General features: G+C 58.1%; 211 protein-coding genes, 1 tRNA gene and 1 pseudogene (2 of these 213 only partly in view). 111 read left to right on the top strand and 102 right to left on the bottom strand.

What is annotated here, in order from left to right; genetic code table 11:
* Positions 1-779: the 3' portion of a lysophospholipid acyltransferase family protein gene (locus C0039_RS01745; protein WP_101517068.1), read on the top strand. The gene continues 115 nt to the left of window position 1, outside the view; the window shows 779 of its 894 coding nt (coding positions 116-894); its start codon lies off the left edge, out of view; it ends in the stop codon at positions 777-779.
* Between the two features lie 90 nt (positions 780-869).
* Entirely contained in the window at positions 870-1,658 is a 789-nt protein-coding gene (gene djlA / locus C0039_RS01740; protein ID WP_076002192.1) for a co-chaperone DjlA, read from the top strand.
* 174 nt (positions 1,659-1,832) lie between these two features.
* Here the strand turns inward: djlA and C0039_RS01735 are convergent, their stop codons facing one another.
* The 5 genes from C0039_RS01735 to def all read right to left on the bottom strand — a co-directional run bounded on the left by C0039_RS01735 (position 1,833) and on the right by def (position 7,547).
* Positions 1,833-3,281 (bottom strand): TrkH family potassium uptake protein, encoded by a 1,449-nt coding sequence (locus tag C0039_RS01735; RefSeq protein WP_075999726.1) that lies wholly within the window; start codon positions 3,279-3,281, stop codon positions 1,833-1,835.
* Positions 3,282-3,284: 3 nt separating this feature from the next.
* Positions 3,285-4,658 (bottom strand): Trk system potassium transporter TrkA, encoded by a 1,374-nt coding sequence (trkA, locus tag C0039_RS01730; RefSeq protein WP_075999725.1) that lies wholly within the window; start codon positions 4,656-4,658, stop codon positions 3,285-3,287.
* 127 nt (positions 4,659-4,785) lie between these two features.
* Positions 4,786-6,075 carry a 16S rRNA (cytosine(967)-C(5))-methyltransferase RsmB gene (gene rsmB, locus C0039_RS01725; protein ID WP_101517067.1) on the bottom strand — a complete coding sequence of 430 codons (1,290 nt, stop codon included), beginning with the start codon at positions 6,073-6,075 and terminating at the stop codon, positions 4,786-4,788.
* Entirely contained in the window at positions 6,075-7,028 is a 954-nt protein-coding gene (gene fmt / locus C0039_RS01720) for a methionyl-tRNA formyltransferase (protein WP_341476641.1), read from the bottom strand. The genes rsmB and fmt overlap by 1 nt, the downstream gene beginning before the upstream one ends.
* A 12-nt stretch (positions 7,029-7,040) precedes the next feature.
* The gene (def, locus tag C0039_RS01715) at positions 7,041-7,547 is read right to left on the bottom strand and encodes a peptide deformylase (RefSeq protein ID WP_101517066.1); all 507 of its coding nucleotides are present in this window, start codon (positions 7,545-7,547) and stop codon (positions 7,041-7,043) included.
* A 273-nt stretch (positions 7,548-7,820) separates the two neighbouring features.
* Here def and C0039_RS01710 point away from each other — a divergent pair, with 273 nt between their 5' ends.
* The 5 genes from C0039_RS01710 (at position 7,821) to aroE (ending at position 12,355) form a co-directional block, all read left to right on the top strand.
* Positions 7,821-8,852, top strand: a complete 1,032-nt coding sequence (locus C0039_RS01710) for a LysM peptidoglycan-binding domain-containing protein (protein WP_076002191.1) — start codon at positions 7,821-7,823, stop codon at positions 8,850-8,852.
* An 87-nt stretch (positions 8,853-8,939) separates the two neighbouring features.
* Positions 8,940-9,851 carry a DNA-processing protein DprA gene (gene dprA / locus C0039_RS01705; protein ID WP_101517065.1) on the top strand — a complete coding sequence of 304 codons (912 nt, stop codon included), beginning with the start codon at positions 8,940-8,942 and terminating at the stop codon, positions 9,849-9,851.
* A 113-nt stretch (positions 9,852-9,964) separates the two neighbouring features.
* Positions 9,965-10,531 (top strand): L-threonylcarbamoyladenylate synthase type 1 TsaC, encoded by a 567-nt coding sequence (gene tsaC, locus C0039_RS01700; RefSeq protein ID WP_076002190.1) that lies wholly within the window; start codon positions 9,965-9,967, stop codon positions 10,529-10,531.
* 76 nt (positions 10,532-10,607) lie between these two features.
* On the top strand, positions 10,608-11,516 hold the full coding sequence (gene hemF / locus C0039_RS01695; RefSeq protein WP_101517064.1) for an oxygen-dependent coproporphyrinogen oxidase: 909 nt from the start codon (positions 10,608-10,610) through the stop codon (positions 11,514-11,516).
* 2 nt (positions 11,517-11,518) lie between these two features.
* Entirely contained in the window at positions 11,519-12,355 is an 837-nt protein-coding gene (aroE, locus tag C0039_RS01690) for a shikimate dehydrogenase (RefSeq protein ID WP_075999719.1), read from the top strand.
* A 118-nt stretch (positions 12,356-12,473) separates the two neighbouring features.
* Here the strand turns inward: aroE and C0039_RS01685 are convergent, their stop codons facing one another.
* Positions 12,474-13,034 carry a gamma carbonic anhydrase family protein gene (locus C0039_RS01685; RefSeq protein ID WP_075999718.1) on the bottom strand — a complete coding sequence of 187 codons (561 nt, stop codon included), beginning with the start codon at positions 13,032-13,034 and terminating at the stop codon, positions 12,474-12,476.
* Positions 13,035-13,096: 62 nt separating this feature from the next.
* Between C0039_RS01685 and C0039_RS01680 the strand changes: the two genes are divergently transcribed.
* A complete protein-coding gene (locus tag C0039_RS01680) occupies positions 13,097-13,354 on the top strand; it encodes a YheV family putative zinc ribbon protein (protein ID WP_198171862.1) in 258 nt (85 codons plus the stop codon).
* On the opposite strand, the gene C0039_RS01675 is transcribed toward C0039_RS01680, so the two are convergent.
* Both C0039_RS01675 and C0039_RS01670 read right to left on the bottom strand, forming a co-directional pair.
* Positions 13,351-13,983 carry a hypothetical protein gene (locus C0039_RS01675; RefSeq protein ID WP_101517063.1) on the bottom strand — a complete coding sequence of 211 codons (633 nt, stop codon included), beginning with the start codon at positions 13,981-13,983 and terminating at the stop codon, positions 13,351-13,353. The two genes, C0039_RS01680 and C0039_RS01675, sit on opposite strands and share 4 nt — an antisense overlap.
* Before the next feature lie 67 nt (positions 13,984-14,050).
* Positions 14,051-15,385 (bottom strand): MATE family efflux transporter, encoded by a 1,335-nt coding sequence (locus C0039_RS01670; protein ID WP_101517062.1) that lies wholly within the window; start codon positions 15,383-15,385, stop codon positions 14,051-14,053.
* Positions 15,386-15,709: 324 nt separating this feature from the next.
* Between C0039_RS01670 and coxB the strand changes: the two genes are divergently transcribed.
* Genes coxB through C0039_RS01650 form a run of 4 tightly spaced genes read left to right on the top strand, consistent with a single transcriptional unit; the run spans position 15,710 to position 20,035 of the window.
* Positions 15,710-16,855 carry a cytochrome c oxidase subunit II gene (gene coxB, locus C0039_RS01665; RefSeq protein WP_101517061.1) on the top strand — a complete coding sequence of 382 codons (1,146 nt, stop codon included), beginning with the start codon at positions 15,710-15,712 and terminating at the stop codon, positions 16,853-16,855.
* A gap of 15 nt (positions 16,856-16,870) precedes the next feature.
* Entirely contained in the window at positions 16,871-18,451 is a 1,581-nt protein-coding gene (gene ctaD / locus C0039_RS01660) for a cytochrome c oxidase subunit I (protein WP_075999714.1), read from the top strand.
* Positions 18,452-18,465: 14 nt separating this feature from the next.
* On the top strand, positions 18,466-19,023 hold the full coding sequence (locus tag C0039_RS01655) for a cytochrome c oxidase assembly protein (protein WP_075999713.1): 558 nt from the start codon (positions 18,466-18,468) through the stop codon (positions 19,021-19,023).
* 40 nt (positions 19,024-19,063) lie between these two features.
* Positions 19,064-20,035, top strand: coding sequence for a cytochrome c oxidase subunit 3 (locus C0039_RS01650; protein ID WP_075999712.1), 972 nt, complete (start codon positions 19,064-19,066; stop codon positions 20,033-20,035).
* 178 nt (positions 20,036-20,213) lie between these two features.
* Here C0039_RS01650 and C0039_RS01645 read toward each other — a convergent pair whose 3' ends face one another.
* On the bottom strand, positions 20,214-20,468 hold the full coding sequence (locus tag C0039_RS01645; RefSeq protein ID WP_075999711.1) for a DUF2909 domain-containing protein: 255 nt from the start codon (positions 20,466-20,468) through the stop codon (positions 20,214-20,216).
* Between the two features lie 73 nt (positions 20,469-20,541).
* On the opposite strand from C0039_RS01645, the gene C0039_RS01640 reads away from it, so the two are divergent.
* From C0039_RS01640 to C0039_RS01625, 4 genes are read left to right on the top strand one after another with little or no spacing between them, the layout of a single operon-like run.
* Positions 20,542-21,297 carry an SURF1 family protein gene (locus C0039_RS01640; protein WP_075999710.1) on the top strand — a complete coding sequence of 252 codons (756 nt, stop codon included), beginning with the start codon at positions 20,542-20,544 and terminating at the stop codon, positions 21,295-21,297.
* Between the two features lie 3 nt (positions 21,298-21,300).
* A complete protein-coding gene (locus tag C0039_RS01635; RefSeq protein ID WP_075999709.1) occupies positions 21,301-21,960 on the top strand; it encodes a hypothetical protein in 660 nt (219 codons plus the stop codon).
* A 7-nt stretch (positions 21,961-21,967) separates the two neighbouring features.
* Positions 21,968-22,867: a heme o synthase gene (gene cyoE / locus C0039_RS01630; protein WP_075999708.1), complete on the top strand. Its 900-nt coding sequence runs from the start codon at positions 21,968-21,970 to the stop codon at positions 22,865-22,867.
* Entirely contained in the window at positions 22,864-23,538 is a 675-nt protein-coding gene (locus tag C0039_RS01625; RefSeq protein WP_075999707.1) for an SCO family protein, read from the top strand. The genes cyoE and C0039_RS01625 overlap by 4 nt, the downstream gene beginning before the upstream one ends.
* Positions 23,539-23,553: 15 nt before the next feature.
* Here C0039_RS01625 and C0039_RS01620 read toward each other — a convergent pair whose 3' ends face one another.
* Positions 23,554-23,862, bottom strand: a complete 309-nt coding sequence (locus tag C0039_RS01620) for a hypothetical protein (protein ID WP_075999706.1) — start codon at positions 23,860-23,862, stop codon at positions 23,554-23,556.
* Between the two features lie 366 nt (positions 23,863-24,228).
* On the opposite strand from C0039_RS01620, the gene polA reads away from it, so the two are divergent.
* A complete protein-coding gene (gene polA, locus C0039_RS01615; protein WP_075999705.1) occupies positions 24,229-26,946 on the top strand; it encodes a DNA polymerase I in 2,718 nt (905 codons plus the stop codon).
* Here the strand turns inward: polA and C0039_RS01610 are convergent.
* Together C0039_RS01610 and yihA are read right to left on the bottom strand one after the other, a co-directional pair.
* Positions 26,943-27,764, bottom strand: coding sequence for a M90 family metallopeptidase (locus C0039_RS01610; RefSeq protein ID WP_075999704.1), 822 nt, complete (start codon positions 27,762-27,764; stop codon positions 26,943-26,945). The genes polA and C0039_RS01610 overlap by 4 nt on opposite strands.
* A 291-nt stretch (positions 27,765-28,055) precedes the next feature.
* Entirely contained in the window at positions 28,056-28,718 is a 663-nt protein-coding gene (yihA, locus tag C0039_RS01605; RefSeq protein WP_232334915.1) for a ribosome biogenesis GTP-binding protein YihA/YsxC, read from the bottom strand.
* Between the two features lie 116 nt (positions 28,719-28,834).
* Here yihA and C0039_RS01600 point away from each other — a divergent pair, with 116 nt between their 5' ends.
* The 3 genes from C0039_RS01600 (at position 28,835) to C0039_RS01590 (ending at position 30,533) form a co-directional block, all read left to right on the top strand.
* Positions 28,835-29,128 carry a c-type cytochrome gene (locus C0039_RS01600; protein ID WP_075999703.1) on the top strand — a complete coding sequence of 98 codons (294 nt, stop codon included), beginning with the start codon at positions 28,835-28,837 and terminating at the stop codon, positions 29,126-29,128.
* A 35-nt stretch (positions 29,129-29,163) separates the two neighbouring features.
* Positions 29,164-29,787, top strand: coding sequence for a c-type cytochrome (locus C0039_RS01595; protein WP_075999702.1), 624 nt, complete (start codon positions 29,164-29,166; stop codon positions 29,785-29,787).
* Between the two features lie 113 nt (positions 29,788-29,900).
* The gene (locus tag C0039_RS01590; protein ID WP_075999701.1) at positions 29,901-30,533 is read left to right on the top strand and encodes a thiol:disulfide interchange protein DsbA/DsbL; all 633 of its coding nucleotides are present in this window, start codon (positions 29,901-29,903) and stop codon (positions 30,531-30,533) included.
* 89 nt (positions 30,534-30,622) lie between these two features.
* Here C0039_RS01590 and C0039_RS01585 read toward each other — a convergent pair whose 3' ends face one another.
* The 3 genes from C0039_RS01585 to C0039_RS01575 all read right to left on the bottom strand — a co-directional run bounded on the left by C0039_RS01585 (position 30,623) and on the right by C0039_RS01575 (position 33,447).
* Positions 30,623-31,630, bottom strand: a complete 1,008-nt coding sequence (locus tag C0039_RS01585) for a cysteine synthase A (RefSeq protein ID WP_076002187.1) — start codon at positions 31,628-31,630, stop codon at positions 30,623-30,625.
* 55 nt (positions 31,631-31,685) lie between these two features.
* Positions 31,686-32,876, bottom strand: coding sequence for a multidrug effflux MFS transporter (locus C0039_RS01580; protein WP_101517060.1), 1,191 nt, complete (start codon positions 32,874-32,876; stop codon positions 31,686-31,688).
* 76 nt (positions 32,877-32,952) lie between these two features.
* On the bottom strand, positions 32,953-33,447 hold the full coding sequence (locus C0039_RS01575) for an Lrp/AsnC family transcriptional regulator (protein WP_101517059.1): 495 nt from the start codon (positions 33,445-33,447) through the stop codon (positions 32,953-32,955).
* A gap of 306 nt (positions 33,448-33,753) precedes the next feature.
* Between C0039_RS01575 and leuA the strand changes: the two genes are divergently transcribed.
* From leuA to C0039_RS01555, 4 genes are all read left to right on the top strand, one after another.
* Positions 33,754-35,427 (top strand): 2-isopropylmalate synthase, encoded by a 1,674-nt coding sequence (gene leuA, locus C0039_RS01570; protein WP_101517058.1) that lies wholly within the window; start codon positions 33,754-33,756, stop codon positions 35,425-35,427.
* 99 nt (positions 35,428-35,526) lie between these two features.
* Entirely contained in the window at positions 35,527-36,213 is a 687-nt protein-coding gene (locus C0039_RS01565; protein WP_075999697.1) for a Frag1/DRAM/Sfk1 family protein, read from the top strand.
* A 1-nt stretch (position 36,214) separates the two neighbouring features.
* The gene (locus tag C0039_RS01560; RefSeq protein WP_075999696.1) at positions 36,215-37,159 is read left to right on the top strand and encodes a pyridoxal-phosphate dependent enzyme; all 945 of its coding nucleotides are present in this window, start codon (positions 36,215-36,217) and stop codon (positions 37,157-37,159) included.
* 18 nt (positions 37,160-37,177) lie between these two features.
* Positions 37,178-38,020 (top strand): DUF6279 family lipoprotein, encoded by an 843-nt coding sequence (locus C0039_RS01555; RefSeq protein WP_101517057.1) that lies wholly within the window; start codon positions 37,178-37,180, stop codon positions 38,018-38,020.
* A gap of 198 nt (positions 38,021-38,218) precedes the next feature.
* Here C0039_RS01555 and ilvD read toward each other — a convergent pair whose 3' ends face one another.
* From ilvD to C0039_RS01525, 6 genes are all read right to left on the bottom strand, one after another.
* The gene (gene ilvD, locus C0039_RS01550) at positions 38,219-40,063 is read right to left on the bottom strand and encodes a dihydroxy-acid dehydratase (protein ID WP_076002186.1); all 1,845 of its coding nucleotides are present in this window, start codon (positions 40,061-40,063) and stop codon (positions 38,219-38,221) included.
* A 150-nt stretch (positions 40,064-40,213) separates the two neighbouring features.
* A complete protein-coding gene (locus C0039_RS01545) occupies positions 40,214-41,257 on the bottom strand; it encodes an MBL fold metallo-hydrolase (RefSeq protein ID WP_101517056.1) in 1,044 nt (347 codons plus the stop codon).
* Positions 41,258-41,311: 54 nt separating this feature from the next.
* Positions 41,312-42,616, bottom strand: coding sequence for an amino-acid N-acetyltransferase (argA, locus tag C0039_RS01540; protein WP_101517055.1), 1,305 nt, complete (start codon positions 42,614-42,616; stop codon positions 41,312-41,314).
* Positions 42,617-42,758: 142 nt separating this feature from the next.
* Positions 42,759-43,910, bottom strand: coding sequence for an acetylornithine deacetylase (gene argE, locus C0039_RS01535; RefSeq protein ID WP_101517054.1), 1,152 nt, complete (start codon positions 43,908-43,910; stop codon positions 42,759-42,761).
* 149 nt (positions 43,911-44,059) lie between these two features.
* Positions 44,060-45,340 carry an inorganic phosphate transporter gene (locus C0039_RS01530; RefSeq protein WP_075999691.1) on the bottom strand — a complete coding sequence of 427 codons (1,281 nt, stop codon included), beginning with the start codon at positions 45,338-45,340 and terminating at the stop codon, positions 44,060-44,062.
* A gap of 15 nt (positions 45,341-45,355) precedes the next feature.
* The gene (locus C0039_RS01525; RefSeq protein WP_075999690.1) at positions 45,356-46,036 is read right to left on the bottom strand and encodes a TIGR00153 family protein; all 681 of its coding nucleotides are present in this window, start codon (positions 46,034-46,036) and stop codon (positions 45,356-45,358) included.
* 238 nt (positions 46,037-46,274) lie between these two features.
* Here C0039_RS01525 and tfpB point away from each other — a divergent pair, with 238 nt between their 5' ends.
* From tfpB to C0039_RS01490, 7 genes are read left to right on the top strand one after another with little or no spacing between them, the layout of a single operon-like run.
* On the top strand, positions 46,275-48,023 hold the full coding sequence (gene tfpB, locus C0039_RS01520) for a type IV pilus assembly ATPase TfpB (RefSeq protein WP_101517053.1): 1,749 nt from the start codon (positions 46,275-46,277) through the stop codon (positions 48,021-48,023).
* 22 nt (positions 48,024-48,045) lie between these two features.
* Positions 48,046-50,928 carry a bifunctional [glutamate--ammonia ligase]-adenylyl-L-tyrosine phosphorylase/[glutamate--ammonia-ligase] adenylyltransferase gene (gene glnE, locus C0039_RS01515; protein WP_101517052.1) on the top strand — a complete coding sequence of 961 codons (2,883 nt, stop codon included), beginning with the start codon at positions 48,046-48,048 and terminating at the stop codon, positions 50,926-50,928.
* Positions 50,928-51,971, top strand: coding sequence for a lipopolysaccharide heptosyltransferase II (gene waaF, locus C0039_RS01510; protein WP_101517051.1), 1,044 nt, complete (start codon positions 50,928-50,930; stop codon positions 51,969-51,971). Before glnE ends, waaF begins: the two co-directional genes overlap by 1 nt.
* The gene (gene waaC / locus C0039_RS01505) at positions 51,971-52,966 is read left to right on the top strand and encodes a lipopolysaccharide heptosyltransferase I (protein WP_101517050.1); all 996 of its coding nucleotides are present in this window, start codon (positions 51,971-51,973) and stop codon (positions 52,964-52,966) included. Before waaF ends, waaC begins: the two co-directional genes overlap by 1 nt.
* 2 nt (positions 52,967-52,968) lie before the next feature.
* A complete protein-coding gene (locus tag C0039_RS01500) occupies positions 52,969-54,114 on the top strand; it encodes a glycosyltransferase family 4 protein (protein WP_101517049.1) in 1,146 nt (381 codons plus the stop codon).
* The gene (rfaP, locus tag C0039_RS01495; protein WP_207796344.1) at positions 54,107-54,952 is read left to right on the top strand and encodes a lipopolysaccharide core heptose(I) kinase RfaP; all 846 of its coding nucleotides are present in this window, start codon (positions 54,107-54,109) and stop codon (positions 54,950-54,952) included. The genes C0039_RS01500 and rfaP overlap by 8 nt, the downstream gene beginning before the upstream one ends.
* Positions 54,949-55,704, top strand: a complete 756-nt coding sequence (locus tag C0039_RS01490) for a lipopolysaccharide kinase InaA family protein (RefSeq protein ID WP_101517047.1) — start codon at positions 54,949-54,951, stop codon at positions 55,702-55,704. The genes rfaP and C0039_RS01490 overlap by 4 nt, the downstream gene beginning before the upstream one ends.
* 3 nt (positions 55,705-55,707) lie before the next feature.
* Here the strand turns inward: C0039_RS01490 and C0039_RS01485 are convergent, their stop codons facing one another.
* Positions 55,708-56,478 carry a sulfotransferase gene (locus C0039_RS01485; protein ID WP_101517046.1) on the bottom strand — a complete coding sequence of 257 codons (771 nt, stop codon included), beginning with the start codon at positions 56,476-56,478 and terminating at the stop codon, positions 55,708-55,710.
* A gap of 132 nt (positions 56,479-56,610) precedes the next feature.
* Between C0039_RS01485 and C0039_RS01480 the strand changes: the two genes are divergently transcribed.
* On the top strand, positions 56,611-57,225 hold the full coding sequence (locus C0039_RS01480) for a sulfotransferase family 2 domain-containing protein (protein ID WP_084179453.1): 615 nt from the start codon (positions 56,611-56,613) through the stop codon (positions 57,223-57,225).
* Between the two features lie 9 nt (positions 57,226-57,234).
* Here the strand turns inward: C0039_RS01480 and C0039_RS01475 are convergent, their stop codons facing one another.
* Entirely contained in the window at positions 57,235-57,903 is a 669-nt protein-coding gene (locus C0039_RS01475) for a lipopolysaccharide kinase InaA family protein (RefSeq protein WP_075999683.1), read from the bottom strand.
* Between the two features lie 115 nt (positions 57,904-58,018).
* Positions 58,019-59,554, bottom strand: a complete 1,536-nt coding sequence (locus C0039_RS01470) for a hypothetical protein (RefSeq protein WP_075999682.1) — start codon at positions 59,552-59,554, stop codon at positions 58,019-58,021.
* Between the two features lie 128 nt (positions 59,555-59,682).
* On the opposite strand from C0039_RS01470, the gene C0039_RS01465 reads away from it, so the two are divergent.
* The 3 genes from C0039_RS01465 to rfbB all read left to right on the top strand — a co-directional run bounded on the left by C0039_RS01465 (position 59,683) and on the right by rfbB (position 63,808).
* Positions 59,683-61,752 carry an acyltransferase family protein gene (locus C0039_RS01465; protein WP_101517045.1) on the top strand — a complete coding sequence of 690 codons (2,070 nt, stop codon included), beginning with the start codon at positions 59,683-59,685 and terminating at the stop codon, positions 61,750-61,752.
* Between the two features lie 108 nt (positions 61,753-61,860).
* Positions 61,861-62,742, top strand: a complete 882-nt coding sequence (gene rfbD / locus C0039_RS01460) for a dTDP-4-dehydrorhamnose reductase (RefSeq protein ID WP_341476640.1) — start codon at positions 61,861-61,863, stop codon at positions 62,740-62,742.
* 1 nt (position 62,743) lies between these two features.
* Positions 62,744-63,808 (top strand): dTDP-glucose 4,6-dehydratase, encoded by a 1,065-nt coding sequence (gene rfbB, locus C0039_RS01455; RefSeq protein WP_075999680.1) that lies wholly within the window; start codon positions 62,744-62,746, stop codon positions 63,806-63,808.
* Between the two features lie 49 nt (positions 63,809-63,857).
* Here rfbB and rfbC read toward each other — a convergent pair whose 3' ends face one another.
* Together rfbC and rfbA are read right to left on the bottom strand one after the other, a co-directional pair.
* The gene (gene rfbC, locus C0039_RS01450) at positions 63,858-64,406 is read right to left on the bottom strand and encodes a dTDP-4-dehydrorhamnose 3,5-epimerase (RefSeq protein WP_075999679.1); all 549 of its coding nucleotides are present in this window, start codon (positions 64,404-64,406) and stop codon (positions 63,858-63,860) included.
* On the bottom strand, positions 64,396-65,301 hold the full coding sequence (gene rfbA / locus C0039_RS01445) for a glucose-1-phosphate thymidylyltransferase RfbA (protein ID WP_075999678.1): 906 nt from the start codon (positions 65,299-65,301) through the stop codon (positions 64,396-64,398). The genes rfbC and rfbA overlap by 11 nt, the downstream gene beginning before the upstream one ends.
* A gap of 260 nt (positions 65,302-65,561) precedes the next feature.
* On the opposite strand from rfbA, the gene C0039_RS01440 reads away from it, so the two are divergent.
* Genes C0039_RS01440 through C0039_RS01430 form a run of 3 tightly spaced genes read left to right on the top strand, consistent with a single transcriptional unit; the run spans position 65,562 to position 68,603 of the window.
* A complete protein-coding gene (locus C0039_RS01440; RefSeq protein WP_101517044.1) occupies positions 65,562-66,833 on the top strand; it encodes a glycosyltransferase family 4 protein in 1,272 nt (423 codons plus the stop codon).
* Positions 66,820-67,536, top strand: a complete 717-nt coding sequence (locus tag C0039_RS01435; protein WP_101517043.1) for a class I SAM-dependent methyltransferase — start codon at positions 66,820-66,822, stop codon at positions 67,534-67,536. The genes C0039_RS01440 and C0039_RS01435 overlap by 14 nt, the downstream gene beginning before the upstream one ends.
* A complete protein-coding gene (locus C0039_RS01430) occupies positions 67,533-68,603 on the top strand; it encodes a prenyltransferase (protein WP_075999675.1) in 1,071 nt (356 codons plus the stop codon). Before C0039_RS01435 ends, C0039_RS01430 begins: the two co-directional genes overlap by 4 nt.
* 261 nt (positions 68,604-68,864) lie before the next feature.
* Here the strand turns inward: C0039_RS01430 and C0039_RS01425 are convergent, their stop codons facing one another.
* Complete coding sequence (locus tag C0039_RS01425; protein WP_101517042.1) at positions 68,865-69,482, bottom strand: class I SAM-dependent methyltransferase; 618 nt, start codon at positions 69,480-69,482, stop codon at positions 68,865-68,867.
* 112 nt (positions 69,483-69,594) lie between these two features.
* Here C0039_RS01425 and hldE point away from each other — a divergent pair, with 112 nt between their 5' ends.
* Positions 69,595-71,025: a bifunctional D-glycero-beta-D-manno-heptose-7-phosphate kinase/D-glycero-beta-D-manno-heptose 1-phosphate adenylyltransferase HldE gene (hldE, locus tag C0039_RS01420; RefSeq protein WP_075999673.1), complete on the top strand. Its 1,431-nt coding sequence runs from the start codon at positions 69,595-69,597 to the stop codon at positions 71,023-71,025.
* A 4-nt stretch (positions 71,026-71,029) separates the two neighbouring features.
* Here the strand turns inward: hldE and C0039_RS01415 are convergent, their stop codons facing one another.
* Together C0039_RS01415 and C0039_RS01410 are read right to left on the bottom strand one after the other, a co-directional pair.
* Positions 71,030-71,806, bottom strand: a complete 777-nt coding sequence (locus C0039_RS01415; protein WP_076002183.1) for an aldo/keto reductase — start codon at positions 71,804-71,806, stop codon at positions 71,030-71,032.
* Between the two features lie 5 nt (positions 71,807-71,811).
* Entirely contained in the window at positions 71,812-73,008 is a 1,197-nt protein-coding gene (locus C0039_RS01410) for an FAD-dependent oxidoreductase (protein ID WP_075999672.1), read from the bottom strand.
* A 107-nt stretch (positions 73,009-73,115) separates the two neighbouring features.
* Here C0039_RS01410 and waaA point away from each other — a divergent pair, with 107 nt between their 5' ends.
* Entirely contained in the window at positions 73,116-74,441 is a 1,326-nt protein-coding gene (gene waaA, locus C0039_RS01405; protein WP_232334910.1) for a lipid IV(A) 3-deoxy-D-manno-octulosonic acid transferase, read from the top strand.
* Positions 74,442-74,491: 50 nt separating this feature from the next.
* Here the strand turns inward: waaA and C0039_RS01400 are convergent, their stop codons facing one another.
* Complete coding sequence (locus tag C0039_RS01400) at positions 74,492-75,901, bottom strand: TolC family outer membrane protein (protein WP_075999671.1); 1,410 nt, start codon at positions 75,899-75,901, stop codon at positions 74,492-74,494.
* 195 nt (positions 75,902-76,096) lie between these two features.
* On the opposite strand from C0039_RS01400, the gene C0039_RS01395 reads away from it, so the two are divergent.
* The 5 genes from C0039_RS01395 (at position 76,097) to C0039_RS01375 (ending at position 81,067) form a co-directional block, all read left to right on the top strand.
* Positions 76,097-76,543 carry a DUF1249 domain-containing protein gene (locus C0039_RS01395; protein ID WP_075999670.1) on the top strand — a complete coding sequence of 149 codons (447 nt, stop codon included), beginning with the start codon at positions 76,097-76,099 and terminating at the stop codon, positions 76,541-76,543.
* Positions 76,540-77,403: a 3',5'-cyclic-AMP phosphodiesterase gene (cpdA, locus tag C0039_RS01390; protein ID WP_243391525.1), complete on the top strand. Its 864-nt coding sequence runs from the start codon at positions 76,540-76,542 to the stop codon at positions 77,401-77,403. Before C0039_RS01395 ends, cpdA begins: the two co-directional genes overlap by 4 nt.
* Positions 77,404-77,512: 109 nt before the next feature.
* Positions 77,513-79,399: a DNA topoisomerase IV subunit B gene (gene parE / locus C0039_RS01385; RefSeq protein ID WP_075999668.1), complete on the top strand. Its 1,887-nt coding sequence runs from the start codon at positions 77,513-77,515 to the stop codon at positions 79,397-79,399.
* A gap of 95 nt (positions 79,400-79,494) precedes the next feature.
* Positions 79,495-80,082, top strand: coding sequence for a YceI family protein (locus C0039_RS01380; RefSeq protein ID WP_101517041.1), 588 nt, complete (start codon positions 79,495-79,497; stop codon positions 80,080-80,082).
* Positions 80,083-80,161: 79 nt separating this feature from the next.
* Positions 80,162-81,067 carry an alpha/beta fold hydrolase gene (locus C0039_RS01375; RefSeq protein WP_101517040.1) on the top strand — a complete coding sequence of 302 codons (906 nt, stop codon included), beginning with the start codon at positions 80,162-80,164 and terminating at the stop codon, positions 81,065-81,067.
* Here C0039_RS01375 and C0039_RS01370 read toward each other — a convergent pair.
* Positions 81,064-81,669 (bottom strand): YhgN family NAAT transporter, encoded by a 606-nt coding sequence (locus C0039_RS01370; RefSeq protein WP_075999666.1) that lies wholly within the window; start codon positions 81,667-81,669, stop codon positions 81,064-81,066. The two genes, C0039_RS01375 and C0039_RS01370, sit on opposite strands and share 4 nt — an antisense overlap.
* Positions 81,670-81,848: 179 nt before the next feature.
* Between C0039_RS01370 and C0039_RS01365 the strand changes: the two genes are divergently transcribed.
* Both C0039_RS01365 and C0039_RS01360 read left to right on the top strand, forming a co-directional pair.
* Positions 81,849-82,997: a transglutaminase domain-containing protein gene (locus C0039_RS01365; RefSeq protein WP_101517039.1), complete on the top strand. Its 1,149-nt coding sequence runs from the start codon at positions 81,849-81,851 to the stop codon at positions 82,995-82,997.
* A 35-nt stretch (positions 82,998-83,032) separates the two neighbouring features.
* Positions 83,033-84,007, top strand: a complete 975-nt coding sequence (locus tag C0039_RS01360) for a class I SAM-dependent methyltransferase (RefSeq protein ID WP_165787007.1) — start codon at positions 83,033-83,035, stop codon at positions 84,005-84,007.
* On the opposite strand, the gene C0039_RS21165 is transcribed toward C0039_RS01360, so the two are convergent.
* A complete protein-coding gene (locus C0039_RS21165; protein WP_207796343.1) occupies positions 84,004-84,324 on the bottom strand; it encodes a hypothetical protein in 321 nt (106 codons plus the stop codon). The two genes, C0039_RS01360 and C0039_RS21165, sit on opposite strands and share 4 nt — an antisense overlap.
* A gap of 177 nt (positions 84,325-84,501) precedes the next feature.
* On the opposite strand from C0039_RS21165, the gene C0039_RS01350 reads away from it, so the two are divergent.
* Positions 84,502-85,830 carry a hypothetical protein gene (locus C0039_RS01350; RefSeq protein ID WP_133125920.1) on the top strand — a complete coding sequence of 443 codons (1,329 nt, stop codon included), beginning with the start codon at positions 84,502-84,504 and terminating at the stop codon, positions 85,828-85,830.
* A gap of 36 nt (positions 85,831-85,866) precedes the next feature.
* Entirely contained in the window at positions 85,867-87,501 is a 1,635-nt protein-coding gene (locus tag C0039_RS01345) for a tetratricopeptide repeat-containing sulfotransferase family protein (protein ID WP_101517037.1), read from the top strand.
* Between the two features lie 8 nt (positions 87,502-87,509).
* Here the strand turns inward: C0039_RS01345 and C0039_RS01340 are convergent, their stop codons facing one another.
* From C0039_RS01340 to serA, 7 genes are all read right to left on the bottom strand, one after another.
* Positions 87,510-88,226: a 2OG-Fe(II) oxygenase gene (locus tag C0039_RS01340; RefSeq protein WP_165787006.1), complete on the bottom strand. Its 717-nt coding sequence runs from the start codon at positions 88,224-88,226 to the stop codon at positions 87,510-87,512.
* Between the two features lie 390 nt (positions 88,227-88,616).
* On the bottom strand, positions 88,617-91,499 hold the full coding sequence (locus C0039_RS01330; protein ID WP_075999659.1) for a TonB-dependent receptor domain-containing protein: 2,883 nt from the start codon (positions 91,497-91,499) through the stop codon (positions 88,617-88,619).
* A gap of 204 nt (positions 91,500-91,703) precedes the next feature.
* On the bottom strand, positions 91,704-92,162 hold the full coding sequence (locus C0039_RS01325) for a hypothetical protein (RefSeq protein WP_101517034.1): 459 nt from the start codon (positions 92,160-92,162) through the stop codon (positions 91,704-91,706).
* Between the two features lie 21 nt (positions 92,163-92,183).
* Positions 92,184-95,138, bottom strand: coding sequence for a TonB-dependent receptor (locus C0039_RS01320; protein WP_165787005.1), 2,955 nt, complete (start codon positions 95,136-95,138; stop codon positions 92,184-92,186).
* A 150-nt stretch (positions 95,139-95,288) separates the two neighbouring features.
* Complete coding sequence (locus C0039_RS01315; protein WP_101517032.1) at positions 95,289-96,263, bottom strand: FecR family protein; 975 nt, start codon at positions 96,261-96,263, stop codon at positions 95,289-95,291.
* 145 nt (positions 96,264-96,408) lie between these two features.
* Positions 96,409-96,951, bottom strand: a complete 543-nt coding sequence (locus C0039_RS01310) for an RNA polymerase sigma factor (protein ID WP_075999655.1) — start codon at positions 96,949-96,951, stop codon at positions 96,409-96,411.
* A 53-nt stretch (positions 96,952-97,004) separates the two neighbouring features.
* Entirely contained in the window at positions 97,005-98,234 is a 1,230-nt protein-coding gene (serA, locus tag C0039_RS01305) for a phosphoglycerate dehydrogenase (protein ID WP_101517031.1), read from the bottom strand.
* A gap of 123 nt (positions 98,235-98,357) precedes the next feature.
* Here serA and C0039_RS01300 point away from each other — a divergent pair, with 123 nt between their 5' ends.
* A complete protein-coding gene (locus C0039_RS01300; RefSeq protein ID WP_243391524.1) occupies positions 98,358-99,758 on the top strand; it encodes an FAD-binding oxidoreductase in 1,401 nt (466 codons plus the stop codon).
* A 462-nt stretch (positions 99,759-100,220) separates the two neighbouring features.
* On the opposite strand, the gene C0039_RS01295 is transcribed toward C0039_RS01300, so the two are convergent.
* From C0039_RS01295 to C0039_RS21490, 6 genes and pseudogenes are all read right to left on the bottom strand, one after another.
* Positions 100,221-101,198 carry a serine/threonine protein kinase gene (locus C0039_RS01295; protein ID WP_101517029.1) on the bottom strand — a complete coding sequence of 326 codons (978 nt, stop codon included), beginning with the start codon at positions 101,196-101,198 and terminating at the stop codon, positions 100,221-100,223.
* Positions 101,195-102,283 (bottom strand): molybdenum ABC transporter ATP-binding protein, encoded by a 1,089-nt coding sequence (modC, locus tag C0039_RS01290; RefSeq protein WP_075999651.1) that lies wholly within the window; start codon positions 102,281-102,283, stop codon positions 101,195-101,197. Before modC ends, C0039_RS01295 begins: the two co-directional genes overlap by 4 nt.
* Positions 102,280-102,945: a molybdate ABC transporter permease subunit gene (gene modB, locus C0039_RS01285; RefSeq protein WP_423810678.1), complete on the bottom strand. Its 666-nt coding sequence runs from the start codon at positions 102,943-102,945 to the stop codon at positions 102,280-102,282. The genes modC and modB overlap by 4 nt, the downstream gene beginning before the upstream one ends.
* An 11-nt stretch (positions 102,946-102,956) precedes the next feature.
* Entirely contained in the window at positions 102,957-103,637 is a 681-nt protein-coding gene (modA, locus tag C0039_RS01280) for a molybdate ABC transporter substrate-binding protein (RefSeq protein WP_165787004.1), read from the bottom strand.
* Positions 103,638-103,645: 8 nt separating this feature from the next.
* The gene (locus C0039_RS01275; protein ID WP_101517027.1) at positions 103,646-104,137 is read right to left on the bottom strand and encodes a ComF family protein; all 492 of its coding nucleotides are present in this window, start codon (positions 104,135-104,137) and stop codon (positions 103,646-103,648) included.
* A 36-nt stretch (positions 104,138-104,173) separates the two neighbouring features.
* Positions 104,174-104,368, bottom strand: a pseudogene (locus C0039_RS21490) (double zinc ribbon domain-containing protein); the annotation flags it as partial.
* 67 nt (positions 104,369-104,435) lie between these two features.
* Here C0039_RS21490 and bioB point away from each other — a divergent pair.
* The 8 genes from bioB to C0039_RS01235 all read left to right on the top strand — a co-directional run bounded on the left by bioB (position 104,436) and on the right by C0039_RS01235 (position 112,238).
* Entirely contained in the window at positions 104,436-105,482 is a 1,047-nt protein-coding gene (gene bioB, locus C0039_RS01270; protein WP_075999648.1) for a biotin synthase BioB, read from the top strand.
* A gap of 8 nt (positions 105,483-105,490) precedes the next feature.
* Positions 105,491-106,654: an 8-amino-7-oxononanoate synthase gene (gene bioF, locus C0039_RS01265; RefSeq protein WP_101517026.1), complete on the top strand. Its 1,164-nt coding sequence runs from the start codon at positions 105,491-105,493 to the stop codon at positions 106,652-106,654.
* On the top strand, positions 106,645-108,240 hold the full coding sequence (gene bioC, locus C0039_RS01260) for a malonyl-ACP O-methyltransferase BioC (RefSeq protein WP_101517025.1): 1,596 nt from the start codon (positions 106,645-106,647) through the stop codon (positions 108,238-108,240). The genes bioF and bioC overlap by 10 nt, the downstream gene beginning before the upstream one ends.
* On the top strand, positions 108,237-108,905 hold the full coding sequence (gene bioD, locus C0039_RS01255) for a dethiobiotin synthase (protein ID WP_101517024.1): 669 nt from the start codon (positions 108,237-108,239) through the stop codon (positions 108,903-108,905). The genes bioC and bioD overlap by 4 nt, the downstream gene beginning before the upstream one ends.
* A 203-nt stretch (positions 108,906-109,108) precedes the next feature.
* Positions 109,109-110,902: an acyl-CoA dehydrogenase C-terminal domain-containing protein gene (locus C0039_RS01250; RefSeq protein ID WP_075999644.1), complete on the top strand. Its 1,794-nt coding sequence runs from the start codon at positions 109,109-109,111 to the stop codon at positions 110,900-110,902.
* A 169-nt stretch (positions 110,903-111,071) separates the two neighbouring features.
* Positions 111,072-111,284 carry a DUF3094 family protein gene (locus C0039_RS01245; protein ID WP_075999643.1) on the top strand — a complete coding sequence of 71 codons (213 nt, stop codon included), beginning with the start codon at positions 111,072-111,074 and terminating at the stop codon, positions 111,282-111,284.
* A 60-nt stretch (positions 111,285-111,344) separates the two neighbouring features.
* Positions 111,345-111,421, top strand: a tRNA-Pro gene (locus tag C0039_RS01240).
* 400 nt (positions 111,422-111,821) lie between these two features.
* Positions 111,822-112,238 carry a YidB family protein gene (locus C0039_RS01235; RefSeq protein ID WP_075999642.1) on the top strand — a complete coding sequence of 139 codons (417 nt, stop codon included), beginning with the start codon at positions 111,822-111,824 and terminating at the stop codon, positions 112,236-112,238.
* 49 nt (positions 112,239-112,287) lie between these two features.
* Here C0039_RS01235 and C0039_RS01230 read toward each other — a convergent pair whose 3' ends face one another.
* From C0039_RS01230 to C0039_RS01205, 6 genes are all read right to left on the bottom strand, one after another.
* Positions 112,288-113,589, bottom strand: coding sequence for a putative bifunctional diguanylate cyclase/phosphodiesterase (locus tag C0039_RS01230; RefSeq protein ID WP_101517023.1), 1,302 nt, complete (start codon positions 113,587-113,589; stop codon positions 112,288-112,290).
* Positions 113,590-113,591: 2 nt separating this feature from the next.
* Positions 113,592-114,827, bottom strand: coding sequence for a cyclic di-GMP phosphodiesterase (locus C0039_RS01225; protein ID WP_075999640.1), 1,236 nt, complete (start codon positions 114,825-114,827; stop codon positions 113,592-113,594).
* A gap of 155 nt (positions 114,828-114,982) precedes the next feature.
* Entirely contained in the window at positions 114,983-116,020 is a 1,038-nt protein-coding gene (locus C0039_RS01220; RefSeq protein ID WP_101517022.1) for a DUF1631 family protein, read from the bottom strand.
* 255 nt (positions 116,021-116,275) lie between these two features.
* Positions 116,276-118,039, bottom strand: a complete 1,764-nt coding sequence (locus C0039_RS01215; RefSeq protein WP_101517021.1) for a putative bifunctional diguanylate cyclase/phosphodiesterase — start codon at positions 118,037-118,039, stop codon at positions 116,276-116,278.
* Positions 118,040-118,231: 192 nt separating this feature from the next.
* Positions 118,232-119,260 (bottom strand): EF-P beta-lysylation protein EpmB, encoded by a 1,029-nt coding sequence (epmB, locus tag C0039_RS01210; RefSeq protein ID WP_084179434.1) that lies wholly within the window; start codon positions 119,258-119,260, stop codon positions 118,232-118,234.
* Between the two features lie 57 nt (positions 119,261-119,317).
* A complete protein-coding gene (locus tag C0039_RS01205; RefSeq protein WP_075999635.1) occupies positions 119,318-120,601 on the bottom strand; it encodes an NAD(P)/FAD-dependent oxidoreductase in 1,284 nt (427 codons plus the stop codon).
* A 124-nt stretch (positions 120,602-120,725) separates the two neighbouring features.
* On the opposite strand from C0039_RS01205, the gene C0039_RS01200 reads away from it, so the two are divergent.
* From C0039_RS01200 to mtnA, 3 genes are read left to right on the top strand one after another with little or no spacing between them, the layout of a single operon-like run.
* Positions 120,726-122,075, top strand: coding sequence for a glutamine synthetase family protein (locus C0039_RS01200; RefSeq protein WP_101517020.1), 1,350 nt, complete (start codon positions 120,726-120,728; stop codon positions 122,073-122,075).
* A 14-nt stretch (positions 122,076-122,089) separates the two neighbouring features.
* Positions 122,090-122,944 (top strand): hypothetical protein, encoded by an 855-nt coding sequence (locus C0039_RS01195; RefSeq protein ID WP_075999634.1) that lies wholly within the window; start codon positions 122,090-122,092, stop codon positions 122,942-122,944.
* A gap of 6 nt (positions 122,945-122,950) precedes the next feature.
* Complete coding sequence (mtnA, locus tag C0039_RS01190) at positions 122,951-124,039, top strand: S-methyl-5-thioribose-1-phosphate isomerase (protein ID WP_075999633.1); 1,089 nt, start codon at positions 122,951-122,953, stop codon at positions 124,037-124,039.
* A gap of 24 nt (positions 124,040-124,063) precedes the next feature.
* On the opposite strand, the gene C0039_RS01185 is transcribed toward mtnA, so the two are convergent.
* The 3 genes from C0039_RS01185 to C0039_RS01175 form a co-directional block, all read right to left on the bottom strand.
* On the bottom strand, positions 124,064-124,270 hold the full coding sequence (locus C0039_RS01185) for a type II citrate synthase (protein WP_075999632.1): 207 nt from the start codon (positions 124,268-124,270) through the stop codon (positions 124,064-124,066).
* A 158-nt stretch (positions 124,271-124,428) separates the two neighbouring features.
* Positions 124,429-124,650 carry a PA3496 family putative envelope integrity protein gene (locus C0039_RS01180; RefSeq protein WP_075999631.1) on the bottom strand — a complete coding sequence of 74 codons (222 nt, stop codon included), beginning with the start codon at positions 124,648-124,650 and terminating at the stop codon, positions 124,429-124,431.
* 369 nt (positions 124,651-125,019) lie between these two features.
* Complete coding sequence (locus C0039_RS01175) at positions 125,020-125,526, bottom strand: shikimate kinase (protein ID WP_075999630.1); 507 nt, start codon at positions 125,524-125,526, stop codon at positions 125,020-125,022.
* 124 nt (positions 125,527-125,650) lie between these two features.
* On the opposite strand from C0039_RS01175, the gene gcvT reads away from it, so the two are divergent.
* Positions 125,651-126,760 (top strand): glycine cleavage system aminomethyltransferase GcvT, encoded by a 1,110-nt coding sequence (gene gcvT / locus C0039_RS01170; RefSeq protein WP_101517019.1) that lies wholly within the window; start codon positions 125,651-125,653, stop codon positions 126,758-126,760.
* Here gcvT and C0039_RS01165 read toward each other — a convergent pair.
* From C0039_RS01165 to C0039_RS01140, 6 genes are read right to left on the bottom strand one after another with little or no spacing between them, the layout of a single operon-like run.
* The gene (locus C0039_RS01165; protein WP_101517018.1) at positions 126,732-127,805 is read right to left on the bottom strand and encodes a BatD family protein; all 1,074 of its coding nucleotides are present in this window, start codon (positions 127,803-127,805) and stop codon (positions 126,732-126,734) included. The two genes, gcvT and C0039_RS01165, sit on opposite strands and share 29 nt — an antisense overlap.
* Entirely contained in the window at positions 127,802-129,454 is a 1,653-nt protein-coding gene (locus C0039_RS01160; protein WP_101517017.1) for a VWA domain-containing protein, read from the bottom strand. Before C0039_RS01160 ends, C0039_RS01165 begins: the two co-directional genes overlap by 4 nt.
* Entirely contained in the window at positions 129,444-130,436 is a 993-nt protein-coding gene (locus C0039_RS01155) for a vWA domain-containing protein (RefSeq protein WP_075999626.1), read from the bottom strand. Before C0039_RS01155 ends, C0039_RS01160 begins: the two co-directional genes overlap by 11 nt.
* Entirely contained in the window at positions 130,429-130,926 is a 498-nt protein-coding gene (locus C0039_RS01150; RefSeq protein WP_075999625.1) for a DUF4381 domain-containing protein, read from the bottom strand. The genes C0039_RS01155 and C0039_RS01150 overlap by 8 nt, the downstream gene beginning before the upstream one ends.
* Complete coding sequence (locus C0039_RS01145; protein WP_101517016.1) at positions 130,923-131,861, bottom strand: DUF58 domain-containing protein; 939 nt, start codon at positions 131,859-131,861, stop codon at positions 130,923-130,925. Before C0039_RS01145 ends, C0039_RS01150 begins: the two co-directional genes overlap by 4 nt.
* Positions 131,862-131,865: 4 nt before the next feature.
* Positions 131,866-132,834 carry an AAA family ATPase gene (locus tag C0039_RS01140; protein WP_075999623.1) on the bottom strand — a complete coding sequence of 323 codons (969 nt, stop codon included), beginning with the start codon at positions 132,832-132,834 and terminating at the stop codon, positions 131,866-131,868.
* A gap of 195 nt (positions 132,835-133,029) precedes the next feature.
* Between C0039_RS01140 and C0039_RS01135 the strand changes: the two genes are divergently transcribed.
* The gene (locus C0039_RS01135) at positions 133,030-133,596 is read left to right on the top strand and encodes an HNH endonuclease (protein WP_165787003.1); all 567 of its coding nucleotides are present in this window, start codon (positions 133,030-133,032) and stop codon (positions 133,594-133,596) included.
* A 111-nt stretch (positions 133,597-133,707) separates the two neighbouring features.
* On the opposite strand, the gene C0039_RS01130 is transcribed toward C0039_RS01135, so the two are convergent.
* Positions 133,708-134,322: a fumarylacetoacetate hydrolase family protein gene (locus C0039_RS01130; RefSeq protein ID WP_075999621.1), complete on the bottom strand. Its 615-nt coding sequence runs from the start codon at positions 134,320-134,322 to the stop codon at positions 133,708-133,710.
* A gap of 106 nt (positions 134,323-134,428) precedes the next feature.
* Here C0039_RS01130 and C0039_RS01125 point away from each other — a divergent pair, with 106 nt between their 5' ends.
* A complete protein-coding gene (locus tag C0039_RS01125; RefSeq protein WP_075999620.1) occupies positions 134,429-134,833 on the top strand; it encodes a DUF1761 domain-containing protein in 405 nt (134 codons plus the stop codon).
* 4 nt (positions 134,834-134,837) lie between these two features.
* On the opposite strand, the gene C0039_RS01120 is transcribed toward C0039_RS01125, so the two are convergent.
* Positions 134,838-135,548 (bottom strand): PaaI family thioesterase, encoded by a 711-nt coding sequence (locus C0039_RS01120; protein ID WP_075999619.1) that lies wholly within the window; start codon positions 135,546-135,548, stop codon positions 134,838-134,840.
* Positions 135,549-135,788: 240 nt separating this feature from the next.
* On the opposite strand from C0039_RS01120, the gene C0039_RS01115 reads away from it, so the two are divergent.
* Complete coding sequence (locus tag C0039_RS01115; protein WP_075999618.1) at positions 135,789-136,394, top strand: LysE family translocator; 606 nt, start codon at positions 135,789-135,791, stop codon at positions 136,392-136,394.
* Positions 136,395-136,464: 70 nt separating this feature from the next.
* Here C0039_RS01115 and C0039_RS01110 read toward each other — a convergent pair whose 3' ends face one another.
* Positions 136,465-137,613: an alpha/beta hydrolase family protein gene (locus C0039_RS01110; protein WP_101517014.1), complete on the bottom strand. Its 1,149-nt coding sequence runs from the start codon at positions 137,611-137,613 to the stop codon at positions 136,465-136,467.
* Positions 137,614-137,790: 177 nt separating this feature from the next.
* Here C0039_RS01110 and C0039_RS01105 point away from each other — a divergent pair, with 177 nt between their 5' ends.
* Positions 137,791-139,020: an alpha/beta hydrolase family protein gene (locus C0039_RS01105; protein ID WP_101517013.1), complete on the top strand. Its 1,230-nt coding sequence runs from the start codon at positions 137,791-137,793 to the stop codon at positions 139,018-139,020.
* Between the two features lie 41 nt (positions 139,021-139,061).
* Here the strand turns inward: C0039_RS01105 and C0039_RS01100 are convergent, their stop codons facing one another.
* Both C0039_RS01100 and C0039_RS01095 read right to left on the bottom strand, forming a co-directional pair.
* Positions 139,062-139,850 (bottom strand): thioesterase family protein, encoded by a 789-nt coding sequence (locus C0039_RS01100; RefSeq protein WP_075999616.1) that lies wholly within the window; start codon positions 139,848-139,850, stop codon positions 139,062-139,064.
* A 57-nt stretch (positions 139,851-139,907) separates the two neighbouring features.
* A complete protein-coding gene (locus C0039_RS01095; RefSeq protein ID WP_075999615.1) occupies positions 139,908-140,771 on the bottom strand; it encodes a DMT family transporter in 864 nt (287 codons plus the stop codon).
* Positions 140,772-140,938: 167 nt separating this feature from the next.
* Here C0039_RS01095 and C0039_RS01090 point away from each other — a divergent pair, with 167 nt between their 5' ends.
* The 5 genes from C0039_RS01090 to C0039_RS01070 all read left to right on the top strand — a co-directional run bounded on the left by C0039_RS01090 (position 140,939) and on the right by C0039_RS01070 (position 143,896).
* The gene (locus tag C0039_RS01090) at positions 140,939-141,781 is read left to right on the top strand and encodes a TauD/TfdA dioxygenase family protein (protein WP_101517012.1); all 843 of its coding nucleotides are present in this window, start codon (positions 140,939-140,941) and stop codon (positions 141,779-141,781) included.
* Positions 141,782-141,823: 42 nt separating this feature from the next.
* Positions 141,824-142,267 carry a hypothetical protein gene (locus C0039_RS01085; RefSeq protein ID WP_198171857.1) on the top strand — a complete coding sequence of 148 codons (444 nt, stop codon included), beginning with the start codon at positions 141,824-141,826 and terminating at the stop codon, positions 142,265-142,267.
* Positions 142,264-142,797 carry a molybdopterin-guanine dinucleotide biosynthesis protein B gene (mobB, locus tag C0039_RS01080; RefSeq protein ID WP_232334908.1) on the top strand — a complete coding sequence of 178 codons (534 nt, stop codon included), beginning with the start codon at positions 142,264-142,266 and terminating at the stop codon, positions 142,795-142,797. Before C0039_RS01085 ends, mobB begins: the two co-directional genes overlap by 4 nt.
* A gap of 66 nt (positions 142,798-142,863) precedes the next feature.
* On the top strand, positions 142,864-143,226 hold the full coding sequence (locus C0039_RS01075; RefSeq protein ID WP_101517011.1) for a hemerythrin family protein: 363 nt from the start codon (positions 142,864-142,866) through the stop codon (positions 143,224-143,226).
* A gap of 193 nt (positions 143,227-143,419) precedes the next feature.
* Positions 143,420-143,896: a c-type cytochrome gene (locus C0039_RS01070; protein WP_101517010.1), complete on the top strand. Its 477-nt coding sequence runs from the start codon at positions 143,420-143,422 to the stop codon at positions 143,894-143,896.
* A 44-nt stretch (positions 143,897-143,940) separates the two neighbouring features.
* Here C0039_RS01070 and C0039_RS01065 read toward each other — a convergent pair whose 3' ends face one another.
* The 4 genes from C0039_RS01065 to C0039_RS01050 form a co-directional block, all read right to left on the bottom strand.
* The gene (locus tag C0039_RS01065; RefSeq protein ID WP_101517009.1) at positions 143,941-145,686 is read right to left on the bottom strand and encodes a bifunctional protein-serine/threonine kinase/phosphatase; all 1,746 of its coding nucleotides are present in this window, start codon (positions 145,684-145,686) and stop codon (positions 143,941-143,943) included.
* Positions 145,687-145,744: 58 nt separating this feature from the next.
* Positions 145,745-147,217, bottom strand: a complete 1,473-nt coding sequence (locus tag C0039_RS01060; RefSeq protein WP_075999610.1) for a NarK family nitrate/nitrite MFS transporter — start codon at positions 147,215-147,217, stop codon at positions 145,745-145,747.
* A 241-nt stretch (positions 147,218-147,458) separates the two neighbouring features.
* Positions 147,459-148,097, bottom strand: coding sequence for a two-component system response regulator NarL (narL, locus tag C0039_RS01055; protein WP_075999609.1), 639 nt, complete (start codon positions 148,095-148,097; stop codon positions 147,459-147,461).
* A 31-nt stretch (positions 148,098-148,128) separates the two neighbouring features.
* On the bottom strand, positions 148,129-149,985 hold the full coding sequence (locus tag C0039_RS01050) for a histidine kinase (protein WP_075999608.1): 1,857 nt from the start codon (positions 149,983-149,985) through the stop codon (positions 148,129-148,131).
* Between the two features lie 239 nt (positions 149,986-150,224).
* Between C0039_RS01050 and C0039_RS01045 the strand changes: the two genes are divergently transcribed.
* The 8 genes from C0039_RS01045 (at position 150,225) to C0039_RS01010 (ending at position 162,685) form a co-directional block, all read left to right on the top strand.
* A complete protein-coding gene (locus C0039_RS01045) occupies positions 150,225-151,496 on the top strand; it encodes an MFS transporter (protein WP_101517008.1) in 1,272 nt (423 codons plus the stop codon).
* A gap of 27 nt (positions 151,497-151,523) precedes the next feature.
* Positions 151,524-153,194 carry an MFS transporter gene (locus C0039_RS01040; protein ID WP_075999606.1) on the top strand — a complete coding sequence of 557 codons (1,671 nt, stop codon included), beginning with the start codon at positions 151,524-151,526 and terminating at the stop codon, positions 153,192-153,194.
* A gap of 81 nt (positions 153,195-153,275) precedes the next feature.
* Complete coding sequence (locus C0039_RS01035; protein ID WP_075999605.1) at positions 153,276-157,046, top strand: nitrate reductase subunit alpha; 3,771 nt, start codon at positions 153,276-153,278, stop codon at positions 157,044-157,046.
* Between the two features lie 12 nt (positions 157,047-157,058).
* Positions 157,059-158,606 carry a nitrate reductase subunit beta gene (narH, locus tag C0039_RS01030; protein ID WP_075999604.1) on the top strand — a complete coding sequence of 516 codons (1,548 nt, stop codon included), beginning with the start codon at positions 157,059-157,061 and terminating at the stop codon, positions 158,604-158,606.
* Positions 158,603-159,331 carry a nitrate reductase molybdenum cofactor assembly chaperone gene (gene narJ / locus C0039_RS01025; RefSeq protein WP_101517007.1) on the top strand — a complete coding sequence of 243 codons (729 nt, stop codon included), beginning with the start codon at positions 158,603-158,605 and terminating at the stop codon, positions 159,329-159,331. Before narH ends, narJ begins: the two co-directional genes overlap by 4 nt.
* A gap of 10 nt (positions 159,332-159,341) precedes the next feature.
* Entirely contained in the window at positions 159,342-160,028 is a 687-nt protein-coding gene (narI, locus tag C0039_RS01020) for a respiratory nitrate reductase subunit gamma (protein WP_075999602.1), read from the top strand.
* 118 nt (positions 160,029-160,146) lie between these two features.
* Positions 160,147-161,385: an alginate export family protein gene (locus tag C0039_RS01015; RefSeq protein ID WP_084179426.1), complete on the top strand. Its 1,239-nt coding sequence runs from the start codon at positions 160,147-160,149 to the stop codon at positions 161,383-161,385.
* Between the two features lie 85 nt (positions 161,386-161,470).
* Complete coding sequence (locus C0039_RS01010) at positions 161,471-162,685, top strand: NnrS family protein (RefSeq protein ID WP_075999601.1); 1,215 nt, start codon at positions 161,471-161,473, stop codon at positions 162,683-162,685.
* 10 nt (positions 162,686-162,695) lie between these two features.
* On the opposite strand, the gene C0039_RS01005 is transcribed toward C0039_RS01010, so the two are convergent.
* Positions 162,696-163,301, bottom strand: coding sequence for a hypothetical protein (locus C0039_RS01005; protein ID WP_101517006.1), 606 nt, complete (start codon positions 163,299-163,301; stop codon positions 162,696-162,698).
* Positions 163,302-163,441: 140 nt separating this feature from the next.
* Between C0039_RS01005 and exaC the strand changes: the two genes are divergently transcribed.
* Together exaC and C0039_RS00995 are read left to right on the top strand one after the other, a co-directional pair.
* A complete protein-coding gene (exaC, locus tag C0039_RS01000; RefSeq protein WP_101517005.1) occupies positions 163,442-164,962 on the top strand; it encodes an acetaldehyde dehydrogenase ExaC in 1,521 nt (506 codons plus the stop codon).
* Positions 164,963-164,994: 32 nt separating this feature from the next.
* Entirely contained in the window at positions 164,995-165,894 is a 900-nt protein-coding gene (locus C0039_RS00995) for a DMT family transporter (protein ID WP_101517004.1), read from the top strand.
* On the opposite strand, the gene C0039_RS00990 is transcribed toward C0039_RS00995, so the two are convergent.
* The 3 genes from C0039_RS00990 to C0039_RS00980 all read right to left on the bottom strand — a co-directional run bounded on the left by C0039_RS00990 (position 165,885) and on the right by C0039_RS00980 (position 169,144).
* Complete coding sequence (locus tag C0039_RS00990; protein ID WP_101517003.1) at positions 165,885-166,880, bottom strand: SDR family oxidoreductase; 996 nt, start codon at positions 166,878-166,880, stop codon at positions 165,885-165,887. The two genes, C0039_RS00995 and C0039_RS00990, sit on opposite strands and share 10 nt — an antisense overlap.
* Before the next feature lie 16 nt (positions 166,881-166,896).
* On the bottom strand, positions 166,897-167,601 hold the full coding sequence (locus tag C0039_RS00985) for a glutathione S-transferase family protein (RefSeq protein ID WP_075999596.1): 705 nt from the start codon (positions 167,599-167,601) through the stop codon (positions 166,897-166,899).
* Positions 167,602-167,767: 166 nt separating this feature from the next.
* Complete coding sequence (locus tag C0039_RS00980) at positions 167,768-169,144, bottom strand: glycerophosphodiester phosphodiesterase family protein (protein WP_133125918.1); 1,377 nt, start codon at positions 169,142-169,144, stop codon at positions 167,768-167,770.
* A 369-nt stretch (positions 169,145-169,513) separates the two neighbouring features.
* Between C0039_RS00980 and C0039_RS21485 the strand changes: the two genes are divergently transcribed.
* Positions 169,514-169,819 (top strand): hypothetical protein, encoded by a 306-nt coding sequence (locus C0039_RS21485; protein ID WP_423810677.1) that lies wholly within the window; start codon positions 169,514-169,516, stop codon positions 169,817-169,819.
* On the opposite strand, the gene C0039_RS00970 is transcribed toward C0039_RS21485, so the two are convergent.
* Complete coding sequence (locus C0039_RS00970; protein WP_075999593.1) at positions 169,761-171,593, bottom strand: CAP domain-containing protein; 1,833 nt, start codon at positions 171,591-171,593, stop codon at positions 169,761-169,763. The two genes, C0039_RS21485 and C0039_RS00970, sit on opposite strands and share 59 nt — an antisense overlap.
* A gap of 337 nt (positions 171,594-171,930) precedes the next feature.
* Here C0039_RS00970 and C0039_RS00965 point away from each other — a divergent pair, with 337 nt between their 5' ends.
* Positions 171,931-173,637, top strand: coding sequence for an AAA family ATPase (locus C0039_RS00965; protein ID WP_101517000.1), 1,707 nt, complete (start codon positions 171,931-171,933; stop codon positions 173,635-173,637).
* A gap of 94 nt (positions 173,638-173,731) precedes the next feature.
* Here C0039_RS00965 and C0039_RS00960 read toward each other — a convergent pair whose 3' ends face one another.
* Entirely contained in the window at positions 173,732-174,850 is a 1,119-nt protein-coding gene (locus tag C0039_RS00960) for a 5-(carboxyamino)imidazole ribonucleotide synthase (RefSeq protein ID WP_075999591.1), read from the bottom strand.
* Complete coding sequence (gene purE / locus C0039_RS00955; protein WP_076002176.1) at positions 174,847-175,302, bottom strand: 5-(carboxyamino)imidazole ribonucleotide mutase; 456 nt, start codon at positions 175,300-175,302, stop codon at positions 174,847-174,849. Before purE ends, C0039_RS00960 begins: the two co-directional genes overlap by 4 nt.
* 527 nt (positions 175,303-175,829) lie before the next feature.
* Here purE and C0039_RS00950 point away from each other — a divergent pair.
* The 6 genes from C0039_RS00950 to larC are packed head-to-tail and all read left to right on the top strand — an operon-like array spanning position 175,830 to position 181,819.
* Entirely contained in the window at positions 175,830-176,774 is a 945-nt protein-coding gene (locus C0039_RS00950; RefSeq protein ID WP_075999590.1) for a 2-hydroxyacid dehydrogenase, read from the top strand.
* Positions 176,775-176,833: 59 nt separating this feature from the next.
* Positions 176,834-178,207 carry a GntP family permease gene (locus C0039_RS00945; protein WP_084179422.1) on the top strand — a complete coding sequence of 458 codons (1,374 nt, stop codon included), beginning with the start codon at positions 176,834-176,836 and terminating at the stop codon, positions 178,205-178,207.
* A gap of 56 nt (positions 178,208-178,263) precedes the next feature.
* Positions 178,264-179,586, top strand: a complete 1,323-nt coding sequence (locus C0039_RS00940) for a nickel pincer cofactor-dependent isomerase, group 22 (protein ID WP_101516999.1) — start codon at positions 178,264-178,266, stop codon at positions 179,584-179,586.
* A gap of 21 nt (positions 179,587-179,607) precedes the next feature.
* Complete coding sequence (gene larE / locus C0039_RS00935) at positions 179,608-180,420, top strand: ATP-dependent sacrificial sulfur transferase LarE (RefSeq protein WP_101516998.1); 813 nt, start codon at positions 179,608-179,610, stop codon at positions 180,418-180,420.
* Positions 180,417-181,085: a nickel pincer cofactor biosynthesis protein LarB gene (larB, locus tag C0039_RS00930; RefSeq protein WP_075999587.1), complete on the top strand. Its 669-nt coding sequence runs from the start codon at positions 180,417-180,419 to the stop codon at positions 181,083-181,085. Before larE ends, larB begins: the two co-directional genes overlap by 4 nt.
* On the top strand, positions 181,082-181,819 hold the full coding sequence (larC, locus tag C0039_RS00925; RefSeq protein ID WP_084179418.1) for a nickel pincer cofactor biosynthesis protein LarC: 738 nt from the start codon (positions 181,082-181,084) through the stop codon (positions 181,817-181,819). Before larB ends, larC begins: the two co-directional genes overlap by 4 nt.
* Positions 181,820-181,878: 59 nt before the next feature.
* On the opposite strand, the gene C0039_RS00920 is transcribed toward larC, so the two are convergent.
* Together C0039_RS00920 and C0039_RS00915 are read right to left on the bottom strand one after the other, a co-directional pair.
* Positions 181,879-182,076: a hypothetical protein gene (locus C0039_RS00920; protein ID WP_075999586.1), complete on the bottom strand. Its 198-nt coding sequence runs from the start codon at positions 182,074-182,076 to the stop codon at positions 181,879-181,881.
* A 72-nt stretch (positions 182,077-182,148) separates the two neighbouring features.
* Positions 182,149-182,619 (bottom strand): FKBP-type peptidyl-prolyl cis-trans isomerase, encoded by a 471-nt coding sequence (locus C0039_RS00915; protein WP_075999585.1) that lies wholly within the window; start codon positions 182,617-182,619, stop codon positions 182,149-182,151.
* A 392-nt stretch (positions 182,620-183,011) separates the two neighbouring features.
* On the opposite strand from C0039_RS00915, the gene C0039_RS00910 reads away from it, so the two are divergent.
* The 6 genes from C0039_RS00910 (at position 183,012) to C0039_RS00885 (ending at position 190,295) form a co-directional block, all read left to right on the top strand.
* Entirely contained in the window at positions 183,012-183,992 is a 981-nt protein-coding gene (locus tag C0039_RS00910) for a GNAT family N-acetyltransferase (protein ID WP_075999584.1), read from the top strand.
* A 405-nt stretch (positions 183,993-184,397) separates the two neighbouring features.
* Positions 184,398-185,462 carry an AI-2E family transporter gene (locus C0039_RS00905; RefSeq protein ID WP_075999583.1) on the top strand — a complete coding sequence of 355 codons (1,065 nt, stop codon included), beginning with the start codon at positions 184,398-184,400 and terminating at the stop codon, positions 185,460-185,462.
* A gap of 162 nt (positions 185,463-185,624) precedes the next feature.
* Entirely contained in the window at positions 185,625-187,460 is a 1,836-nt protein-coding gene (locus tag C0039_RS00900) for a Na/Pi cotransporter family protein (RefSeq protein ID WP_075999582.1), read from the top strand.
* Positions 187,461-187,718 carry a hypothetical protein gene (locus C0039_RS00895; protein WP_075999581.1) on the top strand — a complete coding sequence of 86 codons (258 nt, stop codon included), beginning with the start codon at positions 187,461-187,463 and terminating at the stop codon, positions 187,716-187,718.
* A gap of 207 nt (positions 187,719-187,925) precedes the next feature.
* Positions 187,926-189,419, top strand: coding sequence for a UxaA family hydrolase (locus C0039_RS00890; RefSeq protein ID WP_075999580.1), 1,494 nt, complete (start codon positions 187,926-187,928; stop codon positions 189,417-189,419).
* Between the two features lie 57 nt (positions 189,420-189,476).
* Entirely contained in the window at positions 189,477-190,295 is an 819-nt protein-coding gene (locus tag C0039_RS00885) for an NAD-dependent protein deacetylase (protein ID WP_075999579.1), read from the top strand.
* A 24-nt stretch (positions 190,296-190,319) separates the two neighbouring features.
* Here the strand turns inward: C0039_RS00885 and C0039_RS00880 are convergent, their stop codons facing one another.
* From C0039_RS00880 to C0039_RS00860, 5 genes are all read right to left on the bottom strand, one after another.
* Positions 190,320-191,177: an NAD(P)H-binding protein gene (locus C0039_RS00880; RefSeq protein WP_075999578.1), complete on the bottom strand. Its 858-nt coding sequence runs from the start codon at positions 191,175-191,177 to the stop codon at positions 190,320-190,322.
* A gap of 12 nt (positions 191,178-191,189) precedes the next feature.
* Positions 191,190-191,822 carry a flavin reductase family protein gene (locus C0039_RS00875; protein ID WP_101516997.1) on the bottom strand — a complete coding sequence of 211 codons (633 nt, stop codon included), beginning with the start codon at positions 191,820-191,822 and terminating at the stop codon, positions 191,190-191,192.
* A complete protein-coding gene (locus C0039_RS00870) occupies positions 191,812-192,198 on the bottom strand; it encodes a thiol-disulfide oxidoreductase DCC family protein (protein ID WP_075999577.1) in 387 nt (128 codons plus the stop codon). Before C0039_RS00870 ends, C0039_RS00875 begins: the two co-directional genes overlap by 11 nt.
* Before the next feature lie 134 nt (positions 192,199-192,332).
* A complete protein-coding gene (locus tag C0039_RS00865; protein WP_075999576.1) occupies positions 192,333-192,767 on the bottom strand; it encodes an acyl-CoA thioesterase in 435 nt (144 codons plus the stop codon).
* A gap of 23 nt (positions 192,768-192,790) precedes the next feature.
* Complete coding sequence (locus C0039_RS00860) at positions 192,791-193,168, bottom strand: glutaredoxin family protein (protein WP_075999575.1); 378 nt, start codon at positions 193,166-193,168, stop codon at positions 192,791-192,793.
* 157 nt (positions 193,169-193,325) lie between these two features.
* Here C0039_RS00860 and C0039_RS00855 point away from each other — a divergent pair, with 157 nt between their 5' ends.
* On the top strand, positions 193,326-193,856 hold the full coding sequence (locus C0039_RS00855; protein WP_075999574.1) for a glutathione peroxidase: 531 nt from the start codon (positions 193,326-193,328) through the stop codon (positions 193,854-193,856).
* 103 nt (positions 193,857-193,959) lie between these two features.
* On the opposite strand, the gene katG is transcribed toward C0039_RS00855, so the two are convergent.
* Entirely contained in the window at positions 193,960-196,194 is a 2,235-nt protein-coding gene (katG, locus tag C0039_RS00850; protein WP_207796350.1) for a catalase/peroxidase HPI, read from the bottom strand.
* Positions 196,195-196,389: 195 nt separating this feature from the next.
* Complete coding sequence (locus C0039_RS00845; protein ID WP_075999572.1) at positions 196,390-197,046, bottom strand: NUDIX hydrolase; 657 nt, start codon at positions 197,044-197,046, stop codon at positions 196,390-196,392.
* A 142-nt stretch (positions 197,047-197,188) separates the two neighbouring features.
* On the opposite strand from C0039_RS00845, the gene C0039_RS00840 reads away from it, so the two are divergent.
* On the top strand, positions 197,189-198,493 hold the full coding sequence (locus tag C0039_RS00840; protein ID WP_075999571.1) for a DASH family cryptochrome: 1,305 nt from the start codon (positions 197,189-197,191) through the stop codon (positions 198,491-198,493).
* A 9-nt stretch (positions 198,494-198,502) separates the two neighbouring features.
* Here the strand turns inward: C0039_RS00840 and C0039_RS00835 are convergent, their stop codons facing one another.
* From C0039_RS00835 to C0039_RS00815, 5 genes are all read right to left on the bottom strand, one after another.
* On the bottom strand, positions 198,503-198,682 hold the full coding sequence (locus tag C0039_RS00835; RefSeq protein WP_075999570.1) for a zinc ribbon domain-containing protein: 180 nt from the start codon (positions 198,680-198,682) through the stop codon (positions 198,503-198,505).
* The gene (locus C0039_RS00830; protein ID WP_075999569.1) at positions 198,682-200,040 is read right to left on the bottom strand and encodes an MFS transporter; all 1,359 of its coding nucleotides are present in this window, start codon (positions 200,038-200,040) and stop codon (positions 198,682-198,684) included. The genes C0039_RS00835 and C0039_RS00830 overlap by 1 nt, the downstream gene beginning before the upstream one ends.
* 169 nt (positions 200,041-200,209) lie before the next feature.
* Entirely contained in the window at positions 200,210-200,950 is a 741-nt protein-coding gene (locus C0039_RS00825) for a tellurite resistance TerB family protein (protein WP_075999568.1), read from the bottom strand.
* 27 nt (positions 200,951-200,977) lie between these two features.
* Positions 200,978-201,646: a Bax inhibitor-1/YccA family protein gene (locus C0039_RS00820; RefSeq protein ID WP_101516995.1), complete on the bottom strand. Its 669-nt coding sequence runs from the start codon at positions 201,644-201,646 to the stop codon at positions 200,978-200,980.
* A 10-nt stretch (positions 201,647-201,656) separates the two neighbouring features.
* Positions 201,657-202,040, bottom strand: a complete 384-nt coding sequence (locus C0039_RS00815; RefSeq protein WP_075999566.1) for an HPF/RaiA family ribosome-associated protein — start codon at positions 202,038-202,040, stop codon at positions 201,657-201,659.
* Positions 202,041-202,150: 110 nt separating this feature from the next.
* On the opposite strand from C0039_RS00815, the gene nhaR reads away from it, so the two are divergent.
* From nhaR to C0039_RS00800, 3 genes are all read left to right on the top strand, one after another.
* A complete protein-coding gene (gene nhaR, locus C0039_RS00810) occupies positions 202,151-203,041 on the top strand; it encodes a transcriptional activator NhaR (RefSeq protein WP_101516994.1) in 891 nt (296 codons plus the stop codon).
* Between the two features lie 65 nt (positions 203,042-203,106).
* Positions 203,107-203,667: a PepSY domain-containing protein gene (locus tag C0039_RS00805; protein WP_101516993.1), complete on the top strand. Its 561-nt coding sequence runs from the start codon at positions 203,107-203,109 to the stop codon at positions 203,665-203,667.
* 54 nt (positions 203,668-203,721) lie between these two features.
* Complete coding sequence (locus tag C0039_RS00800) at positions 203,722-205,020, top strand: NADH:flavin oxidoreductase/NADH oxidase family protein (protein ID WP_101516992.1); 1,299 nt, start codon at positions 203,722-203,724, stop codon at positions 205,018-205,020.
* Positions 205,021-205,070: 50 nt separating this feature from the next.
* Here the strand turns inward: C0039_RS00800 and C0039_RS00795 are convergent, their stop codons facing one another.
* The gene (locus C0039_RS00795) at positions 205,071-205,328 is read right to left on the bottom strand and encodes a DUF6116 family protein (protein ID WP_207796342.1); all 258 of its coding nucleotides are present in this window, start codon (positions 205,326-205,328) and stop codon (positions 205,071-205,073) included.
* An 87-nt stretch (positions 205,329-205,415) separates the two neighbouring features.
* Complete coding sequence (gene lysM, locus C0039_RS00790; RefSeq protein WP_075999562.1) at positions 205,416-205,940, bottom strand: peptidoglycan-binding protein LysM; 525 nt, start codon at positions 205,938-205,940, stop codon at positions 205,416-205,418.
* 393 nt (positions 205,941-206,333) lie between these two features.
* Between lysM and C0039_RS00785 the strand changes: the two genes are divergently transcribed.
* Positions 206,334-206,882 (top strand): DUF2058 domain-containing protein, encoded by a 549-nt coding sequence (locus tag C0039_RS00785; RefSeq protein WP_075999561.1) that lies wholly within the window; start codon positions 206,334-206,336, stop codon positions 206,880-206,882.
* Positions 206,883-206,900: 18 nt separating this feature from the next.
* On the opposite strand, the gene C0039_RS00780 is transcribed toward C0039_RS00785, so the two are convergent.
* Positions 206,901-207,266, bottom strand: a complete 366-nt coding sequence (locus C0039_RS00780; RefSeq protein ID WP_075999560.1) for a DUF4345 family protein — start codon at positions 207,264-207,266, stop codon at positions 206,901-206,903.
* Positions 207,267-207,324: 58 nt separating this feature from the next.
* On the opposite strand from C0039_RS00780, the gene C0039_RS00775 reads away from it, so the two are divergent.
* On the top strand, positions 207,325-208,305 hold the full coding sequence (locus C0039_RS00775) for an LLM class flavin-dependent oxidoreductase (protein ID WP_075999559.1): 981 nt from the start codon (positions 207,325-207,327) through the stop codon (positions 208,303-208,305).
* 58 nt (positions 208,306-208,363) lie between these two features.
* Here C0039_RS00775 and C0039_RS00770 read toward each other — a convergent pair whose 3' ends face one another.
* Positions 208,364-210,661: a DUF6351 family protein gene (locus C0039_RS00770; protein ID WP_101516991.1), complete on the bottom strand. Its 2,298-nt coding sequence runs from the start codon at positions 210,659-210,661 to the stop codon at positions 208,364-208,366.
* A 336-nt stretch (positions 210,662-210,997) separates the two neighbouring features.
* Between C0039_RS00770 and C0039_RS00765 the strand changes: the two genes are divergently transcribed.
* The gene (locus C0039_RS00765) at positions 210,998-211,870 is read left to right on the top strand and encodes a potassium channel family protein (protein ID WP_165787001.1); all 873 of its coding nucleotides are present in this window, start codon (positions 210,998-211,000) and stop codon (positions 211,868-211,870) included.
* A 45-nt stretch (positions 211,871-211,915) separates the two neighbouring features.
* Here the strand turns inward: C0039_RS00765 and C0039_RS00760 are convergent, their stop codons facing one another.
* Both C0039_RS00760 and C0039_RS00755 read right to left on the bottom strand, forming a co-directional pair.
* Positions 211,916-212,635 carry an LrgB family protein gene (locus tag C0039_RS00760; RefSeq protein ID WP_075999557.1) on the bottom strand — a complete coding sequence of 240 codons (720 nt, stop codon included), beginning with the start codon at positions 212,633-212,635 and terminating at the stop codon, positions 211,916-211,918.
* A complete protein-coding gene (locus tag C0039_RS00755) occupies positions 212,632-212,976 on the bottom strand; it encodes a CidA/LrgA family protein (RefSeq protein WP_075999556.1) in 345 nt (114 codons plus the stop codon). Before C0039_RS00755 ends, C0039_RS00760 begins: the two co-directional genes overlap by 4 nt.
* A gap of 333 nt (positions 212,977-213,309) precedes the next feature.
* On the opposite strand from C0039_RS00755, the gene C0039_RS00750 reads away from it, so the two are divergent.
* From C0039_RS00750 to C0039_RS00730, 5 genes are all read left to right on the top strand, one after another.
* A complete protein-coding gene (locus tag C0039_RS00750; protein ID WP_101516989.1) occupies positions 213,310-213,837 on the top strand; it encodes a hypothetical protein in 528 nt (175 codons plus the stop codon).
* A 123-nt stretch (positions 213,838-213,960) separates the two neighbouring features.
* The gene (locus C0039_RS00745; RefSeq protein WP_101516988.1) at positions 213,961-214,983 is read left to right on the top strand and encodes an SDR family NAD(P)-dependent oxidoreductase; all 1,023 of its coding nucleotides are present in this window, start codon (positions 213,961-213,963) and stop codon (positions 214,981-214,983) included.
* A complete protein-coding gene (locus tag C0039_RS00740) occupies positions 214,980-215,810 on the top strand; it encodes a Rossmann-fold NAD(P)-binding domain-containing protein (RefSeq protein ID WP_232334905.1) in 831 nt (276 codons plus the stop codon). The genes C0039_RS00745 and C0039_RS00740 overlap by 4 nt, the downstream gene beginning before the upstream one ends.
* A 73-nt stretch (positions 215,811-215,883) precedes the next feature.
* Positions 215,884-216,657 (top strand): NAD(P)-dependent oxidoreductase, encoded by a 774-nt coding sequence (locus C0039_RS00735; protein WP_101516987.1) that lies wholly within the window; start codon positions 215,884-215,886, stop codon positions 216,655-216,657.
* Positions 216,658-216,734: 77 nt separating this feature from the next.
* The gene (locus C0039_RS00730; protein WP_101516986.1) at positions 216,735-217,637 is read left to right on the top strand and encodes a bile acid:sodium symporter family protein; all 903 of its coding nucleotides are present in this window, start codon (positions 216,735-216,737) and stop codon (positions 217,635-217,637) included.
* Positions 217,638-217,737: 100 nt separating this feature from the next.
* On the opposite strand, the gene C0039_RS00725 is transcribed toward C0039_RS00730, so the two are convergent.
* Together C0039_RS00725 and C0039_RS00720 are read right to left on the bottom strand one after the other, a co-directional pair.
* On the bottom strand, positions 217,738-218,937 hold the full coding sequence (locus C0039_RS00725) for a DUF418 domain-containing protein (protein ID WP_101516985.1): 1,200 nt from the start codon (positions 218,935-218,937) through the stop codon (positions 217,738-217,740).
* An 88-nt stretch (positions 218,938-219,025) separates the two neighbouring features.
* Entirely contained in the window at positions 219,026-220,948 is a 1,923-nt protein-coding gene (locus C0039_RS00720; RefSeq protein ID WP_101516984.1) for a 1-acyl-sn-glycerol-3-phosphate acyltransferase, read from the bottom strand.
* A 138-nt stretch (positions 220,949-221,086) separates the two neighbouring features.
* On the opposite strand from C0039_RS00720, the gene C0039_RS00715 reads away from it, so the two are divergent.
* Complete coding sequence (locus C0039_RS00715) at positions 221,087-222,898, top strand: cation:proton antiporter (protein ID WP_101516983.1); 1,812 nt, start codon at positions 221,087-221,089, stop codon at positions 222,896-222,898.
* Positions 222,899-223,042: 144 nt separating this feature from the next.
* Here C0039_RS00715 and trhA read toward each other — a convergent pair whose 3' ends face one another.
* The gene (gene trhA / locus C0039_RS00710; RefSeq protein ID WP_075999547.1) at positions 223,043-223,672 is read right to left on the bottom strand and encodes a PAQR family membrane homeostasis protein TrhA; all 630 of its coding nucleotides are present in this window, start codon (positions 223,670-223,672) and stop codon (positions 223,043-223,045) included.
* Positions 223,673-223,878: 206 nt separating this feature from the next.
* Between trhA and C0039_RS00705 the strand changes: the two genes are divergently transcribed.
* Positions 223,879-224,643: a hypothetical protein gene (locus tag C0039_RS00705; RefSeq protein WP_133125916.1), complete on the top strand. Its 765-nt coding sequence runs from the start codon at positions 223,879-223,881 to the stop codon at positions 224,641-224,643.
* Positions 224,644-224,709: 66 nt separating this feature from the next.
* Here the strand turns inward: C0039_RS00705 and C0039_RS00700 are convergent, their stop codons facing one another.
* Both C0039_RS00700 and C0039_RS00695 read right to left on the bottom strand, forming a co-directional pair.
* On the bottom strand, positions 224,710-225,057 hold the full coding sequence (locus C0039_RS00700; RefSeq protein WP_101516982.1) for a hypothetical protein: 348 nt from the start codon (positions 225,055-225,057) through the stop codon (positions 224,710-224,712).
* Between the two features lie 49 nt (positions 225,058-225,106).
* Positions 225,107-225,538, bottom strand: a complete 432-nt coding sequence (locus C0039_RS00695) for an MAPEG family protein (RefSeq protein ID WP_075999544.1) — start codon at positions 225,536-225,538, stop codon at positions 225,107-225,109.
* Positions 225,539-225,883: 345 nt separating this feature from the next.
* Here C0039_RS00695 and C0039_RS00690 point away from each other — a divergent pair, with 345 nt between their 5' ends.
* On the top strand, positions 225,884-226,801 hold the full coding sequence (locus C0039_RS00690; RefSeq protein WP_165787000.1) for an NAD-dependent epimerase/dehydratase family protein: 918 nt from the start codon (positions 225,884-225,886) through the stop codon (positions 226,799-226,801).
* A 117-nt stretch (positions 226,802-226,918) separates the two neighbouring features.
* Here the strand turns inward: C0039_RS00690 and C0039_RS00685 are convergent, their stop codons facing one another.
* Positions 226,919-227,144 carry the 3' end of an efflux RND transporter periplasmic adaptor subunit gene (locus C0039_RS00685; RefSeq protein WP_075999542.1) on the bottom strand. The gene runs 851 nt beyond the window's last position, so only the last 226 of its 1,077 coding nucleotides appear in the window; the start codon falls outside the window, past its right edge; the stop codon is at positions 226,919-226,921.

Genomic DNA, 227,144 nt, shown 5'->3' with positions numbered 1-227,144 from the left:
GCGCGCGCAGTCGCAAGGTGACCGAGCGCAATATCCAGTTGGCTTTTCCCGAATTGCGCGTGGACGATCAGAGACGGCTTGCGTTGCGCAGTCTGTGTGCCACAGGTGAACTCGCTACTGAGATGGGGCATGTGTGGTTGCGCTCCTGGGAACACGTGCAGGGACTGATTCAGTCCGTTGAGGGCGCTGATTTCATTCGCCGGGCCCAGTCTGCAGGGCGTGGGGTAATTGTCCTCGCACCGCACATCGGTAACTGGGAGATTATTGGCCTGCACCTGGGCACGCTGGGCAGTACCGTTTCCTTGTATGAACCGCCGAAGATAAGGTCACTGGGACCGATGATAGAGCGCGCCCGCCAGCGCAGCGGCGCCACGCTGGTGCCTACGGATAGCCGTGGACTGGTGAAGCTGTTGAAAAGCGTAAAGGGTGGAGATATCTCCGGGATTTTGCCGGACCAGGCACCTGGCGATGTCAACTCCGGGGAGAATGCAGAGTTCATGGGAGTAAGCTGCTTCACCCCTACCCTGGCCAGCAACATGATTCGCCGCACCGGGGCATTGGCCGTCTTTGGCATGGCCGAGCGCGTGCCGGGTGGCTTTGCCCTGCGCTACTTCCTTGCTGAAGAGGCCATTTATGACAAGGACAATCACATTTCTTTGGCCGCGATGAACAGAGGGGTGGAACGCTGCGTTGCGCAATGCCCGGAGCAATACCAGTGGGAGTACAAGCGTTTTCGCGTGCGGCCCAGGCAGGGTCCCGGAGTATACGATGACCTTTGATTGGCTCTGGCGCAGGTCACTGCTGCGTCCCCGGCCCTGACAACGTCCAGCAATGAAACACGACAGATTGATACAACGAGGGCACTACTTTTGTTTTACGGTAAACTGATTGGCGGCATCATCGGCCTGCTCACACTGGGACCTCTGGGCCTGATCATCGGCCTGTTTGTCGGCCACTTGTTCGACAAGGGTCTGTGGCAGACCATGAAGTTTGCCTCGCCACAAAATATTGCCCGCATCAAGGACAGCTTCTTTGAGACCACGTTCTTGCTATCCGGCTTTGTTGCCAAGGCGGATGGTCGCATCTCGGAACTGGAGATTGCGCACACGGAAGCCGTTTTCAAACAGATGGGGCTCAGCGCTGAACAGCGCAAGCGCGCCATCGGTTTGTTCCAAAAGGGTGCCAGTGTAGAGTTCGAACCGGAGCCGGCTGTAGCCAGCTTTATGGTGGTTTCTCGCGGTCAGCGCCAACTCTGCCAGACGCTGCTGTTTTTCCTTATCTCCCTGGCGCTTGCCGATCACGAGATTGACCAGACCGAGACCGCGGCGCTGCAACGCATTGCCACCCTGCTCGGCTTCAACCCGTCACAGCTTGAGCAGTTCCTGCGTATGGCCCAGGCCCAGGACCATTTCCACGGCTCCGCCGGCGCGGGCAGACAATCGGGCACCAGCCTGGAAGATGCCTACACGGCTCTGGGCGTGACCTCTGATGTTGACGATAAGGCACTCAAGCGGGCCTACCGCAAGTTGATGAGTGAAAACCACCCGGACAAGCTGATTGCCCAGGGCGTGCCGGAGGATATGGTCAAGCTTGCCACTGAGCGCTCGCAGGAGATTCAGGCAGCGTATGAGATGGTTAAGAAGGCCCGGGGGTTGTAGGTTTTTGTTTTGGCTATCAGCCCCGGCAGTGAGGGGTGGCTTAACGGGAGCGCAAAAGCGCCATCCATGGCAGCTCGGGCTCGGCCGTCCCTGGCCTCGCACGTCCCGTAAAGCCACCCCTCACCGCCGGACCGCCGGACCGCTGGCCGATCACGACTATAGACTACCCAACAATCAGATCCGCCAGAACATCGGTGTGAACAACACCAGTAGTGTGAACACCTCCAGTCGGCCCAGTAGCATGGCAAAACACAATATAGCCTTTGCCGTGTCTGAGATAGAGGCGTAGTTAGCGGCCACTTCGCCCAGGCCGGGCCCGAGGTTGTTGATGGACGCAGCGACCGCGGAGAAGGCCGTGGTGAAGTCCAGTCCGGTGGCCATCAGCACCAGCATAATGACGATAAAACTGGTGGTGTAGACCGCGAAGAAGCTCCATACCGCGCTGACCACAGACGCCTCCACCCGGCGTCGGCCAACTTTCAGCGGGATAATTGCATTGGGATGTACCAGTTGTTTCAGTTCGCGCACGCCCTGCTTGTAAATGAGCATCAGGCGCATCGCCTTCATGCCGCCGCCGGTAGAGCCCACACAACCGCCCATGAAAGAAAACATCAACAGCATTACCGGTAGGAATGACGGCCACTGAGCGAAATCCTGGGTGGCAAACCCGGTAGTGGTGGTAATCGATACGGCCTGGAATATGCCGTGAACAACGCTGTCCGTGGGGTCCAGGGTTTTGCTGACGATCAGGTAAGCGCAGGTGATAGCGATACAGATCAGCAGCACGCTGGAGAAAAACCGGGTTTCTGAGTCCTTGCGATAGGGGGCGATGCTGCGCCGCCGCCAGAAGATAAAGTGCAGGCCGAAATTGATCGCCGAGATATACATGAACAGGCTGCAGATCATCAGAATTGCGTTGCTGTCAAAGTAGCCCATGCTCGCATCGTGTGTGGAGAAGCCACCTATGGCTACCGTTGACAGGGCGTGTGCTATGGCGTCGAATTCTGTCATGCCGGCTGCCCAGTACGCCACTGCACAAACCACAGTCAGGGTGATGTAGACAGTGGCCAGCGCTTTGGCCGTCTCGGTAATGCGCGGCGTGAGTTTACGGTCCTTCGACGGACCGGGGGTCTCTGCCTTGTACAGCTGCATGCCGCCAATGCCGAGCATGGGCAATACCGCCACGGCGACAACAATAATGCCGATGCCACCCATCCATTGCAGAAGCTGGCGGTAGATCAGTATGGAACTGGGCAGCGAGTCCAGGCCAACGATAACGGTGGCCCCGGTGGTGGTGAGGCCGGATATGGATTCGAAGATTGCTTCCGTGGTGGTCAGGTTAAGGCTGTTGGTCAGTGCAAAAGGGAGCGCGCCGAACAAGCCCAGTACGGTCCAGAACAGCGAGGTGATCAGGAAGCCGTCCCGAATTCGCAATTCATGCCGCGCATTCATGACTGGAACCCAGATGGCCAGTCCGGCAAAAAAGGTAATGCCAAGAGCAGAAAGGAAGCCGGCGGCGGTATCGTCTTCGGCCACCAGCGCGGTCCCCAGGGGTATCAGCATGGTACTGGAGAACAGCATCAGTAGGATGCCGAGGATGCGCAGTGAGACGGAAATATGCATGTATCAGAAGAACCCAAAACCCACGGCGAACAGTTTCTCCACGGCGTTGATCTTGCGCTGGTCAACCAGGAACAGAATGACGTGATCGTCTGTTTCCACTACCACGTCGCTGTGGGCCATCATTACCTCCTCGCCGCGCACGATGGCGCCGATAGTCACACCTTCCGGTAGCGAAATTTCGTCGAGGCGCCTGCCCACTACCTTGGAAGAGTGACTGTCGCCGTGCGCGGTGACCTCAATTGCCTCCGCTGCACCGCGTCGAAGTGAGTGTACGTTGCTGATGTCGCCTTTGCGTACATGGGTAAGCAGGCTGCCGATGGTGATCTGCTGCGGCGATATGGCGATGTCAATTTCGTCCCCCACCAGCTCTGCATAGGCTGGATTGGTGATCAGCGTGATTACCTTCTTGGCGCCCATGCGCTTGGCCAGCATGGACATCATGATGTTGGATTCATCGTTGTTGGTGAGCGCACAGAACACGTCATTGGCTTCAATGTTTTCCTGAGCCAGCAGCTGTGGCTCAGATGCGCTGCCATTGAGCACAATCGTGTGTAGCAAACGTTCTGCAAGCACGCGGCAGCGCTTGTAGGACTGCTCTATCACCTTGACCTGGTAGCTGTTCTCGATGGACTGTGCCAGTGTCGCACCAATATTGCCGCCGCCAGCGATCATCACTCGCTTGTAGGGTTTGTCAATACGCCGCAGTTCTGCCATCACCGCGCGAATATTTTCCCTGGCAGCAATAAAGAACACCTCATCGCCCGCCTCTACTACAGTGTCTCCCTCGGGAATGATCGGCCGGTCCTGCCGGAAAATCGCGGCGACCCGGGTGTCAACTTTAGGCATGTGGGTACGTATTTCGCGCAGCTCGTGTCCGACTATCGGCCCACCGTGATACGCACGCACAGCGACGAGTTGCACTCTACCGTCGGCAAAATCCAGTACCTGCAGTGCTCCCGGATTCGCGATCAGCTGCTGAATGTTCCGGGTGACCAGCTGCTCCGGGCCGATGATAACGTCGACGGGAATGTGATCGCGGGTAAACAGTTGCTCCTGGTGAGCGAGGTAGTTGGGCGAGCGCACCCGGGATATCTTGGTCGGCGTGTTAAACAGCGTGTGGGCGACCTGGCAGGCCATCATGTTGATTTCATCGGAGTTGGTGACAGCGATGAGCATGTCGGCGTCTTCTGCCCCAGCCTTGTACAGGGTATTGGGATGTGAGGCGCCACCGGCGACCGTACCGATATCCAGCCGGTCCTGCAGGGCACGCAGCTTGCTACCGTCGGTGTCGACTACGGTAATGTCATTTTGTTCGTTGGCGAGGTGTTCTGCCAGGGTGCCGCCGACCTGGCCGGCGCCGAGAATTATGATTTTCATCGCTTGCGGGCTCAGCTAACTATGCGGGAACAATAAAGAAAAGGCCTGTACATTGTAAGGGCTCCCGGGGGAAATTGTGCACAAAGGGAAGGCTGGCCTGTGCTGCCGATACGTGGGCGTGCGGCGCTCATGTTTTTTGCAACAGGCTGTAGTACAGGCCATCGGGCCCATTTTGCAAGGGCAAAAGTTGTCGGCCGCAGCGCGTCTCCTGCCCCCAGTTCGCCTCCATGGGCACAAGTCTGGCGTCAGAATACTGTTGCAAAAAGGCCCGGATCACACTGTCGTTCTCGCCATCCAATAAGGAGCAGGTCGCATAGAGCAGCTGCCCGCCTGGCTTCAGCAGCGGCCACAGTCCGGCCAGTATGCTCAACTGCTGCCTGCCAAGTGTGGGAATGTCGCCCTCTCGCCTGAGCAGCTTGACGTCCGGATGACGGCGGATGACGCCGCTCGCGCTGCAGGGTGCATCCACCAGTACGCGGTCAAAGCCCGCCGCCAGATCGGCTGGCGGGTTGGTCGCATCCATCTCCTGTAGTGCAGCGCGCAGGTCCAGGCGCTGCAGGTTTTCTTCCACGCGCTCCAGGCGCAGGGCGTCGACGTCGGTGGCCACCAGCTCTGCCATGTCTGGCTGCAATTCGAGAATATGACAGCTCTTGCCGCCAGGTGCAGCACAGGCATCCAGCACCCGTTCCCCGGGTTGTGCTGCCAGTAGTGATGCAGCCATTTGTGCCGCCTCATCCTGAACGCTTACCCATCCGTCGCTGAAGCCGGGAAGGTCAGCAACGTCTTGCGGCGTTTGCAGGTAAATCGCTTGTGCAGAGAGCTTACCCGGTGTGGACTCTATGCCCGCCTCAGCCAGGCTTGCCAGGTAGGTATCGCGATCTATGCGCTGCGTGTTTACGCGCAGCGTCATGGGTGGCTGGCTATTGTTGGCGCGAAAAATCTGTTCGCTATGCTCTGGCCACTGTTCCCTGATCGCGTTGTAGAGCCATTCGGGGTGCGCTGCGCAGACACTGGGTTCAAGCGCGGCAAGCAGAGACTCGCGCTCACGCAGGAAACGCCGCAGGATGGCGTTGGACAGGCCCCTGGCCCAGGGCTTCTTTAGTGCCCGGGTGGCCGCCACCGTAGCTGAAACGGCTGCGTGATCGGGTATCCGGGTGTCCTCGAGCTGATACAAGCCACAAAGCAAAAGGCTCTCCACATCGCGGTCCTTGTCGCGCAAGGGCTTGTCGAGAAGCTGGCGTAATATGCCCTGCAGCCGCGGCGCCCTGCGCAGGGTGCCATAGCAAAGTTGCTGCAACAGGCCACGGTCTCGCGCTGACACCCTGGTCAGCGCATGGGGGAGCACCTGATTCAATGACCTGCCCGCCATCACCTCGGCGAGTACGTGGGCGGCGACAGCGCGGGTGTCAGTGGCCATCAGCTGCCGGCTTTGGGTGAGAAACAGCTACCGGCTGCAAACAGCCCGGCGTTGCCATTGAGCACCTGCTCCGCGCCCAGCGGCTTTGCACCGGGCAGTTGTAGTTGCTGTATGGCCAGCTGGCCTTGACCGCAATTAACCAGAATGCCTTCGCGATTGGCGCGCAGGATGGTGCCGGGCGGCTCCGGCAGTGGAGCGGTTCCTGCCACCTGTGCCTGCCACAGCTTAATGCGTTGGCCCTTCAGGTGGGTGAAGCAAATGGGAAAAGGGTTAAAAGCCCGCACCGCGCGATCGAGTTCGCTGGCGGGGAGAGTCCAATCCAGCTCCGCCTCGCTCTTCAGTATCTTGCTGGCGTAGCTGGCCTGGCTGTCATCCTGTTGGGTGGCGCCGGCCTGGTATGTGGTCAGGTCGGCAAGGACTTCGCGCAACAGGGGCGCGCCCAGCTGCGCCAGCCGATCGTGAAGACTGGCGGCCGTGGTCTGCGCGTCAATGGCGCAGCGAACCGTGGCGAGCATATCGCCGGTATCGAGGCCCTCATCCATCTGCATGATAGTGATACCGGTCTCGCTGTCCCCCGCTTCGATGGCCCGCTGGATGGGAGCGGCACCGCGCCAGCGTGGCAGTAACGAGGCATGCACGTTGAGGCAACCCAGTTTCGGTGCCCGCAAAACCGGGGCTGGAAGAATCAGGCCATAGGCAACGACGATCATGGCATCGGCTCCCAGGCCTGCGAGGTGGGCTTGCTCCTGCGCATCGCGCAGGGTCGCCGGTTGGCATACCGGTATACCTGCGGCCAGTGCCATTTGCTTTACCGGACTTGCCTGCAGCTTCTTGCCGCGACCTGCGGGCCGGTCAGGCTGCGTGTAGACAGATAGAAGTTGGTGCTCACTATCAATAAGCGCCTCTAGATGTAAAGCAGAGAATGCCGGCGTGCCTGCAAATATCAATTTCAGGGACACCTCAGGTCAGGCCCGGCGGCGCTGGTCTTTCTCCAGCTTTTTGCGAATGCGATTGCGCTTCAACGGCGACAGATAGTCGACAAAAAGCTTGCCGTCGAGGTGGTCTATTTCGTGCTGCAGACAGATCGCCAGCAGGCCGTCCAATTCCCGTGTGTTACTGCTGCCGTCGCGCTGCAGTGATGTCACCCGGACTCGCCGGGGGCGATTGACGGTTTCGTAGAAACCGGGCACCGACAGGCAGCCCTCATCATATTCCCCCAGCTCCGGGTCGAGGATTTCCACCTCCGGATTAATGAACACCATAGGTTCCCGGTGATCTTCCGAGATATCTATCACCAGAATACGTTCGTGGACGTTGACCTGGGTAGCGGCCAGGCCGATACCCGGGGCCGCGTACATGGTCTCGAGCATGTCGTCGATTAGTGCACGGTGCGCATCAGTAACTGTCTCCACCGGTTTGGCAACAGTGCGCAGGCGGGGATCGGGAAATTCCAGTATGTCCAGTACTGCCATGGTTCAGGGCGCTCTTTCTTCAATTATCGGGAGCCGCGGTGAGGTGCGGGAAAAGTAACTTTTTGGCTTGCCAGCGACACAGCGCGGCAGCACACTGTAGGCTATTATACTGTCTGGGAATAAGGGGTGCCCAGTGGTGACGGCAAAGTTCGTCCACCGGGTGATAATTCCTGACAGGCACCGAGTACGGGTGAAAGCCGGCCCGGTGAGGTGCGGCTGTCAGCGCTTTTGCGGCTGGCGGAACATAAAAATGGCCAGGCAGGGACGGAAAAAATGAAAATAAGGTCACTCTCGATCGGGTTGCTGTTGGTATCGCTGATGTTCAGTGCATTCCTGCAGGCAGCAGTGGAGCTGAAGGAAAACGTACCAGAGACCTATATCGTCAAAAAGGGCGATACCCTCTGGGGAATCTCCGGGATGTATCTCAGCGAGCCCTGGCTGTGGCCAGAACTGTGGGATGTGAACCCGCAGATAGACAACCCCCACCTGATCTACCCCGGTGACGAACTTTATCTGGTTTGGATAGACGGCCGGCCCCGGCTGCGCCTGCGACGTGGACGTGACGTCAAGCTGACGCCAAGCATGCGGGTCAATCCGCTGGATCTGGCGATACCCGTTATTCCCCTGGACCAGATTGGCGCCTTTCTGCTGCGCCACCGCATCCTGGGTGCTGATGACCTTAACAACTCCGCTTACATTGTCGCCGGTGATCAGGGCCACCTGATCAGCGCCCCGGGTGACCTGATTTTCGGCCGCGGGCCTTTCCCCGACGGTGAACGCACCTACGGAATTTATCGGCCAGGCGAGACCTACAGGGATCCTCTAACAGAAGAGCTTCTCGGATACCAGGCTCAGGATATCGGCAACGCCAAGCTGCTTTCCTCCAACAAGGATGATGTCACCGAGCTGGAAATTAATCGCGTCACCGAAGAAGTGCGCATGGCCGACCGTCTGCTGCCCATGGAAGAAAAGATTATCGACGCCACTTTCCATCCGCGTGCACCGGAGGCAGAAATCGTGGACGCCTACATGATTGCAGTCGATGGCGGCGTGACCCAGATCGGCACCACAGATATCGTGGTGATTAACAAGGGGCTGCGCGATGGCCTTGAAGCCGGTCACGTGCTGGCGATATACCAGTCGGGTGAGCTCGTTTTTGACCAGGTTGCCCAGGAAAACGTGCGCCTCCCGGATGTGCGCGCGGGTCTGGCCATGGTGTTCGAGTCATTTGAAAAGGCCAGCTATGCGCTGGTGTTGAAGTCAAATCGCCCGTTGAAGGTGATGGACAAGGTCAAGAACCCCTGATGCGCCAAACGGCACCGCTGGATGCGGTGCCGGGCTGCGCCAGGCGCAGAATTGAATAGATAACCGACACGACGTCAAGGATGATGTATGAGTGTTGCCGACCCCGATCTGCGGGCCGCGTTGGATGCGGTAGACGCAAAAGCGCTTTCTCTCCCCGATCCGCGTTATCCCGCCCTGCTTAGAACCATCAAGGATCCGCCGCAGACACTCTATGTTCGCGGCGATGTTGAACTGTTGAGCAAGCCACAACTGGCGATTGTTGGTGCTCGTCGCGCCACCGCTATGGGCCTGAAACTTGCCGAGGAAATTGCCGGTGCTGCCACCCGGGCCGGCCTGGGAGTCTGTAGTGGCCTGGCCCTGGGAATTGACGGCGCGGCGCACCGTGGTGCCCTGATAGCCGGTGGCAGCACTGTTGCAGTGATGGCTACCGGGGTGGAGCGTATTTATCCCCATCGGCACAGCGGCTTGGGGGAGGAAATTGCCGCTGCAGGCTGTGTGGTCACCGAATTCCCTCCGGGCACCCCGCCTCTGCCGCACAATTTTCCCAGACGCAACCGTATAATTAGCGGCTTATCGTTGGGGGTTCTGGTGGTCGAGGCGGCATTACCCAGTGGTTCGTTGATCACTGCCAACATTGCGGCGGAGCAGGGTCGCGAGGTCTTTGCCCTACCCTGGTCGGTTGCCCATAAGGGTGGCACAGGTTGCCTGCACCTGCTGCGAGACGGCGCTAAAATGGTTCAGGGCATAGAGGATATCCTCGAGGAACTGGACTCCCTTTATGGACTGCAGTTGTCCCTGCTGGAAAGGCCCCGGACCGGGCCTGCCGACACCGGGGCCCGGTCTGATCTACTGGCGTTGCTGGGTTATGAGGCAGTATCCGTTGACCAGCTATCCGCCGCGAGCGGTATCTCTTCTGCAGATATCCTGCCGGAGCTTTCCAGACTGGAACTGCAGGGTCTGGTGGACCGTTGTCCCGGAGGCTACATACGCACCCGCTAGAGCTTTCTTTTGCTTGCCAATCCGCAGCGGCTTGGTTACGTTTCCTGCCAATCGTTGGTGTTACCCGGCTTGAGCTTACTAGCACTGGCCGCAAGTCGCCCATAGGAATGACCATGCCCGCCAGTCCCTCAACGCTGCGCCTGAGCGCAGCAGTCGCCGCCCTGCGTTCGGGGGGTGTAGTGGCTTGTCCCACCGAAGCCGTCTGGGGACTGTCCTGCGACCCTTACAGCGAGCGTGCGGTAGCGCGTGTCCTTGAGTTGAAGGGCCGTCCGGTGGAAAAAGGCTTGATACTGGTCGCCGGCAACGAAAGCCAGATAGCCTTTCTCCTGGAGGGCCTCGACGGCGATCAGCGTCAACGCCTAAGCGACAGCTGGCCGGGCCCTAATACCTGGCTGGTACCTCATCATCATCGGGTGCCACCCTGGGTTCATGGTGCCTTTGACACAGTGGCAGTGCGGGTGAGCAGTCACCCGGTTGTGCGTGCGCTGTGCGAGGCTTTTGGCGGACCCCTGATTTCCACGTCTGCTAACCCCGCGGGCGCGCAACCGCCGCGTGCTGGTTTTCAGGTGCTGCGATATTTTGGCGGCGCCCTGGACGGCATGCTGCCCGGCGCGGTAGGTCGCTCCGATCGCCCCAGCCAGATCCGTGATTTGCACAGCGGAGACCTGATTCGCGCCTGAGGACGCTATTGCCTATTGCTCGGTGGCGCGGGTGCGTATAATGCTGCCGCCATCATATAAGGAAAAAGGCCCTGAGATGCAGATTGAACAGGTCAAAGCCTACCTAATTTCCCTGCAGGACAGTATTTGCGCCGCCCTGGCCGAGGAAGACGGACGCGCGGATTTCATCAGCGATGAATGGCAGCGAGAGGAAGGCGGCGGCGGCCGTAGTCGTGTGTTAGCGGACGGCGCGGTGTTTGAAAAGGCCGGCGTCAATTTTTCCCATGTGATGGGCGCAAACCTGCCGCCCTCGGCGACCGCGTCCCGGCCCGAACTGGCCGGGCGTAGCTACCAGGCTATGGGCGTCTCCCTGGTGATTCACCCGCACAACCCCTATGTCCCTACCTCTCATGCCAATGTGCGCATGTTCGTTGCCGAGAAGGAAGGCGCTGAACCCATCTGGTGGTTCGGTGGCGGCTACGATTTGACCCCCTACTACGGCGACCGGGAGGACTGCATTGCGTGGCATGCCGAAGCCCGCGCTGCCTGCGCCCCGTTTGGCGATGAGGTCTATCCGCGCTTCAAAACCTGGTGTGACGAGTATTTCTACCTGAAGCACCGCAAGGAACCTCGCGGTGTGGGCGGGCTGTTTTTCGACGACCTCAATGAGTGGGACTTCGCTACCTGCTTTGGGTTTATGCGCGCTGTGGGCGATTCCTTCATCCGCGCGTACCGGCCCATTGTTGCCCGGCGCAAGGATACGCCCTACGGTGATCGCGAGCGTCAGTTCCAACTCTATCGACGCGGCCGCTACGTGGAATTCAACCTGGTGTACGACCGTGGCACCCTCTTCGGACTGCAGTCTGATGGACGCACAGAGGCAATATTGATGTCTCTGCCGCCGCTGGTGCGCTGGGAATACGATTATCATCCCGACCCGGGTACCCCCGAAGCGGAACTGACGGCTTACTATCTACAGGATCGCGACTGGCTGGCAGGTGCATGACGATGACGGTGAAGGACAAGTACGCGGTTTTCGGCAACCCGATCAAGCACAGTAAATCGCCCATTATTCACGCGGCTTTCGCCGCCCAGTGTGCCCAGGCAATGCAGTATCGCGCCGTGCGCGTGGATCTGGGCGGGTTTGACCGCGCGGCGAACAAATTTTTTGCCGACGGCGGCAAGGGCTTGAATATCACCCTCCCCTTCAAGGAAGACGCCTTCCGGTTCGCTGGCCGTCTCAGTGAGCGGGCCTCGCGCGCGCGCGCGGTAAATACTCTCAACCTCGCCGCAGACGGTGTTATTGAAGGCGACAATACCGATGGTGTCGGGCTGGTGCGCGATATGGTGGCGAACCTGGGTTGGGTGGTACGAGGCCTGCGGGTGCTGATTATAGGCGCCGGCGGTGCCGTGCGTGGTGTGCTTGAGCCGCTGCTGCGGGAGCGACCTGAGGGCATTTTGATCGTCAATCGCACTGCCTCCCGGGCGGAGCAACTGGCAGCAGAGTTTACGGACCTGGGCGCTATTTCCGGCGGCGGTTACGAGCTGATCGAGGAGTGCCAGTTTGACCTGGTGATCAATGCCAGTAGTGCCGGCCTGGAGGGAGAAACGCCGGAGATGCCCAGCTCGATACTCACCGAACGCAGCTGCTGTTATGACATGCTTTACGCTGCCGAGCCCACCCCCTTCATGCGCTGGGCTGCCCATCATGCAGCCTGGGCTGTGACTGATGGCGTGGGTATGCTGGTTGAACAGGCTGCGCAGTCCTTCTACATCTGGCGCGGACTGCGACCGGAAACGCAGTCGGTGATTGCTAGTATCCGCGGAGGCACGCAGGCGGCCTGACGGGTCGTTGAAGGCAAGTGCAACCCTGCGCGTGCTACACATCCTGCAGGTATGGGAGTGTGCGAGGGCCCGCTAGCCGCTAGCGGGCCCGGCAAAACCTCAAGAAAGTTCCCATCGACTATATTGTCTCCAGCTCAGCAATATGCTGATCCTTCAGCTTCACATAATTGCCCGCCACGTATACGAAGAAATCCAGCTCCTTCTGGCTTAACCCCCGCACCTCCCGGGCAGGGGTGCCCGCGTAGAGATAGCCACTGCGTAATTGCTTACCGGGGGTAACCAGTGCACCCGCGGCGACCACGACGTCACTCTCGACTACCGCCCCGTCCATGATAATAGCGCCCATGCCCACCAATACCCTGTCGCCGACCGTGCAACCATGCAGCATGGCGCCGTGGCCGATGGTGACATCAGCGCCTATCTGGAGTGGAAAACCGTCGGGGTTGAAGGGGCCGGCATGGGTAATGTGCAGCACGCTGCTGTCCTGAACGCTGGTGCGCTCGCCTATAGAGATACTGTGCATGTCCCCGCGAATGGTGGCCTGGGGCCAGACTGAGACATCGTCAGCCAGGCTGACATCGCCCAGCACCACTGCGCTGGGGTCGATCAGTACCCTGTTTGCCACGTTTGGGCGTTTGCCCTGGAAGTCGCGCAAGCTGGTTGGCGTATAGTGATTCATGGTCTGCTCCCTGGGTTGAGGGCTGCTACAATAGCCACAGTTTTCGCCAGTGGCCAGTCCAGATGAACATGAACACAACTTCACGACGCCGTCGCTTCATCGCCGGGGCGGTGTGTCCTCGTTGCGGTGAGATGGACAAGATCGTAGTGGATATGGAAACCCAGACCCGGGAGTGCGTAGCCTGTAATTTCAGTGAAGCGCGACCGCAAGACAATACGGCACAGGAACTGCCCACGCGGGTCAGCCGTGCCGCCGCCCGTCGCGTGGAAACCCCTGCCGAAGCGGTGACCCTCATCGACCCGCGAAAGAACGAAGATTAGTATCCCAGGCGAAGCCTGATTGTCTGGTCGGACCGGGTCAGCGAACTGCTCGAAATCAGCACCGAAGGACCAGGCCCTGTGCCTGCACGGCTTTTGACCCGCTCCCAAACATACTCTCTCTCCAGGTGGTGTGAGGCGGCAAACTGCACCAGGCGCTCGAGGCGAGTGGCCAGTTCGTCCCCGAGAAGGTAATGCACCACCAGGTTCGCCTCGGTCATATCCAGCGGCAGCAGCGGCCTTTGCAGGTGGCGAATGTGGTGGTCGTTGACCTCTTCCAGTAATCGATGGGCAAGAAAGGCTTCATCCAGCACGGCCTCCAACCCCTCGTCATCGGATAACACGTCCGGGGGCTGTAAAAAATAGTCTTCTGCCATGTGCAGGAAGGGAGCGGCGTAGTCATGAAAGCCTTGCTGCTTGCTGATTGCAGTGACCAGGTTGATACTGCCCGGGACGCTTTCGATGTAATTCACCACAAAGGCCATCAGGGCGGCGAGTGGTTTGTCGACGGGTAGCACCAGCTTTTCATGCAGCGCTGGCAGGCGCTCCGTCAGCAACCCGTGAAAGGCCCCCGTCTCCTGCTCATGGGCAAGGGCGGCGGTGATCGTCTCTCTGATGCCGGCTGTAGTCATGGTACGGCCCGGGTCGCGTGTTGCGGACGAAGCTCTTGCTTCAGGCTAGTACAATCCGCGGGATTGGCTAGCTCTGATTTGCGGGTAACCAGCGCTGTTCGCGAGTGAGGCGAGCAAACCAGTAGAACAGCGTGAGCCCGCGAGCAAGATTAAAGGCGGTGAAAGCCAGCCAGAGACCGTGGTTGCCCATGCCCAGGGTGAGATACCACAGGGGCAGATAGATGACGGATACACTGAGTAGCATGGTCGACATCATGTAATGTGTCTCAGCGGCACCGATAAATATCCCGTCAAGTAAATAGCTGGGCCCTGCCGCAAGGGGCAGCACGATGAGCCACGGAAAATACAGCAACATAAGTTCTTTTACAGAATCCAGTCCTGTCAGTAGATCTACCAGGACCAGCTGCAGTGACCACAGGCTGAAGCTCACCGTCCCGGCGGCGATCGCGGTCCACAGGGCACAGCGTCGTACGGTCCGGTGAAAAGCCTGAAGTTGTCCGGCCCCCAGGGACTGTCCGCAGAGGCCCTCGGCGGCAAAGGCGAAGCCGTCCATGCCGTAGGCGGCCATCATCATAAGTTGCATCATCAGGGTGTTGGCGGCGAGGACCTCGGTGCCTAGATTCTCGCCCTGGGCGGTGAAAAAGGCGAAGCTGAACAGCAGACAAAGCGTGCGCACAAACAGGTGACGATTGCTCTGCATGATATGTTTGTAAGCATTCGCTTCTGTTAAATCTATTGCCAGGTCTGGCCAGTTTATGGGAGGCAGCTTTCTGAAGACTGCGAACAGAGCGATAGCACAGCCCAGGTACTCGGCGCAGACTGTAGCTATTGCGGCACCGTCACTGTACAAGCCCAGACCCATGATCAGCAGGAAATCCAGGGCGATGTTGGTCAGGTTGGTAATGATGACAATCACCATAGGCCAACGCGTATCCTGCCGACCAATGAACCAGCCGACCACGGTATAGGTTACCAGCACTGCAGGAGCACTGTAGATTCGAATACCTGCATAGGACGCGGTCAGGGGCTGTAATTCCGCATCCGGCGCCATTAGCCAAAGACCCAAACTGATCAACGGCTGGTGGCACAGCAATATGAGCGCGGCCAGGCCCAGGGCCAGCACGCTGGATCTAGCGAGTATCAATATAGAACGGTAGTTGTCCCCAGCCCCCTCGGCGCGGGCGACAAGGCCGGTGGTACCCATGCGCAGGAAACTGAAGCCCCAGTACAGAAAAGAGAGCAGTGCTGCGCCGATTGCAACGGCGCCGAGATAGTTGCTGCTGTCGAGATGGCCCAGTATGGCTGAGTCAACCAAACCCAACATCGGTATGGATATATTGGAGAGAATAGCTGGCCAGGCTATGCCCCAGATTTTGTGGTCCAGCTGTTTGTTGCTCTGCATATATTGTCTTTAGAGGCGGTTCGAACGGGGCCAAGCCCGCTTGGGGTAAGGCCTGGGCGACTGATCAGTGGGCACTAAATGCTTTGGTATTGTCAATGACTGCGGTTATACTTCCGGCGGTTTGCCGGTGCGTCGAAATGTCGCACCAGCGGCAAAAGTGAGTCAGCTGGTAAATCATACCCTGTCCGTGGCGACTGTCCGTCGGTAACCCGGTGGTCAGACGACGGTTCGTTTTAGGGCGAAGTGTCTTCGAAACGCGCGAACAGAGGATAAAAAAGACCGGTTGTGGGGAAATCAATTTAGTGAGTAATGGAGACACGGGAAATGTGTTTTAAAGCGAAGCGGTTGTTCGGGCTCGCGCTTGGTCCTGTGCTGATGCTGTTGAGTGCGGTTGCGCTGGCTGCCGGCGGCGAAGTGAGCCAGGTGAATATGACGCCGGGTGTGACGGAAGTGGGCAAGGAAATTTATAACCTGCACATGCTGATCCTGTGGATCTGTGTAGTTATTGGTGTCGGCGTATTCGGAGTGATGTTCTACTCCATCTATGCTCACCGTAAATCCAAGGGTCATGAACCAGCTACATTTCATGAAAGCACCAAGGTGGAGATCGCTTGGACGGTTATCCCCTTCTTCATCCTTATCGGGATGGCCTTTCCCGCCACCTCCACACTACTGAAAATCTACGATAACGACGACGCCGAGATGGACGTCCTGGTTACCGGATACCAGTGGAAGTGGAAGTACGAGTATCTCAATGAGCAGGGCGAGAACGTCAGCTTCTTCAGCAACCTGCGTACCAGCCAGAGCGAAATTTACAACGTCGAAGACAAAGGCGAGCACTATTTGCTGGAAGTGGATGAGCCCCTGGTTCTGCCTGCCGACACCAAAGTTCGCTTCCTGGTCACGGCCAATGACGTTATCCACTCCTGGTGGGTTCCTGAGCTTGCGGTAAAGAAAGACGCAGTTCCCGGCTTTATTAATGAAGCATGGACACGCACAGCCCAGGAGGGAGTTTTCCGCGGCCAGTGTGCCGAGCTTTGCGGCAAGGACCACGGCTTTATGCCCATCGTTGTTAACGTGGTGAGCGAGGATGAATACGCTCAGTGGCTGGACACCAAGCAAGCCGAGGCCGCGCAGATCAAGGAGTTGATGGCGCAGACCTTCTCCATGGATGAGCTGATGGAGCGCGGTAAGGCTGTCTATGAGCGCAATTGCCTGGCTTGCCACGGCGGTGGCGGCGAAGGTGGTGTGGGTACAGCGATCGCGGGAAGTGCTATCGCGACTGGCGCTTTGCCCGGTCACCTGGAGATAGGCGTCAATGGTGTACCCGGTACCGCGATGCAGGCCTTTGGTGGTCAGCTGAACGACGTCGATATGGCGGCCGTTATTACCTACCAGCGTAACGCGTTTGGCAACAATATGGGCGACATGGTTCAGCCCATTGACGTCTTCAACTTCAAGAAAGGCTAATCGGAGGAGATAACGATGGGCGATCATCACCACGGTCCTGCGAAGGGCATTACCCGGTGGCTATTTACCACCAATCACAAAGACATCGGAACCATGTACCTGTGGTTCTCATTTGCCATGTTCATTCTTGGCGGCGCATTTGCCATGATCATCCGTGCCGAGCTGTTCCAGCCAGGCATGCAGTTGGTAGAACCTGCCTTCTTTAACCAGATGACCACCCTGCACGGGTTGGTAATGGTATTCGGCGCGATCATGCCCTCCTTCGTTGGCCTGGCCAACTGGATGATTCCGCTGATGATAGGCGCGCCAGATATGGCGCTGCCACGGATGAATAACTGGAGCTTCTGGATCCTGCCTCCTACTTTCCTGATGCTGGCCTCCACACTGTTCATGGAAGGCGGTGCTCCGGCCTTCGGCTGGACATTCTACGCTCCGCTGTCCACTACATATGCACCACCTTCGGTCACCCTTTTCATCTTCTCGGTACACGTGCTGGGCCTGTCTTCAATTATGGGCTCTATCAACATCATCGCCACGGTGATGAATATGCGTGCCCCCGGTATGACCTATATGAAGATGCCGCTATTCGTATGGACCTGGCTGATTACTGCCTTCCTGCTGGTTGCCGTAATGCCGGTTCTAGCCGGAGCTGTCACCATGATGCTGATGGATATCCACTTTGGTACCAGCTTCTTCTCCGCCGCTGGTGGCGGTGATCCGGTCCTGTTCCAGCACATATTCTGGTTCTTCGGCCACCCTGAGGTGTACATCATTATCCTGCCGGCGTTTGGTGTGGTTTCGCAGATCATTCCCGCGTTTTCCCGCAAGCCGCTGTTCGGCTACGACTCAATGGTTTACGCCACCGCTGCGATTGCTTTCCTGTCCTTTATCGTCTGGGCACACCACATGTACACGGTGGGGATGCCGGTAGCAGGCGAGTTGTTCTTCATGTATGCGACCATGTTGATTGCGGTGCCCACGGGCGTGAAAGTATTCAACTGGATCTCTACCATGTGGCGCGGCTCTTTGACCTTTGAGACGCCAATGCTGTTCAGCATCGGCTTCCTGATACTGTTCACTATCGGTGGTTTCACAGGGTTGATGCTGTCCATTGCCCCTGCTGACTTCCAGTATCATGACTCCTACTTCGTTGTGGCTCACTTCCACTATGTGATGGTTGCCGGCGCGGTGTTCTCCATGACGGCTGCTATCTATTACTGGCTGCCCAAGTGGTGTGGCCGTATGTACAACGAGGCCATGGGCAAGACGCACTTCTGGATATCCTTCGTTGGCTTCAACCTGGCTTTCTTCCCGCAGCACTTTGTGGGGCTGGCAGGCATGCCACGGCGTATCCCGGACTACGCGCTGCAGTTTGCGGACTTCAATATGATGTCCTCGATCGGTGCGTTTATCTACGGCGCCTCGCAGATCCTGTTCCTTTACAACGTGATCGCGACTATCGTTTCTGGCAAGCCAACGTCTGACGAGAAAGTCTGGGACGGTGCGGAAGGCCTGGAGTGGACTGTAGCCACCCCGGCGCCTTATCACACCTTTGAAACACCGCCCAGGATTGACCCGGCTCACGCGCACTCCTGAGAGGCCCAAGGCAAGTGATACGGATTAGTGAAAATGCCAATGTCGATACCGTCATCAAGCTGGTGACGGTAGCGATCGGCATGTTTGCTTTTGTGTTCGTGGTCATGGTGCCACTGTATGACGTTTTGTGCGACGCGCTGGGCATCAATGGTAAGACCTCGGGTGAGGCCTACAGCTCTGTGCAGGCTGGAGTGGACGACAGTCGCGAGATTACGATCCAGTTTGTCGCCACTAATAACGAGGGCATGCCCTGGGACTTCGGCCCCAGCGTGACAGTCATGAAGGTGAACCCTGGCGCGGTAAACGACACGGTTTTCCATGCCCGCAATCCACTGCCTGAAGCAATGGTTGCGCAGGCGATCCCCAGTGTGTCCCCGGCCCGGGCCGCTGAGTATTTCCACAAGACAGAGTGTTTCTGCTTTAACCAACAGCCGCTGGACGGTGAGAGTTCGGCGGAGATGCCCTTGCAGTTTATTGTCGACATGGACCTGCCGCGGGATATCCGCACGATCACATTGTCGTACACGATTTTTGATGTAACAGAAATGGCGGGCGGCGTAGCTGTTCGCTGAGGCGCAGGTTGGGGAACCTGCGAATTAACGGAGAAATAAAATGAGTAATCCGACCTCTACCGAGTACGAGAAGTATTACGTACCGGAGCAGAGCAAGATGGCGATCATGGCAACAATTGGCCTGATCCTGTCTATTTTTGGTGCCGCGAGCATCATGAATGACATGACCTTTGGGGACCCCAACGAGTCTACCAATTCGTGGTCAATCTTCTTGTTTGGCCTGTTCTGGTTTGTGGCAACCCTGTTCGCCTGGTTCCGCCAGGCGATCAAGGAAAACATTGCGGGCATGAACAGCGCGCAAATGAAAAAGTCTTATGTGCTGGGAATGTTCTGGTTCATCTTTTCAGAAGTAATGTTCTTTTTCGCCTTTTTTGGCGCGCTTTTCTACGTGCGCACGCTGGTAGGCCCCTGGCTCGCCGGTGAAGGAGATGGCGGGCGCATGAATGGCATCTTGTGGGAAGGGTTTGAGTTTTCCTGGCCAATGGCCCTGACACCGCAGGAAGCGGTCGGTGGAGCGGCGAGTCAACCCATCGCCAACAATGGTTCTTTCACCTCTGCCGAGACCACCATGGCGTTTTCAGAAGCCGCTGCCTGGTACAAATGGCTGCCCTTGTGGAACACCATCATACTGTTGACCTCCAGCTTCACCTGCCACGTTGCCCATATGGGTATCCTCGATGGCAACAAGAAGAAGTTTAATCTGTGGTTGGCCATAACCGTTGCCCTGGGTGTGATCTTTCTCTTTGTGCAGTTCTATGAATATTACGAGGCCTATGCTCACTTCGGCCTGACCCTGAACTCCGGTATCTATGGTTCAACCTTCTTTATGCTCACCGGGTTCCATGGCTTCCACGTGTTTATGGGGATGACCATGCTGGCTATCCAGTTGTTCCGCAGCCTGAATGGGCATTTCACTGCAGATGATCACTTCGGCTTTGAAGCCTCAAGTTGGTATTGGCATTTCGTAGATGTGGTCTGGGTGTTCCTCTTCCTGTTTGTCTATATCCTCTAGACCCGGCAGCCAGAGAAAAAACGCATCCCCGCGTGGGCGGGGGTCCAGAAGAAACGGTTCTGGATCCCCGCCCACGCGGGGATGCCGCGTTAAGGGTTTGACGTTAGCACCCTCTGGTAGCACAGAGCAGGCCGGTGGGGCCCAGGTGGCCCAGCCATGCGACAGCGCCCGGTCTGAACTACTGCGAGCCGGGCTCTGGTCCGGAGATTGGAATAGGCCCGCCATCCCAGGGGTTGCGATGGCCGAGTTTTCCGGTGGCTACGCCGTAGACAATCAGACCCATCAATGCCAGGGCAAGGGTGAGGCGGGCGCCCAGTGAGTGGAAGGTGCGGCGCTTGGTTTTGTCCCCCTGATCCATCATCAGGTAGTAGAATCCACTGCCCAGGCTGGCGACCAGGGCCAGCATCAGAATGATTATCGCTGCTTTTAACAAAAGGAATGCCTCCGAAGGTGAGCATGCATTATAAACCAGCTATTGGCCGCGGGCGTGCAGTGGAGTGCGGGTGATGGCCACCAGGCTTGAATTTGACTTCGAGTGGCGTATTACCCTGTTCACGCTGGCGTTATTGCCTCTGTTGATTTCCCTGGGGTTCTGGCAATTGCATCGGGCTGAGGAGAAGGCGGCGTTGGCCATGGCATTTGAGCAGCAGCAGGCCCGCCCCCCTGCCCCGCTTGCGGAGGTCTGGCAGGCAGATTCTGTGGCCTTAGCTTATCTGCCGGTAGCCCTGTCGGGGCGCTTCAGGGAGAGCGAGTATTTCCTGCTGGATAACCGCATGTCACAGCGGCGTTACGGCAACGAGGTATTGACGGTATTCGAACTGGACGGCGGAGGCCTGGCTCTGGTCAACAGAGGGTGGGTGCAGGCGGACCCGAGTCGCCAGGTAGCGCCCAGCGTGCCACTGGTGCCCGGCACTGTGCGTATTACTGGTCATGTCTATGTCACGCCTGGCCAGCCTTATCTGTTGGCGGATGAGAATCTTCCTGTGCAATGGCCAAAGCAGATTCAGGCGGTGGAAATGGATAAAATACGCTCCGCAGTGGAAACGGATGATGAGCGCCTGTTCCCGTATCCGGTGCGTATAGACGCTAACCAGCCCGGCGCGTTGGCCGTGGACTGGCAGATTATTAATGCTAGCCCGGAAAAGCACCACGGTTATGCCGTGCAATGGTTCGCAATGGCTTTCGCGCTAGCGGTGATATACATACTGCGTAGCAGCAATCTTTGGCAGCTGATTCGGGGCAAGGGCTCCAGGCAAGAGTAAATTATGGAAAACGCTAAACAAGCCAGAAATAATCGCCTGGTTCTACTGACAATAGCCGGCATACCGCTGACCATGATCCTGGCAGCAACCTGGCTGTGGTACTTCGTGATTAACGGTGAGCTCGACCTGGTAGGCGCGATCGGGACTGCCAACAGCGGCCAGCTGGTACAACCGCCACGCCAGCTCGACGATGTGGCGATGACTGAGGATACCGGAGCGGCGATCAGGTACCAGGACCTGCCGCGCAAGTGGTGGCTGTTGATCGCCAACGAAGGCCCTGTTTGTGACCAGGCCTGCGAACATAATCTTTACCTGACCCGGCAGATACACGTCGCCATGGGTAAGGGCTTTAATCGTATAGGTCGGCTCTACCTCAGCGAAACAGTGGCGGGAGACACTCAGCTTGGGGTGACAGAGCTGAGCGACCAACTCCCCGCCCCGCCCAGCTTTGAAGACCTGCTGGCTACTGAGCACCGTGGCACCATCGCACTTGCCCTGGCCGAGGGCAGCTATCGCTCACTGTTTCCTGAGGAGTTAACCAATGACAGTACCTGGTACCTGGTTGATCCGGCTGGCTGGGTGATGATGTCCTACAATGATGGGATTCATTACAAGGATGTGATCTCTGACCTCAAGTTCCTGCTGAAGAATTCCAGTGAGTAAGCGTCCTATGCCAGATTTGCAAAGCACTGACGCGGCCACCTGGCGCGACTACAAGGAGCTGACCAAGCCCAATGTTGTGCTGCTGATGATTCTTACTTCGGCCATCGGGATGTTTATGGCTGTTCCGGGCATGGTTCCGCTGGATGTGCTCATTCTTGGCAACCTGGGCATTGCACTCTGTGCCGGCGCGGCCGCCGCCGTCAATCACCTGGTCGACCAGCGCGTGGACCAGCAGATGACCCGCACGCACAATCGGCCCGTGGCGACGGGTCGTGTGGGCAACCTGCAGGCGGCAGCGTTTGCGCTGATAATCGGCGGCCTGGGGATGACCATCCTGCTGGTATTCATCAACCCGCTAACTGCCTGGCTGACCCTGGCCTCCCTGGTCGGGTACGCCTTTGTTTACACAATGTTCCTCAAGCGCGCGACGCCGCAGAATATCGTCATTGGCGGGCTTGCGGGTGCGGCCCCTCCCCTGCTCGGCTGGACCGCGGTAACTGGACATATCCATGGCCACGCCCTCCTCCTGGTATTGATAATCTTCGCCTGGACGCCACCCCATTTCTGGGCCCTGGCGATTCATCGCCGGGAAGAATACGCCGCAGTGGGGATTCCCATGTTGCCGGTCACGCACGGCGTGGCTTTCACCAAGTTGCAGATACTGTTGTACACCATCATCATGTTCCTGATTACGCTTATGCCCTATGCCACGCGCATGAGCGGCCCGCTCTACCTGCTTGGTGCCGTGGTTCTGGGTGGCGGCTTCCTCTACTGGGCTATTGAGTTGATGCGCGGCAAAAACCCCAAGGCGCCTATGGAAACCTTCAAGTATTCGATCATTTACCTGATGGCGCTGTTCGTAATAATGCTGCTTGACCACTATATTTTCCCGGTGAGTACCCTATGAGCGATTCCAGTGGCCGCCCGCGGCGCCAGACCCGTAATATCAGGCTGACTGTCTCTATTGTTCTCTTGTTTATTGCCGTGATTGTCGGTGGATTCGTCTATCGCATTCAGCAACCACGGGTGATGACCCCTGCAGAAATGAAGGTAAACGGCCTTTATTTGCTGCAAACGCCAAGAAATTTCGGAGAACTAAAGCTGATTGACCATCATGGCGAGGCGTTTGGGCGGGATCGCCTTGAAGGACGCTGGAGCCTGGTGTTCTTCGGCTTCACATACTGTCCGGATATCTGCCCCACGACGATGGCTTTCCTTGACACGTTCATGGCACAACTGCAGGGCACGGAGGCAGAGGATACGCAGGTGGTGATGGTGTCAGTAGATCCAGCGCGAGATACTGTGCAGCAACTAGCGGAGTACATTCCGTATTTTAATGACGACTTTATCGGCGTGACCGGGGAGTTTCTGGATATCCATCGCTTCGCGACAGCGTTAAATACGCCCTTTCGGAAAGTTCCAGGGCAGGAAGCGAACTATCTGGTGGACCATAGTGCCAATGTGGTACTTATAAACCCACGGGGCGACTATCATGGCTTTTTCAAGACCCCGCTGGATCAGGCGAAGATGAAGGTAACCTTCCGCTCCGCCCGGATTCTCTGGGAAAAGGGCCTGTAGTAAAGGCGCCTGTACTTAGTAAGCGCTTGCTACCTTCTCTGTCTGCCTATCCGCAATAGGAGCTTTGCTGCCCTCTTTCCTGGCGAGCGCCCTGCCCAGGAGCTTGCTAAGCTCGGCGCCTGCGTCCTCGGCGACCGCCGCAAGTAAATCGCTGATTTCATACTGCGTTCTATAGTGGTTGGTGCCATATGACGTTGCACCGGACGTGGCCAGTGCGCCGGGTACAGGGGTGCTCGGCAGGTTAGTGATGCCCTCATGGGCCTGTAAGTGAAGGCTGCCCAACAGGGCGACTGCTGCAAGTGAAGCGGTGATGTAGGTTTTCATGGTGCTGCTCCCAGTTTGTTACCGATTGTTACGCCGGCACCAATGCGCCGGATCACCTGCTCCCTGCCAGTAGCCTGAAGAGCCTGTGTCATCACGACTAATTGGCCTAAATTGATGTCATGTGTCGCCAAAAGTCGATAAAAACTGAAAAATGGTCACGGCTTCAATGCTGGCTGGGTAGCTGCGCGGCGGCTTTCCCAGGGGTAACAATAGTGTGGTAAGAAGTATCGCCTTCTAGCTGTCGCTGATTGGGGTTACCCTTGCATGGCAATTTGCAACCGGATCGGCTTTAATCGCGGTACGCGCGCGTCGGATGCCCCGGGCTCTCGGCGTGTACTTTCCCTGTCTGTGTTCTAGCGTTGACCTATGTCCAAGCAAGCCTCTCCCATCGTGCTCGTTGACGGTTCGTCCTACGTCTTTCGGGCGTTTCATGCGCTCCCTATGCTCACCACGTCCAGTGGTCACAACACCGGCGCTGTGCGCGGAGTGATCAGCATGTTGCGGAAGCTGTTGGCCCAGTACCCCGGCTCACCGGTGGTCGCGGTATTCGATGCCAAGGGCACAACTTTCCGCAGCGATATTTATCCTGAGTACAAGGCGAATCGACCGCCCATGCCCGATGAACTTCGGGAGCAGATAGAGCCTATACACGCCATCGTCCAGGCGATGGGCTTGCCGTTTCTCTGTGTACCAGGCGTCGAGGCTGACGATGTGATCGGCACGCTGGCCCGGCAGCTTAGCGAGCAGGGCAGGGATGTGGTGGTGTCCACCGGTGACAAGGATATGGTGCAGTTGGTGAACAAGCACACCACCCTGGTCAACACGATGACTGATACGGTATTGGACGAGGCTGCTGTCGAGGAGAAGTATGGCTTCTCTGCGGATCTATTTATCGACTTTCTTGCCCTGATGGGCGACAAAGCCGACAACATTCCCGGTGTAGCCGGGGTCGGTGAAAAAACAGCGGCGGGTCTTATCAAGGGGCTGGGCGGGCTTGAAAGTATTTACAGCTCTCTGGAAAAAGTGGCAGACCAGCCATTTCGCGGCGCAAAGAGTCTGGCACCAAAACTGGAAGCAGAGCGGGCTAATGCCTTGCTGTCACACGAACTTGCCACCATTAAAACGGATGTGGAACTAAACCTGGCCCCGGAAGAACTGGTTAACGGCGTACCGGACCGGGAGGCACTGGTCGACTGGTTCACGCGGATGGAGTTTCGCGGGTGGCTGGACGAGCTATTGGCGGAGGGTGAGGTAGCGACAACGGCGGAGCAGGTGGAGACCGACTATGAGATTGTTACCACCCAATCGGCGCTGGACAGCTGGATAGAAACACTGCACGAGGCCGGGCTGTTTGCCTTCGATACCGAAACCACCAGCCTCAATTATATGGAGGCCCAGATCGTTGGTGTGTCCTTTGCAGTCGAGGCGGGGAGGGCGGCCTATGTGCCGCTTGCCCATGATTACCTCGGCGCGCCCGAGCAACTGGACCGGGCCGATGTGCTTGCACAGCTAAAACCGCTGTTAGAGGACCCCGATCAGGCAAAGGTGGGGCAGAATCTGAAATATGATGCCAGTGTGCTGGCCAACCATGACATCACCCTGCGCGGCATCGCCTATGACACCATGCTTGAGTCCTATGTGCTGGACTCCACTGCCACTCGTCACGACATGGACAGCCTGGCGCTGAAATACCTGGGGCAGAACACCATTCATTTCGAAGACATTGCCGGGAAGGGTGCAAAGCAGCTGACGTTCAACCAGGTCAAAGTGGAAGAGGCGGGGCCATATGCAGCCGAGGATGCAGATATCACCCTGCGCCTGCACCAGGCGCTGTGGCCAAAGCTGGAAGCGGAGCAAAGCCTGGCTAGTGTATTCAGGGACATTGAGTTGCCGCTGGTTTCAGTGCTGTCAAAAATTGAAAGGCAGGGGGCGTTGATCTCTGCCGAATTACTGCATAAACAAAGCGGTGAACTGGGAAAGCGGCTGGAGGAGCTAAAGTCGCAAGCCTACGATCTGGCCGGACAGGAGTTCAATCTCGGCTCGCCCAAGCAACTGGGGGAAATCCTGTTTGAAAAATTGAACCTGCCGGTCATCAAGAAAACCCCCAAAGGCGCGCCCAGCACGGCGGAAGATGTGCTGGTGGAACTGGCGCTCGACTATCCGCTCCCGAAGTTGCTTCTGGAATATCGCAGCCTGTCCAAACTCAAGTCTACCTATACCGACAAGCTACCGGAGATGGTGAATGCGCGTACGGGCAGGGTGCATACCTCCTACCATCAGGCGGTGGCCGCCACCGGTCGCCTGTCGTCCTCAGATCCGAACCTGCAGAACATTCCCATTCGCACGGAGGAGGGCAGGCGAATTCGACAGGCCTTTGTGGCGCCAGATGGCTACCGCATCGTTGCCGCTGACTACTCACAGATTGAGTTGCGCATCATGGCCCACCTCTCTGCCGATGAGGGCCTGCTCAAGGCGTTCAAGGAAGGACAGGATGTCCACCGGGCAACGGCCTCCGAGGTCTTCGAGGTCGACCTTGAGGAAGTGTCCGGAGATCAGCGACGCAAGGCTAAGGCGATCAACTTCGGCCTGATTTACGGCATGTCAGCGTTTGGCCTGGCCAAGCAGTTACACCTGGGGCGAAGTGAGGCCCAGGAGTATATTGACCGGTACTTCCAGCGTTATCCTGGCGTTGCTGAGTATATGGACCGTACCCGCGCACTTGCCAGGGAACAGGGTTACGTGGAGACAATGTTTGGCCGTCGACTGTATCTGCCGGAAATCAATGCCCGCAATAAGATGCGGGTACAGGCGGCCGAGCGCACCGCGATCAACGCGCCCATGCAGGGCACTGCTGCGGATATTATCAAGCGTGCCATGCTGGCCGTCGATGAGTGGCTGGAGCGGGGCGATGCGGATGCGAGGATGATCATGCAGGTGCATGACGAACTGGTGCTGGAAGTTGCCACTGCTCAAGTGGATGCCGTGAGCAGTGAGTTGTGTAGCTTAATGGCTGGCGCCGCAGACTTGTCTGTGCCGTTACTGGTGGAATCTGGCGCCGGTAAAAATTGGGACGAGGCGCACTAGTCCTGATGCCATTGCCTGGGGTCCAGGCGATAGTAGTCGACGAGCTCGGCGAAGAGGTCTGGCCGGGTTTTGTGCAATGCGTGGGGTCGCTCGAAAAACGTTTCGGTTGCCACCGCAAAGAACTCTGCCGGGTTGGTGGCGCCATATTGGTCCATTACCGTGGCCTGATCGCGGAAGGCGCGCGAGCGTAGATCATCGAAGTTCTCGCTGAACACCCTGGCCCATGACTGGTAGCTGTTGCGATGCAGTGGCGGTGCACCATTGGTCGACCCGGAAAGCCCGTCCAGCTGGTGGGCGAACTCGTGCAGTACGACGTTGTGGCCATCGCTGAAGTCGGCGGCACCCTTTTCAACATCATCCCAGGAAAGTATGACCTTGCCATTGCTCCATGACTCACCAAGCAGGTGATGATCCTGCTGGGCCAGGGTGCCGTTGTCGAGGACTGTTTCACGGTCCACGCGAAAGCCGGCTGGATAGACCAGTACCGACATCAGAGAGGGATACACAGGGGAGTTCTGGTTGAGCAGGAGCAGGCAGGCCTGGCCGGCAATGGTGACGCGTATCTCATCGGTAAGCTCCAGTCCGGCGCAACCGTAGAAGTCTTTTTCCGCCAGGAAAAGCTGGATGAGTTGGTGTAGCCGGTCGCGCTCTGCCGGGGAGAGGGCAGCATACACAGGCAGGTTGTTGGTGAGCGTTTCTTTCCATGACAGGGGGAAACGCCGCCGACGGATCAGTTTGTCCCGCCAAAAAGTCTGGTAGATAAACAGGCCGACGCCAACGGCGCAGATCAGTAAAAAAATAAGTGACGCCGTGTCCATAGGAATTTTCCATTTGTGCTGAACTTTTATCACTATGCCCGGTCATATTTCGGGTAGCAAACGCTACTATCCCTGAAAAGGTTCGTCCCCACGGACCTTTGCGAGCAAGTCTCTTTCCCCAGAGACGTTAGTTGCCCGGTTGCCTTCCCCTAGAGGCAACCGGGTTTTTTTTGCCTACGCATGAGAGGTGCGCCCGTGGGAGGCAGCAAGCCGGTAGCCATGTGCCTGGTCCCCAGGTGACTGACCACCCACCCGCGGTATCTACCCGTTCCAATGACCAGCCAGGGGAGGCTAAGCGTCCGCGATGTCCTCATCGTCATAGACACTCTCATCCGTCAGCCAGTTATTGAGTACCTGTATTAACTGCTCATGCCCGGTGTGCTTGAGTGCCGAGAATAGCTGTACGCTGACCAGCTCCTGGTGAGCCTGCATCGCCTTGCGCACCGCCAGCAGGCTGTTATTGGCGGGTCCTTTCTTCAATTTATCTGCCTTGGTGAGCAAAATGTGTACGGGCATGTGCGCTGTAAGCGCCCAGTTCAGCATTTGTTCGTCGAAAGGCTGCAGGGGGTGGCGCACATCCATGAGCAGAATCATGCCGCGCAGGCACTGCCGCTTGGCCAGGTAATTTTCCAGTTGCCGGGTCCATTCTTTCTTCACGGCAACAGGTACTTTGGCGAAACCGTAGCCGGGTAGATCAACCAGGCGTTGCGTGGGAGTCAGCTCAAAGAAGTTGATCAGCTGCGTGCGACCAGGGGTTTTGGATGTCTTGGCGAGCTTCTTGTTGTTTGTTAAGCTGTTGATTGCACTCGATTTTCCGGCATTTGACCGGCCGGCGAAGGCGACTTCCCAGCCTTCATCCGGTGGACACTGGTTGAACCGGGCGGCGCTGGTCAGATACTGTGCCTGGCGATAATCCGGCGCTGCAGGGGCGATCATTTGATCCTCGTCAGTCATTGTGAGGTATTGCCTTTTTAGGAGTGAGTATCTCGTATATAATGCCACAGCTTTTTTCGACTGTTATCAATTGCTTGCGAGGCGCTAATGTCTCGAAACCAACCTGGAGGTCCCGCATGAAAAAGATGATCGCTGCTGCCCTGATGCTTGTTGCCACTGGCGCCATGGCTGAACTCGACATGGCTAAGTACAACAAGAGCTGTGCTGTTTGCCACGCAACCGGTGCTGCGAACGCGCCCAAGACTGGTGATGCCCCCGCCTGGGAGCCGCGCATGGCCAAAGGTATGGACGTCCTCGTAGCCTCAGTCAACAATGGCCTCAACGCGATGCCGCCCAAGGGTATGTGTTTTGACTGCTCTGACGAAGACTACAAGGCCATGATCGAATATATGGCCAAGCCCGCTGAGTAAGCAGGCAGATTCATTTCGCTATCCCTGGAATCATCATGAAGAAAGTTGTAATTCTTGCCAGCCTGTTGATGGGCTGGACCCAAATTGCCTCTGCGCAGATGGGCGACGCCGCCGTCGGTAAAGAGATGGCTGTAACCTGTAGCGCCTGTCACGGTGCAGATGGCAACAGCGCGGTGCCCACGTTTCCGAAGCTTGCGGGCCTGGGTGAAAAATACCTGCTCAAGCAGCTGAAGGACATCCGCGACGGTGCCCGGCCCGTGCCCACCATGGTAGGTCAGGTGGACAACATGTCTGATCAGGACCTGGCCAATATCGCTGCATTCTACGCTGCGCAGCCTCGCTCTGGTGGTCAGGCTGACCCGTCGCTGGTCGCGCTGGGCGAGAAGGTTTACCGTGCGGGCGTTGCAGAGCGTAACGTCGCAGCCTGCTCGGCCTGCCATTCCCCCACGGGTAAAGGCAACGCCCCGGCCGGTTTCCCGGCGCTGGCTGGTCAGCATGCGGACTACATAGCCGCGCAGTTGCGGTCCTATCGCAAGGGCTATGAAGATGAATCGGGTCGCACCAATGATGGTGATATCATGATAATGCGTACTAATGCGTTCGGCCTTTCCGATAAGGAAATCGATGCGGTTGCCAGTTACGCTTCAGGTTTGAAGTAACCCGTCCCGTGTGAAGAAAGGTGGCACTATGCCGCCTTTTTTTATCCCCGAACGAACGCGGCGCCTTTTTCACTGTCTCAGTGGGGCGTGAGTTAACGAGGAGAATGACCACAATGCTAAAGCGTGTTTTACTGACCCTGTCACTACTTACACTGCCGTTCGCTGCGCAGGCGGAAGACGTTTATGTGGCGGGTAAGGATTTTGATGTTATCAACCCTGCCATTCGCACCGCCGATCCGGACAAGATAGAAGCGGTGGAGTTTTTCTGGTACGGCTGTGGGCACTGCTACACCTTTGAGCCTGTTTTGGCGCAGTGGAAGAAAACACTGCCTGAGGACGTGACGTTCCGCGGCATTCCCGCCATGTGGGGTGGCGCCATGGAGCTTCACGCCAAAGCCTATTATGCATCGCGAGCCCTGGGCGTTGAGGAGAAGATGGACCAGGTGATCTTCCAGGCCCTTAACGTGGACCGCAAGCAGCTGCGCACAGACGGAGAAATTGCCGAGCTGTTTGTACAGAACGGGATCGCCGAAGAGGACTTTTACAAAGCCTACAATTCTTTTGGCGTTGGCAGCCAGGTGAGCCAGGCGAATGCGACCGCGCGTGCGGCGAAGATTACCGGCACGCCGGCTATGATGGTGAACGGGAAGTACCTTATCGGCCCACGCAAAGCAGGAAGCACGGCAAATATGCTGAAAATTGCGGACTTCCTGATCGCGAAAGAGCGCGCCGCCAAAGAGAGTTAATAGCGGTTACGTAAACCAGCCCGGCCAGAAGCCGGGCTTTTTTGTGCGCGTTTTTCGGGGTAGGGCGCCTTGTGCTCAAGGCGTGCCGACTAGATTTGTAACCAGGCAGGCACCGGCAAGCCCTTGTTTTCCAGGAACACAGGATTGAACAGCTTGCTCTGGTAGCGGGTGCCGTAGTCGCAGAGTATTGTGACAATGGTGTGTCCCGGGCCCAGCTCCTCCGCGAGGTGTACAGCGCCGGCGATATTGAGACCCGAGGAGCCACCCAGGCACAGTCCCTCGTTGCGCAACAAGTCAAAGACATAGGGCAAGGCTTCCATATCGGTAATATGGAAAGCGCTGTCGATGTCCGCTGCGGCAATATTGTCGGTAATGTGGTTGATGCCAACGCCTTCAATGATAGAGCCCCCTTCAGTGGGCTTCATCTCGCCGCACGTAAAGTGGTTGAATAGTGAGGCACCGCTGGGGTCCGCCAGGCCTATCTTTACGTCAGGGTTCTTTGCTTTCAGTGCGCATGACACCCCCGCCAGTGTGCCGCCGGTGCCCACCGCGCAAATGAAGCCATCCACCTTACCGTCGGTCTGCTCCCAGATTTCCCTGCCTGTGGTACTGGCATGGATTTCCCTGTTGGCCGGGTTGTCGAACTGCCTTGCCCAGATAGCCCCCCGGTCTTCTTTGGCTGCATATTTTTCTGCGAGTCGCCGGGCCGTGTGCACATAGTGTTTTGGGTCAGAATAGGAGGTGGCGCCGACCAGGTGCAGGTCGGCGCCCAGCAGCTCCAGAGAGTCGATTTTTTCACGGCTCTGGGTAATAGGCATAACCACAGTGCTCTGGTAGCCCAGTGCGTTGGCCAGCAGGGTGAGCCCGATACCGGTGTTGCCGGCCGTGCCTTCCACGATGCGGCCACCGGGTTGCAGCTCACCTGCAGCCTCCGCAGCGCGGATGATACCCAGCGCGGTACGGTCTTTCACTGAGCCGCCCGGATTGAGAAATTCGGCCTTGCCGAGAATGGTACAGCCGGTTTTCTCCGAGACCTGCTTCAAGTGGAGCAGAGGGGTGTTGCCGATGAGTTGAGTGACATCAGAGGCCGTGTGCACGAGCTGTTCTCCCGGGAAAATGCCCGCAGAGTATGCCACAGTCATCCGTCTGGGGTCAGCGGTCCCTGAGGAATACGCGGGCTGCCAACACCAGCGCACCGCAGTTCACGGCGACCATGGCCATCAACATCGGCTGGGGACTGTCGGTCAGCAGTGTCCCCACCAGCGCGGTGCTCACTGCTGACAAGCCCATCTGTATGAAGCCGAGCAGGGCGGATGCGGTTCCTGCCATCTGCGGGAATGGTGCCATGGCGATCGCCATCGCATGAGGCAGCACCAGGCCCATACCAATAGCGTACCCCGTCATGGGCAGCAACAATACCCAGATGCTGTCCGTATACAGTGTGTTTCCAGCCCACATGCAGGCGCTGGTCATCACGCATAGTGCAGTGCCCAGTAGCATGGTCTGGCGCGACTCCCAACGGATGGCCAGGCGCGCGCTGATCCCGCTACCCACGATGTAGCCCGCAACAGTGGAGGTGAAAATAAAACCAAAGTACTGGACGGGCACGCCAAGCATGTCGATATACACGAAACTTGAGGACGAGAGGTAGGCCATCAGGCCGCCGTACACCAGCGCGCTGGCAACCGTGACCGAGAGGAAAGAGGGGTCTGCAATCAGTTGTGCATAGTTACGGGCAATGCTGACAGGGTGCAGGCTTTGGCGGCCCGGTAGTGACTCGGGCAGGTAGGCCTGTATCAGCAAGACCATCAGCGCGCCGTAGACAGCGAGAAAAATAAAGATCACCGGCCACGGCAATACCAGCAAAACGAATCCACCCAGAGTCGGTGCCACTGCCGGGCCCAGTGCCATTAGCATGGCAATCAGTGACAGCGCCCTGGCGGCACGCCTTGGTCCGAAAATATCGCGGGTGACCGTGCGGGCGAGCGTGGGCCCCACGCAGGCGCCCAGGCCCTGCAGAAAGCGGAAGACCAGCAGCTCCTCCACTGAATCTGACTGCGCACAACCAAGGCATGCGCACACGAATACCAGTGTGCCGCCGACCAGCAATGGCTTGCGGCCGAAGCGGTCTGCCAGTGGTCCGCAGGCGAGATGAAAAACAGCGAAGCCGGTCAGGTAGGTGCTCAGGGTCAGGTGCATATGCCCGATGTCGGTATCCAGTGCGCGCATCATCACGGGCATAGCCGGCAGGTACATATCGACGCTGAGCGGGCCGAGTGCGACCAGGGCTGCGAGCAAAGCCAGCAGCCAGGGGGAATCGGGGTTCAGGTGTCGGTGCGCCATGGGCGGGGCAGGGTAGCCTATGGGCAGGACTATGGAAAGTTACTTCTCCGGGTTCACACGATCTTCAACCAGCGGACTAGTCGCGCAGTATAGTATCGTCGTCGATATGACCCAGCGGCAGTTCGGTGCGCTGAATCACGCGGCGCAGCTCAAAGCTGGAGTGCACACCGGTTACTCCGGGAATACGGGTTAGTCTTCCCAGCAGAAACTTCTCGTAGTATTCCATATCGGCTACCACTGCCTTGAGCAGGTAGTCCGAGGATTGTCCGGTGACCACTGAACACTCCATTACTTCCGGGTAGGTCATCACCTCCTGCTCAAAAGCCTCGAAGCGATCCGGCGTGTGACGGTCCATGCTGATACCGATATAGGCGGTCATCTTCAGTCCCAGCATGGACTGGTTGAGCAGGGTGACATGGCCCCGAATGATGCCGGACTCCTCCAGTCGCTTTACGCGGCGCGAGCAGGGCGTTGGTGATAAGCCTACCTGCTCGGCGAGTTCGAGGTTGCTGCTGCGGCTGTTCTGTTGCATGGCCTTGAGGAGTTTCCGGTCAATCCGATCCAGCTTCATGGTACTGCCCTGTGTTTGTGGTGAAGTCTCTGTGCTTAGCCTGTAGAGTAGAGCTAGTAGCTTAAAATTAGCGTATAACTCTAATATAAGTAATATCATTAGTGATAGATTGCATATTAATAGCCAATTAGCGCGATATTTGCAAACATTCGCTCCGCCGTCCCGATTATACTTCTCGCCTGGCTGAACGATCACCCGACTGGAGCCGCGCCATGTTGTCTACCCGACACCTGCCGTTGCGCACTACCTCAAAAGGGACGCGTCCGCGGGTGACAGCCTCCTAATTCAAGCACGTTGGTATCGGTTATGAGCGATTTCGATTACAGGAAGTACAAGCCTTTCCCGCCTGTTCCCAAGGCAGACCGCCGCTGGCCGGACCAGCTTATCGAAAAGGCGCCGGTGTGGTGCAGCGTGGATCTGCGCGATGGCAACCAGGCACTGATCGAGCCGATGACAGCGCGACAAAAGTCACGCCTCTGGGATCAGCTGGTGAAGGTGGGGTTCAAGGAAATCGAGGTAGGATTCCCGTCGGCCTCCTCTCATGACTTCGACTTTGTTCGCGAGTTGATTGAAAACGACCGCATCCCCGAAGACGTGACGATCCAGGTGCTGGTTCAGGCACGCAAGGAGCTGATTGAAAAGACCTTTGAAGCACTCAAGGGCGCTAGACGGGCAGTGGTTCATGTTTATAACTCCACCTCTACGGTGCAGCGCGAGCAGGTGTTTGGCCTGGATCGGCAGGGCATTATCGATATCGCCGTCAATGGCGCCAAACTGGTGCAGGAGTGTGCCCAGCGTTATCCCGAGACTGAGTGGATATTTGAGTACTCTCCAGAGAGCTTTACCGGCACAGAGCTGGATTTTGCCGTAGCAGTCTGCAACGCGGTGACCGCCGTTTGGCAGCCTACTGCGGATAAGCCGGTGATTATCAACCTGCCTGCGACCGTGGAGATGAGTACTCCCAATATTTACGCGGACCAGATTGAATGGTTTTGCGACAAAGTCGATAATCGCGATAGCCTGCTGATATCGTTGCACACCCACAATGACCGCGGCTGTGCCGTCGCGGCGGCGGAGTTGGGCGTGATGGCCGGGGCAGACCGGGTAGAGGGTACGCTGATGGGTAATGGCGAGCGCACCGGCAATATGGATGTGGTCACCATGGCCATGAATCTTTACAGCCAGGGCGTTGACCCGAAGTTGGACCTGTCCAACATGGATGAGATCATCCAGACCGTAAAGGAGTGCACGCAGTTGCCCGTGCACCCCCGTCACCCGTGGGCCGGCGAGTTAGTGTTTACCGCCTTCTCCGGTAGCCACCAGGACGCGATCAAGAAATGCCTGTCCAGGCGTGAACAGGAGAATCCCTGGGAAGTGGCCTACCTGCCCATCGATCCGGCGGATATTGGCCGTTCCTACCAGGAGGTTATTCGCATCAATAGCCAGTCAGGCAAAGGTGGAATTGCCTATGTGCTGGAGCGGGATTACGGTTACGAGCTTCCGCGCTGGCTGCAGATCGACTTCAGCTCCGCGGTACAGGCCTATGCTGAGAAGAGTGAGAGCGAAGTGGGTTCCGAGGAAATTTTCAGCCTGTTCCAGAACACCTATCTCAACGATGAGGGCCGCTGGCAACTGGGTAGCTACAACGTCAGTCGCGAAGATCATGTCGACAAACTGCTGGCTGAACTGAGCCTCGGCAGCACCCGTGAGAAAATTTCCGGTATTGGCAATGGCGTGGTGGCTTCCTTCGTTGACGCGATGGAGAAGTTCACCGGCAAAAAGATAGTTCTCGTCGAATACAACGAGCATGCGCTCAGCCAGAGCGCTGACGCAGAGGCGGTGTGCTACATACAATTGAACGTCGAGGGTGAGCGCTATTGTGGGTGCGGGCGTAGCCACGACATCGTACAGGCTTCACTGGATGGTATTTTGCGCGCTATCAACAAAGCCGAAGAGCAGGCGCAGCACGCCGCTGCCTGACCCGTCATTTGCGATTAGCGATGAGGGTGCTCGCCGGCCCCCGCAAGATCCTGCAACTGCAAGGTGCGCGCCGCGCACCAAACCAGCTAGACTGCCACCATGAACGTCAGGCCCGTCGCACTGCTTGCAGCCCTGCTGCCCTTCTTCGCTGTCCACGCCACATATCTGTTGGCCGTCAACCAGGGTGCGGTCGACTGGTGTAACCCTTATATCGACAGCTGCACTTCGATCAGCGCAACCGGGCGCAAGCCCCCAGCGAGCTACCTGTTCCGTGCCACCATGTTACCCTCGGCTGTACTGATGATGGCTTACTGGTGGCTGAACCATGCGTGGCTGGACAGCTTGAATCGCCGTGTCGGCAATGAACGGCAACTCGCTAACCACTGGATGCTGGCACTTGGGCTGCTGGCGTGCGTCGGCATGATCATGTATGTCACCGTACTCGGCGAGCGGGGTAGTGCCTGGGCGGCGCAGCGCAGGGTCGGGACCATCCTGTTTTTTTCCTTTACCTTTATTGCGCAATTACTTTTACTGAACCAGTTGCGGTTTTTGCAGGTCCAGGGTGTGAGCCCTGTGCTGTTGCTTGTGTCGGGACTGGTGTCCGCAACTCTGCTAGCCGCAGGCATTCTTACAGTAGTGCTCAATGCCTGGAACGCGACCTGGTACGAGACGGTGGAGGATGCCTTCGAATGGGTACTGACGCTGTTACTGCAGAGCAACTTCCTGTTGGGGTACTTTGTGTGGCGCCAGGCGGACTGGGAGCTGGTCGTCAAAGAGAGAGTTTGAAATGATGTCACCCGAATTAGCGGATGTGCAGGAAGCGCGGGACCGCATCGCCGATAGTGTGCACCAGACACCAGTCATGCGCAGCCAGCATCTGGATGCGCATACGGGCGCAGAATTGTTTTTCAAGTGTGAGCACCTGCAGAAAGCCGGCGCCTTCAAGGCGCGCGGCGCCACCAATGCCGTACTCAGCCTGGAGGAGTCGGAGGACGTCGCCGGCGTCGCCACGCATTCTTCCGGGAACCATGGTGCTGCCCTGGCCATGGCGGCGACGATTCGTGGGTTGCCTGCCTATATCGTGATGCCCGCAAACGCATCGGCGGTAAAGAAATCCGCAGTGGCTGCCTATGGCGGAGAGATCATTGAGTGTGAGTCAACGCTGGCTGCGCGGGAAGCGATGCTGGCATCGGTGCTGGAAAGGACCGGTGCAGTGGTGGTCCATCCCTACAACGATCCACGGGTTATCGCCGGCCAGGGTACTGCAGCCCTGGAATTGATGGAGCAGGCCCCCGATCTGGATGTCATTGTGGTACCGGTGGGTGGCGGTGGCCTATTGGCGGGAACAGCGCTGGCGGTGAAGGGTTTGAACCCACGAATCGAGGTGGTTGCGGTAGAGCCGGAGGGAGCCGATGATGCCTTTCGATCATTCGGGCTGGGCTCCCTGCAGGCACAGACGAACCCGAACACTATTGCCGACGGCTTGCGGGCCAGCCTGGGTGAACTCAACTTCGAGATTATCCGTAAACATGTAGACACCATTATCACTGTGCCCGATGCGGCGATCGTCGACGCCATGAAACTGCACTGGACGCGCATGAAGCAGGTTGTTGAACCCTCCGGGGCGGTCGGCCTGGCCGGCGTGTTGGAGCATCCGGAGCGATTCCGGGGCCGCCGGGTAGGCGTTGTTGTCAGTGGTGGCAACGTCGATATAGACCACCTCCCCTGGTAGGCCAAAGAGGTCAAGAACATGACGACACGCTATCGCAGGTCAATCCTCGGACTGTTGTTACTGGCCCTGACAGGCTGTAGCAGTACCACCTTCTTATACAACCGGCTGGACTTCATTATTCCCTGGTACGTGGATGACTACGTCGACCTGGACCGTGCACAAAAGCGTGTGCTCGACCGGCTACTGGACCCCTTCCTGTCCTGGCATCGCAGCGAGGAGCTGCCCGTATACCTGTCTTTGCTTGACGACATGGACAATCTGCTGGACCGCGATATCAGCGTCACCGAACTGGAAACCCTGGTAGCAGGTGCCGAGAAGGCCTGGCTGCGTGTTGAGGCAAGGGGGCTGGAGTGGATGATCTCCCTTGGAGAGGAGCTCTCGGCGGAGCAGATGCAGGAGTTTGTAGAAGAGCTCCGCGATAAGCAGGAGGAGTATGAGGAAGAGTACCTCACCCGCAGCGACGAGGAATATCACGAGGAGGCCTACGACAACCTCAAGGACTCTGCCCAGGACTATCTGGGCCGCCTCGACTGGGGACAGCGAACCACCTTCGAGGAAGCAGCAGATAAGCTGCAGCGCTTCGACGCGATCTGGCTGCGCGAACGCGCCGCCTGGCTGGACCGAATGGAGGAAATTCTGCGTCGCGAGCCAGGCTGGCAGCAGGCACTGCGTGATGCGCTGGGCGAACGGGAGCAAACTACTTCCGCTGAATATCGCGTTATCTACGAACATAACGCCAGGGTTCTTTACGCGGCCGTGGCCACAGTGCTCAACTCAAGGGATGCAAAGCAGGATAAGCGACTGCGTGGCAAGATTCGGAACTTGCGTGAAGATCTTGAGGAACTGATTGCCAGAACTTGAGCGGGCCTCGCGCGGTTGTGTTGTTTTGGCCCATCTGGTCCGGGGGTGGTAAGCCTCCTCTCGAAAACCGCGTAAAGCGCCGTCCATGGCAGCTCGGCCTCGGCCATCCATGGCCTCGGACGTTTTCGAGAGGAGGCTTACCACCCCCGGACCGCTATTCAGGGTAAACTCATCGACGCTGCTGATGCTAGCAGCGGATTAATCCAGCAGTGATAAATCCCTCACCGCACCCTTGTCCGCACTGGTTACCATCTTCGCGTAGACCTTCAGCGCCGGTGTTACCTTGCGCGGCCTCGGGTCAACAGGCTTCCAGGCCTTGTCGCCTTTCGCTTCCATCACTTCTCTGCGGGCTGTGAGCTCCTCGTCAGACAGTTTCACATTGATACTGCGTTCGGGGATATTGATCTCTATGGTGTCGCCGTTCTCTACCAGGGCAATGGCGCCGCCAGCGGCTGCTTCCGGAGATGCGTGGCCGATGGACAGGCCAGATGTGCCACCAGAGAAGCGACCGTCGGTGAGCAGGGCGCAGGCCTTACCCAGGCCCTTGGACTTGATATAGCTGGTGGGGTAGAGCATTTCCTGCATGCCGGGCCCGCCACGGGGCCCCTCGTAGCGCACGATCACCACATCCCCGGCCTGCACCCGGTCATTGAGAATAGCGTCGACCGCGGCTTCCTGGCTTTCGCACACATAGGCCGGTCCGGAGAACACCAGAATGGACTCGTCCACACCTGAGGTTTTAACGACACAGCCATCCTCGGCGATGTTGCCGGTCAATACAGCCAGGCCGCCTTCCAGGGAGAAGGCGTTTTCCAGGGAGCGGATACAGCCGCTTTCGCGATTGTCATCCAGGCTGGGCCAGCGCGTGTCCTGGCTGAAGGCGGTCTGGGTGGGAACGCCCCCCGGGCCCGCGCTATAGAACTTGTGCACGGCGGCGTCCCGGGTGCGCATGATGTCCCACTGCTCCAGGGCCGCGGCCATGGTTTTGCTGTGCACGGTTGGGCAGTCGGTGTGCAATAACCCCGCGCGGTCCAGTTCACCGAGAATACCCATAATGCCGCCCGCGCGGTGCACATCCTCCATGTGGTATTCGGGGGTGTTGGGCGCTACTTTGCACAGCTGGGGAATCTTCCGTGACAGCCGGTCGATGTCGTCCATGGTGAAGTCCAGCTCCGCTTCACGGGCGGCCGCCAGCAGGTGGAGGATGGTGTTGGTGGAGCCGCCCATGGCGATATCCAGGCTCATGGCGTTTTCGAAGGCTTTGAATGAGCCCACGTTGCGCGGCAGTACTGACTCGTCGTTGTCCTGGTAGTAGCGTTTACACAGGTCCACCACCAGGCGGCCAGCGCGCAGGAACAGTTGTTCGCGGTCTGCATGGGTGGCCAGGGTGGAACCATTGCCCGGCAGCGACAACCCCAGCGCCTCAGTGAGGCAGTTCATGGAGTTAGCGGTGAACATGCCTGAGCAGGAACCGCAGGTGGGACAGGCAGAGCGTTCGTACTCGGCTACGGTCTCATCGTCGGCGCTGTCGTCCACGGCGATCACCATGGCGTCTACCAGGTCCAGCTTGTGCTCGGATAATTTGGTCTTGCCTGCTTCCATGGGCCCGCCGGAGACAAACACCACGGGGATGTTCAGGCGCATGGCCGCGTTAAGCATCCCCGGGGTGATCTTGTCGCAGTTGGAGATGCATACCATGGCGTCGGCGCAGTGGGCGTTGACCATGTACTCGACGGAGTCGGAAATGATGTCGCGAGACGGCAGACTGTAGAGCATGCCGTCGTGGCCCATGGCGATTCCATCGTCGACGGCAATGGTATTGAACTCCTTGGCCACGCCGCCGGCGTCCTCGATCTCCCGGGCCACCAGCTGGCCCAGGTCCTTGAGGTGTACGTGACCGGGGACGAACTGGGTGAAGGAATTGACGACGGCGATAATGGGTTTCTCGAAGTCCCCGTCTTTCATGCCGGTGGCGCGCCACAGAGCGCGGGCGCCGGCCATATTGCGGCCGGCCGTGGAGGTTTTTGAGCGATAGTCGGGCATCGTGGTATCCGTGTAGGCCGCTGCGGGGGCCGAGCGGCTGAAGGTCAAAGATGAGACGCTGGAGGATAGCAAAAATCAGCGGAGAATTAACCTGCTGCCGGTGGCCTCAATCGACGAGGTCCGCCGGTGGGGTTCCATGCCAGCCTGGCCTCACCGGGTCTCGGTGTGCGCCCGGGTGTTCGCTGCGGTGATGATTATCTCCTCACCGACCCTGATGTAGCGGTGGGCAGCGCCAAAGGTAGCGCGTACCTGCTCGATTACCTGATCACTGCTGTCGTGGCTGCTCACCGCGATGATACCCAGGTTGCGAGCCTCTAACAGGGCGATTTGCCTGTCAACTTCCTCCTCGGTCAGGGGGCTGAAAAGGCCTTCACCAGACGCCAGCTGGCGCTGCACATCGACCGGGCCCAGTTTGATACGCCCTTCGGGCACAGGGAAGTGCAGGCCACCGACAATGCCATACAACGGCTCCGTAAACGCATCGTCATATCGTTGCAGTAAATTGGGCACGGGCTGGTGCCCGCAGGCGACGATAATCACGCCGCCCAGCCCCTCCACATTGACCACCAGCGAGTGTTCTTCAATCCAGCCAATCGCCAGTTGCCTGCCGATGGTGCCGGTGGTGGCCAGGCCAGTGGAACCCACGCCCTCGCCTATACGCATCGGCGCAGTGGCGTAAACTGGCTGCAGTCCCGGGTAGCTCATGGAGCCCGGTACGACAAGCTGGGTGCGAGGGTTGGGAAAGCGTTTCTGCTCGGCCCCCAGTGAGAAGGTGTTGTTGTTCTGCCAGTTGAGCCCTCCGACATGGTCCAGGTGATTGTGTGAGATGAAAACGGTATCGATACTGGCCAGGTCGATACCCAGTGCCGACATGTTGCGCTCCAGTGCGGAGGGTGTGAGATTCCGGGTATTCTGGCCGACGTCGTACAGAATCCGGTGATCATCTATATCCACCAGGTAGGATACACCCACCTCGGTCAGGAGCCCGGGGTCCGCGCTGTGGAACTCAAGCAGGGGTAAGATGCGCAGGGTGCGGGTCGAGCCGATATCCCCGAGAGGCTCAATGCGGGTTTCAGTGAACAGGGTGGCGGCTGTCAGTGCGCCCCTGTGGTTGCGGTATTCCAGTGCGGCCAGGGCGAGCGCCATCAGGAATGACAGCAGTAGAGGCACCTTTGCGTACCAGGGCATAGTCATCACTCTTTGTTCCTGCCTTCGCCCCAGTGGGAATTCTCTATCTGGTGCGGCCCTTTAAAGGTCCTTGAAAAACACCTTGGAGCTGCGCTGCAGGTTGTAAAGGGCCTGTTTCCGATCCGGCAGTTCGTCTCGCGACGTCTCAACGAAGCCCTGCTCAAGGAACCAATGGGCGGTTTGTGTGCTGAGCACGAATACCCTGCTCAGTCCGCTGTGCCGCGCCTCTTGCTCCAGTTCCTGTAACAGGCGCTGCCCGCGCTGGCCGCCGCGGTAGTCGGGATGCGTCACCACGCAGGCGAGTTCCGCACAGCCATTCTCCGGAAACGGGTAAAGGGCCGCGCAAGCAATGGCCCGGCCATCACGCTCCAGCAGGCGGAACCGGGAGATTTCCTGTTCCAGCAGCTCTCTCGAGCGCTTCAGCAGGATGCCTTGCTGCTCCAGTGGTTCAATCAGCTCCAGTATCCCGCCCACGTCATCTATGCCCGCCTGTCGCGAACTCTCATAAGCGACGTTGGCCACCAAGGTGCCACTGCCGTCGTGGGTAAACAATTCTTCAAGTAGCGCACAGTCGTCCCGGTAGCTGATGATCTGGCAGCGCGGAACGCCCTCCGTACAGGCGAGCTTCGCGGTGTGTAACAGGCTGGCCTGCTCGGCATCTTCAGGGGTAAGTTGCGCCAGGTCGGTCACGGCCAGCTGACGTATGAGCTGGCCTTCGCCATCCATAATCCCGCTTTCTTCACCGAACAGAATCAGTTTGTCCGCACCGATGGCGGCGGCACAATGTACGGCTATGTCTTCCAGGGCAAGGTTAAAAATCTCTCCGGTGGGGGAATAGCCAAGGGGTGACAACAGCACGATGGAGTCATCCTGCAATTGGCGATGGATGCCGTCTGTGTCCAGGCGACGTACCTTGCCGGTGTGCTGGAAGTCCACGCCGTCAACCACGCCAATGGGCCTGGCAGTAACGAAATTTCCTGAACACACCCGCATCCGTGAACCCAGCATGGGGGAGTTGGGCAGGCCCATGGAGAGCAGCGCCTCGATCTGCGCACGCAATGAGCCGGCAGCATCCTTCACATGCTCCATCGCCTCGGTATCGGTGATACGCACGTCGTGGTGAAAGCTGCTCTTTAGTCCGGCTTTGTCCATGCGGGCGGCGATTTGTGGGCGCGAACCGTGAATCAGGACCAGCCTGACGCCCAGGCTCTTGAGCAGGGCGATGTCATGAATGATGTTGGCGAAGTTTTCATCTTGCGCGGCTTCACCCCCCAGCATCAGCACAAAGGTCTTGCCCCGGTGCAGGTTGATGTAGGGTGCGGTATTTCTGAACCAGCGGATGTGGGACCGGCTGGGCGTCGTCACGTTTCTATCCAACTTATTGATTAATAGCGAATTATCAAGATTACCGAAGTCTGCCGTGTTTACCTAATGGCAATTTTCCACATCTGTGTCTATCACGCCTGATGCGCGTTAAACGGCCCGCTCAAGCGGCAAGAGAGCAGCACTACAGGCAATAGTGCCGAATAAATTGCTCAAGCAAAGCGATACAGGGACGCACCTGGTCCAGCGGCATGAATTCATCCGGCTGGTGTGCCTGGTCGATGGAGCCCGGACCCATGACTATCGTTTGCATACCCAACTGTTGCAGGAACGGAGCTTCCGTGGCGAAGGCAACGGCGATCGCACTGTGGCCGGTGAGTTTTTCGGCGAGCTGCACCAGTTCGCTGTCGGCGGCCTCCTCAAAGGGCGATACATCATGGATCAGCGAGCGCAGTTCCACGTCCAGCCCGCGCGCCTGGCCGATGACAGCGAGACGCTGGCGGATGTCCTCGCGGACTTCGGCGTTGTCGCCGCCCGGGGTCATGCGCAGGTCGAAGTGCAGCGCGGTTTTACCGCAGATACGGTTGGGGCTGTCGCCGCCGTGGATATGGCCGAGGTTCAGTGTGGGGTGGGCAACTTCAAAAAGAGGGTTGCCGTAGCGCTGCGCCATTTCCGTGCGGAAGTTCATCAGGTCGCCCATTACCGCGTGCATGCCATCCAGGGCGTTGTTGCCCAGCGCGGGATTTGACGAGTGGCCGGAGCGGCCAATGATATGGACTGCCTCCATCATTATACCCTTGTGCATGCGCACAGGTACCAGTGATGTAGGTTCGCCAATTATCGCTGCGCGTGCCCTGGGCCGTCCCGCAGCAGCGAGCGCCCTGGCTCCGTTCATGGAGCTCTCTTCATCGGCGGTGGCGAGCAGGATCAGGGGTTGCTGTAACGCCACCTCTGCAAAGCTCTGGGCTGCCGCCAGCGCCAGGGGGAAAAACCCTTTCATGTCAGTGCTGCCCAGACCATAGAGGCGGTTATCGCGTTCGCTAAGTGTGAGCGGGTCGCTCTGCCAGCGTCCCTCGTCGAACGGCACGGTATCGGTGTGGCCGGCTAATACCAGGCCACCCGGCCCGGTGCCGCGGGTGGCGATGAGGTTGGCTTTATTGCCACCGGGGGTGATCTCCTGGATCTCCGTATCGAAACCCATGTGTGACAGCCAGCCAGCCAGCAGGTCTATCACCGCGCGGTTACCCTGGTCCCAGGCGGGATCTGTGGAGCTTACCGAGGCCGAGCCGATCAGTTGTCCCAGCTGTTCGATGATGCGATGTTCAGTGCTTGGCATGTGCTTGTGACCAGTCCGGTAGGGAATAGGCATGACGCACGGGGCCGACATAGTGTCGTAGCCGCGGTGGTGAGGTCGCTAGTGTAAACCCTGGGGGAGCTGACTGCGAATGCGGGCTTTTGCCCTGGCACCGCTCCCCCGGGAAGGAATCAGGGACTGAATATGCCTTTGAACAGGAAGAAGAAGATGATCGCCAGGCCTGCTCCAGCGGGCAGGGTTATGACCCAGGACATGAAAATGGTGCCGATCACCCGCAGATTAAGCGCTGCAATACCCCTGGCAAAGCCCACGCCCAGCACCGCGCCCACCAGGGTGTGGGTGGTGGAAATGGGCAGGCCGGTCGCAGATGCCATCACTACCGTAGAGGCCGCGCCCAATTCCGCGGCGAAGCCTCGGCTGGGAGTAAGTTCGGTGATCTTCCGACCTACGGTGGTGATGACCTTCCAGCCGTAGGTGGCCAATCCGATGACGATACCCAAGGCACCAACCAGCAGGATCCACCAGGGCATTGCAGATTTGGCGGCGATTTCACCCCCGGATTGTACGGTGCTTGCTATCGCGGCCAGAGGACCTACGGCATTGGCAACGTCGTTGGAGCCGTGAGCAAAGGCCATGGAGCAGGCGGTAAAGACCATTAACACAGCAAACACCCGCTCTACGCTGCCGAAGCGATTTTCATCATCGTGATCATCTTGGATATTGCGCATTAGCAGCGAGCCCAGGCCGGCGACCAGCAGACCGATCACGGTGGCGATGGGTATGGCATTGGCAAAGTTACTGCCCAGGCCCATATCGAAATCCAGGCCCACGTGCTTCAGCCCTTTGAGCAGGGTCACCATGGCGATCATGAAGCCCACCATCCACATGTACACGGGGATGTATTTCTTGGCGCGCAGGAAGGGCTGGTCGGTGTCCAGAATGAGCATCTTTACGCTCATGAACAGGCTGAAGGAAATCGTGCCGGCCAGTAATGGAGAAACGACCCAGGAAGCGACGATGCCCCCTACCTTACTCCAATGGACTGCGTCCACGGAAATACCTACGGAGGCAAAACCGACAATAGCACCCACGATGGAATGTGTAGTGGATACGGGCCAGCCTTTTATACTGGCGACCAGCAACCAGGTGCCGGCAGCCAGCAGGGCAGACAGCATACCGTAGACCATCAATTCCGGGTTGTTCTCCAGAACCTGTGGGTCGATGATGCCCTTGCGTATAGTGGAGGTGACTTCTCCACCGGCCAGGTACGCGCCAAGGAATTCAAAAATCATGGCGATAAGAATCGCCTGTTTGATGGTCAGGGCACGTGAACCTACCGAGGTGCCCATGGCGTTGGCGACATCATTGGCACCGATACCCCATGCCATGAAGAAGCCGAAAATGCAGGCCAGAATCAGAAAAACAGTGCCGTACTGAGCGATAATTTCCATTGTCAGTTTCCCCGGTTACTTGGCGAGCAAAATTTGCAGGCGGTCGCCTACGCTTTCAGCGCTGTCCGCCAGAGTGCCTAGCAGGGCCGTGGCGCGGTAATAAAACATGACGTCTACCGGGGGCAGCTCGTTCTCCAATCGGAACAGTTTGCGGCGCAGGGCGAACTGTTGTTTGTCTGTGCTGCGCTCCAGCTTGTCCAGTTCTTTGAGCATCACTTCTACTCGCTTCACTTCACGCCCTGTAAAGCCCACTTCCAGTAGCTCGTCCAGTTCCTGAATGGCCCGCAGCGCATGCTGGCAACAGGCGACGGAGGTCGCGGTGAGCTCCAGCACTGCGGGAAACATTTTATCGGGGAAGCGCATGTCGCGACCCATGAAGATGCTGGCGAAGTCCTTGGCGGTGTTGGCCACCTGGTCCTGTATCGCTACCAGAGCGAGCAAATCTGAGCGGGGTACAGGCAGGAACAGGCTCTTTGGCAGGTGACGGCGCACCGAGCGTTTCAGCTTGTCTGCCTCCTTCTCGGCAGCCTTGATGGCTTTGTGGATTTCTCTGGCACGGTCCCAGTTGTTGTCCGCTGCCGCCTGGATGAGTTCCGGTAAATGCTCGGCTGCCTCGGTTGCAATCTGCATATGCTCCTGAATAGGGCCGATGGGAGAGCGTCCGAATAGATTGCCCAGGGGGTTTCTGCTGACCATGAAAGAGTCTCCAGTTTTGGGAGGCGATAAGGGAGCGAAGTATAGAAACAAAGCACCTCTGTGTCATAAAATCTTCACACAATCGCCACCATCCGCCATGACCGACATCAAGAGGTGTGGTCTCAAGCCCTGTGCTAGCATGGCGTCAGTCTGTAGCTGCGCAGGCCGGTGCCTTGTTTCAGCGCCGGTAGCCATAGTGGCTCCAGCCTTAATGGTGACGACAATCGGGGAGTAGTTAATGGAGCATCGCCTGGAGCTGGCGCCACTTACACACCAGTTGCACAGTGACGGTCGCATCAGCGATCAGGACCTGGCAAGGATCGCGCAGAATGCCCGGGTCAAGGTCCATCCGCTCATCTACCTGGCGGAGCAGCGCCTGGCTGACCTGTCCTGCCCCGGTAAGGTGCTGGACATGGAGGGTTTGCTGGCCTGGCTGAGCACGCGCACCGAACAGGCTGTTTACGAAATTGATCCACTGAAGATCAATGTCACTGAGGTCGCAGAGGTGATGTCGCAAGCCTTTGCCGAGCGCCATCGCATTCTGGCTGTAGAAGTACATACAGACGAGGTGTGGATAGCCACGGCGGAACCTTATATCAATGGCTGGGAAGGAAATCTCGAACATGTGCTGCGCAAGCGCATCCGCCGGGTATTGGCCGATCCAAGGGATATCGCCAGGCACACCGCTGAGTTCTACTCCATGGCGGGTTCCGTGCGTGGAGCTCGCGGCTCTGATCGGCTGGAGGTAAAGCCCGGAACCAGCAACCTGGAGCAGATGCTGGAACTTGGCTCGATGAAAGAGCCCGATGCCAATGACCAGCATATCGTCAATATTGTCGACTGGTTGTTGCAGTATGCTTTTGAGCAACGCGCCAGTGATATCCATATTGAGCCCCGCCGCGATGTGGGCAACGTACGCTTCCGCATTGATGGTGTATTACACAGCGTATATGAATTGCCACAACAGGTTGGCGCCGCGGTGACCAGCCGCATCAAGATCCTCGGGCGTATGGATGTGGCAGAGAAACGCCGTCCACAGGATGGCCGGCTCAAGACGCGCACGCCTGAGGGTAACGAGGTTGAGTTGCGCCTGGCGACCCTGCCTACTGCGTTTGGCGAAAAGCTGGTGATGCGCATCTTCGATCCGGATGTGCTGCAGAAGTCTTTTGAGCAGCTGGGACTGACCGAAGATGACCTGCTGCGCTGGCACCAGATGACCAGTGTGGGCAACGGGATCGTGCTGGTAACCGGGCCGACCGGCTCGGGTAAAACAACCACCCTGTATTCTACGCTCCGGCAATTGGCGACCTCGGAGGTGAACGTCTGCACCATTGAGGACCCCATCGAGATGATGGAGCCCGCCTTCAACCAGATGCAGGTCAACCATGGCATCAGCCTGGATTTTGCCTCTGGCGTACGCGCGCTTATGCGCCAGGACCCTGACATCATTATGATTGGCGAGATCCGCGACCTGGAAACAGCCAACATGGCGGTACAAGCGGCACTGACCGGTCACCTTGTGTTGTCGACCCTGCACACCAATGACTCGCCCAGCTCCCTGTCGCGACTACTGGAACTTGGCGTGCCTGCCTACCTGATAAAGGCCACGGTGCGCGGGGTCATGTCACAGCGACTTGTGCGTATGCTTTGTTCTCATTGCAAAACCTCCGAACCCCTGGATCATGATGCATGGCACCAGCTTACCTCGCCCTGGCAAATGCAGCCTCCGGAGCAGGTGGCACGTCCTGTCGGTTGCAGGATTTGCCGGGACACGGGTTACATGGGGCGCCAGGGTATTTACGAGGTGTTGGTAAACAGCCCTGCCGTACAAGGCGAAATTCACCCTCAGTTGGAGACCACGACAATTCGAAAAATTGCCATGCGTGAAGGCATGAAAACGCTGCGCCTGTCCGGAGCGAGTCGTGTAGCCCGCGGCCAGACGACCATTGAGGAGGTCATGCGCGTGGCACCTGTACTGGACGCCTGACCTCCCTATCGCAGATACCCCTATGAACTTGAATACAAACGAATTCCCAGCGCCGCTCGCTGAACAGGCGGGACTCGCCTGGACCCGCAGTCTGGAGCGCGCCAGCGACGCTGAGGCTGACGCCCTGCGCGAGGCATTGGCGGATGACGCCCTGTCTGCCCAGGCCGCCAGGGCGCTTGCTTGCAGCCCGTTTATTGCCGGGCTGGCCCGGCGCAAGCCCGCGTTGCTGCTGGACTTGTTGAGCAGCGGAGATTTACAGCGGCAGATGCCCGGGCAGGAATTTCGAGAGCAGCTGGCTGCACGGCTGGGCGAGGAGGGCGTCGAGCTTGGCGTTGTGCTGCGCCAATACCGCCAGCGCCATATGCTGCGTATTATCTGGCGAGATTTCTGTCGTCTCGCCGATACTCTGGAGACTGTGCGCGATACTTCGCTGCTGGCGGAAGCTTGCATTGCCGAGGCATTGAAGGTGACCCAGGCCGCCCTGGAACAGCGCTTTGGCAGGCCACTGGGAAAACGCAGCGGGCAACCGCAGCAGCTGATCGTCCTGGCCATGGGCAAGCTTGGTGCTGGTGAGCTCAACGTATCGTCTGACGTCGATCTGATTTTTGCTTTTCCCGAGGCGGGCTCTACCGACAGCGAAAAACGCCCGATCAGCAACGAGGAGTTTTTTACCAAGGTGGGCCAGGGGGTGATTGCTGCGCTGGACCAGGTGACGCCGGAGGGATTCGTGTTCCGGGTGGACATGCGCCTGCGGCCATACGGTGAAAGCGGTGCGCTGGTGCACAATTTTACTGCGTTGGAGGAGTACTACCAGGACCAGGGTCGCGACTGGGAGCGCTACGCGCTTATCAAGGCAAACCCGGTAACCGGTGATGCGACCCGCGCGCAGGAATTGATGCACAGCCTGCGTCCGTTTATCTACCGCCGTTATGTGGATTTCGGGGTGATTGAAAGCCTGCGCAGTATGAAGCAGATGATTACCGCAGAAGTCCGCCGCCGGGGATTGCAGGACAATGTGAAGCTGGGACATGGGGGTATTCGTGAAATCGAATTTATTGCCCAGTGCTTCCAGTTGATCCGTGGCGGGCGAGACCTGGGGCTGCAGCAGCGCGCCCTGTTAACGGTACTTGAGGAATGTGTAGCGCTGGGTTGCCTGCCTCGCCAGGCCGTCGATGAACTACGCGCTGCCTACCTGTTCCTGCGTGATAGCGAGCACGCTATCCAGGGCTATGATGACAAGCAGACACAGGAACTGCCGTCAGATCCCATTGCCAGGATGGCCATGGCTATGGTCATGGGCTTTGCCAACTGGGAGCAATACGGACAGGCATTGCAGGCGCACAGGGACAACGTCTCCCGGCATTTCTCCGGATTGATCGCTCCCCCGGAGGACGAGAATGATGACAGCTCTGCCGCGGATGATGCCTTCCTCTGGGGCGCGGATATCGAGCCCGAAGCACTGTCCCGGCTGGGGTACGCAGACGCCGCTGCCTGTACCGAGCGGCTGTCCGCTCTGCACGACAGTAACCGCGTGGTCGCCCTGCAAACCGAGGGCAGGGAGAGGCTGAACCAATTCATGCCGCAACTACTGCGAGCCTGTGCGGAAACGGATTACCCGGATCTTGCGCTGGAGCGCGTGTTGCCGCTGGTGGTTGCCGTGGTTCGGCGCAGCGCCTACCTGGTGTTGCTGCTGGAGAACCCCCCGGCGTTGGCAGAGCTGGCGATGCTCTGTGGTGCCAGCCCCTGGATCGCTGAGCAGATGAGTCGGCATCCAGTGCTGTTGGATGAGCTTCTGGATCGCGCCAGTCTCTATCATCCGCCTGACAAGCAGGAATTGCGCAGCCTGCTCACCCAGCAGGTAGCGCGCCTGGCTACCGATGACCTGGAAGCCCAAATGTATGCCCTGCGTTACTTCAAGGCAGCACAGGTGCTGCGTGTGGCGGCCAGTGAGGTTGCCGGCCGTCTGCCGGTTATGAAGGTCAGCGACAATCTTACCTGGATCGCCGAGGTGATTCTCGAGCAGGTGTTGGCGGTGGCCTGGGCGGATCTGATTCACAAGTATGGCGAACCCAAACGCGAAAGTGACGGGTATGGGTTTGCCGTGTTTGCTTACGGGAAACTGGGTGGACTTGAACTGGGCTACGGCTCGGACCTGGACCTGGTGTTTGTTAGCGATGGCGCCCGCCAGGGCAGCACTGACGGCGACCGGGCCTTGGACAACACGGTGTTTTACACCCGTCTTGGTCAACGCATGATTCATATCCTGGAAACGCGTATGGCGCTGGGGCAGCTGTATGAAGTTGATATGCGCCTGCGCCCAGACGGGGATTCCGGGATGCTGGTACCCACGCTGGATGGGTTCGCCCGGTACCAACAGGGCGATGCCTGGACCTGGGAGCACCAGGCCGTGGTCCGTGCGCGCCTGGTCGCCGGTGACGTGGATGTCGCCGCCAGGTTCGAGGACATTCGTCGCGAGGTTCTTTGCCTCCCCAGGGACCTGGATGAACTGCGCGCTGAAGTCGTGAAAATGCGCCAGCGTATGCGCGATCATCTCCTGCCCAGTGAAACAGATGGCCGTTTCCACTTGAAGCAGGGGCGGGGGGGTATTGTCGATATTGAGTTCATGGTGCAATTCGCGGTGCTTGCCTGGGCTCACGAACATCCCGAGTTGACGCGGTGGTCCGACAACGTACGCATCCTCGAAACCCTGGACCAGGAAGGGTTGCTACCGGCTGGCGAGGCGCAGGCGCTAACCGATGCCTATCTGGAGTATCGCGGAATAGCGCATCAACTGGCATTGCAGCAAGAGCCAGGCGAGGTTGATGCCAGCCTGTTCTCGGTGCAGCGCGAGCGGGTGATGCAGCGTTGGCAGGAAATGTTCCCCGGTTTGGAACCAGCGCCGTAGTGGTTAAAAACGCGGACAGGGTGCTGGTTGTGGGGCCGTCCTGGGTGGGCGACATGGTTATGTCGCAGGTGCTGTATCGGCTGCTGCAGCAGACGCGCCCCGGTGTGATTATCGATGTACTGGCCCCGGCGTGGAGCGGCCCGATTCTGGCGCGTATGCCCGAGGTCAATAGTGCGCTGACCAAGCCTATCGGCCATGGTGAGCCGGCCCTGGGCCGCCGCTGGAAAATCGGCCGCGCACTGCGCGCTGAGGGCTACAGCCAGGCCATCTTGCTGCCCAATTCATTCAAATCTGCTTTGATTCCTTTCTTCGCCGGCATTCCCAGGCGCACGGGGTGGCGGGGGGAGATGCGCTATGGCCTGCTCAATGACCTGCGCAACCTGGACGCGCAGGCGCTGCCGCTGATGGTGCAGCAGTTTGCCGCCCTGGGCCTTGATGAAAGCGCCGCTTTGCCCACCGAACTGCCCGCACCCCGGCTGATCGTGGATGCAGGGCAGGCCCTGCTTTGCCAGCAGCAGTTTGGCCTGGCGACGGACAGGCCGCTGCTTGCACTATGCCCGGGGGCGGAGTTTGGCAGTGCCAAACGCTGGCCGCTGGAGTATTACGCTGAGGTGGCAAAAAACTATATGCAAAGAGGCTGGCAGGTGGCGCTATTTGGCTCGGACAAGGACCGCCAGGTGACCGCCGACATCGCGCTGATCGTCAACGACAGTGCGAATTGTTTTGATCTTGCGGGCAAGACACAGCTGGCGCAGGCTGTGGATATGCTGTCCTTGGCCGATGCCGTGGTCAGCAATGATTCGGGCCTGATGCACATAGCTGCTGCGCTGTCACGTCCGCTGGTCGTGGTCTATGGGGCGACATCACCTGGCTTTACTCCCCCCCTGAATGCCAACAGCAGTGTGCTCGTCAGTGACATAGATTGTGCTCCGTGTTTTCAGCGCGAATGCCCGCTGGGGCATCATCGCTGTATGCGTGATACGCCAGCGGCGTTGGTAACTGCTAAACTGGACGCCTTACTGGCTTCGAATTCCGGCAAATAATGCGCGTGCTGTTGGTCAAAATGTCTTCCCTGGGTGATGTCGTGCACACGCTTCCCGCGCTTACCGACGCCGCTGCAGCGGTTCCGGGTATCCATTTCGACTGGGTGGTTGAGGAAGGGTTTGCCGAGATTCCCGGATGGCACCCGGCCGTACAGCGCACGATTCCCATCGCTTTGCGGCGCTGGCGCAAACATCCGCTGCGCGACTTCACCGGGCCAGAGTGGCGCGAGTTCCGGCAGCAGCTGCGCGCGCAGCATTGCGATGCGGTGATCGATGCCCAGGGATTGTTAAAAAGCGCCCTGGTATCGCGTCTGGCCAAGGCGCCGCTTTACGGGCTGGACAAGGAATCGGCGCGCGAGCCATTGGCAGCGAGCGCCTATCGCTACAAAATACATGTGCCACGCGACATGCATGCGGTGGAACGCACCCGCATGCTGTTTTCCAAGGCGCTGAATTATCCGCTGCCTACCACCCAGGGCGATTATGGCGTGCGTGAGAACCTGCTTGGCGACAAGCCCCGTCGCTCTCGTGGTCTGCTGTTCTTCCACGGCACTGCGCGTGACGAGAAGCTCTGGCCTGAGCACCACTGGGTGGCGCTGGCGAGAACCGCTGCTGCCAGTGGCTACCCGGTCTGGCTGCCCTGGGGTAGCGCCGCAGAGAAAGAGCGCGCTAACCGTATTGCTGACCAGTGCGAGGGCGCAGAAGTGCTACCGCAGCTGGACTTGCTGGGCCTTTCGGGCTTGCTGTTGGACGCCTCCGGCGCGGTCGCGGTGGATACGGGTCTTGGCCACCTTGCGGCAGCACTGGATGTGCCTGCGGTTTCGCTGTACGGCCCGACCAGTACCCGTTTGATAGGGGCTTACGGCCGCAACCAGGTGCACATTCAGTCTTCTGTGGGTGTTGGCGACACCCGCGACCCTGTGGCCATGATGGCGGCGATTGAGCCGCAACAGGTTTGGGCCGAGCTGCAGGCTATCCTGCTGCCAATGGAGTGAACATGCGGCTTGCTTTCCTGCTCTACAAGTACTTTCCCTACGGTGGTATGCAGCGTGATTTTCGCCGTTTTGTGGAAGAGATACAGAAGCTCGGCCATATCTGCAGGGTGTATTACATCGAATGGCAGGGTGAAGAAATTCCGGGAGTGGAGCTGCGTCGCGTGGCGGTATCGGCGCGCACCAATCATCTGCGCAATGAGCGCTTCACTGAATGGGTGCAGCGTGACCTGTCGAATGACCCGGTGGACGGCGTGGTTGGTTTTAATAAGATGCCTGGCCTGGACGTGTACTATGCCGCTGACTCCTGTTACCTGGACAAAGCCATTAATGAGCGCGGCAGCCTGTATCGCCTGGGAGGTCGTTTTCGGCACTTTGCAGCCTATGAGGCAGCTGTCTTCGGTCGTGATTCGAGTACCGACGTCCTGTTGATATCCGCTACCGAGAAAGCGAAGTTCCTCCATTGCTACAAGACGCCTGAGTCACGGCTGCATATGCTGCCCCCGGGGATTTCCCGCGATCGTTGCGCGGGCGATGATGCCCCTGTCCGGCGCCTGGCCATGCGCCAGTCCCTGGCGGTCGCTGAAGGCGAGCACGTTCAGCTATTTGTCGGATCCGGTTTTATCAAGAAAGGCCTGGACCGGGCGATTCGTGCCCTTGCCCATGCGACCCAGGAGCAACCCCACCAGCCCATGCGCCTGTTGGTCGTCGGGCAGGATAAGGAGCGTCGCTTCCGCCGATTGGCCAGGAAACTGGGTGTCGCAGCGCAAGTGCAGTTTCTTGGCGGTCGCGATGATGTTGCAGACCTGTTACTGGGGGCTGATGTGCTGGTTCACCCGGCACTCGATGAGGCGGCTGGCATCGTTCTGTTGGAGGCGCTGGTCGCCGGTCTTCCGGTGATCACCACCGATGTGTGCGGGTATGCTCACCATATCGCTGCGGCGAAGGCAGGCATGGTCATGCGCAGCCCCTTCCGGCAGGCAGACCTGGACGCGGCAGTAATGCGTTCGCTGGACGGTGTTTATCGTTCCCAGTGTCGCGAGACCGGTCTGGTGTACGCACGGGTCACCGACCTGTATTCCATGCACAGCACCGGCGCGAAGCTGATCGAGCAATTGGTGCAGCGCAAGCGGGGCATTGCCGGTGAGTGACGCATATGTTCGCGAGGACCTGGCAGTGGCGGCGGGGGGCATCAACGCGAGTGCGCCGGTATTGCTCGACTGGGCTGCTGCGGTGGCGGCAGAGGCCGCGCCAGATGATGTTTACCGCAATAAGGAAGGCCGCAAGACCTTACGCTTCAGGTTGGGCAGACAGTCGTACTTTCTCAAGCTGCACAGCGGCGTTGGCTGGGGAGAGATTTTCAAGAACCTGCTACAGGGCCGGCTACCCGTGCTGGGAGCAAGCAATGAGTATCGGGCGGTACAGGCGTTGCGGCAGATTAATGTGGACACCCTGTCGGTAGCGGCTTATGCCAGAGAGGGACTCAATCCGGCAAAGCAGCGTTCCTTGATTGTGACTGAGGACCTGGTGGGTACCGTCAGCCTGGAGGATTACTGCAGAGATTGGGCGCTGGAGCCCCCGCCACTATCTTATCGCCTGAAACTTATTCATAAACTCGCCGACAGTGCCGGACGCATGCACCGTGCCGGAATCAATCACCGCGACTTCTATATCTGCCACTTCCATCTCGACGAGACTACGCTGGGCAATCGCCGCCCGACCTGTTACCTGATCGACCTGCACCGCGCGCAGATACGCGCAAGGACTCCGCGGCGCTGGCAGGTCAAGGACCTGGCGGGACTCTATTTTTCGGCGATGGACTGTGGCCTGAGCAGGCGCGACCTGCTGCGCTTCATGGCGCATTACACCGAGGGCGGCCTGCGCCGCGCACTGCAGCATGACCGTGGTTTGTGGCGCGACGTCGCGGAGCGGGCGGGACGCCTGTATCGCCGCGAGCACGACCGTGAGCCGCCGGTACCCGACCAATGAGTCGCCGCGTTCTGCGCGGTGGCGACTGGGCTGCCGAGGCACTGGCACAGCTTCCCTACGATACCGGTGCGGCGCTGCAGGTGCACGGCAGGTTGCTCAAGCGTGACCGGCACAGCGTGGTAGCGCTGGGCGAGTTGCAGGGAGAAACCTGTTATCTCAAGTTTTACGCTGCGAAGAACCTCCTCCAGCGCGGGTTGTTTGCGCTGGGGCGGGGCCGCGCGATAGATGCCTACGATGCGGCAGCGGCGCTGACCCAGGCCGGTATTGCGGTGCCGCTGGCCAAGGCCTGTCTGCTGCTGGGCGATGGTCTGTTGCTGGCGACTGAAGGCATGCCCGATGCACAGGACCTGAAGGCAGTCTGGGTGCAGGGCGCCCCGGCTGCCCTGCGCCAGCAAATGCTGCAAGCAGCGGGGGAAACACTGGCGGCACTGCACGCTGCGGGCTTTGCCCATGGTGATTGCAAGTGGAGCAACCTGCTGTGGGAGCAGAATCGATTTTTTCTGGTTGACCTGGAAGCGGTGGTGCGTTGTCCAAAAGGGGACCGAAGGCAGGCCAGGGATCTCGCCCGCTTCACACTTAATGCCGAGGACCTGGGCGTGGAGCCCCGGGCGTACCAGCATTTCCTCGACGCTTACAGTGGGTGTTCCAGCATCAGCTCCGCCGACCTTGTTGAGCAGATGCGCGGGGACCTGACCCGCCTGCGTGCGCGACACCGGGAAAAGTATGGTGAGCGTGGGGCACGCCTGATATAGCGCTCAGCTTTTGCTTCGGCCCAGATAACGCCTTGATTTCAGGTAGACGCGCAGGTCGCGCTCCCAGTCTTTCAGGTACGGCTTGCGCTCAGGGTAGCGACAGGGGAACTGCTGTGGTTCTATTCCCTCAAGCATACTTGTCCAGCTTTCGTCGGGCTCGTAACCCAGTCGTACGAGGTCGTGCTTCAGTTGGGGGTTGGCGACCAGCTGTGCAGCAATACGTGGCAGGTGTTCATGCCACTTCTGCAGGCTTTCCTTGTTCACCGCACGCAGGCCGTTCATGGCGCGTTGCGACGCTGCAGACGGTCGGGCAAATTGCTGATACTGGCTAAAGGCATGCAAGCGCGTAAGAAAGGGAAAGCGGTCCTCTATCTGTTGTTGCACGGTGTCGGGCGCCGCCACCAGATCTTCGTAACGTAACCTGAGAAAGCGTGGATACGCTTCGTAACTCGCCGCGGCCTGGTCACATTCCTGCCAGACCCGGTAGTTGCAGAAATACTGTTCAGGGCTCTCACGGTGTTTGCTGGTGATGACAGCGCGCGGGTCCCTGCCCATATAAATAATGTGTAGCAGCGGGTCAGTTGGAAAGATGTGCCGCAGTTGCTTGATATCGTTAGGCTGCTTGGTGAAGTAGACACCTTCTACAGCTGTCACCGGCTCAAAGATGCTTAACTCGTGTTCACAGTAGCCGCCACTGGCAAAGCAGGTGGAGATCAGTTCCATCAGCAAGGTTGTGCCGCTGCGCGGACAGCCTACAATGTGCACGCGCTTCACGGCTTACTCCGCCAGGCTTGTGTTACGGGATTCATATGGCGTCCTGATGGTTTTACCGGTCGTGCTATTCTAGCGCCCTGAGAAGCTTCCCGTCTTCTCCTGGTGGGAACTATAACGAAAGGGAGTGCCTTCATGGGCCTGCTGCATGACGGGGCAAGTAAATTCAGGTACTGGCATCGTACACTGCGAGAACGCCATCTTCGCCCTTATGTGTTTGTGCATATCAACAAGACCGGCGGCAGCAGCATTGAAAAGGCCCTGGGTATCGGCCTTGATCACAGCACCGCGCTGGAGAAGTACCACCAGCTTGGGGATCGCGCCTGGCAACGCAAGTTTACGTTTACCATGGTACGTAATCCCTGGGACAAGGTCGTCAGTCACTATCACTACCGCGTGCGGACCAACCAGACCGACCTGGGTGAAAAGCCAATTCCGTTTTCCCAGTGGCTGCAGCGTTGTTATGTCGATCACGATCCACGCTATTACGACCAACCGCGCATGTTCATGCCCCAGCGCCAATGGCTGGTTGACGAAGAGGGGGAATTGCTGGTGGATTTCATCGGCCGCTTTGAGAACCTTGAGGCGGATTTTCGCAGTATCTGTGATCGCTTGAATGTGAATGCGCAGCTCGGACACGCCAAGCCGTCCTCCCGGGGCAGTTATCGCGACTATTACGATGCAGCCAGCGAGCGTCTTGTACGCGAGTACTTCGCTGAAGATCTTGAGCTGTTCGGTTACCAGTTTTAAACAGAAGTACTAGGCCTTACCCTTCTTGCGCAATCGGCGCATGGCCCATCGGTAAGACTCTATCGCCAGCAGCTTTGATTCCGCTTCGGTGTAGTGCGGCATCTGCTTTCGCCATTGCCGGAAGAAGCGCATGCGATCAGTATTGCTGAGGTCGGCTGCTGGCAGCATGTTCAGCTGCATCAGGTTGCGCATCAGGCTGCGGCCCGCTGCGGGCTGGCTTTGCACGTTGCGCTCATTGTCGATGAGGGCGAAATGAAACGTTTCGCCATCCAGTACCGCCAGAACGTTGCTGGTGCGCAGGTCACCGTGGATGAATCCGGCCGCGTGAAGCCGGCCCACGAAGGTGCCCAGTGCGCCGAGCAGCGCCCAGCGCAGGCTCGGGCTCTGCTCCTGGCGCATTGCCAGCTCTTCACGCAGCCAGCTGGTCACGCCCTTGCCCGCCACCGCTGTGCTGAAAAGGTACTCCCTGCCGCCTGGAAGCTTACCCCAGGCGATATTGTTCGGCGCACTGAAACCCGCTTCCTGTAGTGCGTCGTTGTGCCTGCGGGCGCGCTGGGCGCGACTGCCCCTGAAACAGGCTTTTAGTGTTTCCAGCGGGCTGCGTGGCAGGAATTCCTTGTAATAGATACCCTCGGCTAGCTGTGCCGCCACTCTGGCGTTAACTGAACTGCCTACCATGCTCCAGCCCTCGGGCAGCGAATGTTCGGCCAGAATCAGCGCGAGCTGGTGGTACTCGTTGCTGCTGCTTGCGGGATTGTCGGTGATGAGAAAGCCCTCTTCGGGTGAGCTTTTGCTAGTCTACGTCTGGTTGCCGGGGGAGACCAGTGGGTGCCGTGGCAACAATAACGGCTCGACCCTTTCGCCTGCCCTGGAAGGACTTCAGCTCCTGGAACCCATTCTCCTGCAAGAATTGCTGCCAACGGGGCTCCTGAGTTCTTTTCAGGTACATCACCAGGTAGTCACACTTTTGCCACAGCGCTGGCGTGTCCAGAATCGTTTCCAGTTTGAAGCGCTTTCGTTGCAATGACTCCCAGTCCGCATCGCGGCGGCTGAAATGGGCGATATACTTTTCATTGGTCACCAATGATGCATCTGCAGGCGTATTTTCTGCTACCCAGCGCGTTGCGTTGACAATGAAAACCTTGTCCCGGGTATTGGAGTGCAGCGTATCCGCCGAGGTTCCCAGCAGTACTGCCAATACCAGGTATTTTTTCCAGGAACCCCTGTGCCACAGGGAGCTCAGGAAGAAGGGCAGGAACAGCAACAGGAAAATGGCTGCCTGGCTGGTATAGCGCTCCAGCATAAAGCGATTTATTGCGACGAACGTGCTCAGGTAAGCGAGCGTGATAAACAGGTAGCCATAAATGAGCACCAGGTCATCGCGACGGAAGCGGTGTCCGATTCCAGCCCGCGCACCCCATAGCAGCACGATGACCCAGGGCCAGGTGATGGCGCGGCAGAGATTGAGAATGAGAACTGCGGCGAGCGCTGCAACCGCTGCAATCGGTGCATCGTCTCTTGCGGTAAACATCAGCATGGGCTCGGCAGATTGACGCGCCAGTTCGGCAAACGTATGCGGAAAGGCCAGCAGGCGCTCCAGGTAAAGGCCAATACCAGGGAACAGAACCGGCGCGGCGGGGTTGAGTTTCTGGTAGCTATACAGTGCCACGACACCGAGGCCGCAGAGTAGTAGTTGTGGCACCAGCAACTGCATGCAGCGTCGTCGTGGTTGGTCGACCTCACGGGTGAACAACAGCGCCAGCGGTGCCATAGCCGCTAGAAACACGCCCTCAAAACGGAACAGCGTGGCCAGCACAATGTAAGTGACCCAGCGCAGTTGGCGGGTCATGCCGGGGGCGTGAATAAACAGTAACATTTCGCGCAGCGATAAAACCACAAAGGCCAGGTAGATCGGGTCGCGCATGATCGAGGCGCGGGTGTGGTTAATCCATGGGTGTGAAAGTATGACGATGGCAGCAATTAACTGTACGCTGCGCTTGCCGCCCAGAACGCGCACTGTGTCAACAAAAGCCACGCAGAGCACCACGTAAAATGCTGTGGTGATCAGTAGCCCGGCGTACAGCAGTGGAATGCCAGTAAGCTGGTGCAGGGTTGCGATGCAAATTGGCAGTAGTGGTCGCCCGAATATTTGCTGACTGGCGGCGACACCGTCGCGCAGGTAGGCCTCTGCCGCGCGCAGATAGATGATAGCGTCACGATTGATCAGTGGGTCCAGCCATATCAGCCAGATGGAGAGCAGCAGGCTTGCGGCAATAATCCACCGGTAACGAATGTTGGCTTCGGAAGCGATGTCGGGAATCTTCGGCACCTGACGGGGTTCTTGTTTGGCTGGTAGTCTACCCGTAGCGGATAGGCCAGGCTAGCAAAGTGGGGCCGGCTGGAGACAAAATAGCGATGACGCAAGACGGCAGAGATACCGGGAACCTGCAATAAGTGATGCAAAAACCAGATACGACATATCGTCCTGACATAGATGGATTGCGAGCCGTCGCTGTACTCCTGGTGCTGCTCTATCACGCAGGCTTTCCGGTCAGTGGTGGCTACGTCGGGGTAGACGTCTTCTTTGTCATCTCCGGTTACCTGATCACCGGGATAGTCTGGAAAGAGGTCAGTGAGCAGCGCTTCAGCTTCAAGTCGTTTTACCTGCGGCGAATCAAACGGCTGCTGCCGGCCCTCACCGTCGTTGTGGTGTTCACCATGCTGCTTGCCGGCGCGGTGTTCACCCCCGGGGACTACCTGGATCTGGGGGAAAGTTTGCGCTATGTGCTCACCGGCCTGGGTAACTTTTACTTTCTCGACGTAACGCAGAGCTATTTCGCTGCCGAGGCGGAGCTATTGCCCCTGATCCATACCTGGTCGCTGGCGGTAGAGGAACAGTTCTATGTGCTGTGGCCACCGGCTTTGTTGTGGGTCAGCATCCTGTCGCGCCGTATCAGTCACCAGCATCTGGCGGTGTTGGGCGTCCTGCTGTTCATGGTGGCACTGCTGGGCTCCGAATATCTTGCCCGCGAGTCGGTTGCCCAGGCCTACTACCTGCTGCCTGCGCGGGTCTTTGAACTCATGCTGGGCGGGCTGCTGGCGGGTTACGGTACCCGGATACGCCGGCCGTCGGCCTGGGTGCTGTCGCTCTTATCCCTGGCCGGTATGGCATTGATCCTCTACTTCGCGCTGACGCTGACCCGGCAGAGCGTCTTTCCCGGTTTCAATGCCCTATGGGTTTGTCTGGGCTCCGCGTTGGTCATCTATGCCGGTGGCGCCAGCGACCGGGTCGTCAGCTATCGTCTGCTCTCTTTGCGGCCCCTGGTGTTCGTGGGACTTATCTCCTACTCACTCTATCTCTGGCACTGGCCTCTGGTTGCTATTGCCAATTACCTCAACCTGGCACTGGGTGGGGTTACCGGTTTACTGATTATTCTCGCCAGTATGCTGCTGGCGTGGTTGAGTTGGTTATTGGTTGAACAACCTGTGCGCAGGCAGGTTCGCTGGGACTTCGCGCCTGCCTTGCTGGTCTTTTTCTTGTTGCCGTTGCTGTTATCAGTGGGCTTTCACCAATATTTGCGTAAAGTCGATGGCTGGCCGCATCGTCTAGTGGAGCCGTTGCGGAGCGTGGCGCTGGCATACCTGAACGATGAGCCGGGTCAGCTCTATCCCACCTGCCACGATAAGGCGGCGGAGATTGATACCTCACTGCGCTGCTATATCGGCGCGGACGCGCAGGACTCGGCAGGCCGGCAGCCTGATTTCCTGCTGCTGGGCGACTCCCACGCCAATTCCGCGGCGGGCGTATTCGACGAGTTGGGCAGGGCGGCTGACTTAAACGGGTTGATGGTCACCTCGGGTAGCTCGCCTTTTCTTCTGGATACCGATAGGTACCGCATCGATTCGTCCGGACACAACGAACACCGCGAGAAGTTCCGCCTGCGCATCGACAGCACCCGCGACTGGATAACAGCGGGGTATCGGGGGCCGGTCGTACTCGGCGCTGCCTGGCACCGGTATCTGGTCGACCGGCGAATCAACTTTAAACCCGGCTTTGAGGAGGCCTTTGCGCATACTGTGCGCTGGTTTGCTGACCGCGGGCACCCGGTCATTCTCTATCTGGCCATCCAGGATATCCCCGACAATCCCGATGTGCGATGCATTGGCCTGGATGAGCTGGATCTGGCCAGCCGGTGGGACAGGCTTTTCAGCTCCGGCTTGCTGCGCAAGGGTGATACCTGCCAGACCTTGCGTGGTCTTTATCCGGCTGAACTGTTTGCGGACAATCGGGCAATGGCGCGTGCAGCGCTGGAGCGCCTTACCGCGGGGACGCCAGGCGTGCACATCATTGATCCGATGGACTTTCTCTGCGAGCACGGCCAATGCCGGACGGTGCTGGAGGGGCGCTATATTTACCACGATGTCACCCACCTCAATTTTTCCGGCGGTAAGGCGCTCGCGCGCGGAATGTTGGCCCGGGGCGCGAATCCATTGCTGCAAATTGTGACCGACACAGCAACACAGTGATGAAGGCCGTATGCTCGTAGAGAAAATTCTGGGCATTTTCATGGGGCCCCAATACACTTGCGCCCTTGGAATAACACACGGGGCGAGTCGTGAACAAAGGACTGGGCGGTGCATGGCGTGGTAAGTAAAGTGCTGGTTACCGGCGCGGGAGGACAGCTGGGTCGGGAGCTATTGCGCACCGCTCCGGCCGCTATTGAGTGCCTGGCTTTAAGCCGTGCGGACCTGGATATTGGTGATGCGCGCGCGGTGAAGGCGCTAGTCGACCGTATCCAACCTGACCTGGTGATTAATGCAGCCGCCTACACGGCTGTAGATAAAGCGGAGTCCGAGCCAGCGCTGGCTATGCGTATAAACGGCGAAGGCGCGGGTTATATCGCCGCCGCCTGTGCTGATGCCGGTGCCCGTTTGATGCATGTCTCCACTGATTTTGTGTTTGATGGCAGCAATTCAAAGCCCTATCTCCCTGACGCCCCCACTGCACCCCTGGGTGAGTATGGTCGCAGCAAGCTGGCAGGGGAGCGAGCGGTGCAGGCAGCACTGCCCACCGCATTGATCGTGCGCACGGCCTGGGTCTACTCCGCTTATGGCGCCAATTTCGTCAAGACCATGCTCAAGCTTATGGCTGAGCGTGAAGAAATCGCCGTGGTGGCGGACCAGGTTGGCACACCTACCTGGGCCAGGGGTCTGGCCACTGCCCTGTGGTTGGCGGCACAGAAGCCTTATCTGCAGGGGATAATGCACTGGACAGACGCCGGGGTGTGCAGTTGGTACGACTTCGCCGTGGCGATTGCCGAGGAGGGTCACGCCATGGAGTTACTTTCGCGGCGTCCGCGGGTCAGGCCCATTCCTGGCAGTGCCTATCCGACTCCCGCTGAGCGTCCGGCCTACAGCGTGTTGAACAAGGACGGTGCCTGGGAGGCCCTGGAAACCGAAGGCAGGCACTGGCGTGTGCAGTTGCGCGAGATGCTACAGGAACTAAAGGAGAGTTAACTTGGCCAGATCACTATTGGTTACGGGCGCGGCGGGTTTCATCGGCGCCAATTTCGTCCATTACTGGCGCCGCCAACATCCGCAGGACCGCATTGTTGCCTATGATGCGCTGACCTATGCGGGAAACCGTGAAAATATAGCTACTCTGGAAGGGGAAGACGGCTTCCACTTTGTCCATGCTGATATCTGTGATTACGACAAAGTGCTGGCCACGCTGCAAGAGTTTGATGTGGATATGCTGGTTCACTTTGCCGCCGAAAGCCATGTCGACCGCTCGATTACCGGGCCCGATGCTTTTATCGAGACCAACGTGGTGGGTACACACAGCCTGCTCAAGGCTGCCCGGGAATACTGGTTGGCAGGCGCCGCTCCGCTGACGCATCGGTTCCACCATGTCTCCACCGACGAGGTATACGGATCTTTGGCTGCCGACGCTCCCGGCTTCTATGAAGAGCAGAAGTACGAGCCCAACTCACCTTACTCGGCCAGCAAGGCAGCGTCGGACCACCTGGTCCGAGCCTATCACCATACATATGGGCTTCAGGTCACTACCAGCAACTGTTCCAATAATTACGGGCCCTTTCACTTCCCGGAAAAGCTTATTCCGCTGTGCCTGACTAATATTCTTCGAGGATTGCCGCTCCCGGTTTACGGTGATGGCAGCAACATTCGTGACTGGCTGTACGTGGAAGATCACTGCCGGGGCATCGAGAAGGTACTGCTGCAGGGCGTGGTCGGCGAGACCTATAACATCGGCGGCAACAATGAATGGAATAACCTGGATATCGTCCACTTGCTGTGTGATCAGCTGGACGCGCGTTTCGCTGCAGATCCAGGCCTGGCAGAGCGCTTCCCGGATGCGCCTTGCGCCAGCGGGGGCAGTGCCCGCGACCTGATCCGTTTCGTGGAGGACCGCGCCGGTCACGACTGGCGCTACGCGATTGATGCCAGCAAGATAAACCAGGCGTTAGGTTATTCACCGGCGGAGACCTTCGAGACCGGTTTGGCCCGGACCCTGGACTGGTATTTTGACAACGAGGACTGGTGGCGGCCACTGCTTCACTAGCCCGCGCCCAGGCAAGGGCCCGGGCGGCCCTGCCACGCCCTTTTTTGTTTTAGTCCAGCAACGGTGCTGCGCTGAAGGCCAGCCCTTCCGCGTCTTTCCCCGACAGGCGGGGAACCTCACCTTCAGGAATGGGCCACTCAATGCCTACCGAGGGATCATCCCAGGCCAGTGAAACCTCGCTGCCGGGGTCATAGGTATTGGTGCACTTGTACTGGAAGTCGGCGTATTCGCTGAGCACGTAGAAACCATGGGCGAAACCCGGTGGCACCCACAACATCTGATGGTTCTCTTCGCTCAGGGTAGCGCCAAACCACTGTCCCAGGGTGGGCGAGTCCCGACGCATGTCCACTACGGCGTCGAACACCGCACCACTGGTGACCCGCACCAGTTTTCCCTGGGTGTGTTCGGTCTGATAGTGCATGCCGCGAAGAATGCCCTGTGCGGAGCGGCTGTGATTATCCTGCACGAACTCCAGGTCAAAGCCCTCGTTGGCGAAAGTGCGCTCGTTCCAGCTCTCCAGGAAAAAGCCACGCTCGTCGCCGAAAACCTGCGGCGTAAGCAGGTAGACCCCCTGCAGGGGAGTGGTTTCAAACTTCATGGAAAACGACCCCGTCTTCACTTAGCAGACTGTTCAGGTAGAGACCATAGCCGCTCTTTTCCAGGGGCCTGGCCAGTTCGAGCAGTTCCTCTGCGGAAATGTAACCCATGCGGAACGCCACCTCTTCCGGGCAGGCGATCTTCAGTCCCTGGCGTTCTTCAACCACGCGCACAAAGTTGGCCGCGTCCAGCAGGGAATTGTGAGTGCCGGTATCCAGCCAGGCGCTGCCACGGCTCATGACCTCCACGTTGAGATCACCGCGTTGCATGTATATCTTGTTGACATCAGTAATCTCCAGTTCGCCCCGTGGAGAGGGTTTGATGTTCCTGGCGATGTCTACCACGTCGTTGTCATAGAAATAGAGCCCGGTTACCGCGTAGTGTGATTTCGGTGCGGCTGGCTTCTCCTCGATATCCTGGGCTACACCGTTCGCGTCGAAAGAGACCACGCCGTATCGCTCCGGGTCCTGCACATAGTAGGCGAACACCGAGGCCCCGGACTGGCGCTGGGCCGCGTTCTGCAGTTTCAGAGTGAAGCCCCCACCGTAGAAAATGTTGTCGCCCAGCACCAGGGCGACTTTGTCGTCGCCGATAAAGTCTTCCCCGAGTATGAAGGCCTGTGCCAGACCGTCGGGACTGGGCTGTACCGTATAGGTGATGCTGATACCCCATTTGGAGCCGTCGCCCAGCAGGTCGGCAAAGGCAGCCTGATCCCTGGGTGTGGTGATCACCAGTATGTCGCGTATCCCGGCAAGCATCAGTGTGGCCAGCGGATAATAGATCATCGGCTTGTCGTATATAGGCATCAACTGCTTGGACACAGTACTTGTCAGGGGGTGCAGGCGGGTACCGGATCCGCCCGCCAGGATAATACCTTTGTAGGTGGTTTCACTCATAGGGGGTTCAAACTCGTTAGGTGAGCAGACAAGTATACCCAGATTGGCGCCATGCTGGCACCACGACCGGTTCACTATGCGCCCGGCAAGGGGGTGGATTTTTGATCAGTCGCTGCTTACAATCTTGCCCCTTTGCCGCGGGAAACTGCCGCGACTGACGCGCGATCCCGCCTCCGGAAGACCCGCACTCCGCCAGACCTAACGAGGATGCCGACATCAGGCAGCTAGAGACAGTACTCGCAACAGAGCCTCAGCCCAGTGTGGCGTTGGCCGGCCTCACAACGGAGGCGATAGCTGGCAAGCCCCTGCGCATAGCCTTGCTCGGGTATCGCAGCCAGCCGCATGGCGGTGGCCAGGGCGTCTACTTGCGCTATCTGAGTAAAGCGCTGGTGGATGCCGGGCATAAAGTTGACGTGATTTCCGGTCCTCCGTACCCGCACCTGGATTCCCGGGTGCGCCTCATCGAACTACCCAGCCTGGACCTGTTCGAGAATGGCCTGCTTTCCCTGCGTCCGCGTCACCTGCAGTCGATGACCAACATTATCGAGTGGGGTAGCAAGCTTACCGGAGGGTTTGCCGAGCCTTATACTTTCGGGCGGCGTGCCGTTAAATACCTGCGCAAGCACCGCGGGGAGTATGACCTGGTCCACGATAACCAGAGCCTCAGTTTCGGTATGCTGGAGTTACAACGCATGGGCCTGCCGCTGGTCACCACCGTACACCATCCGATCACCTCGGATCTGCGCATTGCCCTGAACGCTGCGCGGAATCCCTGGGAGCGTTTGCTGATTCGCCGCTGGCATTCCTTTCTCACCATGCAGAAGAAGGTCGTCAAACAGTTGCACAATGTGGTGACGGTGTCAGATTGCTCCCGTCAGGATATAGCTCGCGACTTCGGGCTGCAGCCGGCGGGCATCAGCGTGGTCCACAACGGTATCGATACTGATACGTTCCGGCCCGTGCCGGGTGTCCGGCGTCGCTCCCGACGCCTGATGGCGACCTGTAGTGCCGATGCGCCCCTGAAAGGAACCCGCTTCCTGATACGCGCCTACGCCAGGCTGCTGGAAACCTATCCGGAGCTGGAGTTATTGCTGGTGAGTAAACCGTTGCCGGGCGGCAAGACTGAAAAGCTGGTGAAGAAGCTCAAGCTGCAGGACAAAATCCAGTTTGTCAGCGGTATCAGCACCGAGCAGATGGTGCGTTATTACGCAGAGGCCACCGTTGCTGTGGTGCCGTCGGTTTATGAAGGCTTCGGTCTGCCTGCGGGCGAGGCCATGGCCTGCGGCGTGCCGGTGGTGTCCACCGATGGTGGCGCCCTTCCGGAAGTGGTCGGCGATGCGGGAGTCATTGTCCCGGCTAAAAATGTGGACGCCATGGTGACGGCGATTGATGCTTTGCTGCAGGACCCCACGCATCGGCAGGAGTTGGGCGAGGCGGGTCGACGCCGTATTGACGAGAAATTCTGCTGGCAGGTGTGCGCCGGCGAGATGACAGCCTATTATCGGGAAGTACTGGCCAATGCAGACGGTTGATTTCAAGCACCTGCCCCTCAGGGCCGGAGACCTGGTGCTGGACCTGGGTTGCGGTGAGGGCCGCCACGTTATTTCGGCTTACCTCGAAGCAGAGGTGCATTCCATCGGTGTAGACTTGTCGCTGGACGACCTGCGTACCACACAGGAAAAATTTCGCGAATTTGCCGAGCCCGAAAACGAATCCAAGACCTTCGCCCTGTCCTCAGCCAATGCCCTGGAGCTCCCTTTTGCCGACAGTACTTTCGACAAGGTTATCTGCAGCGAGGTGTTGGAACATATTCCTGACTATCGCGGCGCGCTGCGTGAAATCGAGCGTGTGCTAAAGCCTGGCGGCCTGTTTTGCGCCAGCGTGCCGCGCCGCTGGCCAGAGAAAATTTGCTGGGCCCTCAGCGAGGATTACCACAACACGCCCGGCGGCCATATTCGTATTTTCCGCGCCAGCGCGCTGCGCGGTGATATCGAAAAGTTGGGCTTTAGTCACTACCACCGGCATTGGGCCCACGCACTGCACTCACCTTTCTGGTGGTTGAAGTGCCTGTTCTGGGACAAGCAGGATAGCAACTGGCTGGTACGGCAGTATCATCGGCTGCTTGTGTGGGACCTGATGGAGCACCCTGCCATCACCCGCGTCGCTGAACAGGTGATGAACCCGGTAATGGGCAAGAGCGTGGTCATGTACTTTCGTAAGGGAGCTTCGGCATGAGCGGCCTATATCTGAGCCGGGGCCTGTTTCCCGCCGAATTCCTGCGCCCCACGGTGGCGTTTATTCTCGAGACGCAGCGCCCCAGCGGCGAAATCCCCTGGTTCGATGGCGGCTACGCCGATCCCTGGGATCACGTAGAAGCGGCGATGGGTTTGTCTATAGGCGGCGAATATGACGCCGCACGCAAAGCCTATGAGTGGCTGTACAGCATGCAGTTGGTGGACGGCAGCTGGTGGGCTTCCTACCGCGGTGAGGAGGTGGACAACAGCGAGCGTCGGGAAACCAATTTTGTTGCCTATATCGCTGTGGGCGTCTGGCACCATTATCTGATTACCGAGGACCGCGACTTCCTGCGCGCGATGTGGCCCATGGTCGATAAGGCCATCGGCTTTGCCCTGGCTTTGCAAACCGAACATGGAGATATTCTCTGGGCAGTTGACGGAGAAGGGGCGCCCAAGGATGACGCGCTGGTCACGGGATGCAGTTCAGTTTACAAAAGCCTGGAATGTGCCCATAACATTGCCTACACGCTCGATGAGCCCCGGCCGCATTGGTTGAGCGCACGCGAGCGCCTGGGCCATGCACTGCGCAGCAAACCCGAGCGATTTGACCGCACCTGGGAGAGCAAGGCGCGCTACTCCATGGACTGGTTTTACCCGGTACTGACGGGTGTGCTGTCACAGAAGGATGCCCGCGCCAGGCTCGCTTCCCGCTGGGAAGAGTTTGTGGAGAATCAGCTGGGTTGCCGCTGTGTCTCCGACGAACCCTGGGTTACCGTTGCCGAATCCTGTGAGCTGGTGATGGCGCTGCTCGCCGCTGGCGATCACGCTCGCGCGGTGGAGGTTTACAGCTGGCTGCATCAGTGGCGCCTGGAAGATGGTTCCTACTGGACGGGATACCAGATGGTAGAAGACCTGCTCTGGCCAGACGAAAAACCCACCTGGACCGCCGGCGCCATTTTGTTGGCGGCTGACGCGCTCACCGAACATACCGCCGCTTCCAGGCTGTTCTGCTCAGTGCAGCTGCTGGGTGAAGATGCGCAAGAGCGTATTGTAAAAGCCGACTGACTTCTCGCCTCTGTACGCATTCAAAACTGAGTAACGGAAGCCGGCCAGTGCCGGGGAGGCCGCCTGCTGAAACGGTCACATGCTCCGCCGGATTGTCGGGCCGCTGCGGGACTCAGCAAAGGTTGCTGGGCGCAACCTTTCAGCGCCTCAGACAGTCCTCGCGGAACACCCCCGACAAGCCGGCTGCGCAAAAAGCAGTGACCTGACTGTTTCAGCAGGCGGCCTCCCCGGCACTGGCCAGTTGGCCGGAAAGTCTCCAGCTCAGAGGCGTCGCAACAACCCTAGCGTATTTACCCGCCCCAGGTCTGCAAACAACCCCGATGCCAGGGCCATGCGGTATATCGCAAACGGCGCCTGGCCGCCCGCGTGCGCATCTTCAAACAAATCGTGAATTGCCAGGATACCGCCGCGCATCAGGTGAGCAGTCCAGCAGCGATAGTCGGTCAGGGCCGCATCCAGACTGTGGCCGCCGTCGATGAAAACCATGGCCAGCGGCGTCTGCCATTGATTTGCTGTCGCCTCAGAGCCGGCGACAACGGGTACGACGGTATCGTCCAGGTTTGCCTCGCGGATATTGCGACGAAATTCGCGAAACGTATCCATCAGCCCCTCGCCCGAGTCATACAGCGCCGGATCGTGAAAGTATTCCCCGAACTGGTGTTCTTCCGAACCGCGGTGATGGTCCAGGGCGAAGACCGTTGCGTTGTTCTGGCGACAGGCGAGACCCAGGTAGATAGTGGATTTGCCGCAGTAGCTGCCAATCTCCAGTACCGGCCCACACTGGCTCGCTTCCGCGGCATGGCGGTAGAGTGCCGCAGCTTCATCGTCGGCAAGGAAGCCCTTGATGTCATCGATATTGCCGGGAAGGTCGGGGATCATGGGGGGAACGTCCTGTTAACGGGCAGGGCAAAGTAGCTGTTTTGTTAGCCTGAGGCAAGCCGCCGGCGTGCTATCATGGTCGCAGATTAACATCTGCTGAGGACAGCAACTGATGAAACTGGAAATGCCCCGCTTTGATCAGGCCCAGGTACTGGTTCTGGGGGACATCATGCTCGACCGTTACTGGGAGGGCGGTACCTCGCGAATTTCCCCGGAGGCGCCGGTGCCGGTGGTCAAGGTAGAGCAAATTAGCGATCGTCCGGGCGGTGCAGGCAACGTGGCGCTGAATATTGCGGCGCTGGGCGCGGGTGCGCAACTCTGCGGGTACACCGGCGATGACGAGATGGCGGACTCGCTGGAGGATATGCTGGCAGGGGCCGGTGTTCACTGCGGCTTTACCCGGGTCCCCGGTCACCCGACTATCACCAAGTTGCGGGTGATCAGCCGTCACCAGCAGTTAATACGCCTGGATTTTGAAGAGCCTGGTCTGTCCGGCGCCGGCGCGCCACTGACCGATTCACTTACCCAGTTGTTACCCCATTGTGGCGTTCTGGTGCTGTCGGATTACGCCAAGGGCGCACTGGGTGACCCGGAACCGCTGATTGCTGCCGCTCGCGAGGCCGGGGTGCCTGTGCTGGTGGATCCCAAAGGGACAGACTTCGCCCGCTATCGGGGAGCGACGCTACTGACGCCCAATTTTCACGAATTCGAGACCGTGGTCGGTCCCTGCCCCAGTGAAGCAGAACTCGTTGAGCGCGGCGAACAGCTGATGAGTGAGCTGTCGCTGCAGGCGCTGCTGGTCACGCGCGGGGAGCAGGGCATGACCCTGCTGCGCCCGGGCGAGGAGGAATTGCACTTGCCGGCCAGGGCGCGTGAAGTGTTTGACGTCACTGGTGCCGGCGATACGGTCATCGCCGTACTGGCCAGCGCGATCGCTGCTGGCGCGGCTCTGCCCGAGGCGGTCGCCCTGGCCAACATCGCCGCCAGTATTGTGGTGGGCAAGCTGGGCACGGCGACGGTAAGCGGCCCTGAACTGCGCCGGGCGGTGCAGCAAGATCAGGGATCGGAGCGCGGTGCGGTCACCCTGGAGCAGTTACAGATCGCGGTTGCGGACGCGCGCAGCCACGGCGAGAAGGTGGTGTTTACCAATGGTTGTTTCGACATCATTCACGCCGGGCACATTTCCTACCTGGAGGAGGCGCGACAGCAGGGAGACAGGTTGATTGTGGCGGTTAATTCTGATGATTCAGTGCGCCGCCTCAAGGGCAAGGGCCGGCCTATCAACGCGGTAGAAAGGCGGATGGCGGTGCTTGCCGGACTGGAAGCGGTGGACTGGGTTGTCAGTTTTGCTGACGACACGCCGCGGTCATTGTTGCAGGCCCTGAAGCCAGATGTGTTGGTAAAGGGTGGCGATTATGTGGATAAGGAAGCGGTTGTAGGCTGGGAAATCGTTGAGGCTTATGGCGGTGAAGTGCGGGTCCTGAGCGTTGTCGATAACCTCTCTACGACGGCGATAGTCAGTCGGATACAACAAGGTGAGTAAGTGTTTACTCTCCCGTAACTCTGCGCACAGCGGCCACATTGGCTGCCAGGTGCGCTGGAGTTATAGTGCCGACTATAGCTGCACTGGTGCCCGGGTGCGCAAACACCAGGTCCATGGAGGCCTGGACCGGGTCTTTCATCTGCGCCAGGTGACCACTGGCCAGGGCCTTCTTGATCAATGCCCCCTTACCCAGTTCCCGGCACGTATCCAGTACCACTGATTCTTCCTGGTGTGCCAGGTTATAGGTAAGCATTACGACGTCGGCGACGTGAGCGGCGGCCTTGCCGCCCTCCACTGTTTTGGTGGAGATACCATAACTGCGAATCAGGCCTGCTGACTTCAACTCAGCCAGCGCCTGCAGGGTGCCCAGGCGCTCAATGATCTCCATGTCCTCGCCATCGGAGTGCACCAGCACGATATCGATTACCTCGGTTTGCAGCCGCTGCAGGCTGCGTTCGACTGATCTGCGGGCATGCTCGGGGCTGAAATCAAAGTAAGATTTGCCGTCTTCGAACTCCTCGCCAACTTTAGAGCAGATGAGCCAGTGCTGGCGTTGGCTGCGCAGTAGTTTGCCCAGGCGCTGTTCGCTGTTGCCATAGGCCGGTGCGGTATCGATCAGGTTGATCCCCAGGTCCCGCGCCTGATCCAGTAAGGCGGCTGCCGCCCGATCGTCGGGGATACTGAATCCCTGCGGATACTTTACGCCCTGGTCCCGGCCCAGTTTTACCGTGCCCAGGCCCAGAGCGCTGACCTGCAGGCCGGTACTGCCCAGTGGGCGCATCCAGCTCACGAGAACAGACTGTCCCAGCAGGTTTCGGCCACTGCGGGTTGCCCCATTGCGTGCAGCGGCGCGAGATCCACAGCCGGGCCGGGTTCGATGCCACGTTCGGCGAGTGCGAGCTCGATTTCGTCGGCCAGGTTTGGACTGAGGCTGAGTTTGGTAGGCCAGGCCACCAGGGTGTTGTCCACGCTGTCCACCGCACCCACAAAAGCGCTGTCCGGACGCAACAGGGCAGATTGGCGTGGTTCCCCCCGGTCCAGGCGCAGAGTGCGCCATTGGCATTCGCCGAAATCAATCCATGGCATGAGTTCTTCCATTTCCTGCCTGGCCCTGGTGATCAGTTCCGGTCCGGGCAGATCGGCGCCCTCAGTTGCCAGCTCGCCGCCCAGGTACCACACGGGTTCGCCGCGCGAGGTGCGGTGACTGGAAATGGTCAGCCTTGGTGAGGAACTGGCACCGGTGCAGTGGGAGTAAAAGGGCTCGGAATACTGGTGCTTTACCAGTACCTGTTGCAGTGGGCGGCGCTGCATGGCCGGCTCAGCGCCGCCCAGTGCCGCCACCAGTTCCTCGTTGCCGGTGCCGGCGGTCAGCAATAGCTGGCGCGGCCGCAGTTCGCAATCGGGCGTTTGCAACCTGGCCTGGCGATCTTCCACATGCAGCGACGCAGTGGACCAGTCTATGGAGAAAATGGCTTCCTGGTGCTGGTCGGCCAGCGCTTTCACCAGCGAGGGTACGTCCAGTACCAGGTCGACAAGTCGGTAGGCCTGGCCTTTGAATTGCGGTGAGCGCAGCGGCGCCGGGTAGTTTTCGCGGGAGAGTTTTTCTACTCTTCCGCGCAGCATCTTGCTGGCGAAAAAGGAACTTACCCGGGAGGTGAGCCCGGTGTGCGACCACAGGTAAAAATTCTCGCTGAGCACGTTGCAAGCGCGCAGATCGACCTTGCCTTTGCCGTGCAGGCAGCTGCGCCAGATCGCGGGCATGGCGGAGATAGCCTCGGAGCTGCCACTCCAGGCACCGGACAGGGCGTACTTGATACCTCCATGGATCATGCCCTGGGAGGCAATGGTCTGGTTGCTGCCCAGTGCGCCCTGTTCGAACAACACGGCATTGAAGCCGCGGTTGCGCAATTGGTTGAGGGTCCACAGGCCGGCGATGCCGCCGCCGATTATGGCGATGTCAGTGTTCAGTACAGGCGAGCCCATGGGCCGCTCCAGGAAAATCGAAAGCTCGATTATAGCCTGATATTGCAGCTTCAGGGCGCTTGCTACGCTGCTTGCAGGGGTGAAAAAATCACTGTTCAGGCGGGCTCATGCTGGTTATGACTGATATGCTCTGGCAAGCTGATTTTGAGGACACGCCTATGCGCTACCTGTATAGCGCCCTGTTTTACCTGTTGGTGCCAGTTCTGCTGGTGCGCATGCTGCTGCGGTCGCGGCGAGCGCCGGCTTACCGCCAGCGCCTGGCCGAGAGGTTTGGTGTATTCAGCTGTCCCCGGCAGGTGACCGAGGGCAAAGTCATTTGGGTGCACGCTGTGTCAGTGGGCGAGACGCTGGCAGCGGCTCCGTTGATAGAGCAACTGTTAGCGCGCTGGCCAGAGCATCGCCTGGTCGTTACCACTACCACACCCACGGGTTCTGAGCGGGTTCAGGCGCTGTTCGGCGATCGTGTATTTCATGTGTATTTACCCTGGGACATTCCCGGTGCCGTGTCCCGATTTCTGCGTAAGGTGCGCCCCGAACTGCTGGTGGTGATGGAAACGGAATTGTGGCCCAACATGCTGCATTACAGCCACCGGCAAGGCTGCCACATAGTGCTTGCCAACGCGCGCCTCTCTGCGCGCTCCGCCCGTGGTTACGCTCGCTTCAGCAAGCTGACCTCCGGCATGCTTAATTCGCTTGGCAGCGTCGCCTGCCAGGCGTCAGCCGACGGTGAGCGCCTGCTCGCGCTGGGGCTGCCGGCTGAGCGTCTGCATATTACCGGTAGCATCAAATTTGATATTGACCTTGATGAGCACCTGCAGGACCAGGCCCGGTCATTGCGGCTGGCACTGCAGAACCGCCCCGTGCTCCTTGCCTCCAGCACTCACCAGGGTGAGGAGGAATTGATTCTTGATGCATTTTCAATAGTGCGAGAGCGGGTTCCCGGGCTGCTGTGTCTGCTGGTTCCCCGGCACCCGGAGCGGTTTGAGTCGGTGTATCAACTCTGCCTGTCGCGTGGTTTGCGAACTGCGCGGCGTTCTGCGGCAGAGGAGGTGAGTGCGGAGCACCAGGTACTCCTCGGGGATACCATGGGTGAGTTGCGCCTGCTCTCCGGCGCGGCCGACGTGTGTGTAATTGGCGGCAGCTTTATCGAACACGGCGGACAGAATGTGCTGGAAGCCGCCGCCTGGGGTGTGCCGGTAATCAGCGGGCCACATATGTTCAATTTCAGCGAGATTACCACCATGCTGCTGGAGGCCGGAGGCATGATTCAACTGCAGGGAGCGGCGGAGCTGGGGCCGGCTTTAGAGCAACTACTGGTGGATGAGGCGCGGCGGGAGGCGATGGGGGCGGCCGCTGCCGCTGTGGTAGCGGCCAATCGGGGCGCCCTCCATCGATTGCTGGGGCTGATAGCCAATGAGATGGCCGATGCTTGAAACCCGTGCAGTGCCGGATTCCAGTCAGGCCCTGGCAGGGCAGTAAGCGGTTACTTGCTGCTTGCCGCGGGTGCCGGGGGTGTCTGCAGGAATGAGTCCAGGTTGATCACATCCTGCGGGCTCAGCAGCCCCGCCTGTTCTTTCAGGCGCATCATGTTATTGATGTAATCATAGCGGCTGTTCGCATAGTCACGCTCGGCGGCGAACAGGGTGTTCTGGGCGTTGAGCACATCCACCACGTTGCGGGTACCCACTTCATATCCCGCCTGGGTAGCGTCAAGAGCGCTGCGGGAGGAGACGATGCTCTGCTTGCGTGCTTTGACCCGGGAGACATCGCTGATCACAGTCATATGCAGTGACCGGGTATTGGTCACAGTCGTGCGGGTGAGGTTGATGCGTTGCTCGCGCACGGAGTTGAACTGCTGAGCAGCCTGCCGCCGATTGGCGCTGATAGCGCCGCCTGAATATAGTGGAACATCGACGCGCAACTCCCAGTAATCCCCATCAGTGGAATTGAAGGGTGAGCTGTTGAACTGGGTGTCTGGTGTGATGGTGCGCCGGCCGTCGGTCTGCGTATCGGAATAAGTATAGTTGCCGCTAATCACAAAGCCGTGCTCCAGCGCACTGGACCTGGCGTTCTGCCTGGCAGCCTCTTCACCGAATTTGGCCGCTTTCAGGTTGTAGTTGTTTGCCAGAGAGAAATCCACCCAGGCGGCGCGGTCCAATGGCTCGGGCGGATTGATTTCAAAGTCTTCCTTGAGGATATCCAGGTTGCTGTGGGTCTGCCCGGTCAGCACCGAAAGCTGCTCCAGTGCAACCGCCACATTGTTTTCGTCAACGATGCGGTTGACCTGCGACAGATCATAAGCGGCCTGAGCCTCATAGACGTCGGTGATCGCGATGAGGCCAACCTCAAAACGCTGCTGTGTCTGCTCGAGCTGGCGTTCAAAGGCGCGCTCCTGTGCCTTGGAGGCCTCCAGGTTGTCCTGTGCACGCAGCACACCCAGATAGGCGTTGACCACGCGAACAATCAGGTTCTGTTGGTTGCCGGCGAACGTGGCCTCAGCCTGTTTACTCTGCTCCTTGCCGGCCTTGAAGCTGAACCATGCGGGCAGGTCGAACAAGGCCTGGTTGAGGGAGACCTGGAAGCCATCGCTGATGGTATCGTTGGTTGTGGTTGTGTCTACGGTGACAATCCCATCTTCGCCAAACTGGAAGCTCTCTGCGTCGGTGTCGGTGTCCGAACCGGATCGAGAGTATTTGGCGCCGACCTGCGGCAGCAACGCGGACAGGCCCAGGTTCTCTGCTTCTCTATTGGCGAGGTACGTGGCTTCTTCAGCTTTCAGCTGGGCGTCGTTTTCCAGCGCCAGCTCGTAGATGTCCAGAAGTGACTCGGCTCGAGCCGTCAGCGTTCCCAGGGTAAGTGCCAGCGCGACCAGCGCGACTCCGGTCCGTCTCATGTTTTTTCCTCATTGGTACGAATCAACGCAAAGAACTGCGCGGTGATTCTAACAGTCCCTGCGCAGTCTTGCATTGTGTGAACTGAGGCGCAAAAATTCGGCTAGTTTTGACTATCGCAGATGTTAAACTCGCAAGGTTTGTTGCACTCGATATTGGTTTTGCCCCCCTTGGGGAGGTGGTTGTGGAGACACTAAGTGGTAGAAAAGGCGCGTAACAGAGCGTTCAAGCTAGATCTCTCGGAGTTGCACGCGATTTGCGACGCTAATTATGCGCGCCTTCTTCGCCTGTTTCCCGACTACGAGAGCTGTAATCTTCGCGAATTCAATGTAGGGCCCTCCAGGATACGCCTGGAAGTGATGGAGCGCTGTCGGTACACCACCATATTCTGCCTGCGGCAGCAGCATGCCGAGGCGCGCTGGTTGGGCAGCCTTCGGGTTGAAGTGCGTGCCTACCACGATGCCGGCATGCTGGAAGTAGCGAGTTTCCAGTCTCATCAGCGTATCCAGCCCCGTTACAGCTATCCCAACGATAAAATGCACCAGCAGGATGAGAAATCACAGCAGAACCGTTTTCTGGCCGACTGGCTGGAGCATTGCCTGGGGAATGGTTTGAGCACACAACCCATAACGGTGAGGGCGTGAGTGACACCTCCCCGGTGAGCAACCCATCAACTTCCGCCGGGCCCTGTAAACTCACGACTGCGGGCGACACGGTGCACCTGGTGCAACTGACCGATACGCATCTGTGCGCCGAGCGCGGCGGAACGCTGTTGGATATGGACACCGACCGCTCCCTGCAACTGGTGATAGAGCATGTACTGCAGGAGCGCCCGGTGATCGACGGTTTGCTCTGCACAGGCGATCTCTCCGACCGGGGCTCGCGTGATGCTTACCTGAGGCTGACCGAATATTTGCAGGCCTTCTCGGCGGAGAGTTTCTGGTTGCCGGGGAATCACGATGATAGAGGGCAGATGGAAACTGCGCTGCAGGGGCAGGGCTGTCTCTGCGGTGAGGTGCAGGCAGGCGATTGGCAAGTCCTGATGCTTGACTCCCAGATACCCGGGGAGGTCGGTGGCGAGTTGGGCGAATTGGAGCAACAGCGTCTGCTGGCGGCACTGGAGCGAGCACAGGCAGAGGGTCTTTTTACACTGGTTTGCCTGCACCACCAGCCGGTATCCATAGGCAGCGCCTGGATAGACCAGCAAAAACTGGCCGATGCGGAGCGGTTCTGGGAAACGCTTGAGCGCTTTGCCGGTGTTCGCGGTGTACTGTGGGGCCATGTGCATCAGGAGATCGACTGGCTGCGGGGTGATATCGCGCTGATGGCCAGTCCTTCCACCTGCGTGCAGTTTGCTCCGGGCAGTGAGCGTTTCAAGGCCGACGACAGGCCGCCGGGTTACCGCTGGTTGGAGTTGTGCAAGGACGGCAGCATCAACACCGGTATCTCCCGGGTCACTGACGCAACCTTTACGGTCGATCTGGAGTCCGGCGGTTACCTCTAGGTCGTCCGGCCAGTTTCAATTTTTTTCGTTCCCGGCGTCGCCAGCTTCCCGGCCTCATGTACAATGAGTCGGATTCCAATCCTGCAGTTTCAAGACGTTACCCCATAAAATGAGCCAATATACCGCCGAAGATATCGAGGTCCTCACGGGACTCGAACCCGTTCGCAAGCGTCCGGGTATGTATACGGACACTACCCGTCCCAACCACCTTGCCCAGGAAGTGATCGATAACTCGGTCGACGAGGCCCTCGCCAAACATGCTGACCTTATCGATGTGGTCCTGCATAAAAACGGTGCGGTGTCAGTCAGCGACAATGGCCGGGGTATGCCAGTGGATATTCATCCTGAACAGGGCAAGCCGGGGGTGGAGGTGATACTTTCCACCCTGCATGCCGGTGGCAAGTTCTCCAATAAGAATTACCAGTTCAGCGGTGGTTTGCACGGCGTCGGTGTGTCGGTAGTCAACGCGCTGTCCAGCGAATTGGTGGTCACTATCCGGCGTGATGGCAGCGTGCACCAGATCACTTTCGCCGATGGTGAAAAGACCTCGGACCTGACCGTGATCGACAGCTGCGGCAAACGCAATACCGGCACCACTGTCATGTTCACGCCCAACGGCAAGTACTTTGATTCGGTGAATTTCTCTGTCTCTCGACTGGTGCACGTGCTGCGTGCCAAAGCGGTGCTCTGCCCCGGGCTGCGGGTGAAGTTCAAAGACGAGAAAAAAGGTGAGAGCCAGGAGTGGTACTACGAAGACGGTCTCACTGACTATCTGGCTGATGCCACTATTGATTATCCGGCGATCCCGGAACAGCCATTTGTGGGCAGTTTCAGTGGCAGTAACGAAGGGGTGGACTGGGCCGTGCAATGGTTGCCCGAGGGCGGTGAAGTGATCGCCGAGTCGTATGTGAACCTGATTCCAACTGCCCAGGGTGGCACCCACGTTAACGGCCTGCGCACGGGCTTGCTCGATGCCATGCGCGACTTCTGTGAACTGCGCAGCCTGCTCCCGCGCGGTGTCAAATTGACGCCCGACGACATCTGGGACCGCTGCTGCTATGTACTGTCATCCAAGCTGGAAGACCCACAGTTTTCCGGTCAGACCAAGGAACGTCTTTCCTCCAGGGAGGCAGCAGCCTTTGTTTCCGGTGTGGCCAAGGACGCCTTCAGCCTGTGGCTGAACCAGCATACGGAAGAAGCGGAGAAGCTGGCGGAGATGTGCATCAACAATGCCCAGAGCCGTATGCGTACTGCCAAGAAAGTGGTGCGCAAGAAAGTCTCTGCCGGCCCTGCACTACCCGGCAAACTCGCCGACTGCTCCGGTGAGGACCCCAGTCGCGGGGAGCTGTTCCTGGTCGAAGGCGATTCAGCCGGAGGAAGCGCCAAGCAGGCCAGGGATCGCGAATTCCAGGCCATCCTGCCCCTGCGTGGCAAGATTCTCAATACCTGGGAAGTGGACTCGCAGGAGATTCTGGCGTCCCAGGAGGTTCACAATATTTCTATTGCCCTGGGTATTGATCCGGCGTCTGACGACCTCTCCGGCCTGCGCTACCATAAGGTTTGCATCCTTGCGGACGCGGACTCCGATGGCCTGCACATCGCCACCCTGATCTGCGCCCTGTTTGTGCGCCACTTCCGTGCCCTGGTCTCGGCGGGTCACGTATTCGTCGCCATGCCGCCCCTGTATCGCATCGACGTGGGCAAGGAGGTGTTTTATGCGCTGGATGAGGGTGAAAAGCAGGGTATTCTGGATCGAATCGAAGCGGAAAAGCTGCGTGGCAAGGTGAACGTACAGCGCTTCAAGGGTCTGGGCGAGATGAATCCGCTGCAACTGCGTGAGACCACCATGGATCCCGATACCCGCCGCCTCGTGCGCCTGGTAATGGACTCGGGTGACGGCACCAATAACATGCTGGATATGTTGCTGGCCAAGAAACGGGCATCCGACCGCAAGGCCTGGCTGGAGAAGAAAGGCGACCTCGCCGAAGTAATCTGACCTGTCCGGCCTGCTTCGCCGCAACAAGCCTGTCCGCAAGCGGGCCAGCGCCAGGACGGGCAGGTGAATTCCAGCAATAAACAGGAGATTTGGAAATGAGCATGCGACAGGTGATGATGGGGTTTTTCCTGACGACCGCGTTGATAGCGACTCATGCATCAGCACAGTGGGAGCTTAACGATTCCGGGTCAACGATAAACTTCATCTCGGTGAAGAATTCGACGATTGCAGAGATGCACAGTTTTCCCTCACTGGTGGGCTATATCGGTGAGGAGGGCCATGTGCAGGTGACGGTTAATCTCGACAGTGTGGAGACGCTTATTCCGATTCGCAACGAACGAATGCGTGCCATGTTGTTCAACACGGCCGAATTTCCCGCTGCCAACGTGTCTGCCAGATTGGATCCGGCGGTCCTCGCTGAAGCGGCCCTGGGCGGCACCGTGAGCACGGAAGTGCCGGTCAGTCTGTCCTTGCACGGGGTGGAACAGAAGGTCATCGTTCCCCTGCTGGTGTTCAGCGACAGCGGTAACCTGCGGGTGGTGTCTGCGCGTCCGGTCCTGCTCAGGGCGGGTGATTTCGGGCTGGTCGCCGGCGTTGAGGCTCTGCGCAATGTGGCCGGCCTGGCGGCGATCAGCACCGCCGTTCCGGTCACCATCAATCTCCAGTTTCAGCGTGTGAAGTAAGTACTTGCTACATCAGCAGCTCAATAATGGAAAGGTTTCCCTGCATTTTGTAACCCAGGGAGAAGGGCCGTTGGTCATTATGTGCCACGGTTATCCGGGTCTATGGTACAGCTGGCGTCACCAGATCCCGGTACTGGCAGAGGCCGGTTACCGGGTCGTTGCCCTGGACATGCGCGGTTACGGGCGCAGCAGCCGGCCACTTGAAGTGGAGGCCTACGGCCTCGATCAGCTCAGCGAAGATGTGCTGGCGGTGATGGACCATTTCGGCGAGGAGCAAGCCGTGCTGCTGGGACACGATTTCGGCGCCAATCTCACCTGGCATATGGCGGTGCACTACCCACAGCGACTGCGTGGCATTGCCCCGCTATGCGTGCCCTATGATATGGAACTGGCGGGAGGTTGCGATGTGCCGCCCTCGACCCTGTTCGCCGCCATTGCCGAAAACCATTTCTTCCACATGCACTACTACCAGCAACCGGGGCTCGCCGAGGCCGGCGTGAGAGGGCGTGAACGAGAGTTTCTGCGGAGGCTGTTCTGGGCGCTTTCCGCCCGCGGCAAATTACTGAACTGGGAGAACTTCCCCGCTGCAGGCACGCACTACCTGGACGTGCTGGAAGTACCAGCGGAGGACTTGCCCTGGTCGTGGCTCTCCGTGGAAGATCTCGATTACTACACCCGTGAGTATCTCTGTGCCGGACCGGAGCTGGCGATAATCGGTGGTGCCAACGCTTACCGGGTGATGGACTACAACTGGGCTTTAACGCGCGGTACAGCCCATGCTCCGGTGCTGGTTCCCACGCTGTTTGTAGGCGGCGCCGAGGACCCGGTGATTAAACTGGCGGGTGATGCGCCACTGGCGCACATGCAGGATAAAGTCGTGGACCTGCGTGGCGTGACCCTGTTACCGGACGCGGGCCACTTTATTCAACAGGAACAGCCGGAACGCCTGAACGCACTGCTGCTGGAGTTCCTTGCCGGCCTCTAGAGGGGCGTAGCAATGTCCAGGTGGAGAAATTTGCCCACGCCGTCAAAGAACATTTGCACCGATATGATGACCAGGATCATTCCCATCAGTCGCTCAACCGCGATCAGGCCGCGGTTGCCCAGTGCCTTGAGCAGTAATGGCGCAGACATCAACAGCACTGCTGATGCGGCCCATGCTCCCACCAGTGCCAACGTCCAGTCGAACATGCGATCCGGGTCGGATGAGACCAGCAATACGGAGATTGCCAGTGCCGAGGGACCTGCCACCATGGGAATTGCCAGCGGCACAATAAACGGCTCCCCCTCAGGTGTTTCGCCCAGCAGGCCATAGGGCGAGGGAAAAATCATACGAATTGCGATCAGGAACAGGATGATGGCACCGGCAATACTGATAGATTCCTGCTTCAGCCCCAGTAAGTCCAGCAACACGCCGCCGAACCAGAGGAATATCAACAGCACCATCAGCGCGATCAGCAGCTCTCTCGCCAGCACCCACTGGCGCCGTTTCGCGTCTACATCCTTGAGCACCGAGAGGAAGATGGGTACGTTGCCCAAAGGGTCCATGACGAAGAGCAGGGTAATGAAAGCGGAAATCGTATCCACGCGGGGGCTCGCTGGGTTGTCGGGGGAGTGACCTAGAGTATAGAGCTATAATCAGGTCGATCCTAATTCCCTAGTGCGCCAGAGCAGTGGTGTTATGCTGGGGAGGAGTTTCGGCGAGCTGTGCCCGGCTGGGGCAGCCGCCGGTACCGCCGGTGCAATTCGCCCAGGGAGGTGTCCGCATGCGTAAGCTCATCATTCTCCGGCAACTGGCGTTGCTGTCCGGGTTGCTGGCCCTTGTCGCATGTGCCGGGCCCGGCCCTGCTCCCAGCCAGGCGGCCCAGGCGTACAGCCGTGCAGCGCTGCTGGACGGTTCCGTTCTGGGTCTGCCGCCGGAGCTGAAGCCCCCCGCCCCGCAACTTCTCGCCGTAAATGATGACATGCGAGCCTTTTTGGCAGAGCACACGCCTCGCAAAGCGAACAAGAAACAGAAAGTGGAGCAGATTCTGCGCGCGATCCTGGATGATGGTCTGCGGCTTGACTACAACCTGTTTCACACCCTGACCGCGGAGGAGGCATTCTATACCCGCGAGGGGAACTGCATGTCCTTCACCAACCTGTTTGTGGCACTGGCGCGGGAGGCAGGTATTCCGGCTCGTTTCCAGGAGGTGGAGGTACCACCCACATGGGAAGCCAGGAATGAGACCTGGCTTTACAACAAGCACCTCAATGCCGTGGTCGACCTGCCCGGCGGCAGTATGATGGTCGACTTCGCCATGGAGTCTTTCGATACCGAATATAAAAGGCACCTGCTGGACGATGAGGAAGTCCAGGCTCGCTACCATAACAATATGGGTGTGCACCTGATGATGGATCATGAGTTTACCTCGGCCTATTTGCACTTTTCACGGGCGATTTCCCTGGCGCCGGATACCGGCTACTTCTGGACCAACCTGGGCAGCCTTTACCGGCGTGCGGGTGAGGAGGCCGCCGCGGAGGCCGCCTATTTGCGGGCAATCGATGTTTCGCGCGAGCCCGCGGCAATGAGTAACCTGGCCAGGCTGTATCGTCAGCAGGACAAGGAGAACCTTGCCGTGTGGTATGAGGGTAAAGTTGAGCTGTTCCGCTTGCACAATCCCTATTATCTCCATGAACTGGCGCTGCAGGCCTTCGAGGCAGGCGATTATCCGCTGGCGGTGTCCCGCTCGCGGTCGGCGTTGAGACTGGATAAGGCGCAACATGAGATATACCGTTTGTTGGGCCTGAGTTATGTGGCGCTGGGACAACTGGATGATGCAGGCGAGGCGTTCACAGCTGCCGCCAGGCTGGCGGAAAGTGACGAGCAGAAAGCCGGCTATTCGAAAAAAATCAGGCTGCTGGCCGGTCATTAGGCCGCAGCCTCCACATGCACACAGGAAGCGACGGCTTGAGCAACGCAGCAGAGGCGCAGGGGACCAGCAGCGGCTGGGATGTTTATTGGCAGGGTATGCGCGGCAACCCGGCACATAAGGAGGGCGGGACCCATCAGGCGCCGCTGCAACAGTTGTGGCGCGAGCTGTTCAGTGACAGCCGCTATGCCACCGGGCAGCCACGTTGCCTGGAACTGGCCTGTGGCAGCGGCGCGGTTTCCGCCCAGGCCGCGGCAGTGTCACCGGCGCTCGCGCTGACCTGCACGGATGTCTCTGCCAGTGCTCTGCAGTTGGCCGGGGCGTCATTGCCCGGGGCCACTTTGGTTGTTGCCGATGCCGGGAAATTGCCTTTTCGGCCGCAGTCGTTCGAACTCGTGTTCAGTCAATTCGGTGTCGAGTATGCGGGTACAGCTGCCATGCAGGAGGCGGCGAGTATGGTGGCGCCTGGCGGGCAGCTGGCCCTGGTTGTCCATATGGCTGACGGCGCGATTTACCGCGAGTACGCCGTAAACCTGGAGGCGGTCGAGGCGCTGCGAGACGCTGAGGTTCTGTCCCTGGCGCGAGGGGCGTTTGTAGCGGGCTATGCTCTTAATGGGGGCACTGGCTCCGTCGCGGCTTTCAAGGCGGCAGAGCAGGCATTTCAACCTGCTGTTCGGTCTCTTGAGGCGATTTTCAGGCGTTATGGCGAGGCCGTCGCGGATGGACTGCCGCGTCAGCTCTACCGCGACATAGCACACATGTATCCACGTATGTCAGCTTACCAGCCGCAGGACATTTTCTCCTGGCTGGACACCATGGCGACCGAGTTGGACGCATATGAAGTAAGGCTGACTTCGATGCTTAACAGCGCCATGGACGAGGCGTCAGTGCAGGCATTTACCGCGGCCTGTGCAGGCTCTGGGCTAACAGTACAACGACGGGAAGTGCTGCAAATGGGTGAGCCAGAGAGTCCGTCGGGCTGGCTTCTGGTGCTGGAGCGAGTAGCGGCTTAACCGCCGTCCACAATTGAAGTGCCGTGCAGTGACCCGCGTTGAATGCGGTCTGCCGCCTCGCGGCTTTCTTGCGCGGTTCTATCCCACTCCGCGTTGGTCATGCACACTTTCTTGCCAATACGGCTGCCGGTCTCGGCATACCGCTTGCAACGTATGGCATTGGGGTCTTCTACGTCCGCCTGCATGGCCACTTGTTGCTCCGCTCCCGCTCCCGCGCTTGTGCTGCTGGCCGCGGTGTCACTGTCTTGATTGCTGGCACAGCCCGCAGCGAGCGCCGCAAATAGAAGAGCAGGGGTCAGATTCTTAAAACGCATCATGGATCAATCCTCTCGCTGAGAGGCCCTAGTGTCAGCCCGGGAGGTACTCGCGTCAACTGGAGGTCTTTATTTTGTTGGATGAAAAGGTTTCTTGCCCTATTGGTCTGCAGGTTCTCTATAAGCTGCTAACCTGCAAGAGTGTCCGGTTGGTTTTGTTAGCTGGTAGAGGTGTTCGCATTGCGTCCAATGCTGTGTGCATCGGTATGTGTGGTGCTGCTGGGTAGTCCCGCAGCATGGGCAGTCTCGCCCTACCATTCCATTGTGCCGGAAAAGCCCAGGTCGACACCCTATGGTTTGCAGATTGTCGAAAGTGGCGATGTGCTCACGGGGCGGGAAAGCGGTGACTCGGCAGCGCCGCAGGTGGCGCCAACGCCGCTGACGGACAGCGCGTTTCACGCCATGGTGGAGCAGTTTGAAAGCCAGGGTGGCCCCTATGACCCCAGGCTGACTGAGCCTTTGCACACGATGGGCCGGGCTTTTATCGAGAAGGGAGAACCCTTCGAGGCGATGAAAGTGTTCCGCCGGGCTATGCAGGTATCGCGGATCAATGAAGGGCTCAACGGGCCAGCGCAACTGCCGATATTGGACGACATGGTTGAGCTACGCTTGCTGCTGGGTCAGTTCGAAGAGGCAGACCAACTGGTGTCGCGACGTTTCCGCCTGCAACAGGCAGTATATGCCCCGGGTGACGAGAACATGATGCAGGCCACCCGGGAATATCTCGACTGGCAGCGGCAGGCCTATTTACAGGGAGTGGGTGGCAGCTCTTACCTGCGCCTGCTGGACATGCACGACGTTTACTCCGCTAATATTGAGCGACTGAGCCAGAGCAATGGCGCAGATGAAGAAATCATTGCACAGCACTATGACCGTATGCTGGTGGAATACCTCATATCGCGTTATGACGGCGAACGTCAGTCCATGTTGAGAATACAGCTTAGTGGTCCGGCAGACGCTGACCCGCTGTTGAATGGACAGCTGGAGGGTGAGCGCTTCCGCCAGCTGCAGAAAAATAATTTCCGCAATGGTCGCAGGTCGCTGGAAGCGATTATCGAGGCCGCCACCCGTGCAGAGGGGCCAGAATCAGATGCCGTCGGCAAGGCCTACGTGGCCCTTGGCGACTGGTACATGTGGTGGCAGGAAGAAAGCAGGGCATTGCAGCAGTACGAGAAGGCCTGGGCCATTTTCTCTGCATCCGGCGCTTTAGCATCAGCAGAAGAGGCGTTCTTCACCAGACCTGTGGAATTGCCCGATACGCGGGTTTTTCTATCTGACGGGTCGGTCCCCACCGAGAACGTCAAAGCCAGGGCGAAGGTCATGCTCACTGTCTCCCGCTACGGTGAGGCCCGTGAGATTGAAATTCTTGAACAGGAACCGCCCGAGGATGTGGGCGCGCGAGTGGTATTATTCCGCCTGCTGCGCGACGTGCGCTTCAGGCCGGTGATGAAAGACGGTAAAACCGTATCCTGGAGCGGCCTGGAACGCGACTACCGCTACCAATACTGACCCGGGGGTTCCACAATCGATAACAACTATTCGCGTATGCTGCAGCAGGCGCAACAGTACTATGCCGGTGGTCAATTAGCCCAGGCGCAGCAACTCTTCTCCCGGCTGAACGCGCAACAGCCGCAGGCGGCCGAACCACTGGAATTTCTCGCCATGTTGGCTTTGCAAGCGGGAAAGGGAGATGAGGCTGTCTCCTGCTTTCGCCAGCTGACAGAGAATTTTCCAGACAACCCGCTCTACGTAGATCGCCTGGCAAGTCTGCTGGCAAAGCTGGGCAAGCCGCGCGAAGCGTTGAAAGCGTACAGGCGTTTGCTGGATGCCCGCCCGCAGCTGGTCGCCAGCAGGTTCAACTATGCGAGCCTGCTGCGACGTCTTGGCGAGAACGAAGAGGCGCTATCGGCATATCAGCGTTGTCTCGATGACGGGATTGAGCAGCCCGAAGAGGTGCTGTCTACCCTGGGTTCGATTCTTGCAGATCTGAATCGTGACGAGGAAGCGGCCAGTGCGCTCAATCGTGCGCTTTCGCTGAACCCCGGATACGCCCCGGCGCACTATAATCTGGCCTTGTATCATGAGGAATCTGGAAACTGGGAGCGCGCGAAAGAGCACTTTCAGCGGATTGCGCAGGCTGACCCGCTTTATCCGCGTGCCATCGCCCGGCTGGTTCAGAGTGAAACCATTGGCGACAAGCAGCACCCGTTGATTGGTCAGGTTACTACACTGCTCACAAGCGGCCAGTTGCCACCTGAAGTGCAAGAAGAGCTGCACTTCGCCCTGGCCAAGGCACTGGATGATTGTGGGCAGTACACCCGGGCTTTCGGTGAGTGCCAGCGCGCCAACGCGCTGGCGTCGAAGCGCACTAAAGCGTACCAGCGGGAGCGCGAGGAACAATGGGTGACGAGCATCATCGGTCGCGATGAGGCCGCCGACTGGTCCGCGATCCAGCCTGTATCGCAGGCGCCGTTGGTATTTATCTGCGGCCTGTTTCGCTCGGGCTCCACCCTGTTGGAGCAAATGCTGGGCGCACACCCGGGTCTCGTTCCCGGCGGGGAAATCGATTTCTTCCCCCGTCACCTGCCTCCGGGCAACCTGGCTGCAGGGGTGTGTGCAACGCAGGCGGAGGAAGCCGGACGCGCGTACCTACAATACCTGGACAAGCACTATCCAGCGGGTGCACGGGTAATCAATAAACGCCTTGATAACGGCTACTATGTTGGTTTGTTGCGGCAACTGTTTCCTCACGCCAGGTTTTTGCGCACGATGAGACACCCGTTGGATAACGCCGTATCCATCTTTTTCCAACAGCTGGCCGGTGATTTCCCCTATGCGAACAACCTGATGGATATCGGCCACTACTGGCTGCAGCAGCAGCGCCTGCTGGATCACTGGGCGTTGCGCTATCCGCAATCTGTGACCGCAGTCCACTACGAAGACCTGGTGGCCAGGCCGCAGCAGACCCTGGAGCCGGTACTGCTGGGCCTTGGCCTGGATTGGGATGATGCCTGCCTGGCGTTTCATCAACAACGCGTCAGGGTGCGCACTGCCAGCGTGGCCCAGGTGCGCAAACCGCTTTACACCACCAGCGCCAACCGTTGGCAGCACTATGCAGATCAGTTGGAGCCGCTCAGGGAGCTGCTGGTAAGTGAGGGTGCCCCGGGGCTGTTGACCTGACCCGGTCCCTATTTCTGCAGCCAGCCCAGCAGGCTGGTGCGGGCGTGGCCGGCGAAGGGCGCCACCAGCTGCACTGCGTGCCGCTGGGGAATACTGAAAATATTCAGCGTGTTGTAACTGGGCTTGAATGCGGTTTCGATATTGCCGGTTTCATCGAAAAACGCGAGGTAGCCGCCCCAGTCGGGGTTCCAGTCCGGTGTCATGCTGATTACCCATGCGGCGATGCGATTCTGGGTGGTGTGCAGATCATTGTGCTCGGTCAGGAAATGGCCGGGCTCATAGCAACTGGCATAGCAGTCTGAATGGTTGATCTGGGGCCTGTTGGTAAGCGTTCGCATCCAGTTGAGAAAGCCGTCGCTGTTTACGCAGTCGTGCAGAGGGTGCAGGGCATGGCCCGGCTGCTCTCCCAGCTTGATTGCCTGGCTGATGTAGTACTGCTTGAAAAGATACTGGAATGAGCCCCGGGCGCGCCCATATACGTTGGCCATGAAGCGTTGCTGCTGGGCAGGGGCCAGGGCATTAAACTCTGCTGTGCCGCTCTCGAAGTTCTCTTTTCCCTCATTGTATGTGAGGTGCCAGGTCTCATTGCTTGTCAGCAGCTGACGCAGTGTTTTGGCGGAGTCCGCTTCCAGGAAATTGGGCACTTGCAGTCTTCCGCAGGCAGCAAATGCAGCCTGCAATCCCCGGGCGTCGTGGTCGGCACTGATCTTCAGTGTGAAAGACATTTGAACAATCCAACAGGGTGATTGGCATATGATTCTACGCCAATCGCTTCTCCCTGGGCAGCGAACCGGTGCCGGTGACACCTGTTTATAGTGAGTTTTTTCAAGGCAAAAAAAAGGTTCATCGCACATTAGCGGGAAATGAGGCATTCAAACGATGAGGCATTCAAACAAAGCGGACACCACGAATGGGGTAAGCCTTCCTCGGTTGAAAACAAACGTCCACGCCCTTGGAAGGCTTACCCCATTCGTGGCCGCTCAGCTGGAAAGTGTCTATCAACGAAGCAACCCCGCTAATCTGCGAAGAGCCAAAAAAAAGGCCGACTCTAAAGCCGGCCTTTTCTTTAAGTTTTGTGTCCTCCTCCGGTGGTCCCGGTGGAGGACGGGTGAGGCTTAGAAGCCTACTGTCACACCAACGTACCAGTAGCGGCCCAGGGCGTCATACAGGCCCGGGAATACGTTACCGTTACCCTGTACAGACGGGCCAGCGGCGGAACCGCCGACGGGGGGTGCTTCGTCCAGAACGTTGTTCACGCCCAGGCGAATAGAAGCAGTGTCGTCGAAGACGTCCCAGATGCCCGCAACATCGAAGTAGTTGATGGAATCAAGGTCAATGTTGCCCTGAAGGTCTTCAACTTCGCTGATGTAGCGCCACATGACGGTGCCCGTGACATTCCACGGAGTCAGCCAGGTTGCACGCAGGTTGTTACGTGTTTCGGGCGTGGGGTAGCCACAGCTTGAGCCCCAGTTGCCTTTACAGTCAGTAGTCGGAGCACCTTTGAGCTCGGCTTCATCCCACTTGGTGATCAGTGACAGGGTGTTGCTGAAAGCAAGCGTACCCATGTCGCCGATGTCCAGGGAGTAGTCGACTACAACATCCCAGCCTTCAACTTCTTCAACGGCCAGGTTGTCGTTGAGCGCAATAACGTTACCGCTGTTGTTCACATCGGAACCAATCCACAGGTCGCCGGCGTTACCGCGTTTGACCAGGGCGCACTGGGAGTCGTTACCGTCCAGACACTCATTGAGGATAAAGTTGGGATCAAGGTTGCTGATGCCCTTCTCAATCTCGATGGAGTACCAGTCAACGCTCATGCTCAGGCCGTCGACGAACTCAGGCGTCCACACAACACCCAGCGAGTAGGTGTCAGCTTCTTCCGGTGCCAGGTCGGGGTTGCCGCCCTGCAGGAAGTTGTACTGACCAGCGGGGTTGTTGGGTACACGACCGTACTGGGCAGCGGTCACGCCGCTACGGGCACAGTCAGCGGCGCTGCGCAGGGGTGTTGCACCGCCACAGGGGTCCACGTCCATGTCGAACAGGTTAAAGCCCTGGGGCAGGAACAGTTCCTGGATGTTAGCCGCACGTACTGCACGCTGGAAGCTACCGCGGACCTTAACGCCCTGGTTGATTGCCCAACCGGCGCGAATACCGTAGGTGTCGGTAGTCTGGTCGGTAGAGTAATCGGAGTAGCGATAGCTCAGGTCGACGATGAGCTCTTCTGCGAACGCTTTGCCTTCCAGTACCGGAATGCTGATTTCACCGAAGAATTCAGTTACGTCGTAACCGCCAGATACAGGACCGGTCGCGCCGCCCTGGCCAGCACCGTCACCGCTGCGGAAGCCGGAGTCAGGGTTGAAGTCCAGGTTCTCTTCGCGGTATTCCGCGCCGAAGGCCACCTGAATGCCGGAGTCTGCTGTAGGCAGGTTCCAGCCGTAGTCACCGAGGTTACCTGCGACATAACCGGAGTAAACGGTCTGGTCGGTGGTGCCGCGAGCGAACAGGGGCAATACCAGGTAATCCAACTGGTCCTGGGTCACTGCACCGGTGGTGAAGATGTTCCAGGGTACACAGTTCGGATCGCTGCCATCGACCACAGATTGACAAACAACATTGCCATCCGCGTCTTCAACCGCATCAAGCGCGCGGGTGACTTTGGTAGTGGACAAGTCATTCAGGTAGGTGTTTTCCATGCTGACTTCGGCGTACATGCCGTAGACGTCATAGGACCAGGTGTCGTTGATTTCGCCGCGTGCGCCGAATACACCACGGAAGCTGGTGTGCCGCAGATCCTGCTGACGGGGGCCACCTTCTACGTTACGACGGCCCAGGTAAGCAGTCTGAACGTCGTCTTCTGTCAGGCCGAATTGTCCGCAAAGCGCGTCGAATTGCTGGTCGGACAGCAGCGGGTTGCCACAAGCCAGAGTGTTGGTCACGAAGAACGCTCCAGATGGAGCGATCTGGGATACCGAACGGTCATCCATGAACATCAGTTCGGTGTAGGTCTCAACGTGTTCGTTGATCTCGTAACGACCGAAGGCACCAGCTGTATAACGCTCGTCAGGGCGCTGGAAGTAGTTCAACGGGCCATAGTTGTAGGTAGTGCCGTCTCTGGGCACGAATTCAGAACCGGCTACCTTAAAGTCGAAACCTTCTTCGAGCACGCCGAAGTCAGTCACACGACCGTCAGGGATGGTGCCGGAGCCGAAACAACCTGTGGAGTCAGCGTTGTGGGCACAGCCAGAGTAGTCGCGATCTGCCTGGGTGATGGCTTCAACATCACGGTAAGTGGCATACATAGTGACGTTACCGCGACCATTGTCGAAGTTGCCGCCCATGATCAGTGACCAGTCCTGGATGTCGCCACCGGTTTTGCTGCCGTCCGCTACGGGATAGCCGGCATCGGTAACGATGCGCTGCAGGCTGCTGTCGTCGTTGCCATGGTTGTACTGGCTGAACTGGTAATCGAACTGAACGCCTTCAAAATCGTCTTGCATGATGAAGTTAACAACACCCGCAACCGCGTCAGAACCGTAAGTCGCGGAAGAGCCACCGGTCAGCACTTCAACGCGCTGAATGAGGGTGCCAGGGATCTGGTTGATGTCCGCACCAATGCCGCCCTGAAGCGGTGAGCCTGCGGGCATGCGACGGCCGTTGACCAGTACCAGCGTCCGCTCGTCTCCGAGGTTACGCAGGTTCAGGGTCGCGGTGCCGGTGGCGCCGTTGGCCTGGCCGGAGTTCTGGTTGGAGTAGACTTGTGGCAGCTTGGCCATCAGGTCTTCAACCCGGGTTACACCCTGGAACTTGAATTCTTCAGCATCTACCTGGGTGACCGGACTGGCGCTAACGAGGTTCGCTCGCTGGATGCGGGATCCAGTGACGACTACTTCTTCGAGCATTTCCTCACCTTGCGCACTTGCCATTTGCGGTATAGCGGTCAGAGCGCTGATACCGACCGCCGCGGAGACCGCAGCAGCAAGACGATTTCTTCTCAACATATTAATACCCCTGTATTTTAATTGAGCATACTTTAGTAGTGTTCACGCGGCTGAAACCGCATAACTCGAACTTTAAACGATTAAAAGAAGATGGCCCTCAATAAGAGGGCGAAAATTGTGAAAATTTCACAGGAATCTCAGGGAACTAGTAATTGTGCCGAAACTAATTGGGTAGTCGGGGCAGTCTGAGCAGTTCGGGCAGGGCTATTTGACGCGGCTGACGCCAATACTGCGGCCACTGGCAACGTGGTAGAGCTTGTAGAAGCCAAGGAAATTCTTCTTGATTTCGACCGCCGTATCCTCTCCCTGGTAGACCACGCGTCCGTTCAGGCGCTGGCGCCAGACCTGACCGTTGTCCAGGTAGAAGACGGTATTGCCATCCCAGCCCTTGAAAGGCGGTTTCACGTTTGCCTGGATGACGTGCTTTGCCTCGACCTCCTTTACGTCTTCGTTGGTGATCAGCATCGTCGGCGCTTCAGTCGCGGTGTAATGCAGCAGCCAGGCATTCAGCGCAGTGCGCTCCGCCTCACTGAGTTTATCCAGGCCAGCAGCCTTGAACTCTTCACTGCTCATCAGCTTCTCAATCCCCGGAAACGCCTCGTCGGCCGCGGTGGCGTTCGATATAAAGTAGGCTAACGGTAGTAAAAACAATAAATTACGCAATTCGTTTTCCTCTGTAGAGACTCATAGTCTAAGGCTGATCCGGGTGTACCACTGCCGCCCTTTCAGCTCGTGGGTGCGGCCATCGATATTGTCGTTGAAGGCGGACGTGGCGAGAGGGGCCTTCTCATCCCACAGGTTATCCACTCCCAGTGTCAGGCGCAGTCCCTCCTGCGCCGGGAATGTGTAGTTAAGCTGAACGTCGTGGATCAGCCAGTCGTCGATCGCGCGGGTGCGATCGGTATCGGGCACGATCTCGTTCATTTCACCGACATAGTGGATCTGGTAACTGCCTTTCCAGCGGTCTTTTGTCCAGCGCAGGCCCAGCTGCGCCTTCCACCTGGGTATGCCCCCCAGTCCCTCTGATGCTTCATCGCGGAAGGTGCCAGCCAGGTTGAGGCTGGGTGCATTGCGGTCCAGGCGCGCCAGGTACTCATAGATCCAGCTGGCACCGCCAATGACGCTGAACTGACCCCAGGAGCGTCGCGGGACATGCCAGGTGAGCGCCAGGTCCGCACCGCGGACTTCTCTTTCGCCAATATTGATGTTGTTTGCGGACACCAGGGTGAGGTTACCCATAGCATCTCGCTGTACCAGCTCAGCAAACGCGCCCGACCGCGCATTCTGGTCGACGATGAACTGCGCGCTGGAGGAAACCACGTCACGCTGTTTAATTTCGAACAGGTCGGCCGACAAAGCCAACCCCTGTGCGCCCGAGGGGGTCCAGACCAGGCCCAGGCTATAACTGTCGGAGGTTTCCGGGTCCAACTCGCTGTTGCCACCCTTGATGGTGAGGAACTGGTTGCGAGTGGGGTCGGCCTGACGAACACAACCCGGCAGTGAGCCGATGTTACTGGCCTGGGTGCAGGGGTCGTTGATAAAGGCCTGTTCTTCGGTCGCGCCTTCATACAGCTCGTTGAGTGAGGGAGCCCGAAAACCCTCGGCATAGTTTGCCCGCAACAGCACAGAGGGTCCCAGTCGCCAGCGCAATGCGAGCTTGGGATTGCTGTTGCTGCCAAAGTCGCTGTAGTCGGAGAAGCGCATGGCTGCTTCCAGATCAAGGCTGCTGTAGCCGCTGGCGCTTTTCCACAACGGCAGCACCGTCTCCAGGTAGACCTCGGAGACAGTGCGCGCGCCGCTGGTCTGCTCGAAGTTAGTGGCGCCTATGGTGCTGGTTTCCGCCAATAGTCTGGATGGTTTTTTGCTGGTGGCTTCCCGGCGATATTCCATTCCGAAGGCAATGTCAGTGCGACCCGCCGGCAGTCCCATTACAGCCCGCGACAGGTTGACGCTACCGCCCGAAAGTTTGGTGTAACCACTTACTTCGCCTCTAGCCACTATGTAGCCTAGCTGGTCAGCAGATATGCTACCCGCCGGGCCGGTAAGGTTTACCGGTACACAGGCGTCCTCCACCGCGCCCTGGCAGCCTTCGGCGGGCCCGATCGCTCGCGCCAGACGGTCTGCGTTGACGATTCCCGTGGTACTCTCGCGAGCCTCGCTGCGACTCCAGTTATAGGCAACGTCCCAGTTCCAGTCGGCAAAAAGACCCTCCAGGACAGCGCTGAACCGACTGGCCTCTGACTCATTGCGCTGGCGACGCGCCGGTAGTTCAATCAGCCGGCGACGCACATCCCGCAGGTCCTCACCAAACGGGTTGTAGATGCTCTGGGCAGACACAACCAAAGGGGTTTGTTCAAAAGCGGTAAACACGGGTGTCGGCGCCAGGGTGGCTTCGGCTTCGGTCTCCAGGTAGCTCAGCTCCATGTAGCCGGTAACGCTTTCGCTGAAGTCATAACTGGCGTTGGTGTAAATACTGTCGCGTTCCAGAGGCACCACGGCAGACGTGAACGCCTGGTAATTGAACAGGTCCTCATCGGTAACCGGGCGATAGCTGTTGCCACTGGCAATCACTGTCTCACCCGAGGCGAGGCTTATGCGCGCATCGGGTGTGGCGCTGGAACGCTGGTCCGTGCCACCCAGTGGGCGTGAGTCGGCACTGCCGGACACCTTGCGGTCGCGGCTGAAAATGGGGTCCTGCTGGTAGCGGGAAGCGGTAATAAAGAAAGATCCGTCGGGCAGGCCGGTGCCGTATTGCAAGGTCTGGGTGCTGGTCTCCAGATCCCCTTCGCCGGTTTCGCCATAGTAGGCCTCCGCGAGCACGCCGTGGAAGTCACGCCTGGTAATCACGTTAACGACACCGGCTATCGCATCGGAACCGTAGATTGCGGAGGCGCCATCCTTGAGGATCTCAATGCGCTCTACTGCATCCGGCGCGATGCTATTGAGGTCTACGGACTCTCCGGCGAGTCCGTTATTGGCGACCCGGCGCCCGTTGATCAGTACCAGGGTATTGCTGGCGGGTAGTCCGCGCAGGGTGACGGTCGCCGTTCCGTTGCCACCATTGGAGATTGCTGTACTGAGTGAGTTGCCGGATACGGCGGGCACAAACTTGAGCAACTCACCCAGGGTCTGGGCGCCGCTGAGTTGTATATCGGGAGAGGAAAGAATGTCCACCGGCGCGCCACCGGTGTGGCCCGAGCGACGAATTCTGGAGCCGGTGACGTGGGTACCATAGACGTAGGTCTGCTCCATACCCGGCACATAGACCGGGTAAGCGCTGATCATCTCTTGCGGGGAGAGGCAGGAATTGCCCGCAGCGCAATCCAACTGAAATACCGCGACAACCTTGTCATCAACCAGCTCCCAGCCCAGGTCTGAATCCAGTAGCAACGCATCCAGTGCCGCACTCATGGTGACCGTGCCGACTACTCCAGGCGCAGGCAGGTCGCGCACAACCTGGTCGGAAAAGACAATCGAGACCCCGCTCTGTTGGCTTAGCTGGATCAGCGCAGCAGACAGTTGCGGAGCTTCAATGGTGTAGTGAATAGGGGCCTGCGGCGTTTCCGCAGCAGCGGTGCTGTTGGCCAGGCCAGCGACAAGTACGATCGCGAGCAGGGATCGGTGCCAAATAGGAAGCACTCCCGGCGTGATTTCCGGACCTCTCGCAGTGGCGGTGAGCATGGGTAACCCGACTGCGACAGTGTCGCAACCTGTTGAAAAGATTCAAAAACTAGAACGGCGCCAGCTGGTTTAGAGGCGGGCGGAGGTTCCACACCGCCCCTTTATAGCCTACTGACCTGATTTGAGCAACTGCACTGTGCCGGTGTCCAGTGGTTCAGTTTTGAGGTCGAGGCTGAGTGCGAGTGCTCCAAGAGTGGCTTCAGGCTGGTCCAGGTCGAAAACGCCGGAAACCGTGAGCGCGGCGATGTCCGGATCGGTGAGCAGAATATCGGTTTCGTAGTAACGTTGCAGCTGTGCGATCAGCTCAGCCAGCGGCATCTCCCGCGCTACCAGTTGACCCTGGCGCCACGCCAGTTGTTGCTCCATGTCGGGTACGCTGACTTTCCAACCATCGTCACTCGCTGTCAGCTGTTGATTTACCCGTAATACTTCGACGGTGGCAGCTCTCGCACCCGTTTCACCCAGCTCGGTCACTCTTACAACGCCTTCGGTAACCGTGACACTGGTGCTGTCACGGTCGCGGTATACATTGAAAGCTGTACCCAGCGCAGTGATACGCGCATCGCCGGCATCCACATGAAAGGGCCTGGTTGCATCAGACTTGACCTGAAACCAGGCCTCGCCCTGCGTCAGGGTGATATGGCGCTGGTCCCCGGCATAGCTTACGTTCAATGATGAATTGGTGTTGAGCAGGGCCCGGGAGCCATCGGGGAGCTCAAAATCGTGACGCTCTCCCATAGCGGTCTGGAGCTGTGTGCTGACCGGATCCATGGCCACCTTTGGCCAGAGCACTACAGCCAGAACCAGGCTGGCAGCGACAGCGATTGCAGCGGGTAGCCAGCGTGAGCGGTTGGCGGCCTCAGCCGGCTCGTCGCCGGTTGCCGGCATATGGCGCACAGCGCCCAGATCGTCCCAGAGGTCGAGGGCCTCGTCCATGGCGACGGGGTGTGATGCGTCCTCGCCAAGCCAGAGTGCAAAGGCCTGGTGGTCTTCCCTGGATACAGTATCGGCACGCAGCCGCGCGACCCAGCCCAGGGCTGCGTCTACTGCTTGCTCAAACTGTCTGTGCTCTTTCTGCTTCATCTTGTGTGACGCCGCTTCCCTGCGGGCCTGTCTCTGGTTTTGCCTGGAGCGGTATGCTCAAAATATAGTCGTTGTCTGAATGGAACGTTTGGGTGCCGGGATTCCTCAAGGCATAAAGTGGTAAATCTATGTGAAAAGTCAAGATTCATTGCCCCGGCTTATCCTCTGCAGATAACCGCTTGCGGCAGTGGCGCAGCGCCTGCAGGATGTATTTTTCAACACTGGAGACGGAAACCTGCATTTGCTCGGCGATGGCGCTGTAGGGCATGCCGCTCTGGCGGTGCAGCAAAAACGCCTGTTTAGCCTTGAAAGGCAACTCTTCCAGTGCGCTGTGGATGGTAGCGAGTTTTTCCCTGGCGCCGAGTATCTGCTCCGGAGAGGCGCCCGCGGCGTTGGGGTCTGCTGGCTCTCCGTCCACGGACTGGCTCTTTTCTGACTTCAGGAAGCGAAAGTGCAGCTGGCGGCGTCGCAACTGATCTACGGCAAGGTTGGTAGCCACCTGGAAGAGAAAGGCGCGGGCGTTGTCGAGATTCTCAGGTTGCTCAAGGCGATGCAGGCGCATGTAAGCCTCCTGGGCCAGTTCTGCAGCGTCTTCCGGGCTGTCCAGCTTGCGCGCCAGGTAGCGCTCTAGCAGCACGCCGTGCTCGGCTACCAGCTGGGCAATAAATTGATCTTTATTCTGGGTCACTGGGCGATGATGCCACCTGCGGGTGGCCTGTGGCCACCCCTGCAGAGGCGGTGCTAGAAAAGCACCCTTGAGCGTATTGTGCCCTCAATGGCAGCGAGTTTTTCCAGCGCCACGTCACTGTACTCTGCGTCCACGTCGATCACCACATAACCCACGGCCTCGTTGGTTTGCAGATACTGTGCCGAGACGTTGACGCCCGTCTGCGAGAAAACGTTGTTAATCGCGCTGATTATGCCCGGTACATTGTGGTGAATGTGCAGCAGGCGGTGACTGCCGGCATGCTCCGGCAACGCGACCTCCGGGAAGTTTACAGACGACGTGGTGGTGCCGTTGTCGGAATACTTGGCCAGTTTTTCAGCGACTTCCATACCAATATTTTCCTGGGCCTCCACCGTACTGCCACCGATGTGCGGCGTCAGGAACGTGTTGTCGAACTGCCGCAGGGGCGAGATGAATTCATCGTCATTAGACCGGGGTTCCACGGGAAAAACGTCGATACCGGCGCCGCCCAGTCTGCCGCTCTCCAGGGCCGCAGCGAGGGCATCGATATCAACGACCGTGCCCCGCGAGGCATTGATAAGAATAGCGCCCTGCTGCATCTGTTCCAGCTCGGCGGCAGCTATCATGTCCTGGGTGGAGCCTGTTTCAGGCACGTGCAGGCTGACCACGTCAGAGGTGGCCAGCAGGTGATTTAGGCTGGGCACCTGCCGGGCATTGCCCAGGGGGAGTTTGTTGACCACATCGTAGAACTGCACCTGCATGCCCAGCCCCTCGGCGATGACGCCCAACTGCATACCGATATTGCCATAGCCGATAATGCCCAGTTTCTTACCCCGTATCTCGAAGGAATTGATGGCGGATTTCTGCCATTCTCCCCGGTGCGCGGCGGCGTTCTTCTGCGCGACGCCGCGTAATAGCAGGATTGCCTCGGCGAGAACCAGCTCCGCCACGCTGCGGGTGTTGGAGAAGGGAGCATTGAAGACGGCGATGCCACGATGCGTGGCGGCTTTGAGATCGACCTGGTTGGTACCGATACAAAAACACCCAATGGCCACCAGCTTCCTGGCCTCGGCAAGTACCTCCTCGGTCAGCTGGGTGCGTGAGCGAATGCCGACGAAGTGAGCGCCGGCAATCGCCTGCTTCAGCTCAGCTGTCGGCAACGCCTTTTTGTGCTGCTCTATATTGGTGTAACCGTCGCGCTGCAGCGCCTCAACGGCGGAAGGGTGTACCCCCTCCAGCAGCAGAAATTTGATCTTGTCCTTGGGCAGTGACTTCTGGGTCATGACCGTTGAATCCTGTGTGGTTAAAAGCCCTGCGAGGTAACCGGGGCCGGAAAAAAGGCGCGTATGGTACCATACGCGCCCCCTGAATCTGCCGCCCGTGAAAAATACCGGAGGAAGCACCCCGTGGCCCAGTTCGACATCGAAATTCTCACCGCTCTGCAGGCCATTGTGGGCGAGTCCAGGGTGTTGACCGACGCCGAAAATCTACAGCACTACGGACAGGACTGGACACGTTTTCACCAGCCCTCACCCGCGGCTGCGCTACTGCCGGGCAGCATAGAGGAAGTGCAGGCGATCGTGCGAATAGCAGCAGAACACCAGCTCGCCCTGGTGCCTTCCGGCGGGCGCACCGGTTTGAGCGCGGGTAGCGTGGCCATCAACGGCGAGCTGGTTGTCGCCCTGGATCGCATGAACCGTATTGAGGGCTTCAATCCGATAGATCGTACTGTGCGCTGTGGCCCCGGTGTGGTCACCGAGCAATTACAGCAGTTTGCTGAAGACCGGGGTCTGTATTATCCAGTTGACTTCGCTTCCTCGGGTTCCAGCCAGATAGGCGGTAACATTTCCACTAACGCCGGCGGCATCAAGGTGATTCGCCACGGTATGACACGGGACTGGGTCGCCGGATTGAAACTGGTCACCGGCACGGGCGAGCTGCTCGACCTGAACCGCGGCCTGATTAAAAACAATGCAGGCTATGATCTCCGCCACCTGGTGATCGGTGCGGAGGGCACATTGGGCATCGTGGTAGAGGCCACCATGCAACTGGATCGAGCACCCGGGGACCTGGCCGTTATGGTCCTGGGTGTTCCCGATATGCGCGCTGTTATGCACGTACTGACGGCTTTCCAGGGCGAGATGCAGTTATCAGCTTTCGAGTTCTTCTCCGAGCTGGCACTGCGCAAGGTGGTCGCCCATCAGGACCTGCAGCGCCCGTTTGCAACCGTCACTGAGTACTATGCGCTGCTGGAATTTGAGCAGGGCGATGAGCGCGCGCTGGAGAAAGCCATGGCGCTGTTTGAGCATTGTTTGGAGCAGGGCTGGGTTGAAGACGGTACGGTGAGCCAGAGTGTTGCCCAGGCAGAAAACCTGTGGCGTTTGCGCGAAGATATTTCCGAGACGATAACGCCCTGGACGCCCTACAAGAACGACATCTCCACGATCATCTCCAGGGTCCCCGACTTTCTCGCCGAGGTGGAAGCGGTAGTTAACAGCAAGTACCCGGATTTCGAAATCATCTGGTTCGGTCATATCGGCGACGGCAATGTTCACCTCAACATTCTCAAACCTGAGGCGTTGGGTGTGGACACGTTCCGCGAACAATGTGGAGAGGTGTCGAAGTGGGTGTTTGAAATAGTGCAGCGTTACGGTGGTTCGGTATCCGCCGAGCATGGGGTCGGGTTGTTGAAGAAGGACTACCTGCAGTATTCGCGCTCGCCGCTGGAGATCGACATCATGAAGCAGATCAAACTGGCGTTTGATCCGCAGGGGATAATGAATCCCGGGAAAATTTTTGATCTTTAGTTCTGGTTGGGTCGGTCTATAGTCGCCGAGTCGCCGAGTCGCCGAGTCGCCGAGTCGCCGAGTCGCCGAGTTGCCGAGTTGCCGAGTTGCCGAGTTGCCGAGTCGCGCGAACGGCAATAGCGTCTTCCGGGGAACGCAAAAGGCGCCATCCATGGCAGCTCGGCCTCGCACGTCCCTGTGCTCGGACGTCCCCGGAAGACGCTATTCCCGTTCACGCAACTCTGTTTCCGTTCTTGCCCCAGGCCAATGTTTCAATATCTGTGAGGAATGCGATGCTCCTTTTTCAGCTTAGAGGCATGTGGATGGCAGCCCCCTTTGGGGATGTCGGAGGGCATGGATGCCCGGAGTCAAGCAGCCATGGATGGCGCGCCTTTGCGGTCCACAAAGGGGGCTGTCATGCGCAGGGCTCGGTGGCCAGTCATATGAAAACACCAAACTGGTAGAATTCGGTGAATTGAAGATTCAGAGCAGCCGCAACGGCTCTTCCTGCAACGCCGCTAACTGCTCGCGCAGCTCGAGGATATGCTCTGCCCAGTAACGCTCCGTATTGAACCAGGTAAACGCCTTCGGAAACGCCGGGTCCTCCCAGCGGCGGGCCACCCAGGCCGCATAATTGACCAACCTCAGCGTGCGCAGCGGTTCAATCCAGCGCAACTGCGCCGCATCGAAGTCACAGAACTCCGAGTAGCCCTCAATCAACTCGCTCAATTGCAACTCGCGCTCGTGGCGTTCACCGTTGAGGAACATCCACAGGTCCTGAATGGCGGGCGCCATTACACAGTCGTCCAGGTCGACGAAATGGGCGACGTCGTCTCGCCAGAGGATATTGCCCACATGACAGTCACCGTGAAGGCGAATCTCGTCTTCAGGCGCGGGCCGGTACTGTTGCTCAACCGCGTGTAGTAAATCAAGCGTGAGCGACTCATAGGCCGGGCGCAGCTCGCGAGGGATGAAGTCACGCAGCAGGAACTCCCTGTTCTCCGCCAGCATCCGCTGTATACAGATGCGCTGGCGATGGGCAAACTTTTTAGCTTTACCGGCACCATGTATGCGTCCAAGGGTGCGGCCTAAAACCAGTAAATTGTCCATATTGTCCAACTCTGGTGGGTAGCCACCGCGGCGGATGAACAGCGCAAACTGGAAGTCCTGATACGAGTGCAGGCTGGTGTCATTATCGTCTACCAGCGGCGCCACCACGGATATTTCCGCTTCCTGCAATTCCAGACTGAAGCTGTGTTCTTCCAGAATCTGCTCACGGCTCCATCGCTCGGGGCGATAAAATTTAGCGATCAGCGGTTTGTCGTCTTCAATACCTACCTGGTATACACGATTTTCATAGCTGTTCAGGGCCAGCAGGCGGGCGTCGGACAGGCGACCGGTAGACTCCACCGCGTCGATGACAGTGTCGGGGGTCAGCTGGTCGTAGGGGTGTTGGTTCATTGGGTGTCTCCCGCCTCTGAAAGCAGTGCCACGCTCTTGATCTGTGCGAAGACGTTATCGCCCACAGCCAGGCTGAGGCGCTCTGCAGATTTTCTGGTGATACGGGCGAGGAGGAATTGTTCGCCAAGGGCAAGGCGCAGCAGCAGACGGGCGCCATGGCATGCCTCGATCTCAACAATCGTCACGGGAAGAATATTGAGGATGCTGGTCTGCCTGGGTTGCTCAAGGCAAATTGATACGTCCCTTGCGGGTATGCGCAATCGACGCTTTGCGCCGATCACCAGCGGAAGCCGGTTTACCTGCAGCGTCTGGCCCTCCACAGACACCTCAGTAAGTGCGAAAGCGTCGTCCTGCGCGCTGATAGTGCCGAGCAGTATTGCAGCGGCCTGCTCCTCGTGGGCCAGGTTAGTATCCAGGCGGGAGGAGAGAGCCAGTAGCGAACCCTGGTTCTGAAGTTTTCCGTTCTCCAGCAACAGCAGATGGTCGGCGAGCTGGCTCACTTCCTCGATATCGTGGCTCACGTAAAGCATGGGGAGATCCAGTTGCTGTGCCAGCTCTTGCAACAGCGACAGGCACTCGGCGCTGGCTCTATGGTCGAGGTTGGCCAGGGGTTCGTCCAGCAGCAGCAACTGTGGCCCGCTGCATAAGGCGCGGCCGATAGCGACGCGCTGCTTCTGGCCGGCGGAAAGCGTTTCTGGTTTTTGTTGCAGCAGGTCACCCAGGCCGAGTATCTCTACCAGGCGCGATTGCCCCAACGGTTGGCTGCCCTTTGCACGTCGCCTGGCGAAGTCCAGGTTGCCCGCTACCGTTAGATGGGAAAACAGGCGCGCGTCCTGAAACACGTAACCGATGCGCCTTTGCCACGCGGGTAAGCCCTTACCGCCAGAGAACCAGTCTTCGCCGCGGAAGTGAATGCGGCTGTTCTGGTCCGGTTCGCGCAGCCCGGCAATGCAGTCCAGCAGGGTGCTCTTGCCACTGCCGCTGGCCCCGTATAGCGCAGTGACACCCTGACCCGGAATTCGGCAGGCCACGTCCAGGTAGAAACCGTGCTGGCCTGCGCAACGCACGTCGAGTTCCAGGCTCATGTCCTGACCCGCCAGGCGGCAGGGCCATTTTTACGGTATATGAGGAAAAGCAGGGCCAGGGAGAAAGCCACCAGGCCGATTGCGAGACGATGTGCTTCATCAAACTGCAGCGTTTCCACCTTGTCGAAGAGTGCGATAGAAAGCACCTGTGTCTCTCCCGGTATATTCCCGCCAATCATAAGGACAACGCCGAATTCGCCCACCGTATGGGCAAAACCCAGGCTCGCCGCCGTGACAAAACTGCGTCGGGTCATAGGGAATACCACGTTGCGAAACTGGTCCAGGGGGTTGGCACCCAGAGTCGCTGCTGCCTGTAACATGCCGGCGGGTAGATTCTGGAATGCGGACTGTAAAGGTTGCACTACAAACGGCAGTGAGTAGACGACGGAGCCGATGACCAGTGCGCTGAAGCTGAAGGCCAGGCGGGTGCCGGTAAGCTGCTGCCACAACTGGCCTAGCGGCGAGTCGGGGGCCAGCGCCAGCAGCAGGTAAAAGCCCAGCACGGTGGGCGGCAGCACTAGCGGCAGGGCCACCAATGACTCAACCAGGGCTGAAGCGTTGCTGTTTCGGGTTGCCAGCCACCACGCCAGGGGTGTGCCGACAAGCAGTAGAATAAAGGTGGTGGTCCCAGCCAGGGCCGCAGTCAGGCCGATCACGTCCATTTCAGAGGGGCTCAGGGGCAAGGTAAATAGCCGGCGTTGTTGATCATCTGGCGCACGGTATCACTTCCCAGCCACTGCAGGTAGGCGCGTGCCTCCGGAGAGTCACGCAGTATAGCCAGATGTTGGTCAAGTGGTTGATACCACTGCGCTGGAACGGGCGTGGCATTGGGAGCCAGGGCCTTCGCCACCAGGGCCAGGTCCACAGCGCCAGCGCGCCAGAACTGAAAGGCCTGCAAAACGTTGTTGCCGCGTACCAGCGGACGTTCACTGTCATAACCCGGGCGGGCCAGAACTTCCATAGCTGCCCTGCCGTAGGGCGCGGTGGCCGGGTTGGCGATTGCCAGCGTAAGTTCCGGGTTGGAGAGGGCGCTGAGGTCTCCTCCCGCCAGGACCATGCTGCCCCGGGCATAGCACTGCGATTGCATGCCGTAGCCCTGCTGGACCAGCTTCTCCGGCGTTGCCTTGTCTGCGCTAAAAAAAAGGTCGAAAGGGGCGCCATGAATGACCTGGTTGGCCAGCGCACCGCTGGATGCGCTGGACACCAGGATCCGCTGGCCAGTTTGCCGGGTGTATTGCGCATTCAGGGTGTCCAGGGTGCCGCGAAAATTAGCCGCTACAGCCACGCGAAGCGGCTCACTGGCTGTTACCGGGAGGCTGAATAGAATCACCAGCAAGGTGATGACGCGCTGCATGATTTTGCTTAGTCTCCCGGTGAGGGCGTGCGGGCCAGGCACCATATTTCTACATGTGACGCGCCCGCATTTTTGAGCGTTCTGGCGACCTCGCCAGCGGTGGCGCCGGTGGTCAGTACGTCGTCCACTACGGCCACGCGGAGGTTGGCACAACGATTGCGTGCAGTAAAGGCTTCACTCAGGTTGCGTGACCGTTGCAGCGCATTCATTCCCGATTGCGCTCGGGTGGGCCGGTTGCGCAGCAGCAGGCCAGTGTCAACCACAAGCCCCGGCCAATACTGTTGTAGTGCCCTGGCCAGTAGTTCTGCCTGGTTGTAACCCCGCCGCCATTGTCGTAGCCAGTGCAGCGGCACGGGGACAATCGCATCCACCTCAGGAGGAGTTGGTACCTGCTGCCGCCATAGCCCGGCGAGCAGTGGTGTGAGGCGCTGCTCCCCCTCGAACTTCCAGCAACGTAACAGGTACGCCAGGTATTCACCGTAAAGCCAGGGTGCAACCACCCGATCGAAGTCCGGGGGATGTTGCAGGCACGCCCCGCATAGGGCAGAGGAACTCGTTGCCAGGGGCAGGGCGCAGCGCTGGCATGGAACTGAATTTGCAAGGAGTTCGCTGCGGCAACCATCGCACAGGGGTTGTGCACCGGGGCACCGCCATTGGCATAGGCAACAGTGATTTGGGAAAAGGCCACCCAGCAGGGCGGGTAAAATCCTGTTAACCACGATCAGGGTCATTGGTTGACAGCGCAGGGGCGGTGGGTATCATTGCGGCTTCCTTTTATTGCTATTCATTGGGTTCCCTATGCACACAGCCACCGCTGATTCTGCGTCCAGCCCCGAAGACATTCGCCACGACTGGACTCGCGAGGAGGTGGAGGCACTTTTTGCCCTGCCATTCAATGACTTGCTGTTCAGGGCCCACAGTTTGCACCGTGCCTATTTTGACCCGAATCAGGTGCAGGTGAGCACATTGCTTTCTATCAAAACCGGCGCCTGTCCTGAGGATTGCGCATACTGCCCCCAGAGCACCCGCTATGACACGGGCCTGGAAGCTGAGAAGCTGATGGAGGTTGAGAAGGTGCTGGAACAGGCGAAGGCCGCCCGGGCCGCGGGCTCTACCCGCTTTTGCATGGGTGCCGCCTGGCGCTGCCCCAAACCCCGTGACATGCCCCACGTGGTCGCCATGGTTAAGGGTGTGCGAGAGCTGGGTATGGAGACCTGCATGACCCTGGGCATGCTCACCAACGAGCAGGCGGAAGAGCTGTCCGAGGCAGGGCTGGATTACTACAACCACAATCTGGATACCTCGCCAGAGTTCTATGGCGACATCATCACCACTCGTACTTACCAGGACCGCCTGGATACGCTGGATCACGTGCGCAATTCCGGCATGAAGATTTGTAGCGGCGGCATTGTCGGTATGGGCGAGCAACAAACCGATCGTGCAGGTATGCTGCAGCAGCTGGCTAACCTGCATCAGCATCCGGAGAGCGTGCCCATCAATATGCTGGTTAGGGTAGAGGGTACGCCGCTGGAGAATGAAGCGGACCTGGATCCGTTCGAGTTCATTCGCACCATCGCCGTGGCGCGAATCTTGATGCCCGCGTCTCACGTGCGCCTTTCCGCGGGCCGCGAAGAAATGAACGAACAAATGCATGCACTGGCTTATTTTGCTGGAGCCAACTCTATTTTCTATGGTGAAAAGCTGCTGACCACGCCTAACCCACGTGCAAATACTGATATGGCCCTGTTCGGTCGCCTGGGTATCAACACGGAGTCACTGGAGCTTGAGCAGGCGCCACAGGACCCCAGTCCCCGCTTCTACGACGCAACGGCGACCAGCGCCTGAGCCGTGACGTGGTCGGTTTTGAACAGCGACTTGGCGCCGTCCTTGCAGAGCGTCGACAGCAGGGCTTGTATCGTCAGCGCCTGACGCTGGAGTCTGCCCAGGGGCCGGTCGTGCGCGTCGACGGCAAGGAATACCTCAATTTTTGCAGCAACGACTATCTGGGCCTGGCTGCGCACCCCAAGGTTATAGAAAGTTTTCAGCGCGCTGCGAGCGCTTACGGAGTAGGCAGTGGCGCCTCCCATCTGGTATGTGGCCACAGCCATCCTCACCGGGCGTTGGAAGAGGCCCTGGCGGAGCTGACTGGCCGTGGGCGGGCGCTGCTGTTTTCCTCCGGGTTTGCTGCCAATACAGGCACACTGACAACGTTACTGCAGCCCGGTGACCATGTCTTCCAGGACCGTCTAAATCACGCCTCGTTACTGGACGGGGGGCTGCACAGCGGTGCTCGCTTCCGGCGCTTTGCCCACAACGATGTTGCCGACCTGCAGCGCCGTCTTGCTGCTGCCCAGGGTCTCAAGCTGGTAGTCGTGGACGGCGTGTTCAGTATGGACGGCGATTCAGCGCCTCTCGCCCGGCTAGCAGCACTTTGCCGTCGCGAACAGGCCTGGCTGATGGTGGATGATGCCCACGGCTTTGGTGTAATGGGCGATAACGGTGCCGGTAGCGTACAGGCGGCGGGCCTGGGCAGCGGTGATGTGCCGGTACTGATGGCAACACTCGGCAAGGCGCTGGGCAGTGCCGGCGCGTTCGTCGCCGGCGACGAACTGTTGATTGAAGGACTGATCCAGCAGGCGCGTAACTACATTTACACGACAGCAATACCCCCGGCAGTTGCAGCGGCAGCGCTGACGGCCCTGCATTTGCTGCGGGAGGAGTCATGGCGGCGGGAACACCTGCATCAGCTGATCGCACGCTTCCGCCGTGGTGCTGCCGAGCTCGGTCTGGCGCTGATGCATTCAAACAGCGCTATCCAGCCACTGCTATGTGGTGAAGCGGCCAGGGCGGTTGAGCTGAGCCGCCAGTTACGCGAACGTGGTCTGCTTATCGGTGCTATCCGTCCGCCGACAGTGCCGGCGGGGACCTCGCGTCTACGTATTACTCTCAGTGCCGGGCACAGTGAACAGCAGGTCGACCGCCTGCTGGAGGAGCTGGGGCGCTGTCAATGCAGTTAAGCCTGCAGCCCGAATATCTTCCGGCGACAGAAAACCCTCTGCAGGATGTGGTGCTGCTGCACGGCTGGGGCTGTAGCCGGGAAATCTGGCGACCGCTGGTGGCCTTGCTGCGCCCCTGGGCCAATATCACCCTGTTTGATATACCCGGTCTGGCCCCCGGGGTGCCAGGGCCCGACTCAGGAGTTGATGGCCTGCTCGAGTCAATTCTGCAGGTTGCTCCCGAACGTGCGCTTTACCTGGGCTGGTCGTTGGGTGGTCAGCTTGCCATCGCCCTGGCGCAGCGGTCGTCCCGGCGCGTTGCGGCGGTGGTGACGGTGTGTAGCAACCCGTGTTTCGTCGCGGCAGAGGGCTGGCCGGGCATGGAAGCGCAGCTTCTCGAGCAGTTTAGGGCGTCTGCCGGCGTCGACCCCGGTAAAGCACTGCGCCGATTCGACAGCCTGCAGGTTGCGGGCGCTTCCCAGCCGCGAGGCCTGCTGCGTAACCTGCAGAATCAACGCGCCGCAGATGTCGGCGGTGGGCTGACCGTGGGACTGGACTGGTTGGCCCAACTCGATTTGCGCGAACACTGCAGCTCCCTGTTACAACCCCAGTTGCACCTGCTGGGAAGCGAGGACGCGCTGGTGCCGGCCACCCTGGTTGAAGCCCTGCCCGATCTGCTGGCTGAGTGCCCTGTTGCAGAAGTGACCGTACTGGAAGGCAGCTCTCATCTGGCGCCGTTGGAGGCTGCTGCCCCGATCGCTGCTCGTATCCTTGCCTTTATCGGCGAGCAGGGCCTCCGGCCCGGTGAGCATGTTTGCACAGAACAGTCTCTGGCCAAGAAAGATGTGGCCCTGTCTTTCAGTCGTGCGGCGCAGGATTACGATTCCGTCGCACAGCTGCAGCGCGATGTAGGCGCCGCATTGCTGGCGACGTTGGACGCTGTGCCGCAGACGCCCGGGACTGTCCTCGATCTGGGTAGCGGCACCGGGTATTTTTTTCCTGAGCTGCAGGCGCGATACCCTGGTGCCACCTATCTGGGCCTGGATCTGGCCGAGGGCATGACCCGGTTCTCTCGCGGTGCTTACCCGGATGCGCACCACTGGCTGGTTGGAGATGCCGAGGCATTGCCCCTGGCAGCGTCCTCTGTAGACCTGGTTTTCAGCAGCCTGGCCGTGCAATGGTGCCAGCGCCCCGAGTTGTTGTTTGCCGAGCTGGCGCGTGTGCTGCGCCCCGGCGGGCGCTGCGTGTTCACTTCACTGGGGCCCGATACGCTGCGGGAGCTGCGGGCCTCGTGGGGCGCAGTGGACCAACACCAGCACGTGAACACTTTTCTGCATGCGGACGTGTTGCGATCTGCAGCCTCGTCCTGCCCGGACGTCTCCTTCATGCTGACTTCCCGATCCTACTGCATGCAGTATCGCCGCGTGCGTGAGTTACTGTCTGAACTGAAGACACTGGGCGCACATAATGTAAATCGTGATCGTCCGTCCGGGTTAACCGGCAGGCGGGCGTTACAGGGAATGATGCAGGCCTATGAAGCGTGGCGCGAGGATGGCCTGTTGCCTGCCAGCTACGAAGTCTATTTTGGCATTCTGGAGAAAACATGAGCAGGACCTTTTTTGTAACCGGCACGGATACGGAGGTGGGCAAAACAGCAGTCAGTTGTGCGCTGCTGCGCGCCGCGGCGGCACAAGGCTTCAAAACGGCTGCGGTAAAGCCTGTCGCCGCAGGGTGTGATCCCAGCGGCCACAATGAAGACGCCCTGCAGCTTATGGCGGCAATGACGGCTGAGCTGGACTACGCCCAGGTCAACCCTGTTGCCCTGGAACCCGCTATCGCACCTCATATAGCTGCTGCCCGGGCGGGGAAAACTGTGCAGGCGTCTCGCCTCGCCGGCTTGTGCCGGGGTGTGATGCTATCGGGTGCTGACTTCATTCTCATAGAAGGAGCAGGCGGGTGGCGGGTGCCCATCTCCCCGCGCGAAACACTGGCTGACCTGGCGGCGCAGCTGCAGGTTGAAGTGATCCTGGTTGTCGGCATGCGACTCGGCTGTATCAACCACGCACTACTCACTGCCGAAGCGATACGCCGTGATGGGCTCAAACTGGCGGGGTGGATCGCCAACCAGCCCGCCGGGGAGATGAACTGTTACCGGGAAAACCTGGAAACGCTGCAGCGAATGTTGCCTGCACCGTGTCTGGGCGAAGTTCCCCATCTCGTTCCCTGGAGTGCAGACATCGCCGCAGGTAGTATTGATTTACAACAGCTATAGGAATAGTAAGCGCTTACTTTATTAGCGATAGCCGGGCGTCCAGCCCGTCACTTATAACCAGATTTCCACGGCCTGGTCGGCGCTAAGCCGAAAAGGTATTTGACTTTCGGGGCGATTTCGGCCTAATGTGAGCACTGCACACATGGTCTCCAGCAGATGGCATTCACCGTCAATGAGGCCAACTATCCAAAGAGGTAAGAGTCATGCCAGAGTACAAGGCGCCCCTGCGCGATATAAGTTTCGTAATGAATGAAGTTCTGGAAGCAGAGAAACTGTTCCAGACGCTACCCGGCTATGAAGAAGCCACCACAGATTTAATGAATGCAATTGTCGAAGAGGGCGCCAAGTTCAGCGAAGGTGTTCTCTCTCCCATCAACCAGTCGGGCGACGAAGAAGGTTGTACATGGAGCGAAGGTGGCGTGACCACACCCACGGGCTTTAAAGAAGCCTACCAGCAGTACGTTGAAAATGGCTGGCCGGCCCTGAGCGCCGACGTTGAACACGGTGGGCAGGGCATGCCCAGCGCGCTGGGCATTGTCATCAACGAGATGGCTGGCTCCGCCAACTGGGCCTGGCTGATGTACCCGGGACTTTCCCACGGTGCGGTCAAGACTATTGAAGAGCACGGTACTCCCGAGCAAAAAGAGACCTACCTTACCCGTCTGGTTTCCGGCGAGTGGACAGGCACGATGTGCCTGACCGAGTCCCACTGCGGCTCGGACCTGGGCTTGCTGCGTACGAAGGCGGAACCGCAAGCCGACGGTTCCTACGCTATCACCGGGCAGAAAATATTCATTTCTGCCGGTGAGCACGACATGACGGACAACATCGTTCACATCGTGCTGGCTCGTCTCCCTGATGCGCCTGAAGGTACCAAGGGAATCTCCCTGTTTATTGTCCCCAAGGTAAACGTTAACGAAGACGGCAGCCTTGGTGAACGCAACGGTGTCCACTGTGCTTCTATCGAGCACAAGATGGGTATCCATGGCAACGCCACTGCGGTACTCAACTTTGATGGCGCCAGGGGCTACCTGATTGGTCCTGAAAATCGTGGTCTGAACTGTATGTTCACGTTTATGAACACGGCTAGAGTCGGCACCGCGGCACAGGGTCTGGCGCACATGGAGTTGTCCTTCCAGGGTGCGCTGGCTTATGCCAAGGAGCGCCTCGCGATGCGTAGTCTCACCGGGCCGAAAAACCCCGACGGACCTGCCGACCCGATTATTGTCCACCCCGATGTACGCCGCATGCTGCTGACCCAGAAGGCATTTGCTGAAGGCAGTCGCGCCATGCTGTATTTTCTCGCCATGCAGGGCGACGTTGTCGACAAGGGCAGCGAGGAAGAAGCCAAGGCGGCCGATGACCTGATGTCGCTGCTGACGCCTATCGCCAAAGCCTTCATGACTGAAGTGGGCTTTGAGGCCGCCAACCATGGCGTTCAGGTCTACGGTGGTCACGGTTTCATCAAGGAATGGGGCATGGAGCAGATCGTTCGCGACTGCCGCATTGCCATGCTGTATGAGGGCACGACCGGTATTCAGGCCATGGACCTGATCGGGCGCAAGGTGATCGGCTCTGGTGGCAAGCTCCTCGTGCAGTTCACCGCCATGATTGATGAGCTTTGCGAAGCCAATACCAACGAAGAAGACAAGGTGTTCCTGGATGTGCTGAAGGCCAAGAAAGATGAGTGGCTGGGCGTATCAATGCAGATAGGCGAAGCCGCCATGGAGAACCCGGATGAAGCCGGCGCTGCCGCAGTGGATTACCTCATGTACTCCGGGTACATCACCGTTGCATATTTCTGGGCCAGAATGGCGATTGTTGCCAGGCAGAAGATTGCAGAAGCCAACGGTGACACGTCTTTCTATGAGGCCAAGCTGATGACAGCGAAGTTCTACTTTGAACGCTTGTTACCGCGCACCGAGTCGCTGAAGACAACTATGGTAGCCGGGGCCGACAGCCTTATGCAGATGCCCGAGGAACTGTTCGCCATCTGATTCAGTTGCTGCAGGGATTGTCGCTTCCTTAAGGGGGTGACAATCCCCACTTACGGGGGGAGAATGCGCTAGTGTTCTTCCCCTTTTTTTGTTTTCTTGCACAGCATTACAGACATTGCCTGCCGCACCCGCTTAACGCTCCGAGCAGGCCAATGAGGCAGGTATTATCATGACCGAACCACAATCAGAGCAGGACCGCAGCTATCAGAACAACCTGCGCCCGGAGGACCAGAAGAAGGTCGATGAGTTTCTTTCGCGCGGCGTCAACTCTGTGGAGCGCAAGCCGTTCCGGCCCATTCGTCTGCTCCTGTTATTGATGGCGGTAGTGATCGGCTTCAGTCTGTTCAGCCAGTATATTCCCCGGTGGGCTGGCATATACTAAAGCGCCATCCCCGTTGGTAAGCTGCGTCACTTTTGATATAGTTTGCCCCCTCAATTTTAACGGTGTGTAGCGCAGCCTGGTAGCGCACTTCCTTCGGGAGGAAGGGGTCGGAGGTTCAAATCCTCTCACACCGACCAAATCACGGTGGGTCTGTGCCGGTCGCATAGGTAACAGATCATAGCGGAGGTATAGTTTACAGTTCCGGCAGAAAAGGATCAGTGGCCGGCTCTACCCGCCCCGCATCCTCATCAAAGCATCCTGGATCAACGTTCATATAAGGCTGACAAGCGAGACCCCGTCAGCGACCTCCCCGGCGCCTGCACTCCGGGCCGCAACGACCGGATCGGCCTTTCTGTGCCTCTACAATTCAGGAAAGCTCATATTCACCCGTGCTGGAACCCCCAGCCTGATCGGGAGACCCTTACACCAGCGCAGGTAATGGCATGGTAAATTGCGTCTCCGTAACGTTTTTAGGCTTGTGTACAATCTTTCGACTATGCTTCTATGCGTAATCAACCCGTAAACAAGAGGTTTTTCATGGATATAGTAGAAATGGGAGCACAGATGCTCTCCGAAAAGTTGGGTGTGCAAGTGGACACAGAGACCGTTAAGAGCGCTTTATCCAACCTGCTGGGCGATGGTCAGGGCAACATCGATCTTGCCGCTTTAACAGGGAAGCTGGCTGCCAGTGGGGGGCTTGCCAGTGTGGTGGGGTCCTGGCTGGGCGATGGTGGTAATTCACCGATTTCCGCGAGCAGTCTCGAAAGCCTGCTGGGAGAAAATGCAGTCGCTGATTTTGCGTCAAGTCTGGGTACTGATACCGCTACCGCCGCTGGTGGACTGGCTGATGTTTTGCCGCAGATGGTTGATAAGGCGAGCAGCGGGGGCAGCCTGCTCGACGCCGCCGGGGGGCTGGACGGGCTGATGGGGGCGGCAAAGTCATTTCTGCGTTGATTTGAGACTTACAGGGCTATCCGCTCAAGCCTTTAGCGGGTAGCTCTGTTCAGTTGTATTGCGACTCCAGCGGTTCGCTGGTCCACAGCGGAAGACCCTCTGCATCGACCGGCTTGGAGATATAATATCCTTGGGCAACGTCGCAACCCATAGCCCTCAATGTGTCATAAGTCTGTTCATCTTCTATGCCCTCGGCAACCACTTGCAGGTCAAACTTGTGTGAGAGATCAATGATTGCCTCAACCAGGCGCTGATCTTCGACACTCTGGGTCATGTTGGTGATGAAGCTGCGGTCGATCTTGACTTCATCGACAGGAAGACGTTTGAAGTAGGCCAATGACGAATACCCGGTGCCGAAGTCGTCGATGGAAATGGTGATGCCTTTTTGTCTCAGGTCACTAAGCAGGCTGAAGGCACCCTCAAAGTTTTCCATAAGGAGGCTTTCTGTAATTTCCAGGGTCAGCCTGCTGTAATCATCGTTCCACATGGATATTGCCGAGTCGATGACAAAGGGGAAGCAGGGGTCGAAGAGCATCGTGGCTGACACGTTTACAGACACACCTGGAGACTCACAGCCTTTAAAATTGCTGGTTTCACGCAGTGCGGTCTGAATAACCCACTCGGTCATCTCGCCTATCAGGCCCGCCGATTCTGCGATGGCGACGAACAATTCCGGGGGTATTTGCCCTCTGTGCGGATGGTTCCATCTCACCAGCGCCTCGAACCCGGCGCTGCTGCCATTGGTGAAGCTGACTTTTGGCTGATACTGTACAGACAACTCTTTTGCTGCCAGCGCCGCTCTCAGGTCCGCTTCCAGTAGGTAGGTGTCTGTTTGCGCCTCCTGTTGCATATCCGTATACAGCAGGAGTGGGCGCATGATCGGACGGGTTGAGCGCAGCGCGCACTCGGCGTTCAATAGCAGCACATCGGCAGATTCAGAATCGGATGGATACAAGGAGGCGGCTACAGATGTATGTAAATGAATATCATCTTCGCCGTCCTCGGTGCCAATGGGTTCAGCCAGGATTTCCTGTATGCGTTCCAGGCCTATTCGCACGAGGTGCGGAAATCGCAGGTCCTCGAATACCAGTCCGACGATAGCGCTGCTTAGCCTGCAAACACCGCTTCCGCGTTTCAGGGACTGCCGCAGTGCGTCCTGTACGCTCTTGATAGTCCGGTCAACACGGTCGTAACCATGGACTTGATTGAGCTTGTGAATGTCGTGCATCTTTACCACCACCACAGCGACGGAGCGCTCCGGAGGGCAAGCTGCAATTGCCAGTGCGATCGTTTTTCTGAACCGGGTGCGCTGGGTGTCCAGCTGCAGGTCTGCCTCTTCGGACGGACTCATGGTCAGAAGGTGAGATCTTCAGGGTGGAGATTGTAAGCGCTGGGGTCAACTCCCTTCAGAATTTCCAGCGGTCTTCCTGCCTGGTCTTCAGTCTCCTCCAGCAGATTTACGTAGCTGGGTTCGACCAGCTGCCTCTTGTCGCTGTTCAGTAGAATAAGGATACGCGGCCGCAGGCGTCGCCTCCTGTGTTCGGTGACCACCACGCCCACCCGGCCATCGGTGAGCTCTACTACTGAACCCACCGGATATATGCCGACGGTCTGGATGAACTCTTCCACCAACTCCGCCTCAAAGTCCAGGTCGCGCATGGTATAAAGCTTGGAAATGGCGTCCGCTGGAGACACGCCACTTGCATAGCTGCGGTCACTGATCATGGCGTCGTAGCAGTCGACCAGTCCGGCAACCCTGGCCAATGGGGGAATGTTCTTTCCACTCAAGCCGGCGGGGTATCCTCTACCGTCATAGCGCTCATGGTGATTGGCAACAATGGCCTTTACTTCCGGCGAGACTCCGGTTGTATCCTCCAGAATTTTCATGCCCAGCGAGACATGGTCCTTTACGAGTTGCCACTCCTGTTCCGTCAAGGGTGCACTTTTGTTGAGGATTGTAGAGGGAATCTCCAGTTTGCCGATATCGCAAAGCAGGGCGCCGGTAGCCAGCGTTTTGAGGTCGTGAACGGGTAGGCCGATCTGCCGTCCCAGGGCTGCAGCCAGCACCGATGAAGACAAGGCGTGCGAGTAACTGTAGCTGTCCTTCTTGCTGATGGCTGATAGCAGCATGCAGGCGTCCGGATTTCTTACAATGCTGCCAACCACGCGTGTTACGGTTTTGCTGACCGCGACCATATCCAGGTTGCCGCTGGTCTCTACACTTTTATAGATGTTGCCGATTACGTTTTCGTAGTCCTTGAAGACTTTTTCAGCGGAGCCGACTTCACCCTCAAAGGTGAATACATCCTCGTAGGTAACAAGTGTGCGATCGGGAAACATCTTGGCGATCACTTTGGTTCGCTTGCGACCACCATGCGAGTTCTGTAGAGCATAGTCTTCAACGTGTTTGGATAAACCAACGTCAACGTGCACGTAACTGCACAAGTCTCTCAGGGTGGCCAGTTCGTCGATAGAGTCTATGGTGAAGCCTTGTAGCAGGAAGGGAGAGTCCGTCCAGGGGCGATCAAGGTCAGAGACAAACATCCCCAACTTCAGGTCATCGACATGTGTCTTGTAAAATCTGGACATGTGTTAAGCCTTCCTGGCAGCTATTAGCGGATCTGGGAAAACCCGGCTCGGTGAGCGCAATGTGTGAAAGCGGTCCTGACATCCCTGTGAGGCAGGGCGAGGTTGATCACGACTGCGATCAACCAGCGTCACATCACTGCCCCTTTGACCGTTTTCTAGTTAATAGCCTGGAACTGCACAAGCTGCACCAGGCCACTCTCGATCAACGCGCTGAGTTCGGATTTTTCAATCTTGCGCACAAGAATCCCGTTCTTGTTACCCAGCATGAAAGATTCATTCGCTGTATCGTACATGGCGAGTCTGGCGAGTGTGGGTGTGTCCTGGTCGTGAAAGGCCAGCCAGGAGCCCATGGGCACTGGTGATATCGAAGCCGCATCTGTCAGTCGATCACTGCCAGAGGAAGCATCGGTTCCGGGTGTGCTGGCTTCAAATTGCTTGGTGGTTGTTTCTTCTACTGCAGCTTGGGCTTGAGAGTCCATGTCGGTTCCTCTTTCGGTTGTTTCGGGCAGACTGTTCTGCTCAGTTGAAGTACTCGTGTCTTCTGTAGATTCGTTGGCTGAATATGCCAGGGATAGTGAGAGCGAGTCGAAAGGATCCTGTTGAGCTTCCTTGACTAAGTCGGTAACGATTGCCGGGGCCTGGGCGATGGTTTCATCCGTACGCTCCGGAGCCGGTTCCGGCTCTGGCTCCGACAGTACGGCTTCCTCCAGAAGACTTTTCTCCGATGGAATCACCTCCAGGTCAACGGCGTCTGCCCCGGGCAGCACAAATTCCTCGTCGGCCGCTTCGGGTGCCACTTCCTGGACTGTATCCTCGGTGATCTGCATGGAAATACGCCGCTGGGCATAATTGGCTGCGCTGACGCACATGGAATAGGCTTCACCTTCCTCGCGCAGAGAGTTCAGCCAGATGCTGAACCCGTTCAATGCATCGTGGACGGCGTCCGGTGTATTTCGGTTGAGACTGGTTTCAATCGCAGTGCATAGTATGCGCGTGAACCACGTCATGCGGCTCCAGGCATCAGAGTCCTCGCCAAACTGCTGAATAACGGTCTGTGCGATCAGCCGCCAGGGGCCGTTCACGAGACTCTGGTAGCTTTCCGGCAGGTCATACTCAGAGACAATAAGCTTCATGTGATCAGCTGCGTCGTTTTCGTTTGCTGCGGTCGTTGGCGTTTGTTTCTTCGGTTCCATGGGCTTCACCGGCTATTGTCATAGAGGCAGCGTGCCTCTGTTTCGTCAGGCGAGTATTGACAGCGACCGGCTGCAGATCAACGAAAAACCCTATAAAAGTAGAATAAGTCCCGGGCGAAGAGCGCTGTTAAAGGGTTTTTGTGACGACGTTCACGTTTTTCAATGCAGTGTGATGGCCGGCTAGAAGTGCACCGACGCAGGCAGGATGAAGGAAGGGATTCAGTCGTGCAGGTGTGGTGGTGATGCCGTCGCTTATCAGGAGTCGGGATCCGGGGCGCGCTGGTTGCCGAGATGGTTTGACAGCTGGCGGAGAAATTCCATGAAGTGCCAGGGAGCGAGCATGGCCTCCAGTTCAGCAGCGGATACAGGTGCGCTGAATAAGTAGCCTTGCATCAAATGCACGCCCTGACGATTGAGAAACTGATATTGCTCTATGGTTTCCACGCCTTCCGCGAGCAACCCCAGCTTCATATTCCGGGCGATATCAATAATCGCTGCAACCAGATTCGCATCCTTTTCATTCTCCAGGGACTTAACCAGGTAGCTACGGTCGACCTTGATTGCGTCCAGTGGGAAATTGTTGAGATAACCCAGCGGGGAGTAGCCCGTGCCGAAATTGTCGATACACAAAGTGACGCCGACTTCCTTGAGACCGTTGAGTATGCGTATGCTCTCACCCAGGTCTTTCATTGCCACGCCTTCCTGGAACTCCAACTGAAGTTGTGATGCAGCAACGCCGGTTTCCCGCAGGCACTGGCTCACCGTGTTAACCAGCCCCATTTTGAACTGCAGGGCCGAGATATTCACAGTCACTATAGGCAGTTTCAGCTTTTTACCATGAAACTCCTTGAGCTGTTTGCAGGCCTGGCTGATGGTCCATTTTCCGAGCTCATCAATGATGTTCATTTCTTCAGCTACAGGTATAAAACGCATGGGCGGTACCAGGCCCAGCTCGGGATGATTCCAGCGCAGCAAGGCTTCTGCTCCCACTACGGTGGCGGTACGAGTCTCTACTTGTGGTTGGTAGTAAAGTTCCAGCTCTCCCCGGTCCAGAGCACCACGCAGGTCTGCCTCCATGCGTATACGTGCCTGCGCGGGTTCGGTCATATGTTCCTGGTAATAGGCGAAGTGATTCTTGCCCTGGCCCTTGGCGTGATACAGGGCAATGTCCGAGGCCTTCAACAGACCCTGTGCATCCGACGCGTCCCCGGGAGCGAGGGCGATGCCGATGCTGGGGGTCACAAACAGTTCCTGCCCTTCGATCAGGAAAGGCTGGCCTACAGCTTCAACGATGCGTCTGGCGACAATGCCGGCCGACTCTACCTTCTCTAACTGCGGCAACACAACGGTAAACTCGTCTCCGCCGATACGCGAGACATTGGCGGATGGGCTGCTATCTACATTGTGCGCTACCAGGTCACTGTCGCGCAGACAGCTGAGGATGCGCTGGGCTACTTCTTGTAGCAGTTCATCCCCCGCGCTGTGGCCCACGCTGTCATTAATGCGCTTGAAGTCATCCAGGTCGATAAACAGAATTGCAAGTTGCTCGCCGTGGCGTTCGGCCATGCGCAACAGCTGTTCCAGTTGCTCCTTGAATAGCCGCCTGTTCGGCAGAGAGGTCAGGCTGTCGTGGTAGGCCATGTGGTACAGGTGTTCTTTCGATACCTCGACATCTCGCAGTGAGTCGGCCAGCTTTTTTTCCCGGCGTGAAAGCTCATCAGAAAAGTCCGCCTCGCGCTGCTCTGCCTGTTGCTGTACTTCGGTCAGTTGATCGCGATATTCGCTGAGTCGGGTGCTGATTCTGGACAGTAGTGCTTGCAGGTATTGGGGTTCGCCGCCGGGCGTATCTGCTGCCTCCGGTTGCCCCAGCTCGGTTTCAAGCTTTCGTGCTTCTTCCAGTAGCTCGCTGGTGATCATTCGCGCGCTTCTGCGGTGCATCGTTATCAGGGCGGCAGAAATTGCCACCAGGACCAGTATTCCCAGTACGACAATCGTCATCGCTGATACTGTTAATGTCATTAACTGTCCATATCAATGAGGGGCCCCTGATTATCCGACAGGGCCCGATAGATTTGGTATCGCCATTTTTTTAACAATTATTGCATGGAATGCCGATCAAGCGGCGTGAAATCATTCACGAATTGGTGAGATTAGCCGATTTGGGTCAAGAATGGCATGAATGCGCATAACGGGTTGTTCACTGCCAAGCACCTATACAGCGAGCAAGGCGTGTCCATTATTGACGCCAACTTTTGCGGGTTGTCCCGCCTCTTCCCGAACCAGGCGTGGCACGAGGTAGCCAGGGAGCTCAGCGGCGACCTGGTCGGCGAGCACAACCGCGCGCTGGGCTGAGACGTCAAAATGGGCTGCACCCTGTACCTTGTCCAACAGGTGCAAGTAGTAAGGCAGCACTCCAAGGGCAAAGAGACGCTCGCTCAATTCAACCAGGGCCTGCTTGCTATCATTGACCCCCTTGAGCAACACCGCCTGATTAAGCAGGGTGATACCCGCGCTGCGCAGTGCCTGCATGGCCGCGGCGACCTTATCGTCCAGCTCATTGGCATGGTTAGTGTGAATTACCACAGTGCTCTGTAGCCTGGAGCCCGCCAATGCCTCCAGCAGCGCAGGGGTCACTCGCTCGGGTATGACGACCGGCAGGCGGGTATGGACGCGTATCCGTTGAACATGGGGAATGGTGGCGATTCGCTCAACCAGGTCCGCGAGCTGTTCGTCTGCGACCAGCAGTGGGTCTCCACCGCTGAAGATAACCTCGCTGATGGAGGTATCGGTGGCGACGTGCTCCAGGGCCTGCAGCCACTCTCGGCGACTGTTCTGGTTGCTGTGGTAAGGGAAGTGGCGGCGAAAACAGTAACGGCAGTTAATGGCGCAGCCAGAGCTGAGCATCAACAGCAGCCTGCCGTGGTACTTCTGAATGATGCCGGGATGGCGGATGGCGTCTCCCGTCTCACCTACGGGGTCAGCGCTGTAGTCTGCAGTAACCAACAGTTCTTCTGCGCTGGCCAGGACCTGGCGTAGCAGTGGGTCCTCTGGGTCTCCAACCCGCATTCTTCCGACAAACGCACGGGGCACTTTCAGCGCAAAGTCCTGGACAGCGAGGCTGGAATAGCCGACCTGTTCGGGGCGAAGATGCAGTAATCGCAGCAAATCCTCGCCGGACGTGATCACCTCGCGCAACTGTGCCCGCCAGTCAGCCGGGCTAATGTCTGTCTGTGGAATCACCGCTTGCACCCTGTCCGCTCAAAGGGGGCCAGTCTAACAGCACAGAGTGTGACCGGGTTACCCCAGTCGATCGCGTAGACTGTAAAAAAGCATACCGGCGACCAGGCCGGGGAAGCGTAATAATGTGCCTCCCGGGAAAGATCTTGAAGGCACCCCGGCCATCACGTCAAAGCGCTCGGCCGTTCCCGAAATGACCTCTGCCAGCAGTTTGCCAGCCAGGGTTGCTGTGGGGACGCCGTGGCCGGAGTAGCCGTGAGCGTAGAAAACCTGGGGCGACAGCCTGCCGAAGTCAGGCATGCGGTTGAGCGTGATCGCCAGGGTGCCACCCCAGCCATACTCGATGCGGGTATTTTGCAGCTCGGGGTAAATGCGCAGCATGTATTTGCGCACAAAGCTGCCTATGTCCCGGGGGAATTTGCGGGTGTAGGACTCGCCGCCGCCGAACAGCAGTCGGTTATCGGCTGAAAGCTTCCAGTAATCAATGACAAAGAGACTGTCTGACATGGATGAGTCGTCACGGATCAGGCTCCGGGCAAGCTCATCGTCAAGTGGCTCAGTGGCCAGCATATAGTTGTTGATGGGCATGATGCGTCCGGCGGTGCGCGGCTCCAGCTTCTCCAGGTAGCCGTTACAGCCCAGAACAAGGTAGTTCGCCGTCACCGTGCCGGTATCGGTGCTGACCGTGACTTTCTGGTCCTCTTTATACGAGAGCACCCGGCTGCCCTCGTGCAGAGTGGCACCCAGTTCGCTGGCCGCTCTGGCAAGTCCAAGCGCATAGTTGAGTGGGTGCAGGTGTCTAGCGCCGCTATCGAGAGTGGCGCCGTGGAAGCCCTGGCCCGAAGTCATATGGGCGAGCTCCGCCGGCTCTACATAACGGATATTGGTGTAGTTGTAGACCTTGTGCAGGTGCTCTACTTCTTCGATTAACCAGGGCTGTTCTTTGCTTTTTGAGGCGACGTGCAGGTTGCCGGTCTTGAGTTCGCAGTCGATCTGGTACTCGTCAATCAGTTCACAGACCGTGTCGACAGCTTCCAGGCCGAGCTTCCAGAGTTCTCTCGCATGATCCAGGCCAACGAGTTTTTCCAGGGTTTCCTGATCGGCGCGCTGACCCGTTCCCACGTGACCGCCGTTGCGGCCGGAGGCACCCCAGCCCACCTTGTTGGCTTCCAGCAGCACAACGCTGAAGCCCAGCTTGCGCAGGTGAATGGCGGTGGAAAGGCCGGTGTAGCCGCCACCGACAATACATACATCAGCGCTAACCTCTCCCTTCAGCGGCGGAAAGCTGAGCTGCAGATTGGCGGAAGCGGCATACCAGGACTCGACGTGAGGTAAGTTTTGCATCTGTAGAATATACCGGTTTGTGTGCCCCGTGGCTCATACCACCTTAGGGTTAGCGCTGGTCAAAGGTCTTGAACCGGCCAGGCTTCATCGGGATACTCGAAGCTTTGGTTTACCTGGAAACTCTATGAGTATCGAAACCCAAGTCATCAAGGACTGGCTAAAACAGCACCAGATCTCTGAAGTAGAGGTGCTGGTCCCGGATATGACGGGCAACGCCCGCGGCAAGTTTATCCCCGCGCACCAGTTTCTGGACCAGGGCGAGCCAAGGCTCCCCGAGAGCATCATGGTGCAGAGCGTAACCGGGGAGTATTGCGATGAGCACTGGGAGCTGGTTGAACCTACCGATGCCGACATGTTACTCAAGCCGGATCCGGCTACTATGCGAGTGGTGCCCTGGGCCAGAGAGCCTACCGCCCAGATTATTCACGACTGCTACACCATGGGGGGGGAATTACACCCCCTGTCTTCGCGCTCGGTGCTGCGCAAGGTGCTTGATCTGTACGCGGCGGAGGGCCTGCGTCCGGTGGTTGCTCCGGAAGTCGAGTTTTACCTGGTCAGCCGGAATACTGACCCGGACAACGTGCTGGTACCCCCCAAGGGGCGCTCTGGTCGTGCCGAGACCTCGCGCATGTCGTACAGCATGGATGCGGTCTCTGAGTTCGAGGACTTCGTGGAAGACATGTATGACTATGCCGAGGCACAGGAACTCTGCGTAGATACGCTCATCCATGAGAATGGCGCCGCGCAGATGGAAATTAACTTCCTTCACGGGGATGCCATGGAACTGGCTGACCAGGTATTCACATTCAAGCGCACCGTGCGTGAGACCGCTCACAAACACGGTGTCTATGCCACCTTTATGGCCAAGCCCATGCAGATCGAGCCGGGTAGTGCACTGCACATACACCAGAGTATCGTCAGTGTGGACAGCGGTGAAAATATATTTGTTGATGAGAAGGGGGAGCACACGGCCGCATTCCTCAGTTACATCGCAGGCCTGCAGCACTACACGCCCGAATTAATCGCGCTCTATGCGCCCAACGTAAACTCCTATCGACGTCTGGCGCCTGATATTTCAGCGCCGATCAATCTCAACTGGGGGCTGGACAACCGGACCACTGCGTTTCGGGTTCCCCAGAGTGCTGCAGCTGCAACCCGGGTGGAAAACCGCTTTCCGGGCGCAGACGCCAACCCTTATCTGGCGATGGCGGCCACACTCGCCTCCGGTTACCTGGGTATGAAACGTAAGTTGCAACCGACGGCGCCGCACCAGGGCACCGCAAACGAAGATGATGTGGAGGTGGCACGCACACTGGAGGAGGGCCTGCGTACTCTGGGTGATTCGCCTGAAGTTGTGGAGGTGTTCGGTGAGTTATTTCTCAAAGCTTACGCCGCGGTGAAACTCGACGAGTTCGAGGAATTCAACCGGGTGATTTCGTCCTGGGAGCGGGAGCACCTGCTGCTCCAGGTCTGAGTGGACCTGCTGCTATGACCAAGGATAGTGACGGTGTGGTTGGCAGCAGCCGGATCAGCCTGACGTTATTTACGGCGGTAAAGTACGTTGTTTATCTGCTGCTGAGCTTCAATGTCTACCTGTTCCTGCGGGAGGAGCTGTCTGCCCTGGAGCACACCTTTGTCGACGGCTTTGAACTCTCACAGGTGATTCAGGTTTTCTCCGCCACCATCGATACCGCGGCCTGGGTGCTGCTGCTACTGCTGTTCGAACTGGAGACATCTGTATTGGATGATCACCGGATTCGTGGGCCGGTAAAGTGGAGCCTGCACGGTATTCGCCTGCTCTGTTATGTCGCAGTTTTTTACGCCTTCACCGGTTACTATGCGGAGTTAGGGATGCTCTACGAAGCGGTCATGATAAGCGACTTCAGCGCCTGCGCCAGCCTCGGCCAGAATCTGTCACTGCTGGTTGACCTGGACGAATACGTGCCCCTGGATGCAGAAAATTGTGCTGGCATCGGTAACGACGTCTACCGGCTGGTTGGATTCGGCATTGTCGCCGAGCCATGGGTTATGGATGCTGCACGCCGGCTGGCGTGGGTGGATGTGGTCAATTCCGCTGCCTGGTTGTTGGTTGTGATCGTGCTCGAAGTTGAGGTGCGGCTGCAGCTGCGCGGCAGCCTCTCGGATACGGTAATGAGCGCTACCAGGTGGTTCAAACTGGCTGTTTACGGAACGCTGTTTCTAGCGGCCGGATACTGGGGTATAGCGGGCGACTTCCTGGATTTCTGGGACGCCTCGTTGTGGCTGTTCGCCTTTATCTTTATCGAACTGAATGTGTTTGAATGGCAGGCCGAAACCAGCCAGCCAGAGCCCGTCAGTACCTGAGGACGCATGATGTTCAACAATGATGACCTTTCCAGCCTGCGCTGGGACGCGGTTTCCGGTACCGTGGAAATCATCGACCAGACCCTGCTGCCGCATACGCTGCGTTGGGTGCACCTGGATTCTCTAGAGGCCTATTGCCACGCCATTCGCCATATGCAGGTGCGGGGTGCGCCCCTGATCGGCATTACCGCGGCCTTTGGCCTGGCCCATGCCCTGGCCGTTAACCCTTCTGACCAAAACCTGATTGCGGCGAGTGAGGCGCTATTGTCCACGCGGCCGACTGCGGTGAACCTGCGCTGGGCGCTGGAGCAGATTCGTGCCGAAGTCAGCAGTTTGCTGCCGTGGGCACGTGCAGAAGCGGCTTTGAACAAAGCGGTGGAATTACGCGCGGAAGACATCGCCAACTGTTCGCGCATAGGGGAACACGGCCTGAGCCTGTTGCGTGAACTGGAAACCGACGGAAAACCGCTGAACGTGATGACCCACTGCAATGCCGGTTGGCTGGCCACGATTCAATGGGGAACGGCACTGTCACCAGTCTACAAGGCCTTTGCTGCCGGTATTCCAGTGCATGTCTGGGTTTCGGAAACCAGGCCGCGCAACCAGGGCATGAATTTGTCGGCTTGGGAGCTGCATAGATCAGGTGTACCGTGCACCGTGGTAGCAGACAACAGCTGCGGCCAACTGATGCGCCAGGGCCTTGTGGACTGCGTGATAGTCGGTTCGGACCGCACTGCGGCCAATGGCGATGTGTGCAACAAAATCGGTACTTACCTGAAGGCACTGGCTGCCCGCGACAACGGTATTCCCTTCTACGTTGCCTTGCCGGAGTCCACTATTGACTGGGATTGCGCGAGTGGCGCGAAGATACCCATAGAGGAACGTGATGCACTGGAGGTGCTCTCTATTGCTGGCGTGGATGCTTCCGGACAGGGCCTGGAAGTAAACCTCGCTGCAGAGGGTACAAGCGCGGTAAACCCTGCTTTTGATGTCACACCCGCGGAGCTGGTGTCAGGACTGGTTACTGAGTACGGATTTTTTGCCGCCAGCCCTGAGGGACTCAGCGAGATGAGAGCATTGCTGCCCGGCGCATAATGTGCGCTGGAGCTGGAGGCGCTGTCAGATTTTTTCGTCGAGACCGATGTGGTCTATGCGAGGATAGCTACGCCACTGAAAAACCTGCTTGTGATCACAAATAAGGCAGCTATGTTCGATATCGCCGCTAGTCGGATCCATTTCTCCCGACCTGGCCATCATGCCCTGACCACAGGCATCGCACACGTAGTTGACCTCTACCGGCCTTACTTCTCGCTTTACTTCGGACATGCCGTGGGCGACTCCTGAATTTGAATGAGTTGTGTCATGCGGTACAGGACACTGCTAACGGTTGAGCGACCTTTCCGCAGGGAGCAAAAACCGCAGCCACCGATGTGCTCGGTGGTGCAAGCCGGGTCCGGAACAAGCGATAGTAGAGCCCAGTGGCTCTAGAAATCATCCAGTTCCAGGTCGTAAAAACCCAGTTCGTCTCGCAGGCGCTTCTCTTCGAGTCGGCGTTCGGCGCGACGGCGTTTTTCTGCCAGCCGCTGCTTGTTACTGATCACTGGCTCGAAGTCTTCAAACTCCTCATCGGACATGTCACTGAGCATAGGCTCGAACATATCGTCCAGGGAATCGGAAGAGTTGCGTTCCTGATGTCGCTCTCCCATAAATCACCTCCCGATGATTTACACAAAAGGTTTTTGTGGGCAGATACCGCTCTGCCTCCCGCGGAGTAAATCAAAAAAGGAATAGCTTGGGAATATCTTTTTTTACTGTTATTTACCAAAAAAGTGGCCCGCCGCCTTCCGTGACGCTCCCTGCCCTCGCCTGAACTTCCCTGTCCTGTCATCCCTGACATGCGGGCTAACGGGCCACCCGAATTGAGTAGTGCAAGGCCCATGCCAGCGAATACGGCCCGGATCAGGCCGCCGTTACGGGTATTTCGTGTCATTCGTGATCACTGCGGACTTGTCCGGACCCGTCCGATTTACCGGTCAGCGTGGCTTGCGGCGTGCAAAATGGGTATCAAGCCTTGTTCACCGTGAAAGTTCGGACAGAATCCCCATGGCCACTGTCTCAGCGGTGCCAGTGTCGGCACCGACAGTGAGATCAGCATATTTCTCATACAGTGGTGTTCTCTCCGCATAAACGCTTTCGAAGCTCTGCGCGGTGTCGCTGGCAATTCCGCGCAGCGGCGCGCCGGCGATGCGCTGTTCAAGGGTAGACAAGCTGGCCCGCAGGTAGACCACCGGGCCCGCCGCTTTCAGTCGCTGCATACTGGCGGCGCTGTAGACGACACTGCCGCCGGTGGAGATCAGGGCGTGATCAAGAGGAATTGTCAGCAGCACCTGTTCTTCCAGCTGGCGAAGATGCCGGTAGCCATACTGGTCGAGAATTTCCTGTAAGGTGGCGCCGGCGCGAACCTGTATATCGAGGTCGGTGTCCACGAAACGCAGGCGGGTGAGCTTGGCCAGCAGTACGCCTACTGTGCTCTTGCCAGCGCCCGGCATGCCGACCAGGCTGATTGTTCCGAATGAGGCCATTACTATCTCGCTGCACGTGAATCCGCATTATCCTCAACAGTCGGGGCCCGCGCCACTGCTGTGCCTTGCAGGGTTCACTGCGGGTGGGTAGAGTTGCGGTTTCCAGACCAACCCGGACCTGCACATGAGCCTGTTAACCACGCCACTGGACACCCTGCATAGAGAACTGGGGGCGAAGATGGTGCCCTTTGCCGGATACGACATGCCGGTTCAATACCCGACGGGAATTATCAAGGAACACCTGCACACGCGTAATGCGGCGGGACTGTTTGACGTTTCCCATATGGGCCAGGTGGTTGTCGAGGGAGTGGGGGCGGCAGCGATGCTCGAGACCCTGGTGCCGGCGGATATAGAAGGACTGGGTATTCATCGGCAAACCTATGCTTTATTGACCAACGAAGATGGAGGGGTGCTTGATGACCTTATTATTACCCGTTGGGATGAGAACCGCTTTTTCCTCGTAGTCAACGCGGCCTGTAAGGCTCAGGACATTGCACACTTGCGGCGCAATCTGTCGGGCCAGTCATTGCAGGTACTGGAAAAGCAGGCGCTGCTCGCTTTGCAGGGGCCGCAGGCGCGCGAAGTGATGACAGAGCTCTGTCCTGCTGCGGCCGGGTTGGTATTTCTGCAGGGTTGCAATGCCAGCGTGGACGGCATCGACGCCTACATCACCTGTTCAGGATACACCGGTGAAGATGGTTTCGAGATTTCGCTTGCTGCCGACGACGCTGATGCGCTGGCGCGACGTATCCTGGCTTGTCCCCAGGTTGAACCCATCGGCCTTGGTGCCCGTGATTCCCTCCGACTGGAGGCGGGCCTCTGCCTCTATGGTCATGAGTTGAATAATGAAATTGACCCGATTCAGGCCGGGTTGCTGTGGTCGATCAGTAAGGAGCGGCGTGCAGATGGTACGCGCCCCGGCGGATTCCCCGGTGCCTCAGTGATATTCCAGCGGATTGAGAACAAGCCGGCCCTGCGCCGGGTCGGGCTCAGGGTAGAGGGCAAACGTCCTGTTCGCGATGGCCAGGCCGTAGTGGATGTCGATGGCAATCCAGTGGGAGAAATCAGTTCGGCCGGTTACGGTGCCAGTGTCGGCGGGCCTATTGCTATGGCCTATGTACAGCGTGAACTGGGTGAGCCTGGCACCGAGTTGGCGGTAGACGTGCGCGGCAAATTACTGGCGGTGACCGTTACTCGCATGCCCTTCAGTCCTCAGCGTTACTATCGGGGTTGAGGCGGTCAGGGAGGGCAGGCCGGCGGAGTTTATGCAGGCCTTGCTGGAGTTCACTGAGAGGGCGCTCCAGCCACCGGTGCAGCGCGAGCCAGGGCTGGTAGCGGAGCAGTAACCAGAATGACAGCAGTGCGACCAGAACGCCCCCAATAGCAGTGACCAGGGCGCTACGGTCCAATGAGGTATTGGTCGTCGGAGAGGCTGCGGCCGTATCCCCTTCTACGCTCACTTCGACTGCAGATAGTGACAACACCTCGAGTGTTCCGCTGCGCGTATTCCACCAGAAGAAGTCAGCCGCAGGCAGCAGGTAATCTCCCGGTGCTTCCGCAACGTAACTGATGGACTGTACGCGGCGGGCGGTGGTCTCTCCCCGGTTGTTGCTGTTCTCCAATTCCGGCGGCGCCGGGTACGCAGCCAGCCCTGGCAGGCGCTCAGCCGAAAACGCGGGTAACATCATCGCCTGCACATCGGCGGCCTGGAAAACGATGCGTCGTTCGAACGCGTCGCCGGGTTGCAGCGCACCGGTGTCCCGGTCAACGCTTTGGGTAACGCTGAACGTGGGTGATGCCACCCAAAAGCCCGCCTGTTTCAATGCCGACGGTATTTGCACGGTGAAATCAACCGGAGGAGTGAGCAATTCGCCACCGATGCTGCCGCGTTCGCCCGCGTTCACATTCAGGGAGAGTGCGATGGGGGGAATGCTGAATTCGCCGTCGCGCTGGGGATAGACATCCAGTGTCCAGCGCTGGACGACCCATGGCCTGCCTTCCCGGGTTTCGCTGGCGTTGGCCGCGAACTGCTCCGTCTGCAATATGACGAGACCGGGCACTTCCGGAATACGGATGCGGGTTCCGCCGGTGAACCAGGTACTGGTAGCGACCTCAAGGGTAAGTAGCGCGCGTTGACCGGGTACCAGAGTTTGTGCCCCGTTCAACTTGCTGTCCACTGCGAGTTGCCCGGCCTCTACGAGAGTTTGTAATTCATCCTTGCCATGCGCCTGCCCGGCAAACACGAGGGCGATGCATAGAATGGAGAGCAACCGGCTCATGGCTGCTGCTCCCGGCGCTGCAGCTGCATACTGAACTTGGTGGCGAGGAAATTTGATGGGTCCTGCTGCACGCCGCGCAGCCACATGTCGCGGGTGGCTTCGCTTTCCAGGATTTCTTCCGCGGTAAATTGCTTCAACTCTACCTGTTCGAAGCTCAGCTGCTCGGCGCCCTCAGCGGGTATGGCGTCGTCACCGCCCATTTGCTTTTCCTCGGTACCTACACCGGCCTCCTCCATCTGCGATTCGCTGAGACGATTGATCTCGTCGATGATGGATTGCACCTTGTCACGGTTTTCCTGGGCTCCTGGATAACCCGGGTTGCGTTTTAGCAATTGGTCATAGCGTTGCACCGCACGCAGAAAATCGCGTGCGTGAGCGCGGGCATTGGCCTCGTTGAACAGTGCATCGTCGTTGTCCGTGCGCGAAAAGTACTCCGCTGCCTGCATGAAATCCTCGTTGTAGTAGAAGGCTGCGCCCTTCCACATGGGGTCCTGAAAGTGCCCGGCGGCTGCGCGATAATCGCCCATCTGCAGCAATAGCCTGCCCTGTTGATCCGGCGTCAGCCACAGATTGGCAAACCACTGGCCGAGCGAAGGTCCGGATGTTGCGTCCATCACCGGTTGATTTGGGTCTTCCTCCGCCTGGGCAACAACCGGACCCGGTGGGCCAATCAAGAGCAGCGGAACCAGTAGCCAGGCCCAGGTCAGTGTCCAGCCCTTGCGAAACCACATCAGGAATAGAGCAAGGCAGACAAAGACCAGGGGATAGCCGCTGTCCAGCCAGGGCAGGGCGTCATCGTCGATCACCACGTAATGACTTTCAATACGTCGCTCCAGTGCGCGCACGTCGCTATCGTCCAGGCTTAACTCGAAATACCGTCCATTCGCGGCGTCTGCCAGTTCTTCCAGGTTACGTCGCTCCAGTGGTATCAGCCCCGGCTCGTCGCCTTCGGTGCCCACACCCAACACCAGCAACTGATGCTGCCTCGTCTCGAAGTATTCACTGAATGCGCTGGTTGATTCCGCCCCCAGGCCATCGGTGAGCAAAACCACCGACGCCGGTGCCGCCGTGTCGCGGAGAATCTGATCAATCAGCGGCAGTGCGTATTCCGGAAACTTGCCACGACGGGGCATCATCCCGGTATTCAGTGAGGCCAGGTACTGGTTGAGTATTTCCCGGTCGGCGGTGAGAGTGAGTACTGTGTGTGCGCTGCCGGCATACACTACCAGTGCAGAAGGCTTGTCTGGGCGCAGCGCGAGCAGGTCTGAAGCCTTTTGCTTGGCTCGTTCCAGTCTCGAGGGCTGAACGTCTGCCTGTTCCATTGATGAGGATACGTCCAGCAGTATCACCAGCGCTGATTCGTCCTGGCTCAGGGGAGAGGGCTGCTGTCGCCAACTGGGGCCGGCGATAATAGTGATCATGGCCAGCACCAGCACGATACTGAACAAGGTGGGGTTGAGCCAGCGTGAGTCGCCGCGGTCCAGGCGCAGGTGCTCCAGCAGGTGTGGTGCAATAATTCCCCCAAACATGTCTTTTTGGGTTTGGCGCCGCCGCTGCAGGGCGATCAGCCAAATACCCGGCAGCAACAGCAGCAGGGCCCAGGGCCGCAGCAGATGGAAGTGTTCCAACGCGGGAAAATCAGGCAGCATTGTCGGCCGCCCTTGTCTTTCGCGTTATCAGCGCCATGATGGTGTGGTAGAGCAGATAGAGGATGCAGGCCAGGGCCACGGGCAGCCAGTGCAGGCTCTGCTTCGGTCGGAAGCTGATGCTTTCATACAGCTCCGGTTCCAACTCGCCGATGGTCAGGTAGGCATCGCGCATCTGTTTCTGGTCCAGGGCTTCAAAGGTGCGACCTCCGCTTATTTCACTGACCCGGGTAATGGTGTCCATATCCAGCGCATCTTCGCCCACCGTGGTCGGGTCGCCTATCGCAATCGTGTAAATGCGCACAGCATAGCTGGCGGCCACCTTGGCCGCGTCTATGGGCGGGACGGTGCTACCTGTGTCGTTGCCGTCGGTGAGGATGATCAGCACCCGGTTACTGGAATCGCTCTGGGTGAACTGACGTATGGCCAGACCGATGGCGTCGCCGAACACCGTACTCGGGCCAGCCATGCCGATTTCAGTTTCATCCAGCAGTTGCATCCATACCTGGTGGTCATCAGTGAATGGCGTCTGCAGGTACGCCGCTGCACCAAACACAATCAGGCCCAGCCGGTCAGAGGGGCGCCGGTCGGCAAGCTCTTCGAGGACCTGTTTGACTGCCTGCAGGCGATCGATATTCGTGCCATCAGCCAGCGCGAAGTCCTGGGTTTCCATCGAGCCGGAAAGATCCACAGCGACCATCAGGTCGCGTCCCGACTTCTGCTGCTCAATGGGCGGGCCTATCCATTGTGGCTTGGCTGCTGCCAGTACCAGGCAGAGCCAGGTCAGGTTGACCAGGAATTTTTGCGCACGGTCCCGGCGAATCACCCGCGCGCCCTGTTCGGGGCGCTGTTTGCTCAATTCCACAAGCTTGGCAAAGAAAGGAACGCGCACGGAGTCGCGGCTCTCCTTGTAAGCGGGCAGCAGGCGCATCAGCAAGGGCAGGGGCAGCAGCAGTAATGCCCAGGGGTAGGCGAGCTCAATCATCGTAACGATTCTTGTGCTGATCCACCCAGTTCAGGCTGGCGCGTAGAAGCCGGGATCCCGAGGATGAATCAACACTGCTGCCCTGGTAGACGCCCGCGCCCAGCAACTGGCAGTCGCCGTCATCAAAGGGTGTGGGCTGGCATTGTGAGTTGAGAAACTGGGTCCATTTGTCGCCGGAAAGACGGGCGACCTCCTGCCGGGAGAAAGCGGCCATGGCCGTGAGCTTCAGTAGTCGATTCACATCCGCCACTATGTCTTCGGAGCCCTCCAGGGCCTGCAGCCTGATGCGCGCTTCGCGGCGATAGCGATTGCGGTACCAGTGGCGCAGTCTGCGCCATGAATAACGCGAGAACAGGAAGAGCAGGGCGGCAGCGACAGCGTACCAGCCGGGTGTCTGTGGCAGCCAGTCTATGGGTGGTGGGGCGGCGATCTCGTTAAAGTCACCGAGAACGTAGTTGCCGAATATATCCGGGAGTGGCGGCAGGCTCATTGTAAGATCCTTTGCCCGCCCAGCTGTTCTCGCAGTTGACGGTCGGTTGGCTCCGCAGTGTGCACCGGGATTACCGGAATGCCGTGTCGCAACAGTTCGCTGCGTACGTGAGCCAGCGAACTCTGGAAGCTGGCTTCGTAGCGTTCTCCCAGGTCCTGGTGCGAGGGGTCGATCTCCAGCTGATAATAACCGTCGCTGACCACCAGTTTGTCGGCAGCTGAAATATCGCGCTCCAGTGGGTCGAAGATCATGCAGCTGATGATGTCGTTGTGTTGGGCGAGACGGCGAATGCTCTGCAGCGCCTTGTCGTTCCAGCCATAGAAGTCGGATACCAGGATAACCAGATAGTCATGGCTTACCATGCGCTGCGTTGCCCTGAGCGCATCCAGCAGCGCCTCCGGTTCGCTTTCGATACCGGAGTTAACGGACAGCTCATTGTTCATTTTTGCCAGGTCACCCAGCCAGCCCATTACTCTACTTTCGCTACGCGTGGGGCGGGCCTCGGCGATACGTTGATCGTTGAACAGAATGGCACCTATACGATCGCCGACACCGAGTACCCGCCAGGCAGTAATGGCGGCGACTTCTGCGGCAATGACGGATTTCATCTTGCGCTCACTACCGAAAAACATCGGCAGTCGCTGGTCCACCACCACCACCACGGGGCGATCTCGCTCCTCGGTATAGACCCGGACATGCGGCTTTCCGGTGCGATTGGTGACGCGCCAGTCCATAGTGCGAATGTCGTCGCCGGGCCGATAGTGACGCAGTTCATCAAAGTCCAGCCCGCGGCCTCGCAACTTTGAACGCTTGCGCCCGGCGAGCAGGGAGCGCACGGGCTGCCTGGGCAGGTAACTGAATCCGCCTGCTTTATATCTCAGCCTGACCAGGGAGTGCAGACCGGTATAGATTTCCTCGTCGGAAGGCGTCGGCACAGGGTCAGCCTACTGCAACCTGGGTAATGATCTCGTCGATCACCTGGTCTGGCGTTACTCTGTCGGCGAGCGCGTCGTAGCTTAGAATCAGGCGGTGCCGCATCACCGAGTGCAGCACGGAACGCACGTCCTCGGGCGTCACATGATCACGCCCGTCCAGCCAGGCGCTGGCCCGGCTGCAACGGTGTAACGCAATGCTGGCGCGCGGGCTCGACCCGTTCTCGATCCAGTTGCCGAGTTTGTCGCCAAACTGCGCCGGAAGGCGCGTCGCCATCACCAGGTCGACCATGTATTGCTCAACGGGTTGGGCAATCTGCATGGCACCTATGGTATTGCGGGCAGCAAAAATGTGATCCTGCGAGATCATCGTCAGCTCTTCCTGCTGGTTCGACTCTTCGGCTTGCAGCATGCGCACGATAGCCAGCTCTGCCTGGTCGTCAGGGTAGTCTACGGAGATCTTCATCAGGAAGCGGTCCATCTGTGCCTCGGGAAGCGGGTAGGTGCCCTCTTGTTCGATAGGGTTCTGGGTAGCCAGCACCATGAACAGTTCCGGTAGCGGGTAGGTCTTGCCGGCTACTGTGACCTGACGCTCTTCCATAGCCTCTAGCAGTGCCGCCTGAACCTTCGCTGGTGCCCGGTTTATCTCGTCGGCCAGCACCAGCTCATTGAAAATCGGGCCCTGCTGGAAGATGAGCTCCGAGACGCCATGGTTGTCCTGATAAACTTCATTGCCGGTTACATCCGATGGCAGCAGGTCAGGGGTGAACTGAATACGCCCCAGGCTGGCTTTGAGTACCCTTGCCAGCGTTTTGATCGAACGTGTCTTGGCCGTGCCGGGTAAGCCCTCCAGTAGTACGTTACCGTTACAAAGCAGGGCAAGGGTTAGTGTGCGCACCACTTGTTCCTGTCCTATCACCGACCGGGACATCTGTTGCATCATGGAATGTACGGCATTCAGGTCTTCACTGGACAAAAGGTTGCTCCTTATCAGTGCGTTGGCTCACGGGGGTTAACAGGGCCCAGGCGACAGTATAGCCGCTTGCTATTGAAAGCGACTAGACGGTGGCGATTCAGCTCGCAAGTCCTGCCCGGCTGCGTGACGCACTGCGTTTGAATGGCGCACCGGTTGTGGCAGTATGTAGGTCAGGGTTGGGACAGAGGCAGTTGTATGAACACGACGCTGATACTTAAGCTTGACGTATCGGGATTGCCAATCAGTTTTGTGGGCTGGCACACCGCAGCGCGGCTTTTGACCTCAGAAAAAGTTATTTGGTCCATGGGTGACACTGCCATTACCTTGCGCGGGGGGACCAACCGCGACGGTGAGCGTTCTATGTTACACCTGCCCGCCATCATCAGCGTCAGCGACCGCAGCAACATCTGGAATCAGGAAAATCCGCGAAGGGCCTACCGAAGGGTGATCTTCCAGCGCGACGAAGGTCTGTGCATGTACTGCGGTACCAGCGTCCCTTTCCGCCACTTCCAGATGGACCACATTATTCCCAAGAGTCGGGGCGGCCCCGATACCTACCAGAATCTTTGCTGCTCTTGCGGCGTCTGTAACGACAGGAAAAAAAACCGGACCCCCGATGAGGCCGGCATGAAGTTGTTGGCCGTGCCCTATGTGCCGAACCCGGCAGCCCGGCTGATCCTTTCCGGCCGTGCGATCATTGCTGACCAGATGGACTACTTGAAGGGGTATGCCAACCTGAGGAAAACGCGCCGCGAAGTGTGAGGCTCTGGCGGCGGGCTGGTTTACTCACAGCCGTCGAGGTGAGAGCCAGGGTTGGAATATTCCATACAGACCACCAGCCAACCCACCGTCTCCGGTTGGTATGGATGTTGCCTACTGTGCGATCCACTTTGCCTCTGTCAGCAGTTGACTGCCATTGAAGATCTTGCCGGCGAATGTCTCGCCCGGCTGCACCGCGCCGACGCCTGCCGGGGTGCCGGTCATGACGATATCGCCGTCTTCCAGGGTGGTGAAGCGCGTCAGTTCGCTGATGATCGTTTCGGGTGGATACATCATCAGGCTGACGCTCCCCTGCTGGCAGGGCTTTCCATTTTTCTCCAGCAGTAACGAGAGTCCGGCGGTGTCGCCGTCAAAGCGGCAAAATGGCGAAAACAGTGCGGCGCCATCAAAGGCCTTGGCCCTTTCCCAGGGCAGTCCCGCAGATTTCAGCCTGCCCTGCAGTTCGCGCTTGGTAAGGTCCAGGCCAAAACCCGCGGCCACAGGCCTGCCGCGTTCGATCAGCAGAGCAATTTCACCCTCATAGTGCAGGGGCTCGCCATCCAGTTGGGCATTCAGGGTGGCACCGATAGCCGAATTGGGTTTGCCAAAGACAACCATCTCTTCCGGAATTTCGTTGCCCAGTTCCCTGATATGTTCAACGTAGTTGCGACCTATGCAGAGAATCTTTGAAGGCGTGATCGCCGCGCCGTCCAGCAAGACTGTTTTCATGTGCCGTACTCCATCATGCTTGTGCCGGCAGTATATCGACTGAGCGTCGTATCCGGGACCTTGTGCTAATCTTTACTGACAATAATGATATGACGGGAGAACTGATATGGACCTGGGCAGCATCAATTGGGTCGTCGTGTTGGGCGCGGCAGCGATGGCGTTCGTCCTGGGGGGCATCTGGTATGGCCCACTGTTTGGTAAATCGTGGCAGGGGTTCATCGGGCTGACCGATGAAGAACTGGCCAACCAGGGCAAGCCCGCGGTAATTATGGGCGTCGCGTTTTTATTGACGGTTGTGCAGGCCATGGTGCTGGCCGCCACGATGCCGGATACAGCCGGGATCACCGCTGGTGCAAGCCACGGCCTGGTGATAGGGCTTGGCTTTGTCGCCACGGCTTTTGGTATCAACTACCTGTTCTCCCGGCACCCCCGCGCGCTGTTCGCTATTGATGGCGGATACAATGTGCTGCAGTTCGCGCTGATGGGGGCTGTCCTGGGGGCCTTTGGCTGAGGGCTTATGCGCCCGACCTTGCCGTTGGCGGCGAGAAGACCTCTTCCGGGCGAGCCTGTTGTTTCAGTGCGTACATACCCTTTCGCGGTTCGATGAACAGCGCCTCGCAGCTGGCGGTCAGTTCATCGTGTGCGAACATCTTGCCCTCCATAAAAGTCTTGCGACCCTCCTGCTTGGTGATTCGTGCTTCCAGATGCAGGTCAGTGGTGAGCGGGGTGCGGTGATGGTAGCTCACGTTCAGGTAGCCAGTCATCCCGGGGCGCTTGCCCAGTTTCTGTGCGAAGCCCATAAACTGGTCGAATATTGCTGCCACATAGCCACCGTGGACACTGCCGGGCGGTCCCTCGTAGGCCCAACCACAAAAGCAGCGCCCGATAGCCATGTCGCCCTCGATCCGGGTAGTCACCGGCGGGGCCAGCGGATTGCTGTAGCCGGCCAGTGGGTTCAGTTCATGGCTGACTTGTCCGAAGGAGCCGTGTTGCCCGGACTCGATCCAGTCCAGCCGACCATAAACGCGGGGTGATGAGGCGAAATCGGAGGCGGTGTTTTCCAACTGCTCGGCGATGTCATGCATTTTCGAGGTGTCGGGGGAACTGGTCACCAGTACCTCGGTGAGTAGTCGTACTGCCGCAGCCACGCGGCGCTTTGCCTGCCACTCCTCATTGAAGGGAGCGGTAATCTCCTCGCTGGCGAAAGGGTTTTTCAGTTCAGTCATTCTCTACTATCCGCTTGATTGGTAGCACCATCTTACTGCACAGTCGTATTAGAGGTGGTTTACTCTGTCAGGCTCCATCGTCCTCGGCCAGCGCTTTCAATAGATAAGTGCTTATCCAGCCAGGTTGTAGCCGGACGATGGTGCCTATTTGTACAATTCTATTCCTGTTATATCAAAAAGTCGGGTCTTGACTGGTGTTTATGCAAGTAACTGGCTCGACTAATCCTCCATGATGGCGTGATGTCTTACGAACTGTTTACTGGCCTGGCGCTGTTTTCCCTTGTCAGCTCCATTACCCCGGGGCCCAACAACCTGATGTTGATGGCCTCGGGAGCCAATTTTGGCTTCCGCCGCACGCTACCTCATATGGTCGGCGTGGCGTTGGGGTTCACCGCCATGGTGATTCTGGTGGGTTTGGGGTTGGTGGGGTTGTTCGAGATGTATCCGGTCAGCTACGAACTCCTCAAGGTAGTTAGTATCGTCTACCTGGGTTATCTCGCCTGGCGAATCGCCACCGCTGCAGCGCCGGCGGGGGATACCCAGGAGCAAATTGACCGCGGCAGGCCAATCACCTTTTTCCAGGCTGTACTGTTCCAGTGGGTCAATCCCAAGGCCTGGACCATGGCGCTGACATCCCTGACGGTCTATGCGCCGTCGCAGGACCTGTGGGCGGTGTTGGCGGTGGCGCTTGTCTTCGGCACCATAAACCTGCCCTGTGTCAGCACCTGGACACTAATGGGCCTGCACCTGCAGCGTTTGCTTACCAGCCGCAGGCGCCTGGTCGCGTTCAATTTCACTATGGCGGTGCTACTGGTTGGTTCGCTGTATCCGGTGCTACTGGACTGAGGTTTCACCCTGCGGCTGCCTCCACGATGTTCTGGTGATTCGGAAATGGCAACTGGGCCACGGTTGAATGCTATCGCGTGGTTCCTGGGCTGTGCGCGGTGCGGTGAGGGGTCGCTGCGGGTGGGTCTCCCGCAGGCGTCAGCAGTTTACGGTCCAGGAACTCGAAGATATCCCGGCTGAGCACGTTGCGTCCTACCGGCGTCATCGACAGGAAAGGCTGCCAGTGATTATAGGGATAAAGGATGCGCTCGGGCTGGCCCGTGGCTTCAAAGAGCGCAGCCCGTGAGGCGGGCGGTATGCAGTCATCCTTATCACTCTCGATAATGAGCGTGTTCTCGGGACGGTAACGGCCACGCCACAGGGCGGGGTCACCATAGCGCATCTGCTGGCGGAAAAATGCCCGGTATTCCTCCTGTGACCAGCCCAGGCGCTCGCTGACCTGCTTGCGCGCGTACTCTACGACCAGGTTGCACTCAGCCATCATGTTCCAGGGTTGGGCGCCGCCCAGAACATAAACTGCAGTATGGATCCGGGGGTCGTTGCCAGCCACGTTGGCACTCACCAGTGCGCTCATGGAAAAACCGATTATGCCAATACGGCGAGTGTCGATTTCGGGTCGAGTCTGTGCCCAGTCGATCAGCCGGCGGGTATCGATGGCAACGGCGCGAAAGCGTGCGGATGACTGGTCAACTGTGGCGAAGAATTCTGTTTCATTGTCGACATCAGCGAGTTCAAACCAGTCATATAACGCACCGTCACCCTGCATCCACAATACGTTGGCGTCCCCTTTGGAGTGCAGTGCGAAACCGTTGGACACCACGGTGGCAGGAAAGGTGTGTGTGGCCCATATCGGCAAGACGATTAGCAGCGGTTTCTTTCCCTGCTTCAGGCTGCGGAAGTAACGCGCGTCGACCAGGTTGCCGGGTTGGCCATTGTCCTCGCTGGATGGGAAGCGCAAACCCTCCAGCCGATACCCCTGAATCTGCTGGAAGGGCATGGGATAGAACTCAGGTTGCGGCACAGGTGCTGCATATTCGTAATGCCCACTGTCGTAGCTGGCGTACTCGGTGTGTGCGGTCAACGACGGACTGTATGCCTGGTGCAGGTGACTGGTGCAAGCGGACAGCAGCGTCATCAGCGCCAGCCAGGCGGCACTGTAAATAGCGACCGTGGGCAGTTGTCGATACTTGCGTATCGTGCCCTCTTTCAGGCGCTTCATTTGCTGGAGGATGCAGCCATGGCGGCCCCGGCAGAATTATTATCTGCCGAGAGTATAACTGGATGACTCGCCCGGGGCGATCTGCCGCCCTGAACAGCCGCTACTTTGTTGGTCCTTTCCCGCATGCGAATCTATCGGTTAGACTGACTGCGATAAAAGCACCTGTAGAGTAGCAGTATGTACGACATCGCCAGAACCGTCTCCCGCGTCGCCAATGAGACCTACAGCCACAGCCGACGTATCATGCCGCAACAACCCTGGTGGGAGCATTTGGAAAGTAGTTTCCACAAGTTTCCCGACGACTTTGAGCTGGACCTGCGCACAGAAGTGACGGTCCAGGCAACCGCGTTTGGCGACCTGTTGTTGCGTACAGCTGGAGCGGGCATGCTCAATGCGCTGGCCTTGCCCAGTAGTTTCCAGCCGCTGCAGCTTAAACGCGATGCCGGGACACGTGCCTATTATCAGCGCAAAGCAAATCAAGCCGACGCGGACGCATTTTTCAAGCGACCCAACTCCTCAAAAGTGACTATGCATTCATCCAGCGCGGGCCCCATGCGCTTTAGGCCCAAGGATGGCTCCTGTCGCCTGCTCAGCTTTGACAGTCCGTTCAGGACGGTCAATCCAAAGATACGCGATGCTTACCCCAGGCAGAAACGTAACATGCGCGCAGTAGCGCAGCACTGGCGTCATGAAGATGGCCCCAGGCCGACGTTGGCTGTAATTCATGGCTTCATGGCTGACCCCTACTGGATGAACCGCATGTTCTTTGCGCTGCCCTGGTTTTATAAGCAGGGATACGACATTCTCCTCTACACGCTTCCTCATCATGGCAAGCGGCAGTCTCGATCGTCGCCGTTCAGCGGTCACGGTTTCTTTGCCAACGGTACCGCTCATATCAACGAATCCTTTGCCCATGCGGTGCATGACTTTCGTATTTTCATGGACTACCTGGAGTCAGAGGGTGTCACCAAGGTGGGCGTTACGGGCATCAGCCTGGGGGGTTATACCTCCGCGTTACTGGCTTCTGTAGAAGAGCGCCTGCAGTTTGCTATCCCCAATGTGCCGGTGGTCAGCCTGGCCGACCTGGTGCTGGAGTGGTTCCCGCTTAACCTGTCGATCAAGGGGATGTTAAAGGCGACAGGCACCAGCGTGCGCGATATTCGCCACGAACTGGCAGTGCATTCGGCTTTGACATATCAACCGAAACTGCCCCGGGAGCGACTGATGGTGATTGCCGGTGCCGGTGACAGGTTGGCGCCCCCCAAGCACGCGCGGCTGCTTTGGGACCATTGGGATCGGCCGCGTATACACTGGTTTCCGGGGAATCACCTGGTGCATCTGGACAAGGGCAAGTACCTCAAGGAGATGGCCTCCTTCATGCGTGAGATCGAATTCAACAGGATGTAATCGCCCATCCTGTGTCAGAACGGGGGGCAACGGTAACCGGCCTAGTCGCGTGGCATCAGGGCCAACTGCCGTGACAGCGCCACCATGCGACCGCCGCTGTCCCACAGTTCGCCATCCTCCTCAAGCACGCCGCCGTTGATAAACCGGGTGCTGAATTTACAGCGCAGCCAACCGGGTTCAGGAATGCCGCGGACCTGGGTAGTCATCTCCAGGGTGGGAATCCAGGCCATGGGCAGGTTGGCATTGAATACGGTGGGCGGAAATGCATCGGCGATGAAGATCAGGCCAAAGGCATCAATGGGTTCTTCATCCTGCAGGCGTATCCAGCCACGCATCAGTGGCTTGCCACTGCCGCGACCGGCATAGAAGCCGGCGTCGTCCGGGTGCAGGCGCATATCCACCTTGCTCATCATTGCTGGGGGCAAGCCACGCTCGTGCGGTACCACGCGGATGCAGTCCTCTGGATCGGGCAGGTCGGGTGGTTCAGCATCCACTATCACGTTGCCATCTACTCTTTGCAGTTCACTGAAACTGCCCAGCAATTCGATAATGGGGCGTTCGGGGCCGTGTACGGACGCCCGCACGGTGCTGAAGCTGCGTCCTGCCTTGATGATATCCGGGTTGATGGTCACTGGCCCGACCTTACCGGGGGAGAGAAAGTGTGCGGTGACAGAAACGGGGTGAGGGCGGCTTGCCTCTGCCATTGCCCGGGCACCCAGTGCCATCAGGTAGCCGCCGTTGGCATTGCCATCGATGTCCCAGCCCGGGCAGATGTCGCCGAAAAAATGATCGCCAGCGGCGTGGACGGCCGTTTCCTTAGAGAAGTTCATGCATGACATCCATGAGACAAGAGGGGGCGCTTATCCTGAAAGCATGTTGTGCAGTAGTCAAACCGCGCCGCGGCTACGACGGTAGCGATAAATGGAGAGTGCGGTGCTTGCAGCCAGCACCAGGGCGCAACCCAGCAGTTTTTCTGCGGTGATCTCCTCGCCCAGGAAAACAACGCTGCCAACCAGTGCACCGGGCAGGTAAAGGTAGTAGATCATGCTCGAGTAAATGGCTGGCAACTCGGTGCTTGCTTTCACCCAGAGTCCGTGTGATACCACGGTACACAGCAATCCCAAAACCACTAGCTGATAAATGTCAGTGGTGGACAGATTCCAGTTGGCTTTGCCCCAGAATGGCAGGAACACAAGCAGGGCGAAGAAAAACTGTCCCCATGTCCGCTCCAGAGTGCCTATGGCTCGTGCGCGCTGGTGCAACAGGGGCATCGCGGCATACAGCAGTGCACTAAACAGACCCACGGCGATGCCCGCCGACGTGCTGTTGCCGAGCGAAAATTCCGGAGAAACGATAACGCAGCCAACGAAGCAGATTAAGATTGCCAGCCACTCTGGTGCGGTAACGCGCTCGCCGTTGAAAATATAGGCCAGCACCAGGTACTGGCCGCTGTAGGTGATGATGGTGAGCGCGGCGATAGCGGCGGTGGCCAGCTTGATACTCATGAAATAGGTCAACCAGTGCAGGCCGAAGACGCAGCCGATAATGACCAGTTGCAACCACTGCCTGGCAGAGAGTCTGAGCAGGTGTCCTCGGAACAGAATCAGCGGGGTGAAGGCGAGCACAGCGATCCCCAGTCTGGCGAGACCTACAGCGTATTCATTGGCCTCGGTAGACTTTACCAGCACCGGTACCGCTGACATGGTCAGTACAGCAATAATTCCGGTGAGAATGAGTTTTGCCTGGGGCATGGCCTTGAGCGTTTGCGACTGCGTTGGCGGGGAAGTGATGATAACCCGTCATAGGCAGGGGGCAAGCTGTTTTACCGCGCTGCCGGATATCGGGTATTTCACTCGGTGCGTCGCAGACCTATACTCGATGGTGGAGTAAGCCCCTTCTTCAGGCAGTGGAGCCGGACATGAGCCTTTCAGTTGTAGCCAGTGATCAATCCTGTGGTGCCGAGGTGCGCGGCCTGGACCTTTCCCGGCCATTGGCAAAGGAGCAGGTTGCGACAATACGTGAGGCCTGGTTGCAGCATCTGGTGCTGTCTTTTCCCGACCAACAATTGACGGATGACGATCTGGAGCGTTTCACCCTCTACTTCGGCCCGTTTGGCGATGACCCTTACATTGCGCCGATACCTGGAAGGGAGCATGTTATCGCCGTAAAACGCAGCGCCGATGAGACCACGTCTATCTTCGCGGAGCAGTGGCACACAGACTGGAGCTTTCAGGCGACGCCGCCCCAGGGAACCTGCCTATACGGCATCACTATTCCGCCACAGGGCGGGGATACTCTCTTCGCCAACCAGGTCAGTGCGCTGGAGCAAATGCCTGCGACACTCCGTCAGCGCCTGGAAGGCAAGCAGGCGGTGCACTCCGCCGTGCTGGGTTATTCCCCGGGTGGCGTGCTGGGTGACGAGGATAAGGCTGCGGGGCGCAGCATGGATATCCGCCCCTCTGAGGACGCAGCGGCGACCCAGTTACATCCCATTATCCGCACGCATCCTGAAACTGGTCGGCAAAGTCTGTACGGGGCCCTGGGCTATATGATCGGCATAGAGGGAATGGAGGGCGAAGAGGAATCTGCGTTGCTAACCGAATTGTACGAATGGCAGACCCGGGAAGCCTTTCATTATCGCCATAAGTGGCAAGCTGGTACCTTGCTGATGTGGGACAACCGCAGTGTGTTGCACCGGGCCACTGGTGGTTTCGAAGGGTATGATCGTCTGCTGCACCGGACCACCATCGGTGCTGCCTGAGCGGGATCGTTGCAAACTGATCTCTACAGAGGAGCTACCGCATTGACTGCAGAAAAACCATCTGGCGGCATGGATGACTTTACCCGCCGCTATCTCTACCTCCTTGCTGCCGTCCTGGTGGCCGGCCTGGTCTGGTGGCTTGGCAGCATCGACTTTCGCGTACGGGAAATAAATGAAACGCTGCAGTCTGACCATACCCTGTCGGACTATCCGTACACTTTCCGCGTGTTGTCCCTGGAAAACGGTATTGCCGAAGTCAGTAGTCCTCGCTCGGCGCAGATGTCAGCCATTCAGGGCCTGCGTATTCTGTTTCCCTCTCTGCAGAATGCGAGCGCAGTGTCCGACGAGATGATGAGCGCGCAAGAGGAGCTTGCCCGCGTGCAGTCCCGTGCGGGTCAGTTGGTCAGTGAACAGGAGGACGTAAACCAGGTGCGCTGGGTGCTGGATGAAAAATGGCTTTCCAGCTACGGAGTCTATGTGCAGTGAGTGACCAGCGTGGCGAAATGAAAGTGTTTGGAATTACCGGCTGGAAGAACAGCGGCAAGACGACGTTAGTGGCCAGGCTGGTAGAGCACTTCACCGCGCTCGGCCTGCGGGTCTCCACGGTCAAGCATGCGCACTGCGACTTCGACATCGACCGGCGGGGTAGCGACAGCCATACCCACAGGATGGCCGGAGCTCACCAGGTACTCCTTTCCTCCAACCGGCGCTGGGCACTGATGAGCGAACTCAAGGAAGACGCCGAGCCTGAGTTGGAAGAGCTACTGCAGCATTTGCAGCCGGTGGACCTGGTGATAGTCGAGGGCTTTAAAATGGGAGATCAGCCCAAGATTCAGGTGGTACGGCGCAGCAACAACGCTGAGGTGCTGCCGGCAGAGGCCCAGCCCATAGTCGCCATCGCCAGTGACGCAGCGTTGACGCCTGCGGACTATGGCTGCAGTGGACCTCTGCTCCAGCTTAGCGATGTGCCGGCGATAGCCGAATTTATTCGGCAATACTGTGGCTTGAAGCTATGAGTCTGAATATGAGTTTCATGACCTGAGTCATTGCAGGCTGCGGCCGAATTTGACAGGGTGTTAAAGATGCGCAAAACCAGCGACCTTATATGGCAGGACGCCCAGCATCAGGTGCTATTCGAGATACTGGATCTGATCGGTCAGCCCGATTCGGGGTCCGCTGTGGTGCTGCAATTACAGCAATACGCCGAAACGCACTTCACCCTCGAGGAGCAGTATATGGAAATGCTGTCTTATCCGGGTATTGACGCCCACAGACGTGCGCATGACGAATTCCGTGAAGAAATCGCCACATTGCCCTGCGCAGATGATTTCGATGTTGCCTTTAGACAGGTGGTGTCCACCTATCTCACAGAATGGCTCAAGCGCCATGTGTTCGGAATCGACAAGGAGCTTGAGTCCTTTATCCTTGAATCATCGTTCAAATGAGCCAGCGAGCTCCAACCCCTCCCCTGATCCTGTACAACGATTAGAGGCTGTTATTACACACGGTTACTGACTTGATCCGCATCAATGGTGCGATATTTTCCAAGTGATAGTGTGTACCTGAAGGTTGGGAGATCGGATGTCGATGGTTGGGTTTGGCCTATGGCAGTTTGCCAGTAGTGAGGAGAGTACGAAAATGAATACACTGAAGAAGCTGAGCGTGCTTGGACTATTCGTTGTGGGCTTGTCTGCTTGTGGGACCGACCCCAAGAGTGCTGCTGGGTTTACCTTGCCAGAAGGGGATGTTAAGCGAGGCAAAGCCGCTTACGTTGAGTACGGTTGCAATGCCTGTCACCAGCACAGTGATGTGCCTCAGCTTGAGTCTGCGTTAGCTGCAGAGCTGTCTGTTCCGCTGGGTGGAGAAACTGCCAGGGTGCGCACCTACGGCGAGCTTGTCACCTCGGTTATCAACCCATCGCACCGTATCGCCAAGAGAAGGTCGATTGAGGTTGCGGATGAAACGGGCAACTCAAAAATGGTGACTTTCAATGATGTGATGACCGTTACCCAACTGATCGATATGGTGGCCTTCCTGCAGGAAAGTTATGAGCTGAGTCCTCACCACAACACAGTGTACCCGGTCTATTGGCATCCTGAAGCCCAGGACAAGTGAGTCATGGTAGCTAACGCTTTGTAAACAGAACGCGGCCTTTACTTCTAGGTCGCCCACCAGAGTACCAGCACCGCTAGCAGCAGTGACAGCCAGAAAAAAGAAAGTGCCTTCCAGAAAAAAACCGTGTCAGATACCCCGCTGGGTGTTCGCCCTTCCTTGATGAAATCCGGGTTGGGGTGTTGCAGGTCATAGATGAAATCCTCAAGCTTGCTGTAACGTTGTTCCGGGTCGTTATGACAGCCCTTTTGTAGAGCCTGGTCAAACCAGACGGGTATAATGTCCCGGTGTTCGTAGCTTGGCGTGTACTCGAGGTCGTGAAATTCCTGCAGCGTTTTACAACGCTCCATTTTTTTACCGTAGGGCAGATGTCCTCCGGTGAACATCTCGTAGGCGATAACAGCCAGTGAATAAATATCTCCCTTCACATAAGTGTTAAGACCGAAGCGGTAGGAGGGGTCGGCGTAGTCCAACGTGCCCAGCGCAATTTCCCGTTCGAAGGGGTTGAAAATTTCCTGTAAGCCGGGCGCGTATACCGCTCCAAAATCGACGATCTTGATCTTGCCATCAGCCATGATCATCACATTGCCGGGTTTCAAGTCCTGGTGCACAATTTGCTGATCATGCATTGCTGAAAGACCGGCGGCGATGTCGAGAATGATTCTGGCGACAACGCTGGGTCGGGGTTCAGGGTTCTCTGCTATCCACTCCTGTAGAGTGATGCCTGGCACTTTCTCCATCAGGTAGTAGAGGAATTGTTTGCTGCCGTTGCGTGGCGGGATAATGCGCACCACTCGCGGGTCGTTGATGCGACTACCGATCCACTCCTCAGCAATAAAGCGTTCGATGTAGGCGGGATCATCGACGTAGGACGCGGAAGGGGTCTTCATGACCAGTTCCTTCCCCGAGGTCTGGTCTTTCACGATGTACAGCTGTGACCGTTCGCTGGCCCAGAGCTCTTCAATTACTTCGTATCCGTCGAGCTTCAGACCGGGGTATAGCTCGGGAGGGAAGGGTAGTTTGGTGAGCCGCTCACTGAAGTCGGCTTTTTCCTCGACACCCAACGCGTCGATGCGCAGAATGCAGGCGCTGAGATTATCATCGCTACCTGCGTCCAGCGCCTGTCTGACCAGTTCCTGACATGCCTGATCGAAACTGTCCGGATGTGACTCAATTATCTCCCTGATCCGCTCGTCATCGAGAAAATCATGTATGCCATCAGAGTCGAGATAGAAAATATCCCCTTCTTCTACTTCCAGGGTACTGCAGTCTATATTCAGGGTTGTATCCATGCCCATGGCACGGATCAGGTACTGCTTCTGGTCTGAGATGCTGGCGACGTGATCGTTTGTTAACTGGGCAAAACTGCCGTCACGAGCAGAAAGCCGGTAGATGCGACTGTCGCCAGCATGAAACAGGTAGGCCATGTGGGATTTTATGACTACCAGGCTCAGCGTACAGATATAGCCGCGGGCTTCATCCGGCATGTCCCTGCCCAACTCGTAGAGCTCGCTATTGAGCGCTGAGAGGGTCTTTTGAACGGCGTGCTTTACACTCCATAATTCCGGTGTCTGGAAATATCCCTTGAGTACGGCGGAAACAGAGCGCTGCGCTGCTTCGCGACCAGCTTCGGCGGAGCTGACGCCATCTGCAACCACCGCCACGGCGCCCTTGGTCTTGAGCAGGTCGTCATCAGGTATGTTGAAGCCGACAGCATCCTCGTTGAACTGCTTCTTGCAGCCCTTGTCAGTATGTGTCGCTACAGTAGCGCTGAAATGGCGAGCTCTGTCCAAGTGCTTGCTTCCTAACTACAGCCAGCTCACCCCTACAGGTGGGCTGGCTACATTGCGTTCAGGTTACGTCGATAAGCTGAACAGTACCATCGGGCAGCACCTCGGTCATTTTTCCTTGCGGCTCATCCAGGAACAGGACCAGCAAGAAGACGAAGCCGGCTGAAGCTGCGATAACCAAAAAGAAGGTGCTGTAATCGACGAAAGAGAGCACCGTGAGATAAGTGACCGCCCCAACATTGCCATAAGCGCCAACCATGCCGGCTATTTGACCGGTCATGCGCCGCTGTACCAGCGGCACCATTGCGAACACGGCACCTTCACCCGCCTGCACGAAAAAGGAACAGCTCATGGTGGCGATAACGGCCAGTGGTATCCACCAGTTACCGTTGATCTGGCTGAGTAGAAGGTAACCTGCCGCCAGACCGCAGATCAGGGTGATCATGGTTTTGCGTCGGCCGAAATGGTCGCTTATCCAGCCTCCGGTTGGACGGGCGACAAGGTTCATGAAAGCAAAGCCAGAGGCCAGCAGGCCCGCTTTTACCGGGTCAAGTCCGTCGAATGTCTCCAGGAAAAAAAGCGGCAGCATGGAGACCACCGCAAGTTCCGAACCGAAAGTGGCGAAGTAGGACCAGTCCAGGATCGCTACCTGCTTAAATTTATAGCGTTGCATCTCCGGGACACCCTCTTTCAGGTGTTCGTAGTTCACTTTCCAGATCTGGCTGGACTGAAACAGGTATAACGCCAACAGAAAAACGTAAATGCCGTAGCATGCGGTATCGGTGAGCAGGGCGAGGTTGGCCGGTGACAGCTTCCATGTAAGTACCGCCAGGGCGATATACATCGGAATGTTCATCAATAGCAAAAACCAGAAATCACCCCAGTTGGAAACCTCTAGCCCGCCTGATTTTTTCGGCTTGAAGTAGGTTGAACCCTTTGGGGTGTCACGGACGTTAAAGTAATACACAACGCCGTACAGCGCGGCGATGACGCCGGTGATTCCAATTGCGTAGCGCCAGCCATCTTCCCCGCCAAAAAGCAGAGCGAGGGTGGGCAGGGTCATTGCGCCGGCGGCGGAGCCAAAATTACCCCAACCACCATATATGCCCTCGGCCAGTCCAACCTGCTTGGCCGGAAACCACTCGCCTACCATGCGGATACCGATCACGAAGCCAGCACCAACGAAACCAAGCAGGAAGCGGAAGATCGCCAGCTGTTCGTAGCTGTTGGACGTGGCGAACAGTACACACATGCAACCGGAGAGGATCAGCAGGCCACTATAGACATGACGAGGCCCGAACTTGTCCACCAGTATGCCTATTACGATGCGCGCGGGTATGGTCATTGCCACGTTCAGGATCATCAGGGCCTTAACCTGTTGGGCACTGAGATCGAAGGCTTCCTTGATGAAAGCAAGCATCGGTGCATGGCTGAACCAAACCACGAAGGTGAGGAAAAAAGCGAACCAGGTAAAGTGCAGGGTTCGGACGCTTGGATTCTTGAGGTCCGTAAGCGGTATGCCGTGATCGGGCATCGTAATTACTCCCAATAGAAAAATCTGGCTGCAATATATTTTTTCGTTGAGGAAGTGGTGTTGATGTAGATCATGTGCGTTCGGCACATTTGACGCTGACTATTCTCCTGCTACCCCTAAAGTAGTAGTTGTCCGAGGAATAAAAAATGCTTTAAGCACAGGGTCTTAGCGAGCTTGCACCGGAAAAATACCGACGTAATTCGGGCTGTTCTTTATTTGGTGGTAGTCCGCGTTCGCCTACCTATTTCTGTTGGTCCACCATCCATACGGCGGCCTCTACACGCGAGCGGAAGCCTAGCTTCTTCAACAGGTGTTTGACGTGAACCTTTACCGTGGACTCGGCAATGTCGAGGCGACGGCCTATCAGTTTGTTGCTTAAGCCCTCGGCAATGTATTTGAGAATCTGTAATTCGCGGCGGGTGAGCTCGGTCAAATCCTTTTGCTGCTCTCCCGCGCGAAAAGATGAGGCAAGCACCTCAGTGAGCTGTTCACTCAACACCATCTTCCCGGAGCAGGCCTGGCGGATACTGCTCACCAGTTCTTCCGGCTCGACGTCTTTGAGCAAATATCCGTCAGCCCCGGATTTCAATGCGGAGATGACATCGGAGCGGTCATCGGAAACCGTGAACACAACAATATGAGAGGCAATACCGGCATCACGCATTGCGGAAAGCGTCTCGATACCGTCCATCCCTCGCATGCTGAGATCCAGAAGTATCAGGTCCGGGTCCAGTTCCCTGGCCATGGTTACCGCGTCAACGCCATTGGACGCCTCGCCGATGACCCTTAGCCCGTCTTCCAGGTCCAGCAACTGGCTTACACCCTTGCGTAGCAGAGGGTGGTCGTCCACAAGCAGGATCGTATTTACTGCTTCAACCATCGTTTTCTCCAAACCCGCTCGTTGGTCCTGGTCAGGCGATAGCCTTCGCCGTTCCCGTGGGTACGCGTAATTGTACACGGGTCCCCCCGCAGTCGCGTACGCTAAAATGCAGCATTCCTCCGAGGCGTTGGGCGCGCTCCCGCATGGTATAGAGCCCATAGTGATGCGCCTTCTCGGGGCGCTCGGGGATGCCGACGCCGTCATCGTCTACGGTGAATATGCAGTCTCCATTCTGGTTGCGCTCACAGCGTAGGCTAATCCGGCCTGCTGCGGCATGTTTTACAGCGTTGTTGATTGCCTCCCTTATCACGTGAAGCACATGAATATCGCCGTTGGGTCCAAGACCTGCCCCGTCAATTTTATAGTCCAGTGTGATCTCAGCAGCGCTTAGTTCGTTAAACTCCTGTACAGCATGCTCCAGTGCGGAGCGCAGGTTGGGCGAGTCCAGCTTGACGCGGAAGGTGACCAATAGTTCACGCAGATGCTTGTAGGCCGCATTGATGCCTTCCTGCAGATCCTCGATGGCCTCTTCAATGAGGTGTGGCTGTGAATCTTTTGAAATCAGCTTCTTCAGCCTGGCGGTTTCCAGTTTCATGTAAGAAAGAGATTGCGCCAGTGAATCATGAAGTTCCCGGGCGATAGTGCTGCGCTCCTCGAGCAGCATTAACCGGTGTTCCTGACCCAGGTTGCGATGAAAAGCGAAGGACGTGGAGAGTGTCTCCGCCACGGTCTTGAGTAACTGACTCTGCCAGGGCAGCAGTTTTTCCCCGTTATGCGGCTTGACGTAGAGAAAGCCGTAGTTGTCACTGCGGCTGCCGATAGGGAGCGACAGCCCCGGTGCATGGGGGTTGGCGGGTTGCGCTGGTGGCAGCGCGCAGATATTGCAATCACCGTCGCAGTAATCGGTGGCTGCCGTATCGGTTCCCAGGTACTCATAGTTCGGGTAGTTGGGCTCGGCATTCACGCAAAGATTGATCTTTTCCACATTGGATACTTTCTGTAGCTCAGCCAGGAAAACCCTTAACAGGCGTTCGTCGTAGGGGCTTGAGGCGACCTCTCGCGAGGTTTTATACAGAAAGTACAGCGCCTGGTTGGAGCGATGTAGTTCTCTAGTGCGCTCCTCTACCTGTTTTTCCAGCGTGCGGTATTGCGCTTCCAGACTGGCTGTCATGGTATTGAATGATGCCGCCAGCACGCCCAGTTCGTTCTCGGGGTAGACGGTGACGCGGTGGCCGAGATTGCCGCGTTCCACGGCTTCTGCTGCTTTCAGTAACTTGCGCAGCGGGACAACGAAGTTGCTGTCTGCCCGCATGATCAGGTAAAGAACGATGAATATGATAAGAATTATGCTGACCGCCTCAGTCATGCCCAGCAGTTCTATTTTGCCTTCGTTGTCCCGCTGCAGATGAGTAACCATGGCGTCGATATCGTCTACCCACTGATCCAGTCCGGCGTTATAACGCCTGTGGCTTTCCTGCCAGGAGGTCGCCCCGTCAAGGGAAGACTGGATCACCGGAGCCATACCTTGTTGCCAGTTCGATAGTACCAGCGCGTAGCTTTTTTCCAGGGGAACATTGTTGGCTTCATTCACGACCAGGGGAATGATTGACGCATTGAGCTTGTCTGTGACTTGCTTCATCTCTGCGGCCAGACGCTGCTCCACGTCGTCCGAGCGCGCCTGGCTTGCCAGTCCAAGGTAGTTGCTGATTCGGTAAGAATGCATGCGCAGGGAGCCAGCGAGATTTATTGCCTCGGCATCATTCTGGGCGCTGACCGTGACGTAAACAGAGAGACTCATGCTAGCGAGCGCCATCCCCGCGATAACAGCCATCGCCAGGAATACCTGGAAGATGACAGAACGTTGGATCCGCTTTCCTGAAATGGGCATTTTTCGATCCTCGTTGGTGGTCTACCACCAATAACTCAGCTGGCCATTATACGCGGCCGCCATCTCGGCGTTTTCGCTGCACCTCATTGTAATTAAAAGGAAATACAGGCATCGGGCTACTACTCCTTTGGTGGTAATTTTCGCACACGACTGATCTGGTCGCCCAGTAGCGGTTGATCCAGATCAACCCGCGATGTTGGGAAGATACTAGTTTATGCGGCGACGGATTGAAATTGACTATGACAACCAGAAGACAACAACAGCGGATCTCCCTGACTTCCAGCGCCGTGGCCTTCGCGGCGGCGTTCGCTGCGTGGACTCTGTTTTCCATTCTCGGAGTGGAAATTCGGGAACAGCTGCAACTTAACTACACACAGTTCGCCCTGCTGCTGGTTGCACCGATATTCAGCGGTGCCCTGGCGCGCCTGCCATCAGGGATCCTGGCGGATATTTACGGCGGTCGCCGTGTGATGTTCATCGAAATGGCAATTGTGGGCCTGGCCCTTCTGTTTTACCCCCTTGCCAGCCTCTACTGGCATTACCTTTTGTTTGGAGTTGTGATTGGTCTCGCGGGTGCAACATTCTCGGCCGGTATCAGCTTTGTTTCCTCCTGGCACGACAAGCGGCGTCAGGGTACAGCGATGGGCATATTCGGTGCGGGCGATGCGGGTGCAGCAATCACCAACCTCGTTGCGCCGCTAGCGGTCCTCCAGTTTGGCAGTGACTACGTTCCGGTAGTCTATGGGGCCGTACTGCTGTCCGTTGCTGTAGTCTTTTTCCTGGTAAGCAGCGAAGACCCGGTGCACCAGTCCCAGGCGAAAATCGAAAGGCCACTGCGCGAGGAATTGGCCCCTCTGGCAAAGCTGAGAGTATGGCGTTTTGGCCTCTATTACTTTTTTGTGTTCGGTGGGTTTCTGGCGCTGACCCTATGGCTGCCACAGTTTTATGTGGAGCAGTATGGGCTGGATCTTAAGACCGCGTCGTTCGCTACCCTGTTGTTTACTCTGCCAGCCGCGCTGGTCCGCGCCCTCGGTGGCTGGTTTGCCGACCACTTCGGGGCCCGTACCATCAACTGGATGGTGTTCTGGGTGTGCCTGGTTTGCCTGTTTTTCCTGTCCTATCCGCCGACTACCATGACCATTCATGGCATTGATCGTGAACTCTCGCTGAACATTACCACCCCCATGTGGCTGTTCACCGCGCTGATTTTTGTAATGGGCGTGGCCATGGGATTTGGCAAGGCCAGCATTTACCGAATTATCTACGACTACTTTCCCGGGCACATGGGTGCCGTGGGAGGCGCCGTGGGCATGATTGGCGCAATGGGAGGCCTTGCGCTGCTTCTCCTGTTTGGCCTGGCGAATGACCTTACGGGCATCCGCACATCTTGCTTCATGCTGCTTTATGGCGGGCTGGCCGGGTGCATGATCCTGATGCATTTCGCCATCAAGCGGGACGAGTTTCGCCAGCGCTATGCGCAGGCACAGGCCGATGAATTTTTATCCCTTTAGCGATTAAAGGAAAATTGAGGAAAGACTATGTCTGATATCAAAGAGTGGAACGTCGAAGACGACCAGTTCTGGGAGAGCCAGGGCAAAAAGGTCGCTTATCGAAACCTGTGGATATCCATCCCCAGCCTGCTGTGTGGCTTCGCAGTCTGGCTGTACTGGGGGGTGATTACCGTACAGATGCTCAACTTGGGGTTTCCATTTGCCAAATCTGAACTGTTCACGCTGATGGCGATCGCCGGCTTGACAGGCGCCACGCTGCGCATTCCCAGCAGCTTCTTTATTCGCTTGTGTGGCGGGCGTAACACCCTGTTTTTCACCACTGCGCTGCTTATGGTCCCGGCTGTTGGGGCGGGTATCGCGCTCAGCGACCAGAGCACGCCGCTGTGGGTGTTCCAGTTACTGGCGCTGTTGTCTGGATTCGGTGGCGGAAACTTCGCTTCTTCGATGTCAAATATCAACTTCTTCTTCCCCAGGCGTATGCAGGGCCTGGCGCTGGGCCTGAATGCAGGACTGGGTAATTTCGGTGTGACTACCATGCAGATCCTGGTGCCACTGGCGATGACTTTTGGCTTGTTTGGTGCGCTTGGCGGCGACTCCATGATCTTGCAGAATACGTCCGGCACGCTGATCGGCAAAATTCCTGCGGGTAGTGAAACCTGGATTCAGAATGCAGGCTGGATCTGGCTGTTGTTCCTGGTCCCATTAGCTTTCCTTGGCTGGTTCGGTCTGAACAATATTCGCACGCCAGAAGTCTCCCCCGACATACCCAGCCCTGTTGTCAGTTTCGGTATCATTTCAGGGATGCTGCTCATCGGCCTGGTGACGGCTGCCGTTGGTTTGTGGTTGATGTTGCCCGAGAGCGCCAATGGTTCTGGGTGGAACATCTCCAAAGAAATCGTGATGGTACTGGTGATCGGTTCCACCGTATTCTGGTTGAAGATGCTGCCGGGTTCCATCGGCACCAGTCTTACGCGACAGTACAAGATCTTTAACAATCACCACACCTGGGTAATGAGCGTTATCTACACTATGACGTTCGGCTCGTTCATCGGGTTCTCGGCAGCTTTCCCGCTCTCCATCAAGGTGATCTTTGGTTACCAGCACTTGATGGTCGATGGTGTCATGACCCACAACACCGCCAACGCCAATGGGCCCAGTGCACTCATGTTCGCCTGGATGGGGCCCTTTATCGGCGCGCTAATACGGCCTGTTGGCGGCTGGATCGCTGACAAAGTGGGCGGTGCGCTGGTAACGCAAGTCTGTTCCGTAGTGATGACGCTCAGTGCCGTAGGCGTTGCCTATTATATGAAGGCTGCCTACCAGTCGGCGACGCCGGAAGAGTTCTTTGTCCCCTTCTTCCTGCTCTTCCTGTTGCTGTTCGCCGCCACAGGCATAGGCAATGGGTCTACTTTCCGCACTATCTCGGTAATTTTCAGCAGAGAGCAGGCGGGACCGGTACTGGGCTGGACTTCCGCGGTGGCCGCCTATGGTGCCTTCTATATCCCCAAGGTGATTGGCGAGCAGATCAAGGCAACTACCCCTGAGGTGGCGCTGTATGGGTTTGCGGCATTCTATGCCGTGTGTATTGGCATCAACTGGTGGTACTACCTGCGCAAAGGTAAGTCCACTGATGTTCAGTGCCCGAAATGTGGTGAGGAGTTTGAGCTGGAAGATGAGAAACATTTTTATAATCCATAGTGCCTGAACGAACCGGCACATCAGGAAAAACACTCTGGTCGGAGGCGTATCCGGCCAGTCAATTGAAAGAGAGAGAAAATCATGAGTCATTTTCTGGATCGCCTACAGTTTTTCAAAAAAACCAAGACCGGTGAATTCGCCGATGGTCATGGCGAGACCCGCAGCGAGAACCGTGAATGGGAGGACAGTTACCGGCAGCGCTGGCAGCACGACAAGATTGTGCGCTCAACGCACGGCGTGAACTGTACCGGTTCCTGCAGTTGGAAAATTTATGTGAAGAACGGGCTGATTACCTGGGAAACGCAGCAGACCGATTACCCACGCACCCGTCCTGACCTGCCCAATCATGAACCACGAGGTTGCCCGCGTGGGGCCAGCTACTCCTGGTATATCTACAGCGCCAACCGGGTAAAATATCCCAAGGTGCGAAAGCCGTTGTTGAAGTTGTGGCGCGAGGCACGTGCCCGTTATAGCAATCCAGTAGAGGCCTGGGGCTCCATTGTGGAGGACGAGGAAAAGGCCCGTTCCTACAAGAGCGCTCGCGGGCTGGGTGGATTCGTCCGCTCCTCCTGGGACGAGGTGAACGAAATTATTGCCTCCGCGAATGTCTATACCACCAAGACGCACGGGCCTGACCGCGTTGTTGGCTTTTCACCCATTCCCGCCATGTCCATGGTCTCCTATGCCGCAGGCTCCCGTTACCTGTCGCTGATGGGCGGCGTGTGCATGAGCTTCTATGACTGGTACTGCGACCTGCCCCCGGCGTCTCCCATGACCTGGGGTGAGCAGACGGATGTTCCGGAATCAGCTGACTGGTACAACTCCAATTACATTATCGCCTGGGGCTCCAATGTGCCTCAGACCCGGACTCCTGACGCGCATTTCTTCACTGAGGTGCGTTACAAAGGGGCCAAGACGGTGTCCATTACTCCCGACTACTCGGAGGTCGCCAAGTTAACTGACATGTGGTTGAACCCCAAACAGGGGACCGATGCTGCATTGGGTATGGCTTTTGGTCATGTGATTCTTAAAGAGTTTCATCTGGAAAACCCCAGCGAGTACTTTACTGACTATGTACGTCGCTATACCGATAGCCCCATGCTGGTGCTACTGGAAGACTTTGATAAAGGCGTGAAGGCAACCCGTTTCCTGCGTGCTTCTGATCTTGGCGGTGAACCCGGGGGCGACAATAACCCCGAGTGGAAAACCATTGCCCGGGACGAGATAAGCGGCGAACTGGTATCGCCCACTGGTGCTATTGGTTATCGCTGGGGACAGCAGGGTAAGTGGAACATAGAGCAAAAGGACGGCGTAACCGGTGCCGAGATCAAGCTGCAACTGTCGCAGGTTGGTGCTACAGACCTGGTGGCCCCTGTGGCTTTCCCGCACTTTGCCGCTGACAAATCCAATGATTTCTGGAACGCCTGTGATCAGGAGGAAATTCTATTTCGGAATGTTCCCGCAAAAGAAATCACGCTGGCCGATGGCTCCACAGCGAAAGTCGCCACTGTATACGACTTGATGATGGCCAACTACGGCATCGATCGTGGGCTGGGCGGTGAAGACGTGGCCAGTGACTATGATCAGGATATTGCCTACACGCCTGCGTGGCAGGAAAAGATTACAGGCGTATCACGGGAGAAGGTTATTCAGGTCGCACGCGAGTTTGCCGACAATGCTAACCGCACCCGCGGTCGTTCCATGATCATTGTTGGCGCGGCAATGAACCACTGGTATCACATGGACATGAACTACCGTGGCCTGATCAATATGTTGATGATGTGTGGCTGCGTTGGCCAGACGGGCGGCGGTTGGGCTCACTATGTCGGTCAGGAAAAATTGCGTCCGCAGACCGGTTGGTTGCCACTGGCCTTCGGCCTGGACTGGAACCGCCCACCGCGGCAGATGAACTCGACCTCGTTCTTCTATAACCACTCCTCTCAATGGCGCCATGAGAAAGTGAGCATTCACGACGTGCTCTCACCCATAGCCGACAAGGGCGACATGCCTGAACACATGCTCGATTACAACGTGCGCGCCGAGCGCATGGGCTGGTTGCCCAGTGCCCCGCAGCTCAATTGCAATCCGCTGCAGGTGACAAAGGATGCGCAGGCTGCGGGCATGGAGCCGAAAGACTACCTGGTAGAAAAGCTGAAAGACGGTGGTATTCGTTTTGCCGCGGAGCAGCCGGATAACCCGTCAAACTTCCCGCGCAACCTGTTTATCTGGCGGTCTAACCTGCTGGGTTCATCAGGGAAGGGCCATGAATACATGCTCAAGTACCTGTTGGGCACCAATAACGGCGTGATGAACGATGACAATGGCATCAGCGGTGGTTTGATTCCAGAAGAAATCGATTTTGAGTCCAAGGGATACGAAGGCAAGCTGGATCTTGTAACCACGCTGGACTTTCGCATGTCGTCCACCTGTGTTTACTCAGACATCGTGCTGCCGACAGCCACCTGGTACGAAAAAGACGACCTTAATACCTCTGATATGCACCCCTTCATCCACCCGCTGTCCAAAGCGACGGACCCGGCCTGGGAAGCTCGTTCGGACTGGGACATCTACAAAGGACTGGCGAAGAAATTCTCCGAGATATCAGCTCTCGAAGGAAACCTGGGTGTAGAGCAGGACATCGTCACCGTACCTACACTTCATGACACCCCCGGAGAACTCGCCCAGCCCTTCGATGTGCAGGACTGGAAGAAAGGTGAGTGTGAGCTGATTCCCGGTAAAACCGCTCCTAATATGGTGGTGGTAGAGCGCGACTATCCCAATCTTTATAAGAAGTTCACCTCGGTGGGCCCGCTGTTGGAGAAGTTGGGTAATGGCGGCAAAGGCATCAGCTGGAACACGGATGAAGAGGTGGACCTGCTGCGCCAGCTCAACTACACCGTCGATGAGGAGGGCGTCAGCAAGGGGCAGCCTGCTATCAATACCGCGATCGATGCAGCCGAGGTGGTGCTGACCCTGGCACCGGAAACCAATGGTAACGTATCGGTCAAGGCCTGGGAGGCCCTGGAGCAGTTCACCGGCCGGGATCACAAGCATCTGGCCGAGCCCAAGCACGACGAGAAAATACGCTTCCGTGATATCCAGGCACAGCCGCGCAAGATTATTTCTTCGCCTACGTGGTCCGGACTTGAAGATGAGCATGTCAGCTACAACGCCGGCTATACCAATGTGCATGAGCTGATTCCCTGGCGCACGATTACCGGGCGACAGCAGTTTTATCAGGACCACCCCTGGATGCAGGCTTTCGGTGAGCAGTTCGTGTCTTATCGTCCGCCCATCAATACCAACACTATCGATCAGGTGAAGGGTAAACGCAGCAATGGTGAGAAAGAGATAGTGCTCAACTGGATTACGCCGCACCAGAAGTGGGGTATTCACAGCACCTATTCCGACAACCTGCTGATGCTGACGTTGTCCCGCGGTGGTCCCATTATCTGGCTGAGCGAGATCGACGCCAAAGATGCGAACATCGAGGACAATGACTGGGTGGAAGTATTCAACTCCAACGGCGCCATCACTTGCCGGGCAGTGGTCAGCCAGCGGGTTAAACAGGGCATGGTCATGATGTACCACGCCCAGGAGCGCATAGTGAACGTACCGGGTTCGGAAACCACAGGAACTCGAGGTGGCCACCACAACTCGGTGACCCGTACGGTAATGAAGCCCACCCACATGATTGGCGGGTACGCCCAGCAGAGTTATGGGTTCAACTATTACGGAACAGTCGGCTGTAACCGCGATGAGTTCGTGGTAGTGCGTAAGATGAGCAAGGTTGACTGGTTGGACGGTTCTGATACTGACGATCTGCCCCAACCTTTACCGCAAAATATTTAAGGAGTCGCCGCTATGAAAATTCGCTCACAAGTCGGCATGGTGTTAAACCTCGACAAATGTATTGGCTGCCATACCTGTTCCATTACCTGCAAGAACGTTTGGACTTCTCGTGAAGGGGTGGAATACGCCTGGTTCAACAATGTTGAGACCAAGCCAGGCGTGGGGTTCCCCAATGAGTGGGAGAACCAGGAAAAATGGAACGGAGGCTGGGTTCGAAAGAAATCTGGCAAGATCGAACCGCGTATAGGCGGCAAGCTCAAAGTGCTGGCAAAGCTATTCAACAACCCGGATCTGCCGCAGATTGATGAGTACTACGAGCCTTTCGATTTTGACTACCAGCACTTGCACACGGCTCCACAAGTGAAGCACCAGCCCACTGCGCGACCCCGGTCTTTGATCACCGGCGAGCGCATGGAGAAAATCGAGGCAGGCCCCAACTGGGAAGAGATCCTCGGTTCCGAGTTCTCCAAGCGCTCTCGTGATGTCAACTTTGAGCAGGTGCAGAAGGAAATTTATGGTGAGTACGAAAACACCTTTATGATGTATCTGCCGCGTCTTTGCGAGCACTGCCTGAACCCCACGTGTGCGGCGAGCTGCCCTTCGGGAGCGATCTACAAACGAGAGGAAGACGGCATTGTACTGATCGACCAGGATAAGTGCCGTGGCTGGCGCATGTGCGTGTCCGGCTGCCCATACAAAAAGATTTACTACAACTGGAAGTCCGGTAAGTCCGAGAAGTGCATTTTCTGTTATCCGCGTATTGAGTCTGGCCAGCCAACCGTATGCTCAGAGACCTGCGTAGGGCGCATTCGCTACCTGGGTGTCCTCCTCTACGATGCTGATAAAATACAGGAAGTCGCCTCTACTGAATCCGAACAGGATCTGTACAAGAAGCAACTGGAAATTTTCCTCGATCCGAATGACCCGGAGGTGATTGCCCAGGCTCGTCGTGACGGTATCGATGACTCTGTTATCGAGGCAGCGCAGCAGTCACCGGTATACAAGCTAGCCGTGGACTGGCAACTCGCGCTGCCGTTGCACCCCGAATACCGCACACTGCCGATGGTCTGGTACGTGCCTTCGCTCTCACCGATACAGCAGGCGGCGGATGCTGGCCATATAGGGAACGACGGTGTTATCCCAGATGTGGATAGCCTGCGTATTCCACTCAAGTATCTTGCCAACCTGCTTACCGCAGGCGATGAGGAACCGGTAAAGCTGGCACTCAAACGCCTTCTGGCGATGCGTGCATACAAACGTGCCGAAACGGTAGATGGCGTTACTGATCTGCAGGTGCTGGAAAACGTAGGCCTGAGTGAGAGTCAGGTAAAGGAAATGTATCGCTACCTGGCTATCGCCAACTACGAGGATCGCTATGTAATCCCTACCGCCCATCGAGAGGAAGCCATGTCTGATGCCTTTGCGGAACGCGGCGGTTGTGGTTTCAGTTTTGGCAATGGCTGCTCGGATGGTAACAACGAGGTAAACATGTTCGGTGCCAAGCGTACAAATCGGCGCGACATTATTGATACCGTGCAGGTTGAGGAGTGGAAGCCATGATCGAACTTAAAGCAATTGCAAGACTGCTCGATTACCCGACGGCAGAAGTGCATGCTCACGCGGCGGAGCTCAAGGAGATTCTGCTGGACAATACGATACTGGGATTCAAGCTGAAAGCCAGGATCTGCCTCTGGCTGTCTGCTTACGAAAATGCCGAACTGATGGAGTTACAGGAGACTTACGGTGGCCTGTTTGACCGTGGCCAGGCGACCTCGCTGTTGTTGTTTGAGCATGTTCACGGTGAGTCGCGGGACCGCGGGCAGGCGATGGTAGATCTAATGGATCTTTACCGCAGCCATGGCTTCGAGATCAATGCACGTGAGTTGCCGGATTACATACCGATGTATCTGGAGTATCTCTCGCATCGACCGCGCCAGGAAGCAGAAGACGGCTTGCTCGATGTGGCCCATATTCTTGCCCTTATCGGGGCAAGGCTGGAGGACCGTGGTAGTGAATACTGTTTGCTGTTTCGCGCCATTCTGGAGCTGTGTCAGGCTGACATCACCGTAGATGAGTTCCTCAAGCATGCAGCTGGTGAGGAACGAGATGACAGTCTCGAGGCACTGGATAAGATATGGGAGGAGGAAGCGGTTACTTTCGGTATGGACGACGCAGCGGCGGAATGCCCCTCGGCACGCCCCCAGGCTGTTGCAAACGAAAACCAACAAACCACGCCGGTACACTTTGTCGATGCGAATGTGGCACCGGTTAGTCTGAACTCATGAGGGCCCAGCCATGAAAACTCTGAACTATCTGCTTTTTGGCGTCTATCCATATATTGCAGTCACGATTATGATCGTAGGCTCCTGGGCCCGTTACGACCGAGAGCAGTACACGTGGAAAACCGGGTCCAGCCAATTGCTCAACGACAAGGGAATGCGGCTGGGTAGTAACCTGTTCCATATTGGAGTCTTGTTTATTATCTTCGGCCACTTTTTTGGCCTGCTCACCCCGGAGTGGCTCTATCACTACGCGATTTCTACGCCGCAGAAGCAGCTGCTGGCGATGGTTTCCGGTGGCTTCTTTGGCATGCTGGCCTTTATTGGCTTAACCATTCTACTGAAGCGTCGATTTACTGATCCGCGAATTCGCAAAAGCAGTAATCCGTCGGACTTGTTGGTGCTCGTTCTGCTTTATGCCCAGTTGATTCTCGGTCTGATATCAATCGGCGTGTCTGCTGGTCATATGGATGGCTCGGTGATGGTTATGTTAGCTAACTGGGCTCAGTCCATTGTCACCCTGCAACCTGCGGCAGCGGCGGAGTATATTGCGAGCGTTAACATCATTTACAAGTTGCACGTATTTCTTGGTGTGACTCTGTTTGTGGTCTTTCCCTTCACGCGGCTGGTGCATATCGCCAGTGGTATAGCGGCGCCGGTGAAGTACTTGACTCGCAACTACCAGATCGTGCGTAGCAAGTAATTAGCTGAGAACGGCAGTCCTTCGGGCTGCCGGATATCTGTTAAACCATAAAAATAAGGTCCAAGAGTGGGAGAGTTATTACTCCCCAATACGTTATTTTTACAGGAGTGGAAACACTATGAAAAAGAAAACGATATGCCTGGCAATAGCCTCAAGCTTTGTTGCTGGCGGTTTTGCTGCCGGTGCTCATGCGCAAGAAACGTTCACCGAACAGTTATCCAATGCTGTCAGTGAAGGCAGTATCAAACTTGATCTTCGCTATCGCTTCGAGAATGTCGATGACGATGCATTTAACAAGGACGCAAACGCATCAACACTGCGTACAAGAGTTACTGTACAGTCGGGTATGGTCGGTGCCTTCAGTGCCTTGGCTGAGTTCGATAATGTTAGCGAGATCGGCAGCGACAATTACAATTCAACCGCTAACGGGAATACAGACCGTCCTGTGGTAGCTGACCCCAAGGGTACAGACATAAACCAGGCGTGGTTACGTTACGGCCAGGAAGATGCGTATGGCGCCTATGGCCGTCAGCGCATCGTGCATGGTAACCAGCGCTTCATCGGTGGTGTCGCCTGGCGCCAGAACGAGCAGACCTATGATGGCTTCCGCATTTTTTATAAGGGAGATACAGGCCTGACCTTGGATTATGCTTATGTTTACAATGTAAATCGTATCTTTGGTCCCGATGACAGTAACGCGCAGCCTGCGGACCTTCATGGCGAAAATCATTTTGCCCGTGCAGACTATCGTTTTGCCGAGCATCACAATATTACCGGCTATTTCTATTCTCTGGAAGTTGATGAGGACCGTGGATACGCACCGGGAAAGACGGTAGGTAATTCATCGGAAACCTATGGTGTTGAGTATGACGGCAAGTTTGGCCCGGTAACGGCAAAGGCGGCATATGCCAGACAGTCGGATGCAGGAGACAATCGCCTGGACTACGATGCTGATTACTACATGGTCGAAGGTGGCTTTAGCGTTGTTGGTATCAACGCGAAAGTAGGCTACGAGGTTCTTGGCTCTGATAACAATGTCGGTTTCAAGACACCTTATGCCACCTTGCACATGTACCAGGGCTGGGCAGACAAGTTTCTGGTCACACCTGACGATGGCATTGAGGATATCTACCTTGGTGTCACTGGCAAACTTGGCCCGGTGAAGCTGGGCGCTTTTTACCATGACTTCAGTGCTGAAGACTCCAGTGAGGATTTCGGCACAGAGTGGAACCTGGTGGGCACCTGGCCAGTAAACAAGCAATTCAGCACGCAGCTGAAGTATGCCAACTTCTCCAGTGATAGTGAACGCTACAGCGATGTACAGAAGGTCTGGGTCACGCTGCAGTTAAAGCTATAGTACTCGGTCAAAGATAACCATCCGCGCGTTTGCGCGGATGGCTTATAATCCAGCTCGATTCCTTTCATTCTACCGTAGGCAGCGCATGAGCAAACTGCTAAGTGATGGTCAGATAGTGGATCGGGACGTGCCTCAGGGTGTTCCGTTTTTCCGGCTGGCATTTCGCCCTTTCTTTCTGCTGGGTGCACTATTCAGTATGGTCAGTCTGTCCATTTGGGCAGCCGTGCTGGCTGGTGCAATTGAGCCTGCCTTATATGGCGGTTCGTTATGGTGGCATGCTCATGAAATGCTATTTGGTTTTGTCGCGGCTATTTTTACTGGTTTTCTGCTCACTGCGGTGCAGACCTGGACCGGTGTTCCCGGTATACGTGGTATAGCTCTTGGCGCGTTGGTAAGCCTCTGGTTTGTGGCAAGGGTAGGCATGTTCCTGGGCGACCTGGCGCCACAGGGGATAGTGATTCTGATTGATCTGCTATTCCTTCCAGTTGTTGCCGGCGTGCTGGCACGGTCTGTTATCCGGGTGCGCCAATGGCGTAATTTTATTTTTGTTCCCGTATTGCTGGTGATGGCCGGAGCAAACGCAGTCATGCATTGGGCCGTCATCGCCGACGATGCCAGCCTGCTGGCTCTGGGCAGCAAGTCGATGGTGTTATTGGTGACCCTGTTGATGACCGTCGTTGCCGGTCGTGTTGTACCCATGTTTACCGCTAATGGGACCGGTACCGAACGAGTGCAGGCGCTGCCCTGGCTGGAGCATGCCTGTCTGGTTTCCATGCTGGCCACGGTGGTCGCGGGGCTGGCTTCGCCATGGTTGCCTTCCACGCTGGTCGCGGTGGTTTTCCTGGCTGCCGCTGTCATTCACGGCCTGCGTGTACTGCGCTGGAGATTCCTGGTGACGCTGCGCACGCCACTGGTATGGTCGCTTCACCTGAGTTATTGGTGCATACCGCTGGGCTTGTCGCTCTACGGTCTCAGCGGGCTACCTGGTGCCGTGGTAACAACAAGCCAGGCCATTCATACCCTCACTGTGGGCGCCATGGGATTGATGATTCTGGCGATGATCTCTCGTGTTTCGCTGGGCCACACTGGACGCCCCATTGTTGTTGGTCCGCTGATGGCGCTGGCATTTCTTGCGGTTTACGCTGCGTTTATAGTGCGTGTTTTCGGCGCGTACTTTTTGGAAGATTACACGCAGATGATTCTCGCCGCGGCCGGTTTTTGGCTCCTGGGCTATGGCTGTTTCGTATTGCGCTATCTGCCCGTTCTTGGTCGCGGGCGTGCAGACGGCCGACCCGGCTGAATGGGTTGCGTTACTGTGGCAAGCAGTCCTTGCTGGCAGCAAGTTTGAGAAACGGTCTGCGCACCCGCAGTGTTCCCTCGGCCTGGTGCAGGAAACCAACACGAATGGAGTCTGTGCCCGGCGGGACCTTTTCGGTGATGCTGATCGGAATCCAGTCGGTTTTTCCCATGCGGGGTTGGTGATCCAGTGATGAGTTGATCACCACCTTGCCGCCTCGCCTTGCCAGTAGGGCGAGTCCGCCTCCCGGCGTGAAGGCATGATCCGTTGGCATTTGCAGATCCAGCTTGAATTCAGCGCCGAACGTAATGCGTTTGCCGGCTATGGCTGCCGAGTTGGGGCTTTGACTGAGCAGGAACCATGGTTCGCCGCCCATTTTATGGATCTTGAGGATGCCGTCACTGGCACTGTATTCAAATGTCTGGCCTGCCGCATGCTCGGAGTATAGCCATTTGCGTTGTGATCGCGGACCGGAGAGAGTCGAGAAAGTAACGTCTTCCAGCAGGTTTTTGCCGCGCGGGGCACAGGCATCCACGTCGCTCTGAGCGGAGTCGTAGGAGCAGGCACTGAGCAAGGCTGCAGCGGCAAGGGCTGTGATCGTTGTTAACGGTCGCTTCATTGGGTGCAGATCTCACTATTCCGGATACTGCAGGACTCTAGCACAACTCTCCGGATGAACTCTCCAGCTTATGTCGATGCGCCGGCCTGAAACCTGAGCTATATTTCTTTATCTGCCACCACCGACCGAGGAAGACAATAATGCTATACGCCATGCCCGGGACCGAGAACGCACTGTTCAAGTTCAAGGATCGTTACGAAAACTTTATTGGGGGAGAGTGGGTCGCACCCCTGGAAGGCCGCTACTTCGACAATACATCGCCGGTTACCGGCGAGGTCTTCTGCGAGGTGCCGCGCTCGTCTTCGGCCGATCTGCACAAAGCGCTGGATGCAGCTCACGGCGCTGCAGATGCCTGGGGACAGACCCCGGTTCAGGAACGCTCCAACCTGCTGCTGAAGATTGCTGACCGCATCGAGGCCAACCTGGAAACCCTGGCTTATGTGGAGACCTGGGAAAACGGTAAGGGCATTCGCGAGACACTGAACGCCGATATCCCCCTGGCGGTGGACCACTTTCGCTATTTCGCCGGCTGCATCCGCGCGCAGGAAGGCTCGGCGGCAGAAATAGACGCGACCACGGTGAGTTACCATTTCCATGAGCCGCTGGGTGTGGTGGGCCAGATTATCCCCTGGAATTTTCCCCTGTTAATGGCGGCCTGGAAGTTGGCGCCGGCCCTTGCAGCGGGTAACTGCGTCATCCTCAAGCCGGCCGAGCAGACACCGGTTTCGATCCTGGTGTTGATGGAAATGATTGGTGACCTGCTGCCTGCAGGCACTATTAATGTCCTTAATGGGTTTGGCGCGGAAATTGGCCAGGCGCTAGCCTCGTCCGATCGTATTGCCAAAATAGCCTTCACCGGTTCGACAGCTGTCGGTCACCAGATTCTCGCCAATGCGGCCAAAACCCTGATTCCTTCCACCGTAGAACTGGGTGGTAAGTCGCCGGGCATCTTCTTTGAGGATGTGATGCAGCAGGAAGAAGCGTTCGTCAGCAAGTGTATAGAGGGCGTGCTGCTGGGTTTCTTCAACCAGGGCGAGGTATGCACCTGCCCCTCGCGTGCCCTGGTGCAGGAAAGTATCTTCGACGACTTCATCGAGCGGGTGGTGGAGAGAGCGGGCCAGATCAAGCAGGGCAATCCCTTTGATACCGACACCATGATCGGAGCGCAGGCGTCGAAAGAGCAGTTCGAAAAGATTATGAGCTACATGGATATTGCCAGGCAGGACGGCGCGCAGTTCCTGTTCGGTGGTAATAAGGCCACCGTGGGTAGCGACATCGCGGGCGGTTACTATATAGAACCCACCCTTTTGAAGGGTACCAACGATATGCGCGTCTTTCAGGAAGAAATTTTCGGCCCGACCCTGGGCATCACCACCTTCAAGGATGAAGCCGAGGCCCTGGCGGTTGCGAATGCGACCGAGTATGGCCTGGGCGCAGGTGTCTGGACTCGCGATACCAACCGTGCATTCCGCATGGCCAGAGGCATCAAGGCGGGCCGGGTGTGGATGAACTGTTATCACGCCTATCCGGCCCATGCCGCTTTTGGCGGATACAAGAAGTCGGGAATCGGTCGCGAGACACATAAACTGGCACTGGGCCACTACCAACAGACCAAGAACATGCTGGTCAGTCACGACATAAACCCATTGGGCTTTTTCTGAGCCGCAGCTCCACAGGGCTGGCCGTCACCTGGATGGTGGCGGCCCTGGCAGGTTTTTGTCTGCTGGCTATTGCCAGTCGGGAACTTACCCTGCAAATGGGCACGTTGGAGATTCTGTTCTGGCGTAGTGCGTTGGGCCTGCTTATGGTGACCAGCCTGTTGGCCCGCGCCGGGGCACTGGACAGGCAGGGACTGCAGCCGCAGTTAATGGGTTGGCATTTGCTGCGCAACAGCGCGCATTTTTCCGGCCAGTGTGCCTGGTTGATCGCCATTGCCGCCCTGCCATTGGCCGAGGTCTTTGCCCTGGAGTTCACCACTCCACTTTGGGCCGCGTTATTGGCTGCCTTGTTCATGGGTGAATCGCTGCATCGCGGTCGCTGGCTGTCGCTGATGCTGGGCCTGGCGGGGGTAGTAATTATTCTGCGGCCGGGGGCGGCGGTGGTAAACCCGGCGAGTCTGGTGATGCTGGCGGGCGCCTTTGGCTTTGCTATCAGCATCATTGTCACGCGCAGGCTCACGCAGCTGCTGCACGGACATGCCCAGACTTTTCTGGTGGTGCTGTTCTACATGACGCTGATGCAGGGCGTATTTGCCCTGGTGCCGATTGCAGCAACGCTGCGTTTGCCCCCCAGCGCGAGTTGGCACTGGTTGCTGGCAGCGGCAGTCACCGCGCTGGCAGCGCATTACTGCTTGAGCCGCGCCCTGTCCTATGCGGATGCGGCTGTGGTAATGCCCATTGATTACCTGCGGTTGCCGCTGATTATGCTTGCGGCCTGGTGGTTATACGGTGAGACGGTCAGCCTCTGGTTGCTGCTGGGCGCCGGGCTGATTATTGCCGGCAATGCGCTGGGCCTGTACATGGAAACGGTCAAAATCCGCAGGCAGGCGGCGATGCAGTGCGAGGCAGCCAGCGCTGGAGCGCCTCAGGCGTAGCCGTTGGTGCGGAACCAGTCTATGGAATCACGTACGGCGGTTTCCACCGGTGTCTGCGGCAGTCCCAATTCGCTTACTGCCTTGCTGGCGTCGACGTAGAAGTGCTCCATGGTGTAGGTGCTGTTCTTTACCGTGGTGATCGGGGCCTTGCCGGTAATCTTCGAGAAGATCTCGGCCAGTCTGGCCACGCGCAGCATGGTGGCACGGGAGATCTCCTTGCTGCCCACGTTGTCGATACCCGCTACGCGACCAACCAGTTGCAGGAATTCCTGATTGGTCATGTTGTTGTCGGTATTACCGAGAATATAGGACTCCCCGACGCGACCCTTCTCCATGGCCAACAAGTGCCCGGCCGCCACGTCACGCACATCGACAGGGCATACGCCCCCATCCCAGTAATTTTTCATCTTCCCCTGCAGGGCTCCGATAATCATGGTGCCGGTGGGTGTGGGCGCGCGGTCACCGGGACCAAATGGCAGTCCGGGGAGGACCATGGTCACGGGCAGGCCGTCTTTGACCATGCCTTTCACTTCCAGGTGGCTGATGTATTTGGACATGATGTATTCACTGGCAAAGTGCCAGCTGGTGAACGGTGTCTGCTCAGTGGAGAGAGTGCCTTTGCCTTCAGTGCCTATGGCCGCGATGCTGCTGGTATAGACAATTTTCTCCACGTCTGCGGCCTTGGCAGCATGCATAAGATGCCGTGTGCCTTCCACGTTTATCTTGTAGTGCAGGTCCGGATCTTTGGTCCATACGGCGAACAGCGCGGCCAGATGATAGAGCTTGTCGACACCCTGTATCGCTCTGGTCAGTGAGTCGGGGTCGAGCAGGTTGCCCTCGACAAACTCCACCTCCATGCCATCCAGGGGCGAGCGGTCCTCACCCGGCATGACCATAGCCCGGATCACATCCCCCTGCTGCGCGCACATTCGTGCGACATGATTGCCGATGAAGCCGGTGGCCCCGGTGATCAGAACCTTACTCATTTCCTATCCTCTATTGTCAGCTGGGCTGCGATGTGGGTGTGCCGGTGTTTTGTTCAATACGTTGCAGCCAACTGCACACACGGGGGAACCGGGTAATAATATCTGCCGCCATGTCTGCGTCCTGCAGTGCCTGAAACATGCCGAAGACCGCGAGGTCTGCCAGGGTGATGCGATTGCCCACCAGCCAGTCGGCGCCGGTGAGCAGATCGTCTACCGCGCGGACATGACGCTGCACGTCTATCAGCAACTGGTCGATGGACTTGCGCCCTATGCCCTGAGTGGCAGTGATCCTGGCGATCCCTCCGGGTATCACCCTGGGCAGTAGCCAGCGCAGAAAGCGGTTTTCGTGCTCGACCATGCGCGGAATATTACGCTCTCGGTTTCCGGGGGTGGTAAAGCGCAGGTGCATTTCGTAGAAGTAAAGACTCTCGTCCGCCCAGTCCTCAAATACATGGACCTGGCCGCGCAGGTCAGGCTCAGCGGGAATCATTGGCGAATGCGGGAACTGCTCCTCGATGTAGTGTGCTGCATCGGTGGAATCGGCTACGATCTTTCCATCGTGCTCTAGCGCAGGCAGTTTGCCAACAGGGTTCATCGCGCGAACTTGCTTGCGCTCGCCCAGCAGCCAGTACTTCTCTGTATAGGGTATGCCCTTGTAGTTGAGCATACGCTGCAACTTTTGGTTGTACGGCGAGAGGTGGAATTGATGGAGTATCAGCATGGGCTTGGTCTTCGCCCCGGTTTGTTTCCAGTGGGCACGCGCTGCTCCTGTAATTGGCGGTAGCTCTATATACTAGCGATAGTGGGTGAGAAGCCATTGGTCTTACAGGCCAATTTTGTTGATCGCCAGGATATGCGGCCAGGCAGCGGTTGGCCCAACCGGGCAGCTAGTCGCAGTTACGCTCGGCGGCCGGGGTGTTGAGCAGGCTTTCCAGCAACAGCGGACGGTCAGTCATGATGGCGTCCACCCCCAGATCCATCATGCGCAACATGTCTTCGCAGGTGTTGATGGTCCAGACCTGCACCGCCAGGTCTGCGTTGTGCGCGTCGTTGACGAAGTCCTCAGTAACCACTTCCAGAAAAAAACCCGGGGGAAGCTGCGCCGGATTGATCTGGCTGGTATCGGGAGGAACCTGAAACGCCACGTGTTCGGGCACAGGCGGAATGATACCGTCACCCTGTGACGCCAGCACCAGTAGCGAGCCCTGATCAAGAGGGATGGAGGTGTGCACACAGGGCGCGACAGCCTTGAAGTTATTAGCGGCCTCATCGACGAATGAGGCAGCGATCAGGTCCTCCTGGCGACCGTAGCGTTGCAGCAGGTCAGCAATTTGTTGTTCGTAGTTGCCCTGTCCGTCAAGGTCCGGTTTCAGCTCGATGTTGATCAGTTCATGTGGATACCGTTGCAGGGCTTCTTCCAGCGTGGGAATGCGGAAGTCACTGGCGCTGTAACCCGGAGGTGGCGGTTTGTCGCCGGTGGCGATTCCGCGGTAGACGTAGTCCTCGGCCGGCCGGTCATGGGGTGTGCCCGCGCCGGGCACAAACCAGTAAGCCGCATCCAGTTGACGCAGCTCTTCCAGGGTCAGGTCGACGACATTGCCGCTGCCATTGGTAGTGCGGTCCACATCCAGGTCGTGGAGGATGACCAGTTCGTTGTCCCGGGTCTGGTAGACATCCATTTCCAGTACATCGGCACCCGCCAGCGCGACTTCACTATAGGCGAACAGGGTGTTCTCGGGAAAATCGATAACCCCACCGCGATGGGCGTAATTCAGTGGGTCGGCACCGTGCACGCGCCAGGGGTTTTCATCCAGTTCATAAGGTGCGTCGCAGGCGGTATCGTCGTTGGCAATGGTGCCGGTGGCGGTTGCTGCGGTTGCGACGGCGTTGCCCTGGACTGAGTAGCTGAGGATGAGCGTTTCCGCTTCCTCTTCATCGGCGTCGCCAAACACATCGACAGGAATCAGGGCCTCCAGCGTGCCAGCAACGAGGGTGATGTCCCCGGCAGTATCGAGGTAGTCCTCGCCCGCCGTGGCGGTTTGCCCTGCGGTCTGGAAGCTGATGCTCACATCCCGTGGCTGGGGGACGTCCAGGATGACGCGGAAATTCAGGGTGGGCATCTCACCCGGGGCACCCTCGGGAACAGCGCTGCCAATAATGGCCAGGTTGGAAGGCGCGATAGACGGTGCGTCGCTGCTGTCGGAACAGCCAGCGATTGTCGCGAGCATGCAGCACAATGGTAGTGCGGGAATAAGCCTGGACAAACCATAGCCCCCGTAAAGGATGAGTTACCGGCAGAGTAGCATCAGTGAGGGTGTGGGGCGAGACCTCTCATCATCCACACGTGCTTGCGCCGAGAGCCAAAGCCTGGGGTCGCGGACACGGCCGTCAGTCGCTGAAGTCTGCAGCACTCTTGCCTGCCATTTCCTCCATGAACCAGGCTGGGAACTGGCTGACGAGCTTGTTCATATCCCGCAGTCGTGCCAGCGGTATACCAGGCCGTCCCTGATCTCAAGCATGGTGGCGTAAGTGTGCTCGCAGGCTCCAAGGAATTGTTGCTGATAGTTACTGGTGCCCCGGCCACTACTGACGGAAACGACCCCGTAATCGTGCCCATTTCTGCAGACCCGGTAATGGCGATAAGCCAGGATGACCAGGTGATTCCGACCAGCCCGGGCGCGCGGTTATCCTATGCGCTGCAGATAGAGAACACCGGGAACCAAAACGCGACTGGTGTAGTGATCCGGGAGACGGTTCCCGTGGGAGCGACCTACCTGGCGGCAAGTAGCGACCCTGGCTGGAGCTGCCTGGATGGGGATATAGCGGGCAGGGTATGTACCTTGGCGGTGGGGGACCCTAGGCCCCCCCGGCGAGCGCTCGCTAGCGTGCACTGCCGAAGACCTGGGTCCAGTAGATACGGTAGCTGCTGTCGTTGTTAGTGAAGCTCGCTGAGCCAAGGTTGGTAAAGTTGGCGTTCATCATATTGGCGCAGTGACCATCGCTGTCAATCCATCCCTGCATTGCGGCGCTTACCGATGGATATCCCGCAGCTATATTCTCGCCCCATGTCCACCAGCTGTAGCCGGCCCGGGTGGCTCGGTCGCCGGCAGAAGAGCCATCTGATCCGGTGTGATCGAAGAAGTCGTTGTTTGCCATGTCCATTGAATGGCTGAGGGCGGCCGCTTCCAGCTGGCAATTCCAGGACAGTGCTCCCACTGCCGGGAAGGTGCCCCTGGAACCACAGTCTCGCGTCTGAGAGCGGAAGTCGTTAACCGCATCGAGCATAGCCTGCGCTTCCGGTGATCCGGCGCAGGCACCGCCGCCACCTGCGTTATCGTTGACCGCGTCGCAGCTGTCTCCCAGGCCATCATTGTCGCTGTCTGCCTGGTTGGGGTTATAGGCCTGTGGGCAGTTGTCCTCGTCTGTGTTGACGCCGTCATTGTCCGGGTCAAGGCCGTTCTGATTGTCACAGGCATCGCCCAGTCCGTCCGTGTCTTCGTCCTCCTGACCTGGGTTGGACGTAACCGGGCAATTATCCGCGCTGTCCTGCAGGCCGTCGTTGTCCGAGTCAGTGAAGGTGTCGCAGGCGTCACCGATACCGTCACCGTCCATGTCTGACTGTGAGGGGTTGGCAATGTCCATGCAGTTATCGCCGGCGCTGGCCGCGTAACCTTCGGGCGTGACCACATCAACAGTGGCGTCGTTGTCATCACCGAAGCCGTCGCCGTCCACATCGCGGTAATACTCGCGCTCGGTAAAGCCCTCGTCGATGCTGCCATCGCAGTCGTTGTCTGTGCTGTCAAAAGACTCTTCCGCGGCGGGAGAAATACTGCTGTTTGAATCGTCGCAATCGCCATCGTTCTGTACATAGCCGGCGATCTGCTCCAGCGCTTCAATGCTGTCATCGGCTGTGCCGAAGCCGTCGCCGTCGACATCGCGATACCAGGTTGTACCGCCTTCATCGATAGTGCCGTCGCAGTCGTTGTCCCGCTGGTCGGCCTGTTCTTCCGCATCCGGGTAGTCCTGGGCGCTGCTGTCGTTGCAATCCAGGTCGTTGAGCACGTGGCCAGCGGGTTTGCGACGGCTGAGCTGGCTGGACTGGGCATCACCATAGCCATCACCGTCACGGTCGGCGTAGAAGCGGATATCAACAAAGCCCTCGTCAGTCATGCCGTTGCAATTGTTGTCTTTGCCGTCCTCTCGTTCCCTGGTAAAAGGATGAACATCGGCGTCGAAATCGTTGCAGTCGCTATTGCTGGCGACGAACCCCGGGGGTTGCGTGGTGCTTGTTCTGCTCTGGTTGGACGCGCCGTAGTTGTCACCGTCCCGGTCGCGATACCAGGTGCGCATCACTGAAGTGGGCTCGAACACGGCAGACAGGCCTATGTCGCCGGAGTACTGCCTGAATTTTTCGGGTAGCGGAAACAGGGTGACGTCGCAAACTGCTGTAGGGGCACGCATACACAGTCCAGTCCAGCTGATAAAGCGATAGCCGTCGGCTGGCACTGCAGTAAAGGTCTCCGTGATCTCTTCGGTAATGGGTACTGCGCAGCTGGCTTGTGCGCAGTCGGCCTGACCTGAGGAAGACAGGATATGCCCGCCTTCGTCGGTGCTGATAACGAGGCGGCAACTCGCCAGCGCCAACATAGAGAAACCCAGTAGGACGGTTTTGCCGAAAAATTGGCGGCCAAAGTATGTTTCAGTTTTGTTCATCACCAGCTGCTCTTGGTCAGTTCAGGGAAAGCTTGGCGCTCGAGACTCCTCGTGATCGGGCTAAAGCTGTTATGTAGATTAGAATAAGATATGCTTATAGGTTATTTCTTTCATTAAAAACTGTGAAGAACGTCTAGAAAACCGACGAAAAAGCGCTTTGCCGTACCGGAGACTGTTCTTAGAGGATAAAATGAAATAAAAAAACGAATACATATATCCAAAAGATCTATATTACTCTTGCTTAAAGCTCCTAAAATTTTAGAGATGGACTAATTCGGGTGCTATGGTCAAGCCGGTGTAGTTGCCAGGGGTCCGCTAGTCCAGTGAGATTGCATTAATGTCCGAACAATACCTCCAGCCCAAGGTGCGTAGCAGCGGCGCCGTCGATGCTGACGACGACAGCGTCGAGCACTGCGATAGAGCAGAGGCGTACAGCGCTCTGCGCAGGTTCTTCGCCGGCTATGACGAGCTGTTTGTGCTAACCGGTCCTGCTGATGTGGGCAAGACGAGGATCACTGCGGAGTTACTGTCGGAGCTCGACGCAGGCACGCCACTGATCCTGTTCGATGCAGCTGTACCCGACGAGTGTGGATTGATGAATTCCGTCTGCAGTCAGTTAGGCGTTGAGGCGCTGTCCGCCGACTGGGAAGAGACGCTGGATTTGCTGACCAAGCGCCTTAGCCCTCACGCTCATGCCTTCCTTATTATCGATAACGCTCACGAGATGGGTGAGTCAGACTTCGAAGAGCTGCGATTGTTGTCCTACCTGCGCTGCGGTCGCGGTCCACAGTTACAGGTTATCCTGGTGGGCCATGAGCGCCTGCTGGGGCGGGTCCAGTCCAGCGACATGGCGCAACGGGGTTTGTGGCACTACCAGACCGCAACGCTGAGCGCCCTGACTGACTCGAAAGCGCCCTACTCACGACGGGTTGGGGCGGCACCCGGAGCAGGACCCAGGGTGAAACCAATAGCCGCGTCCACACTGACACGGCTGCCGTTGCGCACACACACTGTGCCCCCTGATGAAGTTAAACCGCGGGGAGAACTCGCCCAGCTTGTCCCGCGCGAGAAGCTTATTGCGGAAACCGGGAGTGATTACCTGGAAGCCGATCAGCTGCCCGTGCCGACGGTCGTATACGTCGGTGAAGTGGAGGCACAACAGCGCAGGCCTTTCTGGCGGCGTTCGTCCACTCTCGTCCTGATGGTGTCGCCTATACTGCTGGCGGGGGTTTACTGGCTGGGCTACTCCCAGGCCAGGGAGCCTGTCGTTGAGGCGAAAGTGGCTGCAGAGCCGGCTACTCCCGGGCCGTCCCCCGCAGCCGCAAGCCCGTCCACTGTCATTCAGCTGCCAGAGGAACCGCAGGCACCTGCGCCCAGCGTGGTCTCGCAGCAGCCTTTGCCCACCGGGCAGCTCGTTGTGCCGCCTTTCATCGACATGGCTGCCCCATCTTCTGTAATGGAAAGTCCGGCGGTTACAGCAGCGCCTTCTGAAACAGCGCCAACAACTGCCGGCGATGCAGCGCAAGTCGCGGTGCTGCAGGATGAGCCCCCTGTTGTGGAGAGCGTCGATAGCCTTGCCGACGAAATTGATGGATTACTCGCTGCTGCGGCTGAAGCCATGTCCAGGGATTACCTGCGCACACCAGCCGAGATCAGCGCCTGGAACTATTTTACCCAGGTGCTTGCCCTGCAGCCGGAAAATGCCGCCGCGCAGCGCGGTATGCGAGACATAGCTGACCGCTATGAGGTGCTGAGCAGGCTGGCGATTGAGCGCGGAAAATTTCGGTCTGCGCAGACCTACATAAACCGCGGTCTTGGTATGGCCGCGGGCCATGATGGACTGCTGGCGAAGCAGGGTGAGCTGGACAGCGCCAAAGCTGCTGCCGAGGAGGCCCGGTTACGTGAGGAGCAGGCGCGCATGGCGGCGGCAGAGGCCGAGACCGTCAGCGCTGCGCAGGAAGAAGATGCTGTTGAGAAACCCCGTGGTTTTATGGGGCTGCTGAAGAATATTTTTACGTCGGAAGACCAGCAGCCTGGTCGGTGACCAGAGAGGCTGGCCGACCCTGTCAGTGCTCCCGGCGACAGCAGCGCAGCGATGGATTGACCGCAGCGGTTGGACTTTGTCAGGCGCTCTTGGGTCAGGGGTCGCCGCCCGGGTACAGGATTTGCTGAAGCCTGGTCAGTTCATTTTCGACGCTTTCCCGGTTTTCTCCGGCCACATTGATGTGCCCGCGCTTACGCAGCGGCGCTGGCGTTTTGTTGTAGTCGTGGAGCGCGGCGTCTGCGGATAGTTGGTGCAGCACATCCTCCCTGTCATATTCGCCGAGAATGTTGAGCATACCGTGACAGCGGATGACCTGGGTTGAGCCCAGCGTCATCCCCAGTATCGCCCGCAGGTGATTCTCGAACTGACTGGTCGTTTCACCCAGCATGGTCCAGTGCCCGCTGTTGTGAACACGCGGTGCCAGTTCGTTAATCAACAGCCCCTGCGCGGTGACAAAACACTCCATTGCGGCGACCCCCACGTAATTCATAGCCCCCAGCAAAGTGCGTATATAGTCTTCGCAGTTGCCCAGCAGGCTGGCCGACATATTGGCCGCAGGTGCAATAGAGCTCAGCAGTATGCCGTTGTGGTGCCGATTCTCGGTGGGCGGATAGATCGCCGTGTCCCCGTTGGCGGAGCGCACCGCAACCATGGATACCTCCCGATCAAATGCAATCCGGGACTCAACCAGCCACTGGCCGGGCGGGTTCTCTTCCGTGAATGCACGCAGCTGTTCGTCGGTATATATATGCCATTGCTGCTTCCCGTCATAGCCCTCGGTGGGGTTCTTCACTACGATTGGCAGCCCCAGTGTGCGGGCAGCGTCGGCCACTTGCTGTGCCGAGGCCGCGATGCGATAGGGAGCAGAAGGCAGCTGTACTGAATCCAGTAGCTGTTTTTCCTTGAACCGGTCGCCACAGGCTTCTACAGCATCAGGGTTAGGATGAACCGCACACAGACCAGTAAGACCGCGCAGGAGATCGAGATCCACACGTTCCCGTTCTACGGTAATTACATCCGGCTCCCCCATCGCAGTGTAAACCTGTTCCGGCGTGTGGTCGGGCGAGAGCACTACTATGTTGCCCAGGCCCTCAACACAGCGGGTGGACTCACCCTCGCTGGCAAGGAAACTGAATTGCAGGCCCATGTTCCAACCGGCCAGCGCCATCATGCGCGCCAGCTGCCCGCCGCCAATGATACCAACGCGCGTCACTCAACGTCCCTCGGCACGCCTTCGGTGATGGCCTGGCGCCACTGGTTCAGCCTTTCATGCAAGTCGGGATCACCCAGGGCGAGGATCTGTGCAGCCAGCAGGCCGCCATTAAAAGCGCCGCTGCTGCCAATCGCCTGGGTGGCCACAGCGACGCCCGCAGGCATCTGGGCGATGGACAACAAGCTGTCCATGCCGTTCAGGGCCTTGCTCTGCACAGGTACTGCGATCACCGGCAGCAGCGTCATAGAGGCGGCCATACCGGGTAGATGCGCGGCGCCGCCGGCGCCGGCGATAATCACCTGCAGGCCACGGTCACGAGCTGATGAGGCATATTCATAGAGACGCGATGGTGTTCGGTGTGCCGAGACCACCTGCTTCTCGTAGGCAATGCCGAGTTCGTCGAGTAACTCGGTAGCTCGCTTCATCGTCGGCCAGTCGGACCGGGAGCCCATGATGATGCCCACGACGGGCTGCTGCCCATTTGCTGCTGCGCTCAATGTGATATCTCCTCTCCGGCAACTTTCCAGGATGCCAGTTCATTGTAAAGCGGTTCACCGACCACAGTTCACTGGGAAAGTAATTCCCCGGGACGCTACGCGCTGCGCCGCCTTGACCCGCACAAATTTGAAAATGACCCAAGCCTTGGGTCGGGCGTCTGCAGGCGACCAGGGCCCTGGCTGACTCCCGTTTCGCCAGCCTGCCCTTGGACCGGGCGCGGAGGATCGGTGTAATCGCGTATTTTGCCCTGCCAGGTGGCTGATGACCAGCACCGCTGCTGTCCTTTCAATACCTTACATGGCGTGGACCTCAAGACTTGCTTACAGAACCGGCCTCCCCGGGGAATAAGGATGCTGGTTATTCTGTCCTGAAGGCCTTCCCGTGCAGAACTGTAGACCGGTCGTTCGAATGTAACAAAGCGGACAGTTTTAGTGGGTTGTTCTGGGTATAGTGGGTTTTTTGCCCTTGGAGATGCCTCGCTATGCCGCGCCCCGTTATCGTCGTTGCACGACAACTCCCGCCACTTTTCATGGACGCTATTGCCAGCCTTGGTGAGGTGCGCGTGTTTGACGCCACTGCGCCCGCGCAGTCGCTGGAAGGCGCATCAGTCTGGTTAGGCAGCGCGGTTGATGCATTAACGGCCGATCGTATCGCCAGCTTTCCCGATTCCATTGGCCTCATCGCCAATATTGGTGTGGGCACAGACAATATTGACCTTAACGCGGCGGCCAAACGCCGTCTGCAGATAAGTAATACCCCGGTGGTGACGGAGGACACCGCCGATCTGGCCATGGCGTTGCTGCTGGCGACCTGCCGACGTCTCAGTGCCAGCGAGCGCTTGCTTCGCGAGGGGGATTTTGCTGCAGGTGCGGGGCAACAGGGTATACGGGTACACGGAAAAACCCTGGGCATTGTCGGTTTTGGCGCCATAGGGCAGGCCGTGGCCCGGCGTGCGAGCGGGTTCGCAATGCGGGTGATATACCACGGTCCACGGCCCAGGCCAGAGGCCGAGGCGGTGACGGGCGCAAGCTTTTGCGAACAGCTCGCACAATTACTGGCCGAGGCGGACATCGTCTCTCTGCACTGCCCATTGACTGATGCCACCCGCCACCTGTTCGACGCCGGTACATTTGCGCAGATGAAAGCGGGTGCTGTGCTTATTAACACCGGGCGCGGTGCACTGGTTGACGAAAGCGCACTGGTCGATGCCCTGGCGGGCAATCAACTCGGCGGCGCCGGTCTTGATGTGTTTGAATTTGAGCCAGAGGTGACCCCGGCCCTGAAGCGATTTGATAATGTGACCTTGCTACCTCACATCGGCAGTGCGACCGGTGAGTGTCGCGCGGACATGGCGATGCGCGCCCTGGCAAACATCAGTGCTTTTCTCGAGCAGGGTCGGCCACTGGACGGAGTCACTGCAGCGTAGCGCCACTTGGCCGTCTACACTCATAGCTAAACCAATACTAATTCACAGGAGCAGTAATCATGGAATACGCCGGTCTTCTGGGCTCGGTTGTCCTGCTAATCTGGCTGGCCCTGCGCGGCGTCGATATCATCTTTGCTGCACTGTTGTGTTCGCTGCTGGTGATTCTTACCAACGGCCTGCCGCTGGCACAGGGGCTTACCGAGTATTTCTCTTTCGGTCCGTTAGGCGCATTTACGTTTGCTGGAAAATTTTTCCTGCTGTTTGCTGCCGGCGCCATGTTTGGGCGGGTGATGGGGGAAAGCCATGCGGCCGCGAGTATTGCCCTGGCGCTGGTGAAAAAGCTGGGTGCGCATCGTGCGCTGTGGATCACCACCCTGGCCTGTGCACTGCTTACCTATGGTGGTGTGGTGGTGTTCGTGGTGATCTTCGCCATGTATCCGTTAGGACTGAAGCTTCTGCAGGAGGCGGACATACCCAAGCGACTATTTTGTGCAGCGCTGGCGCTGGGCTCGGGGACGTTCACGCTTACGGCGTTGCCGGGAACCCCCTCCATTCACAACGTGATCGCCTCCGTCGCGCTGGGTACCGACCTGTTCGCCGGCTTCTGGCTGGGCATCGCGGGCGGTGCGATGATGTTTGGCGGCGGTATCTGGTACCTGGAGCGGCAGCGCAAGCTGGCGGCAGAGCGCGGCGAGGGTTTTGTGCCGGGCCCACGGGACAAGATCACAGATGTGGGGGAGGGTGGGTGCCCGCATTGGGTTGCGGCCTGCCTGCCACTCGTCGCAGTGTTACTGACGATTATTATGCCGCGTGTCTTTATGCAGGTGCTTACCCCAGAGACCATGGCCGGAGATGCAGCGCCGATACGCCTGCTACAGTTCGCTGCAAACCAGCCCGTGGTCTGGCCGAGTATCGCGCTGTTTTGCGGAACATTCCTTGCTGTCGTCCTGTTCCCGACGATGCGTCGCCACGCTCTGCATGTGGTGGGGGCCGGCACTCAGGACTCCATCATGCCGCTGATTAACACTGCGGCGGTTATCGGTTTCGGCGGCGTGGTGACCCAGACAGCCGTGTTTGCCCAATCAACCCAGTGGGTGCTCGACTCTTCCCTGCCACCCCTGGTTTCCACGTTCTTCTCGGTAAGCCTGGTTTCCGCCATCACCGGCTCTGCCTCCGGCGGTTTACAGATATTTATGCAGACAATGGCACCGGCCTATCTGGAGATGGGTATGGAGGCGGAAACGTTGCATCGTATTGCCACCATGGCCAGCGGCGGGTTTGATTCCCTGCCCCATTGTGGTGCCATTATCGCCATGTTGACGATTACCCAGTTGACCCACAAGGACGCCTACCGTGATGTTGGTATGATTACGGTGGTCATCCCCGTGCTGAGCACGCTTATACTAATGGGCGCATTGTCGCTAATGGCCTGAGGGCCCTGCCGGCTTGGCTGGCGTGGCATGACAGGTGTAACCGGGAGATTCGAGATATGATTCCTGACAAGATAGAAGTGAACATAGCCGGCGGGTTGGATGTGGAATTTCCGCGCATGATTCGCGTGCGGCAGAAGTTTGAATGCCTTGAAATTCCCAGCGTCACTGACGCGGTTAACCAGCAGTTCGCAGAGCCGGTAATCGCCCAGCGAATCAAGCCGGGCATGAAAATTGCCGTGGGTTGTGGCTCCCGCGGCATTGCCAATGTGGCCCAATGCGCCAAGGCAGTCATCGATCAGCTGCACGCGCTGGGCGCGAAACCGTTTATTTTTCCAGCCATGGGTAGCCATGGCTCTGCTTCGGCTGAAGGGCAGATCAAGGTTCTCGACAGTTTGGGAATCAATGAGCACACCATGGGCTGCCCCATCCACTCCAGTATGGAGGTGGTGGAACTGGGCCAACTGGAAAACGGCATGCCCGTATATTTCGACAAGCACGCCGCAGAAGCCGACGCGGTGATGATGGTCTGCCGGGTGAAAGCGCATACCAATTTCCGCGCTCCCATAGAGTCGGGCATAGTAAAAATGCTGGTTATCGGCATGGGGAAGATTCGCGGTGCCTCCGCAGTTCACTGGTATGGCTTTGAGTCCTTCGCTGAATTGTTACCCCAGGCAGGTGAGTTCATCATGGGTAAGATCAACTTCCTGTGTGCGGTGGCGATGGTTGAGAATGCAGAAGATCGCACTGCGCTGGTAGAGGTAGTGCCGGGTGAGCGGGTGATGCAGCGTGAGCCGGAACTGTTGAGTCTGGCCAGGAAATGGATGCCTCGATTACAGTTTGCAGAACTGGACGTGCTGATTGTCGACAACATGGGCAAGAACATCACCGGTGCCGGCATGGACCCGAATATCACCGGACGCAACGTGCGCGATTCAGCCTGGGATGCCGGCATTCATATTAAAAAGATCGTTGTGCTGGGCCTTACTGAGGAGACCGATGGTAATGCCACCGGCGTGGGGGCAGCGGACGTGATCACGATGCGACTGTATCGCCAATTTGATCCCGCAAAGACCTATGCGAACGTCATTGCCGCGACCCTGCTGGATGGCGCCGCCATACCGATGATTATGAATACCGACCAGGAAGCAGTGCAACTGGCGGCCAAGACCATCCCGCGCAGACTCCCCCGCGACGCCACGATCGTGCACATTCCCAACACCCTGGAAATCACCGAAATTGATGTATCGGAAACCCTGCTGCCTTATCTGCGGGCCAACCCGGACAAATTTGAGATTATCGGTGAGCCCGCGGCACTGGAATTCGACGATGAGGGTAATCTGACGCGCATGCCCAGCCATGGGGTCAGTGGTGACGAATAGCTCAAGCAGGTATCCGCACTGATGGAGCCGGACGCGCGCGACCGCCTGCTGGCGGTAATCGCTGATATCTCCCCCCGCGTCATCGCCTGCAGTGGCGGTATCGACAGCATGCTGCTCGCTACACTGGCCAGCCGCCAGAACGCGGCGGCGACTACCGTCGCGCACGCTATCAGTCCGGCTGTTCCAGTCGATGCAACACTGCGATTGAGGGACTGGGCCGCCCGCGAGGGTTGGCGTCTGGAGATTGTGGTGTCCGGTGAATTCGACAGCGAGGACTACCTCAGTAATCCGGTCAACCGCTGCTACTACTGCAAGAGCAAGCTCTATGACAGCCTCTCACGCATTGGTAACACAGTGGGGGAAGGTGCGACAGTCATGAGTGGCGCTAACACGGATGACCTTGGCGAGTATCGTCCTGGCCTGCATGCGGCGAAGGAATTTAGTGTGCGTCACCCGTATATCGAGGCCGGCGTCGACAAATCCACTATAAGGAAAATCGCCCGCGAGTTGTCTTTGCCTTTCGCGGAGATCCCCGCCTCGCCCTGCCTCGCCAGTCGCCTTTACACTGGCACCCGGGTAACGGTGCAGCGATTGCGGGCAGTGGAAGAAAGCGAAGAGATGATTCGCCGCCTGGCCGGGATTGAAGTCGTGCGTTGTCGTATTCGCGAGGACGCCATGTTCATCGAAGTGTCCGCAGCAGACCGCTTCAGGATCACGCAGTCGCTGCTGCACAAGGTCGAGCGAGCGGCGACCCGCGACGGACTTTCGCTGCGGGCTGTTCATCTGGACGCCCAGCCCTACCGCCCGGGGCGCGCATTCGTGGGTGCGCCATGACGGTGAATTATGATTACCTGCGTCGCGAGCGCCTGGGTATGCCCGAGGCGGTGCTTTGCGCCGGCAAGGACATGGTTTCGCTGAACAGCATTGTTGCAGAACTGGCAGCGCGCCCGGACCACCCGGTGCTGTTCACCCGCATGGAGGCAGGCCAGCTGGGCGGCCTGGACCCGGAGCATCGCGCTGCGCTCGACTATGACGCGCTATCTTCAACTGCGGTCCTGCACGGTCACTTGCCGGCAAGGCCCGGTAATGTTGCCGTGGTAACCGCGGGCACCTCGGATCTCAGGGTGGCGATGGAAGCTGCCCGCACTCTGCACTTTACTGGCGTGAGCCACAAGGTATACGCCGACATTGGTGTGGCCGGTCTCTGGCGCCTGACAGAGCGTATCGAGGAAATCAGTCAATGTGACGTAATCATTGTTGTTGCCGGTATGGACGCGGCGCTTGCTTCGGTAATCGGCGGCCTGGTTGGTAAGTGCGTGATTGGAGTGCCCACCTCGGTTGGCTATGGCGTGGCGGCAGACGGCACCACAGCGCTGAACGCCATGCTCGCCAGTTGTGGCCAGGGCGTAATGGTGACCAACATCGACAATGGCTTTGGCGCGGCCTGTGCTGCCATACGGGTTCTCAATAGCCTCATGATAAAGGAGAGTAGCGTTTGAACAGGCAAGCCGTAGTGATACGCACCCCCTCGGGACTCAGCGGCGATATGCTGCTTACCGGTCTTTCGCGGCTGGCGGCCGTGTCAGCGGAAGAACTCAACGGGATTGTGGCGAGCATTGGGCTGCCTGCCCTGGAGGGTGTGCTGACAGTAGAGCCCCACAGTGTTAATGCGATCGCCGGATGGCGCGCGAACATTACACTGCCGGGGGAGCATCACCACAGGTCGCTGGCGGTGATCGAGCAGCTCATTGTTGATAGTGAGTTGGAGCCCGCCGCAAAACAGCTGGCGATTGACACGTTTACGGTACTTGGGGAGGCAGAATCGAGCATTCATGGCATCGCGCTAAAGGAGGTGACCTTCCACGAGGTGGGCGCACTAGACAGTATTCTCGATGTTTGTGTCGCGGCAGCACTGTGGGCACGGCTTGCCCCGTCCGCGCTCTTCTGCAGCCCGTTGCCGTTGTGTGACGGGTTGATCAGGTGCGAGCATGGTGTTCTCGCAAGCCCGGCTCCTGCAGTGCAGGAAATGCTGCGCGGTATACCCGTATATGGAATTGACTCACAGGGGGAGACTATCACCCCTACAGCGATCGCTTTTCTGCGCGCTGCTGGCGCACTGTTTGGCAAATGGCCGGAGGCCGAGGTGGTTGACGTGGCCAGGGCCTACGGTGGCAGGGTGTTACCCGGTGTTCCTAACGGCGCTCTTTTCTGCCTGGTGGCCCAGGCAGACTGAAACGGCTGAAGCACATCGGTGTCAGGGCGACACGAGCGCTCGCCTGGATAAGGACGTGGCTAGGCCTTACGGCTGCCTCGCAGATCAATCTGCTTGCGTGCGCCCAGAACGGGTTGTCCGCTGATGCCTGAATCAACAACATCTATCTTGTTGCCTGACTTGAGGAAGAGCTTGGTTTGTTCGGCGATGGATTCAGAGGTCTGTACTGCAGCAGGCTGCTTCCGTGGAGATGCTGCCCTGGTTGGTTTTCTGCTCATAATGTTTCCTGATGCCAATAGTTATATAGTCACAGGCCCCGCAGGGCCTGTCGTGATGGTCCAGCGTGCGTTTTAGTGCACGTGCCCGTGGGCGACTTCCTCTTCGCTTGCGTCGCGCACGTCGACAACCTGTACGTCGAAGTTCAGTTCAACGCCAGCCAGAGGGTGGTTGGCGTCGATCGTGATCTCGTCGTCGGCAACGCTCTTGACGATAATGCGGCGCGCCTGGCCCTGGGGGTCCTGCGCTTCAAAAGCCATGCCCGGCTCGATTTCATCGACGCCCTGGAAGGCTTCGCGCGGTACCACCTGCACCAGTTCGGGCTGGACTTCGCCGTAAGCGTCTTCGGGTGCGATAGTCACTTGCAGTGACGCCCCGGTTGCCTTTCCGACGAGGGCATTTTCAAGACCTGGAATAATATTGCCGGCGCCGTGCAGGTAAGCCAGTGGTTCAGCGCCTTCTGAACTGTCCAACACTTCTCCGCTGTTATTGGTCAGTGTGTAGTGGATAGAGGCAACAACGTTGTTGCCAATCAATAAACTCATGTGAGTCCTCGTTGTGTCTGGTGCGAGGAGTGAAGATTGCAATCACGCGTCGCCGTGGAAAATGATGTTTTCATTCCCTGGATGAAGGAACGTTAATGGAAGCAGTTATTTATGCACAACAGAAGAGGGTCAGGAATACTGAACGTAGACGCAGAACACAAACAGGGTATCTACCAAGCCGACCAGTATAAGGCATGGGCTTGATAAGTCAATGGCGGGCAGCCCCGGGGCCTGCCTGCAGCCCCCGGAATACATCGCTTTTTCAGGAGCCGGGGGCTATTATTCCCCACACAGCGACACGCTCATTGCCCCTTACCCACCATCGTAGGGGGTCGAGGACAAGATGCCAGTTAACAAGAAAGAGTGTCCGCCAGGCCTGCGGTTAGCAGGCGATGTCCAGCGCCGGGGTGCGGGGTGACTCTACTAATCCGGCCTTTACGGGGGTAATGGCGGTGGCTGCTGAAAACAATGTCCACGTAATCGACCCCGACCAAATGATGAGCCGCCCGTTGGCGGCTTTGCTGGGCGGTTATGGGATTAACGTTCGCCGTCATGCGGACATCGAAGCGTTCCTTGGTGCCGCAACAGAACAGGGGGTGGAGAACAGCTGCCTGTTACTCGAGCTTGACCCGGGCAGCGATGAGGCATTGTCCCTGCTTCGCGCCCTGCGTAATCAATTCCAGCAGCTGCCTATTGTGGTGATGGGCGAAAGCGTCCATGGCGATCTCGGAGCGCGCGCACGGGAGGCGGGAGCCACCGATCTCATTGAGCGTTCACTGGTTTCAGCATATTTGTTCAATCGACTCTCCGAGTTACTTCCCGGGGTGGGCAACCTGCCGGCAATTGAAACGGTAGTCATGGAAATCGACCGGGGCGAACAGGTCACCTTCCGCATGATTCATCCGGAGGACGCGGGGATTGAACAGGCGTTTGTTGCCGGGCTGTCTGAAAAATCCAAGTACATGCGTTTCTTTTCCGGTATGCACGAACTGCCTGACCATGTCCTCAAGGAGTTTACTTCCCCGTGTTTCCCCCTCAGTTTTGCCGTCATTGCAATCGTTGGTGAGGGTGACGAGGAAAAGCAGATTGGTGTAGCGCGCTGGGCACCCACGGGAACCGAGGGTGTCGCCGAATTCGCTGTCGTGGTTGCCGACGAGTATCAGGGCCAGGGTATCGCCAGTCGACTAATGCGCCTGTTGATCGCGGCGGCCGCGGTAGGTGGCCTGAGCCGGCTGGAAGGTCTTATCCTGAGAGAGAATGTCGCCATGCTGGCGATGGTGAGGAAAATGGGTTTTACCGTTTGCCCGGAGCATGACGCCGGACCTTCTGTCGCACTTTACGTCAAAAAGCTGCGCGGCCCGATTGATTCCTGATTATTTAGCGCGCGTGCTAAAGCTCAGGCGCGGCGATGCGTGGCAACCTCACGCCAATCCGCCACCACAGCGACCGTGTAGAGCACCAGCACCCTGACCCCGCCGCGCGCAGGCCCTCTCGATTCAGTATCACGCTGTAACGGCATCCTCAAAACTGGCATTGCTGTCAGCCGGCATCGTAACCGCAAGTGCTGGCAGCCGCTAAAAACAAAGCGTTTATCCGGTAATCAAAGGAGCGGCTCAGCCAGCATAGTACATGGCGCTTCAAGCTGCGTTATTATTAGGACAGATCGCTGTGCCACTCTGCTACAGTGGGTGGCGCTGAATGAAGTGCAATGCGCCCGGTATGGTGCTGTAAAGTCGAGTCATTCAAGGTGCCTCAGGCGCCACTTGCAGGGTTCAATTATGTCTGACAACGTTGAGGTTGCAGCCGCCCACCCGGTCAGGGATGCTTTGCTCACCCTTGCTTCCCTGGTGGTGGTGCTCGCTGGCGCGCGCTTTGCGGCCAATCTCCTCGTCCCCTTCCTGTTGGCAATGTTTATCGCGATCATTCTAAGCTCGCCCATCGGTATGCTGCGCAGCAAGGGGCTGCCTGAATGGCTGTCTATCGCCGTGGTGTGCTCCCTGGCGCTGGGCGTTCTGGCGCTGGTGTTCATGCTGCTGGGAGCCAGTATCAACGGTTTTGTAGGTGCGCTGCCCGGTTATCAGGCGCAATTGGGTGCCCTTCTGGATGGCTGGGTGCAGTGGCTGATTGAGCATGGAGTTGAGGTGGGCAGGGAAGATGTATCCAGTGCGTTCGATCCTGCCGCAGCAGTGGGTTACCTCGGCACCTTTCTTTCGGGGCTGGGGGATACATTGAGTCACCTGTTCCTGATTATGTTTGCCGTATTTTTTATCCTTGGAGATGCCAGCGGCTTAAAGCGGAAGATGGCAGTCGGGCTTCCCGATGCCAGCAGCCAGTATCTTACCGGTCTGCGTGAACTCGTAGAGTCCATGAACAACTACGTCACCACCAAGACGCTAATCAGTTTACTCACCGGTCTCTTGGTCACTGTGGGCATGTGGTTGATGGATGTGCAGTTTGCATTGCTCTGGGGTTTCCTTGCCTTTTTGCTGAATTTTGTACCCAATATTGGCTCGATCATCGCCGCGGTGCCGCCGGTTCTGCTATCGCTACTGGAGGCAGACCTGCTGCTGACCGGTATGATCATTGCGCTGTACTTGTCGGTGAATACGCTGATTGGCAACGTTGTTGAGCCAAAAGTCATGGGCAAGCGAATGGGCCTGTCGACATCGGCAGTGTTTCTCTCCCTGTTATTCTGGGGGTGGATGTTCGGACCCGTGGGAATGTTGCTGTCGGTGCCGCTGACGATGGTGATCCGGTTTATAGCCCTGTCGCAGCCTGGCAGTGCCTGGTTTGCGGTGCTGATCTCGGCTGCCCCGGAAGAGCCTCTTTCCAACGATGAATAAAGCGCACGGCCTGGCAGGCACAGAGCCGGGTATCCGCAGTTTTATGCCACAATGCGGTCTCGGCCCGGGCTCGGGCGCCTGGACCTCTTTTTTTGAACAGGCCTGAGGGAGTCAATGAGTGATTCTTAACGCAAGCTGTGCACAACAGGGTTCAGTCATTTTATGCTGAGGCGAATTATTCTCCCGGCTATCCTGCTCGTACTTGTCTACGGGTTCGCTGTGAGCAAAAGCTTCAACGAGATTGCCGCCGGTGTCGCCTTGTTCATGTTTGGCATGCTGTGTATGGAGCAGGGCTTCAAGGTGTTCAGCGGCGGAACGCTGCAGCGCGTGCTGGCCGCCAGCACAGACAAACTCTGGAAAAGTATGAGCTTCGGTGTAGTTAGCACTACACTGATGCAGTCTTCTTCCCTCGTCTCCGTGATCACAATCTCTTTCCTCAGTGCCGAGATGATCGGCCTTGCCCAGGGAATCGGTATTATTTTTGGTGCCAACCTGGGAACGACTACCGGCGCCTGGGTAGTCGCGGGGTTTGGGCTCAAGGTGAATATCTCTGCCTACGCCATGCCTATTATGGTATTTGGTGTCATCTTCCTGATGCAGAATTCGTCGCGCGTGAAGGGTATTGGCTGGATACTGGTGGGTGTCGGTTTCCTGTTCCTGGGCATTCACTATATGAAGGAAGGTTTTTCCGCATACGCCGAGCAGATAGACCTGACGGCCTATGCCATGACCGGCGTAGCGGGTCTGCTGGTATTTACCCTGGTGGGTATTCTGGCGACGGTAGTTATGCAGTCCAGTCATGCGACCCTGGTCATCACTATCACTGCACTTGCCACAGGCCAGGTGACTTACGAGAACGCCCTTGCGCTGGCGATAGGCGCGAATGTGGGTACCACGATTACGGCGATACTCGGTGCTATCAGTGCAGGCATCAGCGGCAAGCGTCTCGCCGGTGCACATCTTATGTTTAACCTGGTCACCGGTGTCGTGGCACTGGTTATGATCAAGCCCCTGCTGATTGCCGTCGAGCAGATCAGCTCGGTTGTGGGTATTGCCAGCGATGACTACACCCTGAAGCTCGCTGTATTTCACACGCTGTTCAATTTGCTGGGCGTGCTGCTGATGGTGCCAATGATCCAGCCTATGGTGAAATGGCTGGAGAAGCATTTACGCAGCGAGAGCGTTGAGCGTGACGTGCCCCGTTATCTCAGCAAGGCTTCCCTGGAGTTGCCCGAAGTGGCCAGCCGGGCTGTGTTCAAGGAAACTGTGCACTTGTTCAACAACGCATTCAACCTCGTCTGCCACGGGCTGGATCTGCGGCGCCGGGATGTTATCGGTGATATGGACCTGCACGATTTGCTGGATGAGCCCGCACAGAGCATCGAGATCGACCTGGAAGACCAGTACGTGAGGATGATCAAGGATATTTATAGCGCAAACATCGAATTTATCAGTCGGGCGCAGGCAGCAGCGCCGCCAGAGTACGCTGACAGTTACTCTGCGCTGCGCAGGGCAAACACCGACATCGTCGCGTCGATCAAGGCCACCAAGCACTTGCGCAATAATCTGCAGCATTATGCGCGCAGCCCCGATCTGGTGGTCAGGCGGGAGTACAACCGCTTCCGCATCAGGGTGGCCAGCGTGCTCCGGAGCCTTGCGGACCTCAATCATGCCGACGATGCTGTGGTCAGATTGCTGTCACTGGACCAGATCAAGGTTGAGGCGATGGACGCCGCAGATCATGCCACGGCCCGGGTCGATCAGCTTATTCGTGACGGTAAAATAGCTTCGCAGATGGCCACGTCACTGATTAACGACGGCATGTACACTCGTGACCTGATAGAGCACCTGCTGGTGGTCGCTGATGCCATTACCCGCGCAACCCTGCCGCCCGGCGAGACGCTGAGCGAGGACATGGCGCTGCAGATTGAAGATATCGCAAACATTGCCCGCAGCATGGATGGTGCGGCACTAACCCACGAGAGGGAGTTCGAGTAAATGAAACGTAAAAAGTTACTGAAGAAGCTGAGCGACCTGCTCACTATTGGCACCGAGGCCGATAAGGATGAAGTAGGCAAGTTACGCGATGTGCTGAAGGCACTGAAGGTGAAACAGGCGGACCTGCAGGAGGAACTGGAGAGCGTGCAAGGCGATCATGAGCGTCGCAAGATCAGCAAGCAGATCGAGGTGATTCGGCGTCAGCGTGAGAAAGGCATCGAGGTTTACAAGTCGATCAAGGAAGCACGTCAGCAGTAGAGACTTCGCTGCGGCTCAATCCCCTGCCCAGTCTGGACATTTATGCGTTCAGCACACTTTTATTGTCACCTTCTTTGCAGTTCGCTCTGGGTTCTACGACTATTATTAGACAACAAGCCGGTAGCAACGCCCATTCCAGAGAGGTAATGCGGTCGCCCTGCCATTAACCCGTGAGACTGTACAGGCACCTTCCTGGAGAAACGCGACATGAGCCGCAATCATACACTGCTGCACCCCAATGACGACGTGTTCATTGCGCTGGAAAACCTGGCAGCGGGGCGAGATATTGCCGAAGGCGTCAAGACGGCGGTGGACATTGTTGCCGGGCACAAAGTGGCGCGCCGTGCGGTCAAGGCGGGCGCCCCTTTGCACCGCTACAACCAGGTTATCGGGATCGCCAGCGCAGATATTTTCCCCGGCGACCACGTCCATGTGCACAATCTGGAGATGGCCGAACTTGAGCGGGACTATGCATTCTGCAGCAACGCCAGAGCCACCGACTACGAGCCTCAGCCGCGAACCTTCATGGGCATTCGCAGATCGGACGGGCGGATTGCCACGCGCAACTACATCGGTGTTCTGGCGAGCGTCAACTGCTCCGCTACCGTGGTCAAGCAGGTTGCCGAGCATTTCAAGGGGCGCCTTGCCGAATTTCCCAATGTGGACGGCGTTATCGGTCTGACCCACAAGAGCGGATGTGGCCTGGACACGCCGATAGAGGGCGTGGCGACGTTCAAGCGTGCGCTGGCTGGGTATGTCAAGCATCCCAACTTCGCGCATATTGTTGTTGTCGGCCTGGGCTGTGAGATCGGCAACCTGGGCGACATTCTTGATGGTTGGCCCGGTGACTCCCTGTCCATACAAACCTCGGGAGGCACGCAGGGCACGCTGCAGGAGTGCATTGCGCGTATTGAGGCCGTGTTGCCTGCAGCCAACAGTGTGGAGCGGGAGCCGATACCACTTGGCGAATTAAAATTGGCGATGCAGTGCGGCGGCTCAGGTGGGACGTCCGGGATTAGTTGTAATCCGGCCCTGGGCTACGCCGTTGACCTACTGGTGCGTAATGGCGGTACGGCGATTCTCTCGGAAACCACTGAAGCCTATGGCGCTGAGCACGTGCTTACCGCGCGTGCCGCCACACCTGAGGTGGGGAAAAAGCTGGTTGACCGCATCAAGTGGTGGGAAGACTTTGCGCAGGGTCGCGGGCTGGTTATCAACAACAACCCGTCTCCGGGCAATAAGGCGGGGGGGCTGACCACCATTATCGAAAAGTCCCTGGGTTCCATCGCCAAGGGTGGAACCACCAACCTTAACGAGGTATACCAATACGCTGAGCCGGTCGCAGCGGGCAAGGGGCTGGTCTTTATGGACGCGCCGTCGTTTGATCCGGTCGGCGCGACCGCGCAGGTAGCGGGCGGCGCCACGGTGATGGTATTCACCACCAGTCGCGGTTCGGCTTTCGGCTGCAAGCCAGCGCCCTCTATCAAGTTGATCGACAACACGCCTATGTACGAACTCATGGCCGATGACATCGATATCAATACCGGGACCATTCTCGACGGCAGTGAGACGGTCGAAACCATTGGTGAGCAGATCTTTGAGCGCATTATTGCGGTGGCATCCGGTGAGCGTACCCGCAGCGAGATCCTCGGCTACGGTGAGGAGGAGTTTTGCCCCTGGGACCTGGGCTACATGCTTTAGCACATCCGCGCACGTGCCCCGATCATCCTCTCCCGCTGCTTGCCCGTATATAAACAGATGAATTCGAAACTTGACCATGAGCGGTGGCTGCAAGACTTCCTCACTGACCACCCGCGTATCAGTGTGCTCACCGGCGCGGGCATAAGCCTGGCCGGAGGGATCCCCACTTATCGTGACGCAGCAGGCACCTGGCAACATAGTGAACCGGTGCAGCACCAGGAGTTCCTGCACGAAGCGGGTAGGCGCCAGCGTTACTGGGCGCGCTCCATGCGCGGCTGGCCACCGGTGCGCGATGCACAGCCCACCGCCGCGCATGCAGCCCTGGCAGCGTTGGAGCGCAGAGGCCACATTGAATTATTGATTACGCAGAATGTGGACAGGCTGCATCAGCGTGCAGGCAGTAAGCGGGTCGTTGATCTGCATGGCAGGCTGGACCAGGTGATTTGCCTGGATTGTGGGCGCACGCATTGTCGGAACCGCGTGCAGGAGCAGCTGATTCACGACAACCCGCAGCATTGCACTGCAGCGATCCCACGGCCAGATGGGGATGCCGATCTGCCTGAGGCCGTGGAACGACGCTTTGTCGTGCCCACCTGTCCTGACTGCAGCGGTACCCTGATGCCAGATGTCGTTTTCTTTGGTGGAACAGTGCCCGGAGCGCGCGTGCAGGCCTGCATGGACGCAGTAGAGCGGGCAGATGCCCTGTTGGTCGTGGGCAGCTCCCTGCAGGTGTTTTCGGGATTCCGTTTTTGCCGTTATGCCAGTGAGTTGGGCCGGCCCATTGCTATTCTCAACCCGGGTAAGACCCGGGGTGACGGCCTGGCCGATTTAAAACTGGAGTCAGATTGCCAGGCTTTACTGCAGGCGGTCCGTTAGGCGGGCTTCCCTGCACAACCCGCTTTACCTTTGTGCCTCGCGGCAAACCGCTGCATAGCCGGCCCGATAGTCAGGATAGAGTAGTTCATATCCGCTGGCGCGCAGCAGGGTGTTGCGACAGCGCTTGTGACCGGCAGGCTGCCTGGGAGGCGGTGCCGGGTTGCTAATGTCGCAGCCCAGCGTGGTGGCGATCCAGCGCTCGACCTCATGAGCGGGAGCGGGGTCATTATCCACACCGTTGTAGACGGGCGCGAGCTGTTGCTCGCCCATGGCCAGCCTGATCAGGTGGACCAGGAAGCCGGCGCAATCGTCGCGGTGAATGCGGTTGGTAAAACGCACCGGCGCTGCGGGGGTAATCTGACCCGCGCGAATGCGGTTGAGGAGGCGTCCATGTGGGTCGCCGTAGACTCCACCGAAGCGGACGACTGAGGCGGATAAACCAGATTTCAACACTTGCTGCTCCGCATCTATGATGGCCATGGCGCGCTCGTCACTGGTGGAGAGTGGCGAGTGCTCGTCCACCCAGCCACCGTCTTGCTCCGCATAGACGCGGGTGCTGGATACCATGAAGAGGTGTGTCGGCCTGTGCGTGCCCAGGCCGCTGAGGACATTGGCGGCGGCCCTGGTGAACCCGCGCCTGTAGCCCGCTACGTCCATGGCCGTTGGCGTGAAGCTGGCCAGTACAATGTCCGGACGCAGGGCCTGGGCGAAATCGAGTGCGCCGGGGACCGAATAGTCGGCCGCTATCCATTCAAAGTCGTCTTGCGCCACCGGGGGGGTTCTTCTGACGGCGTTGATATGCCAGCCCTCGGGTGCCAGCGATTTGCCCACACGCTGTCCCAGGTCGCCACAGCCGATCAGCAGCAGGGAATGTTTGCTCATGGGGTCTCCGGGTCAGCTCAGGGTGCGCGGCGGCAGATCCGGCTTGGCATAGGCCATGCGCTTCATCAGGTCGGCGCGATGGTAGCTGTCCAGTCCGGTGAGGGCCACGGTGCCAGCTTCGGTCAGGTTCAGTGACCCGTCCTCATTGACGCAGCCATTGGGAATTTCAGCCTGTACGACCTCGCCGATCACCAGGTGGGTACCATTTATCGCCAGTTTCTGGTGCTCGCGCAGCTGCATGGCGATTTGCACGTGTGCCTCGGCAACAAGGGGTGCATTAAAGCCCTCCCACCATTCCGGGGTCAGGCCTGTGGCTTCGAACTCACTGATATCGCGGGGGTAGCGTGCGGCTGTCTGGTGCGCTGCATCCACCATGTCCACAGCAACGTGATTGATACTGTAGTGACCGCTGCGCAGCAGGTTGTCCAGGGTATGCCGTTCCTCGCCCCCCGGGCGCACGACCAGTGCCAGCAGCGGCGGGTGAGAGCCCAGATGGACCACCGAGCTCATAATGGCCACGTTACAGCGCCCGTCCGCATCAGCAGTGCCCACCAGGTTGGCCGACTTGAAGCCAGAGAGGGAGTTGACCAGCGCAGCCCTCTCCCGGCTGGGCATGGCGTCTAAGCTGGCGCTATCAAGGTGCATCGCAGGAGCCTTTGTCAGTGGAACAGGATTGGCGGTAAAGACGATTGTAGCGCCACCGCGCCCAGAAGTCGTAGAAGCGGTCAGCCAGCGGCCTGAACAGCGGCCAGCGCATCCATCGCAGCCAGTGCCCGTGGCGGGTATATTGCCAGGCAGCGACATTGGCTTCCACGCCGGTGAGCATATTGCCTGCCGGTGTCTTCAAGTGCAGGGTGCGCAGTAAAGTGTGGGCATCCGGTAGCGTATCGCCTGCAGGCAGGGCGTGGATGTCGACAAGCTCCAGGTCGTCATTCTTCAGTGCGCCTAGTCTTACCATTTCTTTCACGCACAAGGGGCAGCGGCCATCGTAAAACAGCTGTGCTCGGTGATGATTTTTCATCGGAATCGTATTCACGGTGTAGTTACGTACCGATGCGGCCCGCGGATTGCTTGCGCGATAATACAGTGTGGCGCAGGCCGTTGCCGGTAGTAGCTCAGGGGCTGCTGCGAGTGCGCCGGGGTTGCGGCAGGAAGCTAGGCGAAGGCTTCGAGTAAGTTGAGAAATGTTGCTGGCACTTCGATGACGCGCTTCTCCCGGTAGTCAAAGAACAGTAGCGTGGTCACCAGGCGCGTCATTTCACATTCTGTCGTCAGGTTATTGATCCGGTAGGCCAGTTCAAAACTCTTACTCTGTATGTTGTCGACCGCCAACTCGACTTTCAGCCTCTCGCCATACTTTGCCTCGGCGAGATACTGGACTTCCGAATGGGCCATGATCAGACCGGCGTCTTCAAAGGCGCTGGCCTCGGTATAACCCAGTCGCTTCAGGAAACGCAGCTGGGCTTCCATGGCGACAGGAAGGATGCGGTCAGCCCCCATGTGGTCAGCGGAGTTCACATCAGAGTAGAGCACGTCATATTCCATGGCATAAATGAACGAGCCAGGAAGTGTTATCGTTTTTCGGGTCATTTTGACGGCCCTGGGTCAGCGGATCAGTTTGAAGAGGTGCTGGTGAAGCGGCCGCTCAGGTAGTTGATGATGTCGCCCGACTCATACATCCAGTTTACCTGGCCATCCTCACGCTCAACGCGCAGGCAGGGCACCTTCAGGTTGCCGCCGCCGGCCAGTAGCTCCTCACGCGCAGCGGGTACGCGTTTTATGTCCCGGGTTTCAATGTTCAAGGACATTCTTTTCATGGCTCGCCTGACCTTTACACAGAATGGGCAGGCCTCATACTGGTAAAGTCTCAACGACTCGGTCTGGCGATCGATCGCCGCCTGTGCGCTGGCATCACGCGCTATGCCGCGAGGTGTGAATAACCAGTTGAAGAGCAGAATAAGCTTGCCGAGGATCAGGCGGATGATGGCCATGATGGTTTCCTGTGGTGGGTAGTAAGACGGTTTATAGATCAATCAGGCGCGGCATTGTACCTCAGTGTGGGCGCGATCGTGGCGAAGTGGTTAAACCAAACCCCGGGAGATCGCGTATCCTTGCTCACCGTATTCCCAAATTCTATGGAGCGTTTCCATGTATCGCAAAATTTTGCTGACCACCGGCCTGCTTGCCTCGACCCAGTCCTTTGCGGCCTGCCCGCAGTTCCTCGATCACGATATGCGGAAATTACACTCACAGGACCAGGTCAATTTCTGCGAGCTACAGGACGGCAAGCCGATGTTGATTATCAATACCGCCAGCCACTGTGGCTATACCAAGCAGTTCAAGGGCCTCGAGGCCTTGCACAAGGCTTACCGGGACAAGGGTCTGGTGGTTGTCGGTTTTGCCAGCAATGACTTCCGCCAGGAAGCCAGGGATGAGGAGAAGGCAGCGGAGGTCTGCTATGTCAATTACGGGGTGACTTTCACCATGATCGCGCCCAGTCACGTGCGCGGCGATGAGGCCAACCCGGTCTTTGCCGAACTGGCCAGCCAGGCGGATAAGCCCAGCTGGAACTTTAACAAGTACCTGGTCGACAGCAGCGGCAAAGTGGTAGAGCATTTTGGCAGCAACACCAGCCCGGATGACGAAAACCTGGCGGCGGCAATAGAGCGCGTACTCTGACCCTGTTGGCTTTGCCCCGCGGCACAAGTGAAAAGGCCAGCTCGACGAGAGCTGGCCTGGGAAGAAGGGATAACGGCAGGGGCATCGCCCCGCCGCTACGGGGTTACAGGTCGTGCTTCAGGTCGAAGCGATCCAGCTGCATGACCTTGGTCCAGGCCGCCACGAAGTCCATGACGAAACGCTGCTGCGCATTGTCGTAGGCATAGGTCTCGGCGACAGCCCGCAACTCGGCGTTGGAGCCGAAGATCAGGTCCACCGGGGTTGCGGTGTACTTCACTTTTCCTGAGCTGCGATCAACGCCCTCGTAAAGACCTTCTGTGTCCGCTTTCTGCCAACGTGTGGACATGTCCATCAGATTGACGAAGAAGTCGTTGCTCAGTACTCCCGGACGATTGGTAAACACACCATGGCTGGCGCCACCCGTGTTCGCATCCAGGGCGCGCATCCCGCCGAGCAGGACCGTCATCTCGGGTACGGTCAAGGCCAGTTGGTCTGCTTTGTCTACTAACATTGCGGCGGGCGACTGGTAGCTCTGAGCGGCATTGAAGTAGTTGCGAAAAGCGTCTGCCTTCGGCTCCAGCAATGAAAACGAAGCGACGTCGGTGTGCACCTGAGCAGCGTCACCGCGGCCTGGAACGAATGGCACCTCTACCGCTACGCCAGCATCTGCGGCGGCCTTCTCAATGGCCGCAGCCCCGGCCAGCACAATCATATCGGCGGTGGAGATTTCCGAGCGCCGCATTTTCGAGTCGTTGAAGTTCACCTGCACTTCCCGCAACGTTTTCAGGACGCGCTCCAGCTCCTGTGGATTGTTAACTGCCCAATCCTTCTGCGGCGCCAGCCTGATGCGCGCGCCATTGGCACCACCGCGCATGTCGCCGGCCCGGAAGCTGGCAGCGGAAGCCCAGGCGGTGCGCACCAGTTCAGGCACGGTCAGCCCCGAGTCAAGAATCGCTTTCTTCAGCTTCTTGATGTCACCCTTGTCGACCAGCTTGCCTTCGAAGCTGGGGACCGGGTCCTGCCAGATCAATGCCTCGTCCGGCGCAGTGTCGCCCAGGTAGCGGGCGCGTGGGCCCATGTCACGATGGGTCAGCTTGTACCAGGCCTTGGCAAAAGCCTGTTGATACTCATCAGGGTTTGCCAGGAAGCGTTCGGCGATGGCCTTGTACTGCGGGTCAAATTTCAGGGCAAGGTCCGCCGTGGTCATTACTGGCGCATGGAACTTGCCCTTTACGTGGGCGTCCGGAACGCTGTTGTGCACGGACGTGTCAGTGGGAACCCACTGGATGGCACCGGCGGGGCTGTGTGTCTGTTCCCACTCGAGATTGAGCAGGTTCTGCAGATACAGCGTGGTCCACTGTGTCGGTGCCTGCGTCCAGGCGCCTTCCAGGCCGCTGGTCGTGGCGTCTTCAGAGTGCCCCTTGCCGCACGTGTTCTTCCAACCCAGGCCCTGGTCCTCAATGGCCGCGCCCGCGGGCTCGGGCCCTACGCAGTCAGCTGGCTTGCGAGCGCCATGCATCTTGCCAAAGGTGTGACCACCGGCAATCAGGGCGACGGTCTCCTCGTCGTTCATGGCCATGCGTCCGAAGGCGATTCGAATGTTCTGTGCAGAGCCGACCGGGTCAGGTACACCCTGGGGGCCCTCGGGGTTCACATAGATGAGGCCCATGTGGGTTGCACCCAGGGGGCGCTGCAGTTTGCCGTCTTTCTCACGACGGTCGCTGGCCAGCATTTCCACCTCTGGACCCCAGTAGACAAGATCGGGCTCCCAGTCGTCGGTGCGGCCACCGGCGAAGCCATAGGTTTCAAAACCCATGTTCTCCATGCCCACGGTTCCTGCCAGGATCAACAAGTCACCCCAGGACAGGCTCTCTCCATACTTCTGCTTAACCGGCCAGAGCAGGCGGCGGGCCTTGTCGAGATTGCCGTTGTCGGGCCAACTGTTCAGTGGGTCAAAACGCATTTGCCCGCCGTCGCCGCCGCCGCGCCCATCCAGGGTGCGGTAGGTACCCGCACTGTGCCAGGACAAGCGGATAAAGAAGGGGCCATAGTTGCCGAAGTCTGCCGGCCACCAGTCCTGTGAGTTGGTCAGTACTGCCTCGACTTCTTTCTTGACGGCTTTAAGATCCAGTTTGCTGAACGCCTCGGCGTAGTCAAAGTCCGCTCCCAGCGGATTTGAGCGCTGGTCGTGGTCGCGCAGGGGCGCCAGGTCGAGCTGGTCAGGCCACCAGAACTGGTTGCTTCTGGCCTGACCGGGAATGAGTGTCCCCGAACCCATGGGGCCGGCGGGCTTGCTGACCGTGGCAGAGGTCTCGCCGATTACGGTGCCTGGTGCCATCGCTAGTGCCAGTACGCTGGCGACAGCGGCATACATGATGTTGACGCGCTTTTTCATTATCTAGCTCCTTTGTGGATGCGCCGCAGTAGCGGCGAGTTGGTGTACCCAGCCCAAAGTAGCAAGCGCGGGAGATTAAATTAAATCGTTTAATCCAATGGCAGCGATAGTTTTTTGCTAAAGCCGTTTTGCGGCTGGTCAGCGTGCCGGCCAGTGCAGTTCCACCAGTTCCCGCCCCGCCAGCTCCCGATACAGCGCGGCCTCTGTGGTTTTCGCGGTATGGGGGACAAGGTGCTGGGCGAGCAGGCACAGTACCAGGCGGGTTATGGGCGCGAGCTGCAGCTTGTGCGCGTTTACCAGCTTTACCCAGTGCAGGTGACCCAGCTCACCGTTGCCGTTTAAATGACCATGCACATGCTCCGCTGTGCAGAGGAAGAAGCGTGCGTCGAACCTCCGCACCATGCCAGGCGGTGTGATCGCCCGGGCGAAATACTGCAGGCGGTCGAGAGCGGGAATATGGCCGGTGGCGAAAAACGGCTGCCAATGGGCTGAGCGAGACCTGGGTGGCCGGTTGCTGGGGTTACCCACGATCAGGCCGGTCTCTTCGAACGTCTCCCGCACTGCGGCCATGCCCAGTGCCCTGGCGCGCGCAGCGCTGACCGAGGTAGTGAGTTGTTTCTCTACCTGGCGTGAAAGCGGAGTAGGGCAGGGCACGCGAGCATCCCCGGCGTCGACTGCACCGCCTGGGAACACATAGCGGTGAGGCATAAACAGGTGCTTTGCGTTGCGCTTTCCCAACAGTACTTGCTGGTCATGGCGCACTATAATGAGGGTGGCGGCATCGCGCGGACGCATGGTGATTTCCCGTTTGGTTGCGATTGCCAGTGTATCCCCTGTCCGGACGCTGGCAAGCGCATGTGTTTTGCTCGGTTTGCAAGCCCCGGTGTGCAGCGCAGGGACTGCACATCCGTAATCAGGTCACTAACGTATATCAAGCATGCGCAAATTGTACTGGTTTCAAAATGACCTCCGGCTGCAGGACAATCCAGGTCTGCACGCCCAGATGGACGCCGGGGGCCTGCTGCTGGTCTATCTGCTTCCCGTCAACCGCCCCTGGTGCAATACCACCGGTATGGGGCCCCAGCGAGAGCGTTTTTTACGCGAGAGCCTGCAGGCCTTGCAGGTGGCACTCGCTGAATTGGGCCAGAACCTGCTGGTGCTGGAGGGTTCACCGGAGCTGGTGATCCCCGACCTGGTGCGGGAATACCGGATTGACGCAGTGGCGACCAGCCTGACGCCGGGCTATTACGAACGTAAAACACTGAACCTGTTGAGGGCCCGACTGGAGGTGCCGCTGCAGGTGCACGGTGGGAACACCTTGTTTGATCGCGAGGACCTGCCCTTTGCTCTCGAAGATATGCCCAGGCATTTCACGCCGTTCAAACAGGCGGTAGAAAGCCTGGAGAGCGGCGAGCCACTGCCAGTGCCGGGGTCCCTGCCGCGCCCGCCCGCCGTGCGCTTTCATCGTGTGCCGCCGGCAGCGGCGCAGCCGCACACAGCCCTGCCGGTCAGGGGGGGTAGCGAGAACGCCAGGCGCAGGCTGCGTCAGTTTGTCTTCGAGGAGCGAACCGTCCTGGTGTATAAACAGACGCGTAATTGTCTCGACGGACTGGACGGGTCCACCACCCTGTCACCCTGGTTGGCAAATGGGGGCATCTCCGCTCGCGAGGTGGCCCAGGCGGTGCGTGAGTTCGAAGTAACGCACTCGGCCAACGAGTCGACCTACTGGCTGCTGTTCGAGCTGCTGTGGCGAGAGTTCTTCCACTGGCGTGCGCTGCGCGATGATGTCAGCCTGTTCCGGATGCGGCCTTCCGGTGGGCAGAAAAGGCTGCACAGCTGCACTTTTGAGCCACGCAGCTTCGCGCGCTGGTGTAGTGGCAGTACCGACTATCCACTGGTCAACGGGTTAATGCGCCAGCTGGTCGCAACCGGCTGGATGAGTAATCGCGGCAGGCAAATCGCCGCCAGCTGCCTGATTAATGAACTGCGACTGGATTGGCGTTATGGCGCGGCCTTCTTCGAAAAGCACCTTCTGGACTACGATGTGGCCAGCAACTATGGCAACTGGCAGTACATCGCGGGAGTGGGCGCAGACCCGCGCGGCGGACGCCACTTCAATCTCGACAAGCAGGCGCAGGAGTACGACCCCAGGGGTATTTTTGTGGAGAAGTGGCAGGGCAGGCAGCCCAGGCAGCCCGAGTTTGTCACAGATGCTGCAGACTGGCCCATCCTGGATGAATGATGCAGAGGATCAGTCGTTCTCGGCACGCACCGTCGCGCTGACCGATCCGGCGTCCGCCCATGCCCTGACGATCATTGGGCGGCAACAAACTTCGCAGTCCTCTACATACTCCTGTTCCTGGACCGATGTATCGATCAATAAGGTGATGGGTTCTCCACAACAGGGACAGTGGTCGTGATGCTCCTCCATCAATGGGCTCCTGACCGCTCCTCAGACTCGTCGGCAGCGAGCTCATTACGCAGGCGCTGGTGCTCCGCCTCATCGATCGGGAAGTTGTACATGAGCGCCACCGCCGCGAGTTTGAACAGGATGCTGGGCACGCCGTAGAGGACGGCCAGCATGCGCACGTCTTCAGCGCTGTTGGCACCGGTGGCATCGAAGCCAATAAGGTCTAGCAGCGGGAAAATAAAACCGACTGCCAGCGCGAAGGCCAGCTTTGACGCCGTACCCCAGAGGGCGAAGAACAGTCCGGGTCTGCGCTGGCCATTGGCATGTGCGTCCCATTCGATGAGATCGCCATTGATAGCGCTGGGCAGGGCGAGGTCCGCACCAATCATCAGGCCCGTGCCCACAACGATGACGACATACCAGGCCGTGTCGCTGGCGCCCAGAAAGGGTGCGCCCAGAAAAAACACGCAGGCCAGGGTGACCGCGGTACACCATGTCTGGTGCTTGCCATAGCGGCGGGCAACGCGGACCCAGATGGGCACAGAGATAGCGCTACACAGAAAGTACAACAGCAACACCGGCCCCGCCAGTGCCGGCGCTTCCAGCACATGGGTGACGAACAGCAGGAAAAGGGTCGCCGGAATGGCGTTGGCCACGCCGTTGAGCAGGAAGGCCAGCAGCAGGCGTCGAAAAGGTGAGGGTTGCAGTAGAAGGCGCAGTGCGCCGCGCAGGTTGTTGCCTTCTGGCGAGGCCAGCGAATTGTCGGGTACCCAGCGTGTGGCGACGGGCACTGTGGCCGCCAGGCTCACCAGTACCAGTAAGGCGATAGCCGTCAGCGAGGCCTGCAGGGCTGTGTTGCTACTGTTGTCGATCAGCAACAGTGCAACCATGGTGCCGGCAAGGCCAAACACCACCCGTGAGCCGGCAACGCGGCTGCGCTGGTGGTAGTTGCTGGAGAGCTCTGCACCCCAGGCGTTAATCGGAACCAGGGCCATCGTCCCCGCGATGTATATCCCCATGGCGCAAAGCAGCAGGTAGGTATTACTGACCCCGGCGGGCGGGTTGAAGAGCAACCACACCGAACCTGCAATCAACGGTGCGCTGCAGATGACCCATATTTTGCGCCTGCCCCAATGCGCCGGAGTGCGATCTGAGAGAAAGCCGACCAGGGGGTCGGTGATCATGTCCCACAGGCGGGCCACCAGCAGGATGCCACCGACCGCTGTGAGACTCAGGCCCAGGGCCTGCGCATAGAATGTGGGCACGATGACCTGCAGGGCAATAAAGCCGGCGGCCATCGGAAATGCCAGGCTGCCATAGGCGGCAAGGGTAGCCAGGGGCAGCGGCGCGTCTGCATTGGAGTGCACGGAATGGGTCATGGTCAGGGTATGTTAGCCGATTTGATGTTCTGTATACGCTGACCGCGGTGGTGCAGGTCACATTCATTTCGGGGCCGGCGGACCAAAAGCCCGGAGTGCGCGAAAAAAGGCCAGCGCGAGGCTGGCCAGGGGGGTAGCAGTCAGGGAAGACTGCTGTTGGGGGAGTGGGTCAGCCGGTGAGCCGGGTCATGTTGCCAGGGCCGGATTGCTCGGGTTCGATCACGTCCTGCTGTGCCTGCAGACGAATTTGCTCAGAGAGGCCCGTGGGCAGGTTCAGCGCAAGTGCCAGTTGATCCAGGTAGGCGCGTTCCCGAGGGTCGTCTTCATCGATTGCCAGGCAGGATGCGGTGTATAGCTCGGCCTTCTGCTCCAGCCCTTCAACGCCCTGGGCAACGTCGGTTACCGAGATAGGCTGGCGCAGCATATCCAGTACCAGGGCCTTGAGATTGGAAGAGAGCTGCATTTGTTCAACAGCAGCAAATATTCTCTCCTGTTCAGCGCCGTCGATATGTCCGTCGGCCTTGGCGGCGGCGATCATGGCCGTCACCAGTTTCATTGCAAAGCGGTTATCTGTGCTCGCTGGGGGCGCAGCCCATTGCGGATCGGCTTCAGCAGCGACCTGTGGCCGGGTCTGCTGGGGAGCCTGCCGCCAGTTCTGCAGGGCGCGATAGGCGAGGCCGCCCACGACTGCGGCGCCGCCATAGCCAGCCGCCTTGCCGGCAAATTTGCGGGCCTTTTTGCTGCCCAGCAGCAGTGCGACAACACCGCCGGCGGCGGCACCGCCCATCAGTCCTCCCGGGATACTGCTACCCGCGGTGTGTGTGGCCGCAGGGCCAGGTGCCGTTTGCCCCTGGCCAGGACCGGTGTTGCCACCAAGAAACTGACCGAGAAGGTCCTGGATATTGTTCATCGTGATTCTCCTTGCGGCGCGGGCCGCTTACTCCTGACCGCCCATGGCACCGAGCAGGTGCAACAGGCTGGTAAACAGGTTGAATATGGCGACGTACAGCGTAACGGTTGCCATGATGTAGTTGGTTTCGCCGCCATGGATGATATTGCTGGTCTCGTAGAGAATGAGGCCCGACATTAACAGTACAAACATGGCTGAAACGCTGAGCGCCAGGGCCGGGACCTCGAAGAAGATCGCGCCCAGACCACCAAGAAAGCCGATGACAATGCCGGCCATCAGGAAGCCGCCCATGAAACTGAAGTCCTTGCGGCTGGTCAGGGCATAGCCTGATAGTGCAAGGAAGACGATGGCGGTACCGGCCATGGCCGTCATGATGACCTGGCTGCCGTTGGGCAGGCTCAGGTAGGCGCTGAGAATCGGCCCCAGGGTGAGGCCCATAAAACCGGTCAGCGCAAACACGCAGGGCAGGCCCCACACCGAGTTGCGCAAGCGAGTAACCGCATAGAGCAGGCCAAAATAACCTGCCAACGTCAGCAACAGGCCGGGGTGGGGCAGCTGCAACGCCATAGATAGACCGGCCGTAGCGGCGCTGAATAGCAATGTCATCGACAGCAAGGTGTAGGTGTTGCGCAGGACCTTGTTGGTGGCCAGGACCTGCTCCTGCCCTACGGCCTGCTTTGTCATCTGTGCGTTCATGTCGAGCTCCTCAAGCCTGCATCAGGCTGTGGTCGTCCTGGTCCGTCCAGGCCGGGTCTGCAAAGGTTGGCTGCGCATTGCGCGGTGGGCGAACGCGTTGCCTGGCGAGCCGCCGGGAAACAGAGCGTCCGGCGCGGTCAATAGCGCGGTTAATGGCGACGTACATATCGACTTCGGTGTCCTCCACGACAACGTCCTGCATGCGCGGGAGGACGATGTAGAGGTGGCAGCATTTGTCTTTACCGCCGCGCGGACCATTCACGTCACCGAGGCGCACCTGTATCTGTTGGATCTGCTCGTAACGTGGGCTCAAGGCAAAGTCCAGCCTGCGCCGGACGTGTTGCGCCAGTGCGTCAGTCAGTTCGAAATCACGTGCCTGTATGTCTATGTTCATGTTGCCTCCGGGGTGAGTTGATCTCACCGGCGTAGATTAGGCTGTGCAACGCATGTGGAATAGTCGTATATTTATTATCATTAGTTCGAAATACCCGAAGGTTTGAGCCGGTGATCAATTACAAGCATTTGCACTATTTCTGGGTGGTGGCCAAGCGTGGCGGGGTGACTCGTGCGAGTGAGACACTGCATATCACGCCGCAGACGATAAGTGGCCAGATCAGCCTGCTGGAAGAGAGCCTGGGGGAGGCGCTGTTCCGCAAGGCGGGGCGTAACCTGGAGTTGACCGAAGTCGGTCGTGTGGTGCTGAGCTATGCCGATGAGATTTTTTCCCTGGGAGGAGAACTGGAAGAAACCGTCCACAACATGCCAGCGACGCGCCCGATCACCTTCAAGGTGGGGGTGGCGGACGTGGTGCCCAAAACCATTTCCTACCGTCTGTTGTCCCCTGCATTGGAACTGAAGGAGCCTGTGCGTATCGTATGCAGGGAAAGCAGTCTCGACGCCTTGCTTGCCGAACTGGCGCTGCACAAGATCGATATGGTGATTGCCGACGGGCCCATACCTCCAGGCGTTAAAATTCGTGGGTTCAACCATGCGCTGGGGCAGAGTGGGATAAGCTTCCTGGCGACTGCAGAGCTGGTCAAGGGCCTGGAAGGAAGCTTTCCGCAGAACCTGGACGGTGCGCCACTGTTGATACCCAGTGACATAAACCTGGTGCAGGCACGGATTTTCAACTGGTTTGACGCCCAGCATATTCACCCGATTGTAGTCGGTGAGTTTGATGACAGCGCGCTGATGAAAGTGTTTGGTCAGGCGGGAAAAGGGGTATTCATGGCGCCCACCGAGATCGCAGATGAAATTTGCCAGCAGTACGGAGTAGAAATTGTCGGCAGCACGGAGGATGTTACCGAGGAGTTTTTCGCGATTTCGCTGGAGCGCAGAATTACCCATCCTGCGGTGGCCGCTATCACCGAAACCGCAAGAACCTGGCTGAAGTGAGTGATGGACCTCGTTCGGCACTTAGGTCAAAATCTCTGCCTTTCAATCAAGGGAAAATATAGCCGATGAGCAACAGAACGAATCTGATCAAGGCGCATCTCTTTCTGGCCACGTTTATCTTCCCGGCCGTGTTGATGTTCCTGGTGACCGGAGGGCTTTATACCTGGGGTATCAAGGGCTCTTACAATACACAGGAGTACTCCCTGGCCCTTGCAGAGCCGCTGAGTAAGGAGCTGCCTGGACTCAAGGCCTTGGTAGAGCAAGAACTGCAGCAGCGATCACTGGCCTTCCCTACCGGTGCCGCAAAGATCAAAAGTGCTGGCAACTCATTTGCTTTCGAGTGGACAGGTTCCAAGCGGGACGTCGTACTGGAGCCGACCTCAAATGAGCTCATCGCTACCCTCGTTGTCAAAGAAACCACCTGGTATCGTAATCTTGTGCAGTTGCACAAGGCCAAAGGTGGGCAGCTGTTCAAGATCTATGCAGCTTTTCTCGCGGTAGGACTCTTCCTCGTGCTGCTCACCGGCTTCATTACTGCCCTGCAAACGCCCAAATATCGTCGATTGGCGATCTATTCTTCATTGGCTGGCCTGCTGCTTTTCGCTGTAGCGATAATAGCGAGTTGAGCCTGTTTCAAACCCTGCCTGACCAATCACACGGTTAACGCCTGAGGACCTCCGATGAGTGACCTGTTATCGCAACCACTGCAGCTGCCCTGTGGGGCTGTCTTACCCAACCGTATCGCCAAGGCAGCCATGACTGAGGGGCTAGCCGACGGCGCCGGGGTGCCAACGGAAGCGCTGGAGCGTCTCTACGGACTGTGGTCCGACGGTGGTGCGGGAATGCTGTTGACGGGTAATGTACAGATAGACGCCGATCACCTGGAGCGCCCTGGCAACGTGGTAATCGACCGTGAGCCCGATGCGGCGATGCGCGCGGCACTGGCCAGTTGGGCAACGACAGCGACGCGCGGTGGTAATCATGTGTGGGCGCAGATCAGTCACGCCGGTCGGCAAACCCAGAAAGTCGTAAACCCGCATCCCAAAGCCCCCTCTGCGGTGAAGCTTGGCCTGCCCGGTGGGCAGTTCGGCGAACCAGTTGCGCTCACCGTCGCTGAGATCGAGGAAATAGTGCGACGCTTTGCCATGGCCGCGGCTGCCCTCAAAGAGGCCGGGTTCAATGGCGTGCAGATACACGCCGCCCATGGCTACCTGATTTCCCAGTTCCTCAGCCCGCGCAGCAACCAGCGCGATGACCTGTACGGTGGGTCACTGGAAAACCGAGCGCGTATTCTGCTGGATGCATTGCAGGCGGTGCGCGCGGCCGTGGGTGCGGATTTCCCCGTGGCGGTGAAGCTCAATAGTGCGGATTTCCAGAAGGGTGGTTTTGACTTCGAGGACAGCGTGCAAGTGGCGCAGTGGCTGCAGCAGCATGGCGTTGATCTGATCGAGATTTCCGGCGGTACCTACGAGCAGCCCAAACTGCTCGGTGTGGAGGGTGTGGAAGCGGAAGAGAAGCAGAATCTGGCGCTCTCCACTCAGAAGCGCGAGGCTTACTTTGTGGACTTTGCCAGGGCCATGCACGAAAAAGTAACGGTGCCCTTGATGGTGACGGGCGGGTTCCGTCTGCGCTCGGCTATGGAGAGTGCGCTGGCCAGCGGCGGTGCTGAGGTGATTGGCCTGGGCAGGCCCATGTGTGTGGATACCGATGCCCCCAGGCAATTGCTGCAGGGCGCCGCAGAGTTGAAGCGCTATGAAGATGAGCTGGCCCTGTTGCCCTCCTGGCTGTCTTTTCTACAGGCCTCAAAAACGGTTAAGACGATGGCGACATTTTCCGTGCAGTACTGGTTCTATGCGCAGTTGGACCTGCTTGGAAATCAGGGCGCAGCAAATCGGGCCCTGTCGGTGTGGGCGGCTACCAGGCAGCTGATGGCGCTGCAGAAAGCGCAGTTAAAAGCGCGAGCCGAAAGCCGGGCATAGATGGAGAGGGATGCAGCGCGTGGCCACTGGAGCCGCGTCCCCGTTTAGGGTTAGCGCTGCCTGTTTTTCCAGGCTTCTTTGTTTTTGCCTTCTGCGGCGGAATCCTGTGGCTTCTTTTTCAGGTTGGCCAGGAAGACGGTGACCAGCCCCATGATGATCTCGTCGGCGAAGGGGACTACATCCGGGATAAACAGGTTTACGACGAACAGCAGCCCTGTGATCAGCAGCAGATAGGGGAAGCGCAAGCGTGAGGCCCACTTTGCCACGACCCCGATAACCCCTCCCCGTGCCAGTTTGCCAGCAGCCACTACATTTATGCCTCGATACTCTATCCGGTAATGTATCCGGCAGCTCCCCCTGTACCGTGTCGGGTAGCCGCCGGGCGATACTTCGGTTTACAGTGCGGGAATACGCAGTTGTTGGCCGGGGAAAATCTTGTCCGGATCGCTGAGCATAGGTTTATTTGCTTCGAAGATTACAGTGTACTTGCTGGCTTCGCCGTAGTGTTCCTGGGCGATTTTGCCCAGCGTGTCGCCTGACTTCACCGTGTAAAAAGTTGATGCGGCCGCCGGTGCTGAGGAGCCTGCAGCCGCCGCGGCAGCAACTGCGTCTACCTCCAGTTGGCAGTCCACCTTCCCGATGCCGCGCTGGTTACCCGCGCACAGCACCATCTTCTCCAGCGCTTCCTGACTGGGGGCAGAACCTGTCAGCGTGGCGACACTGCCATCGACTGCAACGTTGACCTGCTCACCGTCGATATCCAGCTTGGCGATTGCGCTGGCGATTTGCTCGCCGCGAAGTTGATTGACGCGCTCAGGTGAAACTTCGACTGTTTTTGTGAGTTCGTCGCTGGCAGTGCTGCCCATTGCTTTTTCGGCCAAAGCCTCACCGGCTTCCTGGATAAAATCAAATAGTCCCATTGGTCGTTCTCTTCAGTTGGTTCAGGGTGATGCACGCTATCGCTGTGGAGCCTGATATCGAGCAGAGTCCGTTCAGGTATAGCCTATGCGGGGCCGCTCTGTCGAGTCTGTCGGCTTCCACAACCCTGAAAAAACCATTCAGGGTTTATACTCGTAGCTTCATCCGGCCGTCCCGACGCCCCAGGCGAATGGACAGGTGGCGGATCAATGGCCTGTGGCCACTGCGTCCTGATCACGCGGAGCACTAAACCTCCAGGCAGGAGGCGCAGCGACCGCACGACGGGTTGCGCTCAGCTGATCCCCCCGGTTGATTGCGCGACCGATGCGCCGGTAGCGTCTTCGACCGGCGTTGAGTAGTATTCAATAGATTCCCAGCAGCAACGGATGCCCCCTATGTCAGGCTCACTTCAGGATCAGCTACTCAAAGCCGGACTGGCTGATGCAGACAAGGCCAAAAAAATGGCCAAGCAGAAACGCAAGGAGACCCGTGTTGCCCGCAAGAGTCGGGTAGACGTGGTCGACGAGAACAAGGAAGCGGCGCGAAAGGCGATGGCTGACAAGGTCCAGCGTGACCGGGAACTCAATCAGGCATTGAATAGCAAGGCTGAGCGCAAGGCTATCAACGCGCAGATCAAACAGCTGATTGAAACCAACAAGCTAGCCAAGGGCCGTGGTGACGTGGGCTTCAACTTCACCGACGGTAAAAAAGTGAAGAAGGTTTACGTCAACGCCATGGAACACAAGCAGCTGAGCGCGGGTGTGCTGTCCATTGTGAAACAGGGCGATCAGCATGAAATTGTTCCCCGACAGGTAGCCGACAAGATCGCTGAGCGTGACGAGAGCCGGGTCATCGCCCAAAGTGTGAATGAAGATGTGGTGCTCACACAGGAAGAGGAGGACTGGTACAAAGATCACCAGATTCCCGACGACCTGATGTGGTAGCGGCGCCCGACTTGAAGGTCACGCCCTGAACAAGAGTCCACCCAGTAGCAGGAAGGCCATCACGGCATCTACCACAATGCCTGGCAGCGAGTGCTGCAGGCTGGTTTTGTCGGCCACCATCGAGTAGAAGCGCGCCAGCAGGCCGACACTCCAGGCCACACCCAGGGTGAGGTAGACCGCCGGGTCATTGAGCATCAGGGCGGTGACGCCCGCGCCCAGGTGCAATCCGCCGAAAACCACTCTTGCTTCGGAAAGGGCCATGGGGCTGCCCAGGGTAATTTGTTGTGAGTCAGTGATCGCCCGTGGTTTGAAAAATCCGATCAGGCCGAGCACAACCGTCAATGTTGCCCCTGCCCGGGGAAGCCATTCTGCAAGAAGTTCCATTGTTATTCTGTCCTGTGTGCCGCAAAGTCACAGCGTAGCAACCGCGGGAATAAAAATCATGAAGCTATGTATCACCTACGACATGCGTGCCCCGGAATTTGGCGCGCGGCGTAACAATCTATACACCGCCGCGCTGGATCAGGTGGCCTGGGCCGACGATGTGGGCTTTGACGTGGTCGGCCTGGGCGAGCATCACGGCAGCGAGGACGGCTACAATCCATCGCCGCTGATCCTGGCCAGTGCGATGGCAGCGCGCACCAGCAAGATTCTGTTGCGCACCTCGGTGTTACTCGCCCCCTTGTATGACCTGCCCAAGCTGGCCGAGGATGCGGCTGTTACCCAGACGATCTCCGATGGTCGGCTACTACTGGGTATTGGTGCCGGGTATCGTCCCAGCGAGTTCGCGACGTTTGGTCGGGATTTGAAAGACCGCTGGCGCGCAATGGGCGAGACCTGCGAATTCCTTCGCCTGGCGTGGCGCGGCGAACCTTTTGAATGGAACGGTCGGCGCTGCCATATCACGCCGGCACCGGATCCCGGACCTCCGCCCATATTGTTGGGCGGCAGCTCAAAAGCGGCCGCACGCCGCGCCGCGCATATCGCCGACGACTGGTTCCCGCCGCTGGACCCCAGACTGTGGCAACCCTATCGCGATGAGTGTATCGCCATGGGCAAAGCGGATCCCGGTGCCTATCCCGCCCAGGGTCCTATATTCTTGTGGGTGTCGAACAATCCCGATCGTGACTGGGAATGGATCCATCCGCATGTATGTCACCAGCTCGCGTCATACAGCGCCTGGACCCGGGAGGCTTTTGGTGAGGCCGCAGGGCCATACGCGGGCAAGATTACCGAGGAAACCGTGCGCCAGAGTTCCGCCTACCAGGTGCGCACGCCCGAGGAGACCCTGGCGCTTGGCCAGGAACTGGGCGAACACAGCGTGATATACCTGAACCCCCTGCTCGCAGGCATTGAACCAGCGCGCGCCTGGGAGATGTTGCGCCTGTTTGAGAATGAGGTTCTACCTCACCTGCGGCCATAGTCAGGCAGCAGCTGTGCCACGAGCATCACAGCGTTGCTAAACATCTCGCAACGACCCGTTACTGTTCGTAATCACACACCCCCTCAGGGAATATGGCTTCCAGTGTGGCGCGCTGTTGTGCGTCTGGCACCCAATCGCCGTAGAGACCGCGGTCGATAGCATCAGCAACGGGTTGCAGCGCACACTGGAACACGTCTCCGGTGATGGGCGCGCCGGCAACAATGCGTGAGGTGCTGTACAGCGGGAAGCGTTTTGTGCAGGCGCCCGGGGCGCGGTCGTCGAGAATGCCGTTCCAAACATTATCCCCGGCTGCAATCAGCTCACCGGCACTGTCAAAACAGCTGTCTACCGCTTCATCGGGCCGGCTTTCCCCCACTGTGGCGTCGGGGTTTGCCTCAATATTGGCCATCCATTGGTCGATCACGGCAAAGGCTTGCATCGTGTTGTTGTAGTTGTCTTCCTCTCCCGGCGCGATGAACCAGATGACCTGGTTGCTGGCGTCGCCGTCGTGGTTTAGCAGTCGCTGGCGGCCCGCGAAGGACTGGTGGGTGTTGTGCATGTCCAACTGGTCCTCAAGGTAGTGGCGCACATCGATCAGGGGGATTTCCACCTCACCCCGGTTGACCATGCCCGAGTCCCTGGCAGCGGCAATGGCGCCCTCGTCCGCTCTGCGTCGCGGGGCCGGTTTATCTCCCTGGGCCACTGCGGTATTGCGCCAGCTCCAGGGGTCGATCTGATCAGGATACAGCTCTCGTTCGAAATCCAGTGCCAGGCAGATGTCGATAAAGAAGGGGCATCCCTCCTGCACCATATCCTGCTCCTCTACCCATGAACCGACGTTGAAGTTGAGGTCTAGAAATTCCTCGGGAGTGATATTGCCATCGCGCAGAGCCTGCAGGCCATACTGCACACCAACGTTATCCCAGGTGCTGCGGGCGAAGCCGTCCTCGGCGCGACCATAGATATTGATGAGGTCGGCATAGTGGGTCCATTCCACTTCGGCCTGCTCTTCGGGGGTGATGCCGGGGGCGTCGCCGAAGTTGTGATTCAGCGCCAGCGGTGAAAGCCCGCGCCAGGACGCGGTGCACTCGCTGGACCCTGGCGGCACCCAGGGGGTAAGCCCAAAGTTGACCACATCATTGGGGACATCGTTGTTGGCGTTAAGTCCAATCAGCCAGGTGCGGTTATTCCAGTCCGCCCACTTCGACTGGGGGTCCTCGCGCAGCTGCAGGTCTATCCAGCGCTCGATCAATTCGCAGTCGCCTATATGAATGGTCTGGGTGATCATGTCCGGGTAGGAGTACTGCGGTACACCGGCGTCGATCAGACCCGGGTGATTCTGGGCATAGACATATTGTTGTATACCGCCGCCCGAGCCGCCAACGCCTACGGTGTAATCAGGCGCCGCATAGGCAGTGACGAAGCGGTCCTTGACCATGATGGCGGTTTCACCCCCGAGTTGCAGGTTGTAGTGGGTGCCGGTCTTGGTGCCTGTCGAGTAGGCCACGGCGTAGCCCGCTGCAAGGCCGTCGGCATACAGGGCCCGGCTCTGACTTGGGCTGCCCTGGTAGTGACCGATGGCAACGCCACCCTGGAAGTGGTAGATCAGTCTGCGGTTCCAGTTGGATAGTTCCGGAGCGCCCTCACCGTCGTCGTCCGGGGCGAGTATGGCGATAGAGTAAAGAAAACGATTTATAGTGCCGCGTTCCCAGCGCACGATGAAATCTACTGTTTCGCCGGTAATGGTAGTGGTCTCGGCGATGTCCATGGGGCGTTCCTGCCCCGGCGAGTAGTCCGCCCAGGCACCCGCTGTTGTCCGGTACTTGTAACTGACAACAGTCTCCGCGCTGCAGCTGTCATCCATCACCGGTCCCAGCTCCAGGCTCGCGCGATGATCGTCAGTAGCGCACAGGAACGGCTGCTGCTGGGGCCCGGAGAAGATGGGGCCGGTCGCCGGGTGGTTAGTAAGCACCAACTCAGCCTGTGGTGCCTGTCCGCTGGCGCTGTTTACCGTCAGCTGGTTGTCTCCTTCAGTGAGGCCGGATACCACACCCTGCAACTCAGTGGCATCTTCCGAGAGGCTGAAGTCAGCGCTCACATCGGTGCCGTCTAGGGTGATTTCCACCTCTGCAGCATCCAGGCCCTGCGGTAGTCCAACTGAGACCCTGGCAGCGCCGCCGCTGACCTGGTCCGCCGGGCTGGAGAGGATGGAGAGCACGAACTCACCCAGGGCAACGTCGCTGTCATCTTTTTTGCGATCACTGCTGTCACTGCAGGCAGCAAGGGCCGCCATGACCAATAGCAGGGTGAGACTGCGAAGGCGTCGCAGCGTAATACCAGCATTATTTTTATGCATCACACGGACTCTTACAGGAAGTAATCCCCTAAGCGTAGTTGGTGGCAAGGGCATCGTCCAGAATCAGGTTTTTTGCATCGGCCTCAGCTGCTTGCAGCGTCCCGGATCGCTCCAGAGTACTGCGTTGCAGATGGCAGTCTCAATTTTGCCGCGGAAAAAGTAAGGATAAATTAAAGCTCCGGCCTGTACTGCCGATACAAAAAAAAGAAGGCAGGAAATGGGTCCTGCTCGCGGCTTAGCGGAGTACACGGGAATATGGCAGGCGCGACACCAACCTGGAGAGGGGCCATTCATAATCTTCTCGAGGGAGATCTAGGGCGCGGGAAATCCGGCATCGTGCTTCAGCGCTTTATTGTAGGGCTCATTCTACTGAATGGCGTGGCGGTAATTCTTGAATCCAACCGGGCTCTCCACGCAACATATGGGTGGCTATTTAGTCTGTTTGAGCTCTTTTCAGTCGCCGTATTTACCCTGGAATACCTTGGCAGGGTATGGGTCGCAGTAGAAAGAGAACCGTTTGCCAGGTTTTCACCCTGGCGTGCCAGAATCAGGTACGTGTTATCGCCTATGGCGCTGATAGACCTTCTGGCCATCGCGCCGTTCTACCTGGCGCTGTTTGTGGCTATTGATTTGCGCTATCTGCGGTTTTTCCGGCTATTGCGCCTGCTCAAGTTGTCTCACTATTTTGACGGCCTGCGGATATTTTCCGAGGTGATCAGACGTGAGGCCACTGCCATTGCTGCGGCCATGCTGACCATGCTGATCCTGATCATTGTATCGGCCTGTCTGATGTTCTCCGTGGAGAACGCGGCCCAGCCAGGACATTTCGAGAGTATCACCCAGGCGATCTGGTGGGCGGTCGTTACCCTGACCACAGTGGGCTACGGTGACATTACCCCGATCACCTTTGCCGGCAAGCTGCTTGCGATGGTTATCATGATGCTGGGTATCGGTACCATGGCGCTGCCGGCCGGTATTCTCGCTGCGCGCTTCTCAGAGGAGTTGAACAGCCGTCGAGAGTACGTTAGCCGACGCGTTGCCACAGCTTATCTGGACGGTGTACTGGATGATGACGAAGAGGAAACTGTACGTCGCCTGCAGAAAGAGTTGGGGCTGTCGCGCGAAATTGTCGACCGCATGGTCTCCAGTCACCGCCATCTGGCACAGCAGCGGTCTTTCTGCTCTCACTGCGGAGAGCGTATAGATTGATGCCGCTGAGGCTCGGTTGGCCGGAACCCCGGTCGGCGGCTCTCTTCAAAACAGCCAGCGTAACAGAATCGGTACCAGCACAGCAGTGGCCAGGGCGTTGAGGCCCATGGCCAGTCCGGAGAAGGCCCCGGCCACGTCGTCGATCTGCAGGGCGCGCGCGGTGCCGATTCCATGGGAAGCCACGCCCATGGCCAGGCCCCTGGCGCGCGAGTCATTTACCCCAAGTAGTGCCAGAAGGCTGCTGCCTGCCATGGCGCCGATTATCCCGGTCAGGATCACTGCCGCGGCTGTCAGGCTGGGAAGTCCACCGAGTTGCTCGGCAATGCCCATCGCCACGGGCGTGGTCGCCGACTTTGGTGCCAGCGAAAGCAGGGTAGGCTCTGTCGCCCCCAGCGCCCAGGCGATGCCCACGGCGGTCAGTGCGGCGGTAATCGAGCCGCAGAACACTGCAACAATGATGGCTGGCGCCGAGTCCTTCACCTGTCGCACTTGCCTGTATAGCGGTATCGCCAGGGCGACGGTGGCGGGGCCGAGCAGGAAGTGCACAAACTGCGCGCCCTGAAAGTAAGTTGTGTAATCGGTATCGGTAGCGCTCAGCAGTGCGACCAGCACTAACATCGCAAAAAGCACGGGATTGACCAGGGGGTTCTTACCGGCGCGCCGGTGCAGCCAGAGACCCAGTGTGTAAGCGAGCAGGGTCAGGGTGAGCGAGAGCAGCGGCGATGCCGCGAGGTAGACCCAAATGGTTTGCAGTTCCCCGGTCATTGTTCCGGCTCTGCTGCCAGCTTCTGCATTATCCAGCCCGTTACGGCTATGGTGACCAGTGTGCTCACCACCAGTGAAACGGCAATGGGTAGGTACTCCGCGCCTACCCGCTCCGCGTGTAACATCACCCCAACCCCGGCCGGAACAAACAGCAGCGATAGATTTGAGAGCAGGCCCTTGCCCAGTTCATCCAATTGAGCCGGCACTTGTCCATGAAAGAGCAGGCCAACAAATAGCAACACCATGCCGACTACGGGCCCGGGCAGCGGTATGCCGAGACTGACAACAACCACCTCGCCGGCAAGCTGACACAGCAGCAGTAAAACAAAAAAGTTCAGCATGACGTTGTCTCCGGTACGTGACGAAAAAGCAGGGCCTGGATAATTCGAGATTAGTGGGGTTGTTAGAAAGTAGCAATGCGCGGTCGTTACCCATCTGTCTCTGTTCAGGTGCCCGATCTACATGGTGACATGTGTGCTTTTCCCGTGCTCAGGCAAGTGGCCGCATTGACTTGAACGGCCATGCTGGTGGCGTCCCCAAAGGTCCCTGGTGGTCGGCAAGGTTGAAGACATACCAATGACAGCCAAAAGCAAGATAAACCTGTTGAGTTTGCGCAAGCAGCTTGCTTGACGTACCTTGTTGGCGGACTCTGTCCGTCATTTGGGAGAACAGGTATGGCTGAAGAAACACAGGGCGAAAAAGCCTCCGTCAAGCAGCGTCTGCAGTTGGAGATGCGTGAATACCTTATCATCAGCGCATACCTCTGGGTTTGTTTCTCCACCATACTGATCTACGAAAGCGCTTTGCTCAGCGATAAAAATATAGCCGCTCTCCCCCTGAGTGCGGCGGTTGTCAAGGCACTGATCTTTGGCAAGTTCATTCTCATTGGCAAAGCCCTGAAGCCCGGAACGCGCATGACGCCAAATGTCCTGCTACTGAAAATATTCTGGAAGGCGCTTGGCTTGTTAGCAATGTTGGTGATATTTACCGGAATAGAAGAGCTCATTGTTGGCATGGTTCATGGTCAGGCTGTCGCGGAAACACTGGCAGAGCTGGCTGCCAGGCCATTGCTTCAGTTTATTGCCCCCAGCTTGCTGATGTTATTGGTTCTGGTGCCTATGATTGCCTTTGAGGAGGTCGACCGGGAGTTGGGGCAGGGGACACTGCGGCGTATCCTGTTTTCCAGTTCCGGCTCAGGTTGAGCGGTGATAGTGCCGGCTCTGCTTCGGTAATCTCTGTAAATTGCTTGTCCGCAGCGATTGCGCGCGTGACTCTCGCCGCTGGCTTTTATCTGCACTGTCCGCAACAGAATGAGGAGCGCAGTAATGCAACTGACCCGACGTGAAGCCCTGTTAACCGGGGTATCCCTGGCTACTGCGCCCCTGCTGGGGGGCTGCTCCACTGATGGATTCAATGTTGTTGTGGATGACAGTCTGCCGCTCGGTCCGTTTGGCGCCAGTTCCACCGGAGAGGAGGTGACAGCCGACCTGGACCTCACCGGCAAGGTAGCGTTGGTGACTGGCTGTAACTCTGGTCTCGGTTACGAAACCATGCGGGTGCTGGCACTGCGCGGCGCTCATGTACTGGGTACAGGGCGAACCCTGGACAAGGCTCACAGAGCCTGCGCAAGTGTCGAGGGCAGGGCAACACCGTTGGCTCTGGAACTGTCTGATTTTCAGTCGGCGGTAGATTGCGCGGCACAGGTGGCCGCACTAGGGCTTGTGCCTGACATGGTTATTCTCAATGCCGGCATCAATACTTTTGGTGACCTGGAACTAGTGGACGGCGTCGAGAAGATCTTCGTGGTCAACTTCCTCGGCCACTTCGTGCTGGTAAATCAACTAATGCCCCAGTTGCTGGCCAAGGACAGCAGCGCGCGGGTGGTGCATGTCAGCAGTCGCTCAGGGTATCGACAGGCACCTGCAGTCGGTATCGACTTTGACAACCTGCGTGGCGAAAGAGCATTTGACGCAGGTGAAGCCTATGGTCGTTCCAAGCTCGCCAACGCCCTGTTCTCACTGCAGTTGGCAGAGCGCCTGCAGGCAACCGGTATCACCTCTAATGCCATTCACCCCGGCCTGGTTAAAACCAACATTGCACGCACTGCCCCGGCGCTGCTGCGCGAGGGCTTTGAGTTGTTTGGCGGGCTGGTCGCCAAAAGTCCTGAGGAGGGGGCTGCGACGCAGCTATATGTAGCAACCAGTCCGCTTCTGAATGGTGTCTCTGGTGCCTATTTTGAGGACTGTAATCCCGTTATTGTCAGTGGTCCCCAGCACATGACCGACAAAGCCATGGCCGCCCGGCTATGGTCAGTTGCTGAAAAGATGACAGCCGGGTACCTGGTATGAAAATGTTGAAGAGGGTGCTGCAGGTGCTGGTAGCGGGTTGCGCAATCATTATCGTCGGTTTCAATTTATGGGGCGCTGTTACCCTGGGCGTGTTAACCCCGGATCCTGATGCCTACCTCGACCCGGCGGCAAACAGGGTGGTGATGGTCTTCGGTGCCAGCGGTTCTGTCGGTGATGGTCTGCTCAAGGCAGCGATGGAAGACCCGGATGTCGAGGAAATATACGCCCTGACCCGTCGCCTTTCCCCCCGCCTGGAGCGCGGTCAGGTGTCGGGGCGCGTGAAGGTGATGCTGCACAATGACTTCACCGATTACAGTGAACTCGACGACACTCTGGCCAGGGTGAACACCGTCATGTGGGGTCTGGGCGCATCATCTATCGGTATGGACGCAGAGCTGTACCGACGTATTCATGTGGACTTCCCCATCGCTTTTGTCGAAGCCTGGCTGGACCAGCCCAGTGATGCACCGCGAGCATTCCACTATGTTACCGGTATGGGCACCGGCGAGCAGGAGAGTGCCCAGTGGGCAAAGGACAAGGGCGGTGCCGAGCGCCGCGTCGCGGAAATGGCACAAGGCACCAGCCTGCGCACTTTCGGGCACCGTTCTGCCTGGGTGCGACCCACCGCTGAAAACGCAGGTCCGGGCATTTATCTGGGTGAGTTATTGCTCAAGCCCGGCCACCTGGTCATTCGCGGTATTGACCTGGGAAGGGCGATGTTGGAAATCAGCGCGCGTACAGGTGAACTGCCCAATGGCACACTGATAGACAATAAAGACGCACTCGACTATGCAGCGGCGTACAGGGTTCGCCACCAACTGGACTAGTCTTATCAACCGAGCCTGAATTGTTTGCCAAACTTAGTGGAACACCCCATCTGCCCGCGGAGCTTACACCAACGTGCTGCATTTTAAGGACATTCTGCGCCTGGCTGGCCTTGCAATCGGTATCTGCCTGTTGGCGGCTTGCGCTGCCAATGCGCCTTTACCGTCGCCTCAGGCCTCGGGTGCTGCACCGGTCTCGCCGGATGAGAGGCGCACGCTGGCGCTGCTGGGTGCAACGGGCATGGTAGGCGGGTATCTGCTGGAAGAGGCGCTTGCCCGCGGCCATGAAGTGCGCGCACTGGCAAGAACGCCCGCCAAACTGGCAGCATTCAGCGAGCGTATTACCATTGTGCAGGGCGACGCCCGCGAACAGGCCGTGATAAGCGAGTTGTTGCGTGGCAGTGACGTGGTCATCAACGCATTGGGGCCGGTCAAAGCAGATGGTGATGCGGCGCGGTTTATCAATTCCGCTGTTACCGAAAGGGTGCTGCGCGAAATGACCGAAGCTGGCATTTCGCAATACCTGGTGGTATCTGGCGCGGCGGTGGTGATGCCCGGTGATGATCGGAATCTGCTGGGTTGGTGGATAAGAACCCTGGCGCGGCTGGGTCTGCGTGAGACCCTGCAAGACAAGCAGGCGGAGTATGCGCTGCTCGCGCAAAGCAAGGTTGACTGGACGCTGGTGCGTTGCCCGTTGATTGATCCGCAGCCTTTTCGCGCAGCACCTCGCGCAGCGATGGAAACACCTCCCGCCTTCCGTTTGCGTGCAGGGGAACTGGCAAAATTTATGATCGACCAGATAGGGTCCGATACTTTTTCGGCAAAAGGACCCTTTCTGGGCAGCCGTTAATGCGGCTTTTATTCTGCAAGCTTGCTGGCAGTGTAGATCTACACGATCAACTGGAATAACAACAGGAAGCCCGACCCATGGGACAATTCTACGTTCAGTATGAGTACTGGTTTGCCGCCGTGCAGCTGGTGCTGGCCATGCTGGGCATGGGCGCCACGCTAACCGGCAAGGACTTCCGCGACGTGGTGTCGGAGCCACTCGCGGTTACTGTCGGTACCCTGGTGCAACTGCTCGCGGTGCCGGTCACTGCCTTTGCGTTCCTGCGTTTTGCCGGCGTGCATGAAGGTGTGGCGGTAGGCATCGCACTGATTGCGGCGATACCTGGTGGTACCACCTCGAACATTTTTACCTTTCTGGCTCGCGGTAACGCGGCCTTGTCCATCAGCATTACCGGTATCACCACACTGGCTTGCCTGGTGTCTACGCCGTTCATTCTCTCTGTACTGGTGAGCCAATACCTCCCCGTGGGCTTCACCATGCCTACCGGACAGATTATTCGGGAGATCGCTTTCACGCTGTTGCTGCCGCTGGCCGCCGGCATGACGTATCTGTATATGTACCCGGGCAGTGCCGCGACGCTGTCCAGGTGGAGTATTCGCGGCTCGCTGGTGGGTATACTGCTGATTGTGGTCGGCTCGGCGAGCGCAGGAAGACTCGATGCAGGTGCTTTCGGTGCAGACAATATGTTGATGGTGGCGCTTTTCGCCGTGTTACTGGCGGTCATGGGATACCTGGTCCCCAGGGTATTGGGGCTATCGCGGGTGGATGCCACGGCGATTGAGTTTGAAGTGGTCGTGCGCAATGTGAACCTGGGGGTTCTGATCAAGGCCGCTCTATTTCCGGCTGCCGTTTCCGCCACAGCCGCGCTGGGCGACCTGGTGTTATTTACCCTGCTGCTATACGGTGCCCTGCAGTTGCTGGTGTCTGCGCCATTGATATTGATGAAACGCAAACACTCAAGTACTGCCGTTTACAGGTAGTGTCCCGCCAGCGCGTGATTGATGGCAGTACGATTTTGCTTGCCAGGGAATAACAAATCTTATGCGCTGCAGAACCCGGGTGACGAGCCACCCATGCAAATCAGGGAGCTTTGCGCCGGTTCGGCAAGATCTTTTTTGCGGTAAGGCAGCGCCAGGCCCACTCCACCGGGCCCTGCCGGAAAAACCGTAGCCAGGTACTGGCGAAGACGACCTGGAAAGCATAGATGCCGATGGCGAGAACGCCCAGCTGTGCCAGTCCCAGCGTGGCGATATGACCAAGCCCCACCCCGTAAAAAATGCCGACACCAATCACTGTCTGGCCCAGATAGCTGGTAAATGCGGTGCGACCGATCAAGGTCAGGGGGTGCATCAGCTGCCGGCCAATGCCGGTTTCGAAGGCGAGCACCAGTACGCACATATAGCCCAGGGCCATCAGTAGCTGCCCCAGAACGTAGAGCTGTTTGCTAACCAGGTCCATCGGGTGACGAGCCCAGGAGGCCATGGATAGCCCCATATTCATGGCAATCAGGGTCAGGGCTACGCCACTGACCAGGCAGACGAGCAGAGTCAGCGGCCTGCGCGCAGCGCCAGTGAAAAACCCTGTGCGCGCCAGGTAGCAACCGATCAGGAAAAAGCCAAGCACCCGACTGATACGTCCATTGGGGATAAAATCGTGCCAGCGCCAGTAAATATTGTGCAGGTTAACTTCAAATATCTGCCCCCAGTCGGTAGAGGCAAAGGCAGCAATAACCGCCTCACCACTCATGTCCGGATAGTTGTGGTGCGCCAGTTTCCCGGTGGCGACTTCAGGCTCTCCTGTCAGCAACACCACCAGGTGGGTAAGCAGGAAGGCGAACATCAATGTCACGCCCAACAGTAGCTGAGACCTGGGGGAAAGCGAACGCAGGGCGATCATTACAAAGGCGAGTATCGCGTATAGCAGCAAAATGTCACCGGACCACAGCAGCATATGCAGGAAACCAAACAACAGGAGAAATGCCATGCGTCGTCGGTACATGGGTAGAAAGGTTTCGGCCTGGTGTTGCTTGCGCTCCCATTGGAGTCCGAAGCCCACACCGAAGAGAAGTGAGAAGATAGCGTAGAACTTACTGTCCACCAGGAAGGTGTTCCACCAGTAAAGCACGGCATCCAAGGTGTAATAGGGCAGTTCTGCCAGCTCAGTAAATGGCAGGAACTTGTAGCCGCTCCAGCTCTGTATGTTGGCCAACAGGATGCCAAGGACGGCGAATCCGCGAATGGCATCGATAACCTCAATACGCGTGTTTGCTGATTTTTCCATTCGAAAAGCCTAAAGTTCGTTTCGTCAGTTCAACAGCATCGCCGGGCAAAAGAAAGTGTCGCGAAGCCGTATATGTTTCGCGCAGAGCTTATCGGTGATGTGTGATACAAGCGGCTGATCCCTGCGCAGACTGGCGCTGTTTTTTTGCCTGTGCAACGCTGAACCAGGCCAGGTCATAGCTCTCCTGCAGCAGTTCAATGGCGGCGAGTATTTCGGTGGTCTCACGCAGAAACTCTTCTCTTCGGGCCAGTAATTCTGGTGCCTTGCCTGTGATCAGTCGACGGTACTCTGCCAGTTGCAGTCCCGTGCTGAACAAGTCTTTTGAAATAGCGGACTCACCGCTTATTTGCCGCCTGAGCAGCATTTCGCGGCCCTGGCCTAAAAGATCGCGGGAGAATATCTTGCTGTCCGGGGCTGCTTTGGTGCCAAGCGAAAGCAGGGTGGCGGCGACCACGTGATAGGCCTCGGCAATCGACCGCAGGATAGCATGACCGAAACGCGGAGGACTTTCACGCAGCTGTTTGTGCAATGAAGTGTCGCCGCGGCGCCACCGGGGGTAGCGACGTGATGTATCTACCAGGACCTCTTCCCAAAACTCATCTTTGGGCCTGAAGAAGAACTCAAACTTGAACAGGTCACGTAACTGCTCGACACGGCACCGCAGTTCCGGCTCGCCAACCAGCGTGGCATCGTCGACACTCATGGCCAGGCCTATCTCTCCGAGCGCCGCGGCGAGGAAATAGTGGGTGATCGTGTTGCGGTAGTAGGCGGCGGCCAGTTGTTGTTCCTCCGGAATGTAACTGACCGGTGTGCTGCCTCCCTCGAACGCTTTTACCAGTCGGGAGCCGCGCATGGACAGCACCGCCGCAGCCACCTGCTCCTCGTCTTCCAGGCGGAAGCCACTTGCCGTCGGCAGCCCCTTTTCCCGCACCAGCGCAGCTATTTCACTGGCCTGCAGGAAGACCTCCCGGTCGCTGAGCGCGCGGCCGTTGGCGCCCAGCAGGACCATGGCGAGCACATCTGCTGACTTGATGGGTGTGACCTGCTCCATGCGAGTGCACACCTCAAATGCCAGGCGCGTGGCCAGGCTGGGCCCTTCTTCCTCGGTAGGACCGATGTCTGGCGCTGCGGCATCATCCAGGCCCACGGGCTTGGCGAAGCGCACATAGATCTTGCCGTAGGGCTCCTTCATGCCGAAGATGAAATTAAGAAACCAGCCCAGGGATTCCTTGCGCTTGGGCATACCGCGCTGCAGCGCCACATAATCATCAATTTCGGCTATGCGGTCAAAGGCAATGGAGACAGGGACCAGCTTGACGTCGCGCATCTCCTCGCGCTCACAGGCCTCCAATACCCAGTTGAGTATGCCCAGTTTGGGAGGTGAGAGTTTTCCTGTGCGTGAGCGAGTGCCCTCGATTGACCACGTCAGCGGCATGCGATTACGGATCAGGTAGTCAATGTAGTGGCGAAATACCAGTTTGTAGATGGCGTCTTCCTGAAAGCTGCGGCGTAGAAAAATTGCACCGACACGCCGTGCCAGCGCGCCGAAGCCGAGGAAGTTCATATTGATGCCGGCGAATACCAGCGGCAGCGGTTTGAACTGATTGTCGTAAAGCGACAACAGGAAAACGAAGCTGTCCATATGCGACTTGTGTGACCAGAGGAATAGCAGCAGGTGATCCCTGGAGAGCTCGCGCAGTTGCTCTAACGCCTCAAGGTTGATATCGAGCTTGGGTTCGTAGCTGCGCGTATAGACGAAACGGGCCATCTTTGCGGCGGGTGCCAGCCAGGACTCCCGCGGGGTTGCGGCCATCTCTTCCAGACACTTGCGCGCATGCTTGCACGCTTGCAGCTCACTCTTTCCAGTCGCTTTTGCTGCCAGTGCCAATTCTGCGAGGAATGCCGGTTCATCGAGCAGGGTGTGGGCCGCGTTGGCGGTCCTGTTTTTCTTTGGCAGGTTCATCAGGCCAGTATAGCCCCGGTTGTGTAAAAAAACGTCACACACTGACATGGTGTCGACCAGTCACTGCCATGCGTTGTCGCGGGTTCCTGAAAATGGCGGTGACCAGCGATTTCTGCGCAGGGCATGCACATGCCGGCGGATACGTGCCAGAATAGCAGTTCAATTACTGAGGAAGCTCCCTGACCAATGTCTGACCTGCTCAGCCTGGGCACGATTGCGCTGCTTGGATTCGCATGCCAATGGCTTGCCTGGCGCACCCGCGTACCGGGCATTCTGTTTCTGCTGATCTGTGGAATACTACTGGGCCCGGTTTCAGGCGCCCTGAACCCGGATGCATTATTTGGCGACCTGCTGTTTCCTTTCGTTTCCCTGAGTGTGGCAATTATCCTGTTTGAGGGCAGTCTTACGCTCAAGCTGACAGAGCTCACCGAGATCGGTCCAACTGTAAGGAACATGGTGTCCTACGGGGCACTGGTGAACATGCTGGTTTCCACGGTGGCTACGCATTACCTGATTGGATTGAGCTGGCCGATAGCCGCGCTGTTTGGCGCGATTATGGTGGTAACCGGGCCCACCGTGATCATGCCCATGCTGCGTTCCGTGAAGCCCAATGCAAAAGTATCCAAGGCGCTGCGCTGGGAGGGTATTGTGATCGATCCCCTGGGCGCTCTGTTGGCGGTACTGGTGTTCGAATGGATAGTGGCGCAGCAGACCAGCGCCCACATCGGCCACGTATTCCTGGTCTTCGGGCAGACCATTGCCCTGGGGTTGATTGTCGGTGTTTTCGTGGGCCAGCTTTTTGGCGTGTTACTGAGACATGAGCTTATTCCGGAATACTTGCATAATTATTCCGCCATTGCCTTTGTTGTAGGTGCGTTTGCGGTATCCAATAGCCTGCTCCATGAGTCCGGGCTCCTGACCGTTACCATCATGGGCATTTGGCTGACCAATATGAAGGATGTGCATATTCGTGACATCCTCAATTTCAAGGAGACCCTGACCGTCATCCTGGTATCGTCGCTATTTATTGTGTTGGCAGCCCGTGTCGACTTTACCAACCTGTTGCAGCTCGGTTGGGGTGCCATCGCCGTGTTATTGGTTATGCAGTTTGTGGCGCGACCGCTAAAGGTGTTCCTTAGTACCATTGGTTCCACGTTCACGCTCAACGAGCGTATCGTCCTGGCCTGGATTGGTCCGCGCGGAATTGTCGCCGCTGCTGTTTCAGTGGTCTTCGCGCTACGACTGGAATCCCTGGGTGTGGACTCGGCGGAGCTTCTGGTGCCCCTGGCCTTCACCATTATCATTGGTACCGTCGTCATCCAGAGCGCTACGGCGCGCCCCCTCGCCAGATTGCTGGACGTTGGCGAAACGGGCAACCAGGGTTTCCTGGTGATAGGTGCGAATCCTCTTGGTGTCGCGATTGCCAAGGCGCTGGAGTCTGCTGAAATCAAGACCGTGGTCTGCGACACGAAGTGGGAGCGAATAAGGAAGGCGCGGATGGCGGGGCTGGATACCTATCATGGCAACCCCATTTCGGATCACGCTGACCTGCATCTGGAACTGGCCGGGTTGGAAGGTATGTTGGGGCTTTCACCGTTCAAAAGTGACAACCTGGCAGCTGGACTGCGCTTTCGCGAGGACTTTGGCATACGTAATGTATTCGCGCTGTCTTCACGCGCCGATGCCAAATCCAATTCCAGGCACCGAGCCAGCGCCTTTTACAAGGGGCAGGTACTGTTCGACGAAGATATTCACTATGAGCAACTGGCCAGGCTTCTGCATAAGGGCGCAACGATCAAGAAGACCCAGCTGAGCGAGGCCTACGGATTTGATCAATGGCTCGATGAGAACCCGGCCGAAGAATCGGTACTGCTGTTTGCGATCGACGCGGAAGGCAAGCTGCACTGGCGCACGGCAGGAAACGATCTGAAGGCGCAGCAAGGGTGGAGCGTGTATGCATTGCGCCTCAACCAGACCCGGTCTGTAGAGAGCGCCTAGGCTGCGCTCCTGCCGACGACGCAGGCAGCCGGGGCCATTAAGTGGCAGAGGCATCAGCCGCGAGCATTTTGCATCGGGTCCGGCGTCGGTGAGCGGTGAAGCCGAGATGCAGTCGGCTTCCTGGTAGTTCTTGGTGGTACCAGCCTACCTGACGTAACCGGCGACCGCCACGAAGTGGCAAACCGAGCCCACGAGAACGAAAAAGTGCCAGATGCCGTGAGCGTGATTCAACCACTTTGCCTTGTCCAGCAGGTAGAAAGCGATGCCTGCAGTGTAGGCAATGCCGCCCGCAGTGACCCACCAGAAACCAGCGTCCGGCAGAGCCGCACGCAAGCTTGCCATATCCAGTGAGCAGGCCCATCCCATCCCCAGATAGATCACCAGCTGCACGAACTTTACCAGACGTCCAGTTAACAGCAGTTCGGAAATGATGCCGACGACTGCAAGTGTCCATACCAGTGCCAGGATCATGGTGCCACTGCTGCCAGGCATGCTGATCAGCATAAATGGCGTATAGGTGCCCGCGATCAGTAGATAGATGGAGATGTGGTCCAACACCTTGAAGACTTGCTTGAGTTTTGGCGCCTGGAAGCTGTGATACAGCGTTGACATGGTATAGAGCAGGACCAGGGTGAGGCCAAACGCGGTAAAGCCGACTATGGTCGTCGCGTCGCCTGTCTGCAGGCCGAGCGCCAGCAGTGCGCCCAGTGCGATAAGCGCGAAAACAGCGCCCACCAGGTGACTGATACTATTCAGCCTTTCTCCGTAGTACATCTTCAGTAGTGTCCTCTGGGCTGTTGCGTGACGCTGGCAAATCGCGGGACCAAGTATATGCGATAACGGCGGGTCGCTGAATGCAGCGTTGTCATGCGCGGGTCAGGATTGAACGAAATTTGCACAATTTCGCTTTACGACTACCCTCTAAAGTAGCCCGCTGGCACACGGCCACGTATGGGCCAACAATAACGAGGGTAATAATCATGACAGCAATAAGAACAGTGGTATTAGGAATTACGGCAGTACTCATTGCTTGGGCACCCGCCGCCCTGACGCAGGAGGGCGGGGCCAAGCCCGCGCCGGTAGAGGCTTTCTACTGCAACCTGCAGCCGGGTAAGAGCATGAAAGACCTGATGAAGGTGGCAGGCAGTTTCAGTCGCTGGGCCGGCAAAAATGACCCGACGTATGCCGCCTGGATACTCACACCCCAGTTTGCGACGTTCACCGATGGACCGCAGTTGATCTGGCTGGGCTCGCATCCTTCCGGCAATCACATGGGTAAGGGCCTTGACGCTTGGCAAGCAGGTGGTGGTGATATTCAGGAAGAGTTCAACGAGGTAATTGCCTGCGGTCAACACGGTCTGGCCTCGTCTGTAGAGATTAATGCGCCAGATGGCCCCCCGGAAGACGGCGTGGTGATGTTTGTAGAGTGCAGCATGGCAGACGAAGGTGAGTGGCAGAAGGCGATAGCCGGGCACAAGAAGTATGCTGCCGCAATGCGCTCTTTGGGTGCAAAGAACTCCAACTGGGTGTTCTTCCCGATGCTCGGTGGTTCGTCGGATAGAGACTTCGATTATTGGAGTGTTGCAACATTCAGCAACTGGACCGATTATTTTGCCGCCTATGAGATCTATATGACCGGCGGTGGTTGGCAAAAAGGCATGGAAAGCCTGAAGGGTGCGGCGACGTGTGCCGCAGGCTCAGCGACTGTCTGGGATGCGAAGATGGTGCACAAACCCGCTCGTTAGTCTATCTATTGACGACAATGCCTCGTGTCGTGTCCGGAATCCCGGCGCGACACGAATTTCGTGTTATCAGGGTTCGAGGTGTTTGCGTAAATGCGTAAACAGGGCGCCTATGCCGTGAAAGACGATAATAGGGATAAAAAAGCAGGCCAAAAATAGCGGCCCGTCAAAGCCAAGCTCCACGACAGTTTGCGGCCGTTTGGCCGGTTCAACCCCCAGGGAATCTATGGGTGCAGCACGGTCCGTTTGTGCCTGACCCGGTGTAATCTCGATATGGCGCTGAATGAACGGACTGAGAATGTCCGCCTTCATCGGGTCGCGATCCAGGCTGCGCCATTCCAGGATGGTTATAAAGCACAGCATGAACGCCCAGACCACGCTGAAGTGGGTGGCACGATTGAACCTCGCAGGATTCATTGACTGTGGCATCCTGGCTGGTGCATACAGAAATCGCCCGATAACCTTTTCATGCCGCCCACACCAGCATCGCTGCGCGGCAGACCAGCGCAATCAAAACCAGCGAGGAAAGGAAGAACAGCACAAAGCGAACCTCAATTTTGTTCCACATTGCCTGTTGCAGTGTGTGGGCAATTCGAAGTCCCACATAACACCAGGCCAGGGTCAGGTTCAGGCCGTCTCCTGCCCCCAGCAGTGCCAGCGTGAGGGCAACAGCGTAAAACAGGGTGGGTTGCTCCAACAGGTGATTGTAGTTGTCGGCCTTCCAGCGCACCCGCGCCGGCAGTTCCGCCATTTGTTGTCCTTTGGGCAGCTCCGGGTCCAGTTGCATGCCAGCGCGCTTTATGGCAGGTATGCGGGTGGCGTACATCCACGCCCAGACGATACAGGTCAGTAGAAGCAGCACGGTCACCGGGGCGAGGATTTCTGTGGAGGCTTGCATGGTTTGCTCCTGATTTTGACTGGGTTGGCCCTGGGGGCAAGTTCGGATGATGCGTCATGCGTGTTATGCCATCAAGTTCAATATGATAGTCACCGCAACTTGCTTTGGCCGCTGCAATCGTTGCACAGAGAAATCCTGACTGATTCAATGTCAGGCCTATTGGCAAAGGATGTGCCCGCAGTGACTGATCGGAAGTGCTTTGGCAAAGCTATCAGGGTCACGCATCGAGGAGGCGGCTTCCGGCGATATATCTGCGTAGGCTGGAGTACTGATGCGGCAGCTTGCGAGAAATCACGACCCGGGCACTAAAAATACCTATCTGTAATGAGTGAAAAGAGGATCGACATGCTGAAGAATCAACGAGTTCTGGTAACTGGCGCGACGGGACAGGTAGCCCGCCCTATTGCGGAGCAGCTGGACAAGAGTAACGAGGTCTGGGCGGCGGCGCGTTTTTCTGACCCTAAAGCCAGGGAAGAGATTGAGGCGCAGGGCATCAAGACGGTTAACTTCACCATGGGCGAGGAGGACCTCTCGCACATGCCTGACGTGGACTATGTGATTCACTGTGCGGTAAATGTGTCTCCCGAGACAACCGAACAGGCCTTGACCGATAACGCGGAAGGCACCGGGTTCCTGATGAAACGCTATCGCGACGCCAGGGCCTTCTTCCACATGTCGTCAGACTCTGTTTATCGCGATAACCCAGACCCGCAAGCGGTGATCGATGAGTCAGCCACGCTGGGTGGCTATTCCACTTATTCGCCACACTACGCCATGAGCAAACTGGCCAGTGAGGGCGTTGCGCGTTACCAGGCGCGCGAACTGCAGTTGCCCACGGTCATTGCCCGGCTGGACGTGGCCTATGGTTTGTGTGGCCATGGCGGCGTGCCCACGGCCCTCTACCAGATGATGCGCGGCGGTATCCCTTATACGCGCAAGAGTAATGGCGAGAGTTTTTGTTGTCCGATATATGAAACGGATATCGTCGAGCAGGTTCAGGGTCTGCTCCAGCACGCTGCAGTGCCCGCGTTGACGGTCAATCTGGGCGGGGACGAGGCGGTGTCTGTGGAAGAGATGATCCGCTATATCGAGTCCCTCACCGGGATGTCGATGAAAATTGAGGAGGCCGCGCTGGCGACCTGGCAAATGAAAATCGTGGATGCCACGTTGCGCAAGAAATTGGCCGGCCCCTGCAAAACCCGCTGGCAAGATGGTATCCGCACGATTCTTGAGCAGCGTTTTCCCGGCAGTGTGACGGCCTGACCTGGTGCGGGAAAGGGGGTTTCACAACTTTTGCCCTGCTGTGGCCAGTTGTACATGCACTACGCTGGCCTTATCCCGGGCAAGGTATTGGTCGCTATAAGTGGTGCGTGCCGGACTTCAGGACTCCCGGCGCATCACTGTTTGACCGTCCTGCAGTCGTTCCAGTCCACGCACCGCCACCCAGTCTCCCCGGCTGAGCTTGCCCCTTACGCTGACCCAGGCTGTGGAGCCTTCACCCACTTCCACGGGTACGCGGTGGGCCTTGTCCTTCTCATCGATACGAAACACGTAGTTACCCTCGGAGCGCAGGACAATGGCATCCCGGGGGATCTGCACCGTCGCC

The sequence above is a fragment of the Pseudohalioglobus lutimaris genome, assembly GCF_002866825.1.
GTDB classification, from domain to species: Bacteria; Pseudomonadota; Gammaproteobacteria; order Pseudomonadales; family Halieaceae; genus Halioglobus; species Halioglobus lutimaris.
The sequence above is the reverse complement of the archived record's forward strand: the minus strand, read 5'-3'. Positions and strand labels throughout refer to the sequence as shown.

Excerpts from the sequence above, each read along its gene's own strand:
- C0039_RS01125 (WP_075999620.1), top strand. The coding sequence starts at position 134,429 with ATGGACCTGGGCAGCATCAATTGGGTCGTCGTGTTGGGCGCGGCAGCG.
- C0039_RS01430 (WP_075999675.1), top strand. The coding sequence starts at position 67,533 with ATGAGCGGCCTATATCTGAGCCGGGGCCTGTTTCCCGCCGAATTCCTG.
- C0039_RS01215 (WP_101517021.1), bottom strand. The coding sequence starts at position 118,039 with ATGACATTAACAGTATCAGCGATGACGATTGTCGTACTGGGAATACTG.
- tsaC (WP_076002190.1), top strand. The coding sequence starts at position 9,965 with ATGCCCGCCAGTCCCTCAACGCTGCGCCTGAGCGCAGCAGTCGCCGCC.
- C0039_RS01365 (WP_101517039.1), top strand. The coding sequence starts at position 81,849 with ATGCGTAAGCTCATCATTCTCCGGCAACTGGCGTTGCTGTCCGGGTTG.
- waaA (WP_232334910.1), top strand. The coding sequence starts at position 73,116 with ATGCTGGTTATGACTGATATGCTCTGGCAAGCTGATTTTGAGGACACG.
- C0039_RS01565 (WP_075999697.1), top strand. The coding sequence starts at position 35,527 with ATGAACGTCAGGCCCGTCGCACTGCTTGCAGCCCTGCTGCCCTTCTTC.
- bioB (WP_075999648.1), top strand. The coding sequence starts at position 104,436 with ATGCACACAGCCACCGCTGATTCTGCGTCCAGCCCCGAAGACATTCGC.
- C0039_RS01095 (WP_075999615.1), bottom strand. The coding sequence starts at position 140,771 with ATGCCCCAGGCAAAACTCATTCTCACCGGAATTATTGCTGTACTGACC.
- C0039_RS00840 (WP_075999571.1), top strand. The coding sequence starts at position 197,189 with ATGCGCAAATTGTACTGGTTTCAAAATGACCTCCGGCTGCAGGACAAT.
- C0039_RS00995 (WP_101517004.1), top strand. The coding sequence starts at position 164,995 with ATGGTGGCGGCCCTGGCAGGTTTTTGTCTGCTGGCTATTGCCAGTCGG.
- def (WP_101517066.1), bottom strand. The coding sequence starts at position 7,547 with ATGGCAGTACTGGACATACTGGAATTTCCCGATCCCCGCCTGCGCACT.
- C0039_RS01480 (WP_084179453.1), top strand. The coding sequence starts at position 56,611 with ATGGGCCTGCTGCATGACGGGGCAAGTAAATTCAGGTACTGGCATCGT.
- narL (WP_075999609.1), bottom strand. The coding sequence starts at position 148,097 with ATGGTTGAAGCAGTAAATACGATCCTGCTTGTGGACGACCACCCTCTG.
- C0039_RS01675 (WP_101517063.1), bottom strand. The coding sequence starts at position 13,983 with ATGACTACAGCCGGCATCAGAGAGACGATCACCGCCGCCCTTGCCCAT.
- C0039_RS00855 (WP_075999574.1), top strand. The coding sequence starts at position 193,326 with ATGTATCGCAAAATTTTGCTGACCACCGGCCTGCTTGCCTCGACCCAG.
- tfpB (WP_101517053.1), top strand. The coding sequence starts at position 46,275 with ATGGAGCATCGCCTGGAGCTGGCGCCACTTACACACCAGTTGCACAGT.
- modB (WP_423810678.1), bottom strand. The coding sequence starts at position 102,945 with ATGGACGTGATCGGCCTGACTGCGGCCCTGGCTGGGACCACCACCTTT.
- modA (WP_165787004.1), bottom strand. The coding sequence starts at position 103,637 with ATGCAGCGCGTCATCACCTTGCTGGTGATTCTATTCAGCCTCCCGGTA.
- C0039_RS01185 (WP_075999632.1), bottom strand. The coding sequence starts at position 124,270 with ATGTCCGAAGTAAAGCGAGAAGTAAGGCCGGTAGAGGTCAACTACGTG.
- parE (WP_075999668.1), top strand. The coding sequence starts at position 77,513 with ATGAGCCAATATACCGCCGAAGATATCGAGGTCCTCACGGGACTCGAA.
- C0039_RS01475 (WP_075999683.1), bottom strand. The coding sequence starts at position 57,903 with ATGGTAGGCAGTTCAGTTAACGCCAGAGTGGCGGCACAGCTAGCCGAG.
- argE (WP_101517054.1), bottom strand. The coding sequence starts at position 43,910 with ATGCCAAGCACTGAACATCGCATCATCGAACAGCTGGGACAACTGATC.
- C0039_RS01595 (WP_075999702.1), top strand. The coding sequence starts at position 29,164 with ATGAAGAAAGTTGTAATTCTTGCCAGCCTGTTGATGGGCTGGACCCAA.
- aroE (WP_075999719.1), top strand. The coding sequence starts at position 11,519 with ATGACGGTGAAGGACAAGTACGCGGTTTTCGGCAACCCGATCAAGCAC.
- C0039_RS01560 (WP_075999696.1), top strand. The coding sequence starts at position 36,215 with ATGATGTCACCCGAATTAGCGGATGTGCAGGAAGCGCGGGACCGCATC.
- C0039_RS01680 (WP_198171862.1), top strand. The coding sequence starts at position 13,097 with ATGAACATGAACACAACTTCACGACGCCGTCGCTTCATCGCCGGGGCG.
- C0039_RS01575 (WP_101517059.1), bottom strand. The coding sequence starts at position 33,447 with ATGAAGCTGGATCGGATTGACCGGAAACTCCTCAAGGCCATGCAACAG.
- C0039_RS01155 (WP_075999626.1), bottom strand. The coding sequence starts at position 130,436 with ATGATTGAGCTCGCCTACCCCTGGGCATTACTGCTGCTGCCCCTGCCC.
- narI (WP_075999602.1), top strand. The coding sequence starts at position 159,342 with ATGAAAACTCTGAACTATCTGCTTTTTGGCGTCTATCCATATATTGCA.
- C0039_RS00845 (WP_075999572.1), bottom strand. The coding sequence starts at position 197,046 with ATGCGTCCGCGCGATGCCGCCACCCTCATTATAGTGCGCCATGACCAG.
- C0039_RS01180 (WP_075999631.1), bottom strand. The coding sequence starts at position 124,650 with ATGGGAGAGCGACATCAGGAACGCAACTCTTCCGATTCCCTGGACGAT.
- C0039_RS01400 (WP_075999671.1), bottom strand. The coding sequence starts at position 75,901 with ATGAGACGGACCGGAGTCGCGCTGGTCGCGCTGGCACTTACCCTGGGA.
- C0039_RS01010 (WP_075999601.1), top strand. The coding sequence starts at position 161,471 with ATGAGCAAACTGCTAAGTGATGGTCAGATAGTGGATCGGGACGTGCCT.
- C0039_RS00915 (WP_075999585.1), bottom strand. The coding sequence starts at position 182,619 with ATGAGTTTATTGATTGGCAACAACGTTGTTGCCTCTATCCACTACACA.
- C0039_RS00725 (WP_101516985.1), bottom strand. The coding sequence starts at position 218,937 with ATGGAAAAATCAGCAAACACGCGTATTGAGGTTATCGATGCCATTCGC.
- glnE (WP_101517052.1), top strand. The coding sequence starts at position 48,046 with ATGAACTTGAATACAAACGAATTCCCAGCGCCGCTCGCTGAACAGGCG.
- C0039_RS00870 (WP_075999577.1), bottom strand. The coding sequence starts at position 192,198 with ATGAAAAATCATCACCGAGCACAGCTGTTTTACGATGGCCGCTGCCCC.
- C0039_RS00860 (WP_075999575.1), bottom strand. The coding sequence starts at position 193,168 with ATGGCCATCATCCGCCTGATCCTCGGCAAGCTTATTCTGCTCTTCAAC.
- C0039_RS01315 (WP_101517032.1), bottom strand. The coding sequence starts at position 96,263 with ATGAAGCAGAAAGAGCACAGACAGTTTGAGCAAGCAGTAGACGCAGCC.
- C0039_RS01525 (WP_075999690.1), bottom strand. The coding sequence starts at position 46,036 with ATGGTCAGCAGAAACCCCCTGGGCAATCTATTCGGACGCTCTCCCATC.
- C0039_RS01175 (WP_075999630.1), bottom strand. The coding sequence starts at position 125,526 with ATGGCCTCATTCGGAACAATCAGCCTGGTCGGCATGCCGGGCGCTGGC.
- C0039_RS01600 (WP_075999703.1), top strand. The coding sequence starts at position 28,835 with ATGAAAAAGATGATCGCTGCTGCCCTGATGCTTGTTGCCACTGGCGCC.
- mtnA (WP_075999633.1), top strand. The coding sequence starts at position 122,951 with ATGATGTTCAACAATGATGACCTTTCCAGCCTGCGCTGGGACGCGGTT.
- C0039_RS01230 (WP_101517023.1), bottom strand. The coding sequence starts at position 113,589 with ATGAGTCCGTCCGAAGAGGCAGACCTGCAGCTGGACACCCAGCGCACC.
- C0039_RS01135 (WP_165787003.1), top strand. The coding sequence starts at position 133,030 with ATGAACACGACGCTGATACTTAAGCTTGACGTATCGGGATTGCCAATC.
- hldE (WP_075999673.1), top strand. The coding sequence starts at position 69,595 with ATGAAACTGGAAATGCCCCGCTTTGATCAGGCCCAGGTACTGGTTCTG.
- C0039_RS01150 (WP_075999625.1), bottom strand. The coding sequence starts at position 130,926 with ATGAGCCTGCCGCCACTCCCGGATATATTCGGCAACTACGTTCTCGGT.
- C0039_RS01250 (WP_075999644.1), top strand. The coding sequence starts at position 109,109 with ATGCCAGAGTACAAGGCGCCCCTGCGCGATATAAGTTTCGTAATGAAT.
- larE (WP_101516998.1), top strand. The coding sequence starts at position 179,608 with ATGGAGCCGGACGCGCGCGACCGCCTGCTGGCGGTAATCGCTGATATC.
- C0039_RS01530 (WP_075999691.1), bottom strand. The coding sequence starts at position 45,340 with ATGGAAATTATCGCTCAGTACGGCACTGTTTTTCTGATTCTGGCCTGC.
- C0039_RS00785 (WP_075999561.1), top strand. The coding sequence starts at position 206,334 with ATGTCAGGCTCACTTCAGGATCAGCTACTCAAAGCCGGACTGGCTGAT.
- C0039_RS00950 (WP_075999590.1), top strand. The coding sequence starts at position 175,830 with ATGCCGCGCCCCGTTATCGTCGTTGCACGACAACTCCCGCCACTTTTC.
- C0039_RS01375 (WP_101517040.1), top strand. The coding sequence starts at position 80,162 with ATGTGCCACGGTTATCCGGGTCTATGGTACAGCTGGCGTCACCAGATC.
- cyoE (WP_075999708.1), top strand. The coding sequence starts at position 21,968 with ATGCCAGATTTGCAAAGCACTGACGCGGCCACCTGGCGCGACTACAAG.
- C0039_RS00755 (WP_075999556.1), bottom strand. The coding sequence starts at position 212,976 with ATGCTGAACTTTTTTGTTTTACTGCTGCTGTGTCAGCTTGCCGGCGAG.
- purE (WP_076002176.1), bottom strand. The coding sequence starts at position 175,302 with ATGGGCTCCCGGTCCGACTGGCCGACGATGAAGCGAGCTACCGAGTTA.
- rfbC (WP_075999679.1), bottom strand. The coding sequence starts at position 64,406 with ATGAAGTTTGAAACCACTCCCCTGCAGGGGGTCTACCTGCTTACGCCG.
- C0039_RS00865 (WP_075999576.1), bottom strand. The coding sequence starts at position 192,767 with ATGACCCGAAAAACGATAACACTTCCTGGCTCGTTCATTTATGCCATG.
- C0039_RS01205 (WP_075999635.1), bottom strand. The coding sequence starts at position 120,601 with ATGCAAAACTTACCTCACGTCGAGTCCTGGTATGCCGCTTCCGCCAAT.
- C0039_RS00920 (WP_075999586.1), bottom strand. The coding sequence starts at position 182,076 with ATGAGCAGAAAACCAACCAGGGCAGCATCTCCACGGAAGCAGCCTGCT.
- C0039_RS21165 (WP_207796343.1), bottom strand. The coding sequence starts at position 84,324 with ATGATGCGTTTTAAGAATCTGACCCCTGCTCTTCTATTTGCGGCGCTC.
- C0039_RS00890 (WP_075999580.1), top strand. The coding sequence starts at position 187,926 with ATGAGCCGCAATCATACACTGCTGCACCCCAATGACGACGTGTTCATT.
- narJ (WP_101517007.1), top strand. The coding sequence starts at position 158,603 with ATGATCGAACTTAAAGCAATTGCAAGACTGCTCGATTACCCGACGGCA.
- C0039_RS00905 (WP_075999583.1), top strand. The coding sequence starts at position 184,398 with ATGTCTGACAACGTTGAGGTTGCAGCCGCCCACCCGGTCAGGGATGCT.
- C0039_RS00820 (WP_101516995.1), bottom strand. The coding sequence starts at position 201,646 with ATGAACGCACAGATGACAAAGCAGGCCGTAGGGCAGGAGCAGGTCCTG.
- C0039_RS00965 (WP_101517000.1), top strand. The coding sequence starts at position 171,931 with ATGTCCGAACAATACCTCCAGCCCAAGGTGCGTAGCAGCGGCGCCGTC.
- ctaD (WP_075999714.1), top strand. The coding sequence starts at position 16,871 with ATGGGCGATCATCACCACGGTCCTGCGAAGGGCATTACCCGGTGGCTA.
- C0039_RS01330 (WP_075999659.1), bottom strand. The coding sequence starts at position 91,499 with ATGTTGAGAAGAAATCGTCTTGCTGCTGCGGTCTCCGCGGCGGTCGGT.
- C0039_RS00895 (WP_075999581.1), top strand. The coding sequence starts at position 187,461 with ATGAAACGTAAAAAGTTACTGAAGAAGCTGAGCGACCTGCTCACTATT.
- C0039_RS01245 (WP_075999643.1), top strand. The coding sequence starts at position 111,072 with ATGACCGAACCACAATCAGAGCAGGACCGCAGCTATCAGAACAACCTG.
- C0039_RS00945 (WP_084179422.1), top strand. The coding sequence starts at position 176,834 with ATGGAATACGCCGGTCTTCTGGGCTCGGTTGTCCTGCTAATCTGGCTG.
- C0039_RS01200 (WP_101517020.1), top strand. The coding sequence starts at position 120,726 with ATGAGTATCGAAACCCAAGTCATCAAGGACTGGCTAAAACAGCACCAG.
- C0039_RS01685 (WP_075999718.1), bottom strand. The coding sequence starts at position 13,034 with ATGAATCACTATACGCCAACCAGCTTGCGCGACTTCCAGGGCAAACGC.
- rfbA (WP_075999678.1), bottom strand. The coding sequence starts at position 65,301 with ATGAGTGAAACCACCTACAAAGGTATTATCCTGGCGGGCGGATCCGGT.
- C0039_RS00720 (WP_101516984.1), bottom strand. The coding sequence starts at position 220,948 with ATGTCAGTGTGTGACGTTTTTTTACACAACCGGGGCTATACTGGCCTG.
- bioC (WP_101517025.1), top strand. The coding sequence starts at position 106,645 with ATGCAGTTAAGCCTGCAGCCCGAATATCTTCCGGCGACAGAAAACCCT.
- lysM (WP_075999562.1), bottom strand. The coding sequence starts at position 205,940 with ATGGGACTATTTGATTTTATCCAGGAAGCCGGTGAGGCTTTGGCCGAA.
- C0039_RS01295 (WP_101517029.1), bottom strand. The coding sequence starts at position 101,198 with ATGAACCAACACCCCTACGACCAGCTGACCCCCGACACTGTCATCGAC.
- yihA (WP_232334915.1), bottom strand. The coding sequence starts at position 28,718 with ATGACTGACGAGGATCAAATGATCGCCCCTGCAGCGCCGGATTATCGC.
- C0039_RS00780 (WP_075999560.1), bottom strand. The coding sequence starts at position 207,266 with ATGGAACTTCTTGCAGAATGGCTTCCCCGGGCAGGGGCAACATTGACG.
- polA (WP_075999705.1), top strand. The coding sequence starts at position 24,229 with ATGTCCAAGCAAGCCTCTCCCATCGTGCTCGTTGACGGTTCGTCCTAC.
- C0039_RS00705 (WP_133125916.1), top strand. The coding sequence starts at position 223,879 with ATGACAGCAATAAGAACAGTGGTATTAGGAATTACGGCAGTACTCATT.
- C0039_RS00775 (WP_075999559.1), top strand. The coding sequence starts at position 207,325 with ATGAAGCTATGTATCACCTACGACATGCGTGCCCCGGAATTTGGCGCG.
- C0039_RS01610 (WP_075999704.1), bottom strand. The coding sequence starts at position 27,764 with ATGGACACGGCGTCACTTATTTTTTTACTGATCTGCGCCGTTGGCGTC.
- C0039_RS01580 (WP_101517060.1), bottom strand. The coding sequence starts at position 32,876 with ATGGCGCACCGACACCTGAACCCCGATTCCCCCTGGCTGCTGGCTTTG.
- C0039_RS00695 (WP_075999544.1), bottom strand. The coding sequence starts at position 225,538 with ATGCAAGCCTCCACAGAAATCCTCGCCCCGGTGACCGTGCTGCTTCTA.
- C0039_RS01110 (WP_101517014.1), bottom strand. The coding sequence starts at position 137,613 with ATGAAGCGCCTGAAAGAGGGCACGATACGCAAGTATCGACAACTGCCC.
- modC (WP_075999651.1), bottom strand. The coding sequence starts at position 102,283 with ATGAGCCTGGAACTCGACGTGCGTTGCGCAGGCCAGCACGGTTTCTAC.
- C0039_RS01670 (WP_101517062.1), bottom strand. The coding sequence starts at position 15,385 with ATGCAGAGCAACAAACAGCTGGACCACAAAATCTGGGGCATAGCCTGG.
- C0039_RS01220 (WP_101517022.1), bottom strand. The coding sequence starts at position 116,020 with ATGGAACCGAAGAAACAAACGCCAACGACCGCAGCAAACGAAAACGAC.
- C0039_RS01345 (WP_101517037.1), top strand. The coding sequence starts at position 85,867 with ATGCTGCAGCAGGCGCAACAGTACTATGCCGGTGGTCAATTAGCCCAG.
- C0039_RS01435 (WP_101517043.1), top strand. The coding sequence starts at position 66,820 with ATGCAGACGGTTGATTTCAAGCACCTGCCCCTCAGGGCCGGAGACCTG.
- C0039_RS00880 (WP_075999578.1), bottom strand. The coding sequence starts at position 191,177 with ATGAGCAAACATTCCCTGCTGCTGATCGGCTGTGGCGACCTGGGACAG.
- C0039_RS01105 (WP_101517013.1), top strand. The coding sequence starts at position 137,791 with ATGTACGACATCGCCAGAACCGTCTCCCGCGTCGCCAATGAGACCTAC.
- C0039_RS21485 (WP_423810677.1), top strand. The coding sequence starts at position 169,514 with ATGGCGATAAGCCAGGATGACCAGGTGATTCCGACCAGCCCGGGCGCG.
- C0039_RS01340 (WP_165787006.1), bottom strand. The coding sequence starts at position 88,226 with ATGTCTTTCACACTGAAGATCAGTGCCGACCACGACGCCCGGGGATTG.
- C0039_RS01060 (WP_075999610.1), bottom strand. The coding sequence starts at position 147,217 with ATGCCCGATCACGGCATACCGCTTACGGACCTCAAGAATCCAAGCGTC.
- C0039_RS01640 (WP_075999710.1), top strand. The coding sequence starts at position 20,542 with ATGGCCACCAGGCTTGAATTTGACTTCGAGTGGCGTATTACCCTGTTC.
- C0039_RS01045 (WP_101517008.1), top strand. The coding sequence starts at position 150,225 with ATGACAACCAGAAGACAACAACAGCGGATCTCCCTGACTTCCAGCGCC.
- hemF (WP_101517064.1), top strand. The coding sequence starts at position 10,608 with ATGCAGATTGAACAGGTCAAAGCCTACCTAATTTCCCTGCAGGACAGT.
- katG (WP_207796350.1), bottom strand. The coding sequence starts at position 196,194 with ATGGCACCAGGCACCGTAATCGGCGAGACCTCTGCCACGGTCAGCAAG.
- C0039_RS00910 (WP_075999584.1), top strand. The coding sequence starts at position 183,012 with ATGTCCAGCGCCGGGGTGCGGGGTGACTCTACTAATCCGGCCTTTACG.
- C0039_RS00760 (WP_075999557.1), bottom strand. The coding sequence starts at position 212,635 with ATGACCGGGGAACTGCAAACCATTTGGGTCTACCTCGCGGCATCGCCG.
- gcvT (WP_101517019.1), top strand. The coding sequence starts at position 125,651 with ATGAGCCTGTTAACCACGCCACTGGACACCCTGCATAGAGAACTGGGG.
- C0039_RS01500 (WP_101517049.1), top strand. The coding sequence starts at position 52,969 with ATGCGGCTTGCTTTCCTGCTCTACAAGTACTTTCCCTACGGTGGTATG.
- C0039_RS01165 (WP_101517018.1), bottom strand. The coding sequence starts at position 127,805 with ATGAGCCGGTTGCTCTCCATTCTATGCATCGCCCTCGTGTTTGCCGGG.
- C0039_RS01100 (WP_075999616.1), bottom strand. The coding sequence starts at position 139,850 with ATGAACTTCTCTAAGGAAACGGCCGTCCACGCCGCTGGCGATCATTTT.
- ilvD (WP_076002186.1), bottom strand. The coding sequence starts at position 40,063 with ATGCCCGACTATCGCTCAAAAACCTCCACGGCCGGCCGCAATATGGCC.
- C0039_RS00940 (WP_101516999.1), top strand. The coding sequence starts at position 178,264 with ATGATTCCTGACAAGATAGAAGTGAACATAGCCGGCGGGTTGGATGTG.
- C0039_RS00815 (WP_075999566.1), bottom strand. The coding sequence starts at position 202,040 with ATGAACATAGACATACAGGCACGTGATTTCGAACTGACTGACGCACTG.
- C0039_RS01160 (WP_101517017.1), bottom strand. The coding sequence starts at position 129,454 with ATGCTGCCTGATTTTCCCGCGTTGGAACACTTCCATCTGCTGCGGCCC.
- C0039_RS01635 (WP_075999709.1), top strand. The coding sequence starts at position 21,301 with ATGGAAAACGCTAAACAAGCCAGAAATAATCGCCTGGTTCTACTGACA.
- C0039_RS00690 (WP_165787000.1), top strand. The coding sequence starts at position 225,884 with ATGCTGAAGAATCAACGAGTTCTGGTAACTGGCGCGACGGGACAGGTA.
- C0039_RS00715 (WP_101516983.1), top strand. The coding sequence starts at position 221,087 with ATGTCTGACCTGCTCAGCCTGGGCACGATTGCGCTGCTTGGATTCGCA.
- C0039_RS01015 (WP_084179426.1), top strand. The coding sequence starts at position 160,147 with ATGAAAAAGAAAACGATATGCCTGGCAATAGCCTCAAGCTTTGTTGCT.
- serA (WP_101517031.1), bottom strand. The coding sequence starts at position 98,234 with ATGACCCAGAAGTCACTGCCCAAGGACAAGATCAAATTTCTGCTGCTG.
- C0039_RS00875 (WP_101516997.1), bottom strand. The coding sequence starts at position 191,822 with ATGCACCTTGATAGCGCCAGCTTAGACGCCATGCCCAGCCGGGAGAGG.
- coxB (WP_101517061.1), top strand. The coding sequence starts at position 15,710 with ATGTGTTTTAAAGCGAAGCGGTTGTTCGGGCTCGCGCTTGGTCCTGTG.
- C0039_RS01545 (WP_101517056.1), bottom strand. The coding sequence starts at position 41,257 with ATGACTATGCCCTGGTACGCAAAGGTGCCTCTACTGCTGTCATTCCTG.
- C0039_RS00805 (WP_101516993.1), top strand. The coding sequence starts at position 203,107 with ATGAGCAACAGAACGAATCTGATCAAGGCGCATCTCTTTCTGGCCACG.
- C0039_RS00830 (WP_075999569.1), bottom strand. The coding sequence starts at position 200,040 with ATGACCCATTCCGTGCACTCCAATGCAGACGCGCCGCTGCCCCTGGCT.
- C0039_RS00800 (WP_101516992.1), top strand. The coding sequence starts at position 203,722 with ATGAGTGACCTGTTATCGCAACCACTGCAGCTGCCCTGTGGGGCTGTC.
- C0039_RS01040 (WP_075999606.1), top strand. The coding sequence starts at position 151,524 with ATGTCTGATATCAAAGAGTGGAACGTCGAAGACGACCAGTTCTGGGAG.
- dprA (WP_101517065.1), top strand. The coding sequence starts at position 8,940 with ATGAGTGTTGCCGACCCCGATCTGCGGGCCGCGTTGGATGCGGTAGAC.
- C0039_RS00740 (WP_232334905.1), top strand. The coding sequence starts at position 214,980 with ATGAAAATGTTGAAGAGGGTGCTGCAGGTGCTGGTAGCGGGTTGCGCA.
- leuA (WP_101517058.1), top strand. The coding sequence starts at position 33,754 with ATGAGCGATTTCGATTACAGGAAGTACAAGCCTTTCCCGCCTGTTCCC.
- C0039_RS01035 (WP_075999605.1), top strand. The coding sequence starts at position 153,276 with ATGAGTCATTTTCTGGATCGCCTACAGTTTTTCAAAAAAACCAAGACC.
- C0039_RS01005 (WP_101517006.1), bottom strand. The coding sequence starts at position 163,301 with ATGAAGCGACCGTTAACAACGATCACAGCCCTTGCCGCTGCAGCCTTG.
- exaC (WP_101517005.1), top strand. The coding sequence starts at position 163,442 with ATGCTATACGCCATGCCCGGGACCGAGAACGCACTGTTCAAGTTCAAG.
- C0039_RS00970 (WP_075999593.1), bottom strand. The coding sequence starts at position 171,593 with ATGAACAAAACTGAAACATACTTTGGCCGCCAATTTTTCGGCAAAACC.
- C0039_RS01120 (WP_075999619.1), bottom strand. The coding sequence starts at position 135,548 with ATGACTGAACTGAAAAACCCTTTCGCCAGCGAGGAGATTACCGCTCCC.
- C0039_RS00770 (WP_101516991.1), bottom strand. The coding sequence starts at position 210,661 with ATGCATAAAAATAATGCTGGTATTACGCTGCGACGCCTTCGCAGTCTC.
- C0039_RS01710 (WP_076002191.1), top strand. The coding sequence starts at position 7,821 with ATGAAAATAAGGTCACTCTCGATCGGGTTGCTGTTGGTATCGCTGATG.
- C0039_RS01620 (WP_075999706.1), bottom strand. The coding sequence starts at position 23,862 with ATGAAAACCTACATCACCGCTTCACTTGCAGCAGTCGCCCTGTTGGGC.
- trhA (WP_075999547.1), bottom strand. The coding sequence starts at position 223,672 with ATGTACTACGGAGAAAGGCTGAATAGTATCAGTCACCTGGTGGGCGCT.
- C0039_RS01735 (WP_075999726.1), bottom strand. The coding sequence starts at position 3,281 with ATGCATATTTCCGTCTCACTGCGCATCCTCGGCATCCTACTGATGCTG.
- C0039_RS01490 (WP_101517047.1), top strand. The coding sequence starts at position 54,949 with ATGAGTCGCCGCGTTCTGCGCGGTGGCGACTGGGCTGCCGAGGCACTG.
- C0039_RS01090 (WP_101517012.1), top strand. The coding sequence starts at position 140,939 with ATGAGCCTTTCAGTTGTAGCCAGTGATCAATCCTGTGGTGCCGAGGTG.
- C0039_RS01425 (WP_101517042.1), bottom strand. The coding sequence starts at position 69,482 with ATGATCCCCGACCTTCCCGGCAATATCGATGACATCAAGGGCTTCCTT.
- C0039_RS00750 (WP_101516989.1), top strand. The coding sequence starts at position 213,310 with ATGGCTGAAGAAACACAGGGCGAAAAAGCCTCCGTCAAGCAGCGTCTG.
- C0039_RS01410 (WP_075999672.1), bottom strand. The coding sequence starts at position 73,008 with ATGGGCTCGCCTGTACTGAACACTGACATCGCCATAATCGGCGGCGGC.
- C0039_RS00835 (WP_075999570.1), bottom strand. The coding sequence starts at position 198,682 with ATGGAGGAGCATCACGACCACTGTCCCTGTTGTGGAGAACCCATCACC.
- bioD (WP_101517024.1), top strand. The coding sequence starts at position 108,237 with ATGAGCAGGACCTTTTTTGTAACCGGCACGGATACGGAGGTGGGCAAA.
- C0039_RS01070 (WP_101517010.1), top strand. The coding sequence starts at position 143,420 with ATGAATACACTGAAGAAGCTGAGCGTGCTTGGACTATTCGTTGTGGGC.
- C0039_RS00990 (WP_101517003.1), bottom strand. The coding sequence starts at position 166,880 with ATGAGTAAGGTTCTGATCACCGGGGCCACCGGCTTCATCGGCAATCAT.
- C0039_RS00985 (WP_075999596.1), bottom strand. The coding sequence starts at position 167,601 with ATGCTGATACTCCATCAATTCCACCTCTCGCCGTACAACCAAAAGTTG.
- C0039_RS01625 (WP_075999707.1), top strand. The coding sequence starts at position 22,864 with ATGAGCGATTCCAGTGGCCGCCCGCGGCGCCAGACCCGTAATATCAGG.
- C0039_RS01115 (WP_075999618.1), top strand. The coding sequence starts at position 135,789 with ATGTCTTACGAACTGTTTACTGGCCTGGCGCTGTTTTCCCTTGTCAGC.
- narH (WP_075999604.1), top strand. The coding sequence starts at position 157,059 with ATGAAAATTCGCTCACAAGTCGGCATGGTGTTAAACCTCGACAAATGT.
- C0039_RS00700 (WP_101516982.1), bottom strand. The coding sequence starts at position 225,057 with ATGAATCCTGCGAGGTTCAATCGTGCCACCCACTTCAGCGTGGTCTGG.
- C0039_RS00885 (WP_075999579.1), top strand. The coding sequence starts at position 189,477 with ATGAATTCGAAACTTGACCATGAGCGGTGGCTGCAAGACTTCCTCACT.
- C0039_RS01415 (WP_076002183.1), bottom strand. The coding sequence starts at position 71,806 with ATGCGCCCACTGGGCAGTACCGGCCTGCAGGTCAGCGCTCTGGGCCTG.
- C0039_RS01465 (WP_101517045.1), top strand. The coding sequence starts at position 59,683 with ATGCAAAAACCAGATACGACATATCGTCCTGACATAGATGGATTGCGA.
- C0039_RS01235 (WP_075999642.1), top strand. The coding sequence starts at position 111,822 with ATGGATATAGTAGAAATGGGAGCACAGATGCTCTCCGAAAAGTTGGGT.
- trkA (WP_075999725.1), bottom strand. The coding sequence starts at position 4,658 with ATGAAAATCATAATTCTCGGCGCCGGCCAGGTCGGCGGCACCCTGGCA.
- C0039_RS01555 (WP_101517057.1), top strand. The coding sequence starts at position 37,178 with ATGACGACACGCTATCGCAGGTCAATCCTCGGACTGTTGTTACTGGCC.
- C0039_RS00900 (WP_075999582.1), top strand. The coding sequence starts at position 185,625 with ATGCTGAGGCGAATTATTCTCCCGGCTATCCTGCTCGTACTTGTCTAC.
- rsmB (WP_101517067.1), bottom strand. The coding sequence starts at position 6,075 with ATGGCCACTGACACCCGCGCTGTCGCCGCCCACGTACTCGCCGAGGTG.
- C0039_RS00825 (WP_075999568.1), bottom strand. The coding sequence starts at position 200,950 with ATGAACAATATCCAGGACCTTCTCGGTCAGTTTCTTGGTGGCAACACC.
- C0039_RS01650 (WP_075999712.1), top strand. The coding sequence starts at position 19,064 with ATGAGTAATCCGACCTCTACCGAGTACGAGAAGTATTACGTACCGGAG.
- C0039_RS01380 (WP_101517041.1), top strand. The coding sequence starts at position 79,495 with ATGAGCATGCGACAGGTGATGATGGGGTTTTTCCTGACGACCGCGTTG.
- larB (WP_075999587.1), top strand. The coding sequence starts at position 180,417 with ATGACGGTGAATTATGATTACCTGCGTCGCGAGCGCCTGGGTATGCCC.
- C0039_RS01225 (WP_075999640.1), bottom strand. The coding sequence starts at position 114,827 with ATGTCCAGATTTTACAAGACACATGTCGATGACCTGAAGTTGGGGATG.
- C0039_RS01050 (WP_075999608.1), bottom strand. The coding sequence starts at position 149,985 with ATGCCCATTTCAGGAAAGCGGATCCAACGTTCTGTCATCTTCCAGGTA.
- C0039_RS01130 (WP_075999621.1), bottom strand. The coding sequence starts at position 134,322 with ATGAAAACAGTCTTGCTGGACGGCGCGGCGATCACGCCTTCAAAGATT.
- C0039_RS01075 (WP_101517011.1), top strand. The coding sequence starts at position 142,864 with ATGCGCAAAACCAGCGACCTTATATGGCAGGACGCCCAGCATCAGGTG.
- C0039_RS00730 (WP_101516986.1), top strand. The coding sequence starts at position 216,735 with ATGGGACAATTCTACGTTCAGTATGAGTACTGGTTTGCCGCCGTGCAG.
- C0039_RS00745 (WP_101516988.1), top strand. The coding sequence starts at position 213,961 with ATGCAACTGACCCGACGTGAAGCCCTGTTAACCGGGGTATCCCTGGCT.
- C0039_RS01195 (WP_075999634.1), top strand. The coding sequence starts at position 122,090 with ATGACCAAGGATAGTGACGGTGTGGTTGGCAGCAGCCGGATCAGCCTG.
- C0039_RS01590 (WP_075999701.1), top strand. The coding sequence starts at position 29,901 with ATGCTAAAGCGTGTTTTACTGACCCTGTCACTACTTACACTGCCGTTC.
- waaC (WP_101517050.1), top strand. The coding sequence starts at position 51,971 with ATGCGCGTGCTGTTGGTCAAAATGTCTTCCCTGGGTGATGTCGTGCAC.